General features: G+C 42.3%; 208 protein-coding genes and 1 pseudogene. 196 read left to right on the top strand and 13 right to left on the bottom strand.

Annotation, left to right across the window (positions count from 1 at the left end; genetic code table 11):
- Positions 1-25: 25 nt before the first annotated feature.
- The 29 genes from ASU00_RS10930 (at position 26) to pyrE (ending at position 29,756) form a co-directional block, all read left to right on the top strand.
- On the top strand, positions 26-808 hold the full coding sequence (locus ASU00_RS10930) for a cell division protein FtsQ/DivIB (RefSeq protein WP_057913493.1): 783 nt from the start codon (positions 26-28) through the stop codon (positions 806-808).
- Positions 795-1,487 carry a DUF881 domain-containing protein gene (locus ASU00_RS10925; RefSeq protein ID WP_057913492.1) on the top strand — a complete coding sequence of 231 codons (693 nt, stop codon included), beginning with the start codon at positions 795-797 and terminating at the stop codon, positions 1,485-1,487. The genes ASU00_RS10930 and ASU00_RS10925 overlap by 14 nt, the downstream gene beginning before the upstream one ends.
- 42 nt (positions 1,488-1,529) lie before the next feature.
- Positions 1,530-2,240: a DUF881 domain-containing protein gene (locus tag ASU00_RS10920; RefSeq protein WP_152983732.1), complete on the top strand. Its 711-nt coding sequence runs from the start codon at positions 1,530-1,532 to the stop codon at positions 2,238-2,240.
- Positions 2,240-2,605, top strand: coding sequence for a small basic family protein (locus ASU00_RS10915; RefSeq protein WP_057913490.1), 366 nt, complete (start codon positions 2,240-2,242; stop codon positions 2,603-2,605). Before ASU00_RS10920 ends, ASU00_RS10915 begins: the two co-directional genes overlap by 1 nt.
- Positions 2,606-2,858: 253 nt before the next feature.
- Positions 2,859-4,160, top strand: a complete 1,302-nt coding sequence (ftsA, locus tag ASU00_RS10910) for a cell division protein FtsA (protein WP_057913489.1) — start codon at positions 2,859-2,861, stop codon at positions 4,158-4,160.
- Between the two features lie 44 nt (positions 4,161-4,204).
- A complete protein-coding gene (ftsZ, locus tag ASU00_RS10905; RefSeq protein WP_057913488.1) occupies positions 4,205-5,359 on the top strand; it encodes a cell division protein FtsZ in 1,155 nt (384 codons plus the stop codon).
- A 332-nt stretch (positions 5,360-5,691) separates the two neighbouring features.
- Positions 5,692-6,618, top strand: coding sequence for a sigma-E processing peptidase SpoIIGA (gene spoIIGA, locus ASU00_RS10900; protein ID WP_057913487.1), 927 nt, complete (start codon positions 5,692-5,694; stop codon positions 6,616-6,618).
- A gap of 58 nt (positions 6,619-6,676) precedes the next feature.
- Complete coding sequence (sigE, locus tag ASU00_RS10895; protein WP_057913486.1) at positions 6,677-7,396, top strand: RNA polymerase sporulation sigma factor SigE; 720 nt, start codon at positions 6,677-6,679, stop codon at positions 7,394-7,396.
- Between the two features lie 153 nt (positions 7,397-7,549).
- On the top strand, positions 7,550-8,329 hold the full coding sequence (gene sigG / locus ASU00_RS10890) for an RNA polymerase sporulation sigma factor SigG (protein WP_034313871.1): 780 nt from the start codon (positions 7,550-7,552) through the stop codon (positions 8,327-8,329).
- 215 nt (positions 8,330-8,544) lie between these two features.
- Complete coding sequence (locus ASU00_RS10885) at positions 8,545-8,814, top strand: YlmC/YmxH family sporulation protein (RefSeq protein WP_057913485.1); 270 nt, start codon at positions 8,545-8,547, stop codon at positions 8,812-8,814.
- Positions 8,815-8,870: 56 nt separating this feature from the next.
- Entirely contained in the window at positions 8,871-9,698 is an 828-nt protein-coding gene (gene pgeF / locus ASU00_RS10880) for a peptidoglycan editing factor PgeF (protein WP_057913484.1), read from the top strand.
- Positions 9,699-9,700: 2 nt separating this feature from the next.
- Entirely contained in the window at positions 9,701-10,372 is a 672-nt protein-coding gene (locus ASU00_RS10875; protein ID WP_057913483.1) for a YggS family pyridoxal phosphate-dependent enzyme, read from the top strand.
- 21 nt (positions 10,373-10,393) lie between these two features.
- Positions 10,394-10,861, top strand: a complete 468-nt coding sequence (locus ASU00_RS10870) for a cell division protein SepF (protein ID WP_057913482.1) — start codon at positions 10,394-10,396, stop codon at positions 10,859-10,861.
- A 6-nt stretch (positions 10,862-10,867) separates the two neighbouring features.
- Entirely contained in the window at positions 10,868-11,134 is a 267-nt protein-coding gene (locus tag ASU00_RS10865) for a YggT family protein (RefSeq protein ID WP_057913481.1), read from the top strand.
- Positions 11,135-11,260: 126 nt separating this feature from the next.
- Positions 11,261-12,034 (top strand): YlmH family RNA-binding protein, encoded by a 774-nt coding sequence (locus ASU00_RS10860; protein ID WP_057913480.1) that lies wholly within the window; start codon positions 11,261-11,263, stop codon positions 12,032-12,034.
- A gap of 85 nt (positions 12,035-12,119) precedes the next feature.
- Positions 12,120-12,635, top strand: a complete 516-nt coding sequence (locus tag ASU00_RS10855; RefSeq protein ID WP_057913479.1) for a DivIVA domain-containing protein — start codon at positions 12,120-12,122, stop codon at positions 12,633-12,635.
- A gap of 389 nt (positions 12,636-13,024) precedes the next feature.
- Positions 13,025-15,793 carry an isoleucine--tRNA ligase gene (ileS, locus tag ASU00_RS10850; protein WP_057913478.1) on the top strand — a complete coding sequence of 923 codons (2,769 nt, stop codon included), beginning with the start codon at positions 13,025-13,027 and terminating at the stop codon, positions 15,791-15,793.
- A 677-nt stretch (positions 15,794-16,470) separates the two neighbouring features.
- The gene (gene lspA, locus ASU00_RS10845; RefSeq protein WP_057913477.1) at positions 16,471-16,941 is read left to right on the top strand and encodes a signal peptidase II; all 471 of its coding nucleotides are present in this window, start codon (positions 16,471-16,473) and stop codon (positions 16,939-16,941) included.
- On the top strand, positions 16,934-17,851 hold the full coding sequence (locus tag ASU00_RS10840) for an RluA family pseudouridine synthase (protein WP_057913476.1): 918 nt from the start codon (positions 16,934-16,936) through the stop codon (positions 17,849-17,851). Before lspA ends, ASU00_RS10840 begins: the two co-directional genes overlap by 8 nt.
- Positions 17,852-18,048: 197 nt before the next feature.
- Positions 18,049-18,594, top strand: coding sequence for a bifunctional pyr operon transcriptional regulator/uracil phosphoribosyltransferase PyrR (gene pyrR, locus ASU00_RS10835; RefSeq protein WP_057913515.1), 546 nt, complete (start codon positions 18,049-18,051; stop codon positions 18,592-18,594).
- 171 nt (positions 18,595-18,765) lie between these two features.
- Positions 18,766-20,055: a solute carrier family 23 protein gene (locus tag ASU00_RS10830; RefSeq protein WP_057913475.1), complete on the top strand. Its 1,290-nt coding sequence runs from the start codon at positions 18,766-18,768 to the stop codon at positions 20,053-20,055.
- Between the two features lie 197 nt (positions 20,056-20,252).
- Positions 20,253-21,188, top strand: a complete 936-nt coding sequence (locus ASU00_RS10825) for an aspartate carbamoyltransferase catalytic subunit (protein WP_057913474.1) — start codon at positions 20,253-20,255, stop codon at positions 21,186-21,188.
- The gene (locus tag ASU00_RS10820; protein WP_057913473.1) at positions 21,151-22,437 is read left to right on the top strand and encodes a dihydroorotase; all 1,287 of its coding nucleotides are present in this window, start codon (positions 21,151-21,153) and stop codon (positions 22,435-22,437) included. Before ASU00_RS10825 ends, ASU00_RS10820 begins: the two co-directional genes overlap by 38 nt.
- The gene (locus ASU00_RS10815; protein ID WP_057913514.1) at positions 22,434-23,540 is read left to right on the top strand and encodes a carbamoyl phosphate synthase small subunit; all 1,107 of its coding nucleotides are present in this window, start codon (positions 22,434-22,436) and stop codon (positions 23,538-23,540) included. The genes ASU00_RS10820 and ASU00_RS10815 overlap by 4 nt, the downstream gene beginning before the upstream one ends.
- The gene (carB, locus tag ASU00_RS10810; RefSeq protein ID WP_057913472.1) at positions 23,519-26,725 is read left to right on the top strand and encodes a carbamoyl-phosphate synthase large subunit; all 3,207 of its coding nucleotides are present in this window, start codon (positions 23,519-23,521) and stop codon (positions 26,723-26,725) included. The genes ASU00_RS10815 and carB overlap by 22 nt, the downstream gene beginning before the upstream one ends.
- The gene (locus ASU00_RS10805; protein ID WP_057913471.1) at positions 26,722-27,501 is read left to right on the top strand and encodes a dihydroorotate dehydrogenase electron transfer subunit; all 780 of its coding nucleotides are present in this window, start codon (positions 26,722-26,724) and stop codon (positions 27,499-27,501) included. The genes carB and ASU00_RS10805 overlap by 4 nt, the downstream gene beginning before the upstream one ends.
- Positions 27,498-28,439 (top strand): dihydroorotate dehydrogenase, encoded by a 942-nt coding sequence (locus ASU00_RS10800; RefSeq protein ID WP_057913470.1) that lies wholly within the window; start codon positions 27,498-27,500, stop codon positions 28,437-28,439. Before ASU00_RS10805 ends, ASU00_RS10800 begins: the two co-directional genes overlap by 4 nt.
- Positions 28,411-29,127 (top strand): orotidine-5'-phosphate decarboxylase, encoded by a 717-nt coding sequence (gene pyrF, locus ASU00_RS10795; protein WP_057913469.1) that lies wholly within the window; start codon positions 28,411-28,413, stop codon positions 29,125-29,127. The genes ASU00_RS10800 and pyrF overlap by 29 nt, the downstream gene beginning before the upstream one ends.
- Positions 29,121-29,756: an orotate phosphoribosyltransferase gene (pyrE, locus tag ASU00_RS10790; RefSeq protein ID WP_057913468.1), complete on the top strand. Its 636-nt coding sequence runs from the start codon at positions 29,121-29,123 to the stop codon at positions 29,754-29,756. Before pyrF ends, pyrE begins: the two co-directional genes overlap by 7 nt.
- 46 nt (positions 29,757-29,802) lie before the next feature.
- Here pyrE and ASU00_RS10785 read toward each other — a convergent pair whose 3' ends face one another.
- Positions 29,803-31,524: an Rqc2 family fibronectin-binding protein gene (locus tag ASU00_RS10785; RefSeq protein WP_057913467.1), complete on the bottom strand. Its 1,722-nt coding sequence runs from the start codon at positions 31,522-31,524 to the stop codon at positions 29,803-29,805.
- A 375-nt stretch (positions 31,525-31,899) separates the two neighbouring features.
- Between ASU00_RS10785 and ASU00_RS10780 the strand changes: the two genes are divergently transcribed.
- The 17 genes from ASU00_RS10780 to spoVM all read left to right on the top strand — a co-directional run bounded on the left by ASU00_RS10780 (position 31,900) and on the right by spoVM (position 49,871).
- A complete protein-coding gene (locus tag ASU00_RS10780; RefSeq protein ID WP_057913466.1) occupies positions 31,900-34,578 on the top strand; it encodes a calcium-translocating P-type ATPase, SERCA-type in 2,679 nt (892 codons plus the stop codon).
- Between the two features lie 153 nt (positions 34,579-34,731).
- Positions 34,732-35,607 carry a YicC/YloC family endoribonuclease gene (locus ASU00_RS10775; protein WP_057913465.1) on the top strand — a complete coding sequence of 292 codons (876 nt, stop codon included), beginning with the start codon at positions 34,732-34,734 and terminating at the stop codon, positions 35,605-35,607.
- Between the two features lie 54 nt (positions 35,608-35,661).
- A complete protein-coding gene (remA, locus tag ASU00_RS10770; RefSeq protein WP_057913464.1) occupies positions 35,662-35,925 on the top strand; it encodes an extracellular matrix/biofilm regulator RemA in 264 nt (87 codons plus the stop codon).
- Between the two features lie 10 nt (positions 35,926-35,935).
- Entirely contained in the window at positions 35,936-36,550 is a 615-nt protein-coding gene (gene gmk / locus ASU00_RS10765; RefSeq protein ID WP_057913463.1) for a guanylate kinase, read from the top strand.
- A gap of 3 nt (positions 36,551-36,553) precedes the next feature.
- Complete coding sequence (gene rpoZ, locus ASU00_RS10760) at positions 36,554-36,760, top strand: DNA-directed RNA polymerase subunit omega (protein ID WP_057913462.1); 207 nt, start codon at positions 36,554-36,556, stop codon at positions 36,758-36,760.
- 217 nt (positions 36,761-36,977) lie between these two features.
- Entirely contained in the window at positions 36,978-38,180 is a 1,203-nt protein-coding gene (gene coaBC / locus ASU00_RS10755) for a bifunctional phosphopantothenoylcysteine decarboxylase/phosphopantothenate--cysteine ligase CoaBC (protein ID WP_057913461.1), read from the top strand.
- Between the two features lie 6 nt (positions 38,181-38,186).
- Positions 38,187-40,598, top strand: coding sequence for a primosomal protein N' (priA, locus tag ASU00_RS10750; RefSeq protein ID WP_057913460.1), 2,412 nt, complete (start codon positions 38,187-38,189; stop codon positions 40,596-40,598).
- Between the two features lie 96 nt (positions 40,599-40,694).
- The gene (def, locus tag ASU00_RS10745) at positions 40,695-41,180 is read left to right on the top strand and encodes a peptide deformylase (RefSeq protein ID WP_057913459.1); all 486 of its coding nucleotides are present in this window, start codon (positions 40,695-40,697) and stop codon (positions 41,178-41,180) included.
- On the top strand, positions 41,177-42,136 hold the full coding sequence (gene fmt, locus ASU00_RS10740) for a methionyl-tRNA formyltransferase (protein WP_057913458.1): 960 nt from the start codon (positions 41,177-41,179) through the stop codon (positions 42,134-42,136). Before def ends, fmt begins: the two co-directional genes overlap by 4 nt.
- Positions 42,123-43,475 (top strand): 16S rRNA (cytosine(967)-C(5))-methyltransferase RsmB, encoded by a 1,353-nt coding sequence (gene rsmB, locus ASU00_RS10735; RefSeq protein WP_057913457.1) that lies wholly within the window; start codon positions 42,123-42,125, stop codon positions 43,473-43,475. The genes fmt and rsmB overlap by 14 nt, the downstream gene beginning before the upstream one ends.
- Positions 43,475-44,569: a dual-specificity RNA methyltransferase RlmN gene (rlmN, locus tag ASU00_RS10730; protein WP_057913456.1), complete on the top strand. Its 1,095-nt coding sequence runs from the start codon at positions 43,475-43,477 to the stop codon at positions 44,567-44,569. The genes rsmB and rlmN overlap by 1 nt, the downstream gene beginning before the upstream one ends.
- 5 nt (positions 44,570-44,574) lie before the next feature.
- Positions 44,575-45,324 (top strand): Stp1/IreP family PP2C-type Ser/Thr phosphatase, encoded by a 750-nt coding sequence (locus tag ASU00_RS10725; RefSeq protein ID WP_057913513.1) that lies wholly within the window; start codon positions 44,575-44,577, stop codon positions 45,322-45,324.
- A 5-nt stretch (positions 45,325-45,329) separates the two neighbouring features.
- Positions 45,330-47,354 (top strand): Stk1 family PASTA domain-containing Ser/Thr kinase, encoded by a 2,025-nt coding sequence (gene pknB, locus ASU00_RS10720; RefSeq protein ID WP_057913455.1) that lies wholly within the window; start codon positions 45,330-45,332, stop codon positions 47,352-47,354.
- Between the two features lie 23 nt (positions 47,355-47,377).
- A complete protein-coding gene (rsgA, locus tag ASU00_RS10715; protein ID WP_057913454.1) occupies positions 47,378-48,259 on the top strand; it encodes a ribosome small subunit-dependent GTPase A in 882 nt (293 codons plus the stop codon).
- Position 48,260: 1 nt separating this feature from the next.
- Positions 48,261-48,908, top strand: coding sequence for a ribulose-phosphate 3-epimerase (gene rpe, locus ASU00_RS10710; protein ID WP_057913453.1), 648 nt, complete (start codon positions 48,261-48,263; stop codon positions 48,906-48,908).
- Between the two features lie 102 nt (positions 48,909-49,010).
- Positions 49,011-49,664, top strand: a complete 654-nt coding sequence (locus ASU00_RS10705) for a thiamine diphosphokinase (protein WP_057913452.1) — start codon at positions 49,011-49,013, stop codon at positions 49,662-49,664.
- A gap of 126 nt (positions 49,665-49,790) precedes the next feature.
- Positions 49,791-49,871, top strand: coding sequence for a stage V sporulation protein SpoVM (gene spoVM, locus ASU00_RS10700; RefSeq protein WP_034313769.1), 81 nt, complete (start codon positions 49,791-49,793; stop codon positions 49,869-49,871).
- 204 nt (positions 49,872-50,075) lie between these two features.
- Here the strand turns inward: spoVM and rpmB are convergent, their stop codons facing one another.
- Positions 50,076-50,264, bottom strand: coding sequence for a 50S ribosomal protein L28 (rpmB, locus tag ASU00_RS10695; protein ID WP_034313767.1), 189 nt, complete (start codon positions 50,262-50,264; stop codon positions 50,076-50,078).
- Between the two features lie 253 nt (positions 50,265-50,517).
- On the opposite strand from rpmB, the gene ASU00_RS10690 reads away from it, so the two are divergent.
- From ASU00_RS10690 to ASU00_RS10195, 101 genes and pseudogenes are all read left to right on the top strand, one after another.
- Positions 50,518-50,880, top strand: a complete 363-nt coding sequence (locus tag ASU00_RS10690; RefSeq protein ID WP_057913451.1) for an Asp23/Gls24 family envelope stress response protein — start codon at positions 50,518-50,520, stop codon at positions 50,878-50,880.
- An 18-nt stretch (positions 50,881-50,898) separates the two neighbouring features.
- On the top strand, positions 50,899-52,569 hold the full coding sequence (locus tag ASU00_RS10685) for a DAK2 domain-containing protein (RefSeq protein ID WP_057913450.1): 1,671 nt from the start codon (positions 50,899-50,901) through the stop codon (positions 52,567-52,569).
- Positions 52,570-52,773: 204 nt separating this feature from the next.
- Positions 52,774-53,436: an L-serine ammonia-lyase, iron-sulfur-dependent subunit beta gene (sdaAB, locus tag ASU00_RS10680; protein WP_057913449.1), complete on the top strand. Its 663-nt coding sequence runs from the start codon at positions 52,774-52,776 to the stop codon at positions 53,434-53,436.
- Positions 53,437-53,478: 42 nt separating this feature from the next.
- Positions 53,479-54,363 carry an L-serine ammonia-lyase, iron-sulfur-dependent, subunit alpha gene (sdaAA, locus tag ASU00_RS10675; RefSeq protein WP_057913448.1) on the top strand — a complete coding sequence of 295 codons (885 nt, stop codon included), beginning with the start codon at positions 53,479-53,481 and terminating at the stop codon, positions 54,361-54,363.
- The gene (gene recG / locus ASU00_RS10670; protein ID WP_057913447.1) at positions 54,360-56,411 is read left to right on the top strand and encodes an ATP-dependent DNA helicase RecG; all 2,052 of its coding nucleotides are present in this window, start codon (positions 54,360-54,362) and stop codon (positions 56,409-56,411) included. The genes sdaAA and recG overlap by 4 nt, the downstream gene beginning before the upstream one ends.
- 117 nt (positions 56,412-56,528) lie before the next feature.
- Positions 56,529-57,086 carry a transcription factor FapR gene (fapR, locus tag ASU00_RS10665; protein ID WP_057913446.1) on the top strand — a complete coding sequence of 186 codons (558 nt, stop codon included), beginning with the start codon at positions 56,529-56,531 and terminating at the stop codon, positions 57,084-57,086.
- 24 nt (positions 57,087-57,110) lie between these two features.
- Positions 57,111-58,097: a phosphate acyltransferase PlsX gene (plsX, locus tag ASU00_RS10660; protein ID WP_057913445.1), complete on the top strand. Its 987-nt coding sequence runs from the start codon at positions 57,111-57,113 to the stop codon at positions 58,095-58,097.
- A gap of 27 nt (positions 58,098-58,124) precedes the next feature.
- Entirely contained in the window at positions 58,125-59,072 is a 948-nt protein-coding gene (gene fabD, locus ASU00_RS10655) for an ACP S-malonyltransferase (RefSeq protein ID WP_057913444.1), read from the top strand.
- A complete protein-coding gene (gene fabG, locus ASU00_RS10650) occupies positions 59,069-59,812 on the top strand; it encodes a 3-oxoacyl-[acyl-carrier-protein] reductase (RefSeq protein ID WP_057913443.1) in 744 nt (247 codons plus the stop codon). Before fabD ends, fabG begins: the two co-directional genes overlap by 4 nt.
- A 57-nt stretch (positions 59,813-59,869) precedes the next feature.
- The gene (locus ASU00_RS10645) at positions 59,870-60,103 is read left to right on the top strand and encodes an acyl carrier protein (protein ID WP_034313729.1); all 234 of its coding nucleotides are present in this window, start codon (positions 59,870-59,872) and stop codon (positions 60,101-60,103) included.
- Between the two features lie 195 nt (positions 60,104-60,298).
- A complete protein-coding gene (gene rnc, locus ASU00_RS10640; protein ID WP_057913442.1) occupies positions 60,299-61,039 on the top strand; it encodes a ribonuclease III in 741 nt (246 codons plus the stop codon).
- 24 nt (positions 61,040-61,063) lie between these two features.
- Positions 61,064-64,627 carry a chromosome segregation protein SMC gene (gene smc, locus ASU00_RS10635; protein WP_057913441.1) on the top strand — a complete coding sequence of 1,188 codons (3,564 nt, stop codon included), beginning with the start codon at positions 61,064-61,066 and terminating at the stop codon, positions 64,625-64,627.
- Between the two features lie 26 nt (positions 64,628-64,653).
- On the top strand, positions 64,654-65,673 hold the full coding sequence (ftsY, locus tag ASU00_RS10630; protein ID WP_057913440.1) for a signal recognition particle-docking protein FtsY: 1,020 nt from the start codon (positions 64,654-64,656) through the stop codon (positions 65,671-65,673).
- Between the two features lie 144 nt (positions 65,674-65,817).
- Positions 65,818-66,011, top strand: a pseudogene (locus ASU00_RS26145) (GNAT family N-acetyltransferase); the annotation flags it as partial.
- A 421-nt stretch (positions 66,012-66,432) separates the two neighbouring features.
- Complete coding sequence (locus ASU00_RS10625) at positions 66,433-66,765, top strand: putative DNA-binding protein (protein ID WP_057913439.1); 333 nt, start codon at positions 66,433-66,435, stop codon at positions 66,763-66,765.
- Positions 66,766-66,776: 11 nt separating this feature from the next.
- Entirely contained in the window at positions 66,777-68,117 is a 1,341-nt protein-coding gene (gene ffh, locus ASU00_RS10620; RefSeq protein ID WP_057913438.1) for a signal recognition particle protein, read from the top strand.
- Between the two features lie 152 nt (positions 68,118-68,269).
- Positions 68,270-68,542, top strand: a complete 273-nt coding sequence (gene rpsP / locus ASU00_RS10615; protein ID WP_057913437.1) for a 30S ribosomal protein S16 — start codon at positions 68,270-68,272, stop codon at positions 68,540-68,542.
- 13 nt (positions 68,543-68,555) lie between these two features.
- Complete coding sequence (locus ASU00_RS10610) at positions 68,556-68,786, top strand: KH domain-containing protein (protein ID WP_057913436.1); 231 nt, start codon at positions 68,556-68,558, stop codon at positions 68,784-68,786.
- A 224-nt stretch (positions 68,787-69,010) separates the two neighbouring features.
- A complete protein-coding gene (locus ASU00_RS10605) occupies positions 69,011-69,397 on the top strand; it encodes a YlqD family protein (RefSeq protein ID WP_057913435.1) in 387 nt (128 codons plus the stop codon).
- Positions 69,398-69,407: 10 nt separating this feature from the next.
- Entirely contained in the window at positions 69,408-69,926 is a 519-nt protein-coding gene (gene rimM, locus ASU00_RS10600) for a ribosome maturation factor RimM (protein ID WP_057913434.1), read from the top strand.
- Complete coding sequence (gene trmD / locus ASU00_RS10595) at positions 69,926-70,660, top strand: tRNA (guanosine(37)-N1)-methyltransferase TrmD (protein WP_057913512.1); 735 nt, start codon at positions 69,926-69,928, stop codon at positions 70,658-70,660. Before rimM ends, trmD begins: the two co-directional genes overlap by 1 nt.
- A 130-nt stretch (positions 70,661-70,790) precedes the next feature.
- Positions 70,791-71,138, top strand: coding sequence for a 50S ribosomal protein L19 (gene rplS / locus ASU00_RS10590; protein WP_057913433.1), 348 nt, complete (start codon positions 70,791-70,793; stop codon positions 71,136-71,138).
- 220 nt (positions 71,139-71,358) lie between these two features.
- Positions 71,359-71,919 carry a signal peptidase I gene (lepB, locus tag ASU00_RS10585; RefSeq protein WP_057913432.1) on the top strand — a complete coding sequence of 187 codons (561 nt, stop codon included), beginning with the start codon at positions 71,359-71,361 and terminating at the stop codon, positions 71,917-71,919.
- Between the two features lie 17 nt (positions 71,920-71,936).
- The gene (gene ylqF / locus ASU00_RS10580) at positions 71,937-72,809 is read left to right on the top strand and encodes a ribosome biogenesis GTPase YlqF (RefSeq protein WP_057913431.1); all 873 of its coding nucleotides are present in this window, start codon (positions 71,937-71,939) and stop codon (positions 72,807-72,809) included.
- A gap of 174 nt (positions 72,810-72,983) precedes the next feature.
- Complete coding sequence (locus ASU00_RS10575; protein ID WP_057913430.1) at positions 72,984-73,769, top strand: ribonuclease HII; 786 nt, start codon at positions 72,984-72,986, stop codon at positions 73,767-73,769.
- 13 nt (positions 73,770-73,782) lie between these two features.
- Positions 73,783-75,690, top strand: a complete 1,908-nt coding sequence (locus ASU00_RS10570) for a hypothetical protein (protein ID WP_057913429.1) — start codon at positions 73,783-73,785, stop codon at positions 75,688-75,690.
- Positions 75,687-75,968: an EscU/YscU/HrcU family type III secretion system export apparatus switch protein gene (locus ASU00_RS10565; protein ID WP_057913428.1), complete on the top strand. Its 282-nt coding sequence runs from the start codon at positions 75,687-75,689 to the stop codon at positions 75,966-75,968. Before ASU00_RS10570 ends, ASU00_RS10565 begins: the two co-directional genes overlap by 4 nt.
- A 501-nt stretch (positions 75,969-76,469) precedes the next feature.
- On the top strand, positions 76,470-77,630 hold the full coding sequence (gene sucC, locus ASU00_RS10560) for an ADP-forming succinate--CoA ligase subunit beta (RefSeq protein WP_057913427.1): 1,161 nt from the start codon (positions 76,470-76,472) through the stop codon (positions 77,628-77,630).
- Positions 77,631-77,648: 18 nt separating this feature from the next.
- Positions 77,649-78,551, top strand: coding sequence for a succinate--CoA ligase subunit alpha (sucD, locus tag ASU00_RS10555; RefSeq protein WP_057913426.1), 903 nt, complete (start codon positions 77,649-77,651; stop codon positions 78,549-78,551).
- Between the two features lie 125 nt (positions 78,552-78,676).
- A complete protein-coding gene (dprA, locus tag ASU00_RS10550) occupies positions 78,677-79,558 on the top strand; it encodes a DNA-processing protein DprA (RefSeq protein ID WP_057913425.1) in 882 nt (293 codons plus the stop codon).
- A gap of 241 nt (positions 79,559-79,799) precedes the next feature.
- Positions 79,800-81,875, top strand: coding sequence for a type I DNA topoisomerase (gene topA / locus ASU00_RS10545; RefSeq protein WP_057913424.1), 2,076 nt, complete (start codon positions 79,800-79,802; stop codon positions 81,873-81,875).
- Positions 81,876-82,304: 429 nt separating this feature from the next.
- Positions 82,305-83,612, top strand: coding sequence for an FADH(2)-oxidizing methylenetetrahydrofolate--tRNA-(uracil(54)-C(5))-methyltransferase TrmFO (gene trmFO, locus ASU00_RS10540; protein ID WP_057913423.1), 1,308 nt, complete (start codon positions 82,305-82,307; stop codon positions 83,610-83,612).
- Between the two features lie 59 nt (positions 83,613-83,671).
- Complete coding sequence (xerC, locus tag ASU00_RS10535; RefSeq protein ID WP_057913422.1) at positions 83,672-84,574, top strand: tyrosine recombinase XerC; 903 nt, start codon at positions 83,672-83,674, stop codon at positions 84,572-84,574.
- 20 nt (positions 84,575-84,594) lie between these two features.
- A complete protein-coding gene (gene hslV, locus ASU00_RS10530) occupies positions 84,595-85,122 on the top strand; it encodes an HslVU peptidase proteolytic subunit (protein ID WP_057913421.1) in 528 nt (175 codons plus the stop codon).
- Between the two features lie 12 nt (positions 85,123-85,134).
- Positions 85,135-86,544 carry an HslU--HslV peptidase ATPase subunit gene (gene hslU, locus ASU00_RS10525; protein WP_057913420.1) on the top strand — a complete coding sequence of 470 codons (1,410 nt, stop codon included), beginning with the start codon at positions 85,135-85,137 and terminating at the stop codon, positions 86,542-86,544.
- Between the two features lie 100 nt (positions 86,545-86,644).
- Positions 86,645-87,424, top strand: coding sequence for a GTP-sensing pleiotropic transcriptional regulator CodY (gene codY / locus ASU00_RS10520; RefSeq protein ID WP_057913419.1), 780 nt, complete (start codon positions 86,645-86,647; stop codon positions 87,422-87,424).
- A gap of 513 nt (positions 87,425-87,937) precedes the next feature.
- Positions 87,938-88,333 (top strand): flagellar basal body rod protein FlgB, encoded by a 396-nt coding sequence (gene flgB, locus ASU00_RS10515; protein WP_057913418.1) that lies wholly within the window; start codon positions 87,938-87,940, stop codon positions 88,331-88,333.
- Positions 88,333-88,791 (top strand): flagellar basal body rod protein FlgC, encoded by a 459-nt coding sequence (gene flgC, locus ASU00_RS10510; protein ID WP_057913417.1) that lies wholly within the window; start codon positions 88,333-88,335, stop codon positions 88,789-88,791. The genes flgB and flgC overlap by 1 nt, the downstream gene beginning before the upstream one ends.
- A 23-nt stretch (positions 88,792-88,814) precedes the next feature.
- On the top strand, positions 88,815-89,123 hold the full coding sequence (gene fliE, locus ASU00_RS10505; RefSeq protein WP_236712700.1) for a flagellar hook-basal body complex protein FliE: 309 nt from the start codon (positions 88,815-88,817) through the stop codon (positions 89,121-89,123).
- Between the two features lie 94 nt (positions 89,124-89,217).
- Positions 89,218-90,816: a flagellar basal-body MS-ring/collar protein FliF gene (gene fliF, locus ASU00_RS10500; RefSeq protein WP_057913415.1), complete on the top strand. Its 1,599-nt coding sequence runs from the start codon at positions 89,218-89,220 to the stop codon at positions 90,814-90,816.
- A gap of 12 nt (positions 90,817-90,828) precedes the next feature.
- The gene (fliG, locus tag ASU00_RS10495; protein WP_057913414.1) at positions 90,829-91,848 is read left to right on the top strand and encodes a flagellar motor switch protein FliG; all 1,020 of its coding nucleotides are present in this window, start codon (positions 90,829-90,831) and stop codon (positions 91,846-91,848) included.
- The gene (gene fliH, locus ASU00_RS10490; RefSeq protein WP_057913413.1) at positions 91,841-92,605 is read left to right on the top strand and encodes a flagellar assembly protein FliH; all 765 of its coding nucleotides are present in this window, start codon (positions 91,841-91,843) and stop codon (positions 92,603-92,605) included. Before fliG ends, fliH begins: the two co-directional genes overlap by 8 nt.
- Positions 92,606-92,607: 2 nt before the next feature.
- On the top strand, positions 92,608-93,933 hold the full coding sequence (fliI, locus tag ASU00_RS10485; RefSeq protein WP_057913412.1) for a flagellar protein export ATPase FliI: 1,326 nt from the start codon (positions 92,608-92,610) through the stop codon (positions 93,931-93,933).
- Complete coding sequence (gene fliJ, locus ASU00_RS10480; protein ID WP_057913411.1) at positions 93,930-94,376, top strand: flagellar export protein FliJ; 447 nt, start codon at positions 93,930-93,932, stop codon at positions 94,374-94,376. Before fliI ends, fliJ begins: the two co-directional genes overlap by 4 nt.
- Positions 94,377-94,380: 4 nt before the next feature.
- Entirely contained in the window at positions 94,381-95,010 is a 630-nt protein-coding gene (locus ASU00_RS10475; RefSeq protein ID WP_057913410.1) for a MotE family protein, read from the top strand.
- A gap of 16 nt (positions 95,011-95,026) precedes the next feature.
- Entirely contained in the window at positions 95,027-96,343 is a 1,317-nt protein-coding gene (locus ASU00_RS10470) for a flagellar hook-length control protein FliK (protein ID WP_057913409.1), read from the top strand.
- A gap of 9 nt (positions 96,344-96,352) precedes the next feature.
- Positions 96,353-96,988, top strand: coding sequence for a flagellar hook assembly protein FlgD (gene flgD / locus ASU00_RS10465; protein ID WP_057913511.1), 636 nt, complete (start codon positions 96,353-96,355; stop codon positions 96,986-96,988).
- 331 nt (positions 96,989-97,319) lie between these two features.
- The gene (locus ASU00_RS10460) at positions 97,320-98,585 is read left to right on the top strand and encodes a flagellar hook protein FlgE (RefSeq protein ID WP_057913510.1); all 1,266 of its coding nucleotides are present in this window, start codon (positions 97,320-97,322) and stop codon (positions 98,583-98,585) included.
- Positions 98,586-98,634: 49 nt separating this feature from the next.
- Positions 98,635-98,850, top strand: a complete 216-nt coding sequence (locus ASU00_RS10455; protein ID WP_057913509.1) for a flagellar FlbD family protein — start codon at positions 98,635-98,637, stop codon at positions 98,848-98,850.
- Positions 98,847-99,275, top strand: a complete 429-nt coding sequence (gene fliL, locus ASU00_RS10450; protein WP_057913408.1) for a flagellar basal body-associated protein FliL — start codon at positions 98,847-98,849, stop codon at positions 99,273-99,275. The genes ASU00_RS10455 and fliL overlap by 4 nt, the downstream gene beginning before the upstream one ends.
- 52 nt (positions 99,276-99,327) lie before the next feature.
- Entirely contained in the window at positions 99,328-100,326 is a 999-nt protein-coding gene (fliM, locus tag ASU00_RS10445) for a flagellar motor switch protein FliM (protein WP_057913407.1), read from the top strand.
- On the top strand, positions 100,316-101,530 hold the full coding sequence (gene fliY / locus ASU00_RS10440; protein WP_057913406.1) for a flagellar motor switch phosphatase FliY: 1,215 nt from the start codon (positions 100,316-100,318) through the stop codon (positions 101,528-101,530). Before fliM ends, fliY begins: the two co-directional genes overlap by 11 nt.
- Before the next feature lie 17 nt (positions 101,531-101,547).
- Positions 101,548-101,910, top strand: a complete 363-nt coding sequence (locus tag ASU00_RS10435; RefSeq protein WP_057913405.1) for a response regulator — start codon at positions 101,548-101,550, stop codon at positions 101,908-101,910.
- A 15-nt stretch (positions 101,911-101,925) separates the two neighbouring features.
- Entirely contained in the window at positions 101,926-102,582 is a 657-nt protein-coding gene (locus ASU00_RS10430; protein ID WP_057913404.1) for a flagellar biosynthetic protein FliO, read from the top strand.
- Entirely contained in the window at positions 102,579-103,244 is a 666-nt protein-coding gene (gene fliP, locus ASU00_RS10425) for a flagellar type III secretion system pore protein FliP (protein WP_057913403.1), read from the top strand. The genes ASU00_RS10430 and fliP overlap by 4 nt, the downstream gene beginning before the upstream one ends.
- A gap of 12 nt (positions 103,245-103,256) precedes the next feature.
- Complete coding sequence (fliQ, locus tag ASU00_RS10420) at positions 103,257-103,526, top strand: flagellar biosynthesis protein FliQ (protein ID WP_057913402.1); 270 nt, start codon at positions 103,257-103,259, stop codon at positions 103,524-103,526.
- A 3-nt stretch (positions 103,527-103,529) separates the two neighbouring features.
- Positions 103,530-104,306, top strand: a complete 777-nt coding sequence (gene fliR / locus ASU00_RS10415) for a flagellar biosynthetic protein FliR (protein ID WP_057913401.1) — start codon at positions 103,530-103,532, stop codon at positions 104,304-104,306.
- Between the two features lie 2 nt (positions 104,307-104,308).
- The gene (flhB, locus tag ASU00_RS10410; protein WP_236712699.1) at positions 104,309-105,391 is read left to right on the top strand and encodes a flagellar biosynthesis protein FlhB; all 1,083 of its coding nucleotides are present in this window, start codon (positions 104,309-104,311) and stop codon (positions 105,389-105,391) included.
- Between the two features lie 38 nt (positions 105,392-105,429).
- The gene (flhA, locus tag ASU00_RS10405; RefSeq protein ID WP_057913399.1) at positions 105,430-107,466 is read left to right on the top strand and encodes a flagellar biosynthesis protein FlhA; all 2,037 of its coding nucleotides are present in this window, start codon (positions 105,430-105,432) and stop codon (positions 107,464-107,466) included.
- Complete coding sequence (gene flhF / locus ASU00_RS10400) at positions 107,463-108,593, top strand: flagellar biosynthesis protein FlhF (protein WP_057913398.1); 1,131 nt, start codon at positions 107,463-107,465, stop codon at positions 108,591-108,593. Before flhA ends, flhF begins: the two co-directional genes overlap by 4 nt.
- Positions 108,577-109,443: a MinD/ParA family protein gene (locus ASU00_RS10395; RefSeq protein WP_057913397.1), complete on the top strand. Its 867-nt coding sequence runs from the start codon at positions 108,577-108,579 to the stop codon at positions 109,441-109,443. The genes flhF and ASU00_RS10395 overlap by 17 nt, the downstream gene beginning before the upstream one ends.
- Before the next feature lie 10 nt (positions 109,444-109,453).
- Positions 109,454-110,551: a protein-glutamate methylesterase/protein-glutamine glutaminase gene (locus ASU00_RS10390; RefSeq protein WP_057913396.1), complete on the top strand. Its 1,098-nt coding sequence runs from the start codon at positions 109,454-109,456 to the stop codon at positions 110,549-110,551.
- Between the two features lie 20 nt (positions 110,552-110,571).
- Complete coding sequence (locus ASU00_RS10385) at positions 110,572-112,620, top strand: chemotaxis protein CheA (protein ID WP_057913395.1); 2,049 nt, start codon at positions 110,572-110,574, stop codon at positions 112,618-112,620.
- Between the two features lie 111 nt (positions 112,621-112,731).
- Complete coding sequence (locus tag ASU00_RS10380; RefSeq protein WP_057913394.1) at positions 112,732-113,187, top strand: chemotaxis protein CheW; 456 nt, start codon at positions 112,732-112,734, stop codon at positions 113,185-113,187.
- 4 nt (positions 113,188-113,191) lie between these two features.
- Positions 113,192-113,830 carry a chemotaxis protein CheC gene (locus ASU00_RS10375; protein WP_057913393.1) on the top strand — a complete coding sequence of 213 codons (639 nt, stop codon included), beginning with the start codon at positions 113,192-113,194 and terminating at the stop codon, positions 113,828-113,830.
- The gene (locus tag ASU00_RS10370) at positions 113,823-114,326 is read left to right on the top strand and encodes a chemotaxis protein CheD (RefSeq protein ID WP_057913392.1); all 504 of its coding nucleotides are present in this window, start codon (positions 113,823-113,825) and stop codon (positions 114,324-114,326) included. The genes ASU00_RS10375 and ASU00_RS10370 overlap by 8 nt, the downstream gene beginning before the upstream one ends.
- A 124-nt stretch (positions 114,327-114,450) precedes the next feature.
- Positions 114,451-115,206 (top strand): FliA/WhiG family RNA polymerase sigma factor, encoded by a 756-nt coding sequence (locus ASU00_RS10365; RefSeq protein WP_057913391.1) that lies wholly within the window; start codon positions 114,451-114,453, stop codon positions 115,204-115,206.
- Positions 115,207-115,465: 259 nt separating this feature from the next.
- Positions 115,466-116,101, top strand: a complete 636-nt coding sequence (locus ASU00_RS25675; RefSeq protein ID WP_057913390.1) for a hypothetical protein — start codon at positions 115,466-115,468, stop codon at positions 116,099-116,101.
- Between the two features lie 152 nt (positions 116,102-116,253).
- Positions 116,254-116,967: a 30S ribosomal protein S2 gene (gene rpsB / locus ASU00_RS10355; RefSeq protein ID WP_057913389.1), complete on the top strand. Its 714-nt coding sequence runs from the start codon at positions 116,254-116,256 to the stop codon at positions 116,965-116,967.
- Between the two features lie 300 nt (positions 116,968-117,267).
- The gene (tsf, locus tag ASU00_RS10350) at positions 117,268-118,152 is read left to right on the top strand and encodes a translation elongation factor Ts (RefSeq protein WP_057913388.1); all 885 of its coding nucleotides are present in this window, start codon (positions 117,268-117,270) and stop codon (positions 118,150-118,152) included.
- A gap of 115 nt (positions 118,153-118,267) precedes the next feature.
- Positions 118,268-118,990: a UMP kinase gene (gene pyrH, locus ASU00_RS10345; RefSeq protein WP_057913387.1), complete on the top strand. Its 723-nt coding sequence runs from the start codon at positions 118,268-118,270 to the stop codon at positions 118,988-118,990.
- A 3-nt stretch (positions 118,991-118,993) separates the two neighbouring features.
- Positions 118,994-119,551, top strand: coding sequence for a ribosome recycling factor (gene frr, locus ASU00_RS10340; protein ID WP_057913386.1), 558 nt, complete (start codon positions 118,994-118,996; stop codon positions 119,549-119,551).
- A gap of 393 nt (positions 119,552-119,944) precedes the next feature.
- Complete coding sequence (locus ASU00_RS10335) at positions 119,945-120,718, top strand: isoprenyl transferase (protein ID WP_057913385.1); 774 nt, start codon at positions 119,945-119,947, stop codon at positions 120,716-120,718.
- 25 nt (positions 120,719-120,743) lie between these two features.
- Complete coding sequence (locus ASU00_RS10330; RefSeq protein ID WP_057913508.1) at positions 120,744-121,541, top strand: phosphatidate cytidylyltransferase; 798 nt, start codon at positions 120,744-120,746, stop codon at positions 121,539-121,541.
- A 41-nt stretch (positions 121,542-121,582) separates the two neighbouring features.
- Positions 121,583-122,743 (top strand): 1-deoxy-D-xylulose-5-phosphate reductoisomerase, encoded by a 1,161-nt coding sequence (gene dxr / locus ASU00_RS10325; protein WP_057913384.1) that lies wholly within the window; start codon positions 121,583-121,585, stop codon positions 122,741-122,743.
- Positions 122,744-122,750: 7 nt separating this feature from the next.
- A complete protein-coding gene (gene rseP / locus ASU00_RS10320) occupies positions 122,751-124,019 on the top strand; it encodes an RIP metalloprotease RseP (RefSeq protein ID WP_057913383.1) in 1,269 nt (422 codons plus the stop codon).
- A 251-nt stretch (positions 124,020-124,270) separates the two neighbouring features.
- Positions 124,271-125,971, top strand: a complete 1,701-nt coding sequence (locus ASU00_RS10315) for a proline--tRNA ligase (RefSeq protein ID WP_057913382.1) — start codon at positions 124,271-124,273, stop codon at positions 125,969-125,971.
- 158 nt (positions 125,972-126,129) lie between these two features.
- Positions 126,130-130,449: a PolC-type DNA polymerase III gene (locus ASU00_RS10310; protein ID WP_057913381.1), complete on the top strand. Its 4,320-nt coding sequence runs from the start codon at positions 126,130-126,132 to the stop codon at positions 130,447-130,449.
- A 249-nt stretch (positions 130,450-130,698) separates the two neighbouring features.
- Positions 130,699-131,115: a ribosome maturation factor RimP gene (rimP, locus tag ASU00_RS10305; protein ID WP_413783516.1), complete on the top strand. Its 417-nt coding sequence runs from the start codon at positions 130,699-130,701 to the stop codon at positions 131,113-131,115.
- A gap of 43 nt (positions 131,116-131,158) precedes the next feature.
- Positions 131,159-132,289, top strand: a complete 1,131-nt coding sequence (nusA, locus tag ASU00_RS10300) for a transcription termination factor NusA (protein ID WP_057913379.1) — start codon at positions 131,159-131,161, stop codon at positions 132,287-132,289.
- 17 nt (positions 132,290-132,306) lie between these two features.
- Positions 132,307-132,582 carry an RNase P modulator RnpM gene (gene rnpM, locus ASU00_RS10295; RefSeq protein ID WP_057913378.1) on the top strand — a complete coding sequence of 92 codons (276 nt, stop codon included), beginning with the start codon at positions 132,307-132,309 and terminating at the stop codon, positions 132,580-132,582.
- A gap of 4 nt (positions 132,583-132,586) precedes the next feature.
- A complete protein-coding gene (locus tag ASU00_RS10290; RefSeq protein ID WP_057913377.1) occupies positions 132,587-132,889 on the top strand; it encodes a YlxQ family RNA-binding protein in 303 nt (100 codons plus the stop codon).
- A gap of 19 nt (positions 132,890-132,908) precedes the next feature.
- Positions 132,909-135,065 carry a translation initiation factor IF-2 gene (gene infB / locus ASU00_RS10285; protein ID WP_057913376.1) on the top strand — a complete coding sequence of 719 codons (2,157 nt, stop codon included), beginning with the start codon at positions 132,909-132,911 and terminating at the stop codon, positions 135,063-135,065.
- Positions 135,062-135,343: a DUF503 domain-containing protein gene (locus ASU00_RS10280; RefSeq protein ID WP_057913375.1), complete on the top strand. Its 282-nt coding sequence runs from the start codon at positions 135,062-135,064 to the stop codon at positions 135,341-135,343. Before infB ends, ASU00_RS10280 begins: the two co-directional genes overlap by 4 nt.
- A 17-nt stretch (positions 135,344-135,360) precedes the next feature.
- A complete protein-coding gene (gene rbfA, locus ASU00_RS10275; protein WP_057913374.1) occupies positions 135,361-135,729 on the top strand; it encodes a 30S ribosome-binding factor RbfA in 369 nt (122 codons plus the stop codon).
- 94 nt (positions 135,730-135,823) lie between these two features.
- Positions 135,824-136,744, top strand: a complete 921-nt coding sequence (gene truB, locus ASU00_RS10270) for a tRNA pseudouridine(55) synthase TruB (protein ID WP_057913373.1) — start codon at positions 135,824-135,826, stop codon at positions 136,742-136,744.
- Between the two features lie 33 nt (positions 136,745-136,777).
- On the top strand, positions 136,778-137,728 hold the full coding sequence (gene ribF / locus ASU00_RS10265; RefSeq protein WP_057913372.1) for a bifunctional riboflavin kinase/FAD synthetase: 951 nt from the start codon (positions 136,778-136,780) through the stop codon (positions 137,726-137,728).
- Between the two features lie 146 nt (positions 137,729-137,874).
- Positions 137,875-138,144, top strand: a complete 270-nt coding sequence (gene rpsO / locus ASU00_RS10260) for a 30S ribosomal protein S15 (RefSeq protein WP_057913371.1) — start codon at positions 137,875-137,877, stop codon at positions 138,142-138,144.
- 323 nt (positions 138,145-138,467) lie between these two features.
- Entirely contained in the window at positions 138,468-140,585 is a 2,118-nt protein-coding gene (gene pnp / locus ASU00_RS10255) for a polyribonucleotide nucleotidyltransferase (protein WP_057913370.1), read from the top strand.
- A gap of 158 nt (positions 140,586-140,743) precedes the next feature.
- On the top strand, positions 140,744-141,703 hold the full coding sequence (locus ASU00_RS10250) for a polysaccharide deacetylase family protein (protein WP_057913369.1): 960 nt from the start codon (positions 140,744-140,746) through the stop codon (positions 141,701-141,703).
- 45 nt (positions 141,704-141,748) lie between these two features.
- Positions 141,749-142,975 carry a M16 family metallopeptidase gene (locus ASU00_RS10245; RefSeq protein ID WP_057913368.1) on the top strand — a complete coding sequence of 409 codons (1,227 nt, stop codon included), beginning with the start codon at positions 141,749-141,751 and terminating at the stop codon, positions 142,973-142,975.
- A 167-nt stretch (positions 142,976-143,142) separates the two neighbouring features.
- A complete protein-coding gene (locus ASU00_RS10240) occupies positions 143,143-143,409 on the top strand; it encodes a YlmC/YmxH family sporulation protein (protein WP_057913367.1) in 267 nt (88 codons plus the stop codon).
- A gap of 233 nt (positions 143,410-143,642) precedes the next feature.
- Positions 143,643-144,545, top strand: coding sequence for a dipicolinic acid synthetase subunit A (dpaA, locus tag ASU00_RS10235; protein WP_057913366.1), 903 nt, complete (start codon positions 143,643-143,645; stop codon positions 144,543-144,545).
- The gene (locus tag ASU00_RS10230; protein WP_057913365.1) at positions 144,542-145,144 is read left to right on the top strand and encodes a dipicolinate synthase subunit B; all 603 of its coding nucleotides are present in this window, start codon (positions 144,542-144,544) and stop codon (positions 145,142-145,144) included. The genes dpaA and ASU00_RS10230 overlap by 4 nt, the downstream gene beginning before the upstream one ends.
- 216 nt (positions 145,145-145,360) lie before the next feature.
- A complete protein-coding gene (gene asd, locus ASU00_RS10225) occupies positions 145,361-146,416 on the top strand; it encodes an aspartate-semialdehyde dehydrogenase (protein ID WP_057913364.1) in 1,056 nt (351 codons plus the stop codon).
- 103 nt (positions 146,417-146,519) lie between these two features.
- Positions 146,520-147,746 (top strand): aspartate kinase, encoded by a 1,227-nt coding sequence (gene dapG / locus ASU00_RS10220; protein ID WP_057913363.1) that lies wholly within the window; start codon positions 146,520-146,522, stop codon positions 147,744-147,746.
- A gap of 31 nt (positions 147,747-147,777) precedes the next feature.
- Positions 147,778-148,647 carry a 4-hydroxy-tetrahydrodipicolinate synthase gene (gene dapA / locus ASU00_RS10215; RefSeq protein ID WP_057913362.1) on the top strand — a complete coding sequence of 290 codons (870 nt, stop codon included), beginning with the start codon at positions 147,778-147,780 and terminating at the stop codon, positions 148,645-148,647.
- Positions 148,648-149,131: 484 nt separating this feature from the next.
- Complete coding sequence (locus ASU00_RS10210) at positions 149,132-150,802, top strand: ribonuclease J (RefSeq protein WP_057913361.1); 1,671 nt, start codon at positions 149,132-149,134, stop codon at positions 150,800-150,802.
- Between the two features lie 128 nt (positions 150,803-150,930).
- Positions 150,931-151,677 carry a ClpP family protease gene (locus ASU00_RS10205; RefSeq protein WP_057913360.1) on the top strand — a complete coding sequence of 249 codons (747 nt, stop codon included), beginning with the start codon at positions 150,931-150,933 and terminating at the stop codon, positions 151,675-151,677.
- Positions 151,674-151,901 carry a YlzJ-like family protein gene (locus ASU00_RS10200; protein WP_057913359.1) on the top strand — a complete coding sequence of 76 codons (228 nt, stop codon included), beginning with the start codon at positions 151,674-151,676 and terminating at the stop codon, positions 151,899-151,901. The genes ASU00_RS10205 and ASU00_RS10200 overlap by 4 nt, the downstream gene beginning before the upstream one ends.
- Positions 151,902-152,133: 232 nt before the next feature.
- A complete protein-coding gene (locus ASU00_RS10195; RefSeq protein ID WP_057913358.1) occupies positions 152,134-154,470 on the top strand; it encodes a DNA translocase FtsK in 2,337 nt (778 codons plus the stop codon).
- 32 nt (positions 154,471-154,502) lie between these two features.
- On the opposite strand, the gene ASU00_RS10190 is transcribed toward ASU00_RS10195, so the two are convergent.
- A complete protein-coding gene (locus tag ASU00_RS10190) occupies positions 154,503-154,802 on the bottom strand; it encodes a DUF6509 family protein (protein ID WP_057913507.1) in 300 nt (99 codons plus the stop codon).
- 311 nt (positions 154,803-155,113) lie between these two features.
- Here ASU00_RS10190 and ASU00_RS10185 point away from each other — a divergent pair, with 311 nt between their 5' ends.
- From ASU00_RS10185 to ASU00_RS10045, 27 genes are all read left to right on the top strand, one after another.
- Positions 155,114-155,839 (top strand): GntR family transcriptional regulator, encoded by a 726-nt coding sequence (locus tag ASU00_RS10185; protein ID WP_057913357.1) that lies wholly within the window; start codon positions 155,114-155,116, stop codon positions 155,837-155,839.
- A gap of 153 nt (positions 155,840-155,992) precedes the next feature.
- Entirely contained in the window at positions 155,993-157,084 is a 1,092-nt protein-coding gene (locus tag ASU00_RS10180) for a BMP family lipoprotein (protein ID WP_057913356.1), read from the top strand.
- Between the two features lie 214 nt (positions 157,085-157,298).
- The gene (locus ASU00_RS10175; RefSeq protein ID WP_057913355.1) at positions 157,299-158,834 is read left to right on the top strand and encodes an ABC transporter ATP-binding protein; all 1,536 of its coding nucleotides are present in this window, start codon (positions 157,299-157,301) and stop codon (positions 158,832-158,834) included.
- Positions 158,827-159,870: an ABC transporter permease gene (locus tag ASU00_RS10170; protein ID WP_057913354.1), complete on the top strand. Its 1,044-nt coding sequence runs from the start codon at positions 158,827-158,829 to the stop codon at positions 159,868-159,870. The genes ASU00_RS10175 and ASU00_RS10170 overlap by 8 nt, the downstream gene beginning before the upstream one ends.
- Positions 159,871-160,830 carry an ABC transporter permease gene (locus tag ASU00_RS10165; protein WP_152983730.1) on the top strand — a complete coding sequence of 320 codons (960 nt, stop codon included), beginning with the start codon at positions 159,871-159,873 and terminating at the stop codon, positions 160,828-160,830.
- A gap of 222 nt (positions 160,831-161,052) precedes the next feature.
- Positions 161,053-162,333: an EF-P 5-aminopentanol modification-associated protein YfmF gene (gene yfmF / locus ASU00_RS10160; RefSeq protein ID WP_057913353.1), complete on the top strand. Its 1,281-nt coding sequence runs from the start codon at positions 161,053-161,055 to the stop codon at positions 162,331-162,333.
- The gene (gene yfmH, locus ASU00_RS10155) at positions 162,333-163,619 is read left to right on the top strand and encodes an EF-P 5-aminopentanol modification-associated protein YfmH (RefSeq protein ID WP_057913352.1); all 1,287 of its coding nucleotides are present in this window, start codon (positions 162,333-162,335) and stop codon (positions 163,617-163,619) included. Before yfmF ends, yfmH begins: the two co-directional genes overlap by 1 nt.
- Positions 163,620-163,638: 19 nt before the next feature.
- Positions 163,639-164,364, top strand: coding sequence for an elongation factor P 5-aminopentanone reductase (gene ymfI / locus ASU00_RS10150; RefSeq protein ID WP_057913351.1), 726 nt, complete (start codon positions 163,639-163,641; stop codon positions 164,362-164,364).
- A gap of 78 nt (positions 164,365-164,442) precedes the next feature.
- The gene (locus ASU00_RS10145; protein WP_057913350.1) at positions 164,443-164,700 is read left to right on the top strand and encodes a DUF3243 domain-containing protein; all 258 of its coding nucleotides are present in this window, start codon (positions 164,443-164,445) and stop codon (positions 164,698-164,700) included.
- 239 nt (positions 164,701-164,939) lie between these two features.
- Entirely contained in the window at positions 164,940-165,731 is a 792-nt protein-coding gene (locus ASU00_RS10140) for a DUF3388 domain-containing protein (RefSeq protein WP_057913349.1), read from the top strand.
- A gap of 8 nt (positions 165,732-165,739) precedes the next feature.
- Positions 165,740-166,648: a helix-turn-helix domain-containing protein gene (locus tag ASU00_RS10135; protein WP_236712698.1), complete on the top strand. Its 909-nt coding sequence runs from the start codon at positions 165,740-165,742 to the stop codon at positions 166,646-166,648.
- Positions 166,649-166,838: 190 nt separating this feature from the next.
- Entirely contained in the window at positions 166,839-167,423 is a 585-nt protein-coding gene (pgsA, locus tag ASU00_RS10130) for a CDP-diacylglycerol--glycerol-3-phosphate 3-phosphatidyltransferase (protein ID WP_057913347.1), read from the top strand.
- 23 nt (positions 167,424-167,446) lie between these two features.
- The gene (locus tag ASU00_RS10125) at positions 167,447-168,679 is read left to right on the top strand and encodes a competence/damage-inducible protein A (RefSeq protein ID WP_057913346.1); all 1,233 of its coding nucleotides are present in this window, start codon (positions 167,447-167,449) and stop codon (positions 168,677-168,679) included.
- A gap of 348 nt (positions 168,680-169,027) precedes the next feature.
- Positions 169,028-170,071 (top strand): recombinase RecA, encoded by a 1,044-nt coding sequence (gene recA / locus ASU00_RS10120; RefSeq protein WP_057913345.1) that lies wholly within the window; start codon positions 169,028-169,030, stop codon positions 170,069-170,071.
- Between the two features lie 356 nt (positions 170,072-170,427).
- Positions 170,428-171,987: a ribonuclease Y gene (gene rny, locus ASU00_RS10110; RefSeq protein WP_057913343.1), complete on the top strand. Its 1,560-nt coding sequence runs from the start codon at positions 170,428-170,430 to the stop codon at positions 171,985-171,987.
- A gap of 154 nt (positions 171,988-172,141) precedes the next feature.
- Positions 172,142-172,939, top strand: a complete 798-nt coding sequence (locus tag ASU00_RS10105; protein ID WP_057913342.1) for a TIGR00282 family metallophosphoesterase — start codon at positions 172,142-172,144, stop codon at positions 172,937-172,939.
- Positions 172,940-173,126: 187 nt separating this feature from the next.
- The gene (spoVS, locus tag ASU00_RS10100) at positions 173,127-173,387 is read left to right on the top strand and encodes a stage V sporulation protein SpoVS (protein ID WP_029281188.1); all 261 of its coding nucleotides are present in this window, start codon (positions 173,127-173,129) and stop codon (positions 173,385-173,387) included.
- A gap of 108 nt (positions 173,388-173,495) precedes the next feature.
- Positions 173,496-174,455 carry a dipeptidase gene (locus ASU00_RS10095; protein WP_057913341.1) on the top strand — a complete coding sequence of 320 codons (960 nt, stop codon included), beginning with the start codon at positions 173,496-173,498 and terminating at the stop codon, positions 174,453-174,455.
- A gap of 216 nt (positions 174,456-174,671) precedes the next feature.
- Positions 174,672-176,429, top strand: a complete 1,758-nt coding sequence (locus tag ASU00_RS10090) for a 2-oxoacid:acceptor oxidoreductase subunit alpha (RefSeq protein WP_057913340.1) — start codon at positions 174,672-174,674, stop codon at positions 176,427-176,429.
- A complete protein-coding gene (locus ASU00_RS10085) occupies positions 176,416-177,282 on the top strand; it encodes a 2-oxoacid:ferredoxin oxidoreductase subunit beta (protein WP_057913339.1) in 867 nt (288 codons plus the stop codon). Before ASU00_RS10090 ends, ASU00_RS10085 begins: the two co-directional genes overlap by 14 nt.
- Positions 177,283-177,936: 654 nt before the next feature.
- Positions 177,937-178,980, top strand: coding sequence for an L-threonine 3-dehydrogenase (gene tdh, locus ASU00_RS10075; protein ID WP_057913337.1), 1,044 nt, complete (start codon positions 177,937-177,939; stop codon positions 178,978-178,980).
- A gap of 442 nt (positions 178,981-179,422) precedes the next feature.
- Positions 179,423-180,967, top strand: coding sequence for a tRNA (N6-isopentenyl adenosine(37)-C2)-methylthiotransferase MiaB (gene miaB, locus ASU00_RS10070; RefSeq protein WP_057913336.1), 1,545 nt, complete (start codon positions 179,423-179,425; stop codon positions 180,965-180,967).
- 1 nt (position 180,968) lies between these two features.
- Entirely contained in the window at positions 180,969-181,397 is a 429-nt protein-coding gene (locus ASU00_RS10065; RefSeq protein WP_057913335.1) for a YlbF/YmcA family competence regulator, read from the top strand.
- Positions 181,398-181,610: 213 nt separating this feature from the next.
- A complete protein-coding gene (locus ASU00_RS10060; RefSeq protein WP_057913334.1) occupies positions 181,611-182,150 on the top strand; it encodes an outer spore coat protein CotE in 540 nt (179 codons plus the stop codon).
- A gap of 221 nt (positions 182,151-182,371) precedes the next feature.
- Positions 182,372-184,996, top strand: coding sequence for a DNA mismatch repair protein MutS (mutS, locus tag ASU00_RS10055; protein WP_057913505.1), 2,625 nt, complete (start codon positions 182,372-182,374; stop codon positions 184,994-184,996).
- Positions 184,997-185,019: 23 nt separating this feature from the next.
- Positions 185,020-186,960 (top strand): DNA mismatch repair endonuclease MutL, encoded by a 1,941-nt coding sequence (gene mutL, locus ASU00_RS10050; protein WP_057913333.1) that lies wholly within the window; start codon positions 185,020-185,022, stop codon positions 186,958-186,960.
- A gap of 955 nt (positions 186,961-187,915) precedes the next feature.
- Positions 187,916-188,203: a DUF5316 domain-containing protein gene (locus tag ASU00_RS10045; RefSeq protein ID WP_057913332.1), complete on the top strand. Its 288-nt coding sequence runs from the start codon at positions 187,916-187,918 to the stop codon at positions 188,201-188,203.
- A gap of 622 nt (positions 188,204-188,825) precedes the next feature.
- Here the strand turns inward: ASU00_RS10045 and ASU00_RS10040 are convergent.
- Positions 188,826-189,149, bottom strand: coding sequence for a hypothetical protein (locus ASU00_RS10040; protein WP_057913331.1), 324 nt, complete (start codon positions 189,147-189,149; stop codon positions 188,826-188,828).
- Between the two features lie 666 nt (positions 189,150-189,815).
- Between ASU00_RS10040 and ASU00_RS10035 the strand changes: the two genes are divergently transcribed.
- From ASU00_RS10035 to ASU00_RS10015, 5 genes are all read left to right on the top strand, one after another.
- The gene (locus ASU00_RS10035) at positions 189,816-190,046 is read left to right on the top strand and encodes a hypothetical protein (RefSeq protein WP_057913330.1); all 231 of its coding nucleotides are present in this window, start codon (positions 189,816-189,818) and stop codon (positions 190,044-190,046) included.
- 193 nt (positions 190,047-190,239) lie between these two features.
- Positions 190,240-191,013 (top strand): SDR family oxidoreductase, encoded by a 774-nt coding sequence (locus tag ASU00_RS10030; RefSeq protein WP_057913329.1) that lies wholly within the window; start codon positions 190,240-190,242, stop codon positions 191,011-191,013.
- 346 nt (positions 191,014-191,359) lie between these two features.
- The gene (locus ASU00_RS10025; RefSeq protein WP_057913328.1) at positions 191,360-191,755 is read left to right on the top strand and encodes an IDEAL domain-containing protein; all 396 of its coding nucleotides are present in this window, start codon (positions 191,360-191,362) and stop codon (positions 191,753-191,755) included.
- Between the two features lie 26 nt (positions 191,756-191,781).
- On the top strand, positions 191,782-192,240 hold the full coding sequence (locus tag ASU00_RS10020; RefSeq protein WP_057913327.1) for a flavodoxin: 459 nt from the start codon (positions 191,782-191,784) through the stop codon (positions 192,238-192,240).
- A gap of 39 nt (positions 192,241-192,279) precedes the next feature.
- A complete protein-coding gene (locus ASU00_RS10015; RefSeq protein ID WP_057913326.1) occupies positions 192,280-192,726 on the top strand; it encodes a hypothetical protein in 447 nt (148 codons plus the stop codon).
- A gap of 425 nt (positions 192,727-193,151) precedes the next feature.
- On the opposite strand, the gene vanY is transcribed toward ASU00_RS10015, so the two are convergent.
- The 4 genes from vanY to ASU00_RS09995 form a co-directional block, all read right to left on the bottom strand.
- Positions 193,152-194,027: a VanY-A/VanY-F/VanY-M family D-Ala-D-Ala carboxypeptidase gene (vanY, locus tag ASU00_RS10010; RefSeq protein WP_057913325.1), complete on the bottom strand. Its 876-nt coding sequence runs from the start codon at positions 194,025-194,027 to the stop codon at positions 193,152-193,154.
- A gap of 116 nt (positions 194,028-194,143) precedes the next feature.
- The gene (locus tag ASU00_RS10005; RefSeq protein ID WP_057913504.1) at positions 194,144-195,241 is read right to left on the bottom strand and encodes a HAMP domain-containing sensor histidine kinase; all 1,098 of its coding nucleotides are present in this window, start codon (positions 195,239-195,241) and stop codon (positions 194,144-194,146) included.
- Positions 195,234-195,929, bottom strand: a complete 696-nt coding sequence (locus tag ASU00_RS10000) for a response regulator transcription factor (protein ID WP_057913324.1) — start codon at positions 195,927-195,929, stop codon at positions 195,234-195,236. Before ASU00_RS10000 ends, ASU00_RS10005 begins: the two co-directional genes overlap by 8 nt.
- A gap of 437 nt (positions 195,930-196,366) precedes the next feature.
- Positions 196,367-197,047, bottom strand: coding sequence for a cupin domain-containing protein (locus ASU00_RS09995; protein ID WP_057913323.1), 681 nt, complete (start codon positions 197,045-197,047; stop codon positions 196,367-196,369).
- Positions 197,048-197,444: 397 nt separating this feature from the next.
- Here ASU00_RS09995 and ASU00_RS09985 point away from each other — a divergent pair, with 397 nt between their 5' ends.
- The 4 genes from ASU00_RS09985 (at position 197,445) to ASU00_RS09970 (ending at position 203,710) form a co-directional block, all read left to right on the top strand.
- Entirely contained in the window at positions 197,445-199,337 is a 1,893-nt protein-coding gene (locus tag ASU00_RS09985; protein ID WP_057913321.1) for an OPT family oligopeptide transporter, read from the top strand.
- The gene (locus ASU00_RS09980; RefSeq protein ID WP_057913320.1) at positions 199,327-199,692 is read left to right on the top strand and encodes a PqqD family protein; all 366 of its coding nucleotides are present in this window, start codon (positions 199,327-199,329) and stop codon (positions 199,690-199,692) included. The genes ASU00_RS09985 and ASU00_RS09980 overlap by 11 nt, the downstream gene beginning before the upstream one ends.
- Positions 199,693-199,914: 222 nt before the next feature.
- On the top strand, positions 199,915-200,523 hold the full coding sequence (locus ASU00_RS09975) for a TetR/AcrR family transcriptional regulator (protein ID WP_057913319.1): 609 nt from the start codon (positions 199,915-199,917) through the stop codon (positions 200,521-200,523).
- 133 nt (positions 200,524-200,656) lie between these two features.
- The gene (locus ASU00_RS09970) at positions 200,657-203,710 is read left to right on the top strand and encodes an efflux RND transporter permease subunit (RefSeq protein WP_057913318.1); all 3,054 of its coding nucleotides are present in this window, start codon (positions 200,657-200,659) and stop codon (positions 203,708-203,710) included.
- Positions 203,711-204,349: 639 nt separating this feature from the next.
- On the opposite strand, the gene ASU00_RS09965 is transcribed toward ASU00_RS09970, so the two are convergent.
- Positions 204,350-205,240 (bottom strand): LysR family transcriptional regulator, encoded by an 891-nt coding sequence (locus ASU00_RS09965; protein ID WP_057913317.1) that lies wholly within the window; start codon positions 205,238-205,240, stop codon positions 204,350-204,352.
- 157 nt (positions 205,241-205,397) lie between these two features.
- Between ASU00_RS09965 and ASU00_RS26790 the strand changes: the two genes are divergently transcribed.
- The 4 genes from ASU00_RS26790 (at position 205,398) to ASU00_RS09945 (ending at position 212,620) form a co-directional block, all read left to right on the top strand.
- Positions 205,398-209,573, top strand: a complete 4,176-nt coding sequence (locus tag ASU00_RS26790; RefSeq protein WP_057913316.1) for a S8 family serine peptidase — start codon at positions 205,398-205,400, stop codon at positions 209,571-209,573.
- Positions 209,574-210,230: 657 nt separating this feature from the next.
- The gene (corA, locus tag ASU00_RS09955; protein ID WP_057913315.1) at positions 210,231-211,172 is read left to right on the top strand and encodes a magnesium/cobalt transporter CorA; all 942 of its coding nucleotides are present in this window, start codon (positions 210,231-210,233) and stop codon (positions 211,170-211,172) included.
- 562 nt (positions 211,173-211,734) lie between these two features.
- Entirely contained in the window at positions 211,735-212,214 is a 480-nt protein-coding gene (locus ASU00_RS09950) for an RrF2 family transcriptional regulator (RefSeq protein ID WP_057913314.1), read from the top strand.
- Between the two features lie 19 nt (positions 212,215-212,233).
- On the top strand, positions 212,234-212,620 hold the full coding sequence (locus ASU00_RS09945) for a nuclear transport factor 2 family protein (RefSeq protein ID WP_057913313.1): 387 nt from the start codon (positions 212,234-212,236) through the stop codon (positions 212,618-212,620).
- A 308-nt stretch (positions 212,621-212,928) separates the two neighbouring features.
- On the opposite strand, the gene ASU00_RS09940 is transcribed toward ASU00_RS09945, so the two are convergent.
- Positions 212,929-214,950, bottom strand: coding sequence for a sigma 54-interacting transcriptional regulator (locus ASU00_RS09940; protein ID WP_057913312.1), 2,022 nt, complete (start codon positions 214,948-214,950; stop codon positions 212,929-212,931).
- 391 nt (positions 214,951-215,341) lie between these two features.
- On the opposite strand from ASU00_RS09940, the gene ASU00_RS09935 reads away from it, so the two are divergent.
- From ASU00_RS09935 to ASU00_RS09920, 4 genes are read left to right on the top strand one after another with little or no spacing between them, the layout of a single operon-like run.
- Positions 215,342-216,760, top strand: a complete 1,419-nt coding sequence (locus ASU00_RS09935) for a YfcC family protein (RefSeq protein ID WP_057913311.1) — start codon at positions 215,342-215,344, stop codon at positions 216,758-216,760.
- A gap of 40 nt (positions 216,761-216,800) precedes the next feature.
- Positions 216,801-217,976 (top strand): beta-aspartyl-peptidase, encoded by a 1,176-nt coding sequence (gene iadA / locus ASU00_RS09930; RefSeq protein ID WP_057913310.1) that lies wholly within the window; start codon positions 216,801-216,803, stop codon positions 217,974-217,976.
- 24 nt (positions 217,977-218,000) lie between these two features.
- Positions 218,001-219,026 carry a cyanophycinase gene (locus tag ASU00_RS09925; protein ID WP_057913309.1) on the top strand — a complete coding sequence of 342 codons (1,026 nt, stop codon included), beginning with the start codon at positions 218,001-218,003 and terminating at the stop codon, positions 219,024-219,026.
- A gap of 19 nt (positions 219,027-219,045) precedes the next feature.
- Positions 219,046-221,568, top strand: coding sequence for a cyanophycinase (locus ASU00_RS09920; protein ID WP_236712697.1), 2,523 nt, complete (start codon positions 219,046-219,048; stop codon positions 221,566-221,568).
- Positions 221,569-221,742: 174 nt separating this feature from the next.
- Here the strand turns inward: ASU00_RS09920 and ASU00_RS09915 are convergent, their stop codons facing one another.
- From ASU00_RS09915 to ASU00_RS09905, 3 genes are all read right to left on the bottom strand, one after another.
- Positions 221,743-222,591 carry a TVP38/TMEM64 family protein gene (locus ASU00_RS09915; RefSeq protein ID WP_236712696.1) on the bottom strand — a complete coding sequence of 283 codons (849 nt, stop codon included), beginning with the start codon at positions 222,589-222,591 and terminating at the stop codon, positions 221,743-221,745.
- A 231-nt stretch (positions 222,592-222,822) separates the two neighbouring features.
- On the bottom strand, positions 222,823-224,712 hold the full coding sequence (gene asnB, locus ASU00_RS09910) for an asparagine synthase (glutamine-hydrolyzing) (protein WP_057913308.1): 1,890 nt from the start codon (positions 224,710-224,712) through the stop codon (positions 222,823-222,825).
- Between the two features lie 219 nt (positions 224,713-224,931).
- Complete coding sequence (locus ASU00_RS09905) at positions 224,932-225,648, bottom strand: GntR family transcriptional regulator (protein ID WP_057913501.1); 717 nt, start codon at positions 225,646-225,648, stop codon at positions 224,932-224,934.
- A 279-nt stretch (positions 225,649-225,927) separates the two neighbouring features.
- Here ASU00_RS09905 and ASU00_RS09900 point away from each other — a divergent pair, with 279 nt between their 5' ends.
- The 5 genes from ASU00_RS09900 to chbG are packed head-to-tail and all read left to right on the top strand — an operon-like array spanning position 225,928 to position 230,022.
- Positions 225,928-226,236 carry a PTS sugar transporter subunit IIB gene (locus ASU00_RS09900; RefSeq protein WP_057913307.1) on the top strand — a complete coding sequence of 103 codons (309 nt, stop codon included), beginning with the start codon at positions 225,928-225,930 and terminating at the stop codon, positions 226,234-226,236.
- Positions 226,237-226,240: 4 nt separating this feature from the next.
- Positions 226,241-227,590: a PTS sugar transporter subunit IIC gene (locus tag ASU00_RS09895; protein WP_057913306.1), complete on the top strand. Its 1,350-nt coding sequence runs from the start codon at positions 226,241-226,243 to the stop codon at positions 227,588-227,590.
- 16 nt (positions 227,591-227,606) lie between these two features.
- The gene (locus ASU00_RS09890; protein ID WP_057913500.1) at positions 227,607-227,954 is read left to right on the top strand and encodes a PTS lactose/cellobiose transporter subunit IIA; all 348 of its coding nucleotides are present in this window, start codon (positions 227,607-227,609) and stop codon (positions 227,952-227,954) included.
- Positions 227,951-229,294, top strand: coding sequence for a 6-phospho-beta-glucosidase (locus ASU00_RS09885; RefSeq protein WP_057913305.1), 1,344 nt, complete (start codon positions 227,951-227,953; stop codon positions 229,292-229,294). Before ASU00_RS09890 ends, ASU00_RS09885 begins: the two co-directional genes overlap by 4 nt.
- Positions 229,291-230,022, top strand: a complete 732-nt coding sequence (gene chbG / locus ASU00_RS09880; protein WP_057913304.1) for a chitin disaccharide deacetylase — start codon at positions 229,291-229,293, stop codon at positions 230,020-230,022. The genes ASU00_RS09885 and chbG overlap by 4 nt, the downstream gene beginning before the upstream one ends.
- The last annotated feature ends 664 nt before the right edge of the window (positions 230,023-230,686 follow it).

Raw genomic sequence — 230,686 nt, 5'->3', positions numbered from 1 at the left:
ATTTTTTCAGGAAGAGGTGAAAGGGATGGAAAAGGGGAAAATCGTCTCCATTGAGGACCGCATCCCGAAATTAAAACAATTAAGAAAAAGCAAAGCAAACAGACGGCTGGTGCTTTTGCTTTCCCTTTTCTTCATTCTGGTTGCATGCGTGCTATATTTCTTATCCCCGTTAAGCCATGTGCAAACCGTGCAGGTGGAAGGGAATCGGTATATTACATCGAAGCAAATCATTGAATTGAGTAAGGTGAAGAAGGATCGAAGCATTTGGAAGGTCGATACTGGTACAGCAGCAGCTAATATTAAAAGTAACCAGGAAATAAAAAGCGCTAAAGTAACACCTGTATTTCCAAATTCGATTAAAATTACGGTATCTGAACATAATAGAATGGCATACCTGTCCAATAATGGGAAATATGCACCCATTTTGGAGAACGGATCGGTCCTGGAGGAGTTAGCTACAGGAGAAATTCCAGTATTTGCCCCGGTTTTAATTGGCTTCAAAGAGGGTAAAGCATTAAAGTTGCTTTTAGAAGAGCTGGATAAACTCCCTATCGAAATTCAGAATGCCATTTCGGAAATTCATTATGCCCCTACCAAAACGGATGGATATCATATTGTCATGTTCATGAACGATGGATTTGAAGTGAGCGCTACAAGCCGGACGTTATTCGAGAAAATGATTCACTACCCATCAATCGTCAGTCAGCTGGATCCAAAGGTAAAGGGTGTCATCGATCTGGAAGTGGGTTCTTATTTTAAAGCGTATAAAGACGCGGAACAAAAGGAAGACACGAATGAGCAAAATTGATGGCAAACGGGTGGTTTTATCCCTCGTTTGCGTGGTGCTCGGCTTTATGATTGCCTTCTCTTACAATCTGACTAAAGATAATCAGGGAGTAAGGGAGGACAAGGCCTGGAATCAAGAATACGAGCTTAGGCAGCAACTGATCGAACAAGAGAAACAGAACCGGGAATTTCAGAAAGAACTGCTTCAAAAGCAGGATATCGTATCCAAAATTGAAAAAGATCTGGCTCAGGAAAAGCAGCTTTTTTTCAATTTGGCCAAAGATACGGAGAAGTACCGAATGTTTCTCGGAAAAGTGAAGGTGAGAGGTACAGGCCTTCAGGTGACCCTTGAAGATGGTACAAATATGGACCCAAAAGCCAATGTCAATGACTACTTGGTACATGAACAGCATGTCTTCAAGGTTGTAAATGAATTATACATATCAGGTGCGGAGGCTGTTGCGATAAACGGCCAGAGGTTAAACCGTGATTCCTATATAATCTGTAATGGGCCAGTCATCACGGTCGATGGACACCAGCATCCAGCTCCATTCATCATTTCTGCAATTGGGGACCCGGATGTCCTGGGTGCTTCCCTCGACTTACCTGGAGGCATAAAGGAGCAGCTGGTTGACGATAATATTATCTTTACAATGGAAAAGAAAAAGAATATCATTTTTGACCCCGTTATTGGAGGTTGATCACGTTCCTGGATTCGAAGAAAGATTGGTGTGGGACTGGAAATGAAAAAAAAGCTTTCTTTTAGTTTGCTTACTTTAATTGCTGGCTTCATGCTCGCTATTCAATTCAATTTAGTGAATCAACCTGTCGTTTCCGATACAAGGGATATGTGGGAGCTGAAAAATGATCTATTGAAAGAACAGCAGACCCAGGTCGAATTAATCGACGGCATCAGCAAGCTCGAGGGTAAAATTGCATCCTATGAAACCAAGAAAAATGAGAGTAAAGAAGAAGTTTTGCGGGACACCTTGAAAGAATTAAAGGCTGAAGCAGGTTTGACCGAAATAAAAGGTAAGGGTGTAATCGTGTCCATACAACCGAGCAAGGAAGGTGCCCTCCTTGGTGAACGGGTTGAGTATATTTCACCTGTATTGTTAATTCGACTCGTTAATGAGATGTATAGGTTTGGGGCGGACGACATTTCCATTGCAGGACAAAGGGATATATCATCATCGGTCATTCGTGATATAAATGGACAGCCGAAGATGGATGGAATTCCTCTAAACGATTACCCGCTCGAATTGCAGGCAATAACCGAGGATCCAAAGAAATTAAAGCAACGTATCGAAGGATCGGAACTAATGGATGATTTCTACATCGATAACTTTGAAGTGCAAATAAAGGAACCTATTGGTGAATTGACACTGCCTTCCTACCAAAATGATGTGAATGTGGAACGCATGACACCCATTATGGATGAGGGGGAATCGTAATGTGGCTGCCAGTTTTTGGACTTCTGATTGGGATCATTCTCGGTTTTTTGGTCGATTTGGATATACCTCATGAATATTCTAATTATCTTTCCATTGCGGTGCTTGCGGCATTTGATACGTTATTCGGGGGCATCAGGGCCCATTTGCAAGATCTTTATGATGAAGTTGTATTCGTAACGGGGTTCTTCTTTAATATTGTCCTTGCCGCAGGTTTGGCTTTTCTAGGTGTACATCTTGGTGTAGACTTGTATTTAGCGGCTATCTTTGTATTCGGCGTAAGACTGTTTCAGAATATCGCCATGATCAGAAGAATCCTGATTGACAAATGGTCCAATTCCCGGAAAAAGCAGAAAAAAAATCTATAATTTTAAAGGGAATCACATTATAAATGACGAATAGTTTATGGCAGTATCTAGTTTAGAAGATATCTCCATTATGACGAGAAGCGAACAATCTGCACCGTGAAGTGAGAAATCTACGAGTTTAGTTTGAGAAATATGAAAATTACATTCACGAGTTGGTGAAATCAGTTCAGTTATTCTATAATGAATAGGTCTTTCGATATAAAAATGTTATTCTGCTAAAACATGAATAAAACTGAAGGAGGTGCCATGGAGAATGAACAGCAATGAAATCTACGTAAGTCTTGACATCGGTACATCCAGTGTAAAAGTTATCATTGGGGAAATGGTCAATGACACATTAAATATAATCGGCGTGGGAAATGTTAAATCAGAGGGGCTCAAAAAGGGCTCGATCGTCGGTATAGATGAAACCGTCCAATCCATCCAAAAGGCTGTCGAGCAAGCAGAACGGATGATAGGGATGGAGATAAAAAACGTAATCGTCGGAATAAGTGCAAATCACGTGACACTGCAGCCTTGTCACGGGGTGGTAGCAGTATCCAGTGACAATAAAGAAATTACGGATCACGACGTTTTCCGTGTTAGGGAAGCAGCGGAGTTAATTACGATCCCTTCAGACAGGGAGATTATCGACGTGGTGCCAATCCACTACAAAGTTGATGAACTTGATGAAATCAGTGATCCAAGAGGCATGATCGGTGTTCGTTTGGAAATGAGAGGGATCTTAATCACAGGTCTACGGACAATCTTACATAATACGCTGCGGTGTGTGGAAAGGGCTGGGTTAGAAATAACCGATATTGCCCTACAGCCATTGGCTGCAGGTTCCCTTGTTTTATCCAAGGATGAAAAAGAACTTGGTGTGGCGCTTGTCGATATTGGCGGAGGTTCCACTACGCTGGCAATATTCGAACAAGGCTATTTACAATATACGTCTGTGATACCTATAGGCGGGGAAACACTTACGAAGGATCTTTCCATCGTTCTAAGGACAACGATGGAGGAAGCTGAGAAAATAAAAGTGAAACATGGCCATGCCTTTTATGACGACGCGTCTGAAGATGAAGTATTCCAAATACCGATCATTGGCAGCGACCAGCAACAGCCCTGCAATCAATTGATGCTTTCGGATATCATTGAAGCGAGATTGACCGAAATATTCGAGTTGATTCAAGATGATTTGAGAAGACTCGGATTTCAAGATATTCCAGGAGGTTTCGTCTTGACCGGTGGCGTTGTCAAAATGCCGGGAGTCCTGGAGCTCGCTCAATATGTGTTCCAAAACCGTGTAAGGACGGCTGAACCGAATTACATCGGTGTCAGGGAACCCCAATATACGACTGCAGTTGGCCTGATTAAACACGCATGCAGGAAAGAGAGAATGCAAAAAAACACCGCTAAAAAAACGCCTGTAGCAGCTGGGCAAGCGCAAGAAGAGAACGAACAGCGCAGCCAAAAGGTTTCTCAGAAAAACAAAGAGAACTTACCGGCTAAAAAACAAGGTGAAAAAGGCGAATCTAAATTCAAAAAAATCCTAGGTTACTTTTTTGAATAACAATCATAAAGAATCGGGAATTTCGTCAAAATAGGAGGATTGTCATGTTGGAGTTTGATTCTAATTTAGAACAATTAGCAACGATTAAAGTAATAGGTGTTGGCGGCGGCGGAAACAATGCGGTAAACAGAATGATCGAGCATGGCGTACAAGGTGTTGAATTCATTTCTGTCAATACTGACGCACAGGCTCTTAATCTATCAAAAGCTGAAATTAAAATGCAAATCGGCGGAAAGCTTACGCGCGGATTGGGTGCTGGCGCCAATCCTGAAGTAGGGAAAAAGGCTGCTGAGGAAAGCAAAGAACAGATCGAAGAAGCGCTTAAGGGTGCCGATATGGTCTTTGTAACCGCTGGAATGGGTGGCGGAACGGGAACGGGAGCTGCGCCTGTCATCGCGGGCATTGCTAAAGATTTAGGTGCACTTACTGTTGGTGTTGTCACGCGTCCCTTTACTTTTGAAGGCAGGAAACGGGCAACACAGGCACAAGGTGGCATTTCGTCCATGAAGGAATCGGTTGATACACTGATTGTCATTCCGAACGACCGTCTCCTTGAAATCGTCGATAAAAGCACGCCGATGCTTGAAGCTTTCCGCGAGGCCGATAATGTCCTTCGTCAAGGTGTACAAGGGATTTCAGATTTAATTGCGGTTCCGGGTCTTATTAACTTGGACTTTGCCGATGTTAAGACCATCATGTCCAATAAAGGTTCGGCGCTTATGGGCATCGGGATTTCCTCAGGGGAAAACCGTGCGGCAGAAGCGGCTAAGAAAGCCATTTCCAGCCCGTTACTTGAAACATCGATTGATGGGGCGCAAGGCGTACTGATGAATATCACTGGCGGAACGAATTTAAGCCTCTTCGAAGTTCAGGAAGCAGCCGATATCGTCGCCACTGCATCCGATCAGGACGTTAACATGATTTTTGGTTCAGTCATCAACGAAAACCTTAAAGATGAAATCGTCGTGACGGTAATTGCCACAGGCTTTAACGAAGTGGAAGCTTCCATACGGCCTGCTGGACGTCCAACACTTGGACAGCAGCAATCAAGGCCGCAAACACAACAAACGCCACAGACTAATGTGAAGCGTGAAGTGAAGCGGGAAGAAGTCAATGAGCAGCCCTCGCGCAATGCGAACCAAGGTGAAGAGGCTTTGGATATTCCAACTTTTCTCCGTAATCGCAATAGACGCCGTTAATATCTTCAACAAAAAAACCGTTCTCTTTGGGGAACGGTTTTTTGTTGTTCTGTTCATTAGTTTGGATTGTGTTGATCATGAATCTTAAGCAAAATAGATAGGCAGATCAATAAAATCATAAACTTTTAAAACATAAATCGACAGAAGTAAAAGGGAGCAGGATAGTCTCTTTGAAAAGATTGAAAATATCAAGAGCTGTTTTTCTACAAAAAGGGTAAAAATGACTGAAAAACTCTTAAGTTTCCGGTACAAAAAGTGACACACTTTCTTACGGTATGTACGCTATACTTTTTGCTAGTGGAAGGTTAGTTCCTTAAGGGAGGGGAGGGTATTTGACCTTATATTTAGATGTGATCTGGTTGTTGAATTGGTTATTTGACTGCCTCCTTTTATATGGGACCGCAATCATTCTTAAACGGAGGGTCGCTCTTTGGCGGGTATGTATCGGCGGGCTGGTGGGTTCCTTCATTATCGTATTGGCATTCACTCCTCTTTATGCAATAGCGGACCGAGTGTACATGAAGATTTTTGTATCCCTTGTCATGGTGCTGGTCACCTTTGGATTTAATAGACTGAAACTTTTCATGAAATCGGTGGCCACTTTATATTTTGTGACGTTTTTATCTGGAGGAATCCTCTTAGGTCTTCACTATTTATTCGAATTTCAAATCGTAGCCAAGGACCCTGCTCAATATGCAGGAATCAATCGTTTTGGTGACCCTGTCAGCTGGATATTCGTAATGATTGGATTCCCACTTGCTTGGCAATTTTCCAGGCGCACGCTTGAAGGGATGGAAATGACAAAGCTTACACATGAACAAATGGTCTTGGTTTCGATTAAGATTTCTGACTTTGAAGGTACATTTCAAGGACTGGTGGATACCGGGAATCAACTATATGATCCAATTACACGCTCGCCGGTGATGATCATATCTCTTTCAGGAGGGGAAACAGGAATTCCCAACGATATGCTCGAGCTCTTTAAAAACCCTGATAACCTGATCAAGCAGGAAGAACAACCCGAGTATTCATGGACTGGACGAATGCGGGTCATCCCTTATAAGGTCGTCGGGCATGAACATCAACTGTTAACCGCTATCAAGCCGGACTCCATCAAAATCGTTTCTGGAGAAAAAGAATATCATGTCAAGCAAGGCCTTGTTTCTTTCACCTTTTCGCAACTCTCTCCCGACAATAGCTATCAATCTATCGTTCACCCGAAAATGTTAACCGGCATCCCGGTACAAAATGCCTCCTGAACCATTGATTCACTCTAACATTTGCCCCATAATCCGTTTATTAGAAGGGAGAATTATTTTGAAGAAACTCATTCTTCGGATCACTTATTTTTGGTACAAACTATTGTTCAAGCTTGGATTGAAAACGGACGAAATATTCTATATTGGAGGGAGTGAGGCTTTGCCGCCGCCCCTTTCAAAGGAAGAAGAGGCAATACTGATCAATAAATTGCCGAACGGCGATGAAGCGGCACGATCGATATTGATCGAACGTAATTTACGATTGGTCGTCTATATTGCAAGGAAATTCGAAAATACGGGCATCAATATCGAAGACCTAATCAGCATAGGGACCATCGGTTTAATCAAGGCCGTCAATACATTCAACCCAGAGAAGAAAATAAAATTGGCTACATATGCCTCAAGATGCATCGAGAATGAAATTTTGATGTATTTACGAAGAAATAACAAAATCCGTTCTGAAGTTTCTTTTGATGAACCATTGAACATCGATTGGGATGGAAACGAGCTTTTGTTATCGGATGTTCTTGGTACAGACGATGACATCATCACGAAAGATCTTGAAGCAAACGTGGACCGCAAGCTGCTGACGAAGGCACTTACACAGTTATCTGAACGCGAAAAACAGATCATGGAACTCAGGTTTGGTCTCGCAGGCGGAGAAGAAAAAACACAAAAAGATGTTGCCGATATGCTTGGGATATCCCAATCGTACATTTCACGTTTGGAAAAAAGGATCATTAAGAGGCTTCGAAAGGAATTTAATAAAATGGTGTAAAAAAAAATAAGTGTCTTTAAATGTCAATTAAATCAATACTTTTCGTAGCGATATTAATAATAATGGCGATTTTCTGTTCTAGCCATGTGCATATTTTTCCCTCCCGCGGAAATACTGTTTTTTGTACAGCGCTCCTGTGAGGAGGGAATAATTTTGTCTCGTAATAAGGTTGAAATCTGCGGTGTGGATACATCAAAATTACCGGTTTTGAAGAATGAAGAAATGAGAAAACTCTTTAAAGAACTGCAAGATGGCGATATTTCAGCAAGAGAGAAACTGGTAAACGGGAATCTTCGACTCGTTCTAAGCGTCATTCAGCGCTTCAACAATCGGGGAGAGTATGTGGATGATCTATTTCAGGTAGGCTGTATAGGGTTGATGAAGTCGATAGACAATTTTGACCTAGGTCAAAATGTTAAGTTTTCAACGTATGCTGTACCGATGATTATTGGAGAAATTAGAAGATATCTTCGTGACAATAATCCGATTCGGGTTTCCCGTTCTTTAAGAGACATCGCATACAAAGCTTTGCAGGTTAAAGAAAAGCTCATAAGCCAGACCCTTCGTGAGCCGACAGCTGAAGAAATCGCCAAGGTGTTGGAAGTTCCTCATGAAGAAATCGTTTTTGCACTAGATGCGATACAAGATCCAGTTTCACTTTTTGAACCAATTTATAATGATGGCGGGGATCCGATTTATGTACTCGACCAGCTGAGTGACGAAAAAAATAAAGATAGTACGTGGATTGATGAAATAGCTATAAATGAAGGCATGAGACGGTTGAATGACCGCGAAAAAATGATCCTTCGCAAACGGTTTTTCCAAGGAAAGACGCAAATGGAGGTAGCCGAGGAAATCGGCATTTCACAGGCGCAGGTATCCAGACTGGAAAAGGCGGCAATAAAGCAAATGAATAAAAATATCCAACAGTAAAAGCTAAGCATGAGAATAGGTAGCTGAAGGGCGGGTAGTGCAGCAGTATCCACTACTCGCTTGTCAGCAACTTATCCGTAGCGGCTTTTTTTTTTTGCCAAAAAAGGATACGCGGCAGGAAGTAACGTTTATTTAACGTAATCTACATCCTTGGGTGAGTCATGTCATATACATGTAAATAAGATCGATGATGAAATTGTGAGGAGCTGAGTGGTATGACCAGGATTTCCGAATTTCAAATTAAGGATATCGTCAACATAGCAGATGGAAAGAAACTGGGCAATATGTCGGATCTTGAGATCAATACGGCGACAGGGAAAATAGAGGCCATCGTCGTTTCGAATAACACAAGGTTAATGGGGTTCTTCGGCAGGGAACAGGATATTGTGATTCCATGGAACAAAATAAAAAAAATCGGCGCGGATGTCATTCTTGTTGAACATCAGACGGTATTTCAAGCAGAACTGAAAGATGAACGGTTTTAAGGGGTGCAGTGCGCGAATATATGATACACTAGACTAAAAATGAAGAGGTTAAAAGCATGAAAGAGCCATTTGTTTTACTAGATGATCAATATATGTTCATTGACAGCTGGAGAAAGCAAAATCTCCAGCTCGTAGCGGGCTTCACCACAAAAAATGATGGAGTCAGTTCAGGGGATTTTCAATCATTGAATACCGGGTTTCATGTTGGTGATCGACTTCAAGATGTCCAGGAAAATCGCAGGATCCTGGCAGGAAAGTTGCAATTCCCGCTTGATGGCTGGGTAGGGGCGGAGCAGACGCATGAAACGCAAATCTTGAAAGTGACCAGCCCCGATGGCGGCAGAGGCGCGACGGATTATAGTTCGGCCTTCAAAGCCACGGACGGATTTTATACGAAGGATCGCAATATGCTTTTGACAATGTGCTATGCGGACTGCGTGCCCTTATACTTTCTGGCTCCGGCACATGGTATGATCGGGGTGGCACACGCTGGCTGGAAGGGTAGCGTTAATGGAATTGGCCGAAAAATGATTGAGGCATGGCAAAGTGAGGGTATAAAGGAAACGGAGATATTTGCAGTAATAGGGCCATCCATTTGCTCGAATTGCTATGTTGTTGATGACAAAGTCATAGATTTAGTGCAGAATTTGCTGGAAGATAATGACGAAAAGCCATATAATTTAATCAGTGAAGGACAATATCAGCTAGATCTTAAGCGACTCAATGCATTGATTCTTCAAAAATCAGGAATTCCAAGAAGTCAAATCGACATTACATCGTACTGCACAAGCTGCGATTCTGACTTGTTTTTTTCACATCGACGTGATAAGGGGAAAACAGGAAGGTTAATGAGTTTTATCGGTTGGAAGGAGGATTTAGGGTAATAGTGAAAGTAGTGGAAAATTTAAAAAACATCGAAGAAAAGATAAACATAGCATGTGAAAATAGCGGCAGGCGCCGTGAAGATATAAAGTTGATCGCCGTGACGAAATATGTTTCGGTCGAGAGGGCAAAGGAAGCCTTGGAAGCTGGAATCAGCGATTTAGGTGAAAACCGTGATGAAGGGCTTCTGAATAAGTATGAGGTACTGAAGGACAAGCCGAACTGGCATTATATTGGCTCCTTGCAGACACGAAAAGTAAAGAATGTCATCGATAAAGTCACCTATATCCATTCATTGGATCGCGTTTCTTTGGCAGAAGAAATTCAAAAACGAGCAAATGAGCCGATAAACTGTTTAGTGCAGGTGAATGTTTCGGGTGAGGAATCTAAACATGGCCTGGACCCTGAGGCAGCAATGAGCTTCATAAAAGCGTTAGGCGATTTTGATAAGGTGAAGGTTGCAGGATTGATGACGATGGCTCCTTTGACGGATGATGAACAAGTATTGCGTCAGTGCTTCCGGAAACTGAAAAACCTCCAGCTGAAGATTCAAGATGCCGGGTTTACCCATTCGCCGTGCACGGAATTGTCCATGGGGATGTCCAATGATTTCATGATTGCCATCGAGGAAGGCGCTACAATGATTAGGATTGGTACAGCACTTGTAGGCGAATAATTTTAAGGAGGTACGCTAAAGATGTCATTCGTATCAAAATTTAAATCTTATTTCGCACTGGATGATGAGTATGAGTACAAGGATGAAGTGATGGAAGAAGATGAAGCTGAACGAAAAACCGTGAAGTCAGCAAAGCAGCAGCATCAGCCAGCTTCTGCAGCGAATAATGCTAATCAGAATATCGTAAGTTTGCAAAGCGTCCAAAAATCTTCTAAAGTAGTATTATTGGAGCCTCGTGCTTATGCAGAAGCCCAGGAGGTAGCCGACCATCTTAAGAATCGGCGCGCGGTTGTCGTGAACCTTCAACGGATTCAGCATGATCAAGGAAAGCGAATCATCGATTTTCTAAGTGGGACTGTATATGCAATTAGCGGGGATATCCAAAAAATTGGTACAGATATATTCTTATGTACCCCTGACAACGTCGATGTTTCTGGTAATATTACCGGCTTCGCCGTCGATGAGGCGTATGAAGAAGCGAGGTGGTAATGATTAATGGGTTTAGTGCTTCAAGGTTTATCTTATTTAATTGAAATTTATTCAATGGCATTAATCGTATACATATTGATGTCATGGTTTCCAAATGCAAGAGAGACATCAATTGGCCAATTCCTGGAAAAGATTTGCGAGCCATATTTGGAGCCTTTCAGAAAGTTCATACCACCGCTTGGAATGATCGATCTATCACCGCTTGTGGCCCTGCTTGTGCTTAACTTCGCCAGCGGTTATGGTGTTCATTACCTTCAAACGCTGGTAGGTTAAACACATGTACCAAAACAGTGTGCTACACAGCCGGATGGTTCTCCGCTGTGTAGTGGCTACGAAGGAATATAGAAAGTTTAAGCCCGACCGACCATTAACTCGATAACTAAGGAGCATTTTACAATCATGAGTATTTATCAGCATTTCAGGCCGGAGGAAAAAGATTTCATCGACCAGGCAATGAATTGGATCGATCAGGTGAAAAATTCTTACGCTCCGAAATTATCTGATTTTCTTGATCCGCGTCAGCAGGAAATCCTATCTTCCTTATTAGGAAACGATCCGGAGGCCAAACTGCAATTCAATGGCGGGAGCGATTTCGTTGAGCGAAAACGTGTGCTCATTTACCCTGATTATTACTCTCCTGAACCATCGGATTTCAATATCTCCTTATACGAGATTTCCTATCCAAAAAAGTTTGTTACGCTTGAACATAGGCAAATACTTGGAACCTTGATGTCACTTGGGGTAAAGCGTGAAAAATTCGGTGATATCATAGTGACGGAGGAGCATACTCAATTTATTGCGGCCGAAGAGATGGATGCATATCTCACCGAAAACCTAGAAAAAATAGGTAAAGCATCCGTTGCCATCAAACGGCTTCCAATCGGGAATATCATTCAAGGCCAAGATAAATGGGAAGAGCAAGTAGCCACAGTCAGTTCCTTAAGGCTAGATAGTGTCCTTTCTGCCGTGCTGAATATGTCCCGCCAAAAAACGCAAGCCTTGATAACGTCAGGTAAAGTAAAGCTGAATTTCAAGCAAACGGAAAATGTCTCTGAAGATTGCCGTGAAGGCGATACGCTATCCATAAGGGGATTCGGCAGATGTAAAATAATGTCGATAGATGGAAAAACCAAGAAGGATAAGTGGAGAATCTCGGTAGGTAGACAAAAATAATTCGAGATTAAGCAGGATTTATACATTTATTGTCGAATATAGAGTTTTAATATACTAGAGTAGAAACCGTTCTGGAGGTGCCGTAATGCCCTTAACCCCGATAGATATACATAACAAGGAATTCAATAAAGTATTTCGAGGGTATGATGAAGATGAAGTTAATGAGTTTCTCGACCAGGTCATTAAAGATTATGAACTGATTTTGAGAGAGAAAAAAGAAATTGAAGATAAACTGAATGAGACTTATGATCGTTTGGGACATTTTACGACAATCGAGGGTACCCTTAATAAATCGATTATCGTCGCACAAGAAGCAGCCGAGGAATTAAGGCGGAATGCCCAAAAAGAAGCGAAGCTGATCATCAAGGAAGCAGAGAAAAATGCAGACCGTATCGTCAATGAGTCACTTGTGAAGGCAAGGAAAATAGCGATGGATATCGAAGATTTGAAAAAACAATCCAAAGTATTCCGGACCCGTTTCAAAATGCTTGTCGGAGCACAGCTTGATTTGTTGGACAATGATGATTGGGACCATCTGCTTGATTACGAAGTGGATGCGACTGAAATAGAATTAAATGAGAGAGTGGAAGAGGAAATTTAAACGATTCCTTGACTTTCAACACTTTTTTCGCATATAATTTTTTAACAATACAATTCATGATGACAGTAGACGATGACAGGGAAAGTAAATTCTTCACATGCTTATTGATAGCGACCGGGGATGGTGAAAGCCTGGAATGAGCGAAGATATTGAAGATCACCCTCGAGTTCTGAGTTGAACCTGCTTTTGCAGTAAGTAGACGATGCGTTTCATTCACGTTACGAATGCTCGAGAGGTTGGATTCACTTTGTGAATCTTTCTAGCCAGGGTGGTACCGCGGGAAGCAGAGCTTTCTCGTCCCTTTATCAGGGATGAGAAGGCTTTTTATTTTGCCTGTATACCTGTCTTACGTTCCAATGAATATGTAAAGACGGATGGAGGAAATTATAATGGAATATAAAGATACCTTATTGATGCCAAAAACTGAATTTCCAATGCGTGGAAATTTGCCGAAACGTGAGCCGGAGATCCAAGATAAGTGGAAAGAGATGGATATCTATAAAAAAGTACAAGAACAAACGGCAGGGCGCCCTTTATTCATCTTACATGATGGACCGCCATACGCTAACGGTGATATCCATATGGGTCATGCGATGAATAAGGTTTTAAAGGATTTCATTGTCCGCTTTAAATCGATGAGCGGTTTTCAAGCACCGTATATTCCAGGTTGGGATACACATGGTCTTCCAATCGAAACGGCATTAACGAAAAAAGGTGTAAAGCGGAAAGAAATGAGCGTGGCTGAATTCAGGAAGCTTTGTGAAGAGTATGCTTATGGTCAGATTGACAATCAGCGTGAGCAGTTCAAAAGGATTGGGGTTCGTGGAGATTGGGATAACCCATACATCACATTAAAGCCTGAATATGAAGCTCAGCAAATCAAGGTCTTCGGCGATATGGCGAAAAAAGGCTATATCTATAAAGGGAAAAAACCTGTTTACTGGTCTCCTTCCAGTGAATCAGCCCTTGCGGAAGCCGAAATTGAATATCAGGACAAACGTTCTGCATCGATTTATGTTGCTTTTGAAGTAACGGATGGCAAAGGTGTCATCGAAGAAGGTGTAAAAATCATCATCTGGACGACAACTCCTTGGACGATTCCTGCTAACCTTGGTATCTCCTTGCATCCGCAATTTAATTACGTTGTAGTGGCTGTCGAAAATGAAAAATTCTTAATTGCTGAAGCGCTTCTTGAGTCAGTTACGGAAACGCTAGGCTGGGATAACCCGTCCATTGTAAAAACCGTAAAAGGGAGCGAGTTGGACCGTGCTGTTGCGAAACATCCTCTTTATGAGCGCGAATCTTTAGTGATGCTGGGTGAGCACGTAACAACGGAAGCTGGAACGGGCTGTGTTCACACTGCTCCAGGACATGGTGAAGATGACTTTATCATCGGACAAAAATACGGCTTGGATGTTCTTTGTCCAGTAGATGAAAAAGGAGTCATGACTGAAGAAGCTGGGGAATTTGCTGGATTATTCTATGACCAAGCGAATAAACCAATTACTGAAAAATTGACAGAAGCAGGCGCGTTATTGAACTTGACGTTCATCACTCACTCTTATCCACATGACTGGCGGACGAAGAAACCGACGATCTTCCGCGCAACGGCACAATGGTTCGCGTCAATCAAAGACTTCCGCAGTGAACTGCTGGAGGCCATTGAAGAAACGAAATGGGTTCCTGCATGGGGCGAAACGCGACTATTCAATATGGTGCGTGACCGTGGAGATTGGTGTATCTCCCGTCAACGTGCATGGGGCGTACCTATTCCGGTCATTTATGCAGAAGATGGCGAGCCGATCATTACCGATGAAACGATTGAACATATTTCAAACCTATTCCGTGAACATGGCTCAAACATCTGGTTCGAACGGGAAGCAAAAGATTTACTTCCTGAAGGGTATACTCATGAAGGCAGCCCGAATGGCATCTTCACGAAAGAAACGGATATCATGGACGTATGGTTCGACTCCGGTTCATCTCATCAAGCTGTGCTTGAAGAAAGAGAAGGCCTGCAGCGTCCTGCCGATCTTTATTTAGAAGGTTCCGATCAATACCGCGGCTGGTTTAACTCTTCACTTTCAACAAGTGTTGCCGTAACAGGAAAAGCACCATATAAAGGCGTGTTGAGTCACGGATTCGCTTTGGATGGCGAAGGTCGTAAAATGAGTAAATCAATTGGGAACGTTGTGCTTCCATCCAAGGTCATGAACCAGCTTGGTGCAGATATTTTACGCCTTTGGGTTGCCTCTGTCGATTATCAATCGGATGTCAGGGTTTCCGATCCTATCTTAAAACAAGTTTCGGAAGTGTATCGCAAAATCCGCAATACATTCCGCTTCTTATTAGGGAACTTGGATGGATTCAATCCGGAAACCGATAAAGTGGCAGTGCAAGAATTACCAGAAGTCGATCGATATATGCTGGTTAAACTGAATAAGCTGATCACTCAGTCCAAATTAAGTTATGAAAATTATGAGTTTGCGACAATTTATAATATGGTCAATAACTTCTGTACACAGGATTTAAGTTCGTTTTATCTTGATTATGCGAAAGATATTTTATATTGTGAAGCACCAAACGGCAAAGAACGTATGGCCATTCAAACGGTCCTATACGAATCATTGGTAAGCTTGACGAAATTAGTGTCTCCAATCCTTTCGCATACAGCAGATGAAGTATGGGCGTTCATTCCTGGTGTAACCGAAGAAAGTGTGCAATTGACATTGATGCCTGAAGAGATTTCCGTTGATGATGCACAAGTCATTGAAGAAAAATGGACGGCATTCATGAACGTCCGTGACAACGTGCTAAAAGCATTGGAAGAAGCGCGTAACCAGAAAATCATCGGAAAATCGCTGAACGCAAAAGTGAAGGTTTACGTGAATGAAGAAACGAAAAACCTGCTTGATAGCATCAAGGAGAGCTTTGAAAAGCTATTCATCGTATCCGAATTTGAACTTGCCGGGGATGTATCAAGTGCGCCAGCTGAAGCGATTAAACTTGACGATATCGCGATTACCGTTACAAAAGCAGAAGGTGAAACATGTGAGCGTTGCTGGAATGTTTCCAAGCAAGTAGGTCAAGTGGAAGAACACCCAACACTTTGCCCACGTTGTGCAACAGTTGTGAAAGAGCATTATGTGAACCAGTAATTTCAAAAGGAATCCCGGTGCCTTTATGAAGGGCCAGGTTAGCTTGTATACAAAAAGGTTTCGAAATGATCACATTTCGAAACCTTTTTGATTTTTCATTGGATTTTGAAGAAGGTAATCCTCAATAAAACTATGGGCTATAGAGATATTATTTTCTTTTTCACCTCACAGTGGAAAGGAGCGGGTGTGCGAGACTCCTGAGGGGAAATGCGCGTCTACGTGAGACCCCGCAGGCTAAAAGCCGAGGAAGCTCACGAACCGCCCACGGAAAGGGAGCAACTGTAGTGCAATGCACCGTTCTAAGTTCACATGCTCCAATGTGGACATTCAGTTTACCGCCCTAGTGTTCACGCAAAGTGGAAAGGAGCGAAAGGTGCGAGACTCCTGTGGGGAATGCGCGTCTACGTGAGACCCCACAGGCTGAAAGCCTAGGAGGCTCACGGACCGCCTCTGGATAAGGGAGCGCAGTGGATTGTAACGGTCTAAGGATAACCTTCAAAATTGTAGACAAACTCCATGCCTTGTCTACAATTTTGTCGTTCTTTATCTGCAGGGTCCCAATAAGGCACATCCTATAACGAGATATTGCCATGCCTTTATACTTTTCGTATTAGTCATTATTTCTAGTTTATGCTACAATTCAAAAGTGAAGATTTGATTAGTTTGGGGGAAAAAATGTGTTTTATTATTTAATTGCCCTTTTGGTCATTGCTCTCGATCAGCTGACAAAATGGATGATTGTGAAAAAAATGGAGTACGGAGAAAGCATTGAAATTATTGAAAACCTTCTATATATTACCTCGCATCGTAATCGTGGGGCAGCATGGGGAATTCTACAAGGACAAATGTGGTTTTTCTACATCATCACCATCGCTGTCATTATTGGACTTGTCTATTATATTCAGAAAATGGCAAAGCAAAGCCGTTTGCTTGGAGTGGCCCTTGGCCTCATGCTAGGTGGTGCGATCGGTAACTTCATCGATCGTGTTGCTCGCCAGGAAGTAGTGGATTTCGTTCATACCTATATTTTCAGCTACAGTTTTCCGGTATTTAATGTTGCCGATGCTTCGCTTTCAATCGGTGTCGGACTGCTCGTGATTCATATGTTTTTAGAAGAAAAAAACGCTAAGGAGAAAGATAATGGATAAAAGGTTATACAGCATCGATGAAACACTAAAAGGTGTCAGGATTGATAAGGCGCTTTCCACTTTGAACGAGGAATGGTCGCGTACCCAAGTCCAGCAATGGATTAAAGATGACCATGTATTAGTAAATGGCCTGGCTATAAAAACGAATTATAAATCAATTCCTGGCGATACGATCGAAGTGACGATTCCCGAACTTGAGGAATTGGATGCGGTGGCAGAGGAAATGAATTTGGATATCTATTATGAAGATGCAGATGTCCTCGTGGTCAATAAACCGAGCGGAATGGTCGTCCACCCAGCACCTGGACATGTATCAGGCACGCTGGTAAATGGGTTGATGGCTCACTGTAAAGATCTTTCTGGAATAAACGGCGTGATGCGTCCTGGGATCGTCCATCGCATTGATAAAGATACATCTGGTCTATTGATGGTTGCCAAAAACGACATGGCACACGAAAAACTTGTCCAGCAGCTTGTTGACAAGACGGTTACCAGGAAGTATCAAGCAATTGTCCACGGTGTGATTCCCCATGATTTCGGAACGATTGATGCACCGATCGGCAGGGATAAAAAAGATCGTCAAAGCATGACCGTGACGGACTCGAATTCCAAAAATGCTGTTACGCATTTCCGTGTTATCGAACGTTTCAATGCTTTCACTTTAGTGGAATGCCAACTTGAAACAGGAAGGACCCATCAAATCCGTGTCCACATGAAATACATTGGCTTCCCGCTTGCGGGGGATCCTAAATATGGACCGAAGAAGACCTTGAAGTTAGACGGACAAGCATTACACGCTGGCCTTCTAGGTTTCATTCATCCTCGTACCAATGAGTATATCGAATTCGAAGCTCCGATACCTGAAGAGTTTGAACAGTTAATTCATCAATTACGCAGAAGTAAGGATTGACAAATTCGTTTTTATGATATATTATGATAATAACTTAACAAGAACCTTTAACACAGTACAGAGAGACTGAGAAGGAAACGGATACTCGAAGTGGGGATAACCATACCCATATCGTGAAAAAATCCTCATGCCTTCTTGGCATGAGGATTTTTTTGTTGAAGAAACCGATCAGGAAAAAAGGAACCGGGGTGGCCGAAATGTTGAATGAGAAAGCGATAGTACTTGATGAACAGGCCATTGGAAGAGCCTTGACGAGAATTGCCCATGAGATTATTGAGAAAAATAAGGGGATTGAAGATTGCGTATTAATCGGGATTCGTACACGCGGGATTTTCCTCGCTGATCGACTGGCCAAACGCATCAATCAAATAGAAGGTAAGGAAATCGAGCTAGGTGAACTGGATATAACATTATATCGCGATGATCTTTCGAAAAAAACCAATGATGGCGATCCCGTCGTTAAAGGTTCCGACATTCCGGTCAATATTAGCGACAAGAAAGTGATTTTGGTTGATGATGTTCTTTTCACGGGACGGACGGTCAGAGCGGCAATGGATGCTCTGGTCGATTTGGGGAGACCTTCGCAAATCCAACTCGCCGTATTAGTTGACCGAGGTCATAGGGAGCTTCCGATACGTGCCGATTTCGTCGGGAAAAACGTTCCGACATCACAATCCGAGAAAATAACCGTTACGTTGACAGAAGTAGATGAAATAGATCAAGTCACTATACTAGAAAAGTAATGAACTGAAAATTTTATAGAACCCTTTTAAAGACAGTCCAGAGAGGCTGGCAAAGGGGAGTCAATCGGGAGATGAGTGCCTATTTATGGGCGCGCCACCTTCCGTGAAGCCCTCTTTGTCTAGACAAAGAGGGTTTTTGCCGTTTTGATGCATCATGAGGAGGATACACATATGGAAGAAGTAAAAAGGGACATCGTACTTGATGTTGAGGACGTGCCAAAGGTTGGTCAATGGATTACACTAAGCATCCAGCATTTGTTCGCCATGTTCGGCGCAACGGTGCTCGTTCCTTTCTTGGTCGGGTTAAGCCCGGCGGTGGCACTGGTTTCAAGCGGATTGGGAACACTATCCTACCTGTTGATAACCAAGGGTCAGATACCTGCTTATCTTGGCTCATCCTTCGCCTTCATTACGCCCATCATCGCGGCAAAGGCGTTAGGAGGACCAGAAGCAGCCATGATTGGTTGTTTCGCAGCAGGATTGATATATGGGATAGTAGCCCTGATCATCCAAAAAGTAGGCTTGCGCTGGTTAATGAATTTGCTTCCTCCGGTAGTGGTCGGACCGGTCATTATCGTAATCGGGCTAAGCCTCGCCGGAACGGCCGTGAATATGGCCATGTATAATCCACAAAAAGAATACAGTGTCACGTATATAATTATTGCGCTGATCACTTTAGCGGTAACCATCATCAGTAATGTATTCTTTAAAGGCTTCCTTAACTTGATTCCAATTTTGATGGGAATTATAGTGGGCTACGGCTGTTCGGCCGTTGCCGGAATCATCGATTACTCACCAATCAAGAAAGCCGAATGGTTTGAAATGCCTGATTTCATGTTGCCATATGTCACCTATACTCCGACCTTCTCATGGGAAGTCATTGCCATCATGATACCCGTGGCCATCGTCACCTTATCCGAGCATATCGGTCATCAGATGGTACTGAGCAAAGTAGTCGGCAGAAATTTCTTGGAAAAGCCAGGCTTGCACCGTTCGATCCTAGGGGATGGAGCAGGAATCATGATAGGCTCTTTCATCGGCGGGCCGCCGCTGACATCTTATGGTGAAAATATCGGGGTCCTTACGATGACAAAGGCATATAGCGTATATATCATCGGCGGGGCAGCACTGACTGCCATCATCTTTGGCTTTAACGGTAAGATCTCAGCCGTCATCAGTTCAATTCCTACAGCGGTGATGGGCGGTATTTCAATCCTTCTCTTCGGGATCATCGCCTCAAGTGGATTGAGGATGCTGATCGATAATAAAGTTGATTTCGACAAAAAAAGAAATTTGATGATCGCTTCAGTCATTCTCGTGTTAGGGATCGGGGGAGCGTTCGTGCAACTATCGGAAACGATATCGCTTTCCGGCATGGCACTTTCAGCAATTGTCGGAATCTTACTTAACCAGATTTTACCTGAACGGGAAAGAATCTCAGAGGATATTTTTGGGAAATAAGAACTGAATAAAATAAATCACCTTTTAAAAGAAGTCCAGAGAGGCTTAAAAGGGTGTTGCTGTAAAGATGAATGAGATCGGGGCAAAGGCAAGACGCAAGTCCCTGTACTCACATATCTTTATAACCTACACCCTGTCCTTAAAAGGCGGGGTGTTTTTTTATCCCCCGCATCACGATTGTGAAAGGAGCAGGATCAATGAAAAGATTATTGACGATGAATGAATTGAACGTAACCGAAATTGAAAGCATTCTGCATGAAGCTGAAGGATTTGCCAACGGATCAAGCTGGAATCCTAAACAGTTTACCACTGTTGCCAATCTATTCTTTGAACCAAGTACACGAACAAAATCAAGCTTTGAAATGGCTGAAAGAAAACTAGGGCTGGAGGTCATTCCTTTTGATGCTGGTACATCATCCGTATTAAAAGGCGAAACCTTATATGACACAGTTAAAACGCTTGAAGCAATAGGTGTCAATGCCTTGATCATCCGACATGAGCAGGATAATTATTTTGACGAATTGAAAGGAAATGTCACGATCCCGATAATCAATGCTGGAGATGGCTGCGGTAATCATCCAACCCAATCCTTACTGGACTTATTGACGATAAAACAAGAGTTTGGAAGTTTCAAAGGTCTGAAGATTGCGATAATCGGCGATGTGAGGCATAGCCGGGTTGCCAAATCCAATGCAGAAGCATTAACGCGTTTAGGAGCCGAAGTCGTATTTTCAGGTCCGCCTGAGTGGTTTGACAAAACCGGCAGCTTGGGAAGTTATGAGGACATCGATCAAGCGACAGCGACATCGGATGTGGTCATGCTGCTTAGAATCCAGCATGAAAGACATAGTGAAAAATACGATCATGCAACTGGAAATTATCTAGAAGGTTTTGGTCTGACAAAACAACGCGAAAAAAATATGAAAAAGGACGCAATCATCATGCATCCTGCTCCAATAAATCGCGGAGTTGAAATCGACAGTGATTTAGTCGAATGTAGCCGCTCAAGAATATTCAAACAAATGGAAAATGGCGTATTCATTAGAATGGCTGTATTGAAAAATGTGCTTGAACAATCTGAAGGGGGAATGAACCATGAAAACTGTCATCAAAAATGGAGTATTGCTAGATAATCAAAATTCATTCAAAAAAGCGGACATCGAAATGGAAGGAACGGTCATCACGAAAATCGGTGAGGACTTGGCAACGGAAAATTGCACGGTAGTCGATGCAAAAGGTTTGCTTATTACAGCAGGGTTCGTTGACCTTCATGTCCACTTACGTGAGCCGGGCGGTGAACATAAGGAAACGATCGAAAGCGGCACGCTTGCAGCAGCAAGGGGCGGGTTCACGACGGTTGCGGCGATGCCCAATACAAGACCAGTTCCCGATACAGTGGAAAACCTTGAAGCGCTAAACAAGAAAATCGAAGAAACGGCACATGTTCGGGTCCTTCCTTATGCGTCCATCACGATCAGGGAAGCGGGCAAAGAACTGACAGACTTTTCAGCTTTGAAACAAACAGGTGCATTCGCTTTTACGGACGATGGCGTAGGGGTTCAAGAAGCGGGTATGATGCTGGAAGCGATGAAAAGGGCATCCGCTCAAAATATGGCGATAGTTGCTCATTGCGAAGATAATAGCTTAATCAATAAAGGTTCCGTCCATGAAGGAAGATTTTCCAAAGAGCAGGCGATCAATGGAATTCCGTCCGTGTGCGAAGCTGTACATATTGCCCGCGATATCCTCCTTGCGGAAGCGGCCGACTGCCATTATCATGTTTGCCACATATCGACAAAGGAATCAGTTAGAGCCGTACGCGATGCGAAACGTGCGGGTATCCGGGTCACAGCCGAGGTTACGCCGCATCACTTATTATTATGTGAAGATGATATACCGGGGCTTGATACGAATTATAAAATGAACCCTCCATTAAGGGGACGTGAAGATCGGGACGCGTTAATTGAAGGGCTGCTTGATGGGACCATCGATTTCATTGCAACGGATCATGCACCGCATACAGAAGAGGAAAAGGCTCAAGGAATGCAGCTGGCTCCTTTTGGAATAGTAGGTTTGGAAACAGCCTTTCCACTCCTTTATACCGAATTGGTCAAGAAAGAAGTCTTGACAATAAAGCAATTGGTCGATTTCCTGACGATCAAACCATCGGAAAGCTTCTCCCTTCCATATGGAGAGCTAAAGGAAGGTGCAACTGCCGATATCGTGCTCATCGATTTGGAAACGGAAAGGGAAATTAATAAAGAAGAGTTTGCATCAAAAGGGAAAAATACACCTTTCAATGCAAAGAAATGCTATGGCTGGCCGGTCATGACGATTGCAGAAGGTAAAATAGTATGGGAAAAAGGACGTGTTCAACGATGAAAAGACAGCTTATTTTAGAAGACGGAACGGTTTTCATTGGGGAAGCATTTGGTGGGGACGTAGAAAAAATGGGTGAGGTCGTTTTTAATACGGGGATGACCGGATATCAGGAAATTCTATCCGATCCATCTTATTGCGGACAAATCGTCACACTAACGTATCCCCTAATTGGAAACTACGGAATTAACCGGGATGACTTTGAATCGATAAATCCAGCGATAGCAGGTTTTGTCGTTAAAGAAACGGCAGACCTTCCGTCCAACTGGCGCAATCAATTATCACTTGATGAATATTTGAAAATGAAGAACATACCTGGAATAAGTGGAATCGATACGAGGAAGCTGACAAAGATCATTAGAAAATCAGGTGCCCTTAAAGGTGCAATCTGTAATATCAACAAAGATGCCGAAGAGGTTATATCGCAGTTGAAAGCAAAGGTGATCCCAACAAACCAGGTGAAGCAGGTTTCAACGAAAGCACCCTATTCAAGTCCAGGCAGAGGCCCCCGCGTCGTTCTTGTTGACTATGGCATGAAGCATGGGATTTTGCGTGAGCTGACGAAGCGCGGCTGTGATGTCGTGGTCGTACCTTATAACGTCACCGCAGAGGAAGTGATGCAATACCATCCGGATGGTGTGATGCTTTCCAATGGGCCTGGAGATCCGAAAAGTGTTCCTGAAACGCTTGTAATGATCCGTACAGTCCAAACGAAAGTTCCATTGTTCGGCATCTGTTTAGGACATCAATTATTCGCGCTTGCAAACGGAGCTGATACGGAAAAGTTAAAATTTGGCCATCGCGGTTCTAACCATCCAGTAAAGGACCTTCGCACCGGGAAGGTATCCATCACTTCTCAAAATCATGGTTATACGGTCGAAGCACTTTCCATCGAACAGACGGAAATTATTGTGACACATACAGCATTGAATGACGGTACGATTGAAGGACTGCGCCATAAAGATTACCCAGCATTCACCGTACAATATCACCCGGAGGCATCACCAGGTCCGGAAGACGCCAACTATTTATTCAACGAATTTTTACAAATGATTGAAACTGCAACTACCAAGGGGGAAGAAACATGCCAAAACGCAATGATATAAAAAGCATCCTAGTAATTGGTTCCGGTCCGATCATCATCGGACAGGCTGCCGAGTTCGATTACGCAGGAACTCAAGCATGTATCGCCTTAAAAGAAGAAGGCTATCGAGTAATCCTGATCAACTCTAACCCTGCTACAATCATGACAGACAGTGAAATGGCTGATGCGGTGTATATTGAACCGATCACTTTGGAATTTGTCAGCAAAATCATTCGTAAAGAGCGTCCAGATGCGCTGTTACCTACATTGGGAGGACAAACTGGCTTGAACATGGCTGTTGAATTGGCCGAGGCTGGAATTCTCGAAGAATGCAATGTCCAGATTCTTGGGACGAAACTTTCCGCCATCCAGCAAGCGGAGGACAGAGATCTTTTCCGTACTCTTATGAACGATCTTGGGGAGCCTGTTCCCGACAGCGACATCATTCATAACTTGGAAGAGGCTTATACATTCGTGGAACGAGTCGGCTATCCGGTCATCGTACGTCCTGCCTTCACGCTAGGCGGAACAGGCGGAGGGATTTGCGATAATGAAGAACAACTCATAGAAATAGTTGAAGGCGGCCTGAAAAGCAGTCCCGTTCACCAATGTCTGCTTGAGAAGAGCATCGCCGGTTTTAAAGAAGTGGAATATGAAGTGATGCGTGATTCCAAAGATAACGCAATCGTCGTTTGTAATATGGAAAACTTCGACCCGGTCGGCGTCCATACAGGAGATTCAATCGTTGCGGCACCAAGCCAAACATTAAGTGACAGAGAGTATCAAATGCTTAGAAATACATCCTTGAAAATCATCCGTGCCTTGAAAATTGAAGGAGGATGCAATGTTCAGCTTGCCTTGGATCCAAACAGCTATCAATATTACGTCATTGAAGTGAACCCAAGGGTGAGTCGTTCGTCAGCACTTGCTTCAAAGGCAACTGGATATCCGATTGCAAAGCTTGCAGCCAAGATAGCGGTTGGCTTGACGCTTGATGAAATGATGAACCCGGTCACAGGCAAAACTTACGCAAGCTTCGAACCGGCACTGGACTATGTCGTTACGAAGATCCCACGCTGGCCTTTCGATAAGTTCGAAAGCGCGAACCGCAGGCTTGGTACCCAAATGAAGGCGACGGGAGAAGTCATGGCAATTGGCCGTACCTTTGAAGAATCGATCCTAAAAGCAGTACGTTCCCTTGAAGCCGGCATATACCATCTTGAATTGAATGACGAATTCGAGGATGAAAAAATAGAGAAACGGATCCGCAAAGCGGGAGATGAGCGGTTATTCTATATCGGCGAAGCTTTAAGAAGGGGAAAAACGATCGAAACCATTCATGAATGGAGCCAAATCGATCTATTCTTCCTGCATAAGTTGAAAAAAATCATCGACTTTGAAAAGGAACTACTGGAACATTCCTTTAATAGTGAAGTGCTGCAAAAAGCTAAAGAACTTGGCTTTTCTGACAAAACGATTGCAGAAATATGGAACGTCCCTGAAATCGAAGTCTATGAATATCGGAAGCAAGAAGGAATCATCCCTGTTTACAAAATGGTCGATACTTGTGCGGCGGAATTCGAATCGGAAACACCGTATTTTTATGGAACATATGAAGATGAAAATGAATCGATCGTCACCGATAAGAAAAGTGTCATTGTACTGGGGTCTGGCCCGATTCGGATTGGGCAAGGGGTAGAATTCGATTATGCGACCGTACATTCGGTCTGGGCTATCAAAGAAGCTGGATATGAGGCAATCATCATCAACAATAATCCTGAAACAGTTTCGACGGATTTCAGTATCTCCGACAAGCTTTATTTCGAACCGTTGACACTAGAAGATGTCATGCATGTCATCGATCTGGAAAAACCGGAAGGAGTCATTGTCCAGTTTGGCGGACAGACTGCGATAAACCTTGCAGATGGACTCGTCGAAAGAGGTGTGAAAATCCTTGGGACTTCACTTGAAGACTTGGATAGGGCGGAGAATCGCAATAAATTCGAAAAAGCGCTTAAGGATTTAGGCATACCGCAGCCGAAGGGTAAAACCGCTACATCTGTTGATGAAGCGATTGTCATTGCTGAAGATATTGGTTATCCGGTTTTAGTAAGGCCATCGTATGTTCTCGGTGGAAGAGCGATGGAAATCGTCTACAAACAAGATGAATTGCTGCATTACATGACAAATGCCGTGAAAATCAACCCGGATCATCCTGTGTTGATAGACCGCTACTTGACGGGTAAGGAAGTTGAAGTCGATGGGATATCCGATGGGAAAACAGTCGTAATCCCAGGGATCATGGAGCATATCGAACGGGCTGGCGTCCATTCCGGTGATTCGATTGCCGTCTATCCGCCGCAAAATTTAACGGAAAAACAAAAAGAAGTGATCATCGACTATACGACAAGACTAGCAAAAGGCTTGAATATAATTGGTCTCTTGAACATTCAATATGTCATCAGCAACGAAGAGGTATATGTCATTGAAGTGAATCCGCGTTCAAGCAGAACCGTTCCGTTCCTAAGCAAAATTACGAATGTGCCGATGGCTAACTTAGCCACGAAGGTGATTCTAGGACACTCGCTTGAAAGCCAAGGGTACCAATCCGGGTTAGTGCCGGAACAATCTGGGGTTTATGTGAAAGTGCCGGTCTTCTCCTTTGCTAAATTAAGAGGTGTAGACATTTCACTCGGACCTGAAATGAAATCGACCGGTGAAGTAATGGGGAAAGATAGCACCCTTGAGAAAGCTTTATATAAAGGGCTCGTCGCTTCCGGCTTCAAAATTCAGGGTCATGGCTCGGTTTTATTGACGATATCGGATAAAGATAAGCAAGAAGCACTCGTTTTAGCAAGACGCTTCCATAATATCGGCTTCAAGTTAATCGCCACAAGCGGAACTGCAGCCCTATTGGAGCAATCAGGCATCCCGACTGCTATTGTAGGTAAAATCGGTGAAGAAGGCAGGAACCTACTCGATGTCATCAGAAATGGGGAAGCGCAATTCGTCATTAATACTTTGACAAAAGGAAAGCAGCCTGCGCGTGATGGATTCAGGATTCGCCGTGAATCGGTTGAAAATGGCGTGACATGCTTAACGTCACTCGATACGGCCGAAGCGATTTTAAGAGTGATAGAGTCGATGACCTTCTCGGCTGAAGCGATGGGGAAAATGGAAAAAAGTCGTGAGGTGAGCTATATATGATCAAGAAGGAAAGAATGAAGGTTGTAGCACATAAAGAACTGGCCCCTTCCATCTTTGAACTTACCCTGCAAGGTGAATTGGTTACCGAAATGAACCAGCCGGGCCAGTTTGTTCAAGTCAAGACAACAGAAGGTGTTGAGCCATTGTTACGACGCCCGATTTCCATTTCTTCTTATGACAGCAGTGAAAAACGGTTCACGATGATATACCGGGCTGAAGGAAAAGGAACGACTCTGCTATCACAGCGTAGAGAGGCTGAAGCGGTCGATATCCTAGGTCCTCTTGGCAATGGATTTCCCGTACATGAAGCAAAAGAGGGAGAAACGGCGTTATTGGTTGGTGGGGGGATAGGTGTCCCGCCCCTGTATCAACTATCGCAGATGTTGGTCGCGAACGGCGTTAGGGTCATCCATGTATTGGGCTTCCAGACGAAGTCAGCCATCTTTTACGAAGAAGAGTTTAGTGAATTAGGTGATACGTATATTGCCACTGTGGATGGTTCATATGGGACAGCAGGATTTGTTACGACGGTGATCGACAACTTGGAGCAGGAATTTGCTACGATCTTTTCATGCGGACCGACGCCAATGCTCAAAGCGTTGGAAGCGGGCTATCGTCAGAAAAAGCTTTACCTGTCCCTTGAGGAAAGGATGGGCTGCGGCATCGGCGCCTGCTTTGCCTGTGTGTGTCATACAGGAGATGATCCAACTGGATTTAGTTATAAAAAGGTATGCAGTGATGGACCGGTATTCCGGGCAGGAGAGGTGGTACTATGAGCAGACTTTCAGTTGAGTTACCAGGCTTGCATTTGAAAAATCCGATCATGCCAGCCTCCGGCTGCTTTGGTTTTGGCCGCGAATACAGCCAGTTTTTCGACTTGGACGTTCTTGGGGCAATCATGATAAAAGCGACAACACCAGAGCCGAGGTTCGGGAATCCGACCCCGCGTGTAGCGGAAACCTCGTCGGGAATGCTGAATGCTATCGGTTTGCAAAATCCGGGTTTAGAAAAGGTCATCAGTGAAGAACTGGATTGGTTAGGCACATATGATGTCCCGATCATCGCTAACGTTGCCGGGTCACAAATCGCCGACTATGTAAAGGTCGCCCGTGAAATAAGCATGGTTGGAAATGTCAAAGCACTTGAATTGAATATCTCCTGTCCGAATGTAAAAGAAGGCGGAATTGCTTTCGGTACTGTGCCGGAAGTTGCCAAAGAGGTAACCAAAGCCGTTAAGGAAGTATCCTCGGTGCCTGTTTATGTCAAGCTTTCACCGAATGTCAGTAATATTGTCGAAATGGCCAAAGCAGTCGAAGAAGGCGGGGCCGATGGATTGACAATGATCAATACATTAGTCGGTATGCGCTTGGATTTAAAAACGGCTAGGCCAATCCTTTCGAACAGAACGGGCGGGCTATCGGGTCCTGCTATAAAACCAGTCGCACTTCGGATGATTTATGAGGTAAGCCAGCAAGTTTCCATTCCGATAATCGGCATGGGCGGAATCGCGACAGCAGAAGACGTCATTGAATTTTTCTATGCAGGTGCAAGTGCTGTTGCAGTCGGAACTGCCAACTTCGTCGATCCATTTGTATGCCCAACAATCATTGAGGAATTACCGAAATTGTTGGATGAGCTTGGTTTTGATCACATTTCAGAATGTACCGGAAGGAGCTGGAAGCAGAATGAAGCAGTCGCTAATTATCGCCCTTGATTTTCCTGATCTGATCCAAACAGAACAATTTCTGCATCGGTTCCCCTCGGAAAAACTGGCACTGAAAGTAGGGATGGAGCTATTTTATCAAAATGGCCCATCGATTATCTCTTTCGTTAAAGAACAGGGCCATGATGTGTTTTTGGACTTGAAGCTTCACGACATTCCGAACACGGTCAAAATGGCTATGGCAGGTTTGGCCACTTTAGGTGCGGACATGGTCAATGTACATGTAGCTGGTGGTCAAAGGATGATGGAGGCGGCAATAGAGGGCTTGGATAAGGGAACGCCTGCAGGGAAAAAACGTCCGTTATGCATCGGAGTTACCCAACTGACAAGCACGTCACAGGAACAAATGAACAGTGAACAGAACATTGCAGGATCTCTGGAGGATGCGGTCCTCCATTATGCAAGTCTTACTCAACAGGCAGGATTGGATGGCGTTGTTTGTTCCACTCATGAGGTAATGAACATACATGAACGCATCGGCCAAGAATTCTTGACGGTTACTCCTGGAATCAGAAGTGCAGGCGGACAGACGCATGATCAAAAGAGAATTGCTACGCCTGAACAGGCAAGGGGCTTTGGAGCGGATGCCATCGTTGTAGGGAGAGCGATAACGGGGGCGAAGGATCCATTGAAGGCGTATTTGGATATGAAAGCAGCTTGGGAGGGAATATCATGTTAAACGAAGCGATAGCCGAACATCTATTGGAAATAAAAGCAGTGTACCTGCAGCCAAATGATCCATTCACTTGGGCATCAGGAATTCAATCACCTATTTATTGCGACAACCGCTTAACCCTTTCTTACCCGAAGGTACGCACGGTAATCGCGGAAGGCTTGAAGGAATTGATTGAGCGGCATTACCCTGAAGCCGAGCTGATTGCAGGCACCGCTACTGCAGGCATTCCGCATGCAGCCTGGGTGAGCGACAAATTAAACGCTCCGATGTGCTATGTTCGCTCTAAAGCGAAGGAGCATGGAAAGGGCAATCAAATTGAAGGCAGAGCCGTTGCGGGACAAAAAGTGGTGGTTGTGGAAGATTTAATTTCAACCGGCGGCAGTGTAATTACGGCTGTTAACGCGCTTAAAGAAGCTGGATGTGAAGTTCTTGGAGTCGTTTCGATCTTTACGTACGAATTGGAAAAGGGAAAAGAAAAGTTCAGTGCTGAAGGCATCACTAATCATTCCTTGAGTGACTACTCGACTTTGATCAAGGTCGCTAATGAAAAAGGCTACATCACGGCAGAAGAATTGGAAAAGCTTAAAAAGTGGCGCGAGAATCCTGCAGATACAGCTTGGATTTCAGCATAAAAATAGAGATGGCCCAAACATATCAATTGGGCCACCTCTATTTTTTTTAGGCTTTTACCGCTTCCTTTAGCCGAATGACGGTATCGGCATCCGGGGTAATGTATACGGTTTGCTGCTGTTCATAGATAACGAAGCCGGGTTTGCTGCCATTCGGTTTCTTTACATGACGGACTTGTGTGAAGTCAACGGGAACAGAGCTCGATTGTTTTGCTTTACTGAAGAAAGCTGCCAATACGGCTGCCTCTTTTATCGTTTCTTCGCTCGGTGATTCATTCCGGATCACGACATGTGAGCCAGGGATGTCTTTCGTATGAAGCCAAATTTCATCCCGGCGTGCGAACTTATTCGTTAAATAGTCATTTTGTTTATTATTCTTTCCGACAAAAATGAGATCTCCATCGGTAGCGTAATAGGTTTCAAGCTGTGGTTTGGCATTGGCAGGCTTTTTCATGCCTTTTTTCTTTTTTTGGCGGATGTATCCTTCTTCCTGAAGCTCTTCACGTATTTCCTCGATATCCCTGGGCGAAGCTGATTGAAGCTGCTGGTGCAAGGCTTCGAAGTAGGATAATTCCAATTTTGTCTTTTCGATTTGTTCTTGTACCACTCCGACCGCATTTTTGGACTTTTGGTATTTGGAGAAGTACTTTTGAGCATTGTCGGATGGATTTTTTAAAGGGTCAAGCGGAATCGTAATCGTAGTTTGAGCCTCATCATAATAATTGACGACTTCAATTTCCTTCATGCCTTTTTTCATTTGATATAGATTAGCCGTAAGCAGCTCCCCGAACAATTGGTACTGTTCTCCGCGTTCGGTATCTTTTAAGGTTCGTTCGAGTTTGCCGATTTTTTTTGAGTTCTTTTCCACTTCATTAGAAATGAAACGGTCGACATCCTGGCTTTTCTGCTTAACCCGATCTCGTTCGGCTTTACCGAAGTAAAATCTGTCGAGCATCTCGCTTAATGAAGGGAACGTCCGTTGTGTTTCACCCAGGTGCTCTAGTGGAAGCATATAAAACACTTCTTTATTACCGTCCTGTTTAATCGTCGCTGTATATTTTTGTTCCGAGATTTCTCCAATTAAGCTTGAGAAAGCGGCAGGAAGGGTGGTACTGTTTGCCAAGCCAGCACGGTAAACGGATTCCTTGGCAACTAAAGGTGAAATTCCTGAAAAGTGGGCAACAAGCTGTCGGTCAAGCTTCCCGGCATTGAAATCCAGGTTCTTCCTGATCTCGTCCTCGGTGGCCTTGAAGGGATTAACCTTTTCCTGGGCAGGCGGCACTTTATACTCCTGTCCTGGCAAAATGGCCCGGTAACTGTTCACGGCATAAGAGACATGCTTAATGCTGTCTAGTATCATGTTCCGTTCTTTATCGACTAAAACAATGTTGCTGTGACGCCCCATGATTTCAATGATTAATTGCTTTTGAGAGACATCCCCAAGCTCATTGCGGCCCTTTACTTCCAGAATGATCATCCGATCGAGTTCATATTGATAAACGTCTTCTATTGTATAGCCTTCGAGATGTTTTCTAAGAAGCATACAGAACATGGGCGCCTCTTTCGGATTTTCATAACTTTCTTCCGTCAATTGCACCCTTGAATAACTTGGATGAGCAGATAATAGGAGTTTATGATTTTTACCTCCGGCACGAATCACCAATATCACTTCATTTTTGTAAGGTTGATGAACTTTATTGATCCGGCCGCCTTTTAATATAGAAGCGATTTCTTCGGTCATCGCTTTCGTAAATAATCCATCGAATGACATTCTATTTTTACTTCCTTTACATAAGATTTTCTATGATACTTCATTCTCCATGCCTCAGGAGCGGTCCATTCATGCGCTACTGGCCCATTTAAAAGTTGAACATGGAAGGTTTGGTGTATCGAATGAATGGAAATCTAACATGCCCCAGTTACTTGGCGTAGTTTTTCCAAGTGTATTTTATTTGGACCGTTCTTCTTTCTGCAATTCTGTTTAATTATAGCATTATTTTGGACGAGTCTGAATAATCATGGAAGAAGAGCAGGTTGTTTTATGTATCGGTAAGCGGGCAGGTGTTGGATGAGTCGAGCAAAAGTGCATGTTTAAGATGTATACAGGGGCCTATTTCATTCTACTTAAAGGGATGTGTGATACTTGATGGACTTCAAGGAAATGAATAATCAAGAAATGGAAAAAGCGCTTCATACAAACGTTACACACGGTTTGGACGATGATGAAGTAAAGGACAGGCTGGATAAGCAGGGCTACAACGAATTGAAGGAAGGTGAAAAGCAGTCAGCCATACTTTTGTTTTTTGCACAATTCAAAGATTTCATGGTCATCGTATTACTAGCCGCGACCTTGGTCTCCGGGATATTAGGTGAATATATTGATGCGATTGCCATTATGGCGATTGTTTTTTTAAATGGATTACTCGGTTTTTTTCAAGAACGAAAGGCTGAAAAATCACTCGATGCGCTAAAGGAAATGGCAGCGCCGCAAGTGAATGTACTTCGGGATGGCCGTTGGTTAAAGGTCCCTTCAAGAGAAGTTGTAGTGGGGGATATCCTGAAATTCTCTAGTGGTGACAGGATTGGAGCAGATCTGCGGATCGTCGACCATTCTAGCCTTGAAATTGAGGAATCGGCATTAACCGGCGAGTCACTTCCGGCCGTTAAATGCTCCGAGCCATTAAAGAATGAGGTCGAAGATATCGGGGATCAGGAAAATATGGCCTTTATGGGAACGATGGTCACAAGAGGAAATGGAGTAGGAATTGTCATCGCTACGGGAATGAATACGGCGATGGGGAAGATTGCCGACTTGCTTCAGACTGCAGAAACAAAAGAAACTCCTCTTCAACGGCGGCTGGAGCAGTTAGGGAAAATTTTGATCATCACGGCCTTGATATTGACGATCATTGTCGTGTTGACTGGCGTCATTCAAGGGCATGACCTTTATACAATGTTTTTAGCGGGAGTATCTTTAGCTGTAGCGGCGATTCCAGAAGGCTTGCCAGCCATCGTGACTGTAGCCCTGTCGTTGGGCGTTCAGCGAATGATCAAACAAAAGGCGATTGTCCGCAAGCTTCCTGCTGTTGAAACTCTTGGTTGCGCGACTGTGATTTGCTCGGATAAGACGGGAACACTTACTCAAAACAAGATGACCGTCACGAAAGTTTGGAGTGGAGGGAAAACATGGGATGTCAGCGGAACTGGATATAATCCGATAGGAGAGTTTTCCTTGAGGGGAGTTGCGGTTGCACCGAAAAACCACAATGCCCTGCTTCAGATCATTACGTTCGGGATGCTCTGTAACAAAGCCGAGTTAAATGAGAAGGGAAAACAATATGTATTGGACGGTGATCCGACAGAAGGGGCGATGTTGGTCGCGGCGATGAAAGCGGGCTTGACGAGGAACCATCTATCAAAAAGATTTACGGTCGTTAAAGAGTTTCCCTTCGACTCGAGCCGCAAAATGATGAGTGTGGTCGTAAAGGATGATAAGGAGAATCATTTTGTCATCGTAAAAGGAGCACCTGATGTATTGCTTGCCCAGTGCGACACGATGCTATGGGAAGGCAAGTCGGAAATATTGAATCGCGAAGGTAAGGAAAGGGTGCAGCAGGACATGAACGAGCTTGCTTCACAGGCACTTCGAATGATTGCTGTCGGTTATAAACCCCTTTCGAAAGGAACGATTTTACTTCATGAAACGGAAGCAGAGCGCAATTTGACCTTCATGGGACTGCAAGGCATGATTGATCCGCCACGTCCGGAAGTGAAGCAGGCGGTCAAGGAATGCCGGGACGCGGGAATTAAAACCGTGATGATTACTGGCGACCATGTCATAACCGCAAAAGCAATAGCTAAAGAGCTTGGGATATTAAAAGGAAAAGACCTTGTACTTGAAGGCCGGCAATTGGCGGACATGGAAGTCGGGGAACTTGAAGGCATCGTCGAAGGTGTTTCGGTATTTGCTCGTGTTTCACCGGAGCATAAGTTGAAAATCGTAAAAGCTCTCCAAAATAAAGGACATGTCGTTGCGATGACTGGGGATGGCGTCAATGATGCCCCGGCGATAAAATCAGCGGATATCGGCATATCGATGGGGGTCACCGGGACTGATGTTGCCAAGGAGGCTTCTTCCTTGATATTGGTTGATGATAATTTTGCAACGATTAAATCGGCGATTAAAGAAGGCCGGAATATATACGAAAACATCAGGAAGTTCATCCGCTATCTGCTTGCTTCCAATGTCGGGGAGATTTTGGTCATGTTTTTTGCGATGTTATGTGCCTTGCCGCTTCCGTTGATTCCAATCCAAATACTATTCGTGAATCTTGTTACGGACGGACTTCCTGCCATGGCATTGGGACTCGATTCCGCTGAAGAGGACGTGATGAAACGAAATCCGAGGAATGCCAACGAAGGTGTTTTTGGCAGAGGGCTCGGCTGGAAAATCATCTCGCGTGGTTTTTTAATCGGGATTTCAACTTTGATCGCCTTTTATGTCGTGTACCGGGCAAACCCGGAAAACCTGGCATATGCACAAACGATCGCGTTCGCTACCTTGGTTTTGGCCCAGCTCATACATGTTTTTGATTGCCGCAGTGAACGCTCGATCTTCTCCAGAAACCCGCTCGGAAACTTATATTTGGTAGGAGCGGTCCTGTCCTCGCTATTATTGATGCTTGCAGTCATGTATGTGCAGCCTTTGCAAACGATCTTCCATACCGTGCCGATTTCAGGAAGGGATTGGCTATTGGTTATAGGAATGGCCTCCATCCCAACTTTTTTACTAGCGGGAACCTTTTTAGCAAGAAAAGCACAATGAAATATGATATAATCTTTAAGGTGGTAGAGTCTTGCTCTATTGCCTTTTTATTTTTGCAATGTTTTAATTCTACGCTAAAGTGATCATGCAGCAGCTGATATATATCAATGAAAGCGCGAAATTACTACAATAAGCTTGATTGGAAGTGGAACCATGGTTACCAGTATGACGGGCTATGGAAGAGAAGAAGCGGGAAACGGACAGGTCAAGGTTTTTGCCGAGATTAAGACGGTAAATCATCGTTTTTGTGAATATACGATTAGAATGCCGCGCCAGCTTTTGGCTTTGGAAGAAAAAGTGAAGAAAAAGGCGAATCAATACATAAGAAGGGGACGGGTGGAAATCTTCCTTACAGTGGAAGGCGAAAGCCTCGTTTCCAAAAAAGTGAAAATTGATTATGATCTTGCCGATCAGTATGTAGGCTTGATGGCTGAAGTCAAGGATAAATACAAACTGGAGGGCTCCATTACACTACAGGATGTGCTCCAGCTGGAATCGATCTTCATGACGGAAGAAGTGCCGGCGGTTCCTAACGATTTGGAAGCCTTATTCTTGCAGGCGGTTTCCGGGGCATTGGAGAACCTAAAAACAATGCGGGCTCATGAAGGTCAGGAGCTGGCCCTGGACATGATCAACCAGCTTAATAGGTTTGGTGAAATTGTTGCAACGGTCAAAAAACATGCGCCTTCAGTCGTCGAGAAATATAAAGCCAGGTTGGAAATCAAACTAGCTGAGTTAACGGATGGACTGATTGAAGAAAGCCGGATTGTGACGGAAGCGGCCATTTTTGCTGATAAATGTGATATAAATGAAGAACTTACGAGACTTGAAAGCCATATCAGGCAGTTTTCTGGAACTCTTAACGAGAATGAACCGATTGGCAGGAAACTGGACTTCCTTGTCCAGGAAATGAACAGGGAAATCAATACGATCGGATCAAAAGCTAATGATTCTGCCATTACCAAAGACGTGGTGGAAATGAAAAGCCTGCTTGAAAAATTAAAGGAACAGGTTCAAAATATCGAGTAGTCGGTTTATGATGAACGTAAAAAGGTGACAATAGAATATGAATGGGGGACAAAAATGTCAATTAAGCTCATTAATATCGGTTTTGGCAATATCGTATCCGCGAACCGGATCGTATCCATCGTGAGCCCTGAATCGGCTCCGATAAAAAGAATCATCCAAGATGCCCGAGATCGTGGATCCTTAATAGATGCTACATATGGTAGAAGAACTAGGGCCGTTATAATTACAGACAGCGACCATGTCATTTTATCTGCGGTTCAACCTGAAACGGTTGCAGCACGGCTTCAAGATAAAGATGACAGCGTAGAAGAGGGGTAACTGAAACAATATGAGAGAAAAAGGTTTATTAATCGTTTTGTCCGGTCCATCCGGTGTTGGAAAAGGTACGGTAAGAAAGGCAATTTTTTCTCAGCCTGGAACGGCTTTTGAATACTCCATTTCAATGACGACAAGACTTCCTCGCCAAGGAGAAGTGGATGGAGTGGATTATTTCTTCAAAAAACGTGAGGATTTCGAAGCATTGATCAAAGAAGGCAAACTGCTTGAATATGCTGAGTTCGTCGGTAATTATTATGGAACGCCAGTTGATTATGTCCGTGAGACGATCAATTCCGGAAAAGATGTTTTTCTGGAAATTGAAGTTCAAGGAGCAAAACAGGTCCGCGAGAAATTCCCTGAAGGACTTTTCATATTCCTTGCCCCTCCAAGCTTGACGGAACTCGAAAGCCGGATCGTCACTCGTGGCACCGAGACGGAAGAAGCGATAAAAGGACGGATGAAAGTGGCCAAGGAAGAGATAGAACTTATGGATCTTTATGATTATGTTGTTGAAAATGATCATGTGGATGCAGCATGTGCTAGAATTAATGCAATAGTGATTGCCGAGCATTGCCGTCGGGAAAGAGTTGCTATTTTATATAAAAAAATGTTGGAGGCGGAATAAACTATGTTATATCCATCAATTGATTCCCTATTATTGAAGATCGATTCTAAATACTCGCTTGTATCTGTAGCAGCTAAACGTGCGAGGGAAATGCAAATTAAAGATAATTGCCTTTTAACAAAACCGGTTTCCCATAAATCCGTCGGTCGTGCCCTTGAGGAAATACATTCGGGTAAATTGACCTACGATAATTCTTACGAGGAAAACTAAGCAAGAACACATAAGCTTGACCTATCGGGCCTGACACCCTAAAGCAAACAGGATGCGTTACATTTTTGAAAGGTGCTTCCTTCCTGCGGCCAAGGTGTCAGGCCTGTTTGTCTTGATTTTTCAAAAAAACAACCCTACAATGCGCATATCGCATGAAATTTCTACTGTTTTCCTTCATAATTAAGAAATCCAGAATGTTTAGTTAGGGGAAATTTGCATGCTTATCGAAAAAAAAGTTCTTCTTTGCGTTACTGGCGGCATTGCTGTATATAAGGCTGCTGCCTTGACCAGTAAATTGACACAGGAAGGTGCGCACGTAAAAGTGATCATGAGTGAATCAGCTCGTCAGTTCGTGACGCCGCTTACCTTCCAAGCACTTTCGAGAAATGACGTGTATACAGATACATTTGATGAAAAGGATTCTTCAGTGATTGCACATATCGATTTGGCTGATTGGGCGGATATCATCCTTGTGGCTCCGGCAACGGCGAATATGATTGGCAAAGTAGCTAATGGAATCGCCGATGATATGATTACAACAACACTGCTGGCAACGGAAGCACCTGTTTGGGTAGCACCGGCCATGAACGTGCATATGTATGCCCACCCAGCGGTTCAGAAAAACATGGAGACACTTCGGTCGTTCGGATATCAATTCATCGAACCCGGGGAAGGGTATTTGGCCTGCGGATATGTTGGGAAAGGGAGGCTGGAGGAACCGGAAACGATCGTTGAACATCTGAAGGATCACTTTGCCGAAAAGAAGCCACAGTTTCTTAATGGAAAGAAAGTCTTGATTACTGCCGGCCCTACGCGCGAAGCAATCGATCCGGTACGGTACGTCACCAATCATTCGAGCGGGAAAATGGGCTATGCCTTAGCTGAGCAGGCAATTGAACTGGGTGCTGAGGTGACATTGATAACGGGGCCTGTAAACTTGAAGCCACCTTTCAAGGCTGTAGTAATACAAGTGGAATCGGCAGCGGATATGTATGATGCGGTATTCAATCGTTTCGATTCCAGTGATGTCGTCATCATGACCGCTGCCGTGGCGGATTATAAACCAAAGATTTTTCATGCTCAAAAAATGAAAAAGCAGCCGGGTGAAAATGTGATTGAATTTGAACGGACGAAGGATATCCTTAAGGAACTCGGTGAGAATAAGACGCATCAGATCTTGGTAGGCTTTGCTGCCGAAACGAACAACGTGGAAGAATACGCACGAGGGAAATTAGTGAAAAAGAATGCAGATATGATCGTTGCCAATAACGTGACTGTCGCAGGCGCAGGCTTTGGGACGGATACGAATATCGTGACCATTTATGATAAAGATGGAAGTACCATCGAGCTTCCCAAAATGAGTAAAGCGGATATAGCTAAAAGCATCCTGGCAGAAGTATCCCGCAAGCAAAAGGAATGATGTGTTATGGATATTGCATCCGTGATTGTCGATGTACCAGCCAAACAAACCGATCGTGAATTTGATTACCGCATTCCTGAAAAGTGGAAACAAGTCATCATGCCTGGAATGCGGGTCATCGTCCCATTCGGTCCAAGAATGGTTCAAGGATTCGTCACGGGTTTAAAAGCTAAAAGCGACTTTGCGAAATTACGCAATATAAAAGAACCAATGGATTTGGAGCCCATACTTAATGATGAATTGCTTCAGCTGGGGAACTGGCTGACCAAAGAAGCCATGTGCTTTAAAATCTCGGCTCTCCAAGCCATGCTTCCGGCAGCGATGAAAGCAAAGTATGAAAAAGTGATCAAAGTCATTGAAGATAAAAGGGATCAGATCCCTCGCTTCATTCAAAACCTTTTCGGAAAGAACGATTCACTATCTTGGAAAGAAGTGATTGAAGGGGAGAATGCCTCCCTCTTTCAAAAGGAAATACAAAATGGCAATCTTGAGCTCGTGTACAATGTGAAAAACCGCCTTAATAAGAAAACGGTCCGTGTCATCAAATCGCTGCTTTCATCCAATGAATTGAAAGAAATGGCGTCAGACCTTTCCGCCCAAGCAAAAAAACAACAGCAACTCCTTCACTATTTTATCGAGCATCAAGAGCCGGTTCCGTTAAAAGAGCTGCTTGAAGTGACCAACACATCCAACAGTACCGTCAAATCCCTTGTGTCAAAAGGGGCTTTGACGGAGCATGATCAGGAAATTTACCGTGACCCTTATGAGAATCGTGTGTTCGAACCATCCAAACCCTTTACTCTGACGGATGAACAATCGGCAGCCTTGAAGCCTATCCAAGCGAAAATACAGCTTGACGAACATGATGTCTTTCTTTTATATGGTGTGACCGGGAGCGGAAAGACGGAAGTGTATTTGCAGGCGATTGCCTCAGTTATCGAAAAGGGAAAAGAAGCCATCATGCTGGTCCCTGAAATCTCCTTGACACCTCAAACGGTGAAAAGGTTTAAGGAACGCTTTGGTGAGCAGGTTGCTGTCATGCACAGCGGTTTATCCGTTGGAGAAAAATATGATGAATGGCGAAAAATCCACCGTAAAGAAGTGAAAGTCGTAGTGGGTGCGCGTTCAGCCGTTTTCGCTCCGTTTGAAAACCTGGGACTGGTAATCATTGATGAAGAGCATGAAACCAGCTATAAGCAAGAAGAGACGCCAAGGTACCATGCCAGGGATGTTGCCATTGAACGGGCTAGATCCTATCATTGCCCGGTGATTCTTGGCAGCGCGACCCCAACACTCGAATCATTTGCACGTGCCAAGAAGGACGTCTATAAACTATTGACACTTAGTCAGAGGATGAATAAAAATGCCCTGCCAGCAGTGGATATTGTCGATATGAGGGAAGAGTTAAGAACAGGGAATCGATCGATGTTTTCGGAACTGCTCTTTAGCAAGTTGAAAGATCGACTTGAAAAGGGGCAGCAAACTGTCTTGATGCTGAACAAACGGGGACATTCCTCCTTTGTGATGTGCCGAAGCTGTGGATTGGTCATCAATTGCCCTAATTGTGACATTTCACTCACCTATCATCGCTTTAATGATATAATGAAATGCCATTATTGTGGATATGAAGAGGGGATGCCTTCCGTATGTCCTGAATGTGAAAGTGAACATATACGCTTCTTCGGTACAGGTACCCAAAAGGTTGAAGAAGAGCTGGCAAAAATCCTTCCTGAGGCGCGGGTAATCCGGATGGACGTTGACACAACGAGTAAAAAAGGATCACATGAGCGGCTGCTCAATGCATTTGGTGAAGGAAAGGCAGATATTTTACTAGGCACACAAATGATCGCCAAGGGACTTGATTTTCCTAATATCACCCTTGTGGGCGTCCTGTCAGCTGATACGATGCTCCACCTGCCCGATTTCCGTTCTTCGGAAAAGACATTCCAGCTGCTTACACAGGTGAGCGGTAGGGCGGGACGACATCAACTTCCGGGAGAAGTGGTCATCCAAACCTATACACCCGAACACTACAGCATCGAGCTTTCTGCCTTACAGGATTATGATGCCTTTTATGAACGGGAGATGAATCTCCGCAGGACAAGTCATTATCCACCATATTTTTACGTTGTTCTTATTACCGTTTCTCATGAAGACTTGATGAAGACAGTGAGTGTTACTGAAAGAATTACCAATTACTTAAGTTCCCGCTTGAATCGGGACTCCATCGTTCTAGGTCCGGTCGCTTCGCCGATCAGCCGAATCAACAATAGATATCGCTATCAATGTTTGATAAAATACAAACGAGAGCCGGACCTTAATCAGCATTTACGAACGCTTTTAGAGCATTACCAAAAAGAAACTGCTCAAAATCAGCTGCAGATTTCAATCGATTTAAATCCGCAGATCATGATGTAATGGTTTAAGATCAGGATGATTATCGCGAGCTGTTACGAGCTTGCGTTTTTATATAATGAAGTGTTGTTTCTCATATCTAGGAGGGTATTTTTAATTTTGGCTATTTTACCGATTGTTTTGTTTCCAGAAAAAATTTTACAACAAAAATGTGATAAAGTAACAAGTTTTGATAAAAAATTGGCAAAGCTGTTAAATAACATGTATGAAACGATGGTGGAAGCGGATGGCGTTGGGCTGGCTGCACCTCAGGTTGGCGTTAAAAAGCAAGTGGCTGTCGTTGAAATAGAGGAAGGGTCAGGGCATCTGGAGCTGATCAATCCAGAAGTGCTCGAAATGGAAGGCGAACAGAATGGTGTGGAGGGCTGCCTTAGCTTTCCAAGTTTATATGGTGAAGTGTCCCGTCCATACCGCATCAAGGTGCGGGCACAAGACAGGAAAGGGAGTTTTTTCGAGATAGAGGCGGAGGATTTTCTCGCTAGGGCACTTCTGCATGAGATCGATCATTTGCAAGGGGTGTTATTTACAAGTAAGGTTTCGCGCTATATTTCAGAAGAAGAGTTAGAAGGGTATGAAGAAGAATGACAAAAATTATCTTTATGGGGACACCGGATTTTTCCGTGCCGGTATTGAAAAGGATCATTGACGAAGGGTTTGACGTAATTGCAGTCGTCACCCAGCCGGATCGTCCCGTTGGCCGTAAAAAGGTGCTGACGCCTCCGCCAGTTAAAGTCGAAGCGGAAATTCAGGGGATTCCGGTTTATCAGCCTGAAAAAATCCGTGAAAAAGAAGAACTTGAAAAGATCATTGCATTAGGAGCTGACTTAGTGGTCACCGCGGCCTTCGGTCAAATTCTTCCGAATGAACTGTTGGAAGCCCCTAAATACGGATGCATCAATGTACATGCCTCCTTGCTTCCTGAACTGCGTGGAGGGGCGCCCATCCATTATTCAATATTGCAGGGAAAAGAAAAAACGGGAATTACCATCATGTATATGGCGGAGAAATTGGATGCCGGAGATATATTGACCCAAGCGGAGGTTACCATCGAGGAAGATGATAATGTGGGAACACTGCATGATAAATTAAGCAAGGTAGGTTCCGACTTGCTTGCGGAAACCTTGCCGAAACTTCTAAACGATGAATTACGGGCAATCAAGCAAGATGAAGACAAAGCGACCTTCGCACCTAATATTAAACGGTCGGAGGAAAAGATCGACTGGTCAAAAACAGGGGAAAACATCTATAACCATGTACGTGGGCTGAATCCATGGCCAGTTGCCTACACAACCTTAAACGGGTCGGTGTTGAAAATTTGGCAGGCTAGTAAGCTCGAACAAGGCATTCAGGAAGCACCCGGCATGATCATTGAGGTGCAAAGTGACGGTTTCATTGTTTCGACAGGCAATGAGACGGCAATACTGGTTACGGAACTGCAGCCTTCAGGGAAGAAAAAAATGCCGGCGAAAGATTACTTGCGCGGAGCCGGGTCGTTCATTAAAGCAGGCATGAAGTTAGGAGAACAGAATGAAGCAAACTAAAAAGGGAGTACGTGACATTGCTCTCGATATATTGGAATCTGTAGAGAAAAACCAATCCTACAGTAACCTCTTATTAAACAACTTGATCAAAAAGCATCAATTATCCGCTGTGGACAGCGGTTTGCTTACGGAAATAAGCTACGGTACGATACAGCGTAAGATGACATTGGATTACTTTTTGAGTCCTTATATTAAACAACCGAAAAAGACACTAAGCTGGGTCATCAACCTACTTAGGCTTTCTGTCTATCAAATGGTTTATTTAGATAAAGTGCCGGATCATGCGATCATTTTCGAGGCTGTCGAAATTTCCAAAAAACGTGGACATAAAGGCACATCTTCCATGGTCAATGGCGTGCTTCGCAACATTCAGAGGAATGGCGTTCGCTCGCTTGATGATATCAAGGATGATCTTGAACGGCTCTCCATCGAAGTAAGTCATCCAATCTGGTTGATCAAGCGCTGGGTTGAGCAATTTGGTTATGATAAAACCAAGGAAATGTGTGAAGTGAATTTAACTGCGCCATTGCAGACGGGGCGGGTCAATTTAAAGAAGATTTCCCGCAATGAATTAATGAGCATATTAAGGGAAGAGGGATATGACGTTGAGGCAAGTGAGGTCGTCCCCGAAGCCATCGTCAGCTATAGAGGCAATCTTGCTCATTCTGAAAGTTATAAAATGGGGTACTTATCGATTCAGGACGAAAGTTCGATGCTTGTTGCGCATGCGTTGGGAGCGAATGAAAATGACGCTGTACTCGATTGCTGTGCTGCGCCTGGAGGGAAAACGACTCATATTGCAGAAGGTCTAACGACAGGACAAGTATATGCTCTTGATCTTCATGAGCATAAAGTCAAGCTCATTAAAGAACAGGCAGAGCGGCTAAAACTGAGAAACAACATCAAAACTATGGCACTCGATAGCAGAAAAGTGCAAGAACACTTCAATAAGGAAGGGTTTGATCGGGTCTTGATCGATGCGCCATGTTCAGGATTGGGAGTCATGCGTCGGAAGCCTGATGTAAAGTACACAAAAACAAAAGATGATATAATGAAACTCTCAAGCATACAAAAGCAATTATTGGAAGCTGCTGCACCGCTAGTAAAGCAAGGCGGACGGTTAGTATACAGTACATGTACGGTTGACATGGAAGAGAATGATAAAGTGGCCATGTCATTTTTGAAAGATCACCCGGATTTCGAGAGCGATCCATCCTTATCCGAAAGAATGCCCGAAAGCGTCCAGCCGTTTATCACGGGCCATACGTTACAAGTTTTTCCGCAATATTTTAGCAGTGACGGATTCTTTATTGCGAGTTTTAGAAAGAAGGTGCTGTAATGGCAGAAATAACTAAATCATCCAGAGTAAGAAAAGACACAACACCAGAAAAACCATCGATCTATTCATTGGAGCTTCACCAAATTAAAGAATGGCTTATTCAAAATGATGAAAAGGGATTCCGGGCCGATCAAGTTTATGACTGGCTTTATAAAAAACGTGTCTCCAGTTTTGAAGACATGTCCAACCTATCGAAATCTTTACGCGATAAGCTTGAATCACAATTCATCTTCACTACATTGAAAACTTTGATTCAGCAAACGTCCAATGATGGAACGATGAAATTCTTATTTGAACTCCATGATGGATATTCGATAGAAACGGTGTTGATGCGCCATGAATATGGAAACTCCATTTGCGTGACAACACAGGTTGGTTGTAGAATTGGTTGTACCTTCTGTGCATCGACCCTTGGGGGATTAAAGCGAAATCTTGAATCTGGAGAAATTGTTGCCCAGGTTGTTAAAGTTCAGCAAGCCCTTGATGAAGTGGAAGAACGTGTTAGCTCTGTCGTCATCATGGGGATTGGGGAACCGTTCGATAATTACGATAATATGATGTCATTCTTAAAGAATATAAATCATGAAAAAGGCTTGAACATAGGGGCTCGCCATATTACCGTATCAACAAGTGGAATCATTCCAAAGATCTATAAGTTTGCAGAAGAAAGCATGCAAATCAATTTTGCGGTTTCACTGCATGCACCGAACACGGAATTGAGAAGTAAATTGATGCCGATCAACAAGGCTTACAAACTTCCGGACTTGATTGAAGCCATCAAATACTATACAGAAAAAACAGGGCGTCGTGTAAGTTTTGAATACGGTCTATTCGGCGGCGAAAATGATACAGTCGAACACGCCGAAGAATTAGCCGATTTAATAACCGGAATCAAATGCCATGTCAACTTAATTCCGGTTAACTATGTACCGGAACGCAACTATGTACGTACACCTCGGGATCAGATTTTTGAGTTTGAAAAAACATTGAAAAAGCGCGGTATCAATGTGACGATCCGAAGGGAACAAGGCAGTGATATCGACGCAGCCTGCGGCCAGCTTCGGGCCAAGGAGCGCAAAGAAGAGACGAGGTGACCCTATTGAGGGCGATATTTAAAACAGACCGTGGTAAAGTCCGCCAGCATAATGAAGATAATGGCGGAATCTTTAAGAACTCGCAAGGCGTTCGCCTTGCCATCGTTGCAGATGGCATGGGCGGCCACCGTGCCGGGGATGTAGCAAGTGCGATGACGATTGACCTTCTGAAAAAGGGCTGGGATGTTTCCAGCGCAATCGAAACGGCTAATGATGCCGAGGAGTGGCTAAAAAAGCAGATCATCTTGGTCAATCATACGCTATTCGAACATGCCGAGGCTCATACAGAATGTAAGGGCATGGGGACGACCGTGGTTGCTGCCATATGCACTGACAAGTTTGCGACCATTGCCAATATCGGGGACAGTCGATGTTACTTGTATAATGAGAGTGGCTTTAAGCAGGTTACGGAAGATCATTCACTTGTTAACGAATTGGTCCGTTCCGGGCAGATTTCGAAGGAAGATGCCGAGAAGCATCCACGAAAAAATGTTTTATTACGAGCCTTGGGGACAGAAATGCAAGTTGAAATGGATATAACGACGGTCATTTTCGAAGAAAGTGATTTATTATTGCTTTGTTCGGATGGCTTAACGAATAAAGTGAGTGAGCAGGAACTTGAAGAAACGGTTACAAATGGGCAGTCTCTTGAAGAAAAGGCAAATTCATTAATAGATAAGGCCAATCACTACGGTGGGGAAGATAATATCACTCTTGTGCTTGTTCAATTTACTGATGAAGGCGAAAGCAGGTGAATTGAATGTTGATTGGCAGAAGAATCAACGGCCGTTATAAGCTGATCGAAATGGTCGGTGGCGGCGGTATGGCAAATGTTTACCTTGCAAGGGATATGATTTTGGATAGGGACGTTGCATTGAAAATCCTTCGCATGGACTTCAACAATGACGAGGAGTTCATCAAGCGCTTCAACCGGGAAGCACAAGCTGCAACCAGTTTGGCCCATCCCAATATCGTAAGTATTTATGACGTTGGTGAAGAAGATGCCATCTATTATATTGTCATGGAATATGTGGACGGCTTTACACTTAAGCAATACATACAAAAATATTATCCGATTCCAGTAGATAAAGCCTTGGATATCATGAAACAAATCACGGCAGCGATCTCCCATGCCCATCATAACGGAATCATCCATCGGGACATCAAGCCACAGAACATATTGATCGATAAAGAAGGCACCGTCAAGATAACGGACTTTGGAATTGCTTTGGCCTTGAGTGCAACCAACATAACGCAGACGAATGCGGTTTTGGGATCCGTCCATTACTTATCTCCAGAACAGGCAAGGGGCGGAATGGCCAATAAGAAATCGGATATTTATTCCCTTGGCATCGTCATGTTTGAGTTGTTGACAGGTAGATTGCCTTTTTCCGGTGAATCTGCCGTTTCGATAGCGCTTAAACATTTACAATCGGACACCCCTTCGCCAAAACGCTGGAATCCTGAAATACCGCAGAGTGTGGAAAACATTATTTTGAGAGCGACAGCGAAAGATTCATATTACCGGTATGAAAGCGTGGATTCAATGGAAGATGACATTCGCACGTCGTTGAATCCTGAGCGTTCAAATGAATCGCCCTTTGCAATACCGCAAGACCATGATGCAACGAAAGCGATACCCGTGATTACGGATGATCAACTCTCTAGCGTTGATGAGACGATCATAAGAGGACCTGAAAAAAATACGGTAGTCTATTCAGATGATGGTGAAGATGATCCAGAAGCAGTCATGAAAGTGAACAAGAAACAAAAGAAACAGAAAAAACAAAAAAAGAAGGCGAAACAAAAGGACAAAAAAAGAAGGAAGATGCCAGCCATTTTGGTGACCATCTTTTTAGTCCTAGCGCTGCTAGCTGTTTTATCTGTCACTTTAGGACCTTCCCTTTTAGGGTCCAAGGAAGTGACGATCCCAGATCTTAAAGGAAAAGAATTGGAAGATGCCATTACTGACTTGCTCGAACTGGATTTGGTCATCGGAAATACGATTGAGATTGACGATGAAGAGGTTGAAGCTGGATTGGTGATCAAAACCAACCCGAAGGAAGGGAAGACCGTCAAGGCAGGGGCGAAAATCGACATTTATCAAAGTGGTGGTAAAGAAACGATATCGCTGTCCAACTATGAAGGTCGGGATTATTCGGGTATTAAATCAATGCTTGAGGAAATGGGATTCAAAAACACGGTCGTGACCTACAAATATGATGCCAGCGCCGCCGGTACCATCATAGAACAGACGCCATCAGGTGCCACAGAAATCGTCCCGTCGGAAACGGAACTGGCGTTAACGGTCAGCAAAGGGGAAGATCTATTGAGCCTGAAAAACCTCAAAGGGTTCAATCAAGCTGGTCTTAATGATTATTCCAATGAAAGTGGAATAAAGATCGATTTGGAAGAAGAGGTTTATGATGATTCCGTCGAGAAGGGGCTGGTCATTTCCCAGTCACCCGAACCGGGTACAAAGGTGGAAAAAGGCAGTACGGTGAAAGTTGTCCTCTCAAAAGGGAAAGAAGAGATCCCTCCTAAGACCGTAACGGAGGAAATCAAGATTGAATATGACCCAGTGGAGCCTGGCAAAGCGCAAAAAGTGCAAATCTTCATTGAGGATATCAACAATAGCATGACGGAGCCTAAAGAATCTTTCTTTATCGTGGAAGATGGGAAGCGAACGATCGAATTGACGGTTTCTCAGGATAAGAAAGCAGGCTATAAAGTCATGAGGGACAACCAGGTCATCATCGACAAAACCGTCTCTTATCCCGACTAAATATATTAATTAGGAGTGTGGCTATGCCCGAAGGAAAAATTATTAAAGCACTAAGCGGATTTTATTATGTCCTTGATGGGGAAGAGGTCTTCCAATGCCGTGGAAGGGGTGTTTTCAGGAAAAACAAGGTAACGCCGCTCGTTGGTGATTATGTGGTGTTCCAAGCGGAAAATAAAACGGACGGGACCGTTACCGAAATAAAACCGCGAAAGAATGAATTGATCCGTCCGCAAATCTCGAATGTAGATCAGGCCATCCTTGTCTTTTCAGCAGTTGAACCTGACTTCAGTCCAGCGCTGCTTGATCGTTTTCTCGTACTTATCGAGGATAACGAGATCGAGCCGATCATCGTCGTGACGAAACTGGACTTGGTCACATCTGAAAACCGAATGAAATTGACACAGTATACCAAGGATTATCGGAAACTTGGGTATACGGTGTTGGAAACCTCCTCGGTTACTACAGGCGGCATCGAAGAACTGGTTCCGTATTTAGAAGGGAAAACGAGTGTATTTGCCGGTCAGTCAGGAGTGGGGAAATCTTCTTTACTTAATGCAATCAATCCTGAATTGGCTTTAAAGACGGATGACATTTCATCGCATCTAGGACGGGGAAAGCATACAACGCGTCACGTTGAATTGATTCATATCGGCTCAGGCCTTGTCGCCGATACACCAGGATTCAGTTCACTAGAATTCATGGAAATGGAAGCTGAACGGTTATCCTATTGTTTCCCCGAAATGCACAAGTATGGAGAGGACTGTAAGTTCAGGGCTTGTCTGCATGATAAAGAACCGAAATGTGCTGTGAAAGAAGCTGTTGCTGCTGGGGAAATTCCGCAATATCGCTATGATCACTATATGCAATTCTTAGAAGAAATTAGAGATAGAAAGCCGAGGTATTGAAATGGTTAAAATTGCACCTTCGATTTTATCAGCTAACTTTGCAAATTTGGGAGAAGAAATCCTTGATGTGGAAAGGGGCGGGGCGGATTTTATCCATGTGGATGTCATGGATGGGCAGTTCGTGCCGAATATTACAATCGGCCCCCTAATAGTTGAAGCTATTCGGCCTGTGACAAAGCTTCCGCTTGACGTGCACCTAATGATCGAACAACCTGACCGTTATATCGAGTCGTTCGTAAAAGCGGGAGCCGATTATATAACGGTGCATGTAGAGGCCTGTACACATCTGCACCGCACGATACAACTGATTAAATCCTTTGGTGTCAAGGCAGGGGTGGTGCTTAACCCAGCCACGCCGGCGTCCTTGCTTCTGCCTATAATCGAAGACATTGATATGGTGCTCTTGATGACGGTTAATCCAGGCTTTGGTGGGCAAAAGTTCATCACATCCGTATTGCCCAAAATCGCTGAAGTGAAGGCGATGTCAGACATCCATAATCAGAACCTGGAAATAGAGATTGATGGCGGGGTCAATGAAGAAACGGCTAAACTTTGTATTGAACAAGGCGCAACGGTTCTAGTGGCAGGTTCAGCCATTTATAATCAGGAAGATCGCCGTGCAGCGATTCAAAAGATTAGGGGAAACTGATATAAAGCCGACATTATCGTCTACATATGATAATGTCGGCTTTTTTACAGTGCCACAAAGAATTCTCATATAGACTTATACGTTTAATAAAGGAGGATAATCATGATCATTAGTATAATGGCCGGTGGTCCGGAAGGGCTATGGCCGGATTTGAAAAGGTATAAAGAGATGACTGATTTTTGGGTCGGGGTGGATAGGGGGGTATGGGCTTTGCTTGAAAATGGCATCGTACCTAAATGTGGCTTTGGGGATTTTGATTCGGTTTCAAAAGATGAATATAAGGTAATTATGCAAAAGCTTCAACATATAGATTTATATGCTTCAGAAAAGGATGAAACGGATTTGGAAATCGCTTTTAATTGGGCAATAAATCAAAAACCAAGTGAAATTCACATCCTCGGCGCTACAGGAGGGAGGATGGATCATTTTCTTGGCAATGTCCAGCTACTTCAAAAGGAAAGTGTCCTCCCCTATCACGACGAAATTGATATATACATAGTCGATCAGCAAAACACTTACACAGTCAAGACGGCAGGATCTTATGAGGTTATAGCCATGGAGGATATGAAGTACGTATCCTTCCTTTCGGTTACGCCAGAAGTCACCGGGATTACTTTAACAGGCTTTAAATATCCATTGAGCGATCGCTGCCTGGAGATAGGTTCGACACTCTGCATCAGCAACGAACTAATTTCCGATTCTGGGAATGTTTCATTTAAGGAGGGCATATTAATGATGATAAGAAGCAGAGATTAAAATTCATGCTTAGAGCAGATTCGGATATAATTTCAAATCCAAATCCTATATCCGCTTAAAAGCTTATGTTGTAATAGAAAAATTCCACTTCATCTTAATCTGTGGGATGCAAAGAGGAGGGGCATGATGAAATTTTATACGATTAAATTGCCAAAAGTTCTGGGTAGTTTGGTAAGGGCTATGCTCGGAGCGTTTAAAAAAGGCTGATACTTATTCCACATGACACCTCTCCGGTTTTAGGGAGGTGTTATTTTTTCGGGTTTCTGGAGGATAATGAACGTGTGGCCATCCATTAATGGGTGATGAATTGTTTGCTCGATGCGGATTATTCCAACAACGAAACGATCAACCATCCCCATTAAAATGTCAGCCATTTCAAGTAAAAAGGCATCCTTAGAGGATGCCGTAACATTATACGCGTTCTACTTTGCCCGATTTAAGAGCTCTTGCAGAAACGTATACACGTTTAGGTTTACCGTCAACTAAAATACGTACTTTTTGAAGGTTAGCGCCCCATGTACGCTTGCTAGCGTTCATTGCGTGAGAGCGGCTGTTACCAGAACGAGTTCTTCTTCCAGTGATTACACATTTACGTGCCATGTTAATTTCCCTCCTAACTACACGAAGCTTAAGTTTTCACAGTCATCTTAAGTCTTTGTAAAATACTTTAATAATTTATCATACCTACCGTGAGAATGCAATACTTCAGTTAATTACTTTCAAGAAAAAAGCCTTGACATACATACTGTAAAATTGAATTATATTAAGTACCGTACGACATTTACTTTTAAAACCATAGACATTATAGTAAAATGTCTTTAGTTGACTTGATTTTTTGGGAGGGAAAAGAAAGATGTCTATTGAATTACAAACGAAATATGGACAAATTGATATCTCTAATGAGGTTATCGCTACTGTAGCAGGCGGAGCAGCAATGGATTGCTACGGAATTATAGGAATGGCTTCCAAAAAACAATTTAAAGACGGCATTGCTGAGATTTTAAGAAAAGAAAACTTTACTAAGGGTGTAATAGTCCGTCAAGAAGAGGAAGAAGTTCATATCGATATGTATATAATCGTAAGCTATGGAACAAAAATCTCGGAAGTTGCGCATAATGTGCAATCAAAGGTAAAGTACACCCTGAACAAAACTGTAGGATTAGCTGTTGATTCAGTTAACATTTTTGTCCAGGGAGTTCGTGTGACGAACCCTTAAGTATAGGAGGAAAGTTTTGTGTCAATTACAAGTTTAAATGGAAAGCGATTTGCAGAAATGATCATTCAAGGTGCCAATCATTTAGCGGCTAATGCCCAACTGGTTGATGCGTTGAATGTTTTCCCTGTTCCAGATGGAGATACTGGAACGAATATGAATTTATCGATGACTTCCGGCGCAAAGGAAGTGCAAAATAATGTCCAGGAACACATCGGGAAAGTGGGTACATCACTTTCAAGAGGATTGCTAATGGGCGCTCGCGGCAATTCAGGTGTTATCCTATCACAATTGTTCCGCGGCTTTGCTAAAGCGATTGAACATAAATCCGAAATCAATAGTGAAGAATTCGCCCAAGCTTTTGAAGCAGGCGTGCAAACAGCTTATAAGGCTGTAATGAAACCTGTTGAAGGCACGATATTAACGGTCGCCAAAGATGCTGCGAAGCAAGCGGTTTCATCAGCTGCCAGGCACCAAGATCTTATTCAGGTAATGGAAGAGATCGTCACGGAAGCCAATGCTTCATTAAAACGCACACCGGATCTTCTTCCAGTCTTAAAAGAAGTGGGAGTCGTTGACAGTGGCGGACAAGGCTTGGTGTTCGTATATGAAGGTTTCCTTGCGGAGCTGAAAGGTGAAGCCCTTCCGATCCGGTCTGAACATGGCCCTAGCATGGATGATATGATAAGTGCCGAGCACCACATGAACGTCCAAGCGCATATGAACACGGAAGATATCGTGTTTGGCTACTGCACGGAATTCATGGTCCGGTTGGAAAGTGAAAAACTGGCTAATAAATCATTCGACGAGGAAAAATTCCGGAATGATTTAAGTGAATACGGCGACTCATTATTGGTCATTTCAGATGATGAAGTTGTCAAAGTACATATTCACTCTGAACAGCCTGGCGAATGTCTCAGCTATGGACAGCGATACGGTAGCTTAATCAAGATGAAAATCGATAATATGCGCGAACAGCATACGGCGATTGTTGGTGAGACGAGCACTCCGCTCCAAACGAAACCGGTAATAAAAGATAAATACGGAGTGGTGTCCGTTGCTATGGGTGCAGGCATCAGTGAATTGTTCAAAAGCATCGGCGCCAAATCCGTCATCGAAGGCGGACAAACGATGAATCCTAGCACGGAAGATATCGTCAAGGCTGTCGAAGAGGCAAATGCGGAGCATGTCATCATCTTGCCTAACAATAAAAATATCATTATGGCTGCCAATCAAGCAGCAGATGTCCTTGGTGATCATGTGACGGTCGTTCCAACGAAAACGGTACCGCAGGGAATGGCTGCCTTGTTGGCATTCAATCCATCGCTTGATGCTGCAGAGAATCAAAAAGTGATGAGTGAAGCCCTTTCGCATGTAAAAACCGGCCAAATCACTTATGCTGTCAGGGATACCAATATTGATGGTCTTTCCATTGAGACTGGGGATTTCATGGGCATTGCTGAAGGAACCATCAAAGTGAAAGATAAAGACAAGACGCAAGCGGCAAAGGATCTTCTTTCTGAAATGATCGATGATGATGCTGAAATCCTGACGATATTGTATGGAGAAGACGCCAATACAGAAGAAGTCGAAAATCTCGTCGCGTTTTGTAAGGAGACTTTCGAAGACGTTGAAGTGGAAGTCCATAATGGGAAACAACCTTTATATTCTTTCATTTTTTCAATTGAATAAGGAAAAATTCTAATGATCTTTCTCTTTGCATGATCATGAACGAATAAAGGGTAATAAACTGCATAAGTCATTAGGCTATGCAGTTTTATTTTTGAAAAATGAATGATAGAAACAGCCTGATTGGAATTACGGTGAATTTGACGTTATGATTAATCTAACACCCAGCCTTTCCCTTGATTTCAATAACTGAAGGAGGAGCAATGCATGAAATTCAGAAGTGTATTCGATATAATTGGTCCTGTTATGATTGGCCCCTCTAGTTCCCATACTGCCGGAGCTGCAAGAATCGGGAGGGTGGCCAGGAATTTATTCAACCGTGAACCTAAATGGGCACATATTTCTTTTTATGGATCGTTCGCAAAAACCTATAAAGGACATGGAACGGATGTAGCCATTGTAGGAGGCTTACTTGATTTTGATACATTTGATGAGAGAATTAAAGAATCATTGGAAATAGCCCTGAATAAGAAAATCAAAATTACTTTCCGGGAAGAAGAAGCCGTCCCGGAACATCCCAATACAGCAAAAATAACGGTCGGGGATGAGTCCGGTGAACTTGAACTTGTCGGAATATCGATTGGCGGGGGAAAAATCGAAATTGTCGAATTGAATGGGTTTAAATTGAGGCTGTCGGGCCACAACCCTGCCATACTTGTCGTGCATGATGACAAATTCGGGGCCATTGCCAATGTTTCAAACATTCTGGCTAAGCATCAAATCAATATCGGCCAGATGGAGGTTTCCCGTAAAGAGAAGGGGAAGATGGCGCTGATGACAATTGAAGTGGATCAAAACCTCGAGGATCAAGTCATTGATGAAATCTCGGCAATCCCCAACATCACTCAAGTGGCGAGGATTGTGGATTGATAAGGAAATTGAATCGTTTCCATTTAGGAAGGAGAAGATATCATGTTTCGAAATGTTGCGGAATTGATAGAATTAGCTGATTCAAAGCAGAAAAAAATATCAACTTTGATGATAGAACAAGAAATGGAAGTGACGGGCAGAAGTCGTGAACAAATCATCGATCAGATGGGAGTCAACCTGGATGTGATGGAACAGGCTGTTGAAAAGGGCCTCCAAGGTGTACAGTCCGTTTCCGGCCTTACAGGCGGTGATGCAGTCCTGCTTCAAAATTATATTAATTCAGGTAATTCCCTATGCGGTGAATTGTTGTTGGATGCTGTGAGCAAAGCAGTGGCCACAAACGAAGTGAACGCAGCGATGGGAACCATTTGTGCGACACCTACTGCTGGATCTGCTGGAGTGGTGCCTGGAACGCTTTTCGCTTTGCAAAACAAGTTAAAACCGAATCGCGAACAAAAAATCGAATTCTTGTTCACGGCAGGGGCATTCGGTTTTGTTGTGGCGAACAACGCATCGATTTCTGGGGCCGCAGGGGGCTGTCAGGCGGAGGTCGGGTCCGCTTCGGGCATGGCAGCCGCAGCAATCGTTGAAATGGCAGGAGGAACACCTGCGCAAAGTGCTGAAGCTATGGCCATCACGTTAAAGAACATGCTGGGTCTTGTGTGTGACCCGGTTGCCGGGCTTGTTGAGGTGCCTTGTGTAAAAAGGAATGCGATGGGGGCGGCCAATGCAATGGTTGCCGCAGATATGGCCTTGGCGGGGATTACAAGCCGCATACCTTGTGATGAAGTGATTGATGCGATGTATAAAATCGGGCAAACGATGCCATCGGCTCTTAGGGAAACTGCACAAGGAGGATTAGCGGCGACACCGACTGGACGGGAGTTGGAAGCGAAAATTTTTGGCTTGCCGCTAAATAAAAAGTGACCTCCGCCATTTTGGAACCGATAACGTCAGTGAAAGGCATCGGGAGCGAAACCGCGGCAGCCCTGGAGGAAATGGAGATTCATACCGTCAAGAATCTCCTTGAACATCTTCCATACCGCTATGAAGACTACCGATTGAGGGACTTGGAAACGGTAGAACATGAAGAACGCGTCACCGTAGAAGGAAAAATTCATACCGTGCCCACATTAGGGTACTTTGGCAAGAAAAAATCGAGGCTGACGATTAAATTATTGACCGGGCGATATTTAGTGAATGTCATTTTTTTCAACCAGCCATATTTGAAGCCGAAACTTGCGATAGGTGAAACCATAACGGTAACCGGAAAATGGGACCGTCATCGGCAAACGATTACTGGCTCAGAGTGTCACATTGGCAATCAAAGCCGCGAGAAAGAGTTTGAACCCGTGTACTCCGTGAAGGGAAGCATCACGGTAAAAGGTTTGCGCCGCTTTATCTCCAAAGCGTTTACCCAGTATGGATCCATGATTGAAGAGAATTTGCCACCGCAATTATTGGCGACATACAAACTGATGCCACGTAATGATGCTCTTCGTATGATGCATTTTCCTTTATCGGCTGATGATATAAAGAAAGCGCGCCGCCGCTTTGTGTATGAAGAATTTTTATTGTTTCAACTCAAAATGCAGGCCTTGCGTAAAGTGCAGCGGGAGCAATCAAAAGGAATCGGTCAGGAATTTGACGAAAAGCCAGTGGAAGCCTTCATACAAACGCTTCCTTTCCCTTTGACACATGCTCAAAATCGTGTCGTCGGCGAAATTCTGAATGACATGAAATCCCCCTATCGGATGAATCGCCTTCTCCAAGGCGATGTAGGGTCAGGAAAAACGGTTGTTGCCGCCATCTGCCTGAAGGCGACGATTACAGCCGGTTTCCAAGGGGCCCTTATGGTACCGACGGAAATCTTGGCTGAGCAGCATACGCAATCACTGAAGGCGATGCTTGAACCGACCGGATTGAAGGTAGCGTTATTGACTAGTTCGGTGAAGGGCAAAAAGCGCCGGGAGCTATTACAAATGCTTGATTCCGGTGAAATCGACCTTTTGATCGGAACGCATGCTTTGATACAGGATGAAGTGAATTTTCGGAAGCTTGGACTTGTCATTACGGATGAACAACACCGCTTCGGAGTGGAGCAGCGTCGGATTCTCCGTGAAAAAGGTGCGAACCCAGATGTACTATTCATGACGGCAACACCCATTCCGCGTACGCTCGCGATTACCGTTTTCGGTGAAATGGACGTCTCGACGATAGATGAAATGCCTGCTGGACGCAAAGCGATCGAAACGTATTGGGCGAAACATCAAATGCTTGATCGGATCTTGACTTTTGTTGAAAAGGAACTAAAAAAAGGACGGCAGGCTTACGTCATCTGTCCTTTGATCGAGGAGTCGGAAAAGCTTGATTCCCTGCAAAATGTTCTGGATGTCCATGCGATGCTGACCCAATACTTTGGCGACCGGTATAAAGTGGGACTCATGCATGGGCGGCTCCCCGCGGATGAAAAAGACGAAGTGATGCAGGAGTTCAGTGTAAATGCTGCGCAAATCCTCGTCTCAACGACCGTTGTCGAGGTTGGAGTGAATGTTCCAAATGCAACGGTAATGGTCATTTATGATGCAGAGCGTTTTGGCCTGTCCCAGCTCCATCAGTTACGGGGTAGGGTAGGACGGGGAAGCGATCAGTCGTTTTGCATTCTCCTGGCTGATCCGAAAACGGAGGTCGGAAAAGAACGGATGAAAATCATGACGGAAACGAACGATGGTTTCGTCCTCTCCGAGAAGGACTTGGAACTTCGCGGCCCAGGGGATTTCTTTGGCAAAAAGCAAAGCGGCCTACCTGAATTCAAAGTAGCTGACATGGTCCATGATTACAGGACCTTGGAAGTGGCTCGGGAGGACGCAGCGAAACTGATTGCTTCCCAAAGCTTTTGGCACTCCCACGAATATGCACCATTACGTACTTATTTAGAGGGGACAGGCGTGTTTACGGGAGAAAAGCTTGACTGAAATAATGAAAATCGATTAGCAGATTGCGAGAATTTCCACAATATCTTGCAATCTGTTTTTAAAATATATATACTACTATTAGTACCTAGTCATAATACTACGGATGGTGACCTTCAAATGCGAAGAAACAAGAAGGAACGCCAGCAATTATTAATCGAAACGATTAAACAGAATCCTTTTGTAACGGATGAGGAGCTGGCTGAAAAATATTCGGTGAGCGTCCAGACAATTAGGCTTGATCGACTTGAATTATCGATACCGGAACTGCGTGAACGCATTAAGAACGTGGCCGAGAAAAAATTCAGTGACGAAATCAGGGCTTTGCCTTTGGATGAAATCATCGGGGAAGTAATAGATCTTAATTTAGATGACAATGCGATATCGATTTTGGATATAAAAAAAGAGCATGTCTTCAAGCGGAATGGAATTGCCAGGGGGCACCACCTTTTTGCCCAAGCAAATTCATTGGCAGTAGCGGTCATGAATGATGAACTGGCACTGACTGCAAAGGCATCCATTTTATTTACCCGTTCCGTAAAGGAAAATGAAAGAGTGGTAGCCAAAGCGAAGGTTAAAAGTGTGGACCATACCAATGATCGATCAGTGGTGGAGGTCAGAAGCTACGTAGGTAATGAGCTGGTTTTTAAAGGCGAGTTCGAAATGTATCGCTCTTAACTTTCTAGTAAAGGATGAAAGAACATGAAGATAACGATAGATGCAATGGGTGGAGATCACGCTCCTAAAGCACAGGTTTTAGGAGCAATGAAAGCTGTCGAGGCTTTTTCCGATGTGGAAATCACTTTGGTGGGAGATCAAGACGAGGTTAACTTACACTTAAACAAACATGACCGAATAAAGGTTGTACATACAGAAGAAAAAATACTGAGTACCGATGAGCCGGTTCGCGCAGTTCGCCGCAAGAAAAGTGCCTCCATGGTCTTGGCGGCACAACAAGTGGCAGATGGAGAAGCCGATGCATGCATTTCTTCAGGCAATACAGGTGCGCTCATGGCTGCAGGCTTGTTTATTGTCGGAAGAATTGAAGGCATCGAACGTCCGGCATTGGCTCCGACCCTGCCGACAATCGATGGAAAAGGGTTTGTCCTTCTTGATGTGGGTGCTAACTCCGATGCGAAGCCGGAGCATCTTCTGCAATTCGCGATAATGGGGTCTGTATATGCCCAAAAAGTGCGGGGGATAGATAAGCCCCGTGTCGGGCTTTTGAATATCGGAACAGAGGAAAAAAAAGGGAATGAATTGACCAAGCATGCTTTCTCATTGCTGCAGCAGTCATCGGAAATCACCTTTATTGGAAATGTTGAGGCACGAGACCTTCTAAATGGACCGGCGGATGTTGTCGTGACGGACGGATTCACGGGAAATATGGTGTTGAAAACACTGGAAGGTACGGCTATGAGCGTATTCACGATGTTGAAAACGGCTTTGACGAGCAACCTGAAGAGCAAATTGGCTGCAGCGATGGTGAAGCCGGAATTAAAGGTCATAAAAAATCAAATGGATTATTCAGAGTATGGCGGTGCTGGACTTTTTGGCCTGAAGGCTCCTGTCATCAAGGCGCATGGATCTTCAGATGCGAACGCCATCTACAATGCCATTCGCCAGACCCGCGATATGGTTGGGCATGATGTCATCCCGACCATCGCGAAGACGATAGAAAAACAATAATAAATCATAGAGACAGGGGAGTCACATATGGGTAAAATTGCTTTTGTCTTTCCAGGACAAGGTTCACAGTCAATCGGAATGGGGCTTAGCTTATATCAGGAAAACGAGCGTGCTCAGCAAATTTTTCGATCAGCGGATGAAAAACTTGATTTTCCACTTTCCGAATTGATTTTTAATGGCACACAACAGGAATTGACGGTAACCTATAACGCACAGCCAGCTTTATTGACCACAAGCTATGCGCTTGTCAGCGCCTTGAAGGAAGCGGGAATCCAAGCGGATTATACAGCGGGCCATAGTTTGGGTGAATATACGGCTTTAGTGGCATCAGGTGCCATCTCTTTTGAAGATGCCGTATATACCGTTCGTAAGCGTGGGGAGTTCATGGAAGCAGCGGTCCCGAATGGTCAAGGCTCTATGGCGGCAATACTTGGCATGGATCGTGAAGCTTTGGCTGAAGTTACTTCCGAAATAACTGCTACAGGCGAATCCGTTCAATTAGCCAATATAAATTGTCCAGGACAAATTGTCATTTCCGGCACGTCTGAAGGGGTTAAACTGGCAAGTGCAAAGGCGAAGGAAAATGGAGCGAAACGGGCACTCCCGCTTGAAGTGAGCGGACCTTTCCATTCGGAATTGATGAAACCCGCTGCAGAAAAACTACAGGGTATCTTAGATGAAGTGATCATCAAACAAGCAGAAATTCCCGTTATATCAAATGTAACGGCGAATCCGATTACTTCACCTATTGAAATTAAAGAAAAATTAATCGAACAGCTGTATTCACCAGTGCTTTGGGAGGACAGCGTCAGAACCTTGCTCGAGTTGGGCGTCGATACGTTCATCGAGGTAGGCCCGGGGAAAGTGTTAGGCGGATTAATCAAGAAGATTGACCGTTCCGCTCATATCCACTCCGTCTCCGATCTGGATACTCTTACTAAAACAGTCGAATCTTTAAAGGAGGTACAAGCATGATCCTTAAAGGAAAAAAAGCAATCGTAACGGGAGCGTCAAGAGGTATAGGCAGGGAAGTGGCGTTAGAATTAGCCCTTCAGGGAGCGGATGTTGCCATCAACTATTCAGGCAGTGAAGCGAAAGCGAATGAAGTGGTCGATGAAATCAAGGCATTGGGCCGTGAAGCATTCGCCATACAGTGCGATGTCGCCAATGGTGAATCAGTGACAAGCATGATTAAAGAGGTGGTCGAACGGTTCGGCCGAGTGGATATCCTGGTGAACAACGCTGGTATCACACGTGATAACCTATTGATGCGCATGAAAGAAGACGAATGGGATGCAGTCATCAATACGAATCTTAAAGGCGTGTTCCTTTGCACAAAGGCGGTCACGAGGCAAATGATGAAGCAGCGCAGCGGCAGGATCATCAATATGGCATCGATTGTCGGCGTAAGCGGAAATGCCGGGCAAGCCAATTATGTGGCGGCGAAGGCAGGCGTGATCGGCCTGACCAAAACTACCGCGAAGGAACTTGCTTCAAGAGGAATTACCGTCAATGCGATTGCTCCCGGCTTCATCTCCACCGATATGACGGGGGAATTGCCTGAAGATGTCCAAAAAGCAATGCTGGCCCAAATTCCACTGGCCCGGTTTGGAGACCCTAAAGAAGTCGCTTGTGTCGCATCTTTCCTAGCTTCAGACGCTAGCAAGTATATGACCGGACAAACACTTCATGTAGATGGCGGCATGGTAATGTAAGTTTTCTTTGATTTTTTTCAAATTTAATTTATAATGTCATGAGGGGAGGTGAACAAATTGGCAGATGTATTAGAAAGAGTAACGAAAATCGTTGTGGATCGTTTGAACGTAGAAGAGTCAGAAGTAAAACTTGAAGCTTCTTTCAAAGAAGATCTTGGTGCCGATTCCCTAGATGTAGTTGAACTAGTCATGGAATTCGAAGACGAGTTCGATATGGAAATTTCGGACGACGACGCTGAAAAAATCGCCACAGTAGGTGATGCTGTGAATTACATACAAAGCACTATGTAATGAATGGTCATTTGACTAAAAGCTCCGTTTTTTAACGGGGCTTTCTCTTGTGATGAAAGAAGTTGTCGGTTAGTTTTCATTAAGCGGATTATCATGTATGATGGTACATAGGAAAGCTTGACAGGAATTCCTGCCAGGTTTCTTTTTATATAGGAAAAATATGCTTTTTTGAACCGTTGTGGAGGGTTTTGTGTGATGCGTAGGAACGGAAATAATCGTAAACCATCAATCAAGGATAATAAATTTAAACAGTTGCAAGAAAGTCTGGGTATTCAATTTCAGGATGAAAATTTATTGAAACAAGCTTTTACCCATTCATCTTATGTGAATGAGCATCGCCGCAAGCCTTATGAAGATAACGAAAGGCTTGAATTTTTGGGAGACGCTGTACTGGAACTGACCATCTCTAAATACTTGTATCAAAAATACCCGATGATGAGCGAGGGTGAACTGACCAAATTAAGGGCTGCCATAGTGTGCGAGCCTTCACTTGTTGCGTTTGCCAATAATCTTTCCTACGGGGAATATGTATTACTCGGCAAAGGGGAAGAAATGACAGGCGGTAGGGAAAGGCCTGCTATGCTCGCGGATGTATTCGAAGCATATATCGGGGCTTTGTACCTTGATCAAGGATTAGAGCCGGTTGTACAGTTTTTGAACAATGTTGTGTTTCCGAAGATAGACGAGGGTGCTTTTTCTCATGTGATGGATTATAAAAGCCAGCTTCAAGAGCTGATTCAGCGTGATGCTATCGGTGTCCTGCAATATAAAATCCTGCAGGAAAAAGGACCGGCCCATAACCGGGAATTTGTTTCCACGGTTTCTCTGAATGGAGAAGAACTGGGCTCCGGTATAGGGAAGTCCAAGAAAGAAGCGGAGCAGCATGCAGCCGAGCATGCATTGATCGTTTTAAAAGAAAAAAAATCAACAAGATAGTTGAACAGTAGAGGAGGAAAGGTCATGTTCCTCAAACGCTTGGACGTTGTAGGATTTAAATCTTTCGCAGAGAAAATATCGATTGATTTTGTACCTGGTGTCACGGCAGTGGTTGGACCGAACGGAAGCGGTAAAAGTAATGTGACCGATGCAGTCCGATGGGTACTTGGAGAGCAGTCTGCGAAATCGCTTCGTGGCGCAAAAATGGAAGACATCATTTTTTCGGGAAGTGACACGAGGAAAGCGTTGAATTTTGCAGAAGTATCATTGACCCTTGATAACGAGACCAATTCCCTGCCGATAGACTTTCACGAAGTCAGTGTGACAAGACGGGTATATCGATCGGGAGAAAGTGAATTTTTCATTAATAATCAAGGATGTCGCTTGAAAGATATCATAGATTTGTTCATGGATTCTGGTCTTGGCCGTGAAGCATTTTCAATCATCAGCCAAGGGAAAGTCGAAGAAATCCTGAGCAGCAAGTCAGAAGAGAGACGGGTGATCTTTGAAGAAGCAGCCGGCGTCCTCAAATATAAAACAAGAAAACGAAAAGCGGAATCGAAGCTGACGGAAACACAGGATAACTTGAACCGTGTCCATGATATCCTCCATGAATTGGAGGGGCAGGTTGAACCGTTGAAAATTCAATCTTCCCTTGCCAAGGAATTTTTGGAGAAAAAAGACGAGCTTGAACAAATCGAAGTTGCTTTAACCGTGTTTGAAATCGAAGAACTTTATGAAAAATGGGAAAAGCTGTCCCAAGATTTAGAAAAGCATAATGAAATGGAGCAGCAAATGGCAGGGCAGCTTCATGATCGGGAAGCGCATCTAAAAAGGCTCAGGGATAATCTGGCGACGCTCGAAACATCAATCAATGAGCTACAAGAGATTCTTCTGAATGCCAGTGAGGAACTTGAAAAGCTTGAAGGCCGCAAAGAAGTATTGAAGGAACGAAAAAAGAATGCTGCCCAAAACAAGTCACAGCTTGAAAGAGCGATCGTGGAAGGGGAGACTTTTGTCAAGAGTCTTTCTGTCCAACAGCAAAGTGAAAGGGAAGTCCTCCATGCGCTCAACTCTGAAGTGAAAGGCATCCAGGAAATCTTACATGAAAAGCAAAAAAGCCTGGGGCTTTTCAATAGCGATATCGAATCGATGATTGAAACGAAAAAAAGTGACTATATCGAGTGGTTGAACAAGCAGGCAACGGCAAAAAACGAAAAACAGTATTTGCTTCAGCAGCTCACCCAGCAGGAGCATAAAAACGAAAAACTGGATACGGAAAATGAAAAGTTCCTAATTGAAAGAATGGATATCACCGCAAAAAAAATGGAATATTCTGCTCGGATGGGCAATGTGACGGAGCAGCTTGAAGAACATGTCTCGGTTTTCAGAAATCAGCAGAACAAATTGGATGCGGCAAAAGATATGTATCAAAAGCAAGAAACGACTCTCTATAAAGCTTATCAATTCCTTCAGCAGGCAAAGTCTCGTAAAGAGCTTCTTGAAGAAATGGAAGAAGATTATGCTGGCTTTTTTCAAGGTGTTAAAGAGGTTTTAAAAGCGAAAGAAACCCTTGCAGGCATTGAAGGAGCAGTCGCAGAATTGATAAAGGTTCCAAAGGAATATGAAACGGCCATCGAAACGGCCCTGGGCGGAGCGATGCAGCATGTGGTCGTTGAACGCGAAGAGCATGCACGTGAAGCCATCTCCTTCTTGAAGAAGAATAGGTATGGACGTGCGACGTTCTTGCCGTTATCAGTCATTAAGGCGAGGGAAATTTCCTCAAGCCAATTATCAATGCTGAAAAGCCATGCAGCGTTTGTCGGGACAGGCTCCTCATTGATCCAATATGATGCGAGGCATGCAGCGATTGCAGAGAATCTGTTAGGAACGGTCATCATCACCACCGATTTAAAAGGTGCGAACGATTTGGCAAAAATGATGCAGCATCGCTTTCGCTTCGTAACGCTTGAAGGCGACATCGTCAATCCGGGCGGTTCAATGACTGGCGGGGCGTTAAAGCAAAAGACGACCTCCCTGCTTTCAAGGAAAACCGAATTGGAAGAACTTCATCAAAAACTTTCCGCAATGGAAGCCAAAACGAATCAGCTGGAAAAGCAGGTCAAACAGCTTAAAGTGGATGTAGGTGTACAAGAGCAAACCCTTGAACAAACGAGAAAAATGGGTGAGAATCTCCGATTACAGGAGCAAACCTTGAAAGGCGAATTGCGTGAAGTCGAATTACAGGAAAGAAACGTGAATGACCGCCTTCACCTTTATGATTTGGATAAAAATTCCTATTTGGAAGAACAACAGCAAAAAACGGCAAGATTAGAAGAGCTGGAAGAGCTTCTGACGTCATGTAAAACGGAAATCGAAGCGCTTGATCGGCTGATTTCGGACATGACAGAACAAAAACAATCTCAGCAATCTTCTAAAGAAAGCCTTGCTGAAGAAACGAATGAGCTAAAGGTAACATTGGCCTCTAAGCGTGGACAGCTGGAAAACCAAAAAGAGAAGTTGGAACGCATCGATTTCGATCTTGCAAAGGAAACAAGCAGGCTTGCCGAGAATAAAGATGACTTGGGTCTTCTGACAAATGAAATGACAGACAGCTCAAGCGGTGAAGAAACGCTTGAAGATATGGCCCAGAAAAAATTGCTCGATAAAAACGGGGCCATTGAAGGTATTGCCATCCATAAACAAGAAAAAAATGAGCTTCTGTCTCAAGTTGCAACGCTTGAAATGGCCTTGAAGGAAGAAAATAGGGTTTATAAAGGCGTTATTGAAGTGATAAAGGATGAAGAGGTCAAATTGACCAGGCTGGATATGGAACTCGAGAACCGTCTCGACCATTTAAGGGAAGAGTATACGCTATCCTATGAAGGGGCTAAGGAACAGTATCCATTGATGCTGCCTGTAGAAGAAGCCCGCAAAAAAGTGAAGCTCATCAAGCTGGCGATCGAGGAATTGGGCACCGTCAATCTCGGTGCGATCGATGAATATGCTCGTGTAGCTGAACGCTATGAATTCCTGTTAAGTCAAAAGGAAGACCTGCAACAGGCGAAAGATACGTTATTCCAAGTTATAGATGAGATGGATGATGAGATGAAGCGGCGCTTTGCCGATACCTTCTATTCAATCCGTGATCAATTCGAACAGGTGTTCAAAGCTTTATTTGGCGGGGGCAGAGCGGAGTTGAAGCTGACGAATCCCGATGATCTGCTTCATACAGGGGTAGATATCATTGCACAGCCACCAGGTAAAAAACTGCAGAATTTAAGTCTCTTATCCGGGGGAGAGCGGGCATTGACGGCAATAGCCTTATTATTCTCCATTTTAAAAGTGCGGCCAGTGCCGTTTTGTATCCTTGATGAAGTCGAAGCTGCACTCGATGAGGCGAATGTGGTCCGGTTCAGCCAATTTTTAAGGAAGTTCAGCAGGGAAACGCAGTTTATCGTCATCACTCACCGGAAAGGTACAATGGAGGAAGCTGATGTCCTCTATGGGATTACAATGCAGGAGTCAGGTGTGTCCAAGCTTGTTTCAGTCCGGATGGAAGATTCGGAAAACTTTATCGAAGTGTAAATTCATGAATTAGAGGAAGTGGGACAATGAGTTTTTTCAAAAAGTTAAAAGAGAAGTTTACGACCCAGGAAGAGACGCAAAAAGAAGTTGAAGTACAAGAAATCTCCATCGGGGAAAAATTCAAGCAAGGTTTGTCAAAGACGAGGAACTCCTTTACTGGAAGAGTCAATGAGCTTGTTGCCCGTTACCGGAAAGTGGATGAGGACTTTTTTGAAGAACTTGAAGAAATCCTGATTCAGGCTGACGTCGGCTTCGATACCGTGATGGAATTGATCGATCAATTAAAAACGGAGGTCAAGCTACGCAATATTTCGGATACAAGGGAAGTGCAATCCGTCATTTCAGAAAAGCTTGTTGACATCTACCAAGGTGATGACGGTGATACTTCAAGCCTGAACATCCAAGAAGACGGGTTGACGGTCATTTTGTTTGTAGGCGTGAATGGAGTCGGTAAAACGACGACAATCGGGAAACTTGCTCATAAGTTCAAGACTGAAGGCAAATCGGTTGTACTGGCAGCAGGAGATACATTCCGTGCTGGGGCTATCGAACAGCTTGAAGTATGGGGAGAGCGTGTCGGTGTCAGTGTAATCAAACAAGGTGAAGGATCCGATCCCGCTGCGGTCATGTTCGATGCCGTACAGGCTGCCAAGGCAAGAAAAGCCGATATCCTGATATGTGATACTGCAGGACGCTTACAGAATAAAGTGAATTTAATGAAGGAACTGGAAAAAGTGAAACGCGTAATCGAACGCGAGGTACCCGGTGCGCCACACGAGGTACTTCTTGCCCTTGACGCAACGACTGGACAAAATGCCTTGATTCAGGCCAAGACATTCAAAGAAGCAACGAATGTCTCGGGAATTGTTTTAACGAAGCTTGACGGCACGGCAAAAGGCGGAATTGTTTTGGCGATTCGCAATGAACTGGCCATCCCCGTTAAATTCGTCGGGCTTGGCGAAAAAATGGACGATCTCCAGGAATTCGATGCTGAGAAATATGTTTACGGCCTTTTTGCTGATATCATCGATAGAGAAGAGCTTTAAGAAAAGTTGAAAGCCGGAAGAGATTATTCTCTTCCGGTTTTTTGTTGATAGTATAGAATTTAAAGAAAAGCCCATTCATCGATTTTCCCTATAATTTGCATCTGAAGATATTCGGTGATATTAGTGTAATGATGGGAATATGAGATTGAAAATAATCCTCAAGCATTGGAAGAGCAAAATATTTATGTCAGTCGTTGGGATGGACGGATTGCGGAAATGTTACTCAGCAATTCTATTCACTGCCTTACAGTCAATCATAATCAAATTGGGCAGTCTATTTCTATATTCAAAATATCTTGGTTCATCCAGATCATCAGAAAAAGGGAAAGGAAATCATGTTTATTTGGTTGTGTAGAAAAAAAAGAAATGGTTTAAAAACAGGATATGTTTGTCGAGCGAAGTGACGTATATCAAAGACAAGCGTTTTAACTGTCTGTATAGGTCTCCTGAATGGAATCGCTGGTCCTGCATGATCTAGTTCCTTTTATGAAGGCTATGCCGCCAATACGGAGGGTTTGCGAGCTTTCCTGTCATTGGTCAGTGAAAAGAAGAAATGAAATGCACGAAAGTGGAGACCTCCTATGGCAGCCCTTCTCACAGACCAAAGCCAGACATGAAACGCCTTCTTGAAGCAAGAAAAAGAAAAAAATGATTGGCTCTTAACATGTGGTAAGGAGTTTAGCTTGACATCAAATAAACAAGACGATACAATATAAACTTGTAAAGGGTTTTCACTTAACAGCAGGGAGGCTTGCTAAGGTGCTTGAAAAGACAACGCGAATTAACTATTTGTATGACTTTTATCAATCGTTGTTAACAGAGAAGCAGCAGAGCTATATGTCCCTCTACTATCTGGATGATTACTCTCTTGGGGAGATTGCCGATGAATACGAAGTGAGTAGACAGGCAGTCTATGATAATATAAAAAGAACAGAAGCGATGCTTGAGCAATATGAAGCAAAGCTATTGTTATTTCAAAAATTTCAAGAGCGTAACGAGTGGATTGCGAATATGAAGGTACTCATTGAAAAGGATTCCTTTTCAAAGGAGAAGCTGCTTGATGCAATCACAACGCTTGAGAAGTTGGATTAGGAGGCGGCAATATGGCATTTGAAGGATTGGCCGACCGACTGCAGAGCACGATGCAAAAGATTCGCGGAAAAGGGAAGGTCAACGAAGCAGACGTTAAAGAAATGATGCGTGAAGTTCGTTTGGCCCTACTTGAAGCGGACGTTAACTTTAAAGTCGTGAAGGAATTTGTAAAGCGTGTAAGTGAACGTTCGGTAGGTCAGGAAGTGCTGAAAAGCTTAACCCCCGGTCAACAGGTAATTAAAGTAGTTAAGGAAGAACTGACGGAGCTGATGGGCGGCGAACAAAGCAAGATTGCCGTTGCCTCGAAGCCACCGACCGTCATTATGATGGTCGGCCTTCAAGGGGCTGGTAAGACGACGACCACCGGAAAGCTTGCCAATCTTCTTAGAAAGAAATACAACCGCAAGCCATTGCTCGTTGCGGCTGATATTTACCGTCCGGCGGCGATTAAGCAGCTCGAAACACTTGGCAAACAATTGAGCATGCCTGTTTTTTCCCTTGGTGACCAAATCAGTCCTGTCGAAATAGCGAAACAGGCGATTGAAAAAGCGAAGGAAGAGCATCATGATTATGTTTTGATCGATACCGCAGGCCGTCTTCATGTTGATGAAAACTTGATGGGCGAACTGAAGGATATTAAAGAACTGACAAAACCTGATGAAATCTTCCTTGTGGTCGATGCGATGACGGGGCAGGATGCGGTCAATGTAGCCCAAAGCTTTAATGATCAGCTCGGCCTGTCTGGAGTCGTATTGACGAAGCTTGATGGGGATACACGAGGTGGTGCGGCACTTTCGATTCGTTCAGTTACGAACACGCCGATTAAATTCGTCGGTATGGGAGAAAAATTGGATGCGCTTGAAGCATTTCATCCAGAACGGATGGCGTCAAGGATCCTCGGTATGGGTGATGTATTGACCCTTATCGAAAAGGCACAGGCCAATGTCGATGAAGAAAAAGCGAAAGAATTAGAGAAAAAGATGCGTACAGCAACCTTTACCTTTGATGATTTCCTTGAACAGCTTGGTCAGGTGCGGAATATGGGACCGCTTGATGATATTCTGAAAATGATTCCTGGTGCGAACAAAATGAAAGGGATGGACAATCTTCAAATCGATGAGAAGCAGATCGGTCATGTTGAGGCCATCATCCGTTCCATGACGACACATGAAAAGGAACATCCAGAAACCATGAATGCATCCCGCAAAAAACGGATTGCCAAAGGCAGCGGCAGATCGATTCAAGAAGTGAACCGTTTATTGAAGCAATTCGAAGAAATGAAAAAAATGATGAAACAGGTCACGAACATGCAAAAAGGAAAGAAAAAGGGATTCAAATTCCCGTTCATGTAAGGTTACTTCAGGTCGAATTGAGGCGAAAATGCAAGCTGAAGCCATGTATTTCAACACTTTTTTCACCTGTTAAGAAAAAAACCTTTACAAACATACAAGACATTTGATATCATACTATCTTGTGTGAAACTATTCGGAGGTGCTTATTTAAAATGGCAGTAAAAATTCGCTTAAAACGTATGGGAGCTAAAAAATCTCCTTTCTATCGTATTGTAGTTGCAGATTCTCGTTCACCACGTGACGGACGTTACATTGAAGTGGTAGGAACTTATAACCCGGTTGCTCAACCAGCTAAAGTTGACATCAACGAAGAGCTTGCTCTTAAATGGTTACAAGATGGAGCTAAACCATCTGATACAGTTCGTAACTTATTCTCAACACAAGGCATCATGGAAAAATTCCATGTTGCAAAAAACAGCAAGTAATCGACGGTAGTTGATGAAAGCATTAATTGAAACGATTGTTTCGGCACTTGTGGATTTTCCCGAAGAAGTCAGCGTGACCTCCAAGGAAGAATCCGACCGGATTGTTTATAGCCTCTCCGTTCATAAAGAGGATATGGGCAAGATCATCGGTAAGCAAGGGCGTGTTGCTAAGGCGATTCGGACTGTAGTATATGCAGCAGGATCTTCACAGCAGAAGAAAATCTATTTGGAGATTTCCGAATAAGGAGGGCTAAAACCCCTCCTTTTTTTGCACTTCAAGAAAGTGAAATCCCGGACCCCATCTCATCTGAATACGGTCCGGAGTTTAAATTTTACGCCTTTTTAAGACGCATCTTTTATCGATTTACGTTATACTTAAGAGAATGACCCCCATTTTTCAAAAAGATTACCCCATCATACATATTTTTTGAAGGAATTAAGAAATCATAGATATTAGGAGGTGCTGGAATGAAAATTCTCCAAAATGTAATCGTTAACCAAGTATTAACGGAATCCAGCAAGAGTCAGCTCCTCGAGAAGTACAAATCAAAACGCCTTCAGCTTCAAAAAGAGAGTGAACAACTCCGATTTGAACTGAAAAAGCTTGAAAAAACAAGAAATCTCCAGCCTGCCAGTCTTCGTGCCCATTTCGAAAAGGAAATAAATCAGAGACAAGAAAAAATAAAACTGCTTGAATTTCAAATGGAGCAGCTGGAGATCCTTCCCGTCGGAAGCGAACTGAAGGAACGGGAAGTTCAAAGTATCATTGATGTGGAAATCGGGGCAGATTGGGACGAAATCATGGCAACGAAAACTATTGTCATAAAAGATGGAATCGTCTCGGAAATTCGTTAGAGGTGAAAGAATGGAAAACTGGTTTAATGTAGGTAAGATTGTCAACACCCACGGTTTATTAGGAGAAGTCCGAGTCATTTCATCAACAGACTTTCCGGAAAAACGCTACAAAGTGGGAAACACGCTATATTTATTCAGGGACACGGAAAAGAAGCCTTTTCCGCTTGTCATCAGGTCGCATCGCACCCATAAAAACTTTAATCTACTCACGTTCGAGAACTATTATAACGTTGGACAGGTCGAGGCTTTTAAAAACGGCGTCCTGAAAGTCAAGGAAGCGCAGCTTGGTAAATTGGACGAAGGTGAGTTCTACTTCCATGAAATCATCGGCTGTTCGGTAGTTACGGATGAAGGCATGGAAGTTGGGGAAATCATTGAGGTTCTGACGCCAGGTGCCAATGATGTTTGGGTCATTAAGAAAGCAGGGAGTAAGGATATTTTGATCCCATATATCGATCAAATTGTCAAAGAAGTCGATATCTCTGCTAAAAAGGTCATCATTACACCGATGGAAGGACTTTTAGATTGATGAAAATCGATGTACTTTCGCTTTTTCCAGAAATGTTCGAAGGGGTGTTCGGCTCGTCGATTCTAAAAAAGGCTGCAGAAAAGCAGGCTGTCAGCTATAAGGTCTCCAATTTCCGGGATTATGCAGATAATAAGCATTCGACGGTGGACGATTATCCTTATGGCGGCGGTGCCGGAATGGTATTGAAAGCACAACCGATTTTTGATGCTGTGGAAGCTCTCAAAGGGCAAGCAGTGCAAACCCCACGGGTAGTCCTGCTCTGTCCTCAGGGAGAGCGTTACACGCAGAAAAAAGCGGAAGAGTTTGCAAAAGAAGAGCACCTCATTTTCATTTGCGGGCATTATGAAGGGTACGATGAGCGCATCCGCGAGCATGTCGTAACCGATGAAATATCAATTGGCGATTTTGTGCTTACGGGCGGGGAATTGGGCGCAATGGTCGTTATTGACAGCGTCGTTCGCTTGCTGCCGGGTGTTCTCGGAAATGTCGACTCCCCGATTCTTGATTCTTATTCCTCTGGTTTATTGGAGCATCCCCATTATACTAGACCAGCAGATTTTCGGGGAATGAAAGTTCCCGATCCGCTCATATCCGGTAATCACAAAAAAATCGATGAATGGCGGATGAAGGAATCCCTGCGCAGAACGTGGATGCGTCGTCCTGATCTACTCGAGAGCTATGAACTATCGGAACTTGAGGAAAAATTATTGTCCGAGATTAAAAAAGAAGAATGATGCCTATTGCATCGATGTTTAGAGTATGATAGGATATACATTGTGACTTGGGCGAAATGCTCGGTCTTATAACGATGTTCCGCTGCAAACAATCCGTATTTGCAAGAGCGTCCAGGAGGAGTTGGAAACGATGCAAAATATTATTAATGAAATCACAAAAGAACAACTTCGCTCAGATCTTCCATCATTCAGACCTGGTGACACAGTACGTGTACACGTAAAGGTTATTGAAGGAACTCGCGAACGTATCCAGTTGTTTGAAGGCGTTGTAATCAAACGTCGTGGCGGCGGAGTTAGTGAAACTTTCACAGTGCGTAAGATTTCTTACGGCGTTGGAGTTGAACGTGCTTTCCCTGTTCACACACCAAAAATTGCGAAACTAGAAGTTATCCGTCACGGTAAAGTACGTCGTGCGAAACTTTATTACCTACGCGAACTTCGTGGTAAAAAAGCACGTATTAAAGAAATTCGTCGTTAATCCTTCGAATATCTTCATGCGGGTTTACCATGATCCACATAAGGTGAATAACCAAACAGTATTATGTAAAAAGGGAGCTTGTTCATCAGGCTCCCTTTTTGCACTTAAATGAAACGTATGAATGCTCCTAAAGTGAGGGGAATCCATATGGAATCCGGCTCGCTATCCCGTCCGCGACATGTTAAAATATTTGATATGCTTTCTAAAAGGGTGGGTAAGGATGGCGAAAAAGAAAAATGAATTATGGGAATGGACAAAGGCGGTCATAATCGCGATCATAGCCGCGACACTGATTCGTTATTTCCTTTTGGCTCCTATAGTCGTGGATGGCAATTCCATGATGCCGACATTGAAGGATACGGACCGCATGATCATAAACAAAATCTCCTATTCAATTGGTGAACCGAAAAGATTTGACATTATCGTGTTCCGTGCTCCAGAAGGCAAGGATTACATAAAACGTGTCATAGGATTGCCAGGCGATAAGGTGGAATATAAAGATGATACACTTTACGTGAATGGCAAAGCTTATGCTGAGCCATACTTGGATGAAAATAAAAAAAAGTTGATTGATGGCGGAGCTTTGACGGAGCCTTTTACATTAAGTGATGTCATAGGCCAAGGAACGGTTCCTAAAGACCATCTGTTCGTCTTGGGGGATAACCGCCGGTTGAGTAAGGATAGCCGCTATCATAGCGTGGGTGTCGTTCCTTACGATAAAGTGTTAGGAAAAACTAAATTAGTTTATTGGCCAATTGAAGACTTTCGATTGGCGGAATAGTAGGAAGGTGGATTCCATTGACAATACAGTGGTTCCCTGGCCACATGGCCAAAGCGAGACGGGAAGTAACGGAGAAATTAAAACTGATCGACATCATATTTGAACTTGTGGATGCACGGCTTCCGGCATCCTCACGAAATCCGATGATTGATGAAATCATCCAGCATAAACCGCGGGTCATCCTTTTGAATAAAGCGGACATGGCTGATCCGGCAAAAACGAATATGTGGCTGGATCATTATAAATCACAAGGGAAAACGGCGATTGCGATTAACTCGCAGGCAGGGAATGGGTTAAACCAGATCACCGCTGCCGCAAAAAAACTTTTAAAAGAAAAATATGACCGGATGGAGTCAAGAGGAATAAAGCCGCGGGCGATCCGTGCCATGATTGTCGGTATTCCGAATGTAGGGAAATCAACGTTAATCAATCGACTTGCTAAAAAGAACATTGCTAAAACAGGGAATACACCTGGGGTCACGAAAGCACAGCAATGGATAAAAGTCGGTAAGGAGATGGAGCTGCTGGACACGCCCGGCATCCTCTGGCCTAAATTCGAGGATCAGGAAGTGGGCTTGAAGCTTGCGTTGACAGGAGCGATCAAGGATACGATTCTAAACTTGCACGAAGTTTCCTTATACGGCCTCCGCTTCTTGGAAAAGGAATATCCGGACAGGATGAAATCACGCTACAATCTGGATGCAATTCCACAAGAAACGCTCGAACTGTTCGATGCTGTCGGCAAGTTCAGAGGCTGTTTAGCTTCTGGGGGCTTCATTGATTATGATAAAACCGCGGAGTTGATCGTCCGTGAAATCCGGTCGGAAAAGATGGGCCCGCTTACCTTTGAGGTGCCTATGGACTATGAAGAGGATAACATTACCGAATAACTTGATGTCGAGATGGATGGCTGAGTTTTGAAGACAGTCAGTGAAATTGGTCGATACGGAGCAGGAGTTGGATATCAAAATGTTTTTTTGATATCTCTTTTCCGCTCCGTATTTTTGTTTGAGCTGTAAGCGGGAAGCAAGACTTCCGATAATGAAGATGATGGGTGATTAATGATGAAAACTGCAATGAGTATAAAAGAAATATCTGCAAAGTTAAAGACGATCGATAGTCCTGAAGATTTATTTTTACAGGAATGCTTGGAAGACGGCCGAAAAGGAGTGGTCGATTTAGTAAGCAAATGGCAAAGGAAGTATGAAAAAGAGCAACAGGAAAAGAATGCATTCATGGAAATGACCGAGTTTGAACGGCAACTTCGAAAACAAGGGTTTTCCATTCTTGCTGGTATCGATGAAGTAGGGAGGGGCCCGCTGGCAGGACCAGTTGTGACGAGTGCTGTCATCTTGCCTGAATCCTTCTATTTGCCAGGGCTGAATGATTCCAAAAAGATTCCGGAGTCCAAACGGGAATCATTTTATGAAATGATTTATAAGGAAGCCTTGTCCATCGGGATCGGTGTCGTACATAGCGAGGTAATCGATGAAATCAATATATATCAAGCTACGAAAAAGGCAATGATTGCGGCTGTGAACGATTTGTCAGATTTTCCGGATCATTTGCTGATCGATGCGATGGAACTGGATGTCCCGATACCGCAGCTTTCACTCATAAAGGGGGATGCAAGAAGCATCTCCATCTCTGCCGCCTCCATTATAGCGAAAGTGACCCGTGATCGGATGATGAAGGATTATGGTCAGAAATATCCGGGATACGGCTTCGAACAGCACATGGGCTACGGGACAAGCCAACATTTGGTCGCGCTGGACAAGCAAGGGCTAACCCCTTGGCATCGAAGGAGTTTTGCCCCAGTAAAGGAAATCGCTGCACGAAGTAATGATTAAAGGAGGATGAGTGATGCAGTCGATAACAAGCGGTCAACCCGCATCTTCACCAATTGAAATGCAAGGAGCTGCTAGTTTGAAAACTGGGCAAATCCTTTTCGGAAAAGTGAATAAGATATTTCCTAACCGGATGGCCGAGGTGCAGATTGGCGATCAAAGGATGATTGCGACGCTCGATATCCCGCTTCGTACAGGGGAAAGGTACTGGCTTCAAGTGCAACAGCAAAATGAGGGGAAGCTTGTGTTAAGAGCTTTAGAGTCGCCGGATGTGAATTACTCCAATTTAAAGGGAGCGGCAGCACAATTGATCGCTCACCTTGGCGTGACTTCCGACCCGGACGCAGCTAAGCTTGCAGAATATTTTCTTGAAAACCGTCTTCCAATAACCAAGGAAACCATTCAGTCCGCTTTGCAATGGTTAAAAGCTGCTGATTCCCTTGAGACTGGTCTGCATATCCTAAAAACGATGTTTGCTCAGCAATTACCGATAGGTAAAGAGGTGTTTGATGCATTATTGGCACAGGTCAAGGGAGTGCCTTTCCACAAACTGTTGTCTTCCCTACAGCAGCAACTACAGGCTATAGGCTCGAAAACGGAAACGTCTGTCAAGTTATTGGCCGTATTGGATTCCTTGCATGTTACAAGCAAGAGCCGAATTCAACAAACAGGTTTGCAGCAACTTGTGAGCAGTTGGCTCGGTTCCCATTCAACTTCCGAATTGAAATCCGGTGCTTTCTCTCTGCTCCAAAAGACCGGTTTCATCCCAAAGGGAATGACGGAAGCATTTTTTTTGAACCACTTAATGGATGAAGCACATGCGAGGGAAGGTTTTCCGAACCATCCAGTGGTCGATAAATTGCACCAAGGCTTGCAATTGTTGTCGAGTGTAAAGAGTGGAGCGTTGGGAACGCTTGAAAAGGCCGAAAATGAATTTCAACGCTCAATTGTTCAAGGTGGGGCAAGAACTCCAGCTGATTTCCAGCAGGTACCGAAGAAAAACATTTCGTCGGTACCTATTTATCCGCCTTCTTTTCGTTTGCTTGAGAATGCTTTTGCTGAAGCGACAGCAGGAAGAAAAGCAGTAGGAGCCAATATGGCAGTGAAAGACCTCCTGGCTTATTTGAACGGAGATGAGAAGCAGCTAGTTGAAGCGAAGGGCAAAGCGGCTGAAATGATCCTGCAATCGCTTAAACAGCATCCTGAGGCCTTGACCTTTAGCAGTAATGAGAAATTGGTCCTGACGCATGTTTTGGAAGCGGAATATCAAGCCGTCAATTTCGCAAATGGAACAGCTGTTGCGCATCAGCTTAAAGAGGTGACCAAGTTGCTCGGCCTTCAGCTGGAGCATGCACTCATCAATCAATCTGCAGACGATATGGCGGAAAACCCGCAAGATTTAGAGACACTAAAGCCGCTGCTGCTAAAACTATTGAATGAACAACCTCCAGCAACGACCAAGGAGATGGCAGAACAGCTCTTGAATCGGATCACGGCACAGCAGATCCTTTCACAGGAAAATGGGCCGGTGCAGAATTTGCTTCTAACACTTCCGCTTAACCTGGGAGGTGCTCAAACAGATTTAACCTTACAATGGAGCGGAAGGAAAACGAAAGACGGCAGTATTGACCCTGATTACTGTCGGGTCCTGTTTTATTTGGAGTTAGAAGGAATAAAAGAGACGGTCATCGACATGCAGGTTCAAAACCGAGTGATAAAAGTGACGGTGATCAATGAGCATGTGGCGCATTTGAAAGGTGCAGCCAATCTATATTTGGACTTGCTGAGAGGGAACCTAGAAAAAATGGATTACAGATTGTCCGGAGTGTCATTTGTTAACCCGAAGCATGAATGCAACGGAGGCAAAGGTCTGATGCCTTTTTCAGAAGCCGGTTCATATAATGGAGTGGATATTAAAATATGAAAAACGATAAACGAAAAGAAGCGATTGCCTTAAAATATGATCAAAAGACATCGATTGCACCTGTCATATTGGCGAAAGGAAAAGGGAAAACGGCGGAAAATATTTTGGAAAAGGCGAAGAAACTGAATATTCCCGTTCAAAGCGATGAGTCACTCGCTGCGCTTTTAGGTCAATTGGATATAAATCAGGCGATTCCGGAGGAACTGTATGGTGCGGTAGCGGAGGTATTTGCCTTCATTTATAAAGCCGACAAGGATATGAAGCGGCAGGACATTTGATGGCCGATTGGATTTTTTTAGGTGATATTTGTTGGTTTATGTAGAATTATAGGGAAATTACCAAAAGAATTTTATTATACTGAAAACATAATAAATAATTAGCAAAAGGGGAAATATCAGAATTTTCCCCTTTTGCTTTTTTAATAGGATAAAAATGGAAAAGACTGTTTTTTTAGAAAAAACTATAATTTTAAAAAATACACTAGATTAAAATAATAAGGAAAAGGCTTTCATAATGCGGTTTTTTTGTAAAATGGCTTCGATAATTTCCTTTTACTAGAATAGAAATGAGATGTCGGAAAAAACTAATTTCATTACAAAATAAGAGATTGGCTTAATAATATCCTCCAATTTAATCCAGTTAATTTAAGTATATTATTATAATGATTTTCAAAAAAAACGAAAGAAAATTATGCACGAAGCAGAATTTTGTTGTACTATGTAAGAGAAAACACGCATTAATTCTCAAAGTTGTTTTTTAGTAGATAAGGAGGATGGGAAATGAATATCCATGAGTATCAGGGGAAAGAGATTTTGCGACAATACGGGGTATCCGTTCCAAATGGCCGGGTTGCCTTTACTGTTGATGAAGCAGTGGAAGCAGCGAAGGAGTTAGGTACGGAAGTTGTTGTCGTCAAAGCTCAAATTCATGCGGGCGGCCGCGGTAAAGCCGGTGGAGTTAAGGTAGCGAAAAACCTTGACGAAGCACGTACATATGCGCAAGAAATTCTAGGTAAAACGCTGGTGACCCATCAAACTGGTCCTGCAGGCAAGGAAGTTAAGCGTTTACTTATTGAAGAAGGCTGCGACATTTCCAAAGAATATTATATTGGTCTAGTCTTGGACCGTGCTACGAATAGCGTCGTTTTAATGGCTTCTGAAGAAGGCGGAACGGAAATAGAAGAAGTGGCAGAAAAGACACCAGAGAAAATTTTCAAAGAAGTAATCGATCCGGTTGTCGGACTGACTGGCTTCCAGGCGCGCAGGATTGCCTTCAATATCAATATCCCGACGAAACTTATAAACAAAGCTTCCAAGCTTATGGTGAACCTATATACAGCTTTCGTTGAAAAAGATTGTTCAATTGCTGAAATCAATCCGCTAGTCGTAACGGGTGATGGCAATGTAATGGCACTTGATGCTAAATTGAACTTCGATGATAATGCGATTTATCGCCATAAGGACATCGCGGAATTCCGTGATTTAGATGAAGAGGATGCGAAAGAAATCGAAGCATCGAAACATGGCCTTAGTTACATATCGCTTGATGGAAATATCGGATGCATGGTTAATGGTGCTGGGCTTGCTATGGCAACGATGGACATCATCAAGCATTATATGGGAGATCCGGCTAATTTCCTTGATGTTGGCGGCGGAGCCACAGAGGAAAAAGTGAAAGAAGCTTTCAAAATCATCCTGTCGGATCAAAATGTTAAGGGCATTTTCGTTAACATCTTCGGCGGAATCATGAAATGTGACATCATCGCGGCTGGAGTCGTAGCTGCTGCTAAAGAGCTTGGCTTAGATGTTCCTTTAGTAGTTCGTCTTGAAGGAACGAATGTCGATCTTGGTAAAAAGATCCTTAAAGAGTCAGGCTTGAATATCACGGCTGCTGAATCCATGGCAGATGGAGCACAAAAAATAGTATCACTTGTAGGATAATAGGCAGGGGGGAACATAATGAGCGTTTATATTAATAAAGATACGAAAGTGATCGTTCAAGGAATCACTGGTTCAACAGCATTATTTCATACAAAACAAATGTTGGAATATGGTACGAAAATCGTTGGCGGAGTCACTCCGGGTAAAGGTGGAACTGAAGCGGAAGGGGTACCTGTATTCAATACAGTTTCCGAAGCCGTCACTGAAACGGGAGCGAATGCATCGGTAATCTACGTTCCTGCACCATTTGCAGCAGATGCAATTCTGGAAGCGGTTGACGCAGAACTTGATCTTGTCATTTGTATTACGGAACATATTCCTGTTCTGGATATGGTCAAGGTTAAGCGATATATGGAAGGCAAAAAGACCCGCTTGATCGGGCCGAACTGCCCGGGTGTCATTACTCCTGAAGAATGCAAGATCGGTATCATGCCAGGCTACATCCATAAAAAAGGCCATGTTGGCGTCGTTTCCCGTTCTGGGACTTTGACGTACGAAGCCGTTCATCAATTATCGCAAGAAGGCATCGGACAATCCACTGCTGTCGGTATCGGTGGCGATCCCGTTAACGGAACGGACTTCATTGATGTACTGAAAGCATTCAATGATGATCCGGAAACACATGCAGTGATCATGATCGGTGAAATCGGTGGCACGGCTGAGGAAGAAGCAGCTCTATGGGTGAAAGAAAACATGACTAAGCCGGTTGTTGGCTTCATTGGAGGCCGTACGGCTCCAGCTGGCAAACGTATGGGACACGCTGGCGCCATCATCTCTGGAGGTAAAGGTACAGCTGACGAGAAAATCCGCGTTATGAACGAATGTGGAATTAAAGTTGCCGAGACTCCATCCGTAATGGGTGAAACATTGATTTCCGTCCTGAAAGAAAAAGGCATTTACGAGCCTTGTAAAACGCATTGATGTAAGCTGGGCCGACCTGTTTTTTTGGGTCGGCCTTTATTTCCCTTCATTTCCCCGGAATCACATTCAAGCTGACTTCCACACGAACAACCTCTTAAAAAAATAAACGACTAGGGGCGCTTCCATTGAATAGAAAAGAAAAATTAATTCACCTCCATCATTGCCGCGGTGCAGGATGGAAAACAATCCAAACAATCATGACCAATGATCCATCCCTTTCTTCCCTCTTCACAACCACACGCAATGAATGGGTAAAAATGCTCCCCATATCTTCGAATAAGCTTAACCTCTTTCTCAAAGATTTACATTCTCTCAATACGCAAGATAAGCTTAAGACCTATGAAGATAGACAAATACGTTGTATAACGATCCTTGATGAGGATTACCCTTTTTTACTGAAGCAGATATATGATCCCCCGTGGGTTCTTTATTATAAAGGCGATAAGAAGCTCTTAGGAAGAAGGAATACATTAGGTGTTGTCGGAACACGTAAGCCAACCTCATATGGACTGAAGGCCTTACAAACGGTTTTAATACCCCTCGTACAGAAAAGGTACGTCATCATCAGTGGTGTTGCGACGGGAATCGATTCAAGGGCGCATGAAATCACTTTACGTGCAGGCGGGGACACGATTGGAATCTTGGGAGGTGGTCTTATGCACATCTACCCAAAGTCCAATATCCCCCTTGCTGAGAAAATTATTGATAAAGGGATACTCATATCTGAGACTCCACCGGAAACGAGAGCGGAACCGTGGATGTTCCCACTTAGGAATCGGATCATCAGTGGATTATCACGAGGAGTGTTCATAGTGGAGGCAAAAGAAAAAAGCGGATCCCTCATTACGGCACAAGCTGCTTTGGAACAAGGACGGGAGGTATTTGCGCTTCCTGGTAATGTAACGAGTCCAGAATCATTCGGGACCAATCAATTGATTTCCGATGGCGCCAAACTTGTTTTAAGCTCTAAGCAGATCGAGGAAGAATTTCTTCACAATATAATATAGAAGATAGACGGAAAAACATCCAGGGATATCGTTATTTTAGGCTGAATGGGTTGAAATATTAGACAAAAGGGTTGAAAATATTGTAAAACTGTTATAAGTTTTGCAAATGGAATCTCTTAACAAAATGGTCTTGAATATGTAAGTCAGCATGCTTTGAAAAGTAAAGAGGTGTTGACAAATGATTTTTGAATGATTAATAATAGTGAAGATTTATATTACCTCTTTGAGGAGGATTTATTGGATGTCAGAATATTTAGTGATAGTGGAATCGCCTGCAAAGGCGAAAACGATAGAACGATACTTGGGAAAAAAATACAAAGTAAAGGCTTCCATGGGGCATGTGCGTGATTTGCCTAAAAGTCAAATGGGTGTCGATGTAGAACATGAATATGAACCTAAATATATAACGATCCGCGGCAAAGGCCCGGTTTTAAAAGAATTGAAAACCGCTGCAAAAAAAGCAAAAAAAATCTATCTCGCAGCTGACCCCGACAGAGAAGGTGAAGCCATTGCCTGGCATTTAGCCCACAGTCTCGATGTCGACATTAATTCCGATTGCCGCGTGGTATTCAATGAAATCACGAAAGAGGCGATCAAGGAATCATTTAAATCACCGAGACCGATCAACATGAAATTGGTTGATGCACAACAGGCAAGAAGGATCCTGGATCGCTTGGTCGGATACAATATTAGTCCGCTGTTGTGGAAAAAAGTAAAAAAAGGCTTAAGTGCGGGACGGGTCCAATCGGTTGCAGTCCGGATGATCATTGACCGGGAGAAGGAAATCAAGGATTTTAACCCTGAAGAGTATTGGACAATCAAGGCCGATTTCGTAAAAGGAAAAGAGCAGTTTGAAGGTTCCTTTTACAAAATCGGCGGAGAGCGGAAAGAATTAAACACGGAAGAGGATGTCAATAAAGTCCTCGCTTCTTTAGACGGAGGCGAATTCACGATTGGGGCTGTGGCGAAAAAGGAAAGAAAACGTAATCCGGCAGCACCTTTTACGACTTCTTCCCTGCAGCAAGAAGCAGCGCGTAAGTTGAATTTCCGAGCAAAGAAAACAATGATGCTTGCGCAGCAGCTTTATGAAGGAATCGAGCTTGGAAAGGAAGGGACAGTCGGGTTAATCACTTATATGAGAACGGACTCGACCCGGATTTCCGATATCGCTAAACAGGAAGCCCATACCTTCATCGAAAATACTTATGGCAAAGATTATGTTCAGGTTGAACAGCGCAAAGAGAAAAAACAGACCAATGCTCAAGACGCGCATGAAGCCGTAAGGCCAACTAGTACATTACGGGAACCAAATATCGTCAAGGAGTACTTGTCCAGAGATCAGTTCCGTCTTTATAAATTGATCTGGGAACGGTTCGTTTCCAGCCAAATGTCTTCTGCTGTCATGGATACAATGAGCATCGACCTTCATAATGGCGACGTCATCTTCAGGGCAAATGGTTCCAAAATTAAATTCCCAGGTTTCATGAAGGTATATGTTGAAGGTTCCGATGACTCAGTGGAGGAAAAGGAAAACGCCCTTCCAGATGTTCAAGAAGGCGATCGGCTCTTTTCGAAGGATGTCGAGCCGAAGCAGCATTTCACACAGCCGCCGCCCCGCTATACAGAAGCGCGTCTTGTCAAAACCTTAGAGGAGCTTGGTATAGGCCGGCCTTCCACATATGCACCTACCTTGGATACGATTCAAAAACGGGGCTATGTTACTTTGGACAATAAACGATTCATCCCGACGGAACTTGGTGAGATTGTCCTTGAATTGATACGTGAATTCTTCCCGGATATTCTTGATGCCGAGTTCACGGCCAAGATGGAGCAGGAATTCGATAGTGTCGAAGAGGGCAGCATCGAATGGATTAAGGTCATCGATGAATTTTATAAAGAATTTGCGGTTCATTTGGCTAAGGCTGAAGTCGAGATGGAGAAAATCGAGATCAAAGATGAGCCCGCTGGAGAAGATTGCACGGAATGCGGGCATGAGATGGTCTTTAAGATGGGGCGTTATGGCAAGTTCATGGCCTGCAGTAATTTCCCGGATTGCCGCAACACAAAACCGATCGTTAAAGAAATCGGTGTCAAATGCCCGAAATGTAAAGAAGGAAACATCATCGAAAGGAAAAGTAAAAAACGCCGCATTTTTTACGGTTGTGATACTTATCCTGGTTGTGACTTCATTTCTTGGGATAAACCATTGCCACGGAGCTGCCCGAAATGTGAAGGTACACTTGTTGAGAAAAAACTCAAAAAAGGTGTGCAGGTCCAGTGCATGGATTGTGATTTCAAAGAAACGCCTCAAGCATAAGGTCAATCGGAAGGACAGCCCCTTTTGCCTACACTTGAAGGAAAACTCAATATATAAACTGACTCGGCATCTGCCGAGTTTCTTTATGTTCCTGGAAGTATGTTATCATGGTAACGAACAGCTTTTCCTGCCAAGAAGAAAATGGATGGAACATCAAACTTTTTTATTTAGGTCATGTGATGTAAAATTCAGTGGACAAGTGTATCTTTTTAAAGATATAATTCCTCTTTGCGCCAAATTATCCGTATAGGAAAAAAGGTTTGCAAGAAGAATGCCTCATCCAAGGCATATGCTTTATGGTTACCGATGGCAGGAGTAGGTATTTCTAAGTATAAATACATAGATATCGTTAGAAATGAAACTTTTATGAATGTAACTTTAATGATAAATGATCCTGTCTTATCATATCTATACATGGAGGTTCGAAAAATGAAAGAAACAAAAGTAAGTGTAATCGGTGCTGGCCTTGCTGGAAGTGAAGCAGCTTGGCAGTTAGCAAAAAGAGGAATTAAAGTCGATCTATACGAAATGCGTCCGGTAAAACAAACGCCAGCACATCATACCGATAAATTCGCTGAACTTGTCTGTTCCAATTCCCTTCGAGCAAACACATTAACAAATGCAGTGGGAGTATTAAAAGAAGAAATGCGAATGCTTGATTCGGTCATCATGTCTGCAGCCGATGCATGTGCTGTACCTGCCGGGGGTGCACTGGCTGTCGATCGGCATGAATTTGCTAGTCTTGTTACGGAACGGGTGAAGAATCATCCGAATGTAACGGTCATTAATGAAGAGGTGACGGAAATCCCCGATGGTCCTACCATCATTGCAACCGGTCCGCTTACAAGTCAGTCACTATCTGACAGCTTAAAGCAAATCATGGATGAAGAATACTTATATTTCTATGATGCAGCCGCTCCAATTCTCGAAAAAGACAGCATCGACATGGATAAGGTTTATCTGAAATCGCGCTATGATAAGGGTGAAGCTGCTTATTTGAACTGTCCGATGACGGAGGAGGAATTCGATCGCTTTTATGAAGCTTTGATTGCTGCTGAAACAGTTCCACTAAAAGAATTTGAAAAAGAAATCTTTTTTGAGGGATGCATGCCGATAGAAGTGATGGCATCCCGCGGGAAGAAAACGATGTTATTCGGTCCGCTTAAGCCTGTAGGATTAGAAGATCCGAAAACGGGAAAACGTCCTTTCGCTGTCGTTCAATTGCGCCAAGATGATGCGGCGGGCACACTTTATAACATTGTTGGTTTTCAGACACATTTAAAATGGGGGCCGCAAAAAGACGTGTTAAGGCTCATTCCAGGATTGGAAAATGCGGAAATTGTTCGTTATGGAGTTATGCATCGCAACACCTTCATAAACTCACCTAACGTTCTGAAGTCCACGTACCAATTCAAGAATAGAGATGATTTATTCTTTGCTGGTCAGATGACAGGCGTCGAAGGGTATGTAGAATCGGCTGCATCGGGACTCGTTGCAGGTATCAATGCTGCAAGGATCGTCCAAGGATTGGAGCCTATCGTTTTCCCTGCTGAGACGACAATGGGCAGCATGGCAAGGTACATAACATCGACAAATGGAAAGAGTTTTCAGCCGATGAATGCCAACTTTGGACTGCTTCCAGACCTTGAAGTAAGGATCAAATCAAAAAAAGAACGGAACGAAACCCATGCTAAACGGGCTTTGGACACAATTCAGAACTTTGTGAAAAGTTTGTAAAATATTTGCTTGCTGTTTTAAAGTATGATACTATTTATTAGCCTTTGCGAGGTGTTTCCATGATTAATCAAAAAAAGGCATTATCATCCTTCATTGAATATTTACAAATTGAAAAAAACAGTTCACATTATACCATTGAAAACTACAAACGAGATATTCTCGAATACTTCCTGTTCCTCAATGAACAGGGGTTGAAGGATATCACATCTGTTGAATATTTTGATGTCCGGTTGTTTTTAACGAGTTTATATGAAAAAAAACTTTCTAAGCGCACTGTAGCAAGGAAAACTTCTTGCTTGCGAAGTTTTTATAAATTCTTATTACGTGAAGGCGATGTGAAGGATAATCCTTTTTCTCTTGTTTCTTTACCTAAAAAGGAGCAAAGACTTCCGCGATTTCTTTATGAGAAGGAAATGAAACAGTTGTTCTCTTCTGTCAAGAAAGATTCACCGATTGGAAAAAGGAACAATGCTTTACTGGAATTACTGTATGCCACTGGCATTCGGGTCAGTGAATGTTGTGAAATTAAACTGCAGGATATCGATTTTTCCCTTGGTACAGTGCTTGTGCATGGAAAGGGGAAAAAAGATCGCTACGTTCCGGTTGGTAAATATGCTCAAGAAGCGATAGAGTTATACATACGTACAGCCAGGATGGAGATGACTCCTTCCGACGCCAAAGCGCATGTTTATTTATTTGTTAATTTTCGTGGAGATCCTCTGACTCCTAGGGGAGTTCGCTATATATTGAATGAATTGATTAAAAAGTCTGCCGCGGAGGGAAGTCTTCATCCCCATATGCTAAGGCATTCCTTTGCTACCCATCTATTGAATAATGGGGCGGATATTCGTACCGTTCAGGAATTGCTTGGTCATTCCAAAATTTCATCAACGCAAGTGTATACGCATGTTACAAAAGACCAATTAAAAAAAGTCTATAATGCAACACATCCACGGGCTTAAATGTTGAAAGGGGACACTTTATGACAACGATATTTGCAGTGCATCATAAAGGTGAATGCGCCATGTCCGGTGATGGGCAGGTTACTTTAGGAAATTCAGTAGTGATGAAGCATACAGCAAGAAAAGTCAGGAAAATCTTCAATGGTAATGTCCTTGCAGGTTTCGCAGGTTCTGTTGCAGATGCATTCACCTTATTTGAGATGTTCGAGGCAAAGCTTGAAGAGTATAATGGCAATCTTCAACGTGCAGCCGTCGAAATGGCGAAGCAATGGAGAAGTGACAATGTATTGAGAAAGCTCGAAGCCATGCTTGTCGTCATGGATAAGGACCATTTGCTGCTCGTTTCTGGTACAGGGGAAGTCATTGAACCCGATGACGGGATTCTCGCCATCGGATCGGGAGGGAACTATGCACTTGCTGCCGGCAGGGCATTGATGCGCTTCTCCAGTGAGCATTTATCGGCAAAGGAAATCGCTCAATCGTCTTTACAAATTGCAGCGGAAATTTGTGTATTTACGAATACGAACATTATTGTGGAAGAGTTGTAAGGAGGAGCGCAAATGTCAAATAAAGCTAATTTAACACCGAGGCAAATCGTTGAAAAACTGGATCAGTATATCGTAGGGCAGCGTGATGCAAAACGGGCAGTGGCAGTGGCTCTTCGGAATCGCTACCGACGTTCCCTTCTCTCGGACCAACTTCGTGATGAAGTCGTGCCGAAAAACATATTAATGATTGGACCGACAGGTGTCGGGAAAACAGAAATAGCTCGGAGAATGGCTAAATTGGTAGGTGCTCCTTTTGTAAAGGTTGAAGCAACGAAATTTACGGAAGTCGGTTATGTCGGCCGGGATGTAGAATCCATGGTCCGGGATTTGGTGGAAACTTCCGTCCGCCTCGTGAAGGAAGAAAAGATGGCCAGCGTAAAAGAACGTGCAGAGGAAAATGCCAACCGCCGTTTAATAGAGCTATTGGTGCCATCTACGAAAAAACAGAGTAATTTCAAAAATCCTCTTGAAGTCTTTTTTGGAGGCAATAACAATCAAGATGAACAAGAGTCAGAAGAAAATTCCGAAGATTTAAGTTTGCAGGAAAAAAGAAAAATCGTCGCTGCCAAGCTTGCTAACGGAGAGCTGGAAAGTGAAATGATCACGGTTGAAGTGGAAGAACAAGCTGCTTCGATGTTTGATATGCTCCAAGGTTCGGGAATGGAACAAATGGGGATGAATATGCAGGACGCGTTAGGAAGCTTGATGCCGAAGAAAAGCAAAAAGCGCAAATTGAAGGTAAGTGAAGCAAGGATCGTTTTGACGAATGAAGAAGCGGGGAAATTGATTGATATGGATGATGTCACCTCAGAAGCCGTTTATGGTGCTGAGCAAAATGGAATCATTTTTATCGATGAAATTGACAAAATCGCCAGCAAGCAGTCTGGAAGCTCTTCAGCGGATGTATCAAGAGAAGGTGTCCAAAGGGATATATTACCTATAGTAGAAGGTTCGACGGTCGTGACTAAGTATGGTTCAGTCAAGACGGATCATGTCTTGTTCATTGCGGCAGGTGCCTTCCATATAGCAAAGCCATCCGATCTTATCCCTGAATTACAAGGCAGATTTCCAATCCGTGTCGAATTGAACAAACTGACTGTTGAGGACTTTGTGCGGATTCTTCATGAACCTGATAATGCTTTATTAAAACAATATGTAGCTTTGTTAGAAACTGAAGGTATAGAAATTGAATTTTCTGACGATGCTGTTCGTAAGATAGCTGAAGTGGCCTTCGAGGTAAATCAAAACACAGACAATATTGGTGCAAGACGACTTCATACCATCTTAGAACGGTTGCTTGAAGACTTGTCGTTTGAAGCTCCCGAAATTACGATGGAGAAGATCACGATTACACCTCAATATGTCGAAGGAAAGCTCGGTTCCATCGCAAGAAACAAAGATTTAAGCCAGTTTATCCTTTAAACAATCGGCAAATGAGCAGCCGATGCAATGAACAGACAATTTACGGTAAAACAACTTTATAGTTATGTGAACCATGGTAATAATAGGAGGAACAAATCAAATGAACTTATTAGCAAAAACAAGAAAAATCAATGCAATGCTCCAAAAAGCAGCAGGTAAAGCCGTTAACTTCAAAGAAATGGCAGAAAGCCTAAGTGAAGTAATCGAAGCAAATGTATTCGTCGTCAGTCGCCGCGGGAAATTACTAGGAATAGCTGTAAGTCAGCAAATTGAAAATGAACGCATGTACAAGATGTTGGAAGATAAACAATTCCCTGAAGTTTACACGAACAATTTGTTTAATATTCCTGAAACATCTTCCAATCTTGATATCGAGAGCGAATACACTGCTTTCCCAGTGGAAAACAAAGAGCTTTTCAAAACGGGATTAACAACGATCGTACCGATAATGGGTGGAGGAGAACGCTTAGGAACTTTGGTTCTTGCCCGTTTACAGGAAAAATTCCACGATGACGATTTGATTTTGGCCGAGTATGGTGCGACTGTAGTCGGTATGGAAATCCTTCGTGAGAAATCAGAAGAGATTGAAGAGGAAGCCCGCAGTAAGGCTGTCGTTCAAATGGCCATTTCCTCGTTATCTTATAGTGAATTGGAAGCTATCGAGCACATTTTTGAGGAGCTTAAAGGAAATGAAGGTTTACTTGTTGCATCTAAAATTGCCGATCGCGTAGGCATCACCCGTTCCGTAATCGTGAATGCACTAAGGAAACTGGAAAGTGCAGGAGTTATAGAATCACGTTCCCTTGGAATGAAGGGTACTTATATTAAAGTATTGAACGATAAGTTCCTTCTGGAATTGGAAAAACTTAAAAATAATTAATGATTAAAAAGGCAGTCCTTGCAAAAGGACTGCCTTTTTTGTTTGGGAAATTTCAATTTGCTAAATTTGTCGAATGGTCGTCCGTCGGTGAAAGATGGGTTTTTTTTTAAAAAAGAATAAATGAATTTTACAGAATTTTTAATAAAATCCTTGCTATGAAGAGGTTGAATGAATGAAATGGAAAAAAATACTATAAAATAAATTTAAAAATTGGTTCTAAAGTATCAGGTATATGGATATGTTTTTCGTTATGATAAATAAGCTAATAGAAGTAAATTATGGTTAAATTGTAGATTACATTAATAAAATGTAATATTACGTAATATTAAACCATGAAAATATCTATGAGATTCGTCAAATTAAAGCAATATATGACATTTTCCGACTGTGATAGGACTAAAGTCTGTATTTTGGTTTTGAACATGTTAATAGCGTTTCCTTAACACCGTTATTGCATGGGGTTAATTTATTGAAAAAGTTACTAATTGTTATAAATGGAAAGAGGTAAATAATATGGAATTGTTTTCAAGCACTTTTCGATCACTTGAAAATGCTCTCGATTATTCTAACACAAAACAAAAAGTCATTTCACAGAACATAGCCAATTCGGATACGCCTAACTATAAAGCTAAAGAGGTCGATCAAACACGATCCTTCAAAGCTGAGCTCGATACTTCACTAGAGTCATATCGAACGGATGCAAGGCATTTTGCCTTCACCTCTGAAGGGAATCAGGCATCAGCTATCGTGGCGAAGAAAAATGTTCAATACAACAATAACGGCAATAGCGTTGACGTTGATAAGGAAATGACAGATCTTGCCGCTAATCAAATTTACTACAATGCAGTTTCGGACAGGCTATCCGGTAAATTCCGGTCATTGGAGAACGTAATTAAGGGAGGTAAATGATGGGGATTTTCCAAAGTATAAATATGACCGGATCCAGCCTGACCAGTCAGCGGTTAAGGATGGATGTAATCTCTGCAAATATGGCTAATGCCGAAACGACTAGAGGAGAATATGATACGGAAACGAAATCATGGAAGCCATATACAAGAAAATCAGTTGTGCTGCAAAGCAAGGAAGTTGGGTTTTCAAGTTTTCTTAATGCAGCATCCCAAGAAACGAGCGGTGTTGGAAATGGTGTTAAGGTGACGGAAATCGTAAAAGACAAAACCCCCTTTAAACTTGATTATAATCCCGATCACCCAGATGCCAATGAAGCTGGGTATGTCGAAATGCCAAATGTCGACCCACTAAGGGAAATGGTCGATTTAATGAGTGTTACGCGTTCATACGAAGCAAATGTGACCGTATTGAATGCCTCAAAGGGAATGATGATGAAAGCATTGGAAATAGGCAAATAAAAAAATGAATGGAGAGTGTTAATGTGGAGGGGATTTCGCTTTCGCCTGTCGGTAATGCCGGGAATATACTGAAAAAAGAACAGAGCAAGATTAATACACCATACGAAGCACAGCAAAATTTTGCGTCCGTTTTAAAAGAGTCAATGAATAAAATAAATGAAACGCAGGTGGCATCAGATAAGCTGACGACCAATCTGGTGAATGGAGATGATGTTGAGCTTCATTCGGTGATGATAGCTTCACAAAAAGCCAGCATTACGATGCAGGCGACATTAGAGGTTAGGAATAAGGTTGTAGAAGCCTACCAGGAAATGATGAGAATGAGTATCTAGCATTCATTTTTTAAAACCTCATTTATATAGAGAAAAAATGATTAGGGGGATAGCTACCCCCCTCATAAATTCATAGACTGACCGGGGGATTTAAATGAATGAAGCACTCATGAATGTGAAAAATAAAATAACTGCTTACTGGACGGGCCGAAGTAAAAATCAAAAAATGACGATGATTGGTATTGCCGCTTTAATTATCATCATCATTTCGGCCGTTTCCATCCTAACCACGCGTACGACGATGGTGCCTTTATATTCCAATTTAACTCCTTCGGAAACGGGGAGTATCAAAGAAAACTTAGACAGCCAAGGAATCGTAAATGAAATTACGGAAAATGGAACGACGATTAAGGTTCCTGAAGAAAGCGTGGACACACTTAAAGTGGAATTGGCGGCTGAAGGAATACCGGACTCAGGCAATATCGACTATTCTTTTTTTAGTCAAAGTGCTGGAATCGGGATGACCGAAAATGAATTCAATGTCATTAAATTGGATTCGATGCAAACGGAACTGGCCAGTTTAATAAAAAATATTGATGGGGTTGAGGATGCCAGCGTGATGATCACTCTTCCTGAGAAAGGCGTCTTTGTAAGTGATACAGCCGGAGAAGCGTCGGCATCGATTGTGCTGAATACGAAACCAGGATATAAATTTGAAGAAAGCCAGATCAATTCGCTTTATCATCTTGTTTCGAAAAGTGTCCCGAATCTTCCTACCGATAATATCGTCATCATGAACCAAGACTTTGAGTACTATGATCTGAAAAATGAAAATTCTTCTTTCGCGTCGGCATTTACTTCTCAAAACGCAATAAAAAAAGAAATAGAACGCGATATTCAAAGGCAAGTTCAAAATATGCTTGGGACGATAATGGGTCGAGATAAAGTGGTTGTTTCGGTCACGACGGACATCGATTTCACTCAAGAAAACCGGGAGGAAAATTTAGTAGAACCGGTCGATAAAGAAAATATGGCCGGAATCGAGATTTCGGCGCAAAGAATCAATGAATCGTATAGTGGGGATGCAGCGGCTGCCGGTGGTGTTCCGCAAAGCGAGGACTCCTCCGATTCATTGGCAACCTACTCATCAGGCGATAACGGATCCGGTGATTATGAAAAAGTGGATGAAAAGGTAAATAATGAAGTGAACCGGATCAAGAAGGAAATAGTGGGAAGTCCATATAAAGTGAAGGACTTGGGCATACAGGTCATGGTCGAGCCTCCGAAGGCAGATGACCCCAATTCTTTATCTCAGCAGAGTGTGGATGATATTACGCAAATCCTTGGTACGATAATTCGCACGACAATCGAGAAAAAAGCTGAAGGGGAAGAGCTGACGGACGAAGAGCTTACGAATAAGATAGCGATTTCCGTTCAACCGTTTAATGGAAAAATGAAACTGCCGAAAGAGGAAGCCAGTTCATTGCTGCCAATTTGGGCTTACATCGTCGGAGGAGTGCTAATCCTTGTCATTATCATTCTCTTAATCTTATTCTTCCGATCCCGCAGGCAATCCGAAATGGAAGAAGAGTACGTGGTGGAGGAGGAAGAAGAAGTCGTATTCGATGTTCCGGATTTAAACAAGGAAAAAGAAACGGAAACATCTTTAAAAAGAAAACAACTCGAGAAACTGGCAAAAGAAAAGCCGGATGAATTTGCAAAATTATTAAGAAGCTGGATAACTGAAGATTAGGAGGCTGGGCAAGTGACAGACAGAAAAAAAAAGGCCGGATTGACTGGCAAACAGAAAGCCGCCATCCTCCTGATTTCATTGGGCCCGGATGTTTCTGCCTCGGTATATAAGCATCTATCTGAAGAGGAAATTGAGAGATTGACCCTTGAAATCTCAGGAGTAAGGAAAGTGGATGCGCATGATAAAGAGGAGATTCTGGAGGAATTCCACAACATTGCCTTGGCGCAGGATTATATTTCACAGGGTGGGATAGGGTATGCAAAGCAAGTCCTTGAAAAGGCGTTGGGCACTGATCAGGCAGCAGCCATCATCAACCGGTTGACATCTTCCTTACAGGTTCGCCCGTTTGACTTTGCAAGAAAGGCAGATCCTGGCCAAATCCTGAATTTCATCCAAAATGAACATCCACAGACCATTGCATTGATCTTGTCGTACCTGGATCCGGCACAAGCTGGTCAAATATTATCTGAGCTTCCGCAAGAGGTACAAGCCGATATTGCGAGAAGGATCGCTTTAATGGAAAGCACCTCCCCGGAAATCATCAATGAAGTGGAGCAAATACTTGAACGGAAACTATCTGCGACCGTGACCCAAGATTATACGCAGACCGGTGGAGTAGAGGCGGTTGTCGATGTGTTGAATGGGGTGGACCGTTCTACGGAACGGACGATTTTGGATGCCCTCGAAATTCAAGATCCCGAGCTTGCCGAAGAAATCAAGAAGCGGATGTTTGTCTTTGAAGATATCGTGACCCTTGACGGCAGGGCGATTCAGCGTGTAGTCAGGGAATCCGAGAACGAGGACCTGAAACTTTCACTTAAAGTGGCAAGTGATGAAGTGAAGGAAATCGTTTTCCGAAACATGTCAAAACGGATGGTGGAAACGTTCCAGGAAGAAATGGAATTTATGGGACCTGTACGTTTGCGTGATGTTGAAGAAGCACAATCAAGAATCGTGGCCGTTATTCGCCGTCTGGAGGAAACTGGAGAAATTGTAATTGCCCGCGGCGGAGGGGATGATATCATTGTCTAGGATTATAAAATCCGAGCAGGCACAACTAGAGGATAGTCAGAAGATCAAGATAAAGGTTCGTCCGTTCAACTTTCTTCAAACGGTAAATGAAGATGAGGGGAAGGTCCGTCACCATTTTCAATCTGATGAATTTCTGAATCAGGCCAAACAGGAAGCTGAAATTTTAATTCTGGAGGCACAGCAACAAGCGCAAGCAATTGCTGCTGAAATCCAGAGTGATCGCGATCAATGGGAAAAACAAGAAAAAATGATGTATATCGAGCAAGCTCAAAAAGAAGGCTATCAGCAAGGAGTTGAAGACGGCATTCAAAAGGGCTATAACGAAATAGCAGATGAAATTTCATTTGCTAAAGAAGTGGTGGAATCCTCCAAAAAAGATTATCGGCAGCATATCGAATCATCGGAAACCGTAATTTTGGACCTTGCCTTGAAAGTGGCGGAGAAAATTATTGGGTCTGAGATCGAAAAAGACGATGCATCTTTTTTATCAATCGTCAAGAAAGCGATTAAAGAGGCAAGGGAATACCGGGAAGTGCAATTGCATATCCATCCTGTCCACTATCAATCGATACTCTCACTTAAACAAGAGTTGATTGCAATCTTTCCAAAGGATACGGAGTTGTATATCTTTCCAGATGATGAGCTTGAAGAAAACAGTTGTGTTATCGAATCTGAAAATGGCAGGATCGATGCCAGTGTAGATAGTCAGTTACATGTAATCAAAACGAAACTAACGGAATTGCTGGAAGGGGAATAAAGATGAAAGCTAGGGATCTATTGCCCTTAATCGAAGAAGTCGATCCATTCAAACATTATGGACGAATCAAACGGGTCGTAGGGTTAATGATAGAATCTCAAGGCCCTGAAAGCTCTGTAGGTGATGTTTGTTATATCTATACGGGTCTACCAAAAAAGAAAAATAAAATATTGGCGGAAGTCGTCGGGTTTCGTGATGAGATGGTTATTTTAATGCCATTTACGGCAGTTAGTGATATAGCACCGGGATGTATCGTTGAAGGCAGCGGGCGAAGCCTGGAGATAAAGGTTGGCAGCGGGTTGATTGGCAAGGTGGTCGATCCATTGGGGCAGCCAATAGATGATTCCCTGCTCCCGAAAGGTCTCGCTACCGTTCCGGTGGATCAAGATCCGCCTAATCCGATGAGACGTCCCCCCATTCATGAACCGATCGATGTAGGTGTCCGCGTGATTGATAGTTTGTTAACAGTTGGAAAAGGACAACGTGTGGGCATTTTTGCAGGCAGTGGTGTTGGAAAAAGTACGTTGCTTGGCATGGTGGCAAGGAATACGACGGCTGATTTAAACGTTATTGGCCTTGTAGGAGAACGGGGCCGTGAAGTTCGTGAATTCATTGAAAAAGATCTTGGCCCAGAAGGCCTGGCTCGATCGATCGTTGTGGTTGCGACGTCTGATCAGCCAGCCTTGATGAGGATAAAAGGGGCTTTAACGGCAACTGCCATAGCCGAATATTTCCGTGATAAAGGATTGAACGTGATGCTGATGATGGACTCGGTCACGAGGGTTGCGATGGCCCAGCGGGAAATAGGGCTTGCTATTGGCGAACCGCCGACGACAAAGGGGTATACACCATCTGTTTTTGCCATCCTGCCTAGGTTGCTCGAAAGGACTGGGACAAACCAATTAGGTACGATTACAGCTTTTTATACGGTTCTTGTCGATGGTGATGACATGAATGAGCCGATTGCTGATGCAGTAAGGGGGATTTTGGATGGTCACTTCATACTTGACCGCGAGTTAGCCAATAAAGGACAGTTCCCCGCTCTCAACATCTTAAAAAGCATAAGTCGGGTCATGAATAACATTGTTCATGAAAGGCATAAAAAATCCGCAGAAAAATTAAGGGCACACTTATCAACGTATAAGGAGTCGGAAGATTTGATCAATATAGGCGCCTATAAAAGAGGATCATCCAAACAAATTGATGACTCGATTACGCACTATCCGGAAATCATATCTTTCTTAAAGCAGGGGACTCACGAAAAGGCGGCCAAGGATGATAGCATCAATGCCCTTGTTGAATTGATGGAGAAAGGTGACCAGGCATGATTTATCAATATAAATTCGAGAAGATCCTGACCATTAAAGAAAAAGAAAAAACCGATGCACTAGCTAAATATGATGCAGCTTTAAAAAAATTTGAAGAAGTGGCAGGGAAATTATATAAGCTCTTAAAGAAAAAAGAAGAGTTGCTTGAGTTCCAGCAGGAAAAGCTGCGAAATGGATTATCGATTCAGGAGATTCGTCATCATCAGATATTCATGGACAACCTTGAGAAACTGTTGAGCCATTGCCAACAGGAAGTGATTGAATCGCGATACAAGATGAATGTTCTACGGGATGCATTGATGGAAAGAAATATTGAGGTGAAGAAGTACGAGAAAATGAAAGAAAATGATTTTCTTAAATTCCTGGATGTCATAAAGGAAGCTGAGAATAAACAAATGGATGAAATATCGATCCGTCAATTCTTAAGCAAAGGCGTTAGGTGATAGAATGCGCAAAAAAATCGAATCTAATGGAATGGAAGAATTAGAAGAAAGCAAGATAAGTAAGTTTCAATGGTTTCTTGTCATTTTCATTCCTTTAATCTTCGCTGTAACTGTAGCCTTGATCGTTTTAACGGTTGCAGGAGTCAATGTTATGGAAAAGGCTAAGGAAATGTCCGCAAGTATCCCCTTCATTGATACTGACAAAAAGGATGAGGAAAGAGGTAGTGCAGCGAGGAGTGATGAGAAAGTCACAATCAAGCTGGAAAAATTGGCAACGGATATAGAAAACAAGCAAAAAGAGATAGAAAAGCTTGAAGGCATCATCGATACACGCGATAAGGCGATTGCAAAAGCGGAAGCGGAAAAGCAACAGCTTCAGATGGAAATGAATCAACTCAAGGATAGTCAGAGTGGAAAGAATAAGGCGTTCAAAGATATCATTCGCACATATGAAACGATGGCTCCTAAGAAATCTGCACCGATCATTACAGAAATGAATGATCAAGACGCCTTGGAAATTCTCTCAAGCATGAAGGCGACCACATTAGCTAAAGTATTGGAGAACATGTCAACCGCAGATGCTGCAAGATTAACGAAGAAGCTAGCGGAACAAAGCACTCAAGAGGAAAGGTGAAGGAGGTGAATGGCAGATGAATTCAGCCGTTAATTCTTTTCTCCCGTCTATTTCAGCAAGTCACAAGGTATCGTCAAAGCAAGTCCAACAAGTTCATTCCGGTTTTGGTTCAGTACTTCAATCTGCTGTGGGGGGGGAAGCATCCGGTGTATCTGAAAAACAGCCACTTGACATCCCTGAGGAAAAATTGTCCGCTTTAAGGGAATTGCTTGCTTTTTTGAAACGTGGAACGTTGATGGGCGAAGAGGAAGGTGATGAAGGGGCTACAGAAAACTCTCATGAAGATATAAGCAACCAACTTTTACAGGTTCTAAAAAAGGTAACCGGAAACGATGAAAACAGCCTTTCGGAATTCCTTGAGAGCATTGAGGAGTTGAATCTAGAACCACATCAGGAAGACTTGGACAAGAATTCCCAAAGCCTGATAACGGCCAATGTCATGGAACTATATACACTCTTAAAAAAAGTCTCGGAGTTCAGTGAAGAAGAATGGCAGAAGCTGCCGGTGCCTGGCGGAGTGAATGTATTAAAATTGGTGAAAATCCATGATCTCCTATCAGAGAATAAAAATATGACACAAGATGAAGCGGTCATTCAGAAGCAAATGAAAAACCTGCTTGAAGGAATAACGGGAAAGCTGGAAAAATGGCTGTCCAATCAGCAAAAACCAAATCCAGAACCTGATCAAGCCACCAATTTTGGGTCAGCACGATATAATCAAGGCGAAATCCTGAAAAACGCAATTTTACCATTATATTCAAGTGAGAAGGTGAGTAAGGAAGCTACAACCAGCAACGGGGTGGCATTGAAAACTGTGGAAGGCGGCATTTACCAAGGTCCAGGTATGCCTCTGATCATGACGAAGCTGGAACAATTCGTACTGACTGCTTCGAAAGGGGAGCAAAATGTCAGTCAAGAAGAGCTCGTTAAGCAATTCGAAAATATTTTGGGTAAGGCTAATTTAAGTACCCATAATGGTGTAAATAAACTGTTGATTCGATTGAATCCGGAACATCTTGGAACCGTTAGGATCGAGTTGATCCAAAAGGACGGTCTGTTGACAGCGAAGATTTTGGCCACTACGGCACAGGCGAAGGATATGCTAGAGAAGCAGATTCACGGGTTAAAGCAAGCCTTTAGCGGGCAAAACATCCAAATTGAAAAAATTGAAATATCCCAAGCCTTCACGGCTTTCAATTCCGAGAAATTCTTACAGAAGGATGCAGATGAAAGACATGAGCATCAAGAGCGTAAGGAGGAAGAAAGCAACGATGAGGCGGAAAGCGAATTTACAGGCTCCCTTGCCGAAGCTCTGCTAAATTTGGAAGTGTAGGTGAAAAATATGACGACCATAGATACATCCCTTTTATTATCGAATAATCAAAACGATAAAAGAAACACGGGGGATTCATTAGGAAAAGATGATTTCCTGAAATTGCTGCTTACCCAGCTTCAAAACCAAGACCCATCAAGTCCGATGGACAATACCGAATTCATTGCCCAAATGGCGACATTTTCATCACTCGAACAGATGATGAATATTGGGACCAAAATGGATGAAATCATCGGGATTAATCAACAAAATAGTTTAATGAACTATAACTCTTTTGTAGGAAAGGAAGTCACGTGGCATAAATTGGATGACGGTGATGATAATCTTGCGATAGAAGAAGGAAAAGGCATCGTGAAATCCATTCAATATAAAGGTGAGAATGTATTTTTCATCTTAGAAGACGGCACGAAACTTACTCCGGCCAATATATCGACTATGGAACAATCAAGCACAGCCTCGAATAGCCTAACAACGGCCAGTGAGTTAATCGGTAAACGAGTAAGCTGGAAGGATGAAAAAAATGGAGAATCGTCAGCAATCGTTGTCTCTGTGTCCATGAACAATGGCAAACTGCAAATTGCAGTCGATGATGAAAGTAAAACCAAGCTATCCTATGAGCAGCTGATTGAAATTGCTAAACCTTGAAGGGCTGGGAAAATGAATTCACTTGTTTTTTTGTAAAACACTACCCGCTATTCAGGCAGCCTATTGAAGAGTTGACCATTAGTAACCATGCCCAAATGCGGATGAATGAAAGAATAGCTAATAGCGGCACAAACATGGGTGTGACAATGCTGCACTCATAATAAGAACGATAAATAATAAGTCATTACGTTCTTGGACAGTGATGATGCAGATCGCAAATTTTCACGAACAATATTGTTCTATCATATTAGATTGTTAGGCTGTAACTAGTATAAGAGGCCTAGACTGTGGAATGACGGAAGCAGTCGCTAAAAGAAAGGGGAGCTTTTACATGCTTCGTTCAATGTATTCGGGAATAAGCGGATTAAAAAACCTACAAACAAAATTGGATGTTATCGGCAATAATGTTGCCAATGTCAATACTTACGGTTTCAAAAAAAGCCGGGTGACATTCAGTGATGCAATGAATCAAACGATATCAGGTGCAAGTGCAGCTACAGCCAATAAGGGTGGAACTAACTCGAAACAAATCGGATTGGGTTCCACGATCGCTACAATTGATACCATCCATACTCAATCAAGCTTACAAACGACCGGTCGCGATCTTGACTTAGGGATTTCTGGGGACGGCTATTTCGTAGTCAAGCAAGGGGATGCGCTTTCCTATACAAGGGCGGGAAACTTTTATTTGGATGATAACGGAACTCTTGTTAACTCGAATGGTTTGAAGGTACAAGCTTACAAGGTTGATGAAAACGGAAAACGATCAAAAACGATCGGAGACGTCGCTGTTAATGTCAATGCGATTTTACCTGCAGTAAGTACGACGAAAATTTCGGTAAGTGAAAATCTTGCTGCAGATGCCATTGATGGTTCCGTATTTAGCCAACAAATAAAAGTGGTTGTTGGAATGGGAAAAGAACAAACGGCCACTATTTATTTCCAAAAGACAAGTGGTGATAAATGGAACGTTTTTGATGAAGAGCCTGCCCCGCTTGGTGATACTTCAGCCACAAAACCAAAACCGTTCACTTCGTTGAATTTCGACGCGAATGGCCAGCTCGTGGCCGCTGACAAAAATCAGCCAAACAAAACGATTAACATTACAAGTGGCAAAGAGGATGACTCGAATACAGCAGCTGATGAAAGTGTACAAAGGGCTCAATTGGATTTTGATTTTTCCAAGCTCACTCAAGTGAAAGGCTCTACAACTGCTTTGGTCAATCCGAATGGAAATAAAGAAGGAAAACTGGAAAGCTTTAATATTGGTTCGGCAGGGGAAGTGAATGGCGTTTATTCCAACGGTCTGATCACTACATTGGGTCAGCTGGCTGTTGCCAAGTTCTCCAACTCATCAGGCTTGACGAAAACCGGTGGCAATACTTTTCAGGAATCCATCAATTCAGGTACGGCAAACATCAATATCCCCGGTGAGGGACGGGGCGTGATTGCATCGGGTTCCTTGGAAATGTCCAATGTCGATCTATCTGAAGAGTTCACGGAAATGATCGTTGCCCAACGCGGTTTTCAGTCGAATTCGAGGATCATCACGACCTCTGATGAAATTTTGCAGGAATTGGTAAATTTAAAAAGATAGGTTAAGGGAGGGAGGAGCCAGGAGCTTTTTGCTCTGGTTCCTAAATATCATTATCAAAGTCACAAGACTCAATGGAAAATGCTTTCATATCAATGCATTGTACATAGACACAGTCGAATCATTGCCTGATACGACCATCACTTTTACAAATGGCAAGAAAATCGTGGTACTTGAGAAGGAAGCTGAATTGGTCAAAGCAATTATACAATTTTATCGTACCGTAAATATTCTCGGATTCAGGAAGGATGTGGAGGAAGGGACATGAAAAAAAATCTTTTGACCATCATGTTGATCATACTTGTAGCCATAACACTTGTTGGTGTCATAGCGGTAGTGGTTGTGACAAAGGTATCTGAGCCCACATCTGCGGAAACAAAACCTAGCATTGACGAAATCGTCGAATCTTCTGTTGAAATACCCGAAATCACGACGAACCTTGACGGCAATGATTATATCAAAATTTCATTTATGGTCCAAACTGAAAATAAAAAAGCAAAAGAAGAGTTGGAAAAAAGAAGTTTTCAGATGAAAAATATCATTATCACCGAACTGTCCGAAATGAAAGCGGAAGAGTTAACCGGTAAAAAAGGTAAAGAAAAATTACAAAATATATTAAAGACAAAAATGAATGAATTAATGGAAGAAGGAAAAGTTGAAAAGGTTTATATAACCTCCTCGATTCTTCAATAAGAACATCCTTGCTTCATTAAATAAGAAGGGGAAGCTTTGGAGGTGAGTGTTAATGTCCGGGGAAATATTATCGCAAAACGAAATCGATGCTTTGCTATCGGCGATTTCCACAGGGGAAATGGATGCAGATGATTTAAAGAAAGAAGAACTGGAAAAAAGAGTGAAAGTGTATGACTTCAAAAGGGCACTGCGGTTTTCAAAGGATCAAATCAGGAGTTTGACGAGGATACATGAGAACTTTGCAAGGCTGCTGACCACGTATTTTTCGGCTCAATTAAGGACGTATGTTCAAATATCCGTTGCTTCTGCCGATCAACTCCCGTATGAAGAATTCATTCGTTCCATCCCAAAAATGACGATCCTGAATGTGTTTGAGGTCCCACCTTTGGATGGCCGCATCATTCTTGAGGTCAACCCGAATATCGCCTATTCGATGATGGATCGAGTGTTGGGGGGACGGGGCATAAGCGTCAACAAAGTGGATAGTTTAACGGAGATAGAAACGAAGATCATGTCGAATTTATTCGAAAAGGCTTTTGAGAATTTACAGGAGGCTTGGGGATCCATTGTTGAAATCGAACCGATGATGACGGAGTTCGAGGTGAACCCGCAATTCCTTCAGTTGGTTTCGCCCAATGATACGGTAGTGGTCATTTCCTTGAATACACAAATTGGCGAAACGAGCGGAATGATCAACGTTTGCATTCCTCATGTCGTCTTGGAGCCGATCATACCGAAGCTATCTGCTCATTATTGGATGGAGAATTCCCAAAAGGAAAAAATTCCAGAGGAGATCATGATTTTAGAAAAACGAATCAGAGATGCAGATCTTCCGATTGTTTCAGAACTTGGTACTACAAATATCACCATCGAGGATTTTTTGTTGTTGAATGTTGGTGATGTCATCGACTTAAACAAGGCCATCGAGGAACCTTTGACGATTAAAGTTGGAGGAATTCCTAAATATAGAGGTCAGCCAGGAAAAGTAGGTAAGAAGCACGCCATCCAGATTCTTGATATTTTGAAAGGGGGAGACGAAGATGGTAAGTGATGAAATGCTTTCGCAAGACGAGATAGATGCCCTTTTAAAAGGTACAAGTGACATAGAAGATGAGGTGAGCCTTCTTTCAATAGATGATTATTTAACGATGATGGAACTGGACACTCTCGGTGAAATTGGCAATATTTCTTTCGGAAGTTCGGCAACGGCATTATCCACATTGCTGAATCAGAAAGTGGACATTACAACACCGACGGTAACCTTAATTGAAAGGGGCCAGATCGAAGAAGAATTTCCTCATCCGTATGTAGCGATACAAGTGCAATATACGGAAGGTTTTTCAGGCATTAATATGCTGGTCATCAAACAAAGCGATGCTGCTATTATCGCCGATTTAATGCTTGGCGGTGATGGAGTGAATCCTTCTGACATGCTGGGGGAAATCCAGTTGAGTGCAGTCCAGGAAGCGATGAACCAAATGATGGGCTCCGCGGCGACATCCATGTCGACCATTTTTAGTAAAAAAGTTGATATTTCACCGCCTAGCATAGATTTACTTGATTTTTTAAATGGCGAAGGTGAGAATGCGATACCAGATGAGGACTTATTTGCGAAAATCTCGTTTCGTCTCCGTGTTGGTACGTTAATTGATTCCAGCATCATGCAGCTGCTGCCTTTGGAGTTCGCCAAAGGGCTAGTTTCTGAACTATTGAATGGAACGAACGAAGATCCTGAAATGAAAATCGAAAAAGAACTTGATGATCCCGTCATGTACAATCCATCACCTGAGCTTGAACGTGTTCAGAACAGCGGAATGAATCAACCGCCGCCAAATGAAGCATATGGGCAAGGCGGCTATCCAACGCATTCGGCAAGTCCAAGCCCGAATGTGCCGCAACACTTTGGTGTTTCATCCGCACCATCAGGTCCTCCGGTGAATGTGCAGCCTGCGAGCTTCTCTACTTTCCAGCCCTATCAGCTTCAAGAGTCTGAATCAAAAAACCTTAGCATGCTGATGGATATTCCGCTGCAAGTAACGGTCGAGCTGGGGAGAACAAAGCGTTCTGTCAAGGATATTTTGGAGCTGTCATCCGGTTCAATCATCGAATTGGACAAATTGGCTGGAGAGCCAGTCGATATCCTGGTAAACAGCCGATTGATAGCAAAAGGTGAAGTGGTAGTGATTGATGAAAACTTTGGGGTACGGGTTACGGATATCATGAGTCAAAGTGAACGATTAAATAAAATCAGATAAATTTGGGGGAGAAAATAATGGCGAATAGAATTTTAATTGTGGACGATGCAGCATTTATGAGAATGATGATTAAGGACATCCTGTCTAAAAATGGTTTTGATATTGTCGGCGAAGCAGCAGATGGTGCACAAGCAGTGGACAAATATAAAGAAACACATCCCGATCTTGTAACGATGGATATCACCATGCCTGAGATGGATGGAATTACAGCATTAAAGGAAATTAAAAAGGTGAATCCTCAAGCCAAGGTCATTATGTGTTCAGCAATGGGGCAACAGGCCATGGTCATCGATGCGATCCAGGCTGGAGCGAAGGACTTCATCGTGAAGCCCTTCCAGGCAGACCGGGTATTGGAAGCCATAAATAAAGCATTAAGTTAAGAGGGTGTCTTCATATTGTTTTTTATAAAAAAGTGGCTTCAGGTCTCATTGATGATAGCAGTATTCTTCGCTGGGGCCATACAGGGCCATGCGGAAGATCTTGGAAATACAGTGAAGGATGCCTATCAACAGCCAAATGATAAAGTGAATAAAGCTGAATCAAAAGACTTGCAATCTAAAAATCAAGCGTCTAATCCCGATAAGGTCGGGATAACCGTTTGGGAATTTATCAGGATGATATTTGCAACCATTTTTGTAGTGGTCCTGCTTTATATATTGTTAAAGTTCATCAATAAAAAAAACAAATCATACCAAAGGGCAAATTCAGTAGAGAATTTAGGCGGTACGAGCCTCGGTTCGAATCGTTCCGTTCAGCTTGTTAAAGTCGGTGGGCGAATATTGGTCGTCGGAGTCGGCGAAAATATCCAACTCCTGAAAGAAATCGATGATGCTTCGGAATATGAACAGCTACTGAAAGACCATAACAATAAGCTCGATCAAATGCTGCAGCCCGGTGCCCTTGCAATGAAGCTGAAAAATAAGTGGTTGAAGAAAAGTGAATCGGAGCCGGCCAGTTTCTCTTCTGAGTTTAAAAATCAGCTCGATCAAATGTCTGTCAGCAGGAAGAAGCTATTAAGTGAGCTTGATAGGAAAGGGAGAGACGATGAATGAATGAGTTCATGGAGTTTTTCAAAACAAGCGATCCTACTAATGTTTCCACTTCCGTCAAGCTTGTTCTGCTCATGACCGTGTTATCGCTGGCTCCCAGCATCTTGATCTTGATGACTTGTTTCACCAGAATCATCATTGTATTGAGCTTTGTGAGAACATCATTAGCTACACAGCAGATGCCTCCAAATCAGGTGCTGGTCGGACTGGCTCTTTTCATGACATTCTTCATCATGGCTCCGACATTTCAGGAAGTGAATGAGAAAGCACTAACTCCATTATTTAATGAAGAAATAGATTTGGAAGAAGCATATGTGCAGGCCTCGATACCCTTTAAGGAATTCATGAGTGCCCATACAAGGCAAAAGGATTTGGCGTTGTTTTTGGACTATGCCAAGGTAGAAAAGCCGGAAACGATACAGGACATTCCCTTGACTGCATTTGTACCAGCATTTGCAATCAGTGAAATCAAAACAGCTTTTCAAATTGGCTTTATGATTTTCATTCCATTTTTGGTTATCGATATGGTCGTAGCAAGTGTCTTAATGTCGATGGGGATGATGATGCTGCCGCCAGTCATGATTTCCCTGCCATTTAAGATTCTCCTTTTCATTCTAGTCGATGGATGGTATTTGGTTGTGAAGTCTTTATTACAGAGTTTTTAAGCGGGTGAAAAAATGAATGCACAGTTTGTAATTGATGTAGCAGAAAAAGGAATTTATATGGTATTGATCATCGCTGGCCCATTGATGGTGATAGCTCTTGTTGTAGGGCTTTTAGTAAGCATTTTTCAGGCGACTACACAGATTCAGGAACAGACCTTGGCTTTCGTTCCGAAAATCGTGGCTGTTTTGTTGGGACTCATTTTGCTGGCTCCGTGGATGCTGAGCCACCTATTATCATACGCAAATGAAATTTTTGGTAACCTGAATCGATTTGTAGGGTAGGGCATGGAAGAACTATTTCCGCACTTTCCTGCCTTTCTATTAATCGTGGTCAGGGTCACCACATTTTTTGTGGCAATGCCGATTTTTTCGTATCGCTCAATACCGGTACAGCACCGTTTAGGGCTAGGAATCTTCCTTGCCTGGATCATGTACTATACCATTGATGCTCCCGTCCTGGAATTGGATGTAACTTTTTATTTATTGGTCATTAAGGAAGCGATTGTAGGCCTATTCATTGGATTTGCTGCCTATATGATTTTATCGGCCGTTCAGGTAGCAGGGGGATTGATCGATTTTCAAATGGGCTTCTCAATAGCCAATGTCATCGATCCCCAAACTGGGGCTCAAAGTCCGTTGATGGGCCAATACCTTTATACCATCGCTTTGTTATTCCTATTAAGTACTAACGGCCATCATTTGCTTTTGGATGGAATCTTTTATAGCTATCAATTCATTCCAATCGATCAATTGTTTGTGCCCTTCGGAGATCATAGATTGATAGAATACTTGGCTAAAGCTTTCGGCAAAGCGTTCATGATTGCCTTTCAAATGTCGATACCAGTGGTGGGAAGCATTTTTTTAGTGGATGTCACGCTAGGAATCCTTGCAAGGACGGTTCCCCAATTGAACGTATTCGTTGTCGGGATTCCAGTCAAAATCATAGCGGGCTTAGCGGTTATTGTTTTTGTGATGGGAATGATGATGACGGTTGTCACCCAACTCTTCAATTTCCTGCTTGTGACGATGCGTCATCTCATGCAGCTGATCGGAGGCATATGATATTGGACAAATTTCAGCTGGATTTACAGTTCTTCGCAGGTGAGAAGACTGAAAAGGCGACACCAAAAAAACGTCAGGATTCGAAGAAAAAAGGGCAGGTGGCAAAGAGTCAGGATGTTAACACATCCGTTAATCTAATTGCTGTATTTGCGGTGCTATTGATTATGGGGCCTTATATGTATAACCATCTCGTCGCTCTCATGAAAGATTATCTGCAACATTTTACCGTGTCAGGCTTTACGGAAGGCACTGTCCAGATTATCATGATCGAAGTATTGAAGGAAATGGGCCTAGTCCTTGGACCCGTTTTTGCAGCGTCGGTAGTGGCTGGCATTTTGGCTAATGTCATGCAGATCGGATTTTTGTTTTCAACGGAATCCATACAGTTTAAACTTGAAAAATTGGATCCGATTAAAGGTTTTAAACGTATTTTTTCGATGAGGGCGATTGTTGAATTATTGAAATCCATTCTTAAAATATCCTTTGTTGGTTTTGTTGCCTTTTATGTACTTTGGCAGCGTATGGACGAGATTATGATCTTGTCCCAGATTTCTGTGGAAGAAGCGATGGCAACGCTGGCGGACATTACGATCCAAGTAGGGTTATATGCTGCCGTGGCGTTATTGTTCATTGCTCTATTGGACTATTTGTATCAAAAATATGACTTTGAAAAAAACATCCGAATGTCCAAGCAGGATATTAAGGATGAATATAAAAACTCCGAAGGGGACCCGCTCATCAAATCAAAGATCAAACAAAAGCAAAGGCAGATGGCTGCTCAAAGAATGATGCAGGAGATTGCGAATGCCGATGTCGTCATCACTAACCCGACACATTTTGCGATTGCATTAAAATATGATGAAGATCAAGCGGAGGCTCCATATGTAGTGGCAAAAGGCGTAGATTTTGTTGCTCAGAAAATTAAATTCATCGCGAAAGAAAACGATGTAATCATGGTGGAAAACCGCCCTTTGGCAAGGTCCTTATATGACCAGGCTGAATTGGGCCAGGCGATACCCGAGGAGTTCTTTAAGGCGGTCGCTGAAATACTCGCCTTTGTATATAAAACTAAAGGTAAGCTGTAAAGAAGTAACAGGTAACCCGTTAGTTAGGAGAGAAAAACATGCGAGCAAGAGATTTAGTTGTTATATCGAGCGTCATCATGATCGTCGCCATGTTGGTCATTCCTTTACCGACATGGTTGTTAAGTATTTTACTCCTTTTAAATATCTCTCTTGCGCTGCTCGTTCTATTGACAACGATGAATATGAAAGAACCTCTCGAATTCTCGATCTTCCCTTCGTTGCTCCTTTTACTGACACTGTTCAGGCTGGGGTTGAATGTTTCGACGACTCGTGCCATTTTGACCTATGGTGATGCTGGCGGAGTTGTTGAAACCTTTGGTTCGTTTGTAGTTGGAGGTAACGTGCTTGTAGGATTGGTTGTATTCATCATTTTGGTCATCATCAATTTCATTGTCATCACGAAAGGCTCGGAACGGGTCTCCGAAGTAGCTGCCAGGTTTACGCTCGATGCGATGCCAGGCAAACAGATGGCCATTGATGCAGATTTGAATGCTGGGATGATTTCCGAAACGGAAGCACGTGCCAGAAGGGACAAAATAAGTAACGAAGCGGATTTTTATGGCTCCATGGATGGTGCGAGCAAGTTTGTAAAAGGAGATGCCATTGCTGGTATCATCATCGTCATCATCAACTTGATTTTTGGGATGATCATTGGCGTTATGCAATTGGACATGGGGTTTGCGGAATCCGCCACCCATTTTTCCATGTTATCCGTTGGCGATGGCATCGTCAGTCAGGTGCCTGCCTTATTAATATCCACAGCTACGGGAATAGTCGTAACAAGGGCAGCCTCGAATGGCAACCTCGGATCGGATATTGTCGAACAGTTGTTTCAATTTCCTAAAATGCTTTACCTGACAGCAGCGACCATATTCCTGCTAGGATTATTTACCCCGATTTCGGACTTATTCACATTGCCGATTGCAGCTTTATTAGTCGTAGGCGGGTATACCATTTCAAGGATACCAAAGCAGGACGAAAGTGACATACAGGAGATGGAAGAAGTGCTGGAAACCGATGAGATGAAAAGTCCGGAAAGTGTCGTTAACCTGTTAAGTGTTGATCCGATCGAGTTTGAGTTTGGATATGGACTGATTCCTCTTGCAGATGCCAATCAAGGGGGAGACCTGCTGGATCGTGTCGTCATGATCCGCAGGCAGCTTGCCATCGAGTTGGGGCTCGTGATCCCTGTCGTCAGAATACGTGATAATATTCAGCTGAACCCTAATGAGTATCGGCTTAAGATTAAGGGAAGTGTCATGGCTAAGGGAGAATTGCTCCTAAATCATTACTTGGCCATGAGCCCAGGGATGGAGGATGATTCGATCGAAGGGATCGATACGATCGAACCCTCCTTTGGCTTACCGGCCAAATGGATCACGGATGATATGAAAGAACATGCCGAGATGATGGGATATACAGTAGTGGACCCTCCGAGTGTAGTTTCCACACACTTGACGGAAGTTATAAAGGCTAATGCTCAGGAGCTATTGGGCAGGCAGGAAACGAAGCAACTGATTGATCACCTCCGTGAATCTTCGCCGATCCTTGTAGAGGAAGTAACACCCAACCCCTTGTCGATAGGTGATGTGCAAAAAGTGTTGGCAAAGTTATTGAAGGAAAAGGTTTCAATCAGGAATTTACCGATCATTTTTGAAACACTTGCTGATTATGGAAAGCTTTCAACTGACACGGATTTACTTACCGAATATGTGAGGCAGAATTTAGCAAGGCAAATAACTAATTCCTTTATGACCGATGAAAATATAATCAGAGTGATAACCTTATCGGGGAAAGTGGAAAAAACGATCGCTGATGGTGTTCAGCAGACCGAACATGGTAACTATTTATCACTTGATCCAACGATATCGCAATCCATATTGGAGGCAGCTGCTGCCAAATTGGAGGAGCTGACATTAATGGATCACCAACCGATCTTGCTCTGTTCCCCGGCAGTACGGATGTACGTCCGTCAACTAACTGAACGTTATTTTCCCAATGCGCCGGTTCTTTCATATAATGAACTCGAATCCAATGTAGAAGTACAAAGTGTAGGGGTGGTGAATATCGATTGAAGGTAAAGAAATATTTGGCCCCATCAATGACCGAAGCAATGAAGCGAATTAGGGGGGAGCTAGGCAGTGAGGCGGTCATTTTAAGCTCAAAAGCTGTATATAAAGGCGGTTTCCTAGGTTTATTCAAGAAAAGGAAAGTTGAAGTAATTGCCGCGATCGACCCTGTTTCCGCGCCTCTCCAAACGGTAACAAAGCATGACCCGCAACAGGCAAGTCAAGTACCTGATGTCGATCAATCCGGAGGAGCCGAGTTATTAAAAGAAATCGAAGGCTTGAAAGACTTGATTAAGAGAATGCAAATCAATTCGTCTGATAGAAAATATCCCGAAAATCTTCAGGAACCTTATGATTACTTAACGGAGCAGGAAGTCGACCCGTCACTTCGGTCACAAATCATGGATGAATTACTTGAAAAGTGGTTCGCTTTCAAGCAACGTTCGACAGCTGAAGAGATACAAGCCTGGTTGGAAGAATCGATGCTGGCGATTTTGGGGAAGGTTGAGAATGGCAAACCTGGTCTGCAGAAAAAGTATATCAATATTGTCGGACCAACAGGGGTGGGCAAGACAACTACTCTTGCTAAGGTAGCTGCAGAAACCATCCTGAAACATGATAAAAAGGTGGCATTCATTACGACTGACACGTACAGGATTGCCGCGATAGATCAGCTTAAGACGTATGCGAAGATTTTGAACGTTCCGATCGAAGTGGCTTACAATTTTGAGGATTTCAAGCGGGCGACTGAACGATTCTCCCATTATGATTATGTTTTTATAGATACAGCCGGGAGGAATTTCCGCAATCCTCAATATGTCAAGGATCTAAATGATCTCATTCATTTTACTGATGAGATGGAAACTTATTTAGTGTTGTCATTAACCTCGAAGCAAAAAGATATGGAAGATATTTATCGGCAGTTTGCAACCATACCGATAAAACAGGTCATCTTTACTAAAGCGGACGAAACCTCCACTTTCGGTGCCATCTTTAATTTCATACACACACATAAATTAGGAGCCGCTTATATAACGAACGGACAGGATGTACCGGATGATATCGAAATTGCTACACCATCTCAGCTATTGAAAATGGCTCTAGAGGCAAAAAAATATGAAAGATCAAGCTGAGAACTTACGAAGAAGATTGGAAGCACGCCAAAATCAAACAATGGCAAGAACCATTGCCGTTTTAAGTGGCAAAGGCGGTGTGGGGAAATCAAATTTTTCTTTGAATTTTTCCATTTCCTTATCCAAAAGGGGAAAAAGGGTACTGTTGTTCGACATGGATATCGGCATGGGCAATATAGATATTTTGATCGGGGGACACGCACCCTACAGTATTATCGATTTCTTTGAAAATGGTTGCAGTCTGGAGGAAATCATCACTGTCGGTCCAGGGGATATATCAATCATCACTGGCGGAACGGGCCTGATGAATCTGGTTTCACTTGATGAAGAGAAGTATGCACGTTTTAATGAAGAATTCAGTTCATTGATGAAAAACTACGATTATATATTATTTGATATGGGTGCGGGCATTACTCATGATTCAATGAAGTTCCTATTATGTGTCGATGAATTAGTCGTTATTACGACCCCGGAGCCGACTTCCATCACGGATGCCTACTCCGCAATGAAATATATTCATTCAATCAATAAAGAGATTCCGTGTTTCCTTGTTTGCAATAGGGTTTTCACGAGTAAGGAAGGCAAGGAAACACTTAAGCGGCTGCAAAATGCCTTCCTGAAATTTTTGGATTTCGAAACGGTTGGATTAGGTTATTTACCAGACGATAGGACCGTTTCAAAGGCAGTTTCTAAACAAATTCCCTTTGTCTTGTTCAATGCTGAAGCCGCTGTATCAAAAGCCATTATGGACATTGCGACAAGATATGCAAATCATTCATTTGGGGAAAGATTGACTTTGCCCAAAAGCCATTTCCTTCGAAACGTGAAGAAATATTTTCTTGGAAAGTAGGCCTTCTTATATGGATAAAGTAAAAGTATTGATAGTGGATGATTCTGCGTTCATGAGAAAGTTAATTTCAGGGTTTTTAGCGGAAGAGAGCGAGATTGAGGTCATCGGGACTGCGAGAAATGGAAAAGATGCGTTAGAAAAAATCAAGGCGTTGAAACCCGATGTCGTGACCTTGGATGTGGAAATGCCGGTTATGGACGGACTGCAAGCTTTGAACCTGATCATGAATGAATGTCCAATCCCCGTAGTCATGTTATCTAGTACAACGAAGGTCGGTACGGATAATACATTTGCTGCCATGAGCAGTGGGGCCTTTGATTTTGTAGCTAAACCTTCAGGTGCCATTTCGCTTGATTTACATAAAATCAAGAAGGAGCTTCATGAAAAAGTCATCGCAGCAAGCCGGACAAATGTTCATAAATTACGGAAAAAGGCTATTAACCTTGAAAGAAGTCCATCTCTGTGTGAAAAAAGTAGTAAAATAGGTATAGGTACATTGGGTAAAAAACGAAAAAACGAAAAAAAATGGTCCGATGGGAACGAAAAAATCATTGTCATTGGTACCTCAACTGGAGGGCCTAGAGCTCTGCAGACTGTATTGACAGGACTCCCTGGCGATATTGATGCCCCCATTCTTGTAGTCCAGCATATGCCTCCCGGCTTTACAAGTTCGTTGGCTGCACGTCTGAACTCATTATGCAAAATTCAAGTGAAGGAAGCCGAAGAGGGGGAACTGATCCAGAAAGGTTTAGCTTATATCGCTCCTGGAGGTTTTCACTTGAAAGTGAGGAAATTCGGAATGAATTGGGTGGTCCATTTAGATCAATCGGAATTACGTAATGGTCACCGGCCTTCTGTGGATGTGCTCTTTGAATCTGTAAGTGCAATGAATGAATTTGCCAAGATAGCGGTAATCATGACCGGGATGGGAATGGATGGATCGATTGGGCTTAAGCGGTTGAAACAAAAGGGGATTACAAAAGCGATAGCTGAATCTCAGGAGACATCGATTGTTTTTGGTATGCCAAAAGCGGCAATCAATACCAATTTAATAGATAGCATAGAGGATGTAGAAAAAATAGCTAAATCGATAATGAGCTATTGCTAACTCGTGGAGGTGGAGAATACATGGATATGAATCAGTATCTAGAGGTATTTATAGAAGAAAGTAAAGAACATCTGCAAACAGCAAGCGAACAGCTTCTGGTTCTTGAGAAGAACCCGGAAGACCTCTCGATCGTTAACGAAATTTTTCGTTCCGCTCATACTTTAAAAGGGATGTCCGCCACGATGGGCTATGAGGATTTGGCCAATTTAACCCATAAAATGGAGAATGTTTTGGATGCGATTCGTAACTGTCAAATCATTCTGACGCCTGAAGTGTTTGATGTGATATTTTTAGCCGTAGATGATTTAGAAGCGATGGTCATGTCGATTGCAGAAGGTGGAGATGGAAAAAGAAATGTATCGCAGGTTGTCCATCAGCTGGATGTGATAGAAAAAGGGGAGTCACCGGTCACATCCTCTGCAGCAGAGGTTGCGGCAACTTCTGCCGTTCTAGATAGGGAAGAAATGACTGATCGGGAGTACGATGAATTCGAATGGACAGTGCTCCAGCAGTCCAATGAGCAAGGATTCAACAGCTTTGAAATTACAATAGAATTACGTGCAGACTGTCTGTTAAAAGCGGCTCGGGTGTTCATGGTTTTTGAAGTACTAGAAAAATCAGGTGAAGTGATTAAATCCCATCCGCCTGTTGAACTGTTGGAAGAAGAGCAGTTCGATCAGCAATTCACGGTAACGATGATTACCAAGGAATCGAGTGAAGAGATACAGAAAAAAATCATGAAGGTTTCTGAAGTGGATAACATCGTAATACATACCCTTGATCTTGAAGGGGTGAGACATGCCGTCAACATTAAAGAGGATCAAATTGCTGAATTGGCTAACAAGGGAATAGAGGCAGAACATGTCATGCTTCCAAGCGATAGTACAGAAAAGAAAAAACAGCAGTCCGTTAAACCTGCATCAAGCAAGACGATACGGGTAAACATTGAACGGCTTGATATACTAATGAATTTATTCGAGGAGCTAGTGATCGATCGAGGCAGGCTGGACCAAATTTCTAATGATTTGGATAATCAGGAGCTACATGAAACAGTAGAGAGAATGTCCCGTATAACAAGCGATTTACAAACAATTGTATTGAATATGCGGATGGTGCCTGTGGAGACGGTATTCAATCGCTTTCCTAAAATGGTCCGTCAACTAGCGAGGGATTTAAACAAGAAAGTTGAATTGGAAATTACGGGAGCGGAGACCGAGCTTGATCGCACTGTCATCGATGAAATTGGCGATCCACTCGTCCATTTATTGAGAAACGCCATGGATCACGGAATTGAAGCACCTGAAGAACGTCTGGCGAAAGGGAAGAACGAAGAAGGGGAAATTCAATTAAAAGCGTATCACAGTGGAAATCATGTATTCATTGAAATTGATGATGATGGGGCAGGCATTAATAAAGAACGAGTTTTGAACAAGGCGCTTTCCAATGGAATTATTACGAAGGAAACGGCCGCCACTCTAACGGATAAGCAAATCTATGAATTGATATTCGCCTCTGGCTTCTCGACAGCCGAAACGATTTCGGATGTATCAGGACGAGGAGTAGGTCTGGATGTAGTGAAAAATACAATCGAGTCCCTGGGCGGCTCTGTCACGATCGATTCAAAAGAGGACGAAGGATCGATATTCCTTATTCAGCTTCCACTTACATTGTCGATAATTTCAGTGATGCTGGTTGCCATCCAAGAAGAAAAATATGCCATACCGCTGTCTTCCATCATAGAGACCGCGATCGTAAAAAAAGAAGATATCATGAGCGCCCATAATCAACAAGTAATAGACTTCAGAGGCAAAGTGCTTCCACTTCTATTCTTGAAAGATATTTTTGAAGTACCGGCCAGTCAGGAAGAGGAAGAGTTCCTCTCTGTGGTCATTGTAAGAAAGGGCGAAAAATTAGCAGGATTAGTCGTTGATTCCTTCATTGGTCAGCTTGAGGTGGTCTTGAAATCACTAGGCAATTATCTAACAAGTGCCTTTGCAATATCGGGAGCAACGATTCTTGGCGATGGTCAAGTAGCTTTAATCATAGATTGCAATACCTTGATTCCCTAGTGGATGGAACGAAGTAGAGGAATGTGATGCTGGCTGGGACAAGTCGCTTTCAGCTTATCGGGGCAAGCTTCCGCCAGCATGTTTAAGTTTTTTAATAGAGGAGGGGAATAAATGTCGCAGGAAATGAAAGTGATCGTATTCAAAATTAAAGATAAAGAGTATGCCATTCCAGTTGATAAGGTAAGCGGGATTGAAAAGCTTTTGCATATTACGAGAGTTCCGAAGGCAGCCCATTTCGTTAAGGGAGTAATAAATTTAAGAGGGGTCATCACGCCAATTATTGATTTGCGGGTGCGCTTCGGCTTCGAAGAGGTGGAGTACGATGATTCTACGAGGATCATCATCGTCATCCTTGATGGTATGGAGGTTGGGTTGATTGTCGACTCTGCCAATGATGTTTTGGATATTCCATTGAATAGTATTGAGCCGCAGCCCGAGGTTGTTGGACAGTTGGCTTCTGAATACATAAGCGGGGTGGCGAAAATCGAAAAGCGGCTGCTCGTGTTAATCAATTTGGAAAATGCTTTGAATTTGGAAGTGTCCGAAAATATGTTAAAAGAAGGATAATGGTATGTCATTCATTGAAAAAATCAGTCATCTCCAACTCGATATTTTGAAGGAAATTGGCAATATAGGAGCGGGGAACGCAGCAACATCGCTTTCGGCCATCCTTGATAGGAAAATCGATATGAAAGTTCCCAATGTCCGAATCGTTTCCTTCGATGAAATGATGGAGATGGCAGGAGGTGCCGAGCACGTCGTTGCCAGCGTTTTCCTTAGAATAGAAGGAGATGCCTCCGGGAGTATGTTTTTTATCCTTTCCCTTCCATTAGCCCAATATTTGATTCGGCAGATGGCCGGTGATGCCACCTTTTCGATAGATAGCACACCACATGCCGAATTGGCCCTTTCCTGCCTACAGGAATTGGGGAATATCTTATCCGGATCCTATCTTTCTTCTTTAGCTGATTTCACACGGCTGAATTTATATCCTTCCGTCCCGTCACTGAGCATCGATATGGTAGGGGCAACCATCAGTTATGGGTTATTGGAACTATCACAGCAAAGTGACACAGCGATAGTCATTGATACGGTCCTTGTAAAAGATCAACTAGTTGCCGATTCCATTGATGGTCATTTCTTTTTATTGCCTGACCCGGAATTTTTCGATATCATTTTTGCCGCTTTAGGAGTGGCACCGGATGACTGATTTGTTAAAGGGTAAGGTTGTGAAGGTCGGTATTGCGGATATGAATATGATAAAACCTCCCCATTCGATCCGTACTTCCGGGTTGGGGTCTTGTGTTGGTGTTGTGATTTATGACGAAAAAAAAGGAATTGCCGGTTTGGCTCACGTCATGTTGCCTGACTCCTCACTCGCAAAGTCCGGTCAGATCAACGTTGCTAAATTTGCGGATACGGCTGTAAAGGAATTAGTGCATCTTTTAGTAAAAGAAGGCGCAAGAATGCCCTTCTTAAAAGCGAAGCTGGCTGGTGGGGCGCAAATGTTTCAGTTTGCCTCCGGAGGCGATTTAATGAGGATAGGGCCGAGAAATGTGGATGCTGTCAGGAAAGAGCTATCTGAACTGCACATTCAGATCATTTCGGAAGATGTAGGAGGAAATAGCGGAAGAACGATTCAATTCAATTTGGATGATTGTTTATTGAATATAAGGACCGTCAATAAAGGAACAAAAAACATCTAGTAGCGGCTTAGGGCTAGTTAAAAAAATTCAAAAATCATAAGAATACTTGCAGTCGGATAATTGTTGAATCAGCGGCCTTACGGTCCGTGATCACAAAATGTATACAAGGTAAGGAGGATGTCCAATGTCTCATCTGACCATCGAAGAAGAACAGGTATGTTGGAAAAATTGGGTTGATTGCAGAGATCCGCTAGCTGGGGACATATTAGTCAAGAAATACATCCCTCTTGTTTCCTATCATGTTCAACGCATTTCAGTCAGTCTCCCCAAAAATGTGGGCCGTGATGATATCAGGAGTCTAGGGATGATGGGGTTATTCGATGCCCTGGAACGATTCGATACGAAGCGTGACCTGAAGTTCGACACATATGCTTCATTTAGAATTCGAGGTGCTATATTAGATGGATTAAGAAAAGAGGATTGGCTTCCACGGAGTGCAAGGGATAAAGCCAAGAAAATTGAGTCAGCAATAGAAAAGCTCGAGCAAAAGTACATGAGGAACCTTAGCCCAAATGAAATTGCAGTCGAATTGGATATACCGGAAGAAGATGTGTATGCTGCGATACAGGGGAATTTCTTTGCCAATGTACTATCCATGGATGACCAAGAGCAGGACGATAAAGATAGCAAGAACTTTCATATTAAGGATGAAAAAGCCGATTTGCCAGAGGAACATGTGTTGCGGGAAGAACTATATGTGGAATTAGCTAAAGTCATAGAAACACTTAATGAAAAAGAACAATTGGTTTTACAGCTCTTTTATAAAGAAGAATTAACTTTAACCGAAATCGGACAAGTGATGAGTTTATCCACCTCGCGGATTTCCCAGATCCACTCAAAAGCGATTTACAAATTAAGAAACGTGATGCAAGAGCGATGATATCATACGTCATTTGCGGTTGGTGGGAGGGATCGGATGCCGCGCCGCGATCAATGACTGTTACAAAATCAAAGAATGTTCGAACTGAACGTAGTGAAACAAATGATGATACACACTGAAAAATCCATTTCAGCTTGTTCTTTCCAGTTCGCTCGCCGGACGCCTTTTTGTCAGAAGGAGGGCGAACCGCTAAAAAAATCAAAAGTGAACCAAAAGATTTCCATCCGGATTAAGGAAATGCAGCTAATTAGGAGGCAACATGTTAGTGCTTTTTATGTTTCTGTTATTTATATTAAATATATGCTCCATTTTTGCCATCATCATTTTATATCTTCGCCAAAACCGTCTAGATCAGTTGGAAAAAGATCAAAAAGCCACCATAATTGAAATGGAGCAGCTTTTGTCTGGTTACTTGATGGAAATGAAGGAAGATAACGAAGCATTAATCAAGGCGTTCACCGAGTCGTCTGCCAAGAATAACCATCATCTGACAAAAGACCGGTTCGGGCAAGCGAAAGAACCGAGCGAAGAGAATGAAGTCAAGCTAGACCAAGATAAGCTCCTCGAGCATAAAGTGGAAAGTCGTGCCGCCGCCACAAGGCAGGCTATCGACTCCTACAAAAACATCCATGCAGAACACGAGGATAAAATCTTGCCGCTAAATGTCGAAGACAAAATCGAGCTTTCGTCGGGAGGCCTTCGGCCAACCAATAAAGAAAAGCAGGCTGGAAACGAATTTGCTGATTTAGTAAAGTCCTCGTTGCAGGAACCATCACTGAATGAACAAGTGGATGCATTGGTGGATCAAGGACATTCGTTAGAAGAAATCGCCAAAAAACTAGGCCGAGGTAAAACGGAAATAGAACTATTACTTAAGTTTCGCAAGAATAGATAAAAATTTCTTGATTGTGATGAGTCATTATGATATATTATGAAATGGTGTTAATACACACGCCCCGTGATTCTTGCAGCTGGTGCTGTTTCGACAGTTTCTGCATGAAAATGATCGGTGCGGAGGAAAAACAAAACCATTTAGGAGGAACTAAAATGTCAGTCATTTCTATGAAACAATTGCTTGAAGCTGGTGTGCATTTCGGACACCAAACACGTCGCTGGAACCCAAAAATGAAGAAATATATCTTCACTGAGCGTAACGGCATCTACATCATCGACCTTCAAAAAACAGTTAAAAAGGTTGAAGAAGCTTATAACTTCGTGAAAGAACTAGCTGCTAACGGTGGTACTGTTCTTTTCGTAGGTACTAAAAAACAAGCTCAAGAATCTGTTAAAGAAGAAGCTATCCGTTCTGGTATGTACTATGTAAACCAACGTTGGTTAGGTGGAACTTTAACAAACTTTGAAACAATCCAAAAACGTATTGCTCGTCTTAAAGATATCGAAAAAATGGAAGCAAACGGAACTTTCGAAGTACTTCCTAAAAAAGAAGTTATCCAACTTAAAAAAGAATGGGATCGCTTAGAGAAATTCTTGGGCGGTATTAAAGATATGAAGACTCTTCCAGATGCGATCTTCGTTATCGACCCTCGCAAAGAGCGTATCGCTGTTGCGGAAGCACACAAATTACACATTCCACTTGTAGGTATCGTAGATACAAACTGTGATCCGGATGAAATCGATGTAGTTATTCCTGCGAATGACGATGCAATCCGTGCTGTTAAATTATTAACAGGTAAAATGGCAGATGCTATCTTAGAAGCTAAACAAGGTGAAGAAACAGCAACTGAAACGACAACTGCTTAATAAGCAAAAAAAGGTTGCCTATTCAGTCAGAAAAAGGTGATAAGAGGATAATGCCTTTTATCCCTTTTTTTTGCACTAAATAAGCATACATAAATCACCACGCCAATGTTGAAAAGGGCAGGCTGATTTTTAAGGAAATGGACTTTCGACCGTTTGGTTTTGTCGATAAGGCAGGCTATTATGGAGGAATGTTCAGCTATTCTGCCGAGTTTCGTTATTTTCTTTGATAATAACAGTATTTTCTGGCAAAAATGGGTAAGGATTGAATAAACTGCATTTAATTTGAGGAGGATATATATTATGGCAATCACTGCACAATTAGTTAAAGAATTGCGTGAAAAAACTGGTGCCGGCATGATGGATTGTAAAAAGGCGCTTGTACAAACGGAAGGCGATATGGAAAAAGCGATCGATTTCCTACGTGAAAAAGGAATTGCAAAAGCTGCCAACAAAGGCGACCGTATTGCTGCTGAAGGTTTAACTTCAATCGTTGTAGAAGGAAACCAAGCGGTAATTCTTGAAGTGAACTCAGAAACTGATTTCGTTGCTAAAAACGAAGGCTTCCAAGCTCTTGTTAAAGAATTGGCAGCATTCCTTCTTGCTAACAAACCTGAAAGCGTAGAAGTAGCATTGGAGCAAACAATGGAAAACGGAGCGAAAGTAGCAGATCATATCAATGCTGCAGTTGCTAAAATCGGGGAAAAATTAACTCTTCGCCGTTTCCAAGTTGTTACAAAAACAGATAGCGATGCATTTGGTGCATACCTTCACATGGGTGGACGTATCAGTGTACTATCCGTTCTTGAAGGCACAACTGACGAAGAAGCAGCTAAAGGCGTTTCCATGCATATCGCTGCGATTAACCCGAAATATATCTCTCGTGACCAAGTCGATGCTAGTGAATTAGATCGCGAGCGCGAAGTTCTTACACAACAAGCACTAAATGAAGGCAAACCAGAAAAAATCGTTGCAAAAATGGTTGAAGGACGCATCAACAAATTCTACGAAGAAATCTGTGTGAACGAACAAGCCTTCGTTAAGAACCCTGACCAAAAAGTTGGACAATTCGTTGAATCAAAAGGCGGAAAAATCCTATCATTCGTTCGTTACGAAGTAGGGGAAGGCCTTGAAAAACGTCAAGAAAACTTTGCTGAAGAAGTAATGAACCAAGTTAAAAAAGACTAACTGCTAAATAAAAATAGGGAACACTTTGGTGTTCCCTATTTTTTGAAACTTTTTGGCATTATGTTGATGGAAGCATGATGAACAACCGAATAAGATTACATAGTTGGAGGGTGTCATGAGTAACGCTAAATATAAACGTGTTGTATTAAAACTCAGTGGAGAAGCATTAGCCGGTGAAGAAGGATTTGGAATTAATCCTGCTGTAATTAAATCCATTGCTGAACAAGTTAAAGAAGTGGCAGAGCTTGATGTGGAAGTGGCAGTTGTTGTAGGCGGCGGAAACATTTGGCGCGGGAAGATAGGCAGCGAAATGGGCATGGATCGTGCCAATGCCGATTATATGGGAATGCTTGCGACAGTCATGAACTCTTTGGCTTTACAAGACAGCCTCGATCAACTAGGAATTGAAACACGCGTGCAGACTTCTATTGAAATGAGACAGGTTGCAGAACCTTACATTAGACGACGGGCTATCAGGCATCTGGAGAAAAAGAGAGTCGTGATTTTTGCTGCTGGTACAGGGAATCCTTATTTCTCTACGGATACGACTGCTGCTCTGCGTGCTGCTGAAATTGAAGCTGATGTCATCCTGATGGCGAAGAATAATGTGGATGGGGTATACAATGCTGATCCTGTTAAGGACAAAAATGCAGTGAAATATGACGAGCTTTCCTATCTTGATGTGATTAAAGAGGGCTTGGAAGTAATGGATTCGACTGCGTCCTCACTATGCATGGACAATGATATTCCATTGATTGTCTTCTCAATCATGGAAAAAGGCAATATAAAACGGGCCGTTTTAGGCGAAACGCTTGGAACTATAGTAAGGGGGAAATAAAAGATGCCGAAACAAGTTATTTCAAATGCGAAAACGAAAATGGAAAAAGCCATTGGCGCGTACACACGCGAATTAGCCAGCATCCGTGCCGGCAGGGCAAATGCCTCATTGCTTGATAGACTTTCGATTGATTATTATGGCGCTCAAACACCAGTTAACCAGGTGGCAGGCATTTCTGTTCCGGAAGCAAGACTATTAGTGATTCAACCTTATGATAAAACGGTTTTAGGTGAGATTGAAAAAGCGATTTTGAAATCAGACCTAGGCTTAAATCCTTCAAATGATGGATCGATCATCAGGATAGCCATTCCAGCGTTAACGGAAGAACGCAGAAAAGAGCTTGTGAAAGTAGTCAAGAAAGAAGCGGAAGAAGCGAAAATCGCTGTACGTAACGTACGTCGCGATGCTAATGATGACTTGAAGAAGCTTGAAAAAAATGGTGAAATCACGGAAGATGATTTACGCGGCTATGCGGATGACATTCAAAAAATGACGGATGCCAACATTACGAAAGTCGATGAAATTACGAAAGATAAAGAAAAAGAAATTTTGGAAGTATAATTTCCACCAAAAGAATTGATGGAATAAAGAGGGCCTAATCCTTACTGATCATGTCTTGGTTCTAACATATAGGTGTGCTTAAAAGAGAAAACTGTTATAATAAGGTTTCTCCGATAATGTGTACTCTTTGAGTTAGGATGTTGCATGAGGATGTTGGAGGTGGCCCTTTTTTTGCATTTTTAACAGATATCACAACCGGTACTGGAAAAAAATATGACATGATTACTCCCTTTCTCGCTTCTAATGAAGAAATAATTTTCATAATAATAATATGAGAACCAGTTTTTTTTTGATATTATAATATAGATTCTTTTTAATAAAGCATGATGTACATAGCGCACGAAAATTTTGCCTTTGTAGAGAGATAAGTACAACCTGATGGGGGACTAACGTATGTATTCACTATGGAAGCGTTTCGTTAAAAAAGATGCTTCTTCCGATGTAACAAATAGGATTCAGCATATTAAGCAGTTCGATGTTCCTCAGCATATCGCCATTATAATGGATGGAAATGGCCGCTGGGCGAAAAAGCGGGCAATGCCGCGGGTGGCGGGGCATCATGAAGGAATGAAAACCGTTCGTAAAATTACGAAAGTTGCCAATAAATTAGGGGTCAAGACTCTGACCGTCTATGCGTTTTCGACGGAAAACTGGAAACGTCCGAAAAGTGAAGTCGACTTTTTGATGAAGCTTCCCCAGGAATTTCTCGGGACCTTTTTGCCGGAGCTCATTTCTGAAAATGTAAGGGTGCAAACCATTGGCGACACGTCACTACTTCCGTCGCACACTCAAAACGCCGTTAAACGTGCGATGGAAGAGACAAAGGGGAATGATGGGATGATCCTGAATTTCGCTTTGAACTATGGAAGCCGGGGAGAGATTGTCTCCGCGGTGAATAGCATTATTCAAGATGCTAAGAATGGTATAATAAAGGAAGATGTATCTGAGAAAATGCTTTCCGGTTACTTGATGACCCAGCATTTGTCAGATCCTGATTTACTGATCCGCACAAGCGGTGAAATCCGTTTAAGTAATTTTATGCTATGGCAGGCTGCTTACACTGAGTTATGGTTTACAGAGGTGCTCTGGCCGGACTTTAGTGAGGAGCATTTACTGCAAGCGGTCGAGGAGTATCAAAAGCGTTCACGAAGATTCGGTGGCGTTTAATGTAGAAGGCGAGGAAATTGGAATAATGAAACAACGAATTATTACTGCGGTCGTAATTGCCGCTATCTTCATTCCACTAGTTATTTTAGGGGAGATTCCCTTTTTATTGACGGTTTATCTTATGGCTTCCATCGGTTTGTATGAACTGATGAAAATGAAAAAGCTGAGTGTGTTTTCGTTTGAAGCTATTCTCTCACACATGCTATTATGGGTGCTTTTATTGCCTGAACAATATACCTCTTTTTTAACGGACATTCATTATGATAAGGTACAAGTCTTTTTAATCGGGGTTTTGCTGTTATTATTGTATACCGTCATTTCAAAAAACCGATTTACTTTCGATGATGCCGGATTTTTAGTGATTTCTATCCTATACTTGGGTATTGGCTTCTACTACCTATTCGAAACACGTGACTCAGTAGACTTGGGCCTGATTTATATTTTGCTCACTCTATTTACGATCTGGGCAACGGATTCTGGAGCTTACTTCATTGGTAAGGCCATAGGCAAAAGAAAGTTATGGCCAGAAATAAGTCCGAATAAGACGGTCGAAGGATTCATCGGCGGGGTATTATCAGCGATGATAGTCGGTGTGCTCTTTTATGCATTCTCCAGTCTGGATTACACGTTAATTCAACTATTATTGATATCCTTGATCATTGGGGTATTTGGCCAATTGGGGGACCTTGTCCAATCGGCATATAAACGCCATTATGGGGTTAAGGATTCAGGAAAGCTTCTTCCGGGACATGGCGGAATATTGGACAGGCTTGATAGTGTAATATTCATTTTACCGATTTTGCATTTATTGCATGTTTTATAATATAAATATAGGCAAGCGTTAGGAATTAGGAGATGAACAATTTGAAAAATATCAGCCTTTTGGGGGCAACAGGTTCGATTGGTCAGCAAACAGCGGATGTGGTGAGGTCCCATCCTGAGCAATTCAAAATCGTGGCGCTTTCTGCTGGAAAGAATATAGAATTGGTGAGGGCTTATATAGAAGAGTTTAAACCGAAACTGGTTTCAGTCCAGACGGAAGAAGATTATCAAGTTTTGAAAAATGAATTCTTCAGCCGTAAAGATATTGAGTTCATGTATGGGGATGAGGGATTGACTGCAGTTGCTGTATACGATCAAGCGACGATATTGGTCAATGCCGTCATAGGAAGCGTAGGTCTCTATCCGACGCTCCAAGCAATCAAGGCTAAAAAAGATATTGCTATCGCCAACAAGGAGACTTTGGTTACGGCTGGTCATTTAATCATAAGTGAAGCGAAAAAAGCGGGAGTAAGATTACTCCCTGTAGATAGTGAGCATTCGGCAATTTTTCAAGCCTTGCAGGGGGAAAACGATAAAAACATTGAACGTCTGGTCATTACTGCTTCAGGCGGCAGCTTTCGCAATCGAACGAGGGAAGAATTGAAAGGGGTAACGGTGGAAGAGGCGTTAAACCATCCGAACTGGTCGATGGGAGCGAAAATCACGATTGATTCAGCCTCCATGATGAATAAAGGGTTGGAAGTGATTGAGGCGCACTGGCTATTCGATCTTCCTTACGATAAAATTGATGTATTGTTACATAAGGAGAGCATCATCCATTCCATGGTTGAATTTCATGACTCCAGCGTGATTGCCCAATTGGGATCACCAGATATGCGGGTACCGATTCAATATGCCCTTACTTATCCAGACAGGATACCACTTGCTGGGCGCAAACGCCTGAACTTGGCCGAAGCTGGAAAACTGCATTTTAGTGATATGGATTTCACTAGATATCCTTGTTTGCAATTCGCCTATAATGCAGGTAAAATTGGCGGAACGATGACAACCGTGTTGAATGCAGCCAATGAAGCGGCTGTTGCTGCATTTTTATCCGGAAAGGTATCTTTCCTTGAAATTGAGACGCTGATTGAAAAAGCGCTGGATCAGCATTCGGTCATAGCTCTTCCAGATCTGGAAACGATTTCTGAAGTCGATAATAAGACAAGGCAGTATATAGAATCTATAGTGAAAGATAGGTGATTGGAACATGCAGACTTTAGAAACGATTATTGCGTTCATCATCATTTTTGGCGCTCTTGTATTTTTCCATGAGCTTGGACATTTAGTGTTCGCGAAGCGGGCCGGAATTTTATGCCGTGAGTTCGCGATCGGTTTCGGGCCCAAAGTATTCACGTACAAAAAGAAGGAAACCGTTTATACGATTCGATTGCTCCCGCTGGGCGGTTATGTGCGCATGGCTGGGGAGGACGCAGAAAATATTGAACTGAAGCCCGGCTATCGTGTCGGATTAATGTTTGATCACGAAGAGAATGTTACAAAGATCATTATGAACAACAAAGACAAATATCCAGATATTCGTCTTGTGGAGGTCGAAGTGATCGACCTTGATCATAAACTTATCCTTACTGGTTATGAGGAGGGTGAAGAAGATACATTAAAGACGTTTGCCATTCATAAAGAAGCGGTAATCGTTGAAAATGGTGTCGAAAACCAGATTGCTCCATACGAGAGGCAGTTTGCCTCGAAGTCGCTCGGCCATCGCTTCATTACGATTTTAGCTGGACCCGCAATGAACTTTGTCTTGGCGTTTGTCATTTTTGTCTTGATCGGTTTATTCCAAGGAGTCGTCGTTGATGAAGCGAAGCTTGGTGAACTGACTCCGGAAGGATCGGCGGTAAATGCCGGGCTTAAGTCCGGGGATATCATTCAATCCATTGAAGGTAACGAAGTCTCCTCATGGGCAGATGTTCAGGAAAGCATCCAAAAGCACCCTGGGCAGGAGATTGAGTTTGTCGTTGATCGGGACGGAAAAACATTTGAAGTACCAGTCGTTCCTCAAGAAGTGGAAAGAGAAGGCAAGAAAATCGGGATTATCGGTGTTTATCCTCCTGTTGAAAAAGCGCCAATTAAAGCAATCCAATACGGTTTTACGGAAACGTATTTCTGGACAAAGCAGATTTTCATCATTCTTGGCGACCTTGTAACGGGTGGGTTTACGATTGACAGCCTATCTGGTCCTGTCGGAATCTACAAATCGACTGAAGAAGTGGCGAAGCAAGGTATCTTCACATTAATGAAATGGGCAGGATTGCTCAGCATTAACCTTGGAATCATGAACCTGCTGCCACTACCAGCTTTGGATGGAGGCAGACTGTTATTCTTTGTCGTCGAATTCTTAAGAGGAAAACCGATCGACCGGCAAAAAGAAGGAATGGTTCACTTCATCGGCTTCGCGCTGTTGATGCTATTGATGATCGTCGTAACATGGAATGACATCCAGCGGTTCTTCTTGTAAGCCCCGAATGGATAAAGTAAAACAGCCAGCAGATTTTTCTGTTGGCTGTTTCTTATCTCATAGTTTTTTAGCTGTTTTAGGGAAATAGTTTGTTTTCTAGCGAAATCGTCAGTATAATCGAGAATGAGAATAGTAAATAAGCTTTAAAGAAAAGAACCGAGGATTTTTTAGTGATTTGACCCGATGATACCATGGTATGAGTTTACTATGGCCATGGATTAATTTTAAGGAATTATTGAAGAGGTGCAGATATGAAACAAAGTATGACGTTGATCCCTACATTAAGAGAAGTGCCTGCAGATGCTGAAATCAAAAGCCATCAGCTGTTATTGCGTGCAGGATTTATGAGACAAAACTCCAGCGGGGTTTACAGTTTCATGCCGCTTGGAAAAAAAGTGCTCCAAAAGGTAGAAGCGATTGTTCGGGAAGAGATGGAGAATGCTGGCGCTGTCGAACTATTGATGCCGGCTTTACAACAAGCCGAACTCTGGCAGGAATCAGGACGCTGGTATACGTATGGCCCGGAATTGATGCGCCTTAAGGACCGTAACAACCGTGATTTTGTACTTGGTGCGACACACGAAGAAGTGATAACGAGCTTGGTTCGTGATGAGGTCAAATCTTACAAACGCCTTCCATTGGCGGTTTACCAAATCCAAACGAAATTCCGAGATGAAAAAAGACCTCGTTTCGGGTTGTTGCGCGGACGTGAATTCATCATGAAGGATGCTTATTCTTTCCATGCCAATCAAGAAAGCCTTGATGCCGTTTATACAAAAATATATGCAGCGTATTCTAATATATTTAGCCGTTGCGGTCTTGATTTCCGTGCCGTCATAGCCGATTCTGGGGCGATGGGTGGGAAGGATACCCATGAATTCATGGTCCTATCGGAAATTGGCGAGGATACGATCGCGTATTCGGATACTTCCGATTATGCAGCCAATATTGAAATGGCACCGGTAAGTGTGAAATATAAACAAAGCTCAGAGGAAAAAAGTGAACTGGAAAAAATTCATACTCCTGGTCAAAAATCGATAGAAGAAGTAGCTTCATTCTTGAATGCGAAAACAGATAAATTAATCAAATCATTATTGTTCAAAGTGGATGAAAAGCATGTGCTAGTATTGGTGCGCGGCGACCATGACGTCAATGACATCAAACTGAAGAATTTCTATAACGCTTCAGTCGTTGAATTAGCCGACCCTAACGAGACGAAAGAAGTCTTGGGTTGTGCAGTAGGTTCGCTTGGACCAATCAATGTCGCTTCTGAAGTGGAAGTAATCGCTGATGTTGCCATCGAAGCAATGGTGAATGGTATCTGTGGAGCAAATGACGAAGATCATCATTATGTGAACGTGAACGCGGATCGCGATTTTAACGTGAGCAATTATATCGATCTTCGCTTCATTCAAGCGGGTGACCCATCACCGGACGGAGAAGGGATCATTAAATTTGCCAAAGGAATTGAGGTAGGCCACGTATTCAAGCTTGGAACTAAATATTCCGAAGCGATGAATGCGACATTCCTTGATGAGAACGGGCGTTCACAGCCAATGATCATGGGCTGTTACGGAATTGGCGTTTCCCGCACACTTGCCGCCGTAGCTGAGCAGTTCAACGATGAAAAAGGGTTGGTTTGGCCAGCGAACCTAGCGCCGTACCAAGTCCATTTGATTCCAATCAATGTGAAGGATGAGGCACAAACTGCCCTTGCAGAGGATTTGTATTTTGATCTTAAGGCCAAAGGCATGGATGTTCTGATGGACGATCGTCAAGAACGTGCAGGGGTGAAATTTGCCGACTCTGACTTGATCGGGCTCCCTGTGAGGGTGACGGTCGGTAAAAAGGCATCCGAGGGGATTGTCGAAGTGAAAGTCCGTAAAACGGGTGAGGTACTTGAAGTTGAAAAAACTGAACTGACGCAAAAGCTTCAAGAAATACTTGGATAAATTTAAAAGGGGAAATCGGGCATCATTCTATTGGATGATGTCTTTCCTTTTCATGCATAAGGATAGTAGTGAATGCTTCGTGATATGATATAATAGCCTCTGATATCAACAAGGAAATGAAAAATATCTTAAGAGATAGTAGATAGGGGAGAGACGAAATGGATCAAAATCATAGCGGTAGAGAGAGATTTCAACTCTTGCTCCAGCAATTGGGCTTGATTGAGGATGCCTTTGTGAATTTTTTCATAGGTGCCGAAATTGATAAGCTCTCGATTGAGAGGGAGTCCAAAACATGGCATTTTGCCTTTAATATACCTGCATTAATACCTTGCAGTGTTCATACAAGACTTGCCACACATTTAGCGAGCACGTTTTCCCATATTGCCAAAGTGACCTTCACTTTGAATGTCGCCAATCCGCAAGTGACCGAACAGTTGGTGAAAGAGTATTGGAAGAACTGCATCGGAGAGTTAGAAGGCATGTCTCCAGCCCTTTTGTCACTTTTGAACGAACAAGTGCCGACAGTGAATGGATATAAACTGATTGTAAGTGCCAGAAATGATACTGAGGCAGGGCAGTTGAAAAGAAAGTACGCTGGAATCATCTCGAATATCTACCAAACATTCGGTTTTCCTCCACTGACGCTGGAGGCGGAAGTGAAGGAAGCGGTCTCGAATCCTGATTACCAGAAGTTCTTGGAAGAGAAACAAAAAGAAGACGCGGAAAAGGGACTGGCAGCCCTAGTGGAAATGCAGAAGAAGGAATCGGAAAAAGGCAGCGATGATGGCGCCTACGACGGCCCCGTTAAAATTGGCTATACGATTAAAGAAGATGCAGATTTCCGCAGGATCGAACAAATTATCGATGAAGAGCGCAGGATCGCGATTGAAGGCTTCGTCTTTGATGCAGAGGTGCGTGAACTTCGCAGCGGGCGCAGTCTGCTGACCTTTAAAGTAACCGATTATACGAGCTCGATCTTGGTGAAAATGTTTTCGCGTGATAAAGAGGATGCTGCCATACTGGCCCGTGTGAAGAAGGGGATGTGGGTACGAGCACAAGGAAGCATCCAAAACGATACATTCGTACGTGACCTAGTGATGATTGCAAATGATATCAATGAAATTTCCAAGCAAGGTCGCCAGGATAAGGCACCTGAAGGGGAAAAACGAGTCGAACTTCATATGCACACACCGATGAGTCAGATGGATGCAGTAACACCTACTGCCGCACTTGTAGCCCAGGCTGCGAAGTGGGGACATAAGGCAGTTGCCATTACGGATCATGCAGGTGCACAATCATTCCCTGAAGCTTACAGTGCAGGAAAAAAGAATGGCATCAAAATCCTTTATGGTGTCGAAGTGAACCTAGTGAATGATGGTGTGCCGATCGTCTATAATGAGGCGCATATATCTTTGGCTGATGCCACCTATGTCGTGTTTGACGTCGAGACGACAGGACTGTCAGCCGTTTATGATACGATCATTGAATTTGCTGCTGTGAAAATTCATGACGGCGATATCATCGATCGTTTCGAATCATTTGCCAATCCGCATCATCCGTTATCCAATACGACAATTGACTTGACGGGAATTACCGATGATCTTGTGGAAAATGCTCCTGAAGTCTCGGAAGTATTGGAAAAGTTCAAGGCATGGGCAGGAGATGCAATTCTGGTTGCCCACAACGCAGCTTTTGATATGGGCTTTTTGAATATCGGATATAAAAATATCGGATATGCTAAAGCTTCCAACCCTGTACTCGATACATTGGAACTTGCCCGCTTCTTATATCCGGAGTTTAAGAATCATCGCTTAAATACATTGTGTAAAAAGTTCGATATTGATTTGACCCAGCATCACAGGGCCATTTATGATGCCGAGGCTACCGGGTACCTTATGTTGAAGATGCTAAAAGACGCCATGGCAAAAGAGATTACCCATCATGATCAACTTAATGACAATATGGGAAAAGGAAATGCCTATCAACGTTCCCGTCCTTCCCATTGTACGTTGATCGCGCAAACACAGGCTGGTTTAAAAAACCTTTTTAAACTAATTTCAATATCGCATATCGATTATTATTATCGTGTGCCCCGGTTGCCGCGCTCACAACTTAAAAAGTATCGTGAAGGTATTTTGGTCGGTTCGGGATGCGATAAAGGGGAAGTTTTTGAAGGAATGATGCAGAAGGGTTTTGAGGAAGTCGTCGATATCGCCGAATTTTACGATTATCTTGAAATCCATCCGAAGGAAGTATATCAGCATCTGATTGAAATGGAATATGTCCGGGATGATAAATCGTTAGAAACGATCATCTCCAATATCGTCAAGCTTGGTGAAAAACTGGATAAGCCAGTCGTGGCCACGGGGAACGTACATTACTTGGACCCCAATGATAAAATTTACCGTAAAATCCTTGTGAATTCACAGGGTGGCGCAAACCCGTTGAATCGGCATAAGCTGCCGGACGTCCACTTTCGCACAACGGATGAAATGCTGCGCGAATTCTCCTTCCTTGGTTCCGAGAAAGCCAAGGAGGTCGTAGTGACGAACACGAATAAAATCGCTGATATGATTGAAGATATCAAGCCAATCAAGGATGAGTTATATACACCGAAAATTGAAGGTGCAGAAGAAGAAATGCGTGAGATGAGTTATGGCATGGCAAGGAAAATATATGGCGACAACCTGCCGGAAATCGTGGAAGCCCGTCTTGAAAAAGAATTGAAAAGCATCATTGGCCATGGTTTTGCCGTCATCTACTTAATCTCTCACAAACTAGTTAAAAAATCGTTGAATGATGGGTATCTTGTTGGCTCAAGGGGGTCGGTCGGATCATCCTTCGTGGCTACGATGACCGAAATTACAGAGGTAAACCCACTTCCACCGCATTATGTATGTCCTACATGCAAGAAATCGGAATTCTTCAATGACGGTTCTGTAGGTTCAGGGTTTGACCTGCCAGATAAAGACTGTCCTGACTGCGGCATTTCCTATACAAAAGACGGCCATGATATTCCGTTTGAAACGTTCCTGGGATTTAAAGGAGATAAGGTTCCCGATATCGACTTGAACTTCTCCGGTGAATATCAGCCTAAGGCCCATAACTATACGAAGGCCTTATTCGGTGAAGAATATGTGTATCGTGCGGGAACGATCGGTACGGTCGCAGAAAAAACGGCATATGGGTATGTAAAAGGCTATTCCGCTGATAATAATATCCACATGCGCGGTGCTGAGACGGATCGTCTTGTTGCCGGCTGTACTGGTGTGAAAAGGACAACAGGACAGCATCCCGGCGGAATTATCGTTGTTCCCGATTACATGGATATTTATGATTTCACACCTATTCAGTTCCCGGCGGATGACCGGAACTCCGAGTGGAAAACGACTCACTTCGATTTCCATTCCATACACGATAATATTTTGAAACTTGATATTCTTGGTCACGATGATCCAACTGTAATCCGCATGCTTCAAGATTTGAGCGGCATCGATCCAAAGACTGTACCTACAGATGATCCGGAAGTGATGAAAATTTTCAGCAGCACTGAATCATTAGGAGTGACTGAAGATCAGATCATGTGTAAAACGGGTACGCTCGGCATTCCCGAATTCGGGACGCGTTTCGTTCGGCAGATGCTCGAAGATACGAAACCTACAACCTTTTCCGAGCTTGTCCAGATTTCAGGATTATCTCATGGTACGGATGTATGGTTGAGTAACGCCCAGGAATTGATTCACAATCGGATATGTACATTAAGTGAGGTTATTGGCTGCCGCGATGATATAATGGTTTATCTGATCTATCAAGGCCTTGATCCTTCCCTTGCGTTCAAAATTATGGAATCTGTTCGTAAAGGTAAAGGGTTATCTGAGGAATTCGAAGAGGAAATGCGTAAAAATGAGGTGCCGGAATGGTATATCGATTCATGTAAGAAGATCAAATATATGTTCCCTAAAGCCCATGCTGCAGCTTACGTTTTAATGGCTGTCCGGATTGCCTATTTTAAAGTGCATCTGCCTTTACTATATTATGCAGCCTATTTTACAGTACGTGCCGATGATTTCGAAATCGACGCCATGACTAGAGGATCTCAAGCGATCAAAGGGAAAATGGAAGAAATCATGGTAAAGGGATTGGATGCATCCACAAAGGAAAAGAATACGTTGACTGTTCTTGAACTGGCTTTGGAAATGTGTGAACGCGGATATGCATTTGCTAAAGTGGATTTGTACAAATCCAGTGCCGACCAATTCTTAATTGAAGGAAACACGTTGATACCGCCTTTCAATTCGATTCCTGGTCTTGGGACGAATGCGGCGATCAATATCGTGAACGCACGCAAGAATGGTGAATTCCTCTCGAAGGAAGACCTGCAACAACGTGGAAAAGTTTCCAAGACCATTCTTGAATACCTTGATAAACAGGGATGCCTGGAGTCATTGCCTGAACAAAATCAATTATCCTTATTTTAAACAGGCAACGGATTTCAAAAAGGAAGAAACAGACATGATATTTGCATAAATATCTTGATTATGGTATATTTTTATTGGAAATACTAAGAGGAACCAATGGCAAGAGTGGGGAAACCCACTCTTTCGTGTTGTATTGACCATTTATTTTGAATCCGAAACCAAGCGCATACAACGCACGTATGGAGGAAACAAATGAGTAAAAAGGTAACGGAAGTTGTAGAAGAATTAGCATTACCAGTTCTTGAGGAATTGGAGCTTGAATTAGTTGAAGTGGAGTATGTGAAGGAAGGTAAAAGCTGGTTCCTTCGAGTATACATTGATAAAGAAACAGGCGTAGATATTGAAGATTGCGGAAATGTGAGTGAAAAACTCAGTGAAAAGCTTGATGAGGTTGATCCGATTCCACAAAATTATTTTCTCGAAGTTTCATCACCCGGAGCTGAAAGGCCTCTGAAAAAAGAGAAGGATTTCCTTAATGCTATCGGTAAAAATGTTTACATAAAAACATATGAGCCCATTTTAGATGAAAAAGAATTCGAAGGAATCTTAACCAGTTACGATGGTAAAGAAGTGTCGCTGGAAGTCAGGATCAAGACAAGAAAGAAAACGATCGTCATACCATTCGAAAAGGTAGCCAAAGCAAGATTGGCGATTACCTTCTCTTAAGTCAAGCAAAATCATTAATTAAATATCCGTAAGGGGGATCACCATGGGCAATGAGTTATTGGATGCTCTCTATATTTTAGAAAACGAAAAAGGAATTTCCAGGGAAGTTTTGATCGATGCGATTGAAGCCGCTCTTATATCGGCATACCGCCGTAACTTTAACCAAGCTCAAAATGTACGTATTGACTTGAATCTTGGTAAAGGAACGATGCGTGTATTTGCCAGAAAAGACGTTGTTGATGAGGTTTTTGATTCACGTCTGGAAATTTCTGTTGAAGAAGCAAGAGCAATTGATCCCAACTATCAGTTAGAGGACGTCGTCGAAATGGAAGTTACGCCGAAGGATTTCGGCCGGATTGCTGCACAAACTGCCAAACAAGTCGTTACTCAAAGGGTGCGTGAAGCAGAACGAGGCATCATTTATGCCGAATTCATCGATCGCGAGGAAGATATCATGACTGGCATCGTTCAACGCCAGGATTCTCGCTTCATCTATGTAAGCCTAGGAAAAATCGAAGCTTTGCTTCCCGTGAATGAGCAAATGCCGAATGAACAATATAAACCTCATGATCGCATTAAAGTTTTCATCACGAAAGTTGAAAAGACGTCGAAGGGCCCGCAAATTTTTGTATCCCGATCACATCCTGGACTTTTAAAGCGTTTATTCGAAATCGAAGTGCCTGAAATTTTCGATGGAACGGTCGAAATTAAGTCAGTTGCCCGTGAAGCAGGCGACCGTTCGAAAATCTCCGTTCATTCCGATAATGAAGAGGTCGATCCTGTCGGTTCCTGTGTAGGCCAAAAAGGACAACGTGTTCAGGCCATCGTCAATGAATTGAAAGGTGAAAAAATCGATATCGTAAAATGGTCGGAGAATCCGGTCATTTTCGTTGCGAATGCTCTAAGTCCTTCAAAAGTCCTTGAAGTCATCGTGAAGGAAGAAGAAAAAGCGACGACTGTTATCGTGCCTGATTATCAACTATCCCTTGCAATTGGTAAGCGTGGGCAAAATGCCCGTTTGGCTGCCAAACTTACTGGTTGGAAAATTGATATCAAGAGTGAAACAGAAGCTCGCGAGGCTGGTATTTATCCAGTGGAAGAACAGGAATTCCTTTTGAGCAGAGATAGTTATGTTAATGAAGAGGATACAGATTTCGAAGAGGATAACGAGTAATCCAGAGGTGAAAAAAGATGAATAGCCGAAAAAAAATCCCGATGCGTAAATGTGTGGCCACTGGCGAAATGAAGCCGAAAAAAGAACTCATTCGCATCGTTCGATCTAAAGAAGGGGAAGTCAGCCTTGATCCGACCGGAAAGAAATCGGGAAGGGGAGCTTATTTGACTCTTGATCGGGATATTATCGAGCTGGCCAAAAAGAAAAACGTGCTGGCTAATCACCTTAGTACCCAAATCGATTCTTCCCTTTATGAACAATTGCTTGAATTAGTGAATAAGGAGAAAAACTAACACCATGACCCAACAACAATGGATGTCTCTATTAGGTTTGGCCAATCGAGCACGCAAGCTAATTTCGGGTGAAGAATTAGTGGTTAAAGAGATTAGAAGCGGTAATGCCAAAGTTGTTATTTTATCCGCGGACGCTTCAAAAAACACTGAAAAAAAAATATCTGATAAGTGCGCATTTTATCAGGTTCCTTTAAAAAGAGTCGAAAGCAGGTCCATGCTCGGCCATGCGATAGGCAAGGATGCTAGAGTTGCCGTCGCAGTTCTGGATGAAGGTTTTGCACAAAAACTCCGAACGCTGCTCGATTAAATTTTACGGGGGTGAACGTATGACAAAATTGCGTGTATATGAATATGCAAAACAGAAGAACGTTTCAAGCAAGGATGTAATAAATAAACTTAAAGAAATGAATATAGAGGTAACAAACCATATGACAGCATTAGACGATTCAACTGTAAACAAATTAAACGATTCAATTAAACCTAAAACCGAAGATAAAAACCAAGCTGCTGAACCGAAAGCTAACGCTACCGTTGCAAAATACGAAGCGGAAGCAGATGAGAAAAGCACAGTAAATAAAGAAAAGTTAAAGAAAAAGCCACCAGTTAAACCTGTAGGTACGAAAAAACCGACAGGCCAGTTTAACCGGGGCCGAAATAACAAGAATAAAAATAACAAACAAAGACAACAAGCGCCTGCGGCTCCTGTTACAAAACGTAAAGAAAGAGAACTGCCAGAGAAAATTACGTTTTATGAGTCTTTGACTGTTATGGAACTTGGAAAAAAACTTCACCGTGAACCTTCTGAAATCATCAAAAAGCTCTTCATGCTTGGTGTGATGGCTACCATTAACCAAACACTGGATAAAGATGCGATTGAATTGATTTGTACGGAGTACGGTGTAGTGGCTGAAGAGGAAATCCGTGTCGACTTAACCGATCTTGAGTCATTGGTGACGGAAGATGCTTCAGAAGATTTGATTGAACGTCCGGCAGTCGTAACGATCATGGGCCACGTTGACCATGGTAAAACGACATTGCTTGATTCGATTCGTCACACTAAAGTAACAGAAGGCGAAGCAGGCGGAATCACGCAGCATATCGGTGCCTATCAAGTCGCGGTAAACGATAAGAAAATCACGTTCCTAGATACTCCAGGACATGCTGCGTTTACAACAATGCGTGCCCGTGGTGCTCAAGTTACTGATATTACGATCTTGGTGGTCGCGGCGGATGATGGCGTTATGCCTCAAACGGTTGAAGCGATCAACCATGCGAAAGCGGCTGAAGTTCCGATCATCGTCGCTGTTAATAAGATGGATAAAGAAGGAGCGAACCCAGACCGCGTTATGCAAGAATTGACGGAGCACGGTTTAGTTTCGGAAGCATGGGGCGGAGATACAATTTTCGTACCTATCTCAGCTAAAAACGGTGAGGGCATCGACAGCTTGCTTGAAATGATCCTACTTGTAAGTGAAGTGGAGGAGTATAAAGCGAATCCAACTCGTAAAGCAAACGGTACGGTCATCGAAGCACGCTTGGATAAAGGACGCGGATCGGTTGCGACATTGCTTGTTCAAAACGGTACGTTGAAAATCGGAGATCCAATCGTTATCGGTAATACATTCGGACGCGTGCGTGCAATGGTTAACGATCTTGGCCGCCGTGTGAAGGATGCAGGTCCGTCCACACCGGTTGAAATCACTGGATTGAACGAAGTTCCACAAGCTGGCGACCGGTTCATCGTCTTTGAAGATGAGAAAACGGCCCGTCAAGTTGGGGAAGTTCGTGCGCAAAGACAGTTGGCTTCACAACGTAATGAAAAATCCCGTGTAACTTTAGATACATTGTTCGAGCAAATGAAAGAAGGGGAAATTAAAGAATTGAACATCATCTTGAAAGCGGATGTTCAAGGTTCTGCGGAAGCAGTTGCAGCCTCCCTGAATAAAATAGAAGTGGAAGGCGCTAAAGTGAAGATCATCCACACTGGCGTCGGAGCCATCACAGAGTCTGATATCATCCTTGCCACAGCTTCCAACGCGATCGTCATCGGATTTAACGTCCGTCCTGACGTGAATGCGAAGCGTGCAGCTGAATCGGAAAATGTCGATGTCCGTCTTCACCGCATCATCTATAAAGCGATCGAAGAGATCGAGTCGGCTATGAAAGGGATGCTTGACCCAGAATTCGAAGAAAAAATCATCGGTCAAGCTGAAGTTCGTACGACGTTCAAAGTATCCAAGGTCGGCACGATTGCCGGTTCTTATGTTACTGAAGGAAAAATCACACGTGATAGCGGAATCCGCTTAATTCGTCAAGGTGTCGTCATTTTCGAAGGTGAAATTGATGCATTGAAACGTTTTAAAGATGACGTTAAAGAAGTGGCAACGAACTATGAGTGCGGTATCACCATTAAAAATTACAACGACCTTAAAGAAGGCGATGTAATTGAAGCATATGTGATGGAAGAGATCGAGCGTAAATGATCGTTGGCTCTGTCCAATGTGAATGCATCATCCATGACACCCATTCATTGAAAGAAAAACGAGCCGTGTTGCAGCGTGTCATGACACGGCTTAAGCAAAAGTTCAATATATCGGTGGCCGAAACCGATTTTCAGGATTTATGGCAGCGGACAAAGATCACGATCGTAACCGTAACATCCTCAAGGAAGGCTACCGAGAGGGAACTGCAAAATGCCCTGAAATTTCTAGATTCTTTTCCGGAACTAGAGCGAACAATAACAGATATAGACTGGCTTTAGGCTATCGAGGTGATATTATGAGCCTTCGTTCAAATCGTGTTGGCGAACAAATGAAAAAAGAGCTGAGTGAAATTATCGGCCGTAAAATAAAAGACCCGAGGATCGGATTTGTAACAGTGACGGATGTTGCTGTTACAGGAGATCTACAGCAGGCAACAGTTTACATTTCCGTTCTGGGCGACCAGGAGCAACGGGAAAAAACCTTGCAAGGGTTAGCAAAGGCCAAAGGATTCATGCGTTCAGAAATCGGGCAAAGAATTCGCCTGCGCAAAACCCCTGAACTGTTTTTTGAATTTGATGAATCGGTCGATTATGGCAATCGCATCGAGTCTTTGATTTCCCAAATCAATTCAGAAGATAAACCGGCTGAAAAAAACGAAGAATAAGCAAGCAGTAAAAAAGGAGGCTGACTCAGGTAAGTGCTTTGCACTTTTTGAAGTCGGCCTCTTTTTTTTGAAAATGAATGATGAGGTGACGGCCATGAACGGCATTCTTCCATTATGGAAACCAAAGGGAATGACATCCCATGATTGTGTATTTAAATTAAGAAAGATATTGAAAACAAAAAAAGTTGGGCACACAGGGACACTAGATCCTGATGTGACAGGTGTTTTACCGATTTGTATCGGCAGGGCAACGAAAATTGCCGAGTATTTGACAGAAGCCGGCAAGGCATATGAAGGGGAAGTGACGCTCGGTTTTTCCACGACAACCGAGGATGCAAGCGGTGAAAAAGTCGAGGAAAAAACGATTGGTGAAAGCATTTCGCGTGAACGGATTTTGGAAGTGTTGAAATCCTTGACAGGAAAAATCGAACAGACGCCGCCGATGTTTTCAGCTGTTAAGGTGAACGGGAAGAAATTGTATGAATATGCCCGGGCCGGTATCGAAGTGGAGAGACCGACAAGAGAGGTCACCATTTACGATATTACCCTTCTCGATGACCGTTCTGAATTCATCGGAGACACGATTTCTTTTCGGTTTCGCGTCAAATGCAGCAAAGGCACGTATATCAGGACGCTTGCTGTCATGATGGGTGAAAAACTGGGCTTACCTGCACATATGTCAGATTTGACAAGAATTGAATCGGCTGGCTTCAAGCTTGAGGACTGCTTTACGTTTGCCGAGGTTGAAGCATTCATGGAAACGGGACAAACGGATGATTTTCTACTGCCTTTGGAGCGGGGATTATTTCATTTGCCCAAATTTAAGATTAGTGATAAAGTAGCAAAGAAAGTACTCAACGGTGCGGTATTGGAACAAACAGGGGATGTTGCGGTCGATAAAGGCGAGCCGTTTGTGATGGTGGACCCATCCGATAAGGCGATTGCCATTTATCAAGTACATCCGACAAAAGAAGGATTAATTAAACCTGTAAAAGTATTTGCACAAGAATTATAGACCGTTTTGCCGTCGGAAAGAGGAGATTGAAAGGTGAAAGTGATTGCAATAGAGCATCCTCATCAATTTAATTCGGATGATTTTCCTGAGCTTGTAATGGCGCTTGGTTTTTTTGATGGGATACATAAAGGCCATCAGATCGTTATACAAACAGCCAAGCAAAAAGCAGAAGAAATGAACCTGAAATCAGCCGTCATGACATTTGATCCGCATCCTTCTGCAGTATTGGGGAGGACAACGGAAAATATCCGCTATATTACCCCACTTGAAGATAAGGTGGATATCATAGAGTCGATGGAGATAGATTATTTATTCGTCGTCCATTTCAGCAAGGAGTTCGCATCGGTATTGCCGGACCGGTTCGTTGACGATTACATTGTTGGGTTAAATGTCCGCCACGTAGTCGCAGGCTTCGATTATTCATACGGCCGCTATGGTCAAGGATCGATGGAAGATCTGCCTGTTTACGCACAGGGAAGGTTCTCACAAACCGTCGTTGCTAAGCAGACACTTGAGGATGCAAAGGTTAGCTCGACGAGAATTCGGGAGACCCTCCGTAATGGTGATTTCAATGATTTTCATCATTTGGCTGGCCGCCGCTACATAACGAAAGGTCATGTCATTCACGGTGAAAAACGAGGCAGGAAGCTAGGATTTCCCACAGCTAATATCGAAGTAAGCGATGATTACATTTTCCCTGCTACGGGCGTTTATGCTGTCAGGATTAACATAAACGGGAAATGGTATCATGGAGTCTGCAATGTCGGTTATAAGCCTACGTTTCATGAGGAAAAACCTAAATATCCTACTGTGGAGGTCCATGCTTTGGAGTTCTCGGGAGATATTTATGGCAGCGAGGTTTCAATTGAATGGCATATTAGACTTCGGAGTGAGCAGAAGTTTTCCGGGCTTGAAGCATTGGTGGCCCAGATTGAGGCGGATAAGCAAAACGCGATCGATTATTTTGCGGACCTCGAAGCATAATAGGATAGTAGAAGACAGGACTTGCAATTTTAGTGAAATGGATGTATTCTATTATATGTATGAAAATAACCATTGCTTGGCTAGTCGAGACTCCGACGCTGGCTCGGTAATAGGTGATTTTACAGAATTTTAGGAGGAATAATAACATGGCAATTACACAAGTACGCAAAAACGAACTAATCACTGAGTTCAGAACTCACGACACTGACACTGGATCTCCAGAAGTGCAAATCGCAGTATTAACAGAAGAAATCAACAACTTGAATGGTCACTTACGCACTCACAAAAAAGACCACCATTCACGTCGCGGTCTTCTTAAAATGGTAGGTAAACGTCGTAACCTTTTAACTTACCTACGTAACAAAGACGTTACTCGTTACCGTACACTAATTAACAAATTAGGTCTACGTAGATAATTTTTTTCAGGAAGGCGGGAAATTTCCCGCTTTTTTGATGTTAATCAAATGATTTGGACGTGTTCTATTTTAAGGCTGAGCCTTCGTCCTTGGGACTCGGCGTGAGCCGGGTCTTTTTTTCGTTTATATATGACCAGGATATACATATTCAAATGAATGAAATTTTTATTCATTTTGCTGTTAATGCTTGTTTTTTTCGTGCATAATAGGAATAGTTTGGTTTTTACTCGAGTTTTAGTAACTTTCACATATAAATGATTTAATCCAATACAGGTTTAGGTAAACTAAGCCTCTAAGTGAAGATTCAGAGAGGGGTTTAATTAATGGGACAGGAAAAACATACGTATTCATTTGACTGGGCCGGCCGTAATGTTACGGTGGAAATAGGGCAATTGGCCAAACAAGCGAACGGAGCAGTAATGGTCCGTTATGGAGAAACGGCTGTATTGAGTACAGCAACGGCTTCGAAGGAACCTAGAAATGTCGACTTCTTCCCTTTGACAGTCAACTATGAAGAAAGACTTTATGCAGTCGGTAAAATTCCAGGCGGCTTCATTAAACGTGAAGGCCGGCCGAGTGAAAGGGCGATCCTGGCAAGCCGATTAATAGACCGTCCCATCCGTCCGCTATTCGCCGATGGCTTCAGGAATGATGTTCAGATCATCAGCATGGTCATGAGTGTCGATCAAGATTGCTCTACGGAAATGGCAGCGATGCTTGGTTCATCCCTAGCTCTTTCAGTTTCCGATATTCCATTCGAAGGTCCGATTGCTGGTGTGGTTGTGGGAAGGATCAATAATGAATTCATTATTAATCCTAATGTCGACCAACTGGCAGATAGCGATATCAACTTAACGGTTGCCGGTACTAAAGATGCCATCAACATGGTTGAGGCGGGAGCGAATGAAGTACCTGAAGAAACGATGCTGGAAGCGATCATGTTCGGACATGACGAAATCAAGAAGGTCATTGCATTCCAGGAAAAAATCGTTGCTGAAATCGGCAAAGAGAAATTGAAGATCGCCTTATATAAAGTAGATGCCGACTTAGAAGCTGAAGTGAAGGGCCACTGTGAAGCGGACTTGAACAAAGCTGTGCAAGTTCAGGAAAAACATGCTCGTGAGGATGCGATCAAAGAAGTAAAAGATCGTGTGTTGGCTATCTATGAAGAAGAAACAGATGAAGCTAAGCTAAAACAAATCAAAGAAATCCTGAATAAATTGGTCAAATCGGAAGTGCGCCGTTTAATCACGGAAGAAAAAGTGCGTCCAGATGGCCGTAATCCTGACGAAATCAGACCATTATCTTCAGAAGTCACCATTTTGCCTCGTACGCATGGTTCCGGATTGTTCACACGTGGACAAACCCAAGCGCTATCGATTTGTACATTAGGTGCACTAGGTGACGTACAGATTTTGGACGGACTTGGAACGGAAGAGTCAAAACGTTTCATGCACCACTATAACTTCCCGCATTTCAGTGTCGGTGAAACGGGTCCAATCCGTGGCGCTGGCCGCCGGGAAATTGGTCATGGTGCACTTGGTGAAAGAGCATTGGAACCAGTCATCCCTAATGACAAAGATTTTCCTTATACAATCAGGCTTGTGTCTGAAGTACTTGAATCAAACGGTTCAACTTCGCAAGCAAGTATTTGTGCAAGCACTTTGGCAATGATGGATGCAGGTGTGCCATTGAAAGCTCCAGTTGCAGGTATTGCCATGGGTCTTGTCAAAACTGGAGAGCACTATACGATCTTAACTGACATTCAAGGCATGGAAGATCATCTAGGGGACATGGACTTTAAAGTCGCTGGAACTTCAAAAGGTGTCACTGCCCTGCAAATGGACATCAAAATTGATGGCCTTTCAAAGGAAATCCTTGAAGAAGCATTGCTTCAAGCGAAACATGGCCGGATGCATATTTTGGAATCCATGATTTCAACAATCAATCAACCGCGTGAGCAGTTATCCAAATATGCTCCAAAAATCGTTACAATGTCCATTAATCCGGATAAAATCCGTGATGTCATTGGACCGAGCGGAAAACATATCAATAAGATCATTGAAGAAACTGGCGTGAAAATCGACATCGAACAAGATGGAACGGTGTTCATCTCATCAACAGATGAGCCAATGATTCAAAAAGCGAAAAAAATCATTGAGGATATCGTACGTGAAGTCGTAGTGGGTGAACTTTATTTAGGTAAAGTGAAGCGCATAGAAAAATTCGGTGCATTCGTTGAAATCTTCAATGGTAAAGACGGTTTGGTACATATTTCTGAACTGGCTGAAGAAAGAGTCGGAAAAGTGGAAGATGTCGTTTCACTTGGAGATGAACTATTGGTGAAAGTAACCGAGATTGACAAGCAAGGCAGGGTCAACCTTTCCCGTAAAGCGGTCTTGAAAGAGCAAAAAGAGGCAGCCAATCCTTCTCAATCGTAATTGAAATTTTAGAAACCGGCATGCGATTCCTTGTGAATCTGCATGCTTTTTTTATGGGAAAAGCATCGAGCCGATTCAGGGGAATTCGTATTAAAAGGATGACATGTTCTACCTTGTCCGTTTTCTTCATACATTTTGGTATGAAGGGGGCGTAAAAAATGAATAATAAATGGAAGCAGATAGTTGCGATAAGTGCCATTGCAGGTATATCATGGTTATTAGTGCAAAATCCATATACACAGCTTTATTTGGCCCAATTAACGGATGATTCGGTTGCTTCAATGAAGCAAGAAGATGGACTTCTTTTACAAATAAAAGATTCAACAAAAAAATATGAGGTTCCGCCACAGGATGCACGAATAGATTCGGTTTGGAAAACCGTTCCTGCCTATAATGGCCTTAAAATCAATATTGATGATTCGTATAAAGCCATGAAGAAGGCGGGCGGGTTCAATGAGGATAAACTGGTTTTTGAGCAGGTTCCCGCGAATGTACATTTAAAGGACCTCGATCCCGCTCCGATTTACCGGGCCCATCCTGAAAAACCGGTGGTTTCATTTTTAATCAATGTGGCTTGGGGAAATGAATACTTACAGGATATGCTGGCTGTATTAAAAAAGAATAACGTCAAGGCCACTTTTTTCCTGGAAGGTAATTGGACAAAGAAAAATCCGGAATTGGCCAAGATGATTAAGGATGGAGGCCATGAAATTGGCAATCACTCCTATTCACACCCCAATATGCAGAATATATCCGCACAGGCCACACGTGAAGAACTTCGAAAAACGAACGAAGTGATAGAAGCGGTGACAGGCTTGAAAATGAAATGGTTCGCCCCGCCAAGCGGCAGTTACCGGGACGAAACGGTGCAAATCGCAGATTCTTTCGGTATGGAGACCGTGATGTGGAGCGTCGATACGATCGACTGGCAAAAGCCAAGTCCTGAAGTCCTTCAACAAAGAGTGCTTTCCAAGATTCACCCTGGGGCATTCGTCTTGATGCATCCTACGGAATCTACCGCAAAATCATTGGAAGCGTTAATTATTGAAATAAAAAAGAAAGACTTGGATGTTGTTACCGTTTCAGAAGCAGTAGATGAAAAGCGATTGAACCCATAATGGATGGGTACGTGAGCAGCATAGAATGATTGGGAGGAATGTTAGTTGATTAAGAAATACACGTGTCAAAATGGAGTAAGAATCGTATTGGAAAATATTCCGACAGTACGCTCGGCAGCCATCGGAGTATGGATTAAAACCGGTTCCCGAAATGAAACACCCGAGTTGAATGGAGTTTCACATTTTTTGGAGCACATGTTTTTCAAAGGGACTACAACAAGGAATGCACGAGAAATTGCCGAGTCGTTCGATAGCGTAGGCGGTCAGGTGAATGCATTCACTTCAAAAGAATACACATGCTATTATGCAAAAGTGATGGATAATCATGCTAGCTATGCGCTTGAAATTCTTGCAGATATGTTCTTCAATTCAAACTTTGATGAGGAAGAGTTGAAAAAAGAAAAAAATGTCGTCTACGAAGAGATTAAAATGTATGAAGATACACCGGATGATATTGTCCATGATCTCTTAAGCCAGGCGGTATATGAAAAACACCCACTTGGGTATCCTATCCTTGGTACAGAAGAAACGCTTGAAACTTTCACAAGTGAGACATTAAAGAAATACGTCCATGATATGTATACACCTGACAAGGTGGTAATCTCGATTGCCGGGAATGTCGATGAAAAGTTGATTTCTGAAGTGGAAAGCTACTTTGGTTCTTATCAAGGAGGGAAACATCGTCCTGAATTGGTCAAGCCAGCTTTTCATGAAAATAAGATCACTCGAAAAAAAGAAACGGAACAAGCCCACTTATGCCTGGGGTACAAAGGATTGGAAATCGGCAATGATAAAACATACAGCTTGATTACCTTGAATAACATTCTTGGCGGAAGCATGAGCAGCCGTCTATTCCAGGACGTCAGGGAGCAACGCGGCCTTGCCTATTCCGTATACTCCTACCACTCCAGCTACCAAGATAGCGGTTTGGTTACAGTCTATGGCGGGACAGGTACAAACCAACTTGACAGCCTGTATGAAACCATCCAGGAAACGCTCGATACGTTAAAAAGGGATGGCATAACCGAAAAGGAACTGCGCAATAGTAAAGAGCAACTTAAAGGTAGCTTGATGCTAAGTCTTGAAAGCACGAATAGCCGCATGAGCCGAAATGGTAAAAATGAGCTCATGTTAGGTGAGCACCGTTCACTTGATGATATCATCATCAAGATTGACGAAGTGACAGAAGGTACCGTCAATGAGTTGGCTAACCAAATCTTTACGCAACATTCCTTGTCATTGGTGAGCCCGTTGGAAAACTGGGACAAATAAAAACCATACGCGTCTGATCTTCCTTTTGAAATGGAAGATCAGGCTTTTTTTGTGAAAAATCGTGAAACTAAAAGGGATTAGAGTTATGGATTATTTAGGAAAAGCCTTCTAAGTTTACCTTTATCAGGATATAGATGGATTATAAGGTGAAAAAGGGGGAGCTAGTAGTGAGATTAAGTGAATTGAGTGGTAAGGAGATAGTCGATGTGAACAGGGCCGAGCGATTAGGGATCCTCGGACAAACGGATCTGGAAATAGACGAAACTGGACAAATTACCACGTTGATCATCCCATCGGTCAAATGGTTCGGCCTTTTAAGGAATGGCAGTGAAATCCGCGTACCGTGGGACCATATAAAAAAAATCGGCACGGATATGGTCATCATCGATTTTCAGGAAGGGCTTTCGAAAGGTGGGGAGAATATGGACGGGTAATGCAAAGTTACGGTCGATAATCTCTTTTACAGCTTCAAATGAACGATCAAAAAACGCCTAAGCTGCCGATAGCTAAGGCGTTTTTTCTTTTCTTATCACCGTTTTTCAAGTAAAAACATAAGATGGCAGGGTAACTAGAGAATGTCGCATAAACTTAAATTGCTTCTTGAGGGGAATGCATCATGAGGTGAGGAATGTTTAGGATCTTTTAAATGAAGAAGGTGACGGTTTTAATGCTCACAGGTATGCAAATCGCTGTAATTGGTGGAGATGCGCGTCAGCTTGAAGTTGTCCGTAAACTGACGGAGCTTGATGCGAAGCTATTATTAGTTGGTTTTGAACAGCTCGACCATGCTTTTACCGGAGCGGTTAAGGAAAAAATGGAAGATATAAATTTCAAGGAAATAGATTCAGTAATTCTGCCTGTCCGGGGCACGGATACTGATGGCAAAGTGGAAACGATCTTTTCCAGCGAAGAGGTCGTCTTGACTGAAGAAATGATAAAAGATACCCCAGCACACTGCGTTTTTTATGCAGGAATCAGCAATAATTACCTCAATGAATTATTTCAGAAAGCGGATCGCAAACTCGTTCTCTTGTTCGAACGTGATGATGTAGCCATTTATAATTCAATTCCTACTGTGGAGGGTGCAATCATGATGGCCATCCAACATACTGACTTTACGATCCATGGATCGAATGTGGCCGTTCTTGGTTTGGGCAGGGTCGGCATGAGTGTGGCCAGGTCATTTCATGCTCTCGGAGCAAAAGTGAAGGTAGGGGCAAGAAAAAGTGAAGATATCGCTAGGGTCAGAGAAATGGCACTAACTCCGTTCCATTTAAATGATCTAGCTGCAGAAATGAAAAATGCTGATATTTGTATCAATACGATTCCTTTTCCGATCATTACAGCAAGCGTTATTGCAAATATGCCCGTTCATACATTAATCATCGACCTTGCTTCAAAACCAGGGGGGACGGATTTTCGTTATGCTGAAAAAAGAGGGATTAAGGCACTATTGGCACCGAGTTTACCGGGTATAGTGGCTCCGAAAACTGCTGGTCAGATATTGGCGAACGCTCTGGGAGTATTGATTTCTGATGAGTACAGGAAAAGGAAGGGGAAAATGATATGAGTCTCCAAGGGAAACGGATTGGTTTTGGATTGACAGGGTCGCATTGCACATATGATGAAGTGTTTCCTGAAATTGAAAAGCTTGTGAATGAAGGGGCAGAAGTCATTCCAATCGTAACATCGACTGTACAGAATACGGAAACACGGTTTGGAAAAGGCGATGATTGGGTTGAAAGAATTGAAAAATTGACGGGGAATCGTGTCGTTGATACAATCGTCAAAGCAGAACCATTAGGGCCAAAGTTGCCCCTTGATTGCATGGTAATCGCTCCTTTGACAGGTAACTCAATGAGCAAAATGGCAAATGCCCTAACCGACTCACCCGTACTTATGGCTGCAAAAGCGACGATGAGAAACCACCGTCCGGTTGTGGTCGCGATATCCACGAACGATGCACTCGGGTTAAATGGCGTCAATCTCATGAGGCTGATGGCAGCAAAAGATATTTATTTCGTTCCTTATGGTCAGGATAATCCAATAGGTAAGCCGAGCTCGATGGTTGCCAGGATGAGCATGATCAGGGATACGATCATATCGGCACTCGAAAGTGAACAAATTCAACCAGTCATCGTTGAAAGGTTCAAGGATGATTTAAACTAAAACCTGTGTCCTGATACGCTCCCGCTTTCTGATAACTGATTTTCATGCATGATTTTTCCGTGTGGAAAGTCTTAAAAAACATTACACTACCAGAATATTTTGTTAAAGTCCGACCCTTTTGGAATGTTAATGTGATAAAATAAATGATATTCTGAGCAAGTAGAAGTATACCAACAAATAAACTAATTTTTAGAGATAGAAAAGGAGTATGAACAAATGGCTGAGACACAGGGATTGCATATTGCAGTTGTGGGAGCAACTGGAGCAGTGGGACAACAAATGATTTCAACACTCGAACAACGGGACTTACCAATCAAGAAAATCATCTTTTTATCATCGGCTCGTTCCGCAGGAACCAAACTTACGTTTAAGGGCGAAGAAATCGAAGTGCAGGAAGCAAAACCTGAAAGCTTTGAAGGCATTGACATCGCTTTATTCAGTGCTGGAGGTAGCGTGTCTAAGGAATTGGCTCCAGAAGCAGTGAAACGCGGAGCGATAGTAGTGGATAACACGAGTGCATTCCGCATGGATGAAAATGTGCCGCTGGTCGTGCCTGAAGTAAACGAAGCTGACTTGAGACAGCATAATGGAATCATTGCAAACCCGAATTGCTCAACGATCCAAATGGTCGTGGCATTAGAGCCTATCCGCCAGACCTATGGCTTATCAAAAATTGTGGTCTCCACGTATCAGGCCGTTTCAGGAGCAGGTGCTGCTGCAATCAATGAATTAAAAGATCAAGCGCGCGACTTGCTTGATGGCAAAGAGATAGAACCGAAAATTTTACCGGTTAAGGGTGACGAAAAGCATTATCAAATCGCATTTAACGTCATCCCTCAAATCGATAAATTCCAAGATAATGGGTTTACGTTTGAAGAGATGAAAATGATCAATGAAACAAAAAAAATCATGCATATCAATGATCTTCCGGTAGCGGCAACCTGTGTAAGGCTCCCTGTTGTAACAGGTCATTCGGAATCCGTTTATATTGAAGTGGAAAAAGAAGGAGTGTCAGCTTCTCAAATCAAAGATTTGATGAAAATGGCTCCTGGAGTAGTACTGGAGGATGAACCTGAACAACAAATTTATCCAACGCCTGCTTCATCCGTCGGAAAAAATGACGTATTCGTCGGCCGGATTCGCAAGGATTTGGATGAAGATAAAGGCTTCCATTTATGGGTGGTTTCCGATAATCTATTAAAAGGAGCAGCTTGGAACTCCGTTCAGATTGCTGAAAGTCTTTTAAAATTAGGTTTAGTGACCGTCAAGTAATAATTCATTCTTAAACATTCGTAAAAAGTGATATCCAACAGAATAGAGAGTTTTTGTCAGCTTCCCGAAGTTGGGAAGCTGGCTTATATTTGGGGTGCATATTATGAAAATCATTGTCCAGAAGTACGGTGGGACATCCGTTCGTGATGAAAAAAGCCGTTCATTTGCGAAAGGGCATATAGAAAAGGCAATTAAAGAAGGCTATAAAGTGATCGTTGTGGTTTCAGCGATGGGGAGAAAGGGCGATCCCTATGCAACGGACACATTACTTTCTCTAGTCAATGGCTCGAAAGCAAGTCTTTCGAAACGTGAACAGGATCTCCTTATGTCGGTGGGTGAAACGATATCTTCCGTCGTATTCACCAATATGCTTTTAGAACACGGTATTGATGCCGTCGCATATACTGGTGCCCAGGCAGGGTTCTTGACGAATACCGACTATTCAAGTGCGAAAATCATGGAAATGAAATGTGACCGTCTCATGAAAGAATTGGAGCTGAAGGATGTTGTCGTCGTAGCAGGGTTCCAAGGGGCGGCAAAAAATGGGGACATTACGACCATCGGCCGTGGTGGTAGTGATACATCAGCAGCAGCATTGGGGGCGGCTTTGCAAGCTGAAAGGGTGGATATATTTACGGATGTGGAAGGGATCATGACCGCTGATCCTCGCATTGCAGATCTTGCTCGTCCATTATCGCTCGTTTCATATACGGAAGTTTGCAACATGGCCTATCAAGGAGCCAAGGTGATTCATCCACGTGCTGTTGAAATTGCGATGCAGGCAAAAGTGCCGATCCGAATTAGGTCGACTTACAGCGAAGGCTTAGGTACACTTGTTACAAGTGTGAATAAAGGAAGCCAAGGCAGTGATATCCGTGAGAGGCTCGTAACAGGGATTGCCCATGTTCCGAAAATCACACAAATCAAGGTGCGCGCAAAAAAAGATCAATATAATTTGCAAGCCGAGGTTTTCAAGGCAATGGCGAATGCCTCGATTTCAGTGGACTTCATAAATATTTATCCAAGCGGTGTCGTATATACCGTTTCGGAAGAAATGACGGAACTGGCTCTTTCCATTTTGGCCGAGCTTGGTCATGAACCGGTCATTGAACGAAATTGTGCAAAAGTATCCGTCGTCGGTGCAGGCATCAATGGAGTGCCAGGTGTTGCAGCGAAGATCGTTACGGCACTTTCGGAAAAGGAAATTGCCATTCTTCAGTCAGCTGACAGCCATACGACGATCTGGGTCCTGGTCAAGGAAGAAGATTTGATAGAAGCTGTTAATTCACTTCATTACGCATTTCAATTGCATGAAAGTGAAAACCAATAATCCATAAAAAAGTTTTATAAAGAGGTGTTAGATGATGATATTTGGTAGAGTATCAACCGCAATGGTCACCCCTTTCGATAGCAAGGGAAATATCGATTTTCAAAAAACGACCTCACTGGTCAATTACTTACTGGCGAATGGAACCGATTCGCTTGTGCTTTCAGGAACGACGGGTGAATCCCCGACTTTATCTTCGGAGGAGAAAATCGCTTTATTGCGCCATGTCTCCAAAGTTGTGGAAAAGCGAGTGCCCATCATCATGGGTACAGGAAGCAACAATACGTATGCTTCCATTGAGTTGACAAAAAAAGCAGAACAAAACGGCGCGGATGCAATCATGCTCGTGGCCCCTTATTATAGTAAAACGAATCAAGAAGGCCTTTACCAACATTTTAAAGCGATCGCAGCGAGTACGACACTGCCAGTAATGATATACAATATCCCCGGGCGTGCTTCGGTTAACATTGAATCGGAAACGATCATTCGCCTTTCAAGAATTCCTAATATATTAGCGGTCAAGGAAGCGAGCGGGGATTTAAACGCGATGACCGAGATCATAGCTGGAACGGACGATGATTTCGAATTATACAGCGGGGACGATGCTTTAACTCTCCCTGTACTTGCTATAGGTGGTGTAGGTGTAGTTTCAGTTGCATCCCATGTTGCTGGCAATGAGTTACAGAAAATAGTGGAAGCATTCATCAGCGGGAATTTGAAAGAGGCAGCTAGGCTGCATCAGGAACTGTTACCGCTTATAAAAGGCATGTTTGCCGCTCCAAGTCCGGCACCTGTCAAGACAGCACTTCAGTTAAAGGGAATTGATGTAGGCTCTGTAAGGCTGCCGATCGTGCCCTTGACTGAGCAGGAACGACTGGCTTTAGCTTCTGTTTTAAAAAAATAAGGCTCTTTTCGTAAAGATTGTTGGATTTAAAACGAAAGATTTAAGCGGAATTCGATACTTCTGTCGGAGCATCGGGACAGGTGAGACCTTAACACGGGCGTTCATGCCGAGGTGGCTCACCGCCCCCCCTCTGTAAAGCTAAGAAGCATTGTAGGCGGAAATCAACCACACCGCATTAAAGCCAAAGTAATGCGAAAACAGCCAAAAATAAAGAATCACGGAACAAGCTGATCGTTGGAGATTGGCTTGTTTTTACATAAACATGCGTATAAATGACAACTCCCTCACCTCAGCAGGTGAAAGCATGGGTTTTCATGACCAGTTTATTGTAAGCGCATTAGTGATACATATCGGTACCGCTCTTTTAATAGGAAATGGATGAAAAAAACGCTGAAAATGGTAAGTGCTGTCATGTTTTTTGATCTTCGGTTATAATGAAAGCATTGGGAAACTATGAACGGGATTTTTTAAGGAGGATATTCGATTGGTTAAAGATAAACATAATGGCATAAAAGTCATTTCTCTTGGAGGACAAGGGGAACTTGGTAAAAACATGTACGTTGTTGAGGTGAACGAAGACATATACCTGCTTGATGCAGGTTTGATGCTACCGGAAGGAGAAATGCTCGGTATCGATGCGGTTATTCCAGATATTTCTTATTTGATGGATAATAAAGAACGGGTCCAGGGCATATTCATTACCCATGGCCATGAAGACCATATGGGAGCGCTTGCATATGTTTTGAAATTTTTACCGGTTCCCGTCTATGGAACGAAGCTAACTCTTGCACTGATCAAAACGAAATTAAAGGAAGATGGCTTTAATGGAAGGGCAACGTTTACCGAGATCGATTCCGATTCTCTGTTAAGCTTCCCTCAAGCAGCCGTGTCTTTTTTCCGGACTAACCATAGTATCCCCGATTCCGTCGGAGTGGTAATCCATACACGTGAAGGCGCAATCGTATATACAGGGGATTTCAAATTCGACCAAGCGGCAACCGATCTGTATAAACCGGAGATCGGAAAAATGGCTAGTATTGGGGAAGAAGGGGTCCTATGCTTGCTATCGGATAGTACGGGTGCTGAGAGGCCAGGTTATACGCCGTCAGAAGCCGTTGTGGCCAGAGACATTACTGAAGCTTTCCTTGCTTCCCGGGGCAGGATCATCGTTGCGTGCTTCGCTTCGAACATCAACCGAATTCAACATGTTTTCAATGCGGCAGCAGCAAGTCGCAGGAAAGTGGCCGTTGTAGGGAAAAGCCTTCAACGCGTTTATGAAACAGCACTGAATCTTGGTTATTTGAAGGTACAAGACGAGCTAATAATCCCAATTAACGAAATTAGCCAGTATGACGACCGTGAAATCGTCGTCTTATCGACAGGGCATCAAGGAGAACCGATTGCGGCGCTCCAAAAGATGGCGAAACAAACTCATAAGCAGGTAACGATCAAAAAAGGTGACACCGTTTTAATTAGTGCTTCCCCCCTACAAGGTGGCGAACTGATTTTATCGAAAACGGTTGATTTGCTATACAGGGTAGGTGCCGAAGTCGTATCTGCCAATAAATATAAGGTGCACGTAACGGGACATGGGAGTCAGGAAGAACTGAAAATGATGATCAACCTGATGAATCCTAAATTCTTCATCCCGGTACATGGTGAATACCGCCATTTATATGCACATCAAAAAGTCGGAATTGCAGCAGGAATTAAACGGGAGAATATCGTAATTGCCGAAAAAGGTGATGTCATCGAACTGAAGGGAAATAAAATGGCCCTATCCGGCAAAGTCCCGGCAGGAAACATCCTGATAGATGGCAGCGGTGTTGGCGATGTTGGCAATATCGTTCTCCGTGATCGTCGCTTGTTATCCCAGGATGGCATTTTGATTGTAGTCGTAACCTTGAACCGTCAAGACAAAAGTATTGCCGCTGGTCCTGAAATCATTTCAAGGGGATTCGTTTATGTTCGTGAATCAGAAAAAATGATCGCGGAAGCAACTGAAATCGTAAGTGAAATCGTCAAGAAAAATGGATCGCGCCAACCGTTCGATTGGTCTACGCTGAAACAGGAAATGCGTGATGCCTTGAATCAATTCTTTTACGAAAAAACGAAACGTCGTCCAATGATTTTGCCGATCATCATGGAATATTAATCAAGCCCCCCCTGATATCACCATCAGGGGGGGTCTTCCGTTTGTCCAACCTCATATATCTTGAAGAATGAAGTCGAAGACTCGAGACATAATAAAGCTATAGGCTAAAAGAGAAAGGGGTTGGCATCGTGGATAATGCACCATTACCAAATGAAAATGAAGGCCGGCAGGAAGGGAAGAATTCAACTTTAATCGAAAAGATCCAGCAGCTGGGGGCTACGAATGTCCCGCAACTATCACAGGACTCAAAAATCCATTGTTTGACGATCATTGGACAAATTGAAGGACATATGCAGCTGCCTCCTCAAAATAAAACGACCAAATACGAGCATGTTATCCCACAAATCGTCGCAATTGAGCAAAATCCGAATATCGAGGGACTGCTAGTCATTTTAAATACAGTGGGAGGAGATGTTGAAGCAGGTTTGGCGATTGCAGAGATGCTTGCTTCCCTGTCCAAGCCGTCGGTTTCGATCGTACTGGGGGGAGGGCATTCGATCGGAGTGCCGATTGCCGTTTCGTGTGACCATTCCTATATAGCCGAAACAGCGACGATGACCATTCATCCGATTCGTCTGACAGGCCTTGTCATCGGGGTTCCCCAAACCTTTGAATACTTGGATAAAATGCAGGAAAGAGTCATCAAGTTCGTAACAAGGCACTCCAATGTTACGGAGGAAAGTTTCAAGGATTTAATGTTTGCCAAAGGAAATCTAACCCGTGATATCGGTACGAATGTAATCGGTGCAGAGGCAGTCGAAGTCGGCATGATCGATGATGTTGGAGGTGTAGGTCAGGCCATGAGGAAACTATATAGCTTCATGGAAGAAAGAAGGCCAAAAATAGCAGGTGAAGAGGAGGGGCTTCTGCAATGACGCTCTATACAATCGTCCCTGAAGAAATCATCTTTCCACATCACCATGAAAAGACGGCGAATTTAATAGAAATGATTTATAATGGTGTGCATGTTATGGTTGAACATGATGGTGGACGGTCATTCCGCATCGATCGGATTGTGAGCACCGATCCTGCAGATTATATGAACGCAAATATCCATCCTGGGGCTGTCATTAGCGTGTTCGAGCACATGAATCGCTAGTGAAAACAGCTAATAATCGGTAATTATGATATACTGGATTGAAATCGGCAGCCATTTGGCTGCTTTATTCAGTATAGGAGCTAACTGTCTTTCATTCTAAATGGTACATACAGGGACAAGGTCATCTTTTTTTGGTATAATAACTCAGCGAACGTTTGTTTCATGAAGGGAAATCGCGATGTCATGTTGAATAGGAAAGTTAGAATAGTTTCATGAAGAATCAGGTGATATGATGGCAAAGAAAAAACGAAGAAAAAACAAAAGTACGGATAAGTTAAAACTAACGCTTAAATATGAATTGAGTGGCTTGACTTTAATTGGCTTGGCCATCATTGCCATTGCCAAGCTTGGAGCCGTGGGAAATGGGACGGTCTTTTTAATTCGCTTCTTTATGGGGGAATGGTACATCCTTTTGTTGTTGGCTGCCATTGCCGCTGGGTTTTATTTAATGGTCAAAAGGGAAGTCCCTTACCTGTTAAAAAGGCAGTTCATCGGTTTGTACTTCCTTGCTGCAAGCATGCTACTGCTCAGCCATGTGACGCTATTCAACAACTTGGCGGATGGAGGCCCATTCACGAAGCCTAGCGTCATTTCGAATACATGGGAATTATTCTGGATGGAAGTAACTGGGGATGTGAGTACGAGGGATTTGGGAGGCGGCATGATTGGAGCGATATTATTTGCGGCTTCTTACTTTTTATTTGATGAAGCTGGCTCGAAAATCGTATCCTTCCTTTTCATCGTCACTGGCGTTGTATTATTGACCGGGAAAACCTTGGGTGAAACCCTCGGAAGGTTTTTCTTGGGTCTTGGCGGCTTTATCAATACGCAATGGTCGGCATTCAGAGATGACATGAAAACATGGAATGAAGAGAAAAAAGAAAAGAAAAAAAATCCGCAGAAAAGAAAGAAAAGCGAAAAAGAGCCCGTGGCTGAAAACGATCAGCCCCTTCATCAAGAAGAGGAAACACCGCAGATGGCAACGGAACGAATCATCTCCAGCTTTGCTGATAAAGCCTATGGAGACGATGAAACGGAAGCTCCAATCGCTCCGGTAGCGGCACCGGTTCCTGAAACTTCCGAGGAGCAGGATGATGCCGTTTTGCCTATGAATTTTACCGAAGTGGAAAATAAAGAATATCTGCTGCCCCCGCTTTCCTTATTATTGCAGCCTAAAAAAACGGATCAAAGCGGAGAATACAAACTGATTCATGAAAATGCGGCAAAACTTGAACGCACCTTCCATAGCTTTGGGGTCAAAGCGAGGGTAACGCAAGTACATTTAGGTCCAGCGGTAACTAAATATGAGGTCCATCCCGATGTAGGGGTGAAGGTAAGCAAAATCGTCAGCCTATCAGATGACTTGGCCTTAGCACTAGCTGCGAAGGACATCCGGATCGAGGCACCGATACCAGGTAAATCGGCCATTGGAATAGAGGTACCCAACTCCGAAGTGGCGATGGTCTCATTAAGGGAAGTTTTGGAGGCGAAAGAAGTAGACAAGCCTGATGCAAAACTGCAAATAGGCCTAGGGCGGAATATTTCTGGTGAAGCGGTTAAGGCAGAGCTCAACAAAATGCCCCATTTACTAGTGGCAGGAGCGACAGGTAGCGGTAAATCCGTTTGTATCAACGGCATTATCACCAGTATACTGATGCGGGCAAAACCGCATGAAGTGAAAATGATGATGATCGATCCGAAAATGGTGGAGCTTAATGTCTATAATGGCATTCCCCATTTACTAGCGCCAGTTGTGACGAATCCAAAGAAAGCGGCACAGGCCTTACAAAAGGTCGTCAGTGAAATGGAACGTCGCTATGAGCTATTTTCACATTCCGGTACGCGTAATATTGAAGGCTATAACGATTATATCAATCGGTATAATATCGAGGAAGATGCCAAGCAGCCACTTCTGCCATATATCGTCGTCATTGTTGACGAGCTGGCGGATTTAATGATGGTTGCCTCAAACGATGTAGAAGATGCCATCACACGGCTGGCACAAATGGCACGGGCTGCCGGCATCCATTTGATCATCGCCACTCAGCGGCCATCCGTAGATGTAATTACAGGGGTCATTAAAGCGAACATTCCATCAAGAATAGCTTTTAGTGTCTCATCGATGACCGATTCAAGAACGATCCTCGACATGGGCGGTGCCGAAAAACTGTTAGGCAGGGGCGATATGCTATTCTTGCCTGCGGGGGCTTCAAAACCTGTGCGGGTCCAAGGCGCATTCTTATCGGATCATGAAGTCGAGGAAGTTGTCACCTATGTCATTTCACAGCAAAAAGCCCAGTATAACGAAGAAATGATACCGGATGAAATTACGGAAACCTCAAACGGCGAAGTCGACGACAGTTTATATGACGATGCCGTGGCATTGATCTTGGAAATGCAAACCGCATCCGTTTCCATGCTTCAGCGCCGTTTCCGAATTGGCTACACACGGGCAGCGAGGCTGATCGATGAAATGGAAGCAAGAGGAATCGTCGGTCCTTATGAAGGCAGTAAACCACGGAATGTATTGGTGTCAAGAGATGAACAGGATGAAGCGCATTTATCATAACTAAAAAAAACCGGGCAGCTGCCCGGTTTTTTTTAGTTATTCATCGCTTCGTCCAAATGTGTAAGGCAAAAGTCGGTGATCATCGCTTCTTCATCTTCCTCTAAATCGAAATCGAGCGCGCCTTCAGTCCCTTTTTCAAAAATATCATATTTAATCAGTTTGCCTACTTGTTCTTCAATGACAAATAGCACCCTGACATATAACCCATTTTCTGAAAAGAGCTCATCATCTTCCGCCACTTCGATATCCAAGAACAACTCGTAACGCTCTCCGGATAAGATGCCGAATGGGTCATTCAATTTTTCGAAACTATATTCTGTTATGTTTAACATCATGTGTACATCCCTTCAAAGAAGATAACCCTATTATACAGGAAAACGACAGCTTGAAAAGAAAGCTTGCTGCAATCGGTTAGCATTTCAAAAATTTTTTTTGTTCTGATTTAGGAGAATAATCGTGCAATTTCCGTTGAGTTTACTAGATTGAAAGACACAGAGGAGGGTAATTCCTCCTAAATTCTTTTCTGCGAAATAGTAAAACACTATTTATTTATATGAAAAAAAATGTTATATTATTTTCGATTAGTAGGAATGATTCAACATCAGAGGTCTGATGTCTTAAGAAATTAGCTGGGGGAAACTGTATGTCAATAAAATCAGATAGTCGACATTTATATTTGCAGGTCATTGATTACCTGAAGCAGGACATTGAAGCAGGAGTCTATCAGGAAAATGAAAAATTCCCTTCTGAATTCGATCTTGCAAAAAAACTGGGCGTGAGTAGGGCGACACTTCGGGAAGCGCTGCGAATATTAGAAGAAGAAAACATCATCATTCGCCGCCATGGAGTTGGTACTTTTGTCAATCCAAAACCTCGTTTCACTTCAGGTATCGAGCAATTAAAAAGTGTCACTTCCATGATTGAAGAGGCAGGGATGAAACCTGGTACGATCTTCTTAAGCTTGACGGCTCTTGAACCTACGGAGGATGATATACGCAGGTTTTCTTGCTCACCAGATGAGCGTATCATGATCATCGAACGAGTTAGGACGGCGAATGGAGAGCCGGTAATCTACTGTGTCGACAAAATTCCTGAATCGATACTATCAGAAAATTTCGACCGTAACGATGAGTCGCTTTTCGATATTTTGGAAAGAGATGCAAATCGAAAAATTACGCATGCGGTAGCAGAGATTGAGCCAATTGGATATCACGAGAAAGTTTCTCCTATCCTAAAATGCTCTCCAGAAGCAGCACTACTCGTTTTAAAGCAGATGCATCTTGATGATTGGGACCAGCCGATCCTGTATTCCGTAAACTACTTTAAAGCCAATATGTTCAGTTTTCATGTTCTCCGTAAACGAGTGTAATCCATTAACTCTCTTTCCATGCGGAAGAATGCAAACGCTTGTATAAAAACAAGCGTACGTGCAAAAAAAATTTACGAGAAGTGAAAACGCGAACATGAATGACTTTTCAGAACATTTCTACTCTACACACTATCGATATTAGGGGGATAAAAATTGAAAAAGCGAAAATTAGGCCTAGCTCTTTCACTTGTTCTTGCAGCTGGAACGCTATTGGGAGCATGTGGTAATTCAGAGAATGATGATAAAGAATCTTCGAATGGTAAAGACAAGAAAGACAACTTCACTGTTGCCATGGTAACTGATACCGGCGGAGTGGATGACGAGTCGTTCAACCAATCGGCTTGGAAGGGACTTCAGGAATTCGGTAAGGACAATAGCTTAGAAAAAGGTAAGGATGGATTTAACTATCTGCAATCTAAATCGGATGCGGACTACGCTAAAAACCTGAATACGCTTGTACGTGAAGATTACAAACTTATCTATGGTATCGGTTTCCTTTTAGCTGAAGCTGTAGGAGAAGTGGCCGATCAACGTCCGGATTCAAACTTTGCGATAGTGGATACAGTCGTTGACAAGAAGAATGTTGCGAGTATTAATTTTAAAGAGCAGCAAGGTTCATTCCTTGTTGGTGTAATTGCCGGATTACAAACTAAAACAAACAAAGTCGGTTTTATCGGTGGAGTTGAATCCGAATTAATTAAGAAATTCGAAATCGGCTTTAAGGCTGGGGTTTTATCTGTAAATCCTGATGCTAAAGTGGAAGTTAAATATGCCGGTGATTTCAATAAAGCAGATATTGGTAAATCAACTGCAGGCTCCATGTACTCTTCTGGCATTGACATCATTTATCATGCTGCCGGCGGAACTGGAAAAGGCGTATTTACTGAAGCTGTTGAGCAAAAACAAAAAGATCCAAAAAGAGAAATCTATGTTATCGGTGTAGATAGCGACCAAGCTAAATTAGGAGCAGTTCCAGGAACGGACGATAACATCACACTAACGTCTATGCTAAAACGTGTTGATGTTGCAGTTAAAGACCTTTCCGAAAAAGCGAAAGAAGGACAATTCCCAGGTGGAAAAGTTATTGAGTACGGTATCGAAGAAAATGGTGTAGGCATTTCTGAAACAAAAGATAATGTTACTGAAGAATCTTTGAAAGCGGTTGAAGAATGGACAGAAAAAATTAAATCAGGTGAATTCGTCGTACCAGGTACGGATGAAGAATTCAAAAAGCTTGATTTATAAATCGCAGTACTTAACAAAGAATAGGGTGGCAGAATTGCACTCTATTCTTTCTTTTCCTAAATAAAGCTCTTGGTCCAGTAAAAATGTCGAATGAAAAACTATGATGGAATAAATCGTAGTTTTTCATTTGGTTTTTTTTAAAAAAAATCAATAGAGTAAGAGATCAGCACTTTATCAAAAAAATATTTACACTCATTTTAGGAGTTGATAATACGTGGAATATGTAATTGAGATGCTCAATATCCGTAAGGAATTTCCAGGCATCGTCGCAAATGATAACGTTACCCTTCAGGTGAAAAAAGGGGAGATTCACGCATTATTGGGTGAAAATGGCGCGGGTAAATCCACTTTGATGAATGTATTATTCGGTTTATACCAGCCAGAGCAGGGAGAAATCCGCGTGAATGGTAGCCCCGTCAAGATTACCAGTCCAAACATTGCGAACGACTTAGGAATTGGAATGGTTCATCAGCATTTTATGCTTGTTGACCCATTTACCGTAACGGAAAATATAATACTAGGGAAAGAAACGTCGAAAGCGGGAAAAATCGATTTAAAAGAAGCAAGTGAGGAAGTTAGGAAACTATCAGAACAATATCAGCTAAGCGTCGACCCTTATGCAAAAATCTCCGATATTTCGATAGGGATGCAGCAACGTGTCGAAATTCTAAAAACGCTTTACCGTGGTGCGGAGATCTTGATTTTTGATGAACCGACTGCTGTGCTGACTCCTCAAGAAATAAAGGAATTGATTTTTATCATGAAGGCCCTTATTAAAGAGGGTAAATCCATCATTTTAATTACACACAAACTTAAGGAAATCATGGAGGTGTGTGACAGGGTAACGGTTATTCGCAAAGGGCAAGGAATTGGAACAGTGAATGTCAACGAAACGAATCCTAACGAATTGGCGAGCTTGATGGTCGGCAGGGAGGTTCTTTTTAAAACGGAAAAAACGGCAGCCTCTCCTACAGATGTAGTACTAGAAGTTAGGGAACTTGAAGTCAAGGATGCTCGAGGCGTTTCAGCTGTTAAGAATCTGGATTTAACTGTCCGTGCTGGAGAAATCGTTGGAATTGCTGGTGTGGATGGCAATGGACAATCTGAATTGATTGAAGCATTGGCTGGTCTAAGAAAGTCGACGACAGGTTCCATTAAGCTTAATGGAAAAGAAATAAGGAACCTTAAACCTAGGAAAATAACGGAAGCTGGCGTTGGGCATATTCCAGAGGACAGACATAAGCATGGCTTGGTCCTTGATTATAGTGTTGGGGAGAATATTGTCTTGCAAACGTATTATCAAAAGCCATTCTCCAAAGCTGGTATTTTGAATTCAAAGAAAATATTTGAAAAAGCCCGGTCCTTGATCAAAAGTTACGATGTTCGAACACCAAGTGAGTATACTCCTGCACGAGCGCTTTCTGGCGGAAATCAGCAAAAAGCTATCATAGGACGTGAGGTTGATAGAAACCCGGATCTATTGATCGCCGCACAGCCTACACGCGGACTTGATGTAGGAGCAATCGAGTTTATCCATAAACGCCTGATTGAACAGCGTGATGCAGGAAAAGCGGTACTCCTCATATCATTTGAATTGGAAGAAATCATGAATGTAAGCGATAAAATTGCTGTTATATATGAAGGTGAAATCGTCGCCATTGTCAATCCAAAAGAAACGACTGAACAGGAACTAGGTCTTCTTATGGCTGGCAGTAAACGGACGGAAGCAGGTGGAAAACAACATGTCTAAGCATTTATCTAAATTAACCAGTCCGTTAATAGCGGTTATCCTTGGCCTAGTGGTCGGAGCTATAATCATGTTGGCAAGTGGCTATGACCCTATTGCAGGCTATGGCTCCATGATTGGAGGCATTGTCGGGGATTCATATTATGTCGGGGAATCAGTCAGGACAATCATTCCTTATATCCTCGCAGGTTTGGCGGTGGCCTTTGCTTTTCGTACAGGGTTATTCAATATCGGTGTTGAAGGGCAATTAATCGTCGGCTGGCTTGCGGCGGTATGGGTAGGCATCGCTTTTGACCTTCCGAGGATCATCCATTTGCCTTTGGCCATTCTAGCTGGGGCGGTTGCCGGAGCGTTATGGGCATTCATTCCTGGTTATTTAAAGGCCAAATTCCGTGTACATGAAGTTATCGTTTCCATCATGTTGAATTATACAGCTTTGCATGTAACGAATTATTTGATTCGGAACGTATTGACAGACAAGCTGGATAAAACAGAAAGAATCGCTGATACAGCATCACTGCGCTCTCCTTTCTTTGAAAGCATCACGGATTTTTCACGGATGCATTGGGGAATAGTGGTAGCTATTATTTGTGTAATCATCATGTGGTTCATACTTGAAAGGACAAAAACGGGCTTCGAGCTGAAAGCGGTTGGATTCAATCAGCATGCGTCCGAATATGCAGGGATGAGTGTTAATAAGAACATTATCCTTTCCATGGTTATTTCCGGTGCATTTGCAGGTCTTGCAGGTGCCATGGAGGGTCTTGGGACTTTCGGTTATGCCGCTGTCAAAGGTGGGTTCACAGGTATGGGCTTTGACGGAATTGCAGTAGCTCTACTTGGGGCGAATACAGCTATTGGCGTTGTTTTAGCTGCCTTATTATTTGGCGGATTGAAAGCAGGGGCTTTAAATATGCCTCTGGAAACTGGCATACCAAGTGAAATTGTAGATATTGTCATAGCGTTGATTATTTTCTTCGTTGCGTCCAGTTATTTTATTCGTTGGATTGCCGCTCGTTTTAAGAAAGGGGTGAAATAAGTGGATTTCTACCAAGTATTACAAATTATTATTCCATCAATGATTGCTCTAGCTGCTCCACTTATATTTACTTCACTTGGAGGAGTGTTTTCTGAACGCGCAGGTGTTATAAACATTGGTTTGGAAGGATTAATGGTAATAGGTGCCTTTACAGGGATCGTTTTCAACTTAATGTTGGCAGATGTGTTTGGCGAATGGACACCATGGCTTGCTGTCATAGCAGCAATGATAGCTGGTTTGTTATTTTCCATCCTCCATGCAGTGGCTTGCATAACGTTCAGGGCGGATCAAACGGTCAGCGGTGTCGCCATCAACCTTTTGGCAGTAGGTTTAACCATGTTTTTAGTTAAGCTGATTTTCGACAAAGGACAAACAGATAGAATCACAGAAACATTCCCAAGGATTGATGTTCCGCTTTTAAGTGATATTCCATTTATAGGACCCATCTTTTTCGCAAATGGGTATTATATCGTCTATATAGCGATCTTGATATCTTTTGTCGTTTGGTATGTACTATATAAAACTCCATTTGGTTTAAGAGTTCGTGCAGTTGGAGAGCATCCTATGGCAGCTGATACGATGGGTGTAAATGTTACGAAAATCCGTTATGCTGCCGTCTTATTGTCAGGTGCGTTCGGCGGTATCGGCGGAGCGATTTATGCAACCATCTTTTCGAATGAATTCAACCATGCGACCATCAATGGTCAAGGATTCATGGCCATTGCCGCGATGATATTCGGTAAGTGGCATCCAATTGGAGCGATGGGGGCTGCGTTATTCTTTGGTTTAGCTCAAAGCTTAAGCATCGTTGGCTCGAGCCTTCCTTTTTTCAAGGATATACCATCGGTTTACCTTTTGATTGCCCCTTATGTATTGACAATCATTGCCCTAACTGGATTCATTGGACGTGCAGATGCTCCAAAAGCATCGGGACAGCCTTATATCAAAGGAAAAAGATAAATGATGCAACCGGTCAGTTAACTATGCTGACCGGTTTTTTCTTAGGATAGAAGCATAAGATTAGACCATAGCTGATGAACTCCTGGTGAAAACCTAAAAAAAGTAGCTGTTACTTGCATGATTTTTCCTTTCACATGTATATTTTAAGTAGATGTTTAAAAGGGTTCCAATCTACAAACAATAAGCTAATAAAGGTGATTTATATAATGAGGAGGATTATTCATGTCTATCGCTTCCGATACAATAATGGAAAAAAGTGGCTACAAGCTACACGTGGTCCGTACGGATAAATATAAAACGAATACGCTCGTACTGAAGATGAAAGCCCCATTGACGAAAGAAGAAGTTACATATCGCGCATTGGTGCCGTATGTGTTACAGAGCAACACGAGTAAATACCCTACGACTCCTGCGCTTCGTTCTTACCTTGATGATTTATATGGGGCAGGTTTTTATGTCGATGTAGCTAAAAAAGGAGAATATCAAATCGTTAGTTTCACCATTGATATCGTCAATGAAAAATTCCTTAGTGATCCCACCCCGCTTCTCGAAAAGGCTTTTGATTTATTATCAGAGGTGATCTTTCATCCGAAAAAGAATGGCGAAGCCTTTGATCCTAAAACGGTTTCCAATGAAATTCGCTCCTTGAAACAGCGAATTCAGTCTATTTCCGATGATAAGATGCGCTATTCAGCTACACGGCTTGTCGAGGAAATGTGCAAAACTGAACCATATGCTCTCGAGGCGAGCGGAAATCTAGAAGACTTGAAAATGATAACCGCTGAATCCCTTTTCACTTATTACCAAAAAATGCTAGCTGAGGATGAAGTCGATTTATATGTGATCGGTGATATCGATGAAGCAGAGGTGGAAGCATTAGCTGACAAATATGTATCACTAAAGGCTCGAGTACCAGTTCATCTGCCGAAGGAAATCGGTAAGGAAGTGGAGAAAGAAAACGAAATCATTGAAAACTCCGACGTAAAACAAGGGAAATTGAATATCGGTTACCGTACCCATGTTGCCTATGGTGATCCGGATTATTATGCACTTCAGCTTTTCAATGGGATTTTTGGTGGTTTTTCACATTCAAAACTTTTCATTAACGTCAGGGAGAAAGCAAGTCTCGCTTATTATGCAGCTTCAAGGCTCGAAAGTCATAAAGGTCTATTGATGGTAATGGCGGGCATTGAAAATGCAAACTATAAACAAGCATTGGAAATCATTCATGCACAAATGAACGAAATGAAGCAAGGGAACTTTTCTGAAGAGGAACTGGCTCAAACAAAGGCTGTCGTAAAGAACCAGCTTCTTGAGACGATTGACGTGTCGAGAGGACTAGTGGAAATTTTATATCATAATGTCATATCCGGGCAAAATATTTCACTCGACGAGTGGTTTGCAAAAACAGAGCAGACGACGAAGGAAGAAATCGTAGCGGTTGGTCAAAAGATACAGCTTGATACGATTTATTTCCTAACAGAAGGGGAGGTGCAGGCGTAATGGAGAAAATAGCATTCACTCAATTGAAAGAGGAGCTTTTCCATGAAAAAATGGACAATGGGCTCGAAGTTTATATTCTTCCAAAAAAAGGGTTCAATAAGTCGTTTGCGACGTTTACGACGAACTACGGTTCAGTGGACAATCATTTCAAGCCCTTGAATGAAACGGATTTCTCTAAAGTGCCTGATGGAATTGCCCATTTCCTTGAACATAAGCTTTTTGAAAAAGAAGATGGCGATGTTTTTCAGCAATTCTCAAAGCAAGGGGCATCAGCAAATGCCTTCACTTCTTTTACACGTACCGCCTATCTGTTCTCAAGCACGACTGATTTCAACAAGAATCTGAAGACCCTAATCGACTTTGTCCAAGATCCTTACTTTTCAGAGAAGACGGTAGAGAAGGAAAAAGGGATCATTGGACAGGAAATCAATATGTATGATGATAACTCTGACTGGCGACTATATTTCGGGACGATAGCTAACATGTACCATCATCATCCAGTGAAAATCGATATTGCCGGAACTGTGGCATCGATTGCTGATATTACGAAAGATATGCTTTATGAATGCTACAACACGTTTTATCACCCGAGCAACATGCTTCTGTTTGTTGTAGGGCCTGTTGATGTTGAGAGTACAATGAAGTTAATCCGCGATAATCAAGCGAATAAAGGCTACAATGAACAGCCTGAGGTGGAGCGTAAATTCGCTGATGAACCAAACACCGTTGCCAAGAAAAAGGAAATCTTAAAGATGAATGTCCAGACTCCGAAGGTTATGCTTGGAATCAAGGCCATCAATGTTCAACAATCAGGTTTACAGCTTTTGAAAAGGGAATTGGCGACCAATATTTATTTGGAGATGCTGTTCGGGAAAAGTTCACCATTGCATGAGGAACTGTATGAGGAGGGGCTTATCGATCAAAGTTTCTCTTATGATTATACACAGGAGCAGGGCTTTGGGTTTGCTTTAATTGGCGGGGACAGTGCCAAGCCAGAAGAGTTAACGGAGTCAATATGTACGATTCTGCAAAAATCCAAAGCTGGAACCGGCTTGAATGAAGAAAGCCTGCATAGGACGATCAAGAAAAAAATAGGTTCTTTCCTTCGTTCCCTGAATTCACCGGAGTATATCGCAAATCAATTCACCCGATATACATTCAATGACATGAACTTGTTTGATGTAGTATCGGTTTTGGAAAAACTAACGATTGAAGATATCAGGAATGTCGCCATTGATTTAATTGCAGATGAACGGATGACGGTCTGCCAGGTACTTCCTAAATAATAGTAAAGGGGGCTGGAATGTGGGGAAACGTTTTGCCCTTATAACTGGTGCGAGTGGAGGAATCGGCAGGGAAATCGCCATTAAGCTTGCCGAGGAGAACTATTCACTTTATTTACATTATAACAGCAATGAAGAAGCAATTATGGAATTAATAGAAGTATTGAAGCCTCATCAGGTAGAACTCATTCCAATACAAGCGGATTTGTCGACACCTGACGGATACAAGATATTGGCTGAGAATATTTTTGCCCTTCATGCGATTGTCCTTAATAGCGGCAATAGCTATTATGGGCTCATATCCGATATGGATGACAAGGTTGTTAATGAGATGGTCCAATTGCATGTAACAAGTCCATTCCAATTATCGAAGGAACTGCTTCCGAAGTTGATGTACCAAGAACGGGCGGCCATTGTTGCCGTCACATCCATATGGGGCCAGACTGGCGCTTCTTGTGAAGTCTTATATTCCATGGTAAAGGGTGGGCAAAATGCTTTTATCAAAGCGCTGAGCAAGGAAGTATCCCTTAATGGCATCCGGGTGAATGCAGTGGCCCCCGGTGCGATATCCACATCCATGCTTGAATCTTTCAGTGCGGACGATTTGGAGATCATTAAAGGCGATATCCCGATGGGCAGGATGGGAAACGCGAAGGAAGTCGCCGAGGCTGTGTTTTATTTACTATCCGATAAAGCATCATATATCACCGGACAAATACTAGGCGTCAATGGTGGATGGTACACATGATTTTTTTATGCTATGTATAATTTCCTCTGTTCCTTCACAAAATATCTATGTACTATTTTGAAGGAAAGGGTGACTTTCATGTCTGTACTAGACAATTGGGATCAATGGAAAAACTTTTTAGGCGACAGATTAAATCAAGGTGAGCAACAAGGATTATCAGATGGTGCCGTCAACAACTTGGCTTTTGAAATCGGTGATTATCTAGCTAAGCAGGTTGAGCCCCAGAATGATCAAGAAAAAGTCCTTGCTGATCTTTGGTCAGTCGCTAGCGATCAAGAAAAACATGCCATGGCAAGCGTTATGGTCAAGTTAGTCGAGAACAACGGAACAAAGTAAAAACTAAAAGCTAAAGGCCCTGTTATTTATTAACAGGGCCTTTCTGCATGAGGATGACTGATAATTATCCTTGAATATAAAATTGAAGAATTTTATGGGGTTTTTCCTTTTAACTTCTCATGAAATGCTATAATATAGAAGCTAGACAATAATTAATGGGTACAGACCTTGAAATTTACGATGGATAAGTTTTGCTCGAATGGATAGGGTAAAAGCTTCTAGGCTTAAGGAGTGTTATCGTGGAGAAAAAAGAATGGTATTTTGAATATGAAATTCAAGTCAACCGTCCGGGTTTATTAGGGGATATTTCATCCTTGCTGGGAATGCTGTCCATCAACATCATAACAATAAACGGTGTGGATGAAGGCAGACGCGGTTTACTTTTAAAAGCGGAAGATAGCCGTAATATAGAAAGATTCGAATCAATCCTCCATACGATGGATACGATAAAGGTCATTAAGCTTAGGGAACCTAAATTACGTGACCGACTAGCTGTCAGGCATGGCCGTTATATCCAGCGCGATGCGGATGAGAAGAACACGTTCAGGTTCGTTCGTGATGAGCTAGGCTTGCTTGTCGATTTCCTGGCCGAGCTATTTAAACAGGAAGGCCATAAACTAATCGGGATACGAGGCATGCCGCGTGTTGGAAAAACCGAATCGATCGTAGCCTCTAGTGTATGTGCAAACAAAAGATGGTTGTTCGTGTCGTCAACCCTTTTAAAGCAGACTATTCGCAGTCAGCTTATCGAGGATGAATATAATAATGATAATTTGTTCATTTTAGATGGAATTGTTTCCACTCGCCGTGCAAATGAGCGGCATTGGCAATTGATTCGTGAAATCATGCGGCTTGATGCGGTTAAAGTCATTGAACATCCGGATGTATTTGTCCAAAATACGGAATATACTCTCGAAGACTTTGATTATATTATTGAGTTGCGAAACAATCCAGACGAAGAAATAACATATGAAGTTGTCGACCAAAAAGACCAGTTTTCGGGGTCCGATTTTGGTTCCTTTGACTTTTAAAATGGCAGGTGTTTTATTTGAGTGAGTTAGGTAAGCGATTAAAGGAAGCTAGGGAAGCCAAAGCCCTTAGCCTGGAAGATCTACAGGAGTTAACAAAGATTCAAAAGCGTTACCTTGTCGGGATCGAAGAAGGAAATTACAGCATGATGCCTGGGAAATTCTATGTGCGGGCATTCATCAAGCAATACTGTGAAGCGGTCGGCCTTGATTCGGAGGAGATTCTTGAACAATATAAGAGTGAGGTTCCTTCCGTCTACAGCGAGGAAATCCCTGAGCAACTTTCAAGGGTCCAATCCCGGAAAACGATACCGGCAGGAGATTCCAAAGTTGTGGAAATGTTACCGAAGATATTGGCTGTTGTTTTGGTCATCGGTGCTGCCATCTTAATATACGTGCTCGTATCGAGTTATATGAGTAAACCGGATAGTGCTGATAAAAAGGATGACAAACAGAATGAATCCGTGGGCTACGGCAAAAGTGAAGATTTTGATAAGGAAGAAAAGGATGCAAGCAAGAAACAGAGTGAAGAAACGCAACCAGCCTCTGATGAGAAGAATGAAGATGATGCTAAAAAAGATGAGCCAAAGAAAGAACAAAAACTCGCCGTTATTACATCTAGCGGTAAAAATAGCACGTATGAATTGAAAGATACGGACACCTTTAAATTAAAAGTGAAGTCCAAAGGCTCACCTTGGGTTGGCATTAAAAATGGCGAAGGTAAATTACTTTACCAGGGCACCATCGACAAGGACAAGAGTGAGGAAATTGATTTCTCCAATGAAAAAGAAGCCGTCATCAATATTGGCAGGGCATACGAAACTGAAATCTTTGTGAATGATGAGAAGCTCGAGTATTCCATTTCACCAACTGAAGTGAATACGCAATTGGTTACGATACAATTTACGAAAGCCGAATAGTCATCTTTATAGATGACTATTTTTTCTCTATACAATATCGTCAAGCCTTGTTTCGGCATATCCGGCATATAAGATCGGATTTTGAGATAAATTATACATAAATGCAACAGATGGCCCTTCGCCATCATTTTAGATTTACAATGCATGGGCCTGCCCCAAGGGGCTGGCGTAAATTTTGGAGGTAAAAGTTTTGAATCTGCCTAATAAGATTACAGTAGCAAGAATTTGCTTAATACCAGTTTTTTTAATCATCATGCTCGTACCTTTTTCATGGGGCACACTGACATGGGGGGAATACAGTCTGCCAGTTGCACACTTAGCTGGAGCGATTCTCTTCATAATCGCATCCACGACGGATTGGATCGACGGTCATTTTGCCAGGAAATACAATTTAATTACCGATTTAGGTAAATTTTTAGATCCATTGGCAGACAAGCTTCTGGTTTCAGCTGCCCTCATCGTTTTGGTTGACCTGGATTTAATGTATGGTCAGTCGTGGATCGCCATCGTGATCATAAGCCGTGAATTTGCCGTCACCGGCTTGCGATTGGTACTGGCCGGCACTGGGGAAGTCGTAGCAGCGAACCAGCTTGGAAAAATTAAAACATGGGCGCAAATTGTTTCCATTTCGGCATTATTGCTGCATAACCTTCCATTTGCGCTCATTTCACTTCCGTTTGCTAATATCACTTTATGGATTGCATTAATCTTTACAATTTGGTCAGGTTTGGATTATTTTATAAAAAACAAAGACGTATTTGTTAATTCAAAGTAAAACGAATGGTGGTTTTTTAAAAGATGGATGCAGAAATCATTGCAGTGGGCTCCGAGCTTCTTCTAGGACAAATAAATAACACAAATGGAAAATTCCTATCACAGCAATTCGCGGAAATGGGCATCAATGTTTTTTACCATACTGTGGTAGGGGATAACGACCGTCGTTTACAACAAGCTATAGAAATCGCAGAATCAAGGGCGAACTTGATCGTCTTTACCGGTGGACTCGGTCCTACCAAGGATGATTTAACGAAGGAAACGATCTCTCGCCATATAGGGAAAAAGCTCGTGTTTAACGATGAAGCTTTGCAATCCATCGAAGCTTACTTTCAAAAACGAGACCGGCCAATGACGGAAAATAACAAAAAGCAGGCGCTTGTTTTAGAAGGCAGCGAAGTGTTGGCAAACGATCATGGCATGGCACCGGGAATGGTTCTGTCCAAATCCGGAATTACATATATGCTTTTGCCAGGTCCCCCTAGCGAAATGGAACCGATGTTTTTAAGTTATGGCTATGAATCGATCATGAATAAATTGGATAAGCATGAACGAATCGATTCCAAAGTACTTCGATTCTTTGGTATTGGTGAAGCGGAATTGGAAACGGTGATCGATGATCTCCTTGTCAATCAAACGAATCCGACGATTGCTCCGCTTGCTGCCGAAGGCGAAGTGACGTTAAGGATCACTGCCAAGGACTCTTCCAAACAAAAATGCGAAGCGCTTATTTTAGCCGCCGAAAAAGAGATTATGGACCGGGTCGGAAAGTTTTACTATGGAAATGATAATACTTCGCTCATAAAGGAACTTGTAAAAGAATTAACGGTACGCAAGCTTTCGATTGCGGCTGCGGAAAGCTTGACAGGCGGGATGTTTCAGGAACAGCTGACGACCATCCCGGGTGCCGGTAAAGTGTTCAAAGGCGGCATTGTCAGTTATACGAATGAAGCGAAGTTGAATGTCCTCGGCGTCAGTGAAGGGATCATTTCCGAGCATGGTGTGGTCAGTGGTGAGTGCGCCAAGGAAATGGCATCCAATGTCCGGAAAATGCACGATGCGGACGTAGGTATAAGCTTTACGGGCGTTGCAGGGCCCGATGAACAAGAAGGCAAGCCTGTAGGCACTGTATTCATCGGTGTCTCGTATCGGGATGGAAACACTCATTTCAAAGCGTTGAATCTGTCAGGCAGCAGGGAACAGAACCGCATTAGAAGTGTGAAATACGGTTGTCATTACTTGCTGAAAGATTTGTAATGGGGAAAGCAGGGCTGCTTATAGCCCTGCTTTTATTTAATTGAGGAGTTTGTTTCCTGAAAAAAAGGGAAAAAGAAAAAAATAGTTGATTCCATGATTTTGCATTACTGCGGATTATACGGAAAGAAAATGAAAATTCTCATAAGGTAAAGCGCTTTTTTTAGAAGAATATCCGAAAAGAAAAAAACGAATGAATGTTCGACTTTTTCCTTGGCAAAATAGAAAAAAGGGTATATAGTAAAGATAGGTTTTGAGACAAGATACAAACATTGATCTCAAAGATATTTGCTAACGTAAGAGCATCATTAATCGGACAGCCGATTATTTGAATATAGAGGAGGAAATTGAGTGAGTGATCGTCAAGCGGCTTTAGATATGGCTTTAAAACAAATAGAAAAGCAATTTGGTAAAGGCTCCATTATGAAACTTGGAGAACAGTCAGATCGAAGGATTTCAACGATTTCAAGCGGTTCTTTAGCATTGGACGTAGCATTGGGAGTGGGCGGATATCCAAGGGGCCGGGTCATCGAGATATATGGACCTGAAAGCTCCGGTAAAACGACTGTTGCATTACATGCCATTGCAGAAGTTCAAAAAACTGGTGGTACAGCAGCATTCATTGATGCTGAGCATGCTTTGGATCCAGCCTATTCAGAAAAACTAGGTGTAAATATCGATGAGTTACTGCTTTCACAGCCAGATACAGGTGAACAAGCCTTGGAAATCGCTGAAGCGCTAGTTCGCAGTGGAGCGGTGGACATCATTGTCATTGATTCGGTGGCAGCTCTTGTTCCTAAAGCCGAAATCGAAGGAGAAATGGGAGACTCCCATATGGGCCTACAAGCCCGGATGATGTCCCAGGCACTTAGGAAACTATCTGGTGCCATCAATAAATCAAACACCATCGCCATTTTCATTAACCAAGTCCGTGAAAAAATTGGGGTTATGTTCGGTAATCCAGAGACTACTCCAGGAGGCCGGGCGTTGAAATTCTATTCAACGGTTCGTCTGGAAGTGCGTCGCGCGGAACAATTAAAACAAGGTAATGAAATCGTCGGTAATAAAACCAAAATCAAAGTTGTAAAAAATAAAGTCGCACCTCCATTCCGCCAAGCTGAGGTTGATATCATGTATGGACAAGGTATTTCCCAAGAAGGCGAAATCATTGATATGGGTGCAGAACTTGATATCGTCCTTAAAAGCGGTTCGTGGTATTCATACAATGAAGAGCGTGTCGGACAAGGTCGGGAAAACGCCAAGATGTTCTTGAAAGAAAATAAGGATATCGCATTGGAGATTTCTCAAAAAATCAGGAATCATTATAATCTTGATGGAGAGCATGAGCTACCAGCAGAGGAAACAGAAGAAGATCATTTTGAATTACTTGATTAATCGTAGGAAAAGGCCTAAGCTTATTTGCTTAGGCCTTTTCTATAAATGCGATGAAATGAAAAGTGCAAAATTTTCAGCGAATTTAATGGCTGGAAAAACAGAATTGCCGTCCCCTTCCATAAAGAATGTTGCTATTTCCGCTGGTGAATATTTAAGAAAACTTGAATAAACATTGATACATAAGGGACAAACGCTTGACAATAAAAATTCTCAACTATACAATTAATATGTATATTTTACAATTTTTCAAACTAAAATTTTGAAAATTAAGTGCTGTATATTGAATTTATGTGCAATGTACTTGCCGACAGTTCAACATTTTAAGTAAAAAGTTCATAGCAAGGGGAGGTGAAACGATGGAACCCATGACAATCATCTTCACTTTGCTTGGCCTAATCGTCGGTGCAGTTGTTGGTTATTTTATTCACAAATCAAAATTTGAGAGTAAAATAGCAGGGGCAAAGGGCTCTGCAGAACACATCCTTGAGGATGCAAAACGTGAAGCGGAAGCACTTAAGAAAGAAGCCTTGTTGGAAGCAAAAGATGAAATTCATAAAGTTCGTTCAGATTCTGACCGGGAATCCCGTGAAAGAAGGAATGAATTACAAAAACAAGAAAATCGGTTATTGCAAAGAGAAGAGAATCTGGACCGTAAGGATGATACGTTAGACAAACGTGAAATTCTTTTGGAGAGAAAAGAAGATTCTCTAAACCAAAGACAACAGCATATTGAAGAGATGGAAAGCAAAGTGGAAGATACGGTTCGCAAGCAGCAAACGGAGCTTGAACGTGTTTCAGGTTTAACTCGTGAAGAAGCTAAAGCAATCATTATCGACCGAATGGAAAACGAACTGGCTCACGATGTAGCGCTTATGATTAAAGAAAGTGATACCCGTGCCAAAGAAGAAGCTGATAAAAAAGCAAAGGAAGTTCTTTCTCTTGCGATTCAGCGTTGTGCGGCTGATCATGTTGCAGAAACCACCGTTTCTGTAGTGAATCTTCCAAATGATGAAATGAAAGGACGGATAATCGGACGTGAAGGACGAAATATCCGGACGTTAGAAACGCTAACAGGTATTGACCTAATTATTGATGATACTCCTGAAGCTGTCATTTTATCTGGATTTGATCCAATTAGACGGGAAACGGCACGCTTGGCTCTTGAAAAGCTTGTTCAGGACGGACGGATCCATCCGGCCCGAATTGAAGAAATGGTTGACAAAGCAAGGCGTGAGGTAGATGAACATATTCGTGAAATTGGTGAACAAACAACTTTTGAAGTTGGCGTTCACGGTCTACATCCAGACCTCATCAAAATACTAGGGCGTTTGAAGTTCCGTACAAGTTATGGACAAAATGTGCTTAAGCATTCAATTGAAGTGGCCCAGCTTTCAGGTTTATTGGCCGCTGAGCTTGGAGAGGATGAAGTCCTTGCCCGCCGTGCCGGTTTATTGCATGATATCGGGAAAGCGATTGATCATGAAGTGGAAGGCAGCCACGTTGAAATTGGCGTGGAATTAGCAACCAAGTATAAAGAGCATCCTACTGTCATTAACAGCATCGCTTCACATCATGGCGATACGGAGCCAACCTCCATTATTTCAGTGCTTGTTGCAGCCGCTGATGCATTATCAGCTGCAAGGCCTGGCGCCAGAAGTGAAACACTTGAAAATTACATTAGAAGACTTGAAAAGCTTGAGGAGATTTCCGAATCCTATGATGGAGTGGAAAAATCATTTGCCATTCAAGCCGGACGTGAAGTGCGGATTCTAGTGAAACCAGAGCAAATAGATGACCTTTCGGCACATCGACTCGCACGTGATATCCGGAAAAGGATTGAAGAAGAGCTCGATTACCCAGGTCATATAAAAGTCACGGTCATTCGTGAAACAAGAGCGGTCGAATACGCTAAATAAACGTGTTAAAGAAAAAGCGAAGAGGTGCAAACCACTTCGCTTTTTCTTGTTTCTACCAGTATACCGGGTTCCGAAAATTACCCCGATGTTATGTTACAATACATACTTGAATAATTCTTATCATGAGAAATGTGAGTCTAGAAAGGATTTTACAATGAAACTGCTATTTATTGGAGATGTCGTAGGATCTCTAGGTCGTGAAATGGTCCAAGAATACCTTCCGAAACTAAAGGAAAAGCATCGTCCGCATATTACGGTCATCAATGGGGAGAATGCGGCAAGCGGACGTGGGATTACGGAAAAGATTTACCGGAATTTCTTAGAGTGGGGAGCACAGGCGGTGACAATGGGAAACCATACATGGGATAATCGGGATATTTTCAATTTCATTGATGATGCGAAATATCTTGTCCGCCCAGCAAATTTTCCAGACGGTGCACCGGGAGACGGTATGAAATTTTTGAAATTTAACCAACGGGAAATTGCGGTCATCAATTTGCAAGCCAGAACATTCATGCCGGATTTGGATTGTCCATTTAAAAAAGCGGAGGAACTCGTGACGTTGGCTCAAAAAAGGACACCCATCATCTTTGTCGATTTTCATGGTGAAGCCACAAGTGAAAAGCAAGCTATGGGGTGGTTCCTGGATGGAAAGGTTACAGCCGTTGTCGGGACGCATACACACGTTCAGACAGCCGATAACCGCATATTGCCTGAAGGCACTGCTTACATATCGGATGTGGGCATGACGGGCCCGTATGATGGTGTTCTGGGCATGGAAAGAAGGGCGGTCATCCAGCGGTTCCTGACAAGCCTTCCTGCTCGTTTCGAAGTGCCTAAGGAAGGAAGGACCCTATTAAGCGCGATCCTCCTGGAAATCGATGAGCAAACCGGTAATGCAAAAAAAATAGATAGAATCCTCATTAATGAGGATCATCCCTTTTATCATTGATTGATTAAATGAAATGGATGGACAGTCAAATGCTGTCCATCCATTTTTCATTCAATATAAATCTTGTTGGACAATCCGGGTTTTCTTTGTCATACAAGTTTTACTTGATGAATATAGTAGCAGTGGAAAGTGTTATAACCATTGAGCCTATGATCATAATCGGCAGGGAAGACAAGGAGGACTAGGAATGGAAATATTAAAGGTTTCAGCAAAATCTAATCCTAATTCTGTAGCAGGCGCACTAGCGGGAGTGCTCAGGGAAAGAGGAGCAGCCGAAATTCAAGCTATCGGAGCAGGTGCGTTAAATCAAGCCGTCAAGGCAGTAGCAATCGCAAGAGGATTCGTCGCACCTAGTGGAGTTGACTTGATTTGTATTCCTGCCTTTACAGATATACTTATTGATGGCGAAGAGAGAACGGCTATAAAGCTAATCATCGAACCAAGGTAACTTCATGAATGAGCGTCCTGTTTGTCCATTGGCGAGCAGGCTCTTTTTTGTCCGAAAATGACGGAATGCAAGGTTCGCTTTATAATGGAATATGTAAGCCATAAATGAATGGGAGCAGGAAGGGGGATCACGTTGGCGATTTTTGATGCACATTGTGATGTGCTAATGAAGATGTTCATCGATCCGGATATATCTTTTTTAGATAGTGAAAAATTACATATTACCAAGCGGGGATTATTGGATGAAGGAGGAAAAGTCCAATGTTTTGCCATTTACATTCCTGAAAAAGTCCATCCGGATATGAGATTTCAGGCAGCATTGGCGATGGTTGATATTTTTCATGAAAAGATTTTGTCTGAGCCAGAAATGAAATTTATTAAGACCAAGGCTGACATGGAATCTTTAAAAGAAACGGAGATCGGTGCAATTCTGACTCTTGAGGGGTGTGATTGCATCGGGAATGACTTACTGAAGCTGAAAACGCTCCTTCATCTTGGCGTTTCATCAGTAGGGCTAACATGGAATCACGCGAACTTGCTTGCTGATGGGGCATTGGAAACGAGAGGGGCAGGACTGACGGATTTTGGAGCAGAGGTGGTGACGCTGTTAAACGAGAAGGCAGTTTGGTGCGATGTATCTCATTTATCGGAAGCTGGATTTTGGGACACCATAAAGAGGGCGGACTTTCCCATTGCCTCCCATTCGAATGCCTATTCGCTTTGTTCCAATCCGAGAAATTTAAAAGACAGCCAAATAAAAGCCCTTTTGCAAAAAAATGGAGTGATTGGGGTAACCTTTGTCCCGCAATTTTTATCTAATGGTTACTCTGCATCGATAAAGGATATTTTAATGCATATAGATCATATATGCAGTTTAGGCGGGGAGCGCCAAATTGGTTTGGGATCGGACTTTGATGGAATCGATCATATGGTTGAAAATTTAACTGCATATAAAGATTATCATGTTTTAGTCAATGAGTTGAACAGGCTTTATTCCAGTGAGTTTGTCAACGGGCTCCTTTTTGGGAATTTTGCCCGTCATTTTCCTGTAAAAAAGGATAGCTTTTAGAAATTTTTAATTCATACTATATTGATATGAATAAATATTCTGAAAATATAAAAAATAGAATCAAAAAGGTTGCAATTTAATGGTTTAACCGATAGAATTGAAAGCGTTTAGTACACCTTTTCTAAATTAGAACGATTAATTATACATAATCGGATGTTCTGACGAGGGGTGCATTTAAATGCATTTATATACGAACGTTCTAAAGGAGTGTAAGACATGATCAATCAACTTTCATGGAAAGTTGGCGGACAACAAGGAGAAGGTATTGAAAGTACAGGAGAAATTTTCTGTATTGCCCTCAATCGCTTAGGATATTACTTGTATGGCTACCGTCATTTCTCATCTCGAATCAAAGGTGGACACACGAATAACAAAATTCGTGTCAGTACTACGGAAACTCGTGCTATCTCTGATGATTTAGACATCTTAGTTGCTTTTGACCAAGAAACGATTGACGTCAATTATAAAGAATTACATGAGGGTGGCATCATAATCGCGGATGCAAAATTCAAACCTGTCTGCCCAGAAGATACAAAGGCAGAATTATATATTGTTCCATTCACTGAAATTGCAGCAGAACTAGGAACTTCACTAATGAAAAACATGGTCGCCATCGGTGCGACATGTGCCGTTCTAGGAATGGAAATTTCCGTATTCAATGATGTTGTTGATGAAATCTTCGGCCGTAAAGGTGAAGAAATCGTTAAGAAGAATATGGATGCCATTACTGCTGGCTACAAGGCAATGGAAGTCTTGCTTGGAGAAAAACTGGGTGCAATGGAGCTAGAGAAGGCAGATGGCCAAAAACGATTGTTCATGATCGGTAACGATGCCATCGCTTTGGGCGCAGTTGCTGGCGGTTGCCGCTTCATGGCAGCCTACCCAATTACCCCAGCTTCGGAAATTATGGAATACCTCATTAAAAAACTTCCGCAATTGGGCGGGACGGTCATTCAGACCGAAGATGAAATCGCGGCAGCTACAATGGCGATAGGAGCAAACTATGGTGGTGTTCGTGCAATCACGGCTTCAGCTGGCCCTGGCCTTTCATTGAAAATGGAAGCAATCGGTTTGGCTGGTATTACCGAAACACCGATTGTGATTGTCGATACGCAACGGGGTGGTCCATCTACGGGGCTTCCTACGAAGCAGGAGCAATCCGATTTAATGGCCATGATTTATGGCACACACGGTGAAATTCCTAAAATCGTCATGGCTCCAAGTACAGTTGAGGAAGCTTTTTATGATACGGCAGAAGCGTTCAACCTCGCCGAGGAATATCAGTGTCCAGTCATCGTATTATCGGACTTACAGCTTTCTTTAGGTAAACAGACGGTTCAGCCGCTTGATTACAGCAAAGTGGAGATAAGACGCGGTAAATTGGTGGACTTTGACATTGAAGAGCCTGAAAACAAGTCATACTTCAAGCGTTATGAAGTTACGGAAGATGGGGTTTCACCTCGGGTCGTACCTGGTATGAAAAATGGGATCCACCATGTTACAGGTGTTGAGCATGATGAAACCGGCAGACCTTCCGAGACGGCATTGAATCGTAAAGTGCAAATGGATAAGCGGATGCGGAAACTGAATAATTTAACGAACACATTCAAAACACCCGTATACAAAAACACACCCCATGAAGAAGCCGATTTGTTAATTCTTGGTTTTAACTCCACACGCGGGACGATTGATGAAGCGATAGGCCGATTAGAAAGTGATGGCATGAAAGTGAATCATGCGCAAATCCGCTTGATTCATCCATTCCCTGCCGATGAAGTACTATCTTTAGTGCAAGCGGCTAAAAAGGTAGTGGTCATCGAAAATAATGCGACTGGACAATTGGCTAATATCATTAAGATGAATGTCGGACATGTCAATAAAATTAAAAGCATCCTAAAGTATGATGGCAATCCATTCCTCCCGCATGAAATTCACACACAATGCAAGGAGATGTTCGAATATGGCAACGTTTAAAGAGTTTCGTAATGATGTAAAACCTAACTGGTGTCCTGGATGCGGTGATTTCTCCGTACAGGCTGCCATGCAGCGTGCGGCGGCTAACGTAGGATTGGAGCCAGAGAATTTGGCTGTCGTTTCCGGTATTGGCTGTTCAGGCCGTATATCAGGTTACATCAAGTCATATGGTTTCCATGGTATCCATGGCCGCTCACTGCCAATTGCTCAAGGCGTGAAAATGGCCAACCGTGAATTGACCGTTATCGCTTCTGGTGGCGACGGAGATGGATTTGCAATCGGGATGGGACATACCATCCATGCGATTCGCCGTAATATCGACATTACGTATATCGTCATGGATAATCAAATTTATGGTTTGACAAAAGGCCAGACTTCCCCTCGTTCGGCTGCTGGATTTAAAACGAAGTCGACACCGGAAGGATCGATCGAGCAAGCTGTTTCACCTATGGAATTAGCCTTATCAGCTGGTGCTACCTTTGTCGCCCAGAGCTTTTCCACTGACCTGAAGGACTTGACGGCGATCATTGAAGCGGGTATCAATCATAAAGGTTTCTCCTTTATCAATGTCTTCTCTCCTTGCGTAACATATAACAAGATCAATACGTATGATTGGTTTAAACAAAACTTAACAAAATTAAACACGATTGAAGGCTATGATTCTTCAAATAAAGAACAGGCGATGCAGACGTTGATGAAACATGACAGCCTAGTGACAGGTATTATTTATCAAGACTCTTCACGTCCTTCGTACCAAGAATTGGTGCCGGGCTATGCCGAAAAAGCCCTGAACAAATCAGACTTAACGTTAGATCAAGCTCATTTTGATAAGCTTGTTGCAGAATTTATGTAAAAACAAAAAGGTTCACCCCTTAAATTGGGGTGAACCTTTTTTGTACATAATTGAAAAGCACTTACAAAGAGTTATTTCCTAACCTCTTTGTTTTAGCTTACCAACCGTTGTTGCATCCGCCATTGTTGCGGTTACATCCGCAGCCGAATGAGAAGAAATTGCAACGGTTTCTTCTACAACAACTGTTGTTGTTATTGTTGTTGTTGTGATAGTGATAATGGTGTTGGTCGCGGTCCCGATTACGGTCGCGGTCGCAGTCCCGGTCGCGGTCCCGGTCGCGGTCCCGATCGCGGTCGCAGTCCCGATCGCGATCGTTGTCGCGTTTTTGACAACGCTTCACAGCACGACAAAAATCGTCTGCGATCCTATCGTTATCGTTGTTATTATTATTACGGTAATTATAATTATTGTTACATGACATATAAGTCACTCCTAGGTTTGTTTTTTTGTGGTACAAGATATCTTATTCAAGAGGAGACAGGATGCTATAAAAACATGTCCGATTTATCAAAAATGTACGATTACCCCTAATCATCTGTAAATAATGTGAACTGGCTGTTGCGAAAGCATTTATGGCATTTTTTCAAATAGGTTTTCATATCTTTTCATATTAAGGTGCATAAAAAGAACAGCCCTATTTCAGGGGGAATGTATATGTCGAGAGGAAAAATGAAAGCCATTGTCAAACATCACCGAGGCTATGGAGCGCAAATGCAAGTTGTGGATATTCCGGATATCGGTGTAGACGAGGTTCTAATCCGCGTAAATATGGCTTCGATCTGCGGAACGGATATCCATATATATACTTGGGATAAGTGGTCACAGGGAAGAGTGAATCCACCATATGTGTTTGGACATGAATTTTCCGGAGAAGTAGTGGAAATAGGAGCAAATGTGGTCAATGTTTCAGTTGGTGAGCTTGTATCCGCAGAAACACATATCGTTTGCGGTAGATGCCGGCAATGTTTAACCGGACAGTTTCATGTTTGTAAAAACACAATCATAATCGGTCTCGATACACAGGGGTGCTTTGCGGAGTATATCGCCCTGCCCGCCAAGAACCTATGGAAAAATTCAAGTGATATGCCCCACGATGTGGCTACCATCCAAGAGCCGATGGGGAATGCGGTCCATACCGTGCTTGCAGGGGAAGTGCTTGGGAAAACGGTGGCCATCATTGGCTGTGGACCGATTGGGCTTATGGCAGTGGCTGTGGCAAAGGCCGCAGGTGCAGACAAAGTGTTGGCTCTTGATATTAATGATTACCGCCTTCAGCTGGCCAAAAAGATGGGTGCCACACACCTCATTCACTCGATTGACCAGGATCCATTGGAAATAACGAAAGGTCTCACAAATGCGGATGGGGTGGATGTAGTTTGCGAAATGAGCGGTAATCCTGCCGCTATCCAACAAGGATTTAAGATGGCGGCGAACGGAGGAAGGATATCAATATTAAGTTTGCCCTCTCAACCCGTCATGCTTAATATAACGGAGGATATAGTATTCAAGGGCCTTACCATCCAAGGAATTACCGGGAGGAAAATGTTTTCAACCTGGCAGCAGGTGTCAAGTTTACTTGGAAGCGGGAAGGTGGATGTAAAACCGATGATTACGCATCGTTTTTCGCTAAGCGAATTTGAAAAAGGATTTGATTTGATGATCAAAGGCCAATGTGGCAAAGTGCTCCTGATTCCTTGAAAAGAGAGAACGTTCACGTGTAAACGGGTGACACTCGCGAGGAAGCCAAATGAAGAGTAAGCGGCCCAAACTCGCGAGTAAATCATCCAAACTCAAGAGTAAATCGGATCGTCTGCATATGATATAGCTGTGAAAAAATAAGTCATCCGATAAGTTACTAAAGAAAAAGCAAAATTCGTCCAATCGAGGGAAATCCAGGCTTCGTCATGATAGGGTAATTTCCATTTGTGAAGAATTTCTTACAATTGCAGATGACATGACAGAATGATTGTTTCTTGTTCTTAAAAGCTTTATACTATGTTAATGTGGATATATCACACTAAAAAACTAATCATTACTGGTAATTCCAAAAAGAAAGCTGCATAAAAGTGATTGGAAACAAGATAGGTCTTGAAATAGTTGGTGAAAGAAATAAACTAACTATTTTGAAAGGAGAATAACTATGAACGAGAAACAACGATTAGAATCACAGCAAGTGAATGCTGAAAATCCAGCGGACAAAAAATCCGATAGGGATTATAGCAAATACTTTCAAGCCGTTTATATTCCGCCTTCATTAAAAGATGCGAAAAAGCGAGGTAAAGAAGAAGTAGAATATCATGATGATTTTGCGATTCCAGAAGCATTTCGTGGAATGGGAGAAGGCAAAAAGTTTTACATTCGTACATACGGCTGCCAAATGAACGAACATGACACAGAGGTGATGGCGGGCATTTTTACGGCTCTTGGCTATCAGCCGACAAATACGGTGGATGATGCTAATGTCATTTTACTTAACACATGTGCGATCAGGGAAGGCGCAGAGAATAAAGTGTTTGGTGAATTGGGACATCTAAAATCATTGAAGTTGGAAAAGCCGGATTTATTGCTTGGTGTTTGCGGCTGTATGTCGCAGGAAGAATCAGTCGTGAAGAGAATTCTGGAAAAACACCATTTTGTGGATATGATTTTCGGAACGCATAATATCCACCGTCTGCCGCAAATTCTTAATGAAGCCTATCTTTCCAAGGAAATGGTTATCGAGGTTTGGTCTAAAGAAGGAGATGTAATTGAAAACCTTCCAAAGATACGTAAAGGTAAAACGAAGGCTTGGGTCAATATCATGTATGGCTGTGACAAGTTTTGTACATATTGCATCGTCCCTTACACAAGAGGGAAGGAAAGAAGCCGCAGACCTGAAGATATCATCCAGGAAGTGCGTCATCTAGCCGCTCAGGGCTACAAAGAAATTACCTTACTCGGACAGAATGTCAATGCATATGGAAAAGATTTTACTGATATCGAATATCGTTTCGGTGATTTGATGGATGAAATCCGCAAAATCGACATCCCGCGAATTCGGTTTACGACGAGTCATCCTCGTGATTTTGATGATCACTTGATTGAAGTTCTTGCTAAAGGCGGAAATCTTGTTGATCACATCCACCTTCCTGTTCAATCGGGAAGTACGGAAACACTTAAAATCATGGCTCGTAAATATACACGTGAACAGTATTTGGAGTTAGTGAAGAAGATCAAGGAAGCTATTCCAAGTGCGTCATTAACGACAGATATCATTGTAGGCTATCCGAATGAAACGGAAGAGCATTTTGAAGAAACGATGTCTCTATACCGTGAAGTCGGTTTCGATGCAGCATACACGTACATTTATTCCCCACGCGAAGGGACACCGGCTGCTAAAATGCAGGATAACGTACCGATGGAAGTGAAAAAAGAGCGCCTGCAGCGCCTGAATGCTCTCGTTAATGAAACATGCGCCTTGAAAATGAAAGAGTATGACGGTCAAATCGTTGAAGTGCTAGTAGAGGGTGAAAGCAAGAAGAATGCGGAAGTATTAGCAGGTTATACAACGAAAAATAAGCTCGTGAACTTCAAGGGACCAAAATCTTCGATCGGTCAAATCGTGAAAGTGAAAATCACTGGAACGAAAACATGGTCATTAAATGGAGATATGGTCGAAGAAGCAGCGGCAATCGAGGTGGAGTAAGATGACGAAATATACTAAAGATGACATTCTGACAAAAGCGGCAGAGCTTGCTGAAATGATTGCCAGCACAGAAGAAGTCGATTTCTTTAAACGGGCAGAAGCTCACATCAATGAAAACCAAAAAATCCGCGAAATGATCGCCAGTATCAAGAGCTTGCAAAAACAGGCGGTTAATTTCCAGCATTATGGCAAGGAAAAGGCGTATAACCAAGTTCAGGCCAAAATCGATGCGCTGGAAAAACAATTGGATGAGCTTCCAATCGTGCAACAATTCAAACAATCGCAAGTTGACGTCAATGATTTATTGCAAATGGTATCTTCACAAGTATCGAATAAGGTGACGGACTTGATCATTGAAGCAACTGAAGGAGATATCCTTCGTGGCGAAACAGGTTCACAGGTACAAGCTGGCGGCGGAAGCTGTTCATGAATATCAAGAAGCCCTTCTGATAAATAGAAGGGCTTTTTTTAACCCCGGGAATCCTTATACAGCGCCCATTCGTGACACATATCCCAAAACATGCGCATAAAATAACCTAGATTTAAAACATTACAGCAGTTTCCAAACATAAAAAATTCTACGCACACTAGACTTTTACCACGCATAGGATGAATGGAAACTGTATGAGGAGGGTTCGCTAGCATGTCACAATATAGAGAGATAATTACTAAAGCGGTGGTGGCAAAGGGACGTAAATTCACAAAGTCCTCTCACACCATTTGCCCGGCTCATCATCCTTCTAGCATTCTAGGTTGTTGGATCATCAACCATAAATACGATGCAAAGAAAGCCGGCAAAAAGGTAGAAATTCACGGCAGCTACGAAATCAACGTTTGGTATTCCTATAACCATAATTCAAAAACGGAAGTTGTAACTGAAAAGGTGCAATATACCGACGTGATTTCGCTGAAATACCGTGATCCCGATTGCCTTGATGACCATGAAATCGTTGCAAAAGCTGTCCAACAGCCGAATTGTTTAGAAGCTTGCATCTCGCCATGCGGACAAAAAATCATTGTCCATGTGGAAAGGGAATTCTTTGTGGAGGTCGTCGGCGAAACGAAAATTTGTGTCGCCGTTAGTCCAGATGGCCGCTGTGAGGATGACTGGGGCTGTGATTTCGATGATGAGGAATTCGAAGATTTAGATCCGGATTTCTTAGATGAATTCGAAGACGAATAAATTATAGAAAGTAACTACCTACCGGATGACAATTTTTCATCCGGTTTTATTTATTTTGAATGGAGACAAGTGCTTACCCGTTATTGCTGGCTTGGTCCATTTTTTTACTGGCTGATTGATTTTCCATGCAATTTTGAATACAGGCAATGTTGCTTTCGCGTATGTTATAATGAAGGACATGAATGAGAAAACAGATTAAAGTTTGGAAAGGTTTTGAAGGAATGGCTGGATATACTCCGATGATACAGCAATATTTAAAAATTAAGGCAGAGTATCAAGATGCCTTTTTATTTTTTCGCTTAGGCGATTTTTATGAGATGTTTTTTGACGATGCACTGAATGCCTCCCAGGAGCTTGAAATCACCTTGACGAGCCGGGAAGGTGGAAGTGAAGAGCGAATTCCGATGTGCGGCATTCCCTATCACTCGGCTCCTAACTATATTGATATATTGATAGAAAAAGGGTTTAAAGTAGCGATATGTGAGCAGACCGAAGACCCAAAACAAGCAAAAGGTGTAGTGCGCAGGGAAGTGGTCCAGCTGATTACACCGGGAACGAAAATGGATAGCAAAGGGCTACGTGAAAAGGAAAATAATTATATTGCGACCATCACTTCTTTTCCAGATGGTCAATTTGGGTTCGGATACAATGATCTTTCGACTGGGGAAAATAAGGTCACTTTAATTGAGAGTTTCGAAGAAGTTCTCAATGAATTTGCGATCCTTGGTGCGAGCGAAGTGGTCATTGCAGATGATTTCAATGAAGATTGGAAGAAGAAGCTCCAAGAACGGGGCGCTGCAGCCTTATCGATCGAGAATAACCTGATCGAAAGTGAGTCGTTTCTTTCCTTATTGCAGCAACTGAAAGATTCAAAACAAGCTACAACCACCTCCCGTTTATTGAATTATCTATATCGTACCCAAAAGCGCAGCCTGGATCATTTACAGCCGGTGCTGGCTTATGAAACGTCCCAATATATGAAAATCGATTATTATAGCAAACGGAATTTGGAATTGACCGAAACCATCCGTTCCAAAGGAAAAAAAGGTTCATTATTATGGCTGCTTGATGAGACGAAAACAGCGATGGGCGGAAGGATGCTGAAGCAATGGATTGATAGGCCGCTCATTAATAAAAAACAGATCGAGCGAAGACAAAGCCTTGTTGAAACCTTGAAAAATCAATACTTTGAACGGCAGGATTTACGTGAACGCCTGAAGGAAGTATACGACTTGGAGCGGCTTGCGGGAAGGGTCGCCTTTGGTAATGTGAATGCAAGGGACCTGATTCAGTTGAAGCGCTCCTTGCAACAAGTGCCGATCATCCGTGAAATCGTCAAGTCGCTGGACTCCAATCACGACATTTCGATTCTTGCCGACAAGTTGGATCCGTGTGAAGAAGTGACGGATCTGCTGGAAACTGCGCTCGTTGAAAATCCCCCGTTGTCCGTCAAGGAAGGAAATATCATTCACGATGGTTTCCATAAGGAGCTGGATACATACAGAGATGCCAGCCGAAACGGAAAAACGTGGATTGCTCAGCTGGAACGCCAAGAGCGTGAACGCACAGGGATCAAATCATTGAAAATCGGCTATAATCGTGTATTTGGCTATTATATTGAAGTCACTCGGGCCAATTTGCATTTGCTTGAAGAAGGGCGCTATGAACGGAAGCAAACGTTAACGAATGCCGAGCGGTATATCACACCTGAATTAAAAGAAAAGGAAGCTTTGATTTTACAAGCAGAAGAAAAAAGCATCGGTTTGGAATATGACTTATTCCTTAATCTACGTGAAGAGGTTAAAAGCTATATCCCCCGTTTACAGGAGTTAGCCAAGGGCGTCAGTGAACTGGATGTTCTGCAATGCTTTGCAACAATCAGTGAAGAACGTCATTATGTGAAGCCTGTCTTTTCAGATAGTCGGAGAATCGTTTTGAAGGAAGGACGTCATCCAGTTGTGGAGAAAGTCCTCCAATCACAGGAGTATGTCCCCAATGATTGCATGATGGATCCTGAGCGGGAGCTGCTCTTGATAACAGGACCCAATATGTCGGGGAAAAGCACATATATGCGCCAGGTTGCGTTGACATCGATATTGGCGCAAATTGGCTGCTTCGTTTCGGCAAGCATAGCCGAGTTGCCTATATTTGATAAAGTATTTACCAGGATTGGCGCAGCAGATGATTTGATTTCAGGCCAGAGCACATTCATGGTCGAGATGCTTGAAGCGCGAAATGCGATCATGAATGCAACCGAAAATAGCTTGATATTATTTGATGAAATCGGACGGGGAACATCCACTTATGATGGAATGGCTCTTGCCCAAGCCATCATTGAATATATTCATGAAGAAATAGGGGCAAAAACCCTTTTTTCAACGCATTATCACGAATTGACCGTTTTGGCATCGGAATTACCTAAGTTAAGTAATATCCATGTCAGTGCGATTGAGCAAAATGGAAATGTCGTTTTCCTTCATAAAATCAAGGAAGGACCAGCGGATAAAAGCTACGGAATTCATGTGGCCAAGCTTGCTGATTTACCGAAGCCGTTAATTGAGCGGGCGGCAGCGATATTAACACATTTAGAGAAAGAAAATGGACAAGCAAAGGCAATGCCTGAACAGCCGGTTGATCCGGTAAAAGCTCCTATTGCCGAAGTGGCAGCGGAATCTGCCGCTGAGGCCCAGCTTTCCTTCTTTGGCGAAGAGTCTCCTAAAGGGAAAGCGACTTCCTCATCTAAGGAAAAAAAGGTGCTCGATGATATTAAATCTCTTGATATTCTGGAAATGACGCCACTGGAGGCGATGAATATCCTTTATAAATTGCATAAAAAATTGAAATGAGAAAATAAAGCGAGGCGATAGAAATGGGGAAAATCAAACAGCTGGACGAGTCTTTATCGAATAAAATCGCAGCTGGCGAAGTTGTAGAACGCCCTGCCTCAGTCGTTAAGGAACTTGTTGAAAACGCGATAGACGCAAACAGTACCATCATAGAAATTGAATTGGTCGAAGCAGGACTTGGATCGATTCGGATTGTCGATAATGGCGATGGGATATTGGCTGATGATGTAGAGGCGGCATTTAAACGTCACGCTACAAGTAAAATAAAAGATGAAAATGACTTATTCCGAATTCGAACGCTAGGTTTCCGTGGTGAAGCGATGCCAAGTATTGCATCCGTTTCCCGCTTCGAGATGAAAACGAGCACTGGTGACGGGGCAGGAACGCGTATTCTCCTCGAAGGCGGCATGGTTAGGGAGCTTGAGGCTTCGTCGAGCCGTAAAGGAACGGATATCCTCGTTTCCGATTTATTTTTCAATACACCGGCAAGGTTGAAATATATGAAAACCATTCATACCGAGCTTGGAAATATTACCGATGTCGCCAATAGGCTAGCACTTTCGCACCCGGATGTTTCGGTACGATTATCACATAATGAGAAGCGTATCCTGCATACGAATGGTAACGGTGATGTCAGGCAGGTGCTGGCGGCCATTTATGGTACGAATATTGCCAAAAAGATGATACCCGTTCAGGCAAGCTCCTTGGACTTCACATTATCTGGCTATATCGTGATGCCTGAGATCACCCGCGCCTCAAGGAATTATATATCAACCATGATAAACGGCCGTTTCATTAAAAACTATGCACTTGTGAAGGCGATTCTCGATGGATATCATACGCTTCTTCCAATTGGCCGCTTTCCAATCGCTTTGCTGAATATCGAAATGGATCCGATACTTGTCGATGTCAACGTCCATCCATCCAAAATGGAGGTAAGGCTCAGCAAGGAACAAGAATTGTACAGCTTAGTATCGGAAACGATTAAATCGGCGTTTAAAAAGCTATCTCTCATTCCCAGTGGGTATGCACCGCCTGCCCCTAAGCCGGAACAGGTGAAAAGTGAGCAAACCACGTTGGATTTGGACCATGTCGTGGAGAGCGGCAAGCGTGTCCTTGAAGAAGCGAAGAAAGAAGCGTCGCGGTTAAAGGATACATTGATCCGTGAAAAGCAGGAACAAAAAAATCATGAGAATTTTATTGCAGATTTTAATCTCGAACCGCTCAAGGAATTAATCTACAGCAATGAGGATCAGCAGCAGGAGGCGGACGTCTATATCCCGGTCTTACCGGAGGGCGAAAGTAAACCATATTACGATTCGGCTGAAAAATATACCACCTATACAGTAGAGGAAGAAGTCGAGGCGGATGAATCGGCAAGCCGAGTTCCGCCAATGTACCCAATCGGCCAAATGCATGGAACGTATATATTCGCCCAAAACGAAAATGGCTTATATATCATCGATCAACACGCAGCCCAGGAACGGATCAAATATGAATATTATAAAGAAAAAGTCGGGCAAGTCGAAAATGAGCTGCAAGATATGCTCGTCCCGATCACGCTTGAATTTTCAACAGATCAATGCATCCGAATAAATGAATATCAGCATGAGCTGGAAAAAGTCGGCGTCTATTTAGAGGAGTTTGGCTACAACGCCTACATTGTCCGGTCACATCCGCAATGGTTCCCGAAAGGAATTGAACAGGAAATCCTCGAAGAAATGATCGAACAATTGCTGTCGATGAAAAAGGTCGACATCAAAAAACTGCGCGAAGAAGCAGCCATCATGATGAGCTGCAAAGCCTCCATCAAGGCAAACCGTCATCTGCGCAATGATGAAATACAAGCACTGCTCGATGAACTAAGGAGCTCGACTGATCCCTTCACGTGCCCACACGGAAGGCCCATCATCATCTCCTATTCCATATATGAAATGGAAAAAATGTTTAAACGGGTCATGTAATTTAAAGCAATGGAAACCCTGATGTAAAGGGGGTTTCCATTGTTTTTTTGTTTAGTGACGACTTTTATTGGTCCATGCTTTTTTTTCCTATAACTTCTGAAAAGTTTTCTGCAGAGGAGCCCTGTATATTTTGAGTAACATGAATATTTATCTAATGTGATAGCTTACCATCATAAGAAACTGCTTGTGTATCATATTGGGATTGACTGGCTCTACCAAAAGCAGAAACGACAAAATGATTTTCTAAACCTTCAGCACACTTTAAAATTCCCTTATCAATGATATTTGAACAAACCGTATAAATGAAATGTAGATTATCCGAAAGTTTTAGTATGGACTTAACATAGTTATATGAGCATTTCAGGAAGGTGATTTTATTTTGAAATTTTACATTGCTACTTTTATTTTTCTTGAGGCTTTATCATTAGGATATTAGAAATATTTAGCTATTCTAGGGAAATTAGCAGAGTTCAATCTAGTATAATTAGTATATAGGAAGGAGGGGGAAAACAAGTTGATGGATTATCTACAACACCCCTGGCAATCGTATCAACTAAGTAAAACCTAAGCGATCTAAAGGAGAATAGAAGAGCGTCACTTCCGGACAAAGATACTTCAGAAGTAAACTGTAAAGAGATAGGATATTATCTTCCTTCCACTGTTCACTTAAATATAAAAAAACTGATTGGCTTACCATTATGATTGTGATTATGGCATTGCTTGTTTGTATTTTTGGTTATCATTGATTTATGGGCACTAACTGGACGGATAACATGATTATAGTTTGTCAGTCCATGCAATTGCTCGCGATTCTTTATTTATGCCAAAGATGATAAAGCTGGACCAAGAACTCTATTTCATGAATTGAAAAAAGTATATACAAAACTTGAAATATTGTCTTAAACATTATAGAAATTTAATAAAAAAGTGTTTTATTTCTAAAGGGGGAAAGTATATGAAATCCTTTTATTTAGGTATTGTTATCGTTTTAATTTCACTTCTTATATCGGTTTTCACAAATGATTGGACACTTATGTACAAAATTACAGGATGGGTTACTGCAATCGTATTAGTATTATGTGCATTATTTTCTGGTGGATTTGTAGATGGTGATAGATTGGGAAGAAATATACTTTCTGAAACGAAAGAAGATAAAAAAGAAAGAGTTTTCTTGACTACAAGACTTTTATTAATAGGTCTTCCTAACTTTCTAACAGCTCTAACTGTTTATATTTTAATATAAACAGTTATTCAAAATAGATAAGGGGCTGTCTTAAAAGGATAATTAAGCCAAAATTGAATAAATAGAGAGGAGCAGAAATGTTTATTTAACAACATTTCTGCCCCTTTAATTATGCGTGATAATACTTGAAAAAGGACTTATTTGGGAGCCTCTTTATTATTGTTTTTCTTAAATGGAAAATTTAACTTGCGTGATTTTGGAATGCTAAAGTCCAACTTGAAGATCCCCTACTGATTTTTAGGTTTGTACTTACACCACATGTAGTATACTTAGATGCAATTACTGCTTTCCAACTAGACGGTACATTATAGGAATAGGTATTTGAACCAGTAGCAATCTGTTTTGATTGTCCAGAAGTCGAACCAAAGCTTCCTGGACCAACTTGGCCTACAATAGCCGAGCGATTTGATAAAACATAGTTGCCAGCTCCATTGTAGCTCCATCCACCTGTTACCTTTGTTAATTTAAAATGCTTAACTTGATTTTTATCATAAACATTAGACCAAGTAATAGTCGAATAAGCTTTTACGCCTTTTGTAGAATCCCATTTATCATCTTTTTTTGATGCAAAGGGTTGAATCTTAGTATCTAGCTTTTGTTGTGCGATTTTATCAGTAATATCTTAAGCAACATGGAAAGTAGTAGTTGCATATGTTTCAACCAATTGACCATTCACATTTTCCACTTCTAGTAATTGACTAGTTGAATGAGATTGAATTTCTAATTCTGATATTTCCACAGAATGTGTCGAAAGCTTAAATTTTTCTATATCATCCTGTTGACTAGATAAATCTGAAACACCGTTTAAAGCTCTTGTATAAAGTTCATTAAGATCGCTGATTTGTTCGTATTTAATTCCTTTTTCACTTGCGGCCAATGAAGAGCCAACAAAACTAAATAACATCGTTAAACATAACAGAGCTGTAGCAATCACTTCTTTTTTCATCACTATAACCTCCAATATTATTTAGGGCTTTGTTCAATAAATGATATTGAATCTAAAGTCCTGAATAACAGTTCTATATAATCACGTATTATTCCTTTTTTTATTTTTAAATTAATTAATAGTTCTTTAGTCATTTTGGGTATTATTAAATACCTCCCTGCGTCCTTACAGACAAATTAGTGGATGAAGGTTATGTACTTGAAGTTAGCTGATCCTTTATCCAAATCAGATATTCAGACGTTTAGAAAAAAAAACCATCAGAATAAGTCCGGATCCAAGCCTAAGAGAAAAGAAGAACTAAACCGTAGGGATTGGGAGGATATAATGGCAAACATCGTGTAACTTACATAAGAGTTGGTATCTCAATTTATTATCAAAAGAATGTACAGGGGCAATGGTCAATAAGTCAGTAATGGAAATAGATGGGTTAAGGTGTCCAACCCTACAAAAATTGGTTTAATAAGTGATTTTACTTAAGAGTGTTAGATGCTAAGAAAATTCTCCAGTTCATCTTTTGTATGGGGGAATATCAAGATTTCTAAATTTCGCTGCCAATCTTTTCACTGCCAAAAGGGACACATATTTCTTGGTGCCTCCTTTTAAGTCCAAGAGTTTCCGTTATACCAGGGAGATGTCTCGAGCAGAATAATTACGGATTACCTCTAAGTGTTGAACTTTACAGGGGAACGGATCAATTATGGAGGAGAAAACCGAATTCATATCTTTTCTGATGGAAAAATGAAATTAATAGATAATGAGGATCTACCAGTTGAAGGTTATTATATTTCAACATATGCACTGAAGAAAACGGGAGAAATAAGAAATGATCAAGGAAATATCACCGAAGAAAACTTCGAGAGCGCTGAATCATCCGATTATCTTTTTGATGTAGATTGAAATGAAAAATAATAGACATTATGGTTGAATAGCTACCAAGCTAACTCCAAAAAAAGGTTGCTGAGGCAGTTTTTTTTATGGCATTTAAAGAAATTTAGTGGTATTTAATGGTAATATTAGTTGTGTCAGTGTTATCTATATACCTCAAGGTAACATGGAGACTTAAGTTCACTATGATCATGGAGGGATATCAATGGACCAGTTAAAAGGAAAAATTGCGATCATAACGGGTGTAAGCCGACTGAAAGGGATTGGGGCTGCCATTTGCAGGGAGTTGGCTGAATCGGGTTATCATATATTTTTCACATATTGGACGGAATACGATAAAAAAATGCCTTGGAGCATGAAATTAGATGAGCCTATGAAATTAAAAGAGGAATTAACAGCAAAGGGGATAAAGGTATCATGTATGGAGTTGGATTTATCTCAATACGATGCCCCTGAACAACTGATAAAACAAGTTTCTGAACAACTTGGTTGCCCGGATATCTTGATCAATAATGCAGCATACTCAACTAACAACAATTATTCTAATTTAACGGCCGAAGAATTAGATCAGCATTATCTGATAAATGTTCGTGCAACTACGCTTTTAAGTAGTAAATTCGCTCAAGTATTTGATAAGAAATCGGGTGGAAGGATAGTTAATCTGACTTCAGGGCAGTTTCAAGGACCAATGCCAGGTGAATTGGCCTATGCAACCACAAAAGGAGCCGTTGATGCTCTAACGATTACATTGTCGGCTGAACTAGCTCCTTTAGGCATAACGGTTAATGCGGTAAATCCAGGTCCAACTGATACGGGGTGGATGACGGAGGAAATAAAAAAGGATTTAATGCCGATGTTTCCTTTCGGTAGAATAGGAAAACCGAGCGATATTGCAAAAACGATTAAATTTCTAGTGAGCGAAGAAGCAGATTGGATTACAGGTCAGATCATTCATTCGGAAGGCGGTTTCAAAAGGTGAATGAAAAGCTAAAGGGTTTGGTGGTAACAAAATTTTGTGAAGGGGTGTATAGCTTCAAATCCGAACTGTCTTTAAGGCAGTTTTTTTTATGCAAGTAACCGGGTTAGAAAATAAATAGTTATATAGTGTATGAAATACCGTTGACAATGATAATCATTATCATATACAATATTAAATGAAATTGATAATCATTTTCATTTAATGTACATACAAAATCCTACGCGTTCCAATAAAAAGAATTTCGATGCAAAAACCTTAACGAATAAGACGGTAACTGTACAAAAAACAGCCAATAGAAAAAGAACAGTGATTAAAAAAATGCGTGTCAGTGAAGGAGTAATACGTTATGGAGAAAAATCATGTAATATTAGAGCCCTTTCAGCATCAAGTAAGCTGCTGCTGCCCGGGACAAAAGCACCAGCATATGATTGAGTTCTTTCCAGGTGATGTTTGGACAATTACGAATGAGCGGAAATATGTCGATTGCCTAGGATGGCACTTTTTAATAGAAGTTAACGAAGAGTTTCAGTTTTTTATGCATGTTGAAGATATTGAGGAACTGTATTCCAAGGGCAGCATTTGCTCCATATTGGATTTGAATCTGAAAATTAACTTTTTAAGCTTTAAAATTAACGAAGCACTCGATGCACATGATAGGGAGTCCTTTCTTTCATTTGCTGATGAACTGAGCAACGTAAAGGAAATTAAGAATAAAATGAACACCGAAGAAGTGCATGCTTAATAGCATTGTTGGAAGGGGAGCATATCATGTCCAAAATCATTATGATTTTTGCCAGTATGAGTGGAAATACAGAAGAAATGGCGGACTTCATTGCAGGCGGAATCACGGAAAGCGGTGTGGAAATCGAAAAAATAGATATAATGGATAGTCCTGAAGCTTCGCTACTTAAAGATTATGATGGAATCTTATTAGGTGCATATACGTGGGGAGATGGAGATTTACCGGATGATTTTTTAGACTTCTATGATGAAATGGATGATGTAGATCTAACTGGAAAGAAAGCTGCCGTGTTTGGTTCCGGCGATTCTTACTATACACATTATTGTGCAGCTGTAGATATCTTGAATGAAAAATTAAGGGACCGGGGTGCTGATATCGTCCTGGAAGGGTTAAAAGTAGAATTAACCCCAGAAGATGAGGATATCAAAAAGTGCCAGGAATTTGGGAAGGAGTTCATTCAGAGAAGTTTTGTTTCTTCCATATAATATGAGACGGCATATGAGTAAGAGGAGTGAAGGGAATTGATGGGGAAGGAATATCGGGTTTCGATTGCCACATTAACGGATTACCATTTACAAGATTTTATAAGATGTCCTTATCAATTTTACGTTTATCATATTGAGAAAATCTCTACTCAACAAAATTGGAGAAAGATGGTTCAATTAGTGGTTAATCAAGTTGTAAGTCGATATTATAAACTTCCTCCTGTAAGCCAGACGACCAAGAAGGTTATGGACTTGATAGATGAGCTTTGGAGAGTCATGGATGTACGCCAGTTTGAGTCGAAGATTCATTATTATACGGCTCTTGCCAAAATAACGGATCACCTAATCCAATCTTTAACTTCTGGGAAAAATGAATATCCTCCTTTATTTTTATATGAAAAGTTCCACATGAATATTGATGAGCTAGGGACTGACCTTTCCTTAACTCTTGACGTGGCAGAATGGTCAACCAACTCATTCATATGATTTCGGTATTTTGTCAAAAGGCATTTGGTCGATTACCGGAAAGAATCGAGATAATCTCGCTTATGGACGGTAAAATGAATAAGTATATTCCAACCATGAATGATGTTTCGGACGGTTTGGAGTACCTCAACATAATTAAGAACCTTATACAAGACCCCAAAAATTACTTGAAACCGGATTGCTTAACAGTTTGCAACAGCTGCTCTTAACAAAAAAGACACAAAGGTGTTACGATGCGGCAAAGTTGATAGTGAACATCCTTTACATGTTACTTCTTAAGTATAAGAAGATTATCCGATAGTAAGTGGGTTGCAGGATAATCCGTAATTATATAACGTAAAACATTACCGGATATAATTTTACTTTCAGCTATGAACATGAAAAGGACACTTATCCGTTCTTTCTTTCTCATGACTATTCATCATTCAATAACCGGTAACAATTACTCCATCTATATTGTTGCCCGAGATCTTGTAATGGTTATTTTGTGCTACTTTAATTGTCATGCTTTCAGAAACAAGGTAATAAGAAATCGTATATTCTACCCCGTTAACATTTGCAGAAGCGGACTTTTCTTTTTTTAGGAAATCTAAATATTCCTCCAAGACAAAATTTTTCTTTTGCATGATCGCGCTGTGTGGCAAACCGACATAGCGAATATGCCATGGTTCATATTGAATTCCGGTAACATCGATTTTATCCTTTGGATAGCGTAATACAAAGCCGTATTTCCAAGCATTTCTTTCTATCCATTTTCCTTCCGCTGCTTCACTCATTTTCATTTGCGAAGAACCTACATCAAGAGATAAACCCAAATTGTGTTCACTATAGCCGGCAGGCAATGCAAAGTCAGGTCCCATTTCAAGATAGAGTTCACGTTGCTTATCAAAACCCCTGTATCCACTATTAATCAAGAAATGGTGAACCCCTTCTTTTTCAGCAGCCTTTATCATCTTCGAAAATGCAAGTGCGACATCCTTTGATAACTCAATTTTGCCATCAAGCAAACCGTAGCCCTCTGTCAATTCCTTGTTTGCAAATAAATTTACGATATCCGACTTTTCACTCTCTGGATGAACAGGAAATTCTCTGTTGACTAGGAGCAGATTTCCCTGAAATACCTGTTCTTTGGGAATCTCTTTCCGCTTGATGTTTTTGGGAATCCCTATATCAGCTAATTTAATTTTTTCATATTGATCATATGTTTGAATCTCAACTTTCTCTTGAAAAGGCGGTGCCATATGAATGAAGACAAAACCGATACTCAATACAAAAAACAATAAATACCCCAACTTTTTCAATTTAGCTTCCTCCTTGATCTTATCTTCTTATAAGATAGGACAAACTTTTTAAAAAAAGAGTGGGGTAATTCTTAAATTTTTCTTAAATAATTCTTTAGGAGGTAAGCTTCATCAGTTTAAACATCTTCTTGAGGTAAACGGATTTCAAAAACTGTATGCATAAAACTACTTTCTGCACTAATTGCCCCGTTATGCTGCTCCACGATATTTTTCGCAATGAACAAGCCCAGCCCAGTGCTTTCTTCTTGATGAGCTCGAGCTTTGTCGCCAGTATAAAACATATCAAAAAGATGCGGCAGTTCATTTTGAGGGATGGGATCTCCATAGTTCACAACTTGAACAACCAATTCCCCAGAATCAATAAAGCCGTTAATGTCTACAAACTGACCATCGCTTCCATAACGATTTGCATTGGTTAAAAGATTTTCAAACACGCGGGCTAAGAGGGCTCCGTCAGCAACAATAGGTAATTGGGGAAGAATATTCATTCGCGTGGTTAAATGATTTTTCTCAAAAACAGGGTATAATTCTTCCGTTAGTTGGTTGAGCAAGTCAGCTAAGTTAATTTGCTTTTTATAAACTGGCAGCATACCATAGTTCATTCTCGTTATTTCGAATAATTCATCTATAAGATTTTCTAAACGCTGTGATTTGGTGAACGCAATCGTTAAATAATGTGTGATCTGCTCCTTAGTCAATTTTTCATCTTTAAGAATCAAATCGATATAACCTAATACAGACGTAAGAGGCGTACGTAAATCATGTGCTAAATTTACAACCAACTGATTTTTGCTGCTTTCCGAAAAATCTCCTCTTTCGATAGCTTCTTTCAATTTCTCGCTTGCCAAATTGATATCTTGGGCAATATCTCTGAATTCATCATTTGTATTTATTTGAACCTTATATGAGAAGTCTCCTCGGGCCAGATGGTGAATCCCTGTTGAAATCTTATTGAAGTATGTCGAATAGGGCTGGGTGAGCACATAAAAAAACAAGATTGAAAGCGGGATGAACATTAGTAAAAAGAAGTTAATGTCACCAATTTCATTCATCATTTGACGATAAAAAGTCAGTCTGTCCCCAAACTGGACATAGGTATGATAATAAATTTGAAGTCCCTTGAAGATTGAATATGTGATGATACCAGCAAAAAGCATACTTAAACCGAATAATAGCACCATCTTTGAACGAAAACCGCGCACAGCTTTAGCCATTGAATGCATATCCGACACCCCAGACGGTTTTAATCCATATATTCTTCCGTGCATTTTTTTCCAGCTTTTTTCGTAACGTGCGAATATGTACCATGACGGTATTTCCACTTTCAAAATAAGCTTGGTCCCAAACGTGCTGGAAAATGTTTTCCACACTATAAACCTTTTTTGGATGACTGGCCAATAAATGCAAAATATCAAACTCTTTTGGGGTAAGTTCAATGTTTTCACCATATAAATTTACGGTGCGCTGATCAGGAGAAATAACCAGCCCGCCAAATTCCAAGTTCATTTTATGATCTACTTTGGGTTGATTAAGCTTCGTAAAGCGCCTCAGCTGAGCGTTTACACGGGCAACCAATTCCATGGGGATAAATGGTTTGGTCATATAATCATCTGCTCCAATCACAAGTCCATGTACCTTATCGAAGTCAGAGGTTTTAGCACTTAAAAATATGACAGGCATATTATGTCGTTCGCGAATGTGACGGATAACTTCATATCCATCCATTTCGGGCATCATGATATCCAGAATCAGCAAATCAACCGTTTGTGTCTCGGTAACATCAAGGGCTTCTTGACCATCAGATGCTGTCATTACATGGTAACCCTCTTTTTCCAAAAGGATTGCAATAAGATCGGCAATTTCCTTCTCATCATCCGCTATTAAAATTGAAAGACGTTTCATTTCTTCCCACTCCTATTGAAAATTACAATTTAAATGACTCTTGACATAAGAAACGCTATAAATTACGGATTATTTAACAAAGATATTGCTAGCATGAACGATAATGCAGTGCTTCTTTATTATTTTCCATTATATCCTTATCTACTTCAAGGATCTGGCCTTTTTTCTCGACTGCTATTAATACTATTGCTATTCAGCTGTTTAAGCAATTTCTAATCGCTCTCATTATTTCTCGCTTAACTGGTTATGGAGATTCTGGTATTCGAGAAAAATGCAACTTCCTCAGAAAATAATTGGAAGGGAAAATTGAAACGTGCGACTTAACGGAACAAGCCAGCAAGAAGAAACGCCGTTAATATTCAGACTGATCGTACAAAAAATGATACGTATTTAAAAGCGATGGTAAAAGGGGACTCCATCGCTATTTTTTTAGCTTTTCAATAATAATAATATTGGGGATTGGCTGGTATTTGATAGTTATATGCCGGGGTAGTGTACATATGGTTATCATACTGATTGATATATTGCGGATATGGCTGCTGTGGATTTTGTGATTGCTGTGGCTGTGTTTCTTCTTCAAATCCGCGGTTGCAGTTGGCTGGAGGTCCGATGAATGTTGCTGGTTGTACAGGAGCAACTGCTTTTTTCCATTGGTTTTCATCGATGCAATACGTATGTGCGATAATATTTGCAGGAGTCAACTTCAAGATATCGGATCCAAGGACGACCTCAGGTGTCGGTGCATTAAAAATGGCGAGAAGATGCGTATTATCGGAAGTAGCGACTTCATAATGCCACCAGCCCTGGGGAACGTTGGCCACTTGACCTGGTTTAAGGGGATAATTCTGAATTTGTTTCGTGAAAGGATTCAGCAAGGAAACGGTTACAGCACCAGAAATACAGTAAACGAGTTCAGCGGCATTTTGATGGTAATGCGGTTCTATGACATTGTTGACGCTGAGGTAAATATCTAATAAAGAAACATTTTCAAGTGTGTTCAATTGTTTGATTCCGACTACATTAATATAGTTTTGATTATCTTTTTTAAAGAGGCTGCTATTATTGGCATCGAAAAAAAATTGTGTTGTTGGTGACGTATAGTCCATATATGAAACCATGATTGAATCATTCCTTTTATAAAAAACTTGATTCTGCAGGTTATGTCACCGTTCATTTTAATGTGCAAATGCCCAGTCAATTTTTTGTTAACGTATTTGCTTCATTCGTAATCCTTTCGGAAAATGATATGGCAGATATTTTAATGTGCAACGATTGGAAAGCTTACAAATCAAAAGAGCTAACTAGGCAATGAGATAATAAGTGCCGATAACCTTGTTATGAAACGAAGGGAGAATGGATCTTATAATGTTTAGGTAGATATGATTGGTTTTAAAATGTTTGAATGTTTCCTATAGTCTAAATTTTAATAAGCAGAATTTTCCCATTGCCTTGCTTGAAATTACAGTGATATAATGTTCCCTGTGATTTTAAAGTTTAACATAGGAAGTGGCTAAATTGTCGAACAATTCAAAAGAAAGTAAATTCGTCCCGTACGTCTCTGCATCTAAATCTCTACCGGAATTAACTGCAACTGCAATCATTCTAGGGATTATTCTTGCAATCGTCTTCGGGGCAGCAAATGCATACTTAGGCCTGCTTATTGGTTTAACTGTCTCTGCTTCAATACCCGCGGCGGTCATTTCAATGGCTATCTTAAGAGGGGTCTTTCGCAGGGATTCAATATTAGAGAACAATATTGTGCAAACGATGACCACGGCAGGTGAGGCAATTGGTGCCGGTGCTGTATTTACCATCCCCGCATTATTCATGTGGGATATGGACGTGAGTCAAGCTTTCATCATTTTCGTCGTTTTAACTGGAGGATTTTTGGGAGTCTTCATGATGGTTCCCCTGCGACAACTCCTGATTGTAAGAGAACATGAAACATTACCTTACCCTGAAGGTACGGCTTGTGCCGAAGTATTGAAGTCAGGGGAAAAAGGTGGTACAAGCGCCAAGCTAATCGGCGCCGGTTTAGTCATCGGCGGTGTAGTTAAGGGGCTTGGTGATGGGTTTAAGCTTTTCAAAACGGAAGTTGAAACGGGAATCACGAATTTTAAAAACGCAGTCGTTGGACTTGATGCCTTCCCTTCCCTTTTGGGTGTTGGGTATATCATTGGCCCGCGCGTTTCAGGTCAAATGCTAGGTGGAGGACTGTTAGCTTGGGTCGTTCTTATTCCGGCAATCAGCTTCTTTGGCAGCAGTAATGGAACAGCCATTTTCCCTTCCGAGGTACCGATTGGTGAATTGGATGCCTGGGGGATTTGGGATAATTATATACGTTATATTGGTGCCGGTGCGGTAGCGACTGGTGGATTGATTACCTTGATCAAAACATTACCGATTCTTTTCAGTTCTGTGATTGATACCCTTAAAGGTGTAAAAGCGAATAAAGGACAGCTTAAGGCTGGTTCAATTCGTACAGAAAAAGACATTCCTGCTAAATATGTTTGGCTCGGAATAATTCTCATCATTTTAATCATCGCATTCACACCTATAACGGATGTAGGAATCATCGGAGCGATTGCGATTGCGATTTTTGGATTTTTATTCGTGACAGTAGCTTCAAGGGTTGTCGGGATCGTCGGAAGTTCTTCTTCCCCTGTTTCTGGGATGACGATCGCTACACTATTGATTGTAGCTATTGTCTATAAAGCCACTGGTTTTACTGGTACGACAGGAATGGTAGCCGCTTTAACTGTAGCTGCAATCATTTGTACAGCACTTGCGGTTTCAGGTGATGTTTCTCAAGATCTTAAAACAGGATATATTGTCGGCGGAACTCCTTGGAAACAACAGGTTGCGATGATGATCGGTGTTGTTGCATCAGCATCTGTCATCGGGTTTATCCTGGTGCTGATGGATAACGCTTATACGATGGGATCTGCAGAACTACCTGCTCCTAAAGCGGCTCTTATGAAAATTCTTGCTGAAGGAGTTCTTGGAGGAGATTTACCTTGGACCCTTATCTTTATCGGGGCGGCGATTGCCATCACATTAGAGTTTTTCGGTTTGAATTCACTTGTAGTGGCAGTCGGCATATACTTGCCGGTTCATACTAGTGCGCCAATCATGATTGGTGGATTTATACGTTTCTTCGTTGAATACTTCGCGAAAACGAAAGAAGCGCTTAAAGCACGGGTTGACAGAGGTGTATTGTTTGCATCCGGTTTAATAGCAGGTGAGTCATTGATTGGTGTCCTTATTGCCATCCTGATTGCAGCTGGTGTCCAAGTTCCCGCTGCGGCTAAATTAGCCAGCAACTTGCTGCCATTCCTACTATTCCTTGCTTTAGCTGGATTGCTTTGGTACGTTTCCAGCAAAGGGAAAAAAGAAGATGCTTCGTAAACGCCAAAGGGAAAAGAGGAACCTGTTAACCATGGTTCCTCTTTTGGAAAGACGGGTCACCTTGGAGCAAGGATCTTTGGAATCGACTTTTTTAGTCATCCAAAGAACCAATTTTGTGGAACGAATGACAATTCGTTATTTTAAACAGCCTTCAGTTCGTAAAATCAAGCTTGATAAGTTTGGCGCATTTGCCATCAAACAAATGGAACACAAATGTAATGTCGAACAGATTTCCGAAGCGATGAGCGAACATTTTGGTGAGGAAGCAGAACCTGCCTTGCCACGGTTGATGAAATTCCTGGAAATCCTTGAGGTCCATGAATGGATCGTATGGGATGAGGAAGAACAAAAATGAAAAAAAGTTGAAGCTTTTTTGATGCTTGATATGCATGTTGTTAGTAAAAAAAGGAAAAGAGACCATTCACTTTAGTGCGAAGTGAATGGTCTCTTTATTTCAAGAAAATGCTATATTAATGATTTTTTCAACACACCTATTTTGGACATATCATCTATATTATTATACACTTCTATCAGTTGATAATTGTTTTAAGAAGTTTCTTAGAAAGGATTCTACATAATGCTAAACGAAGAAAAAAGGGATATAACTAGCAATAAGATTGTTAAAGTTGCCCATAGTCTTTTTATGGAGTTTGGGTATAAAGCTGTTTCCACTAGGGAAATTGCCGATGTTTGCGGATTAACCCAACCTACGTTGTATCACCATTTCAAAAACAAAAAAGCACTGTATTTAGAGGTGTTACGCACAGAGTTATATGAAATGCAAATCGCTTTGGAGAGAATAATAAGGCGTTATGATGATTTAGAGCAATGTTTATATCAGGTTACGTATTATATTCTGATTAATAAGCCTTCTTCCATTAGCCAAATGTTCCGAGATATAGAAATTGAAATGGAAGATCAACATCGAAAACAAATTAAGAAGTGGTGGATTGATGCGTATCAGGCTCCTATTGCCTCTATCTTCGAAAAAGGCATAAAAGAAGCAAAGCTAAGAAACCCTGCTGAATTCGGGACTTTTCCAGTTCCGTCCGCCTATTTGCTCCTGAATTTGATCTCTACTAAGGGTCCGGAACAGGGACAATCCGAAAAACATGCGAAAGAACAAGCAAAACTTTATACGAGGGTCCTTTTATATGGGATGTCTTTTCCTGAAATTCGAGATTAACTTTAACCAATTGAGTAAGCAGCTTGTTAAAGTTAATTTTTTTTGTGCCTTTACCTATCAGTTGATAGATAAAACAAAATAAGTGATTTTTCATCACTCAATATAAATAACTAGTGTATGTAGGGGGTTCGAGATGAATTTTCTAACGAAATTCAGTCTGAAAAATGCTGTAGCCGTATTTATTATTTCGTTCTTGTTGATCATGGGAGGGGTGTACTCGTTCACTCAGTTAAAGGTGGATCAGTTCCCTGATATTGAGTTCCCACAGATTTCGATTGAAGCCGTATATCCTGGTGCTTCCCCTGATGACGTCGACGAGCAGGTCATTTCAAAGCTGGAAAATCAGTTGGATTCGATTGAGGGAGCAACAAAAATGACGAGCTCCGCGTATGATAGCATCGGGATAATAAATATTGAATTCCCGTTTGACACCGATTTGGATAAGGTGGAACAAGCAATCAATTCGGCCGTTGATGAGGCAGGTATTCCAGAGGAAGCGGAAATCAAGCTCAATCGATTATCATTCGGGTCTTTTCCAATCTATAATATTTCTTTGTTTAGTAAAAATGGGGAAAATATTGAAGCTCTTCTAAAAGACGATGTAATCCCAGAATTGAATAAAATCCAAGGAATCAACAATGTATCGGTTGCAGGACTTACAGATAACCTCGTTCAAATTACAGTGGATAAGGAAAAAGCTGAAAAAGCCGGTATTTCCATTAGTAGCATCAAAGATCAGATTAATGAAAAGTACCTTTCTTTTCCTGCCGGGGAACTGAAAGAGGATGAACAACAAATTCCGATTCGGGTGGAGGAAAGCTTAGCGTCAATATCCAAGCTTGAAAGTCTATTGCTGACTTCCGAGAGTCCTGCTCCTAGTGAAGGACCTCAACCTAGCGAAACGCAAGGAATTCCATTAAAAGATACTGCCAAGGTTGAGGCAGTAACTGAGGCAAGCGAATTAGCCCGTTATAACGAAAAAGAGTCACTGTCGATGGCGATAACCAAAAAGCAAAATGCCAATACGGTGGAAGTCGCAGATCAAGTCATGGATGTGTTGAAGAAGTACGATAGTGAAATCAATTATGCAATCGGCATTGATTCAGCAAAGGACATCGAAAAATCAGTCTCCACCTTGGTGAAGGAAGGTCTGTTAGGTGCTTTGTTTGCTTCGATTGCCGTCCTTGTGTTCTTGCGAAATGCACGTGCAACGATTATCGCGGTTGTCTCGATTCCACTATCTCTTTTAATTGCAGCGATTTTCCTCAACCAGCTGGATATTTCGCTAAATATCATGACCCTAGGCGGGATGGCAGTTGCTGTAGGACGTGTTGTCGATGATAGTATCGTGGTGATCGAGAACATATTCAGACGTGTCCGCAAGTCAAAAGAAGGGATGTCCGATAAGGTCATTCTTGAATCGACCAAGGAAATATTGAGGGCGATAACATCATCGACGATTACAACCGTAGTCGTGTTCCTTCCAATCGGGTTTGTCGGCGGCATAACTGGTAAGTTCTTTTTACCATTTGCCTTAACGATTATTTTCTCTCTATTGGCTTCTCTCCTGGTTTCAATTACGATTGTTCCGATTTTGGCCAAATTTTCATTCAAGAAAGTACCGCCAGAAGAAAAAGAAGGGGCGTTTCAACGATGGTATGGTCGCTTAATTGAAAAATCATTGAATCATAAGTCCTTAATCTTGGTTGTCTCTCTCGTAATGCTTGTTGGCTCTTTCGCGGTCATTCCGTCCCTTGGCTTTACATTTATTCCGAATGAGCAAGCCAAAACGCTGACCACATCAATTGAGTTGCCGTCATCCGCTTCTCTGGAAAAAACGAATGAGATATCGTTAAAGGTAGAAGATATGCTTGGCAATCAAACCGAAATAGCCGAAGTAACAGCTGCTGTAGGGGCTAGAGACTTTGCGAGCGGTCTAAGACTCGAAAACAAAGCAAGTTATTTTCTGAATCTAAAAGAAGATACAAATGTAGAAAAGACAATTAAGTCTTTGGAGCAAAAAATAGAGGTTATCTCGAAGAAAGAGAATGAAGATTTGAAAATAAGCGTTCAGGAACTCTCGACGGGAGGACCTCCAAGCAACAACAACGTCGATGTCGATCTGTTCTCGAATGATTTGGACGCTCTTCAAAAAGCATCGAAGCAAGTAGAAGCCTTCATGAAAGACAACAATGACCTTAAATACGTAACAAACAACTTTAGTGAAAAACAAAAGCAGTTCTTGATAGATATAGATCCTGAAAAGTCGAGTGAATATGGATTATCCGGTTTCCAAATTCTCGGCACCGTCAGTGACCAAACCAAGCCGGTGACAGTTGGTACATTGACATTAAATGATAAGCAGCAAGAGGTTCAACTGTCTTTCGATAAAGAGCTTCAATCGAAACAAGAATTAGAAGCAGTCACAATTTTTTCTAAAAAAGGCCCTGTACAACTTTCTAAAGTGGCAAACGTAAAAGAAATCGATGCGTTTACCTCCATTCAAAAGCTCGACGGTAAAGTGTACGCACGTGTTTCCGGACAAGTGAAAGGGGACGATGTGCAAGCTGTTTCTTCAGATGTAAAGTCTGGTGTTGAAGATCTTGATTTACCAAAAGGCGTTTCGTTGACAAGCGGTGGTGGAAATGATGATACCGTCGAGATATTCCAAACATTAGGGATTGCGATCATAGTGGCAATCGGGCTTGTATATTTAACGATGCTAGTTACATTCGGAAAAGCGCGCATTCCGTTCATTATTCTATCATCACTCATTTTCGTTCCGATCGGTTCACTTCTTTCCTTGTTCATAGTGAAAGAGCCGTTATCCGTCAGTGTCATGATTGGGTTCCTCATGCTAATTGGAATAGTCACGACAAATGCAATCGTTCTTGTCGATCGTATCGGGCAAAACAGAAATCGCGGTCTTACCATTCGGGAGTCACTGATTGAAGCTGGAAAGACAAGACTTCGTCCAATCTTGATGACCGCTTTGGCTACTATTGCCGCCCTGATACCGCTAGCGTTGACGACATCCTCAGGAACCTTAATTTCAAAAGGCTTAGCTGTCACTGTCATTGGGGGACTCACCTCATCGACCTTGTTAACCCTTATCATGGTTCCTGTAGTTTATGAGCTTTTCTTTTTTAGAGAATCAAAAAGAGAAGGCACAGGCATGAAAGGGTAAAAAACAATGATGCTAAATGCTAGAATTAAAGCTTTATAGTGACTTTTTACAACAGAAAAAAAAACTTCCTTGTTAAACAGGGATTCAGACTGTAGACAAACTCTTTACTATTTGAGTTTGCCTACGGTTTTCCATTTTGAAAGTAAGGCAGGTGCTTATCCAGAAGCGGACGAAAAGCCTCCTCGTCGCCTTTGCCAAGGTTCTGTTAGAGTCATAATAAAGAATGAAAGAAGTTGAATGCCTACTGTATGTAGATAATCAACTTCTTTTATTTATTTATTTATGGTGATAAAGATGGCTGTTAATCATTCAAAGAGAATGCGCCTGTGGGGTCTCGCCTGGACGCGTACTTCCTAACTGTTAAGTCTCACACACCTGGTTTTACCTTTTTGATAGAACCCTTTTATAAAAACATAAGGTGATGAGGTTGCTTTAGTATTCTAATAGGGGAGATCATCTTGAGATGTTCAATCCACGCTGCCGCAGACCGCAACGGTTTCTATTGGGGTGAAAGTTAGAAAACCGGAAGCTGTTTTAATATATTCATATTTCAAAATAAAGAGTCGGGAACAATTTTCTTGACACGCTTACAGCATAACTCCTCTATACAATCTCAAATAAGACTTATAATCTTGCAAATTAGGATGAAGTTTCACTTTTAATAAATTGTAAAAACTTTAAAGCGTGTTCTGAAAGCTGCTTATTCGTGGACTTTGTCCAGCCATGTTTAAGAGATAAGGCATTATGACCAGTGAGGTCAATTGGGACTATTTCTCCATTAGATACATGTCTGTCATTATTAATATAAAAGTCAAGTACGAGACCAAGAGCTGAATCCGAAGCTACAGCTTCTTTTATTATTTCAAAGTTATTAGACAGAAATAATGTTTTCACAGGGTTTGGAAACAAAAAATCTACACTTTCTTTATAGAGCGATCCACTATACAAAGCAAATAGTTGGTCTCTTATATCTACAATGGAAAGTGTTTCAAAGCTTGAAAAAAGTGACTTTTTACTTACTATAACTTGTATTTTCCCATCTATTATTGATTCAAATGTTGCCTGATTTTCATACCCCTCTATGTTTCTTGAACCTATAAGGCCAAAATCAACTTCCCTCTGTTGGAGGCTTCTCATAACTTCTGGTCCAGTTCTTTCTATAACCTCAATATGGATGTTTGGGTAAAGGGGTTTAAATTTCGATAATGAATTCAAAACGATAGGCATCATGACTGGTACTGAGGAGATTGTGACGCTCCCTTGTATACAGCTGTTGTAAGCATGAGCCTGTTGGTTAAATTCTTCTAACTTCATAAGCACTTCACTAGCTTTATGGGCCAATATTTTGCCCTCTGCCGTTGGAATTGCCCCTCGACGAGAACGGACAAATAGTTTAACTCCCAGTTCCTTTTCTAAGCTTGTAATAGATTGACTGATGGCAGGTTGAGTAAGATGCAGATTTTCAGACGCAGCAGCAATGGATTTTGTTTTGATTACTTCTACTAGGTATATCAGTTGTTCAATATACAAGTTTATTTCTCTTCCTTTCTATAAGTGAAAATTTACTCTTATATAAATGAGAACTAATTTTTATTTATATGTATTAATTATATAATAATTTCGTACTATACTAAATTTTTAGAATATTTTAACTTTTTTGAAACGTATTTATGAGAGGGATGAAGACGTGGGGAAGAAAAAAAAGAGAACGAAAGCGATTCAATTCGTCACTACAGCCGCTTTGCTGGGCAGTGGTATTTTGGGGTATTCCTATTCAGGGAATGGTACCTATTTGCCTCAAGTGAAGGCGCAAACAGCACAAACAGCCGAATCCATTTTGGCATCATTAACGCCGCAGCAGAAAGATTCACTTGAAAAATTGGAGGTTAATCAAGCAACGGGGTTACAGGTAGATCCAAATCTTGATCTCTCGAGCGGAGAAACTATTTCTGTAATTGTTCAATTAAAGCAACAACCAGTAAGTGTTGCAGATCTACATGCAAAAATGCAAGGAAAAAGTCTGTCCGCTGCAGCTGTGAAAAGTAAGGTTAATGCTTCTCACCAAGCGTTTCGGGATGACATAGCCAGTATCTTTAAAGAAGAAATGAAACAAAAGAAAGCGGTTGTGCAAATTAATCGCGAGTACAAGCATGCTTTTAATGGAGTGGCAATGACGGTACCTGCAAACAAGGTAAATGAACTTTTGAAGTCGCAAGTAGTACAAGCTGTTTACAGCGATATGGAAGTGAAAGTGGACGATCCAAAAGTCAAATCGGACATAAAGAAAGCGGATACATCTGGGATGGCGGAAAGCAATGCCTACTTGAAGATTGGTAAGCTACATGAAGAGGGATTCAAAGGGAAAGGTGTCAAAATAGGTGTTTTAGACACAGGTATCGATTATAATCACCCAGATTTAAAAGATGCTTACAAGGGTGGTTATGACTTTATCAGTAATGATGAAGATCCAATGGAAACGACCTACGATGACTGGAAGGCGTCTGGGCAACAAGAATTGAGAAGCGGTAATACATATTATTCGTTTCATGGCTCACACGTTGCCGGAACGATTGCCGGCCAGCACAAGAATGATTCCAAATACGCTACTCAAGGCATTGCGCCAGAGGCAGACTTGTATGCATATCGAGTGTTGGGGCCTTACGGATCCGGTTTGTCTAGCGGTGTCATTGCAGGAATTGATAAATCTGTGGCAGACGGTATGGATATCATCAATTTGTCGCTGGGAGCCAGTGTAAATGATCCACTATATCCAACAAGTATAGCCATCAACAATGCCGTTTTGAGTGGAGTGACTGCAGTCGTGGCAGCGAGTAACGCGGGAAGCACCCCTTATTCATTAGGTTCTCCAGGAACAGCGGAGCTGGCACTTACTGTCGGGGCCAGTGATGTTCCCATGACCATCGCAACCGTAAAAGGTACGTTGCAGGCCGGACAAGCGTCTGTAGTTGCGGACCTTAGGTTGTTAGCAAAAAGCTATAAAGACGATATCGATACTTGGAAAGGTAAGAGTCTTCCAGTCGTTCCTGTAGGATTAGGAGATGTTGCGGACTACGGCGGCAAGGATGTTCAAGGGAAAATTGCATTGATTGAACGAGGGACACTTACAATCAATGCAAAAATTGAAAATGCCAAAGCCAAAGGAGCAGCGGCTGTCATCATCTGGAACAATGTTGCAGAAGAAGGATTCATTCCGAGCTACTTAGGAGAAGGCAAAACATTTATTCCTGCATTCAACGTCACGAATGAACAAGGAAAAAAACTTTTAGATCAAGCAAAAGCGGGAGATGCTGCATTTACGTTCAATGAAATCGGTCAGATTCAATCAGAAGGTGATCAATTGGCAGGCTTTTCATCCCGTGGTCCCGTGAAAGGGACGTATGATATCAAACCGGAAATTGTAGCGCCAGGGGTATCCATCATGTCCACGGTCCCTTCTTTCATGCAAGGTCCTGAGAACATCGGAAATTATGAATATGCGTATCAACGGGCAAACGGAACGTCCATGGCGACTCCGCATATGGCGGGAATTGCTGCTTTGCTGTTGCAGGCCAATCCGAAACTGGAGCCGGCTGATATCAAGGCGACGCTCATGAACACGGCCGATCCGTTAAAAGAAGACTACAGTGTGTATGATGTTGGAGCGGGACGTGTTGACCCTTACGAAGCGATCCATTCCAATCTGCAAATCCAAGTGCATGATACGACAAAGATGCTCGACGCCGAAAACCAATTGGTTGACATCCAAGACCTAACGGGTGCTTTGAATTTTGGAGCTTTCGTCGATTACGGTAAAAAACATAAAGCTTCACATATGCTGACGCTTGAAAATAAATCGAAAACAACGAAAACGTATGATGTGAAAGTGAATTACAAACAAGATGAAGAAAATTCTCAAGATGGGAACAAAAGCGGTATCCAGCTTAAAACGAGTCCGACAGTAACAGTTGCAGGCTCCAATAAATTGGACACACAAGTCTCTCTAACAATTCCAGTGGAAGCGCAAAAAGGTGCATATGAAGGGTATATTACTTTCACGAATCAAAAGGATAGTAGTGATACGTATCAAATCCCGTTTGCATTCCGTTATTTGAAAGAAGGAATTGAAGACTTGAGAACATATACTCCAATTATGAGCGACAGCGATCGGTATGAGTATTATGCACCTATTCAACCGAAAGCAACAAATTTGATTTTTAAAGTCGGTGCACCAATGCAGCGCGTTGATGCTTTCTTAGTAGATGGAAAGACAGGAAAAGAACTTGGTTTTATCGCTGGAGCGGATATCTCAGGAGCATTTGAAGATTATTACATGCAGCTGGCACCATTGTTGGGGTATGGAAAATATTATCCTTTCACAGGCAATAGTGAATTCCCGATCTCAGATGATAGTGTTACTGCGCCGCAGGGAGCGTATAAGATTAAGCTGGTTGCGACTGGGAAGTCAGGAAAGACTTTCTCCAAAACATATGACCTATATATTGATAACAATAAGCCGAAAATGGAACTTAATGTACCTTCAGGCGTTATCGAGTATGAAAAAGGCCAAAAAGCATATACATTATCCGGTACAATCACAGATCGAGAAATGAAGGAAGCACAAGCAGCAGGAATCGATACAGATCCAAGTAAAAATGCTGTTACGATTTATCGGTACACAAATGCATATAACCCAGGGGCTCCTGATTTATTACCGTTAGCATATACTACGATAAATGAGCAGGGGGCATTCAGTTGGGATATACCGCTCGACCAACCGGTCAAACAAGTACGGGTACTCGGCCAAGACCGGGCAGGCAACGGTCTCTATAGTGAAGCTCGTATCTTGACATTTGTCGAAAAAGGCACAACATATGTACGGACGGCGGCTGATAAAAAAAGCGTTTCATATAACGAAACGTATAAAAATACAGTCTCTGTCAAGAATGCGAAAAATTGGACAGGAGGTACGTTCAAAGTATCTTATAAAGCTCAATACTTAAGTTTAGGAGATATTAAAGTGAGTCCAAAGCTTGAAAAACTAGGAAAAGTTTCGATCACAACGGCTGATGCCGGAAAAGATCCATCATACTCTCATTTGAATGTATCCGTAAAGCTTGAAGGAGATAATGTCAAGCCTATTAACGGAGATATGCCTTTATTTGAGATTGCGACAAAGGCTAGCGAGCAATTGCCACTTGGATCAACACTGGCGTCTGTAAGGGTTAGTGAAACAAAGGCCAATACAAAAAGCGGAGATGAAATCCAAGTGCCGTCAGATGGAGGAAGTTTCGTTAATATCCTTCCAACACATTCCAAGGAAGCATTCAATTTGAATGTGCAAGGCATCAAACCAGGCTCACGCGACATGAATGCCGCTAAAGCCCAAATAAAAGCTACGGACCAGGATGGTAAAGAATTCACCGGAGCCTTTGAAGCATCAGGAGCCAAGACGACAAATTACTATACTGTCGACAAGCTGCCGTTAACAAGTAAAACGTTAACATTGGATGTGAAAATTCCCGGTCATACGACTGCAGTCAAAACGGCTGAACTTGGTCGTGAATACAAAGGTAAATGGATCGGTACGTACCGTGTTGCTGATGTAAGACCTGCTTATGCGGGCGATGTAACCGGAGATGAAGTAATCGACATCTTGGATGCAATAGCAATCGAAACATATTGGGAGACAAATAAACGCAGTGCTGATATTAATTTCGATGGAACTGTCGATCAGAAAGACTTTGCATTTGTAGAGCAAAACTTCCAACTCAGAAACCCTGGTGTGGAAAACACACCAATACCAAAGAAGAAATACAAGGGGAAAACACTACAGAGCATTAAAGAAGCACTAAAAATAAATTAAGATTAGAAGAGTCACCAATCTATCACAGAATGGTGACTCTTTTTCTATTGAAAGGATCCATATAGCGTGTTCGGTTTTGGAAGAAACAGCTTTGAGATCTTTCGGCAGTGATGGTTGCATTCTTCAAAGTATTCTTACTCACAGTCCGTTCTCTAGGAGATAGAGGTCGCTATTTTTTAATTAAAATACTTCTAACAATAGGAATTCAACGGTACATATTCCTTTGGATAAATATTTATTGAACTATATCTCCCCAAATTCTGTTATTCTTTTATAGGAATATGAGTTACTAAATCATGTTTACCTATCAGTAGGGACATTGCATATTGTAAAGAATAGAACTAGCTTATGTATATCCTATCTTTTAATGACCGGTGGGCAAGTTTCCTTCTAAAGTGTTAGGGAATATAACTATTATGACTATTGATCTGTTCATTCGTTGCGGTGGATTGTCCATTCCTTCTATCAATGGTATAACTGTAACTCAAATAAACAGGTATGACCTAGACTGATTTCATGGATCTTACTAGTATGACACTTGATGTAAAGCAAGGATATTATAATATATTAATCTTTTATTAAATTTAATCAACCTAAATCAGATTGCACGTTATGTATAGGGCCTCTGTTTAATTTAAAAAAATTGGATGTGTACAAATGATTCGCACCTTTGCGGTAACAAATGATTTAACATTAATTGAAAATATACCATTAGAACGTTTGAAAAGTTCTGATATTAAATGGTATTGGGTGGATTTTGATTCACCTACTGAAGAAGAAAAATTGCTTTTGAAAACTCATTTCAATTTCCACCCATTGGCAATTGAAGATTGTTTGCATTTTTTACAGCGCCCCAAACTCGACTATTATGATGGGTATGATTTTTTTGTTCTGCACACTTTAAACCAATCTTCCCTTGCACCTGAAGAAGTGGATATATTTTTAGGGCATAATTTCATAGTGACTTTTCATTTATTACCTTCAAATGAAATAGGAATAGTTCGTCAAAGAGTAATGGATGATGAAAAATCTATAAATAAAGGTCTAATGTACATATTTTACTTAATGACGGATAAAATTGTTGATGGATATTTTCCTAGTATGTATCGAATCGAGGACGAGTTAAATGAAATTGAATCTAAAAAAAGCAATCAGGATTTAATTGGAAATGTTTATGAAATCAGAAGCCAGCTGCTGAAGTTAAGAAGGACAATTTTTCCTATGAGAGAATTAATGTATAGAATTTTAAATTCGGAGAGGGTTATCATTCCAAAAGAAGATAGGGTCTATTTCATGGATATTTCCGACCATTTACTAAAGCTTTCGGAAATGATTGAATCCAATAGGGAAATGACGGCAGACATAAGGGATAATTATATTTCCATAAATTCAAACCGAACGAACACCATAATGAAGACACTCACCGTTATGACCTCCATTTTCATACCCTTAACATTCATTGCTAGCATATATGGAATGAATTTTGAATATATGCCTGAACTAACTTGGCATGGTGGGTATTTTGCTGTCCTAGGAGTAATGGCTGTAGTGGGCTCAGGGATGTTGTTCTCGTTATGGCGTATGGGATGGTTTAAGTGATCCACAAAAAAGGAACGCTGATGCAATGAAAGGCATCAGCGTTTTTAGCGTTAGTTTAGCTTACCTGTAACTGAAGTGTGCAAGATCGACTAATTAACGCTCTTCATACGATGTTACAGGTTGTCATGTTGGTGTAAAGATGCTAACAGAACAGCTAAAAGTGACGGCTACTTATTTACCTTTGAGGTGATTAATCATTTTATTTAAGCAGGGAGACTATAGGGCATGAACCCGGTAATAAACCTGGCTCATGCCTTTTAATTTTGCCTAATTTTTTTGAAAATAATTAATGTAAAACATATAAAGAGGAAGAACGAAATATAACAATAAAATAAGTGGATCAGGATATTTTCAAGGGAGTAATCCAATTATAAGTAAGTGATTTGTAAGATTTAAATGAATTCTTTAACTTAAAAAGACAGTTCTATTGGCTAAAGAGATAAAGGCTTTTTATAGCGCCCAGAAAAGAATCTTTACTTTAGTGATATAATAATTTATTATGTGTATAAAGGCGATAATGTTTATCCTCTTTATACACGTAGAGCTAAGGAGATGTTTTTCATTGCAAATGAAAACTGGTGTGGAGCAATCTGTATATGCTATTTTGCTTCTTAATTTCTTACCAGAAAAAGCTGTATTGTCAGGAGATATAATTAGCCAACAATTGGGCGGTTCAGCATCGTATTTTCAAAAGATACTAAGGAAATTGGTTAATGCCGATATTCTTGTTTCCGTCCCTGGTATTAAAGGGGGATTTAAATTAAAAAAAGATCCTGAAGATATACGTATATACGACGTCTATTTAGCGGTGGAAGGTAAGCAGTCCCTATACTCATCCAGCGGCATTTTCCACGATATGCTTAACTTGAAAGAAAAAGAAATTTGCTTATTATCCGACTTAATGGAAGAAGCGGAATCATCTTGGAAAACCATTCTTAAACGTGAAACTATCGCTTCTTTGACTGAAGAAATTAACAAAAAATGTCCTAAAGAAAATTTGCAAATGTTAAAAAAAATTGTCCATGAAAAAATGGTATTATAAATGCTAAGGAGAGATTTAAATGGAAAACTTAGAAAAATATTTTGATTTATTCGATCAATCAAGAACAAGTGAAAAAGCAATGGAAGAATTAGAAGCATTATTTTCCGAAGATATTGTTTTTGTTTTAAATGGTCATGAGCAAAATGGAATCGAAAACTGGAGATTATTTATGAAAATGGTGTTTCAACAAAATAGTGATATAAAACATATGTTTGAAGGATGGAAAAGCATAGAAGGTACGGATTCTTTCGTAACACCTTGGGCAGTATGTGGTAAACGTTCTTCAGGAACGGTCTTCACACAAACTGGAAAAGATATTGCTAAATTAGATGATGAAGGTAAAATCAGTTATTTAGAAAATGTACCAGACAATTCCGACATGTTTGAAACGTATAAAAAATTATAATTTCTTTATGTTAATTGAATCAGCCTCAAACATTTTAGGAGAATCAATTACGTTATCGCCTTACTATTCAACAACCTCTGCCTTTAAAAGTTAGGCAGAGGTTTATTTTATGTTAGTACTTTCATCTAAGATTTCACGCAGTGTTGATTGAACACTCTATGGGAGACACGCCGTAGGAGGCTCCCGGATCGCCTCTGGAAAAGCGAGTGCCTCTCGTTTCTATCAATGTCCGAATTGTACAACCCATAAATAAATATAGACAAACTCGATTTTCATCGAGTTTGTCTACAGTCTGCTTTTTTTTCCTTCTAGCGTAAGGATTCTAAGTAGGAGATACCGGCTTCCGTTATTCTTGTTCCTCCCCGTCCTTTGCGTTTTATGATCATTCCTTTTTGCTCGAGGTCATCAAGTCGGCGTCTAACTTGCTGCTGAGACAAGGAGAAACTTTCATGCTGTTCTTTCGTTTTTGCTGATATATATTCCCTGCTGGCGGCTTTTCCAGCTTCATGGCATTGCATAATGATTTTTAAAATCATTAGATGCTCAGATTGTTCCAGACGATTTTGTTGCGGGTGTTTTTTATCTTCCGACTGCTGGGCTTTTTGATATTGAGGTAAATCATCCTTGGTTAATAGCGTTCCATTACATACTGTCAGCATATAATCCAGCGTGTTTTTAAGCTCGCGAATATTGCCGTCCCACTCAGATCGTTTTAGCCAATCCATCAGCGATTGCTCGACTTTTATCCATTTTCCGTTTTTTGTTATGTAATGATGGATCAAGAGGGGGATGTCTTCTCTTCGCTCCCTAAGTGGCGGGATGGAGAGGTTCAGCACATTTAAACGATAAAATAAATCATTTCTGAACGTTTGTGCTTTCATTTGCTCCTCAATTTTTTTATTTGTTGCTGAAATGATGCGAACGTTAATTGGAATAATCTTCGAGCCGCCAATTCGTCTGATTTCCTTTTCCTGGATAACCCTTAATAGGAGGGATTGCATCGATAAACTGATATCACCTATTTCATCTAGGAAGATGGTGCCGTTATCAGCAAGCTCAAACAACCCTTTTTTACCTCCGCGCTGTCCCCCAGTAAATGATCCGTCTTCATATCCAAATAACTCGCTCTCAAGTAGGCTTTCAGATAAAGCGCTGCAGTTTATGGGTAGAAAAGGCCCGCTTTTTCTCAAGGAATGTTTATGAATGGCATGAGCAAACAATTCCTTGCCCGTTCCTGATTCACCCTGGATGAGGATGGGGTGTTCTGCCAATGCAAGCTTTTTTGCGATCTGTTTAAGTTCTTTCATTTTAGTATTTTCACAGAAAATGTCATCAAAGCTGTACTTTGCGTAAAATCCTTTCTCGCGATATTTGCGCTGTGCTGTTTTTTCAATTTCGGATGCTTGGTGGACACTTTTAAATACAGCCACGATGGACTGCTCCCCAATCATTGTATGACGGTACACGACGACCTCAACGCCATGAATGCTAAAAAATTGACTCTCTTCCACACCATTTCGTATAAATTGAACCACTTCGTTTTGAAGAATGCCCGTATCAATTGGACGGTTGATGATTAAATCCGCCTGAATTTGAAATAGTGCTTCAAGTTTTTGATTAAACACGGTTACTTCACTCGTTTCATTGATGACCAGTATTCCGTCATCAATTGTATTAACGACATTTTGGATGTGGTGATAAACTTCTTTTGTTTCCTGTTGGGATACAAGCAATTTTTGCTGCAATTCAATAATGCTTCTGATGTATCTTTCTGAAATTTGCAGAGCCACATTTCCTTCCAACCTGCAATGATCAACAATTCTTAAAATGGTGGTCATATCCAAAAGTCTGACGCCAATATCCAAAACCATCGGCAAGTAGGTGGGGGCAAGTTCTATTTCACCTGGTGATACAGCGACATCGATTTCATCATAATAAGTATGGCTTTTCTTGTAAGCTATAAAGCGAACATGATTGATTCCAAGTTGGTAAAGAGATTGTATCAGTTCCAATGTGACATTGTACTCATCATTAATGACAAGTACGTTAGCTCCCGTGGGAATTGTGAGGAGTTTGTCCAAATGTTCATGATGGACGGTACGTTGTCCTGTAATGAAGGTTGCGGCATTCATATTTTTTATATGACCGACTTCTTCTTTAAGGGATTCGGAGGAGAAGAGAATGACATCTGCTTCAAGACCTGCTGGAAGTCCCTCATCTACTGCATAGCTATCAATGTGCAGATAATCACCTAAAAGCTGCTGAAGTTGCTGATGCAGAGTGTGCTTTGTTTTCGTTCCGCCTGTCAAAAGGATAAGTGAAGGTTTCATTAAGGTCCTTACCTTTCTTTGGTTGAATTGGTTTTATTTTAGTACGATGTATGAACCAATTTAGACCAGTAATCTATTGTTATTCATTATCATATCAGCTTTTAGAATGATATTTCTAAATTTTCTTATTTTTTCACCTAAAGTTACATGCAGCGATTGAAAAACTATGAAAGTATACAGACGAGTATCTTTCTGTATACTTTCATCTCCCGCACCTGTGCCACTTCTGCGTCTTTTAGACTCCCATCTAGCATTCGCCTTATTCGTTGGCATGTTTTTTGCATTGTTAGTTTTACAAATGTTTATTTCTCAAATTATAGAAAAGGAGAACTGTGGAAGACGGGGAAGTATCATTTACTAGCTGAATGAATCAGAAAAGGGGAGAAGCTTAATGGCTCAAGTCGAGACAACTTATCAACCAGAAGGAAAAAGAAAAAAAGAATGGAAAATTAATGTATTTGCATTACTTCTGGGTGTTTTGGTCATCGCAACTTTATTAACGTATGTGTTGCCTGCAGGAGATTATGGACGCGTCGAGGTTGACGGAAGGACCGAAATCGACCCGGATACTTACAAAACGGCCGACCAAACCCCGGTAAGTCCATTTGGAGCGGTTAAAGCACTTCATACTGGATTGGTTGAAGCAGCTAATATTATCTTCTTCGTTTTGATCATTGGGGGATTCTTTGGTGTATTAACCGCCACTGGGACGATAAATGTATTGATTACGACGCTAGCAAAAAGACTTGCAACCCGGGAGAAGCTGCTTATTCCTGGCATGATGCTATTCTTCGCCATTGGCGGTTCACTTATGGGGATGGCAGAGGAAACACTCGCATATATCCCATTATTGATTCCGTTGGCGCTTGCGCTTGGTTTTGACGTTCTTACAGGAACGGCGATTGTTATCCTTGGGGCTTCCGCAGGCTTTACGACCGCCGTTATGAACCCGTTTACAGTTGGAATTGCTCAAGGGATCTCCGAATTGCCGATGTTCTCTGGCATGTGGTATCGACTAGTGCTTTTCGTAATCGTTTATGCGGTATCTGTAACATTCGTCTATCGTCATGCCATGAAGGTGAAAAAGGATCCGTCAAGAGGATTTTATGGAAAGTACAGCAAGAAAGAAGCTGACGTGCTTCTTAAGTCTAACGAGAAACTTGAAACGAAACACAAGCTCATTCTTGGTGCATTTTTACTGAATTATGTGGTCCTTGCTTTCGGAGTGATTAAATATCAATGGTATATAACTGAAATTGCAGCGCTTTTTGTAGTTTTGACAATTGTCATAGGAGTCATCGGCAGATTATCTACGGATAAGATTGCGAAATCGTTTGTGGATGGTTCATCTTTATTAATTGGCGGAGCCTTAATTATTGGTGTTTCCCGGGCAACTCTTGTTGTTTTAAATGAAGGGCATATTATTGACCCGATGCTTCATGGGGTTTCCGATACGCTAAAGCATATTCCGGCTTTCTGGAGTGTAATTGGGATGTATAACTTTCAGGCCATTATCCATTTTATCCTTGCCTCGGGAAGCGGACATGCGATGCTGACGATGCCAATCATGACGCCGCTGGCGGATTTGCTTGATATTACTCGACAGACGGCAGTTCTTTCGTTTTCTTTTGCCGATGGAATAGGGAATATTATCTTTCCGACTGCAGGCACGCTTATGGCAGGACTCGCGATTGCAGGTATTCCATGGACAAAATGGGCTAAATGGGTGTTACCGCTTGTATTCATTCAATACCTCATTGGTTTAGCAGCCGTTGTAATTGCACACTTAATGAATTACGGACCATTTTAATCTTGTAAAGAAACAGCTTAGAGCAATTGGAGGAGAGAATTTGATTACTATAATTAGAAACGCAGAAGTGTATGAACCTCATTATCTTGGGAAGATGGATGTGATGCTTGCGGGTGGCAAAATAGTCTATATCCAAGATGAAATTGAGCTGGATAACTCATCTATTGATGTAAAAATAATTGATGGATCGGGGAAAATTCTCGTCCCTGGTTTTATTGATGCCCATGTACATTTAATCGGAGGCGGCGGGGAAGGAGGCTTTAGGACACGCACTCCGGAATTGAATTTGTCGGATGCTACAATGGCAGGCATTACAACAGTGGTGGGTGTGCTAGGAACGGATGGAACAACAAGACGGATCGAAAGTCTGCTGGCTAAGGCATATGCATTGGATGAAGAGGGAATTACGGCGTACATCCATTCTGGCTCTTATCAAATTCCGGTGAAAACCTTGACGGGCAAAATTGAAGATGATCTGATTTTCATTGAAAAAATAATCGGTGTAGGTGAAATCGCCATCTCCGACCATCGATCTTCTGAACCGACACTTGATGAGCTTGCGAAGATAGCGGCTTCAGCTCGTAATGGCAGTTTAATTACCGGAAAGGCAGGCATATTGGAAATACATGTAGGAGATAGTGATCGCAGGCTCCAGCTCCTTTTTGAGATGGCAGAAAAGACAGATATACCGATCCATCATTTTCACCCGACTCACATTAACCGAAATCAAGATTTATTCGAAGAGGGGATCCGGTATGCAGAAAAAGGGGGGTATGTAGACTTAACGACAAGCACCACCCCTCAATTCCTAGAGGAAGGGGAAGTGAAATGCAGTAGCGGGTTACGACAAATGCTTGAGAGTGGGGTGCCTATTACTCAGATTACTTTCTCCTCGGATGGACAGGCAAGTCTTCCTTATTTTAATCAAGACGGTGAGTTCGCCGGTTTGCAAGTCGGCAATGTTTCTTCTCTTTACCACGAGGTCCGTGACTCTGTATTGGATGAAGGTGTTCCGCTCGAATCAGCACTTCAGGTTATCACATCTAATCCTGCTCGTATATTGAAGCTGAAAAGTAAAGGGAAAATCGGTATGGAGATGGATGCTGATCTCGTGTTGCTTAATCAAGATACGTTAGCTATCGATACGGTCATTGCAAGAGGAAAAGTGATGGTGGAACGAGGTGTCCCTATCATTAAAGGGACATTTGAAAGATAAAAGAATGATAGGGAGCGAATAGGAATGGGACAGTTAATGAAGGTATGTATGATGTTAGGTTTGTTTGCTTTTTATTGCCAAGGGAATGTTGCACATGCTGCAAGCGGTGACTATCAGTATAGCAGCTATGGAAACACCGGAAATGTAACGACTGTCACATCTTATGGCATTAACTTAATGGGAGGCGGCACGGACGTAGATGAAGCGATGCTGTGGATGGCCAAAAAAGCAAATCAAGGTGATTTTGTCGTTCTCCGTACTTCAGGAACGGATGGATATAACCAATACCTTTACGACTTGGGCCAGAGTAACAATGCTAAGCTTGATTCAGTCGAAACGATCGTGCTGAACAACAAATATGCGTCAAGTGACTCATTTGTGTTAGATAAGGTGCGTAAGGCGGAGGCAGTCTTTTTTGCCGGAGGAGATCAATTCAATTATGTCGATTTCATCAAAAATACAGCTCTAGAGGATGTACTTAATCAGCATATTCAAAATAATGTTCCGATTGGAGGAACAAGTGCAGGACTCGCGATTATGGGGCAATTTGTTTATGATGCTAAAAATGGTTCCGTATATTCAGATGAAGCACTGGCAAATCCGAATAACCGCTATATGACATTTTCAAGAGATTTTCTAAATAATCGCTATTTATCTAGTACGGTTACAGACACCCATTTTGAACAGAGAGACCGAATGGGAAGATTTATAGGGTTTATGGCAAGAAATGTATCAGACGGATGGACGAATCAGTCTAAAGGCATTGCTGTCAATGAACAAACGGCTCTGCTTGTCGAACAGGACGGAACGGCGAAGGTAGTTGCCCAGCCAGGCGGCAGCAACCAATCCGTATATATGGCGAAAACAACGGCCGCTCCTACAAGCAGCATAGGCAAGCCATTGACTATAAATAATGTTGAGCTCGTCAAACTAAGACCCGGTAATACGTTCAATCTTCAGGCATGGACGAGCAGTAATGGATACTCCTATAAACTTTCTGCCCAAAATGGTGCCTTAAGTTCAACAAGTGGTTCGATATATGGAAATTAAGATGCGGGGAGGAGTAAAAGTGAAAAGGATCATTAATACGGCAATTACGGCCTTATTGCTAACATCGGTCTGTTTTTTGCCACCAGAAAAGGCTAGCGCTCACGCTAAGGAAGAAATTAAAGGCAGCCTCGTTATTGCAGGAGGTTCATTAGGCAGCAGCAACAAGGATATCTATGAATCTTTTATTAAACTCGCCGGTGGAGTCGACAAAGCGAAAATCGGTATTATTCCGGCTGCGAGCGGAACTCTGAAATCCTCCAAGGAATTTAGGGCAGATCTTGTGAAATATGGAGTCAAAGAGGCGGATATCGAGATCCTGCCGATATCGAATCATGATTTCAGTGATACTGTTTTTGATGAGAAATCGTGGAAGAACAATGTCCACAGCAAAGCAGTTGGCAGGCAGATCGAGGATCTTTCAGCCATCTGGTTTGTTGGAGGCGACCAACTTCGGATAACGGATACATTATATGATGCCAAGGGAAAGAGTACGTTGGCGCTTGAGGCAATTTGGAACGTGTATAGAAAAGGAGCCGTCATTGGCGGAACAAGCGCAGGCGCGGCAATTATGAGTGATGTTATGATTACGGGCGGAGATAGCTTAGGCGGCCTAAAAGGTGAATTCACAGGAAAATCCGAGTCCGCAAAAAACAAAGAGTACGAGCCTGTCCGGATTGAAAAGGGACTTGGTTTCTTCCAATCTGGAATCATCGATCAGCATTTTGATGAAAGAGGAAGACTCGGGCGCTTAGTAGCAACTGCCGTAAAATACGAAAAGCAAAAAAAGAAATATAATTCTTATGGTATTGACGAAGATACCGCGTTGATTGTCAACAATCAAGAAAAAACGGCCGAAATTGCGGGCAGGGGAGGAGTGACGGTTGTTGATTCAAGTAAAGCAAAAGAACATAAGGGTAAGATCAATAATGTCTCCATCAGCCTCTTATCTCCCGGGGACAAGATTGATCTGAAGACAAAATCCTTTACGATTCATTCAAAAAAAGATGCTACTAAAGGAAATGAGTACCATCAATTTAAACCTTTGGAAGCAACAGGAGTTCTGACTTCGTATGGAAAATTAAAACCTTATTTGTCATATTCGCTTGTTGATAATTCTTCCACTGACTCCGTAAAAAGCTATTTATACGACAGCAGAGGATCAGGATTTGCCTTAACCTTTAGTAAAACGGAACAGACAAATGGGTTTTGGGGCTATCAAGATGGACAGAAAGATGATTATTCCATCACGAATGTGAAAATGGATGTTGCTCCTGTTTCGCTCCAATTTAAAAAAGACAAGCAAGCTTTCAAGCACTATCAAGAATCCAATTTTGCACTTCCTGAAAGAACGGAGCGCGGTACCATCAAAGGAAATCTACTCATCGCGGGTGGAGCACTTGGGTCAAGTAACGAAGCTGTGTATAAAAAGTTTATTGAGTTAACCAAGGAAGGCGCTGATGCTAAAGTAGGGATCATCTCGGCTGCTAGTGGAAGCCTGAGCTCCTCAAACGCCTTCAAAAACGATCTTTTAAAGTATGGCTTGAAAGAAGACAATATCAAAATCCTCCCTATTTCAACACATGATTTCAAGGGAACTCTGGTGGATGAATCAAGCTGGAAGGAAAACAGAAATCGTGATGATGTCGCTGCCGAAATAAAAAACCTTGATGCCATCTGGTTTGTGGGCGGAGATCAGACGTATATTACTGAAGCATTATTCAATCCAGATCAGTCTGAATCAAAAGCATTAAAAGCGATTTGGGATATGTATGAAAAGGGTGCCGTTTTAGGTGGAACAAGTGCAGGGGCAGCGATTATGAGCGATGTCATGCTTGCCGGCGGTGGTAGCTTGGAAACACTTACAAAGGGATTTACAGACACGTATAACGGAATGGAGCAGCAAGAAGGCGGACCGGGCTATCTTGAACGGGGACTTGGCTTTTTCCAAAATGGACTGATCGACCAGCATTTCGATAATAAAGCAAGGCTTGGCAGACTTATAGCAACGGCACATGAAAAAGGCGACCGTAATCAGCTGTCATATGGGATTGATGAAGACACAGCAATCGTTGTCAATAATCTCAAGCAGAAGATAGAAGTGGTCGGCCGCGGAGGGGTAACCGTAATTGATTTATCGAAAGTGAACACCAATCCTAAAATAAAAAGCGAATACAAAAACATTTTACTTTCTACAATCGCACCAGGGGACAGCGTTGATTTAAGAACGAAAGAGATTCAAATCAGTCAACATAAAGTCCGTACAAAAGGAAATGAATATGGTGATTTTGAGGTAGCTCCTCATTCAGGTGTTTTAACGGAGCATGGCACATTAAGCAAATTCCTTTCTTATCAGCTTGTCGATAACAGCGGAGAGAAGGAAGTGAAAGCCTATTCTTTTGATCAAGGAAAAGGAGTGGAGCTTACATTCAGAAAGACAAAAAAGACGGATGGATTCTGGGGATACAAAGACGGAAGCAAAGATGATTATTCAGTCGTGAATGCTGTTCTGGATATTACACCTATTGCAGTAAAGCGTAAATAAAGGTTTGTGGAAATACCTGTAGACAAATTCGATTATATGTCGAGTTTGTCTACAGTATTTTTGTAATAACAATTTGGCCGTTACTTCCACTGCAGAAGGTCCGGAAGTAAGCTTGGCGCCATCGCGCCCTGCTCTCCAGATTCATTAAAACGAAGATAGTCCTGTTACCTGCCGCTATTCTACTTTTCTTTTCTTTAACCCCCATTTTACTCCCCATGACAATATAAACAATCCACCAGCAGTGAGTGATACAATCGAGAACAATTCTTGCCCTGACAGGGAGAGGGATTTTGCCAATTCAACCGAATATGAAAGCGTTGTGGCTGTCATTAGCTTTGATAGTGAAGCGATCAGGAAGAATCTCCTGAAAGAAACTCCGCCAATCCCCGCGCCAAGGCAAATGATTTCATCTGGAAGAACCGGGATAATAAATAGAAGGAACAGGATGGCCGTTTCATTTTTTTTCACATATGTCTGATAGCTGATCAAGTGCTTTTCTTTTACGAACTTTAATGCAAGTTTTTGCCCGCCAATCCGTGCTATGAGATACATGACGGCTATTCCGGATATAGTTCCGAAAAAACTTAGATATGTTGCGGTAAATGGCCCGAATACTGCACTGCCAGCAGAAACCGTTACAACTTCAGGCAAGGGAAGCACGATAGGCTGAAGGAAACAAATAAGGAAGAAAAGGAGCTTGCCCATCAGGGTGCTTCCTCCTAAGATGCTCGTCAAGCCGTTTGCATCTGTCAGAACCAATAACTTCGTTGTATAAAAAACCAGACAAGCGATGATCAGGAAAATATTCAAGTACATTAAGGCGAGCTTCGTTAGCTTTAGGTAATTTGCTTTTTTTGTCAAAATAGAGACAAGGTTGATAGATAAAATCACCAGTAAAATGACAGTGAATATCACTTTGTAAATGGTCAGTAGCGTAGGCAAAAACACATACAAGCACAAGGCTGCAAAAGCGCCCAACAATAAGTGCGTCCATAATTCAGGCAGTTTCTTTCCAAGTATCACAGTAAGCTTCTCCTTTAAGTGAATTTCATTTGTGTGATTAAGTGTACTCTCTAAAACGTTAGAAGAAAACAGACTTGGGATTTAACCGATGATAAGACCTGAGGCTTAGTTTTCTTACCGGGTATTCATTTTTATAGTTTTTTTGGAAGTTAATTTAAATATAAAAAACACCCAAGCAAATAATATGCTTAGGTGCAAAATCATCAAACAAAGAAAGCGATGAGTGAATGTTTAATTGAAAGCGTAATGTAATACTTTTTCAGGTTGAAGCTCTACCTGATTTTCTACGTAAATTTGGTGCCAAATCATGAAAGTTAGAATGGTCCAGATTTTACGGCTGTTGTCTCTTTTATTATTGACGTGGTTTTCAAGTAATTCCATGATTTGCTGTTTGTTAAATAGGTAGTCAGTTTGGCTGTCGTGGATAAGCCTCACTGCCCAATCGTATAGTTCATCCTTTAACCAATGCCGTATCGGTACTGGAAAGCCAAGCTTCTTCCTGCTCCATACATGTTCTGGAACGATTCCGCGGGCGGCTTTTCGGAGCATATATTTTGTCGTTCCATTTCTAACTTTTTGATCCATGCTTAATTTAGCTGCTGTATTGAAAACACATTTATCCAGGAAGGGAACTCTTACTTCCAAAGAATTCGCCATGGACATTTTATCAGCTTTCAATAAAATGTCACCTTTGAGCCATGTTTGAATATCAATGTTTTGCATTTGGGTAATCGGATCATAGTCAATAGAACTGGAATAAATGGGGCTGGTCACCTTTTTGTTATCTAACCCATTTAAATAATTAACTAGTATAATTTTTTTCTCTTTTTCATCGAAGATATTTGCGTTTCCAATATAGCGATCCTCTAAAGCTGTAACTCCGCGCTCTATGAAGCTCTTTCCCTTAACCCCTTCTGGCAGAACAGAAGATAAGGTTTTGAGTACATTGTTCACCGGTGCTGGCATATAGGAAAACATGCGCAGGGAATGGGGCTCCCGGTATATATTATATCCTCCGAATAACTCATCTGCACCTTCCCCGGACAGTGCTACTTTGACGTGCTTTTTAGCTTCCCTTGCGACAAAGTATAGTGGCACGGCAGCGGGGTCCGCTAGAGGGTCATCCATATGCCAGATGATTTTTGGGAGTTCGGCCAAGAATTCCTCAGGGCTTATAATATAACTTATATTCTCTAAATTTAATGCTTCTGCGGTTTCCTGGGCAACGTCTATTTCACTATACCCATCTCTTCCAAACCCAACGGAAAAAGTTTTGATTTTAGGGTTAATCTGCTTCGCGATGGAGCAGATGAAAGATGAATCAATTCCGCCTGATAGAAAAGAACCGACCGGAACATCACTTCTCATATGTACGTTCACAGAGTCTATTAAAGTTTCCTGTATTTCTTTTATGATAGTGGAATCTTCAATGTTGGAAGGTTGAAAAGTAGGCTTCCAAAACTTAGTAATATTCATTTTCTTTCCTGGTTCTTTAGTGAAATAATGGCCAGGTAATAGTTTTTGAATGTTTTTGGATAGCGTGGACGGTTCAGGAACATATTGAAAACTGAGGTAATGCTGTAATGAATTCACGTCTAGCTCTTCATTCATTGTCGTCAAAATACTCTTTTTCTCTGAAGCGAAATAAGTAACATCATCTTGTTCACAGTAGAAAAAAGGCTTGATTCCAAAGTGGTCTCTTGCTCCAAACAGTTTTTTCTCAATTTTATCCCAAATGACAAATGCGAACATGCCGCGCAATTTTTGAACGGTTTGCTCTTCTTCGCTACTATAAAGTGCCAAAATTACTTCCGTATCAGAATGGGTCGTGAATTCAAAGCCCTTATCGATAAGCTCTTTTCTAAGCTCGATGTGATTATAAATTTCGCCATTAAAAATGATCCAGTATCTTTCATTTTCATATGAAAGCGGTTGATTACCATTGTCTATATCAATAATACTTAATCTACGAAATCCAAAATTCACAAAATCGTCAAAATAATACCCTTCATCATCAGGACCCCTATGGGTAATGATGGTGTTCATTTTTTTGATTGAGTCTTTCATATTTGAATTTATGGCTTTCGGATATTCGTGAATACATCCTACAAAACCGCACATAAAATCCACCTGCCTAACTATTTATTAAGAGAATTGTCGTAAAACCGATTAAAAAAATAGAATATCTCTAGACTTCTAGGTTAGATTATTATTCTATAATTGTCAATTTTGCTCATATAATAAATTAATTTGCAGAAATTCATATTAATGTGACGAGTTAACAAATAAAAAAAACGGGTGCTTTAATGGAACTAGCATCCGTTTTTTCCTTTTTATATGTTAATAATTCCGTTCAATGATAAAGTGTGCGCGATCGCCCCTGAAGAGAGTTTTAGAGAATTCGATGACAGAGCCATCACTTTCATGAGTGTAAGTTTCCAATGAAAAACAGGGTGAACCGTTAGGTACTTCCAACTTTTCAGAAATGGCATCGTCGGCAAGGGAAAACTCCAAGTGTTCGACTGTTTTTTTAACTGTTAAATTGAATTGTGTTTCAAGTACGTCAAAGAGCGACTTTTCACATGCCTCAATATTCAGACCAGGAGTCTTATACCAAGGAAGATAGGCAGTTTCATATTGAAGTGGGATATCGTTTACGTAACGTACACGCTCCAGTTTGTTGACTGGATCTCCAATATTTTGCTTGAAAAGCTTGGCAAGGGTAGCATTTGCTTCAATTACCTTCAAGCTTATGACCTTTGTAGAAGGGTTTTTTCCTTGCATCGTGATTTGTTCCGAAAACTTTTCAACCGTGCTTGAAAGGAATTGCTTCACTTTATTTTCCGAAACGAAGGTGCCTTTCCCTTGAACGCGATAAATGTAGCCCTCGACGGTCAATTGCTGTAAAGCGGTACGAACTGTTGTCCTGCTTACGCCATATATTTTACAAAACTCTGCTTCAGTCGGTAATTTCGTATTCGTTTCATATTCGCCATTTTTTATGAGATCGATGATCGATTCCTTAACTATGGAATGCAATGCCGCTTCTTTATTCATGGTCTCCACAGTGATTCCCCCCATACTCATTCCAATATATACATATAGATTATCTTGGATAAGTTCAATAATCAACTTTAAATCAAAAATTTGTAGTAACAAATAAAAATTGTATTGATATTTTCATAATTTGTAACTACAATAGAATTACGGAGGTAATAATACCCATTCCCAAAACCCGTAAAGCGGGGCGGAAGTATAGTAATAATCAAAAAACAAGCAGTTTCATTAGCGTTTAAAAAAACTGAATAATCAACTATTATAAAGGGGGTAATTTCAATGAATATCTTATTATGTTGTTCTGCTGGTATGTCCACTAGTTTATTAGTTACCAAAATGGAGGAAAGTGCAAAGGTCCAAGGCGTGAATTGTAAAATATGGGCGGTTGGATCGACCGAAGTGAATAATGAAATGGATAAGGCTGATGTCATTTTATTAGGCCCGCAGGTTCGGTATCTTCTTTCCAAGCTACAGGAAGCGGGAAAAGAAAAGGGAATACCGGTCGCAACCATCAATCCAATGTTCTATGGACTATGTAATGGTGAAGAGGTACTTAAACAAGCCACTACTTTATTAAAAGGAGAATAAGGATATGATGACTTTCATTGATAAGTATATTATGCCCGGAGCCGTAAAGGTAGGAAATAACCGACATTTACTGGCAATTCGAGACGCGTTGATTGGAATGATAGCGATTACAATGATCGGATCATTTGCCGTCCTTTTCAATAATCTAGGGCAAGTCATCAAGCCGTACGGAAGAATGATGGAGGCCATTTTCGGTCCTGCATGGACTACGCTTGGAGGCGATATTTGGTTTGGTACCTTTGCTTTCATGACGGTATTCGCTGTATTCGGCATTTCTTATAAATTGGCACGATCCTACGGTGACGATGGTTTTGAAGCGATGCTCGTTTCGGCAGCTTGTTTCTTCCTGCTATTACCTCAAATCGGAAATGTCACTTTAACCATTGATGATAAAGCCGTTACAGGCGGCGCATGGGGATTTGTAAGCGTTAACTATTTCAATGCTACGGCGCTTTTTACAGGAATTGTCGTTGCCTTAATAGCAACAGAAATATTCGTAAGGTTATCAAGAGTAAAATATTTAGTCATTAAGTTGCCTGATGGAGTTCCTCCAGCGGTAGCCCGATCATTTGCCAAGTTAGTGCCGGGGATGGCAACCATCTTTTTCGCTGGAGTGTTCGGTCTGTTATTCCGTAAAGTTACGGATGGGCAGGTATTGAATGACTGGTTGAGTAAAGTAATTGTATCTCCCTTACAAAGTGCAGTAGATTCGTTACCATTCGCTATTTTATTAGTATTTCTTGTTCATTTATTATGGATGATCGGTTTGCACGGACCGAACATCCTAGGCGGGATAACGACGCCGCTTTTTGAAAGTTCTGGAGTGAAGAATATCGATTTATATGCAAAGGGTGTTAAAGACATGGACCAATACGGGGTATTGGCGGGTTCTTTCCTTGATGCATTTGTTTACTTAGGCGGATCTGGTGCAACATTGGGTCTGATCATCGCGATGATCATTGCAGGTCGGAAACGTTATAAACAGATGATCGCACTCGGAGGGGCACCAGGGGTGTTCCAGATTAACGAACCGATTCTTTTCGGACTGCCGATCGTCCTGAATCCAATGTGGTTCATTCCCTTTGTTCTCGGTCCGGTCATTACGACGGTGATCTCTTATATTGCGGTAAGCAGCGGAATGGTTTTCCCAATCGTGGCCAAAATTCCATGGGTTACACCGCCGATCGTGGGAGGATTCCTGGCAACTGGCGGGCACGTTTCCGGCGCGGTATTGGCTGCAGTCAACTTGGTCATATCTACAGCGATTTATTTACCATTCGTTTATGCACAGGTGAAAATTGATTCAAAAAATAAAACGGAGCTTACGAAAGATTCAGAAACGTTAAGCGTATAAGAAAGCAGTGATGAAAATGGAAAAAGAAGAATTATATCAGCTATCCTTTCAATTGATTTTATATAGTGGGAATGCAAGGAGCTTCGCGATGGAAGCGATGCAGGAAGCGAAAAAAAGGGATTTCGATTCTGCCCGTTTAAAAATTGCAGAGGCCGAAACGGAATTGCTGCAAGCGCATAAATATCAAACGCAACTTATTCATGCAGAGGCAGGCGGGGATCATTTTGAACTTCCCATCCTCCTGGTACATGCACAAGATCACTTAATGACAGCGATGACTTTAAAGGATCTTGCGGTTGAAATGATCGATCTGCGCGAAGAATTTTTACATGCAAATGCCGTGAAGGAGGGAACTTCCGAATGAGCAAGGGGTTGAAGATTGTCACGATTGGCGGGGGATCAAGCTATACACCAGAGCTGATCGAAGGTTTCATTAAATATCATGGGGAACTCCCTGTGAGTGAAATTTGGCTAGTGGATATCGAAGCGGGTAAGGAAAAGCTTGAAATCGTCGGGAATTTGGCAAGAAGGATGATTGAAAAAGCTGGAGTGGATATTGAAGTCCACTTGACGTTAGACAGAAAGAAAGCGCTTAAAAATGCGGATTACGTAACGACACAGCTGCGGGTTGGCCAGCTTGCAGCAAGGGCGCTAGATGAAAAGATTCCATTGAAATACGGAGTGATCGGCCAGGAAACGAATGGACCAGGCGGGCTTTTCAAGGCTTTTAGAACGATTCCCGTGATTCTCGACATAGCGCGTGAAATGGAAGAGCTTTGTCCTGATGCTTGGCTTATCAACTTCACGAACCCTGCAGGGATGGTAACGGAAGCCGTTCTGAGACATACTAATATTTCCAAAATTATCGGCCTTTGCAATGTGCCGATTGGCATGGAACGCGGTGTTGCGGATTTGATGAACGTCGAGCCATCAAGAGTCCGGATCGACTTTGCCGGTTTGAATCATATGGTTTACGGCTTGGATGTATTCGTTGATGGCGAGAGTGTCAAAGATCAAATCATCAATCTTATAACAGATCCAGCTAAAGCCGTCACGATGAAGAATATTCACGCAATGGGCTGGGAACCGGAATTCCTTAAAGCGTTAAACCTGTTTCCGTGTCCATACCATAACTATTATTATAAAACGGGAGATGTGCTAGCACAAGAGTTGAAGGATGCTGAAAAAGGGGAAACACGTGCTGAGGTCGTTCAAAGACTTGAAGCTGAATTATTCGAGTTATACAAAGACCAGAATCTGGATATCAAACCGCCGCAATTGGAAGAGCGCGGAGGTGCGTACTATAGTGATGCTGCTGTGCGTCTGATTTGCTCGATGCATACCGATAAGCGTGATATCCAAGCGGTGAATACCGTAAACCATGGTGCAATCGAAGGGATCCCATATAAATCTGCGATTGAAACGAGCTGTGTAATAACCAAGGATGGACCGAAGCCGATCAGTGTCGGAGAGCTTCCGGTGGCTGTTCGGGGTTTGATTCAGCAAATTAAATCGTTCGAAAGAATGGCCATCGAAGCTGCAGTAACTGGGGACTATGACACGGCACTGCTTGCTTTGACGATTAATCCACTCGTTCCAAGTGATCGGGTTGCGAAACTTATTCTAGACGAAATGCTTGAGGCGCACAAAGACTATTTACCTCAGTTTTTCGAAAAAAAGGAGTTGCAGGATAACTTATCATGATTGAAGTTCTTATAAATGCAGATGATTTCGGGTTAACTAAAGCGGTGAATTATGGAATTTTGGATAGCCATAAATATGGAATTGTCAATTCGACAACGATCATGATGAATGCGAAAGCGACGGAGCATGCGATAGAAATCGCCAAGAAAACGCCCTCGTTGAAAGTCGGCATACACTTAGTGCTGACATGTGGGCAACCTTTGTTGAGTGACGTACCGAGCTTGGTTGATGAAACCGGGTACTTCAAGAAGCAAGGAGTGGTATATGGGAATCCCGACGATATTTCCTTGGCTGATTTGGAGCGTGAGTGGTCAGCACAGATAGAAAGATTCTTGGAATTTGGGCTTCGCCCAACTCATTTTGACAGTCATCACCATGTTCACGGGATAAAGGCTTTTCTGCCGGTTATTCAAAAGCTGTCGGAGAAATTCCAGTTGCCGATGCGTAATGCCGGGGAACACTTTGCTGGGATGCAAACCGTTACGGATATATTCTTCGATGACTTTTATGGAGATAGTGTTGTAGATAATTACTTTCAAAATTTGAAGGGAAGGGTAACCGATGGAACAAGTGTGGAAATAATGACTCATCCGGCATATTTAGATGAAGACTTGTTAGCTGTTTCCTCTTATAACGATAAACGGTTAAAAGAGACTAGCATTTTGACTAATGCTAAATTGCCTGAAGGATTTTCCCTAAGATTCAACATCAACGAAGTTAAGATCTGATTGAATTTGGGGGAATACATTACAAAAAAGGACCATTCAGTTGTTGAATGGTCCTTTCAGATGTGCATGAACATTTCCAGCAGGAGTCTCGCTGCCTTCCGTTCCATTCCACTCTGCATGAAAACAAAACTCGAATTCCTGTTCCTACGGATTGGGGGAATTTGTACGTAGACCGTTTCATTGCACTGCAGACGCTTAGCTTTCCAGAGGCGGTCCGTGAGCCTCCTCGGCTTTCAGCCTAAGGTGTCTGACGAAGACGCGCATGTCCCGCAGTAGTGTCGTTGTCTTCCGTTTCATTTCACTCAGTTTAAATACGGAACCATGCTTGTCCACATGTAGGTACAAGCATTTGATAAGTGCGATTTTAATCAGAAACTTAAATTCAAATGCAAATTCTATACTCGCGAGTAAAGTGGTTAAATTGGCGAGTAACGCTCCGAAATGGTGCAGGCCGTAATTATAGGGAGAACCCGGGCGGAATTTGACGAGAAACGGTCCCAATTGCGGGTGAAAAGCGCGATTTTTAAGAGAATCCACCTTAAATTCGGTGCATATGGAGGAAGGGGATTAAAAACAATTTCGATAAAGGCAATGTCTACATACATAAAGGACCATTCAGTTGCTGAATGGTCCTTTATGTTATTCAAAGATTTCTATATTTTAG

Source organism: Peribacillus muralis (assembly GCF_001439925.1).
In the GTDB taxonomy this organism is placed as follows: Bacteria; Bacillota; Bacilli; order Bacillales; family DSM-1321; genus Peribacillus; species Peribacillus muralis.
This window is presented reverse-complemented; position numbering and strand designations above follow the sequence as displayed.

Coding starts and splice junctions, on each gene's coding strand:
- ASU00_RS10930 (WP_057913493.1), top strand. CDS start 26: ATGGAAAAGGGGAAAATCGTCTCCATTGAGGACCGCATCCCGAAATTA.
- ASU00_RS10925 (WP_057913492.1), top strand. CDS start 795: ATGAGCAAAATTGATGGCAAACGGGTGGTTTTATCCCTCGTTTGCGTG.
- ASU00_RS10920 (WP_152983732.1), top strand. CDS start 1,530: ATGAAAAAAAAGCTTTCTTTTAGTTTGCTTACTTTAATTGCTGGCTTC.
- ASU00_RS10915 (WP_057913490.1), top strand. CDS start 2,240: ATGTGGCTGCCAGTTTTTGGACTTCTGATTGGGATCATTCTCGGTTTT.
- ftsA (WP_057913489.1), top strand. CDS start 2,859: ATGAACAGCAATGAAATCTACGTAAGTCTTGACATCGGTACATCCAGT.
- ftsZ (WP_057913488.1), top strand. CDS start 4,205: ATGTTGGAGTTTGATTCTAATTTAGAACAATTAGCAACGATTAAAGTA.
- ASU00_RS10885 (WP_057913485.1), top strand. CDS start 8,545: ATGACCAGGATTTCCGAATTTCAAATTAAGGATATCGTCAACATAGCA.
- pgeF (WP_057913484.1), top strand. CDS start 8,871: ATGAAAGAGCCATTTGTTTTACTAGATGATCAATATATGTTCATTGAC.
- ASU00_RS10870 (WP_057913482.1), top strand. CDS start 10,394: ATGTCATTCGTATCAAAATTTAAATCTTATTTCGCACTGGATGATGAG.
- ASU00_RS10865 (WP_057913481.1), top strand. CDS start 10,868: ATGGGTTTAGTGCTTCAAGGTTTATCTTATTTAATTGAAATTTATTCA.
- ASU00_RS10860 (WP_057913480.1), top strand. CDS start 11,261: ATGAGTATTTATCAGCATTTCAGGCCGGAGGAAAAAGATTTCATCGAC.
- ASU00_RS10855 (WP_057913479.1), top strand. CDS start 12,120: ATGCCCTTAACCCCGATAGATATACATAACAAGGAATTCAATAAAGTA.
- ileS (WP_057913478.1), top strand. CDS start 13,025: ATGGAATATAAAGATACCTTATTGATGCCAAAAACTGAATTTCCAATG.
- ASU00_RS10840 (WP_057913476.1), top strand. CDS start 16,934: ATGGATAAAAGGTTATACAGCATCGATGAAACACTAAAAGGTGTCAGG.
- pyrR (WP_057913515.1), top strand. CDS start 18,049: ATGTTGAATGAGAAAGCGATAGTACTTGATGAACAGGCCATTGGAAGA.
- ASU00_RS10830 (WP_057913475.1), top strand. CDS start 18,766: ATGGAAGAAGTAAAAAGGGACATCGTACTTGATGTTGAGGACGTGCCA.
- ASU00_RS10825 (WP_057913474.1), top strand. CDS start 20,253: ATGAAAAGATTATTGACGATGAATGAATTGAACGTAACCGAAATTGAA.
- ASU00_RS10820 (WP_057913473.1), top strand. CDS start 21,151: ATGAAAACTGTCATCAAAAATGGAGTATTGCTAGATAATCAAAATTCA.
- ASU00_RS10815 (WP_057913514.1), top strand. CDS start 22,434: ATGAAAAGACAGCTTATTTTAGAAGACGGAACGGTTTTCATTGGGGAA.
- carB (WP_057913472.1), top strand. CDS start 23,519: ATGCCAAAACGCAATGATATAAAAAGCATCCTAGTAATTGGTTCCGGT.
- ASU00_RS10805 (WP_057913471.1), top strand. CDS start 26,722: ATGATCAAGAAGGAAAGAATGAAGGTTGTAGCACATAAAGAACTGGCC.
- ASU00_RS10800 (WP_057913470.1), top strand. CDS start 27,498: ATGAGCAGACTTTCAGTTGAGTTACCAGGCTTGCATTTGAAAAATCCG.
- pyrF (WP_057913469.1), top strand. CDS start 28,411: ATGAAGCAGTCGCTAATTATCGCCCTTGATTTTCCTGATCTGATCCAA.
- pyrE (WP_057913468.1), top strand. CDS start 29,121: ATGTTAAACGAAGCGATAGCCGAACATCTATTGGAAATAAAAGCAGTG.
- ASU00_RS10785 (WP_057913467.1), bottom strand. CDS start 31,524: ATGTCATTCGATGGATTATTTACGAAAGCGATGACCGAAGAAATCGCT.
- ASU00_RS10780 (WP_057913466.1), top strand. CDS start 31,900: ATGGACTTCAAGGAAATGAATAATCAAGAAATGGAAAAAGCGCTTCAT.
- ASU00_RS10775 (WP_057913465.1), top strand. CDS start 34,732: ATGGTTACCAGTATGACGGGCTATGGAAGAGAAGAAGCGGGAAACGGA.
- remA (WP_057913464.1), top strand. CDS start 35,662: ATGTCAATTAAGCTCATTAATATCGGTTTTGGCAATATCGTATCCGCG.
- gmk (WP_057913463.1), top strand. CDS start 35,936: ATGAGAGAAAAAGGTTTATTAATCGTTTTGTCCGGTCCATCCGGTGTT.
- rpoZ (WP_057913462.1), top strand. CDS start 36,554: ATGTTATATCCATCAATTGATTCCCTATTATTGAAGATCGATTCTAAA.
- coaBC (WP_057913461.1), top strand. CDS start 36,978: ATGCTTATCGAAAAAAAAGTTCTTCTTTGCGTTACTGGCGGCATTGCT.
- priA (WP_057913460.1), top strand. CDS start 38,187: ATGGATATTGCATCCGTGATTGTCGATGTACCAGCCAAACAAACCGAT.
- fmt (WP_057913458.1), top strand. CDS start 41,177: ATGACAAAAATTATCTTTATGGGGACACCGGATTTTTCCGTGCCGGTA.
- rsmB (WP_057913457.1), top strand. CDS start 42,123: ATGAAGCAAACTAAAAAGGGAGTACGTGACATTGCTCTCGATATATTG.
- rlmN (WP_057913456.1), top strand. CDS start 43,475: ATGGCAGAAATAACTAAATCATCCAGAGTAAGAAAAGACACAACACCA.
- pknB (WP_057913455.1), top strand. CDS start 45,330: ATGTTGATTGGCAGAAGAATCAACGGCCGTTATAAGCTGATCGAAATG.
- rsgA (WP_057913454.1), top strand. CDS start 47,378: ATGCCCGAAGGAAAAATTATTAAAGCACTAAGCGGATTTTATTATGTC.
- rpe (WP_057913453.1), top strand. CDS start 48,261: ATGGTTAAAATTGCACCTTCGATTTTATCAGCTAACTTTGCAAATTTG.
- ASU00_RS10705 (WP_057913452.1), top strand. CDS start 49,011: ATGATCATTAGTATAATGGCCGGTGGTCCGGAAGGGCTATGGCCGGAT.
- spoVM (WP_034313769.1), top strand. CDS start 49,791: ATGAAATTTTATACGATTAAATTGCCAAAAGTTCTGGGTAGTTTGGTA.
- rpmB (WP_034313767.1), bottom strand. CDS start 50,264: ATGGCACGTAAATGTGTAATCACTGGAAGAAGAACTCGTTCTGGTAAC.
- ASU00_RS10690 (WP_057913451.1), top strand. CDS start 50,518: ATGTCTATTGAATTACAAACGAAATATGGACAAATTGATATCTCTAAT.
- sdaAB (WP_057913449.1), top strand. CDS start 52,774: ATGAAATTCAGAAGTGTATTCGATATAATTGGTCCTGTTATGATTGGC.
- sdaAA (WP_057913448.1), top strand. CDS start 53,479: ATGTTTCGAAATGTTGCGGAATTGATAGAATTAGCTGATTCAAAGCAG.
- fapR (WP_057913446.1), top strand. CDS start 56,529: ATGCGAAGAAACAAGAAGGAACGCCAGCAATTATTAATCGAAACGATT.
- plsX (WP_057913445.1), top strand. CDS start 57,111: ATGAAGATAACGATAGATGCAATGGGTGGAGATCACGCTCCTAAAGCA.
- fabD (WP_057913444.1), top strand. CDS start 58,125: ATGGGTAAAATTGCTTTTGTCTTTCCAGGACAAGGTTCACAGTCAATC.
- fabG (WP_057913443.1), top strand. CDS start 59,069: ATGATCCTTAAAGGAAAAAAAGCAATCGTAACGGGAGCGTCAAGAGGT.
- rnc (WP_057913442.1), top strand. CDS start 60,299: ATGCGTAGGAACGGAAATAATCGTAAACCATCAATCAAGGATAATAAA.
- smc (WP_057913441.1), top strand. CDS start 61,064: ATGTTCCTCAAACGCTTGGACGTTGTAGGATTTAAATCTTTCGCAGAG.
- ftsY (WP_057913440.1), top strand. CDS start 64,654: ATGAGTTTTTTCAAAAAGTTAAAAGAGAAGTTTACGACCCAGGAAGAG.
- ffh (WP_057913438.1), top strand. CDS start 66,777: ATGGCATTTGAAGGATTGGCCGACCGACTGCAGAGCACGATGCAAAAG.
- rpsP (WP_057913437.1), top strand. CDS start 68,270: ATGGCAGTAAAAATTCGCTTAAAACGTATGGGAGCTAAAAAATCTCCT.
- ASU00_RS10610 (WP_057913436.1), top strand. CDS start 68,556: ATGAAAGCATTAATTGAAACGATTGTTTCGGCACTTGTGGATTTTCCC.
- ASU00_RS10605 (WP_057913435.1), top strand. CDS start 69,011: ATGAAAATTCTCCAAAATGTAATCGTTAACCAAGTATTAACGGAATCC.
- rimM (WP_057913434.1), top strand. CDS start 69,408: ATGGAAAACTGGTTTAATGTAGGTAAGATTGTCAACACCCACGGTTTA.
- trmD (WP_057913512.1), top strand. CDS start 69,926: ATGAAAATCGATGTACTTTCGCTTTTTCCAGAAATGTTCGAAGGGGTG.
- rplS (WP_057913433.1), top strand. CDS start 70,791: ATGCAAAATATTATTAATGAAATCACAAAAGAACAACTTCGCTCAGAT.
- lepB (WP_057913432.1), top strand. CDS start 71,359: ATGGCGAAAAAGAAAAATGAATTATGGGAATGGACAAAGGCGGTCATA.
- ASU00_RS10575 (WP_057913430.1), top strand. CDS start 72,984: ATGAAAACTGCAATGAGTATAAAAGAAATATCTGCAAAGTTAAAGACG.
- ASU00_RS10570 (WP_057913429.1), top strand. CDS start 73,783: ATGCAGTCGATAACAAGCGGTCAACCCGCATCTTCACCAATTGAAATG.
- ASU00_RS10565 (WP_057913428.1), top strand. CDS start 75,687: ATGAAAAACGATAAACGAAAAGAAGCGATTGCCTTAAAATATGATCAA.
- sucC (WP_057913427.1), top strand. CDS start 76,470: ATGAATATCCATGAGTATCAGGGGAAAGAGATTTTGCGACAATACGGG.
- sucD (WP_057913426.1), top strand. CDS start 77,649: ATGAGCGTTTATATTAATAAAGATACGAAAGTGATCGTTCAAGGAATC.
- topA (WP_057913424.1), top strand. CDS start 79,800: ATGTCAGAATATTTAGTGATAGTGGAATCGCCTGCAAAGGCGAAAACG.
- trmFO (WP_057913423.1), top strand. CDS start 82,305: ATGAAAGAAACAAAAGTAAGTGTAATCGGTGCTGGCCTTGCTGGAAGT.
- xerC (WP_057913422.1), top strand. CDS start 83,672: ATGATTAATCAAAAAAAGGCATTATCATCCTTCATTGAATATTTACAA.
- hslV (WP_057913421.1), top strand. CDS start 84,595: ATGACAACGATATTTGCAGTGCATCATAAAGGTGAATGCGCCATGTCC.
- hslU (WP_057913420.1), top strand. CDS start 85,135: ATGTCAAATAAAGCTAATTTAACACCGAGGCAAATCGTTGAAAAACTG.
- codY (WP_057913419.1), top strand. CDS start 86,645: ATGAACTTATTAGCAAAAACAAGAAAAATCAATGCAATGCTCCAAAAA.
- flgB (WP_057913418.1), top strand. CDS start 87,938: ATGGAATTGTTTTCAAGCACTTTTCGATCACTTGAAAATGCTCTCGAT.
- flgC (WP_057913417.1), top strand. CDS start 88,333: ATGGGGATTTTCCAAAGTATAAATATGACCGGATCCAGCCTGACCAGT.
- fliF (WP_057913415.1), top strand. CDS start 89,218: ATGAATGAAGCACTCATGAATGTGAAAAATAAAATAACTGCTTACTGG.
- fliI (WP_057913412.1), top strand. CDS start 92,608: ATGAAAGCTAGGGATCTATTGCCCTTAATCGAAGAAGTCGATCCATTC.
- fliJ (WP_057913411.1), top strand. CDS start 93,930: ATGATTTATCAATATAAATTCGAGAAGATCCTGACCATTAAAGAAAAA.
- ASU00_RS10475 (WP_057913410.1), top strand. CDS start 94,381: ATGCGCAAAAAAATCGAATCTAATGGAATGGAAGAATTAGAAGAAAGC.
- ASU00_RS10470 (WP_057913409.1), top strand. CDS start 95,027: ATGAATTCAGCCGTTAATTCTTTTCTCCCGTCTATTTCAGCAAGTCAC.
- flgD (WP_057913511.1), top strand. CDS start 96,353: ATGACGACCATAGATACATCCCTTTTATTATCGAATAATCAAAACGAT.
- ASU00_RS10460 (WP_057913510.1), top strand. CDS start 97,320: ATGCTTCGTTCAATGTATTCGGGAATAAGCGGATTAAAAAACCTACAA.
- fliL (WP_057913408.1), top strand. CDS start 98,847: ATGAAAAAAAATCTTTTGACCATCATGTTGATCATACTTGTAGCCATA.
- fliM (WP_057913407.1), top strand. CDS start 99,328: ATGTCCGGGGAAATATTATCGCAAAACGAAATCGATGCTTTGCTATCG.
- fliY (WP_057913406.1), top strand. CDS start 100,316: ATGGTAAGTGATGAAATGCTTTCGCAAGACGAGATAGATGCCCTTTTA.
- ASU00_RS10435 (WP_057913405.1), top strand. CDS start 101,548: ATGGCGAATAGAATTTTAATTGTGGACGATGCAGCATTTATGAGAATG.
- fliP (WP_057913403.1), top strand. CDS start 102,579: ATGAATGAGTTCATGGAGTTTTTCAAAACAAGCGATCCTACTAATGTT.
- fliQ (WP_057913402.1), top strand. CDS start 103,257: ATGAATGCACAGTTTGTAATTGATGTAGCAGAAAAAGGAATTTATATG.
- fliR (WP_057913401.1), top strand. CDS start 103,530: ATGGAAGAACTATTTCCGCACTTTCCTGCCTTTCTATTAATCGTGGTC.
- flhA (WP_057913399.1), top strand. CDS start 105,430: ATGCGAGCAAGAGATTTAGTTGTTATATCGAGCGTCATCATGATCGTC.
- ASU00_RS10395 (WP_057913397.1), top strand. CDS start 108,577: ATGAAAGATCAAGCTGAGAACTTACGAAGAAGATTGGAAGCACGCCAA.
- ASU00_RS10390 (WP_057913396.1), top strand. CDS start 109,454: ATGGATAAAGTAAAAGTATTGATAGTGGATGATTCTGCGTTCATGAGA.
- ASU00_RS10385 (WP_057913395.1), top strand. CDS start 110,572: ATGGATATGAATCAGTATCTAGAGGTATTTATAGAAGAAAGTAAAGAA.
- ASU00_RS10380 (WP_057913394.1), top strand. CDS start 112,732: ATGTCGCAGGAAATGAAAGTGATCGTATTCAAAATTAAAGATAAAGAG.
- ASU00_RS10375 (WP_057913393.1), top strand. CDS start 113,192: ATGTCATTCATTGAAAAAATCAGTCATCTCCAACTCGATATTTTGAAG.
- ASU00_RS10370 (WP_057913392.1), top strand. CDS start 113,823: ATGACTGATTTGTTAAAGGGTAAGGTTGTGAAGGTCGGTATTGCGGAT.
- ASU00_RS10365 (WP_057913391.1), top strand. CDS start 114,451: ATGTCTCATCTGACCATCGAAGAAGAACAGGTATGTTGGAAAAATTGG.
- ASU00_RS25675 (WP_057913390.1), top strand. CDS start 115,466: ATGTTAGTGCTTTTTATGTTTCTGTTATTTATATTAAATATATGCTCC.
- rpsB (WP_057913389.1), top strand. CDS start 116,254: ATGTCAGTCATTTCTATGAAACAATTGCTTGAAGCTGGTGTGCATTTC.
- tsf (WP_057913388.1), top strand. CDS start 117,268: ATGGCAATCACTGCACAATTAGTTAAAGAATTGCGTGAAAAAACTGGT.
- pyrH (WP_057913387.1), top strand. CDS start 118,268: ATGAGTAACGCTAAATATAAACGTGTTGTATTAAAACTCAGTGGAGAA.
- frr (WP_057913386.1), top strand. CDS start 118,994: ATGCCGAAACAAGTTATTTCAAATGCGAAAACGAAAATGGAAAAAGCC.
- ASU00_RS10335 (WP_057913385.1), top strand. CDS start 119,945: ATGTATTCACTATGGAAGCGTTTCGTTAAAAAAGATGCTTCTTCCGAT.
- ASU00_RS10330 (WP_057913508.1), top strand. CDS start 120,744: ATGAAACAACGAATTATTACTGCGGTCGTAATTGCCGCTATCTTCATT.
- rseP (WP_057913383.1), top strand. CDS start 122,751: ATGCAGACTTTAGAAACGATTATTGCGTTCATCATCATTTTTGGCGCT.
- ASU00_RS10315 (WP_057913382.1), top strand. CDS start 124,271: ATGAAACAAAGTATGACGTTGATCCCTACATTAAGAGAAGTGCCTGCA.
- ASU00_RS10310 (WP_057913381.1), top strand. CDS start 126,130: ATGGATCAAAATCATAGCGGTAGAGAGAGATTTCAACTCTTGCTCCAG.
- nusA (WP_057913379.1), top strand. CDS start 131,159: ATGGGCAATGAGTTATTGGATGCTCTCTATATTTTAGAAAACGAAAAA.
- rnpM (WP_057913378.1), top strand. CDS start 132,307: ATGAATAGCCGAAAAAAAATCCCGATGCGTAAATGTGTGGCCACTGGC.
- ASU00_RS10290 (WP_057913377.1), top strand. CDS start 132,587: ATGACCCAACAACAATGGATGTCTCTATTAGGTTTGGCCAATCGAGCA.
- infB (WP_057913376.1), top strand. CDS start 132,909: ATGACAAAATTGCGTGTATATGAATATGCAAAACAGAAGAACGTTTCA.
- ASU00_RS10280 (WP_057913375.1), top strand. CDS start 135,062: ATGATCGTTGGCTCTGTCCAATGTGAATGCATCATCCATGACACCCAT.
- rbfA (WP_057913374.1), top strand. CDS start 135,361: ATGAGCCTTCGTTCAAATCGTGTTGGCGAACAAATGAAAAAAGAGCTG.
- truB (WP_057913373.1), top strand. CDS start 135,824: ATGAACGGCATTCTTCCATTATGGAAACCAAAGGGAATGACATCCCAT.
- rpsO (WP_057913371.1), top strand. CDS start 137,875: ATGGCAATTACACAAGTACGCAAAAACGAACTAATCACTGAGTTCAGA.
- pnp (WP_057913370.1), top strand. CDS start 138,468: ATGGGACAGGAAAAACATACGTATTCATTTGACTGGGCCGGCCGTAAT.
- ASU00_RS10250 (WP_057913369.1), top strand. CDS start 140,744: ATGAATAATAAATGGAAGCAGATAGTTGCGATAAGTGCCATTGCAGGT.
- dpaA (WP_057913366.1), top strand. CDS start 143,643: ATGCTCACAGGTATGCAAATCGCTGTAATTGGTGGAGATGCGCGTCAG.
- ASU00_RS10230 (WP_057913365.1), top strand. CDS start 144,542: ATGAGTCTCCAAGGGAAACGGATTGGTTTTGGATTGACAGGGTCGCAT.
- asd (WP_057913364.1), top strand. CDS start 145,361: ATGGCTGAGACACAGGGATTGCATATTGCAGTTGTGGGAGCAACTGGA.
- dapG (WP_057913363.1), top strand. CDS start 146,520: ATGAAAATCATTGTCCAGAAGTACGGTGGGACATCCGTTCGTGATGAA.
- dapA (WP_057913362.1), top strand. CDS start 147,778: ATGATGATATTTGGTAGAGTATCAACCGCAATGGTCACCCCTTTCGAT.
- ASU00_RS10200 (WP_057913359.1), top strand. CDS start 151,674: ATGACGCTCTATACAATCGTCCCTGAAGAAATCATCTTTCCACATCAC.
- ASU00_RS10195 (WP_057913358.1), top strand. CDS start 152,134: ATGGCAAAGAAAAAACGAAGAAAAAACAAAAGTACGGATAAGTTAAAA.
- ASU00_RS10190 (WP_057913507.1), bottom strand. CDS start 154,802: ATGTTAAACATAACAGAATATAGTTTCGAAAAATTGAATGACCCATTC.
- ASU00_RS10185 (WP_057913357.1), top strand. CDS start 155,114: ATGTCAATAAAATCAGATAGTCGACATTTATATTTGCAGGTCATTGAT.
- ASU00_RS10170 (WP_057913354.1), top strand. CDS start 158,827: ATGTCTAAGCATTTATCTAAATTAACCAGTCCGTTAATAGCGGTTATC.
- yfmF (WP_057913353.1), top strand. CDS start 161,053: ATGTCTATCGCTTCCGATACAATAATGGAAAAAAGTGGCTACAAGCTA.
- yfmH (WP_057913352.1), top strand. CDS start 162,333: ATGGAGAAAATAGCATTCACTCAATTGAAAGAGGAGCTTTTCCATGAA.
- ASU00_RS10145 (WP_057913350.1), top strand. CDS start 164,443: ATGTCTGTACTAGACAATTGGGATCAATGGAAAAACTTTTTAGGCGAC.
- ASU00_RS10125 (WP_057913346.1), top strand. CDS start 167,447: ATGGATGCAGAAATCATTGCAGTGGGCTCCGAGCTTCTTCTAGGACAA.
- rny (WP_057913343.1), top strand. CDS start 170,428: ATGGAACCCATGACAATCATCTTCACTTTGCTTGGCCTAATCGTCGGT.
- ASU00_RS10105 (WP_057913342.1), top strand. CDS start 172,142: ATGAAACTGCTATTTATTGGAGATGTCGTAGGATCTCTAGGTCGTGAA.
- spoVS (WP_029281188.1), top strand. CDS start 173,127: ATGGAAATATTAAAGGTTTCAGCAAAATCTAATCCTAATTCTGTAGCA.
- ASU00_RS10095 (WP_057913341.1), top strand. CDS start 173,496: ATGGGAGCAGGAAGGGGGATCACGTTGGCGATTTTTGATGCACATTGT.
- ASU00_RS10090 (WP_057913340.1), top strand. CDS start 174,672: ATGATCAATCAACTTTCATGGAAAGTTGGCGGACAACAAGGAGAAGGT.
- ASU00_RS10085 (WP_057913339.1), top strand. CDS start 176,416: ATGGCAACGTTTAAAGAGTTTCGTAATGATGTAAAACCTAACTGGTGT.
- tdh (WP_057913337.1), top strand. CDS start 177,937: ATGTCGAGAGGAAAAATGAAAGCCATTGTCAAACATCACCGAGGCTAT.
- miaB (WP_057913336.1), top strand. CDS start 179,423: ATGAACGAGAAACAACGATTAGAATCACAGCAAGTGAATGCTGAAAAT.
- ASU00_RS10065 (WP_057913335.1), top strand. CDS start 180,969: ATGACGAAATATACTAAAGATGACATTCTGACAAAAGCGGCAGAGCTT.
- ASU00_RS10060 (WP_057913334.1), top strand. CDS start 181,611: ATGTCACAATATAGAGAGATAATTACTAAAGCGGTGGTGGCAAAGGGA.
- mutS (WP_057913505.1), top strand. CDS start 182,372: ATGGCTGGATATACTCCGATGATACAGCAATATTTAAAAATTAAGGCA.
- mutL (WP_057913333.1), top strand. CDS start 185,020: ATGGGGAAAATCAAACAGCTGGACGAGTCTTTATCGAATAAAATCGCA.
- ASU00_RS10045 (WP_057913332.1), top strand. CDS start 187,916: ATGAAATCCTTTTATTTAGGTATTGTTATCGTTTTAATTTCACTTCTT.
- ASU00_RS10040 (WP_057913331.1), bottom strand. CDS start 189,149: ATGAAAAAAGAAGTGATTGCTACAGCTCTGTTATGTTTAACGATGTTA.
- ASU00_RS10030 (WP_057913329.1), top strand. CDS start 190,240: ATGGACCAGTTAAAAGGAAAAATTGCGATCATAACGGGTGTAAGCCGA.
- ASU00_RS10025 (WP_057913328.1), top strand. CDS start 191,360: ATGGAGAAAAATCATGTAATATTAGAGCCCTTTCAGCATCAAGTAAGC.
- ASU00_RS10020 (WP_057913327.1), top strand. CDS start 191,782: ATGTCCAAAATCATTATGATTTTTGCCAGTATGAGTGGAAATACAGAA.
- ASU00_RS10015 (WP_057913326.1), top strand. CDS start 192,280: ATGGGGAAGGAATATCGGGTTTCGATTGCCACATTAACGGATTACCAT.
- ASU00_RS10005 (WP_057913504.1), bottom strand. CDS start 195,241: ATGGCTAAAGCTGTGCGCGGTTTTCGTTCAAAGATGGTGCTATTATTC.
- ASU00_RS10000 (WP_057913324.1), bottom strand. CDS start 195,929: ATGAAACGTCTTTCAATTTTAATAGCGGATGATGAGAAGGAAATTGCC.
- ASU00_RS09995 (WP_057913323.1), bottom strand. CDS start 197,047: ATGGTTTCATATATGGACTATACGTCACCAACAACACAATTTTTTTTC.
- ASU00_RS09980 (WP_057913320.1), top strand. CDS start 199,327: ATGCTTCGTAAACGCCAAAGGGAAAAGAGGAACCTGTTAACCATGGTT.
- ASU00_RS09975 (WP_057913319.1), top strand. CDS start 199,915: ATGCTAAACGAAGAAAAAAGGGATATAACTAGCAATAAGATTGTTAAA.
- ASU00_RS09970 (WP_057913318.1), top strand. CDS start 200,657: ATGAATTTTCTAACGAAATTCAGTCTGAAAAATGCTGTAGCCGTATTT.
- corA (WP_057913315.1), top strand. CDS start 210,231: ATGATTCGCACCTTTGCGGTAACAAATGATTTAACATTAATTGAAAAT.
- ASU00_RS09945 (WP_057913313.1), top strand. CDS start 212,234: ATGGAAAACTTAGAAAAATATTTTGATTTATTCGATCAATCAAGAACA.
- ASU00_RS09940 (WP_057913312.1), bottom strand. CDS start 214,950: ATGAAACCTTCACTTATCCTTTTGACAGGCGGAACGAAAACAAAGCAC.
- ASU00_RS09935 (WP_057913311.1), top strand. CDS start 215,342: ATGGCTCAAGTCGAGACAACTTATCAACCAGAAGGAAAAAGAAAAAAA.
- ASU00_RS09925 (WP_057913309.1), top strand. CDS start 218,001: ATGGGACAGTTAATGAAGGTATGTATGATGTTAGGTTTGTTTGCTTTT.
- asnB (WP_057913308.1), bottom strand. CDS start 224,712: ATGTGCGGTTTTGTAGGATGTATTCACGAATATCCGAAAGCCATAAAT.
- ASU00_RS09905 (WP_057913501.1), bottom strand. CDS start 225,648: ATGAATAAAGAAGCGGCATTGCATTCCATAGTTAAGGAATCGATCATC.
- ASU00_RS09900 (WP_057913307.1), top strand. CDS start 225,928: ATGAATATCTTATTATGTTGTTCTGCTGGTATGTCCACTAGTTTATTA.
- ASU00_RS09895 (WP_057913306.1), top strand. CDS start 226,241: ATGATGACTTTCATTGATAAGTATATTATGCCCGGAGCCGTAAAGGTA.
- ASU00_RS09890 (WP_057913500.1), top strand. CDS start 227,607: ATGGAAAAAGAAGAATTATATCAGCTATCCTTTCAATTGATTTTATAT.
- ASU00_RS09885 (WP_057913305.1), top strand. CDS start 227,951: ATGAGCAAGGGGTTGAAGATTGTCACGATTGGCGGGGGATCAAGCTAT.
- chbG (WP_057913304.1), top strand. CDS start 229,291: ATGATTGAAGTTCTTATAAATGCAGATGATTTCGGGTTAACTAAAGCG.